Raw genomic sequence first — 230,686 nt, 5'->3', positions numbered from 1 at the left:
GCTGAGCAGAAGAAAAATCGAGTAGACCGGCTGCTTGTCGAGCGCGTTGAAGTCGACCCCGCTGGGGCTGAGTCCGACAGCCGCGACAAGCCGATCGACTGACGCGTGCTTGACGTGGGGCACTGCCACGCCGCGACCGAATCCGGTTGAACTCATAATCTCGCGATCGAGCACCTTCTTGACGAGTTCATCGCCCAGTGCCGCATCGGCAGCCCCCGAGGCGAGCAACGCGCCGACCAGTTCGCGGATGACGTCGTCGCGAGTCTGAGACTGAAGAGTGCAGACCACGGCTTTCTTGATGACCAGTTCGCTCAACTTCATGTGTCACGCATCCATGAAGCGAGGCATTTCAGCCCCGCTTGCCTTGTTTGAGTTTTTCCTTGTAGTCCGTCAACTGTCTCCGACTCTTTGATACGGTTGCATCAATAGCTCCGTACACGTCTTCGCCGTCGGTATGAGACACGAAATTCTCATGCTTCTCGACGTCGACAACAAGCTCGACGCGATACACGCGATCGTGGTCAGGCTTCGAGATGGTGCATGTCACCAGTTGCGTCCCATCAAAGAACTTCGGAAGTTTCTCGATCTTCGATTCCGCATACTCCCGAATCGCGTCTGTTACTTCAAACTGACGACCCACGACGTCAATCCGCATTGCTTGCCCCCACGCCGGCCGAGCCGGGTATCAAAACCCACAGCATAGCAGACTCGAAACCTCTTGCCCAATCCGACCGGTCATTCACCTTCCGTTTGGGGCGCATCCTTGGCTTTCTCCACGAGACCTTGCGTTGACGCTGCAATATCTTCGGCCTTGAGGGCACGCAGCGTCACTTCCTTGTCCGGGACCAGCACTCCTGCGGTGATGACAAACCGCAACGCCTGATCCATTGGCATATCCATTGCCCTGACCCGACGACGATCCACATTGATCGTAAAGCCCGTAAAAGGCGTCGGAGAAGTCGGGATGAACACGCTGACCACTTCACCCCCTGCCAACTCATCCGCACCGCGGAATGACTCGCCGGTCAGAAAACCCAGCGTCCAGATGTCCTTGCTCGGGTATTCCACGAGCACGACCGTTCCAAACGCCATGGCCCGATCACCCAGGATCAGTTCCACGAGCTGCTTGACGTGCGGATAGACCTGCTTGAACCCGGGAACCCGCGAGATGAGCCTTTCGAGCCGACCATACACCTGCTTGCCCACGAAGTTTCCGAGCAGGAGCCCCGCGAGATAAATCAGCAGCACCGCAATCACGAGGCCGACGAACTGCAGGTACCACCGGTCGGCCCAGAATCCTTGCAGATATTCGCGCCGATACTCTTCCGAAATCTCGTCGCGGCGAATCTTGAGGACCAACGCGCGCTCTTCCGGATCGTCGGGCCACTTTCCCGCCTGGCGCAGTTTTGTCCTGACCTGTTCGTCCGAGATGACATACCACGCTGGTGGCTTGTTTTCATCCACCACCAGCGGCATCGCCCACACCGTGCCAAAGCGAATCCCCCGGTTGATCGGCTCGGCAACGTTGTTGAGCAGGAACAGGAACGCCTGCCACAAAATCCAGAGCGTCACGATCGACGGGAGCAGAATCGCAAGCCCTCGGCCAAAGAACTTCTTGAAGTCACTCTGGAAACTCGTGTCTGCTTTCATGTTGTGCCACTCACCATCGCCTCAACCTTGTCCACGACACCGCTCATGATTCGGAGGGTGCATCGTCGAAGTACGCATCCGGATCATCGGGTTGTTCGGAAATCAGTGCTTCCAGATCAATCGCATCCGCGTCAAATCCGAGAACGGTGTCGTCGGTCGGGTGCATGTGACCCTTGCCCCGACGCCCGCCGGCCTTCTTGGCTTCACGCGCGGCCGCCTCTTCTGCCCGCCGACGACTTCGATAGATCACCCGGATCGGGATCTCGGCAAACGGCAACTCCTCACGCAAACGATTCATCAGAAACCGCTCGTACTGGCTGTCAAAAAGCACAGGGCGATTCACCACCAGCACCAGCGTCGGCGGGCCCGTCCGCACTTGAGCTGCAAAAAGCACGCGACCATGATGGCCGAACTTGTTGGTTGGGCCTTGCTTCTCGATGATGTGCTGCACTACGCGATTGAGTTCGCCGGTCGAGACGCGCGTCTGAGCCTGAGCATTGAGGTCAAAGGCCAGCTCTAGCACGCCTCGCACATTGAGCCCATCCTTGGCCGACATGAACGCGATGGGCGCAAAGCTCAGCCCGCGCAGTTCACGCCGGATGTACTTCTCGTAATCTTCCACGCCGATTTTCTGCCCGTGAGGCCCGGCGCGACCCTCGACCAGATCCCACTTGTTCACCACAATCAGGACCGGCTTGTATGACTCGACAACCAACTGCGCCAACTGCTCATCAACCTGACTCACATCGGCTGTCGCGTCGATCATCAGCAGCACCACGTCCGACCGGTCGATCGCGCGCTTCGAGCGATCAAAGGCGTACCACTCGATCGGACCCTGAAAACTCTTCTTGCGCCTCAGGCCTGCGGTATCGATCACCAGAAACGACCGCCCGCCGAGCTCGAAGTGCACATCGATCGCGTCGCGCGTCGTGCCGGCAATTTCCGAGACGATCACACGGTCTTCACCCGCGAGACGATTCACCAGCGTACTTTTGCCGCTGTTGCGCTTGCCGACGATCGCAAGTTTGAGATCGACCTCCGGCTCGCGTTCCTCGCTGTACTCGACGAGTTCATACAACTGGTCGATCAGGTCGCGCCGAAAATAATTGCTCTTGGCTGAGCACATCAGCGGATCGCCAAAGCCCAGCGCTGCCAGTTCGTACGCGTGCGCTTCCCACTTCGGGCCGTCAACCTTGGTCGCCACCACGCGGACATTCACTTGCCCGCCGCCCGTGCTGCCGAGGCGCTGCTCGCGCAGCATTGTAGCGATCTCTTCATCGGCGCTCGTCGGCCCGGCCTGCGCATCGACCGCAAAAAGGATCAGGTCCGCATTCGACACCGCTTCGCGAATCTGAAACTCGATGTCCTTGGTCAGGGTTGACAGATCCTGCCCGGTTTCGTCGTAGCGTCCATCCTGGGCCACATACACCCCGTAGCCGCCTGTGTCGGTCAGTTCGATGGGTTTGATTGGTCCGCGACCGTCGGGGCTGTCAAGTTCGACAATCACCGACACGCGGTCACGTGTCACGCCGGGTGTCGGGTCAACGATCGCCACGCGCTCGCCAGCGAGCATGTTGAGCAGCGAACTCTTCCCGACATTCGGGCGACCGACGATGGCGACACGGGGTACGGGCATGGCCCTGATCCTACGACCGCTCGGCGAACAAAGGGGTCGCAAAGCCTTCGCAATCGCTGTATCCTTTATTCCGACGCATGATTTCCGGCTTTAACGCTCTAGGTCTGTGGTACGTCTTGCTGCTTGGTGCGGCTCTGGGGGTGGTTGCGCCCATCGCCCAGGCCGGCCAACTGCCCGAGGATCCACCTGACCAAACCCTTCTAGGCCCGGTCGCGAGGCTGATGTCCATTCACCCCGAGCATGCCGACAACTCTGACCTTGAGCCAATCGCACGGGCAATCGGGCAGGCGCGGATCGTGGTTCTTGCCCAGGCGTCGCCCGATGATGGTGCCGCTTTGTGGGCCATGACACGGTTGACCCGCTTTCTCATCCGGCAACATGGTTTCAGCGTGGTGGCGTTTGAAGCGGGTCTGTACGACTGTCGTGTGATGAACTTCCAGTTCGCTGCGGGAACGGACCCCATCATCGCTGCACCCCAGGGCCTTTCCGACTCACTGGCCCGCTCCGGGTTCACCAGCAATCTCTGGCGCGATACGTGGAGAAGTTATCTCACCCCTCGACCGATCGAGCTCTGTGGGTTCAGCCCCGAGTTCTCCGGCTTGCGCACTGCCCGCCAACTCCCCCGTGACCTGCTCGACTTCCTCGGCTCGATCGAGCCTCATCCGCTCAGCCGCGACCAACGGCGCACCTATCTGACCGCGCTCGAGCGCCTGAACGAAGCTGTCCAGGCCGATGACCACGCCCAGGTCGTCCGCGTGTGGGAACACCTCAATCAACTGCGCAGCGTTCTTTATGCCAACCGCGAAGCACTTCAAGCCGCGACGAGCGAGCTTGAGTTCGCGTGGTGGGACCGCATTGTCACCGATGCAGTGAGCAATGCGCAGGCCTTGATGCGCCTTGCGGGCGACGATTCACTCGTGAATCGGCGCGCTGCGATTCAGCGCCGGATGGGTGAGCATTTTGTGTGGCTGGCTACCGAGGTCTATCCAGGCCGCCGCATCATCGTCTGGGCCGATTCGCTAACGGCGGTGCGCGGGATCGATGAAATCACTACGAATCCGATGCCGACCAGCAACGTGCCTCTGGTTTCTGCCGGCCAGGCATGGCACAAAGCATTAGGAGATGATCTGTATGTGCTGACATTGACGACGGCCGGCGGATCGCGGGGCTCCATTCGAGGCGATGCCACAATGGTGCCAGTGCCGTCCGCCGACACGCTAGAGGCACGTTTTGCAGGCTTGAATTGGCCCTTTCTGTTCGCCGATCTTCGGACGACCGACCCGCGCGAGCCGGGGTGGGAGTGGCTCGATCAGCCCCAGCGTTCGGGTATGCTCGGGCTTGGGGCCGACGTTGGGCTCCCTTCAAACGCGACCGCCCGCGCCATGTGGCGCCTTCACATGGACGGCGTGCTTTTCCTTCGCTCGGCGTGGCCCAACAGTTTCGAGGGTCGATCGCCCGAGGGCGAGTCGCATACCGTGCAGTCGGAATGACGCGCGTTCGACCACTGATCCCGGTCATCATCGGTCCAACGGCAGGCGGCAAAACCGCTCTGGCAGTCGCGTGCGCGCACAAACTCTCCGCAGCCACCGACTGCCCGGCGCACATCATCAGTGCCGACTCTGTTCAAATCTATCGAGGGATGGACATCGGCTCAGCAAAGCCAACCGCGGCCGAGAGACAAGGAATTCCTCATCACCTCATCGACATCGTGGACCCCGAGGACGCCTTCACAGTTCACGACTGGTTGGCCAAGGCCGACGAACTGATCGAAGAATTGCAGCGCGGTGGAATCTGCCCGGTTGTGGTCGGTGGAACGCACCTCTACATCAAGGCGCTCGTGGATGGGCTCTTCCAAGGTCCGACACCTGACCCCGCCTTGCGCGAAGAACTCAACCTCCGCCCCCTGAGCACACTGAGGCACACACTCGAACAGGTTGACCCGGAATCTGCAGCCCGCATCCACCCCGCCGACCAGCGTCGAACTGTGCGCGCACTCGAGGTCTATATCCAGAGCGGGGTACCTATCTCCACGTTGCGACAGCAGTGGGACCGCCAGCACCCGCGCCGCGACGATCTGCTGCTCCTGGGGCTCGATTGGCCGACCGAGCAGATCAACAGCCGGATCAATTTTCGAGCGAAAGAAATGATGGGCCTTGGGTTCCTTGAAGAGGTCCGTGAACTCCTGCCTCGCATGGGGATTCAAGCCCGGCAGGCGATCGGGTACGCCCAATTGTCAGCCCACCTCCGCGGCGAATCCACGCTCGAAGACGCTCTCGAACTGATCAAAGTCGAAACCCGGCGATTTGCCAAGAACCAACGCACCTGGTTGAAACGGCTTTCGGCAAATTCCTCGTTCAGGTGGGTTCCTGGCGCGTCGGTTGAAAGCGAAGAAACAGCGCAAGATATTGTCAGACAATGTCTTGCAACCTGAAACCGACCTTCGGGTGCATGGTGCGCACAGCGAACAGTTGGAGGATCGGTGACGAATGATCCGAGAGAATCCTCCGCAACGAGCGCTTGACAAGCTCGTTGTTGGGGTCTTCTCTCACGATCAGGAATCCGAGATCACCATGGCAAAGCGAACGACGACAACAAGGAATAAACCCCAAGCCAAGCGTGGAAGTCGGCAGTCCTACAAGGCTGGCGACGCTGCGGGGAAGTCCCTCGTCATCGTCGAGAGCCCGAGCAAGGCCAAGACCATCAACAAGTATCTTGGCAGCGACTTTGTGGTGCTTGCAAGTATCGGGCATGTGCGCGATTTGCCTTCGAAGGCACCCAAGGGCGACAAGTCACCGGTACCGGGGGTGAACCTGGAGAAGCAGTTCGCACCGACGTATGAAATCCTTGATGGCAAGGAAGATGTGATCCGCGATCTGAAGAAGGCTGCGAAGGACGCCCGCGAGGTCTGGTTCGCAACGGACCTTGACCGCGAGGGTGAAGCGATTGCATGGCACCTGGCGCAGGTGCTCGGCATCGCGCCCAAGGACGCCAAGCGGGTGGTGTTTGCAGCCATCACAAAGAATGAAATAGAGAGGGCGTTCCACAATCCGCACCCGATTGATGTGGATCGTGTCAACGCCCAGCAGGCGAGGCGGATTCTGGATCGGATTGTGGGGTATCAGGTCAGTCCGCTGCTATGGAAAAAGGTGGCCCGAGGCCTGAGTGCGGGTCGAGTGCAGTCCGTGGCCGTGCGACTGGTCGTCGAACGCGAGCAGGAGATCCGGGCGTTCGTGCCCGATGAGTACTACCAGATCGAGGGGAATTTTGCGCTGTCGGCTGCGCTCGCTGAATCGCTCGGGCCCAAGTGGAAGAAGTTTGCCGGGCAGGTGGACGAGAAGGGCAATGGCCCGACGAAGAAGAAGCAGAACGCCTGGCTCAGCGATCACGAGGCGATCCACGCTGAACTGGTCGAAGTCGGAGGCTCAAAGTTCGAGATCGGGCAGAAAGGCAAAGACGAAAGCGATGCCGGATCGAAGTTTGACAAGTCTCAGACGTGTGATTTGACAGGCGAAGTCGCGCGTGTGCTCGAGCTCTGTGGCGGGAAGTCGATCGAGGTCCAGACAGAGGAAGACACGGAAGGCAAGGGCCCGGCGCGGTGGAAGCGGAGAATCTCGGTCGAGATTGACCCGAAGGTGCCGTACCGTATCCGGTCGATTGAGACCAAGCAGACGACGACACGCCCGAGCGCGCCGTTCATCACATCAACGCTTCAGCAGGCGGCTTCGAGTCGTCTGGGGTATGGGGCGCAGAAGACGATGCGTGCGGCGCAGGCGCTGTACGAGGGTGTCGAGATCCCTGGCGAGGGTCCGGTGGGTCTGATTACGTACATGCGTACGGATTCGACGCATATTGCGGGCGAGGCGCTCAATGCTGTGCGTGAGCACATCGGCAAGACGTATGGCAAGGACTATCTGCCGGAGAAGCCCAACTTCTTTGGTTCATCGAACAAGGCGGCGCAGGAGGCGCACGAAGCGATTCGCCCGTCATCTCTGGCGTATCCGCCCAGCAGAGTCAAGAACGCGCTGCGTGATGACCAGTTCAAACTGTATGAGTTGATCTGGAACCGGTTCGTGGCGTGCCAGATGACCAGCGCGCAGTGGGAATCGACGGCGTTTCTGATTGAAGGCGGAACGGACCCGAAGCAACCGGCAGTGTTCCGGGCGACCGGGCGAAGGCTGATCTTCGACGGGTTTTATCGCGTCGCCGGCGTGCCGACGGGTGATGACGTGGTGCTTCCGAAACTTGAGGAAGGGCGGGCTGTCAGTCCGTTTGCGCTCGATGCCGAGCAGAAGTTCACGAGTCCGCCTTCGCGCTATTCGGAGGCGAGCCTGATCAAAGTGCTCGAATCGGAGGGCATCGGGCGGCCTTCGACGTATGCGTCGATCATTCAGGTGATTCAGGATCGTCGATACGTCGAGCAGATCAGCCGTGCGTTTTATGCGACGGATCTGGGCGAGGTGGTGACGGAGAAACTCAAGGAAGCGTTCCCGAATCTGATGGATGTCGGCTATACGCGCGAGATGGAGACACAACTGGACAAGATCGAGGAGGAGCACCTCGACTGGATCGACATGCTGACGAAGTTCTATGGCGAGTTCAAGGCGAGTTTGGCACGAGCGCACGAGGAGTTGCAACATGCCAAGGCCGAGATTCAGCCTTCGCCGTATGACTGCCCGACATGCGGGAGTTCGCTGGTATACCGCTTCGGGAAGAACGGGCGATTCCTGAGTTGTTCGAAGTATCCGGAGTGTTCGTACGCGAGTCCGTGCGACAGGCAGGGCCGTCCTCGAACAGCGGAGTTTGTGAATGTGCGCTGCCCGAAGACGGGCCGTCCGATGGTGCGCAAGACGGGTCGGTTCGGGCCTTTCCTGACGACGATTCTGGAGAGTGGCGAAGAGCAGAGCGTCGGGATTATTCTGAATATTGACAAGAAAGGGCATGTGACGGCTCCGTCGCAGCCGCCTCTGGTGACGGAGATGCCATGCGAGAAGTGCGGCAGCCCGCTGAATCTGCGGGATGGCGCGCGGGGGCCGTGGCTTGGGTGCAGCGCGTTTCCGAAGTGTCGGGGGCGCGGCAAGTGGGCGGAGTTGCCCGAAAAGCAACGGGAGGCACTGGGGCGTGAACTCGAGCAGCACGCCACGGCGCATCCGATTCCGATCATCACGACGCTTGACGGGCGTGCGCTGACCGACGCCAAGGGCAAGCCGGTCAAGGACGCGCCGACGGTCGATCAATTGGTACTCGAGGAAGACCCGAGGCAGGCGTCAGGCAAGCGAGGGTCGGCAGCGTAGAGCAGTACGTCCGACACGGCGTGCTCGGATCCGATACTCTCTGGCAAGCCATGTCGAATCCTTCGGTCCTCCAGCGACTTCGCAAGATCATTGCTCAGCCCGAATCGGTGCTGATCGCGATCGGTGCGATTGTGGGGACACTGACCGGGCTGAGTGCGGTTGCGTTCGCCGAAGCGTTGCACAAGGTGGAGGATCTTTCGCAGGGGCTTCAGCGCGGAATGGCGGGTTTCGGGCCGGGGTGGATGTGGGTGGTCCTTGCGCCGGTTATCGGCATGGGACTCACGGGCGTGCTGGTGTATTTCTTTGCATCCGAGGCCAAGGGGCATGGCGTGCCTCAGGTGATGACTGCGATCATTCAGAAGGGCGGGGTGATGCGTGCCCGCGCGGGGCTGGTGAAGGTCTTTGCGTCGATTTTGACGGTCGGCAGCGGCGGCTCGGGCGGAACAGAAGGGCCGATCGTGCAGATCGGATCTGTGCTCGGCTCGTGGGTTGGGCAGAAGTTGCGCGTCGATCGACAGCAGTTGATGACGCTGGTCGGATGCGGGGCCGCGGCCGGAATCAGTTCGATTTTCAATGCGCCGATCGCAGGCGTGTTCTTCGTGCTGGAGATTCTGCTGCGTGATTTTTCTGTGCGGACTTTCACGCCGATTGTGGTCAGTTCGGTTTTCAGTGCGGTGACGACGCAGGCGGTGCTCGGGAGAAACCAGGCGATCTTTACAGTCGATCAGATGCTTCACGATACGCAGTTTCGGGTGGTGGAGCTTCCGAGTTTTGTGTTGCTGGGGCTGGTGTGCGGGCTGGTGGCGGTGGGGTTCAACCGCACGCTGCACGCGATCGAGGATGTGTATGAGCGGATTCGGATTCACCCGCTGCTCAAGCCGATTACGGGGGCGGTGCTGCTGGGGTTGATGGGGCTGGCTTTTCTGGAGGTTTCGCGCGCCAGCGGCGTGGTCGGCGACAGCGCGAGCATTCCGGCGATCTTTGGCAATGGATACTCGACAATACGCCATCTGCTCGAACCGGGCTCGTACACCAATGGTTCTCCAATGGCGACGGCGCTGGTGCTGGCGGCGATGCTGATCGTGTTCAAAGCCATCGCGACGAGCGTGACACTGGCGTCGGGGGGCTCGGGCGGGGTGTTTGCGCCGAGTCTGTTTCTCGGTGCTGCAGCAGGGGCGGGGCTGGGCACGGCGCTCGATGGGCTCAACCTGTTGCCCGGGAGCGCGACACCTGCGTCGTACGCTTTGGTCGGTATGGCAGCGGTGGTGGGCGCGTCGATGCACGGGCCTTTGACGGCGATTCTGATTCTTTTTGAACTCACACGGAATTTTTCGGTTGTGCTTCCGATCATGCTTGCGGCGGTGGTGGCCACGACCATCTCGCAGGTGGTGGATCGGGATTCGATCTACACGACCAAGTTGCGTCGACAAGGCGTGCTGCTCGGCGGGTCGCGAGATCTGACGATCATGCGCGGCATCGCGGTTTCGAGCGTGCAGCGTGTGCCGCTGCCATCAGAACCGATTTACGCGTCTGATCCGCTGAGCAAACTGATCACACTGCATGCGAACCATCATGTGCCGGATTTTGTGGTGGTCGATGCTGAGGGGCGATACATGGGGATGGTGACCGGTGCGGACATGCGCACGGCGTTGATCGACCGCGAGGCGATTCCCTTGCTTCTGGTGGCGGAGTTGTTGCGGAGTGACCTGCCGACAATTGTGGCCAGTGAGTCGCTGGCAACAGTGATGGACAAGTTTGCGGAGCATGATGTAGCGAGTTTGTGTTTGCTCGACCCGGCCTCGCCGGACAAGCCTTTGGCGCTCATCACGCGGTCGAACGTGATCAAACGGTATCACGCGGCACTGGGCGAGTCGTAGCGGAGTGGGATGAATGGGCTGGCAAGACGTGCTACGCTTTTGGACATTCTCCTGTCAGCGTGCTCGTGTTCATGGCGGAAACTCATCATGCCCATCAGAATATTGACGCTCGGACTGTTGTTCCTGTTCGCTTCGGGCTGTGGCAGCGCGTGGCAGCGGGCCTATGAGAGCCGATCAGCTTCATCGGTGTCGCGACTGCCAGCGAGTGTGCCGGTGGTGGTGCGCGAGGTTCCGTGGCCGAGGCTGGAGCAGGCGCTGACAGAACTGGCGCAGCGTCGAACGGCGAGCGATGTGCACTATGACGACTGGTCTCCCGAGGAGAAGCGTGCTGCGGATGCGGTGCTGCTGCGCGCGTTGCAGGTTCCTGAGCCTCACGAGGAGTTCGAGATTCTGGGTCGGAGTTCATTGAAGACGACTGACCGGCTTTCGCCGATGGATGGCTCGCTGGAGAAGTTTGCACGAAGCGTCGGGGCGACACATGTGATCTGGGGCGCGCGTGTGGTTGGCAAGGCGGACAAGGTTGTCCGCGAGCCGGTGCAGCACACGGGGTTCAGGCCGATCGAGTACTACGACCGATCAAATCGCCGTTATCGCACGCGGTACGAGTTTGACGACTGGACGACGTATGTGCCGGTCGTGGTTGAAGCCGACGAGACAGCATGGGTGGTGTACTACCTGCGCAAGTGAAGCGAGCGATGACGAGAGTGGCTACTTCCAGCAGGGTTGTTTGGGTGTTGCAGGCAAGCGTGATGGTCTTGCTGTGTGCCTTGAGTTCGGGGTGTCTGAAGCCTCAGTATCGATCGGGCAGTGGGTTGGCGGCCGGGGGCCTAGTGCGTGTCGAGCCGGGCCCATTTGCGCCGATGATGATTCGTGTGCATCCGCTGACACATCTTGATACCAATGAGAGTGGCGAGGTGGTGTTGCTGGTCCATGTGCAGATGCGTGATCGCTGGTCTGACGTGTGCAAGGGAACTGGAACGATTCAGTTCTTTCTGTATCAGCCGACGGGGCTGGGTGGGGCCGGGCAGGAAGAACAGGTGCTTCGTTGGGAGGTCAGTCTGGACGATCTGGACGCGAACGCGGTGTTTTTCGATCCGGCGACGCAAACGTACAGGTTCAGCCTCCGGAATTTGCCGTCTTGGGTGCAGCAGATGGCGCGAAGCGGCGACGGTGCGACCGCCGGGCCGGGAAGGTTTCGACTGCTTGCCAGGTTTGCGACGCCCAAGCCCGAAGGTGGGCACGCCGTCCTTGTCGATGAGCTTGTCATCTCGCGTTGACGGCACGCGCGAAGTCCTCGCGCTCGATTGGCATTGCTACCATCGCCCGGACGCTGTACAAGAGGGGAAAGCGCATGGGCGAATTGATCGCGGGCAATGCCATCATCGGGCAGTCGGGCGGGCCAACTGCCGTCATCAATCAGAGTCTGGTTGGAGTGGTTCAGGGCTTGCGGTCGCGCGGAGCCGGAACGTCCGGGCATCCGATCGGCAAGATCCTCGGCATGCGCCATGGGGTGCGCGGGCTGACCGAAGGTGAACTGGTCGATCTGACCGATCTGCCGCACGATCGCGGCGAACTGCTGGCACAAACTCCATCGGCCGGGCTGGGTTCGACACGCGACAAGCCCAATCAGGATTACTGCGAGCGCATTCTGCGGGCTTGCAAGCAGCACAATGTGCGGTACTTTTTTTATATCGGGGGGAACGACAGTTCTGACACCTGCCGCATTGTCAACGAACTCGCGGGCGACAGCGGGTATGAGCTGCGGTGCTTCCATATTCCGAAGACGGTCGACAACGATCTGGTGGAGAACGACCACACGCCGGGGTTTCCGTCGGCGGCTCGCTTTGTCGCCAAGGCCTGCATGGCGGACTTTCTGGACAACATTTCATTGCCGGGCATCAAGATCAATGTCATCATGGGTCGGCATGCGGGGTTCCTGACAGCTGCATCGGCATTGGCGCGGCGTGATGATCGTTACGAGTTCGAAGGTGGGACGACCGACGGGCCTCAGTTGATCTACCTGCCCGAGGTGCCGTTCGAGATCGAGCGGTTTGTGCAGGATGTGGCCGAGGTGTATGACCGGCGCCGTCGGTGCCACATCGCGGTGTCGGAGGGCATTTCGGACGCGAGCGGGAAATCGATCGGCGCGACGCTGATCAAAAACGCGCAGACCGATGCGCATGGCAATGTGCAGTTGTCGGGCTCTGGAGCGCTGGGCGATCAGCTTGCGGATCTGCTCAAGGAGCGGCTGACTCCGGTCGGCGGCAAGCCCGTGCGCGTGCGGGCCGATACCTTTGGGTATGTGCAGCGGTGCTTCCCTGATCCATCGCCGGTGGATCAGAGCGAAGCCCGAGGCGTGGGGCGATTCGCAGCGAGGCTTGCGATGTCGGGCGATCTTGATGGCTCGGTTTCGATCAAGCGTGCCAATGCTCCGGGCAGCGGCCAGCCCTACGCGGCGAGATTCGAGCGCGTTGATCTGAAGGCTGTTGCTGCCAAGACGCGCCATATGCCGTCCGAGTTCATCGAAGGGCATAACAATGTTTCGCGTGCGTTTCTCGACTATTGCAGGCCACTGGTGGGCGAGTTGCCGTTGTACGAACGCTTGTAGAGTTCGAAGCGGTCTACTCGGTGGATTTGCGAACTTGAGTCCTAATCAAACTTCTGATCGAGGTGCTTATCCATGATCCGCACGTCGAGCAGTTGGCCAAACTTCTCGCCTGCGCGGCGTTGGATGCCGATTGTTTCAAACCCGAGGCGTTCGTGAAAGGTCACACTGTGCCGGTTCTGGTCTACGACGCGCGCGATCACAACGCATGCGCCTGCAGCCTGGACCTGCCTGAGAGCAGCCTGCATCAGCAGAGTTCCTGCGCCTCGGCCCTGCGCGTGCGGCGCAACATAGACCGAGCTTTCGACCGTGCGGGCATAGGCTTGACGCGGCGACCAGGGCGCAATCGAAGCAAAGCCCAATACATTGTCACCCTCGGCGGCCACAAGGGCAAAGTGTCGCGGGGAATCATGCTCCACAAGCCATGCACGCCATTCGTCCATAGTGCGAGGGCACGTCATGAACGTTGCGATGCCTTCGAGGCATTCGCGGTCGTAGATGCTGGCGATGCCCGCGAGGTGACGCGGCTGGGCAGGCAGGATCGTGGTGGTCATGCGTGCGTTCTTTCGCGCCGTGCTTACTTGGGTTTCTTTTTGTCGCGGCGGTAATCGGTCTTGTTGCGGTCGCGGGACTTGCTCTTCTGGCTCCGCCGCACATCGCCAGGTTGCTTGAATCCCTTGCCGCGTCCGCCTTCGAGACCTCCAAAGGCACTGTCGGTGCCGATCTTGAGCCCGCCCGTTGCCTTGGCGCGTCCGACCGCGCGCGATTCGGGGTCGGCGATCAGCAGCTCGAGTTGACGTTTGGAGAGATCGATCGAGCCGATCGCAACCTGCACCGAGTCGCCCATGTTGAACGATCGCCCGCTCTTGGCATCGACAAGCGCACCAGACTTGGTGTCGATGCGCCAGCTTGGCGGCGCGTTCGAGCGTGTCACGTCACCGGGGAGATCCTCGCGTTTGATCAGCCCATCGGCCAGATACTTGTCGATCTGTACGAACACGCCGCGAGGCGACACGCCCGTCACGACGCCGCTGAACACTTCGCCGATCTTCTCGGACAAGAGCTGGAGGACGAGGAACTGCCGCAGATCGCGTTCTGCGTCGGCCGCGTTGACTTCGGTCGTTGAGCAATGGTGCCCGATGGTGACGAGGGTCGGCTGATCGGGGAGTTCATCGCGAAGGCGTGCGCCGAGCGAGGCCTTTTGACTTTCAGACTGCGGACGGTTTCGGCCGTTATCTGTGCGTTCGAGATAGGCTGCGAGTGCCCGATGCACCGTGAGATCGGGATAGCGCCGGATCGGACTCGTGAAGTGCGCGTAGGCACCGCTGGCCAGCGCGAAGTGTCCGACTGATGCGGGTGAGTAGGCCGCCTTGGTCAGCGTGCGGAGCACCGCCATGTGGACTGCGCGTGCTGCGGGGGTGCCGCGCGTTGCGTCGAGCAGGGATTGCATTTCTTCACGACTGGGGCTCTTGGGAATCGTGAATCCTGCGACGCGGGCAGCTTTTTGCAGGTGATCGACATCAGTCGGTGTCGGATCAGGGTGAATGCGCCGCAGGAGCGGCACGTTCAGGTTGTCGAAGAGACGCGCGAGGACTTCATTGGCCTCGACCATGAACATTTCGATGAGCGTGTGCGTGTAGGCGTCGTCCTCGCGCTCGGCGTCGATGACCTTGCCATTCTCGTCGAAGATCAGCACAACATCAGGAAGTTCGAGGTGAATCATGCCCTGCCGGTGGCGACGGGCCTGAATCTGGAGAGCCAGCTGGTTCATTTCGTGCAGTGCTTCGAGCAGTTGAGGCGTGTAGTTGGGTTCAGTTTTGGCGTGCTTTTTCGCCTCTTCTTCGTTGCCATCGATCAGGGCTTGCGCTTCGAGATAGGTCAAACGCTTTGCCGATTGGATCAGCGAGGCTGCGACACCTTCCGAGCGGATGTTGCCGCGCGCGTCGTATCGCATGTACGCGGTCTTGGTGTAGCGGGGCACGCCTTCCTGCAGCGAGCAGATGCCATTGCTGAGGATCTCGGGCAGCATGGGAATGACGAGTCGGGGGAGGTACACGCTGTTGCCGCGTTCTGCGGCTTCGAGATCGAGGGCTGAGCCTTGCTCGACAAAGTGCGCAACATCCGCGATGTGAATGCCCAGTTCCCATCCGCCCCCTTTGTCGGCGGGGATGCGGCGAATGCTGATGGCGTCGTCGTAGTCCTTGGCGTCCGGGGGGTCGATGGTGATGATGAACTCGCGTGCCGAGGCTTCCGAACGCCCGGTTACGTCGTTGCGCCCTTGAAGCGCATGCGGGCCTTGACGCTCCCACTCGGCGATCTCGGCGTCGTATTTAGCGGTCGCGGCGCGCGCCTCGGAGAGACAAGCCTCGGGAAACTCACCGGGCAGGTCGTACGCGGCAATGACGGCAGCGGTCTCGATATCGGGCCGACCGGCTTCACCGAGCACTTTGACGATCACGCCCTCGGCGAGCATGCCGTCTTCGGGATAGTCGATGATTTCGAGGATGACCTTGTCGCCGGGCTTGACGTTCTTGCTCGAAGCATCGCGGACGATGATCGGTTCTGTGAGGTTTCGCCCATCGGGATACGCGAGCCAGCGGTCGCCCTGTCGCACCATTTCGCCGGTGAAGTTGGAGCGTTTGCGTTTGACGATCTCGACGACCTGCCCGCGAAACTGTTTGCCTGTGTCGCCAGCGAAGCGTTCTCGCTTGCGGTCGCGGACGTACTCGATGCGAACAGTGTCGCCCGAGAGCGCGCCCTGCGTGGCTTCGGGGGGCACGAAGATGTCGCCTTCGCGGACGGGGATTTCGGGCGTGACAAACCCGAAGCCCTTGGCGTTGGCTTTGAATGTGCCTGTCAGTTCGCCGCGATCGGGCAGCGACGCGAGTTGCACCGTGCCGTCGGATTCGACCTGAAGAACCCCCTCAGCCACAAGCTCATCGATGCCTTCGAGAAACTCGGGCTCGTTGTCGGCGCCGAGTTCGACAGCCAGGGCGTGCTTGTCCTTGGGCTCGTACCCATCGTGGGCAAGGTGGGCAAGAAGACGTGATCGGTAGCGCAGAGGCATATGTTCTCCGCGCCTCGCATGGTGTCACATGGAGGCGGCATATAGGGGAAGGGCGTTACGGAACCCGATGGGCGCGTAGTTCAGGTGTGCTTGCGTCTTGGTGAGGCTCGCGGTCGAGTCCTGCTGGCCCATGAGCGCCATTCCTTCGTCGAAGGGGAGGAAGTTGCCAAGCCCGACCATGGTGGCCATGCGGGCTTTCATTGCCATGAGTTCACCGGGCAGACCGATGGCTTCGAGTCGAGGACCGACATTGGGCAGCGCGTCGCGCAGTGTTGTGAGAAACGCGCGCCAGTCGAGCGGCGAGCCGCCGACAAGCGGGTAGATCTCGCCGACGGTTGTCGGGCGCTCGAGCGCGTCACAGAAAGCACGGGCAACGTCCAGAACATACACAGGATCAATCGTGGGCGTGACAACAGCCGAGCCAGCAGGCCCGCGTTCACGCCGTGAGAAGTACGGAAGGAAGATGTGAGGCGGCGCCGCGCTGCGACACCATTTGGCTGCCATTCGCATGAACTCGCCCTGAGCCCCGTGGATCAGCCCGGGTCTGAAAATGGTCCAGTCAAGCCCGCTCGCCCGAACCAGAGTTTCGGCTGCGAACTTGCTGCGTTGATACTCGGCCCGGCTGAGGGGCGAAGCGCCCAGGGCGGACATGTGCACATAGCGAGAAACCCCGGCGTGCGCGCACGCTTCGAGCATGTGTCGCGTGGCGCCGACATGGATGCGTTCGAAGGTTTGCCGACCCACTGGGCGGATGATGCCCACGAGGTGGATGCAGGCCTGTGCAGGCGCGACGAGATCGCAGCATGCTGAAGCGTCGCCGACTTCGCCGACGACGACTTCGAGATTGGATCGTTGCGGAAGCACAGCGATGGCCTTGGCTCGGTCTCGTGCCAGAGCACGCACGGCGTACCCGCGTGCCAGAAGTTCATCAACTATGAATCGGCCGACAAAGCCGGTGGCACCAGTGACCGCTACGTTCTTGATCGTCATCCGTCAGATTCCTTTCAGCAACTCGAAGAGTAGGGGACCTGGGCTCTCAACGAGCGCCAGCCACCTATCGTCCGTTGCATGGGGCTTGCCTGCCAGAGTATCGATTTCGGGTATGATGCGCCAGTGCTCAGAAGCGTCAGCGCTCGGTTTGAGCCGGGGCGCGTGGCTGTGATTATTGGGCCCAACGGGTGTGGCAAAACCAGCCTTCTGCGGATCCTGCTCGGGCTGGTCACGCCTCGCAACGGCACATGCACGCATGACGGTGTGGAAGTCGCACGTCTTGCTGCTCGCGAAAGGGCAGTTCGGCTTGCGTATGTGCCGCATCGTCCAGCGATCGAGTATGCCTATACGGTGCGTGAGTTTGTCGGGCTGAGCGGGCGCGCGCCGAGTGTTGAAGCCGTCGCGGGGGCGATTGAATCCATGGAGCTTGAGTCGCTTGCCGATCGGCCAATGTGCACCGTGTCGGCCGGTCAGGCGCAGCGGGCATCGATCGCCCGGGGGCTGGCGCAGATCGAGTCGGCCAACCCTGCGGGGGCATTTCTGCTGGCTGACGAACCCAACAACGCGCTCGACCCGAGGCATGTGGCATCGCTCGTGCACACCGTCCGCAGCCTCGCGAGCCGAGGGGTCGGCGTTGTGCTTACGTTGCACGACCTGACGCTCGCATCGCAGATTGCTGACGATGTGCTGGTGCTTTCATATCGAGGCCAGGTCACCGCCAGTGGCCCCGGTGCGAGCGTTCTGACGCCTGCGATCCTTGAATCCGTGTTCGAGAGCCCGTTCGACATCGCGGACTCAGGCGGGCAGCCGGTGTTGATCGCCCGGGCGGGGGCCGGTCGGGCGACCTGAGAGGCGTTATACTGATCGAGCCAGAATGAGACAATGGATTCTCAACAACCTGCAACTGCTGATGATCCTCGCGTTCGTGGGGTTCAGCGCGTTTTCGTGGCTGATGCGGAAACTTGCCGAAAAAGCCCAGGAGCGGCGGGTCGAACAGCAACGCGAACGGCAACGGTTCGAGGCACTTCGCACCGGGCGTATCGAACCGGCACCCGCACCGCAGGCAGCCGAGACACCTGCTCAGCGCCTCGCAAAGATCGCCGCTCGGCGCGAGGAAATGCGAATTCGGGTTCAGGAGGGAGCCGCGGCTCCGCAGCCTAGAACTGTGTCAACGACGAGCGGTCCGGTTTCGGGCCAGCGAGGCGCCACGATGTCGGTGCCCACCCGACAGGTCGAATCAAACGATGCTTCGCAACAGTCTGCCCAGGTGCGGCTCGAAGAGATTCAGGCCCGCCGCCGCGCCGAGATCGCACGCCAGCAGAGTCAGGGTCGCCACCTTCAACAGCAGCAACAGCAGCAGCAAGCTCTGCAACAACAGCAACAGCAGCGTGAGTTGGCCAAGGTGCTCGAACAGCAGCGGCAGCACGCTCTCGCCGAGCAGAAAGCGCGTGGCGGCACTCGCCAGAGCAGATCCGAGCGAGCCCGGCCTCGCGACACACTGATCACGCCGCCTCCTGAAGACACTTCAAGCACCTCGATCGAACTGACTGAAATTATCGACGTTCACAAGCACATGCGAGCCGAGCACGCTGCCGCGTTCGATCAGCCTCAGACTCAGGTCTCTCGCGTGTCCGCGCGCATGACGCGGCAGAATCTGAGGCAGGCCATTGTTCTCAATGAGGTGCTCGGGCCTCCGATCGCCCTTCGCAACACCGAGGAAGCGCAGTGATCGCGCTGGATAGTTCGGGCACACGCATGAACAGAACCTTCACCATCATCATCGTGTTGTCCTTAGGGGTCGGGCTTTGCGCTTGCGAAGCCCTTGAGTCGGCGCGGGGCGCACAGAGTCTGATTCAGATCGTGCAAGGCCCGACACCAACCGAGGCGACTGAGTGGGCACTCGACCCGTACAGCCCCAACAATCGCTACCGTGGCACGATGTACCTCGTGCATCAGTCGTGGGCGGGCGCGCCCGAGTACCTTCAACTCTATGTTGATGCAGTAGCCGATGCCGATGCGGGTGTGCGGGCAGCGGGCGTTCGCGGGCTTGCACTCCATGGCGATCCGTCGCATGTGCCGTTGCTCGTTTCTGCACTGACAGACCCGGACTCGATTGTCCGAACGGACGCTGCTCGGGCGCTTCAGCGCATCCACAATCCCGTAGCCATCGGACCGCTGATCAACGCGATTCAGATCGCTCGCGAGGCAAGCGAACTGGTGCGAACCGAGGCGGCACACGCCTTGGGGCAATATGCAGAACGACGTGTCATCGATGCGCTGATTGCAGTCTTTGACGACCCATCCCTGGCCGTCAACGAAGCGACCCGCAGTTCCCTCCGCACCTTGACCGGGCAGGACTTCGAGTACGACATCCGCGCCTGGGTCGAATGGACCAGTGATAACCCCAACGTGTTCGAAGCCCGCAGTGCGTACACATATCCGGCCTTCTGGCGCGATAAGCGACTGATCGAGTGGCTTCCATTCATGCCACAAGCCCCGAACGAATCGGCGTCGTATCCGGTTGGAAGTTCTCCGACGATTCCCTGAAAATTCGAGGCTCGGTATTGCGGCTGGACCGGCAAGTGAGCCGATAAGCAGGCGGACAGACAACCTCCGGAGGGTATCTCGTGCGCGCGGTGTGGTTCGATGGCAAACAGGTGACCCTCAGGACCGATCTGGCCGCGCCAGAGGCCTTGCCCGGCGAAGCCCTCGTTCGGCCCACACTGGCCACCATCGACGCTACCGATCTGGCGGTGATCGATGCCCCCATGCCATTTGTCGGTGTGCTTGGGCATCAGTTCGTCGGCGTCGTCGAGCGTGTACATCCGAGCGACGCGGGAGCACAACTGATCGAGGGACGGCGCGTCGTCGGTGCTATCAACATCGTGCCGGCTGCAGATCCGCTCGCTCGACGCGGCCTGGGTCAGCACGCACCGCAGCGCGAAATCCTCGGCATCCTCGGGCGCAGTGGCGTGCTGGCCGAGCGGTTCACATTGCCGATTGCCAACCTCGTGCCCGTGCCTGACGCTGTGACTGACGAGCAGGCCGTGCTGACCGAGCCACTGGCTTCGGCTCTGCACGCATCGCGCGTCACACATATCGAAGGCAAGCCTTTCGTCACGATCATCGGCGACGATGTGATCGCTCTGCTGGCAGCGCAGATCATGACGAAACTCAACGCATCTGTTCGCCTCATCGGTCGCAACCTCGCGCGCCTGGCGCTGTGCGACAAATGGCAGATCAAGCATCGACCCATCGCCGAAGTCGGGCTTCGGGCCGATCAGGACATTGTGATCGAGTGTACCGGAGAGCCTGCACATGTCGAGATTGCCATGCACATGGCGCGTCCGCGCGGCCGTGTGGTCCTGCGATCGCGCATCATGCCGACGCCCGCGAGCAAGCCCGCAGCCGCCGGTCCCGATCTGACCGCTGTGGTGCACAAAGAACTCGAACTCATAGGAGCCCGCTGCGGCAACATGAGCGAGGCGCTCGCACTGCTCTTGCGCCAGCCGATCGACACGAACTCTCTCATCTCGAAGCGTTTCCGCTTCGACGACGCGATTGCAGCGTTTCGCGCAGCCCGCGAACCTGACGCTGTGTGCGTTGTGATCGAGTTCTGACCTCTTCCGAAGTCTGCCACGAGCAAGCCAGCACCGGACTCTGACGCCATGCTACCAGAGCACACGCGTCCGGATCGTTTCAGGCATTTCCCGAATGCGACGGGTAAGTTCCTGTCTGTCACTGGGGGCTACGTCGAGCACCACATATCCGATGTGCGCATCAGTCTGAAGGTACTCGCCGGTGATGTTGATGCCAAGTTCGGCAATCACCGTGTGCAGCGTACGCAAAACGCCCGGCTCATTGCGGTGAAAGTGCAGAATGCGATGCGATCGCGGTGATTCCGGGCCGCTTGCGCCCTCGCGCGGTTGTTCGGGCAGATCCACGCGAGGCACATTCACTGCTCCGTTCGTCGAGCCCACATTGATGAACCGGATCATCTTCGCCGACACTTCCTCAGCGATTCCCGCTTGTGCCTCGATCGTGCTGCCACCGATGTGCGGGCTGAGGATCACATTGCCCAGCCCCTGCAGTTCCGACTCGAAGCGTTCCTCGCGCGACGCGGGCTCAACCGGGAAGACATCCAGAGCCGCCCCAGCCAGATGACCCGAACGCAGCGCTTCAGCCAAGGCACCGATCTCGACGACCGACCCACGCGCATTGTTGATGATAAAACTCCCGGGCTTGACCAGTTTCAGTTTCGCGCGGTCGATCAGGTTCTTTGTCGAAGGTGTCGCAGGCACATGCAGCGTCACCACGTCGGCAATCGAAAGCAGTTCATCAAGCGAGCCAAGCGGGCGCGCGTTGCCCAGAGGCAACTTCGACTCTGTGTCGTAATACACCACCCTCATGCCCAAAGCCTCAGCCAGCACCGACACCTGAGAACCGATGTGCCCATACCCGACGATGCCCAGCGTGCGGCCTCTCACCTCGTGCGCACCGGCGGCCGACTTCTCCCACACTCCACGGTGCAGCGCGCTGGAACGATCGAACAGATGCCGATGCAACGCGATGATTTCAGCAATCGTCAATTCCGCAACGCTTCGCGTGTTGTTGAATGGGGCATTGAAGACCGGAATCCCCGACAGCGCGGCGGCTTCAAGATCCACCTGATTCGTCCCGATGCAGTAGCATCCAACCGCCAGCAGTCTTGGCGCTTGTTCCAGAATCTCTCGTGTGACGCTGGTCTTCGAGCGAATGCCGAGAATATGTGCGTCGGCAGCCAATGTCGCCAGTTCATCAGCATTCGGCGCATGCTTGAGGGCCGTGACCGAGAATCCTTCCGCTGCGAACAGGTCATGCCCGCGCTTGTGAACGCCCTCGACGAGCACAACTCGAATCTGGTTTTTGGGAAAGGATGTGATCTGCGTCACCGCCGACTCCACATGGAAGAACTCATGGTACGTCCGGGGAAATCTGTACAACACCCTGCCACCACAGCGCCCCGAGCACGACGCACAGCCCGATCCGGTACCACCCGAAAGGCGTCAAACCGTGCCGCGTCAGGAACGCCACAAGCCAGCGCACCGCCAGCATGGCCGAAACCGTTGCGACAAGCATGCCCACGATGATCGGCATCACACCAATCACGTCGAACATGTTCGGGCCGTCATTGCGCATGTTCTTGTACAGCCGATACACGCACGCGCCACCCAGCGTCGGTAGACCGAGGAGAAAACTGAACTCCGCAGCCTGCTTGGGCTTGAGCCCGATCAGAACGCCTCCCGATATCGTCATCATGCTTCGGCTCATGCCGGGCCACATCGCCACGCACTGCATCAACCCGATGAACAGCGCCTGACGCCATGTCATCGCGGTCAGGTCGATTGTGCCTTCGATGTCACCATCGCTTGTGCGATGCGGCGTGATCTTCCATCGGTCGATCACCATCATGAAAATCCCGCCAAGAAACAACGCCGCCAGAACCGGCCCGGCATAAAACAGCCTCGCTTCAATGTGGTGGTTCAGCAACACACCAAGCACAGCTGCGGGCAGGAACGCAATGAAAATGTTCGCCCCGAGTTTGAGCCCTTCGCGGTCGCGTCCCAGTCCGCCACGAATCATCTGAAGCACACGCTCGCGATACAGTCCGAGAACTGCAAGAATCGCCCCGCCTTGAATCACGATGTTGAAGGCGTCGATGGCCTCCTTGTGCTCCGGTGTTCTGTCCAGGCCCATCAACGACGACGCAATAATCAGATGCCCGGTCGAACTGATAGGTAGATATTCGGTAATCCCTTCGACAACACCCAGGATCGCCGCCTGCCACCAGGAGACGAACGAAGCGCTTGCCACAATCTCGGGAGCCAATGCCATGCCTACTCCAAAGTTCGATACTGCCACGACATCGACGCAGCAAGGGGGCTGACTGTAGTGTTCGTGGCCTCGGTCCGGAGTTCATGATGCCTAACTTCATCGCCATCTCACATCTGGACGAAACCGAACTTGACCCGTACCGCAATCAGAAGGACGCATGGCTTCGCGCCAGCCACTATCCGGGTGCCGGAACCGATGCCACCCCGACTGGGCTTGCCGGTGGCCGCTTTCTTGCTGAAGGGGATTTGGTTTTCGAGCAACTGCTGGCCTCGCCATACACCATCGAATCGGTGCTCGTCTCTGAAAGCAGGATAAAAAGCCTCGAACCTCTTCTCGAACGTCTGCCCGGGCAAGTCCCGGTTTATGTCGGGCCGCCTTCGATACTCGAGGGCATCGTGGGGTTCGACATGCACCGTGGAGTGCTCGCCTGCGGGTTGCGAGGGCCCGATCGGTCTCTTGAAGCGGTGCTCGATGTATCCAAAACACTGGTAATTCTTGAGGATCTGGCCAATCACGACAACGTCGGCGGCATAGCCCGCTGCCTGCGAGCACTCGGAGGCAAGTCCCCGGGAATGTTGCTCACGCCGCGCTGTTGCGATCCGCTGTATCGTCGAGCCTTGCGTGTTTCGATCGGGCACATGCTGCATATCCCGTTTGCCCGTCTCGACTGGCCGGCCGATATCGAGCGAGTCCGAAGGGCCGGGTTTGCGATTCTGGCGCTGAGCCCGGATTCCTCAGCCACGCCGATTGATCGGGTTCCAGCCGCAGCACGAGTCTGCCTGATCGCCGGAGCCGAAGGCCCGGGCCTGTCAGGTCATGCCACTCGCCTGGCCGATCACCGCGTCAGGATCGGCATGCATCCTGCGGTAGACTCACTGAACGTCTCGGTTTCCGTTGCAATCGCTTTACACGCCCTTGGGCGGAATGATTCCAAATAAAGTGGCATTGAGGGCTTGGTAGCGGTTAGGATACAGTGGTTCGGTCCGCATCGCGGGTCACGGCTAGACGCTGCACAGGGAGAACGTGATGATGAAGACGCAATGGATGCTTCTCGCGACTTTGGGTTTGTTCGCGGGTGTCGCAATCGCTCAGCCCGTGGTTCGATCTCCCGGACACGACTTGGCACGCGAGGGCACAGGTGACCGCAGAATCGCTCTCGACCGGATGGAACTGCGACCCTTCAACCATGCCAACTGGAAGCTTCTCTCGGACTGGACCGATGGCCAAGCACTCGATGCGGCCAATACGCGCGGCAAAGTCGTACTCATTTACACCTTCACCAACTACCTGCCCACCTCGCTGCGCCCGCTCGCGACAGTCACGCGCCTTCAGGAGCGTTTCGGGAACGACCTGATCGTCATTGGCGTGCACCCAGACACTGGTTGGGCGGACACCGCCTCAGTTCTCGCTCGTCGTAACGTCACCATTCCGTACGCCCGTGACGCCAAGGGCGCGTTTCGCAGCGCCTTGCTGATCGATGAGGATCCGGATTTTTACATTATCGATCGCGCGGGGCAGATGCGGTTTGCCGATCTTGACACCGCAGCCGTCACTCGTGCAGTCGAAATACTCGTCGCCGAGACTGAAGAGCAGTCGCGCAACATGTCTGCAACCTTGCGCGACCAGCAGGCCGAGGCCGATCGGCAGTTCGCCCGTCCGCAGGACATCCGCAAGGAAGTCGTTCTTTCGGACATCCCCGAGTTACCTTTCCTTGTGCCATCAGCCGAAGAGTTCGCTCAGGTCAAGTGGCCCAAGACCGAGCCGGACGATCCGAACCGCAGGAATTTCGGGCAGCAGCCGCCCGCGCCGGGCTCGATGCCTGCTTTCGAGGATGCTGCGTACCTGCCTTCCAAGCCCGAGTTCAAGGGCCGCGCCGTTGTCGCATATTTCTTCAACCCCAAAGTCTATCGCAGTTACCAATTCCTCAATGAAGCCAACCTGCTTCAGCAAGCCCACGGGCGAGACCTGGTCGTGCTTGGCGTCATGACGTCCCAGCACAACCCCAACGACCGTTGGCAGGCGAACCCCGCTCCTCCAGTTACAGCCGAACAGTGGATCGAGGACCTGACCGGCTTCGTCAGGACACGCACGCCCAAGCATTGGATCGTTTCCGATTTCACCAACCAGTTCTCAGCCGCACTCGTCTCCGGGCAGCAATATGGCGCACAAACCAACGTCCTCGACGGCGCACAAAGCCCCTATGTCGCGGTGATCAGTTCCGATGGTGTCATTCGCTGGCACGGCCCGGCATCGAGCCGATGGTTCAAGTTCACACTCGATGAAGTTCTCAGACTTGATCCCGGTGTGCGAGCCCGACGCGCAGTCGAAGAGGAATACCGCCGCGCCTTGCGCGACCAGATATCCGCACCGGTGCCTGTCATCGACGAAGAAGGGGATGAATGATGTTCATGCTTGCCGCGACCCTGCTGGGTGCATCTCTCGCCATCGCGCAGCCTCTGGACGACTCTCGCCTCCGTCGCGAAGGTGACCAAGTGAGGCGCGCTCAACTCGACGCTGCTGAACTCCAGCCCTTCGACGCCGGGCTCCTGTCGCATTTGACCGATTGGCGCAATGGCGAATCACTCAAGCCGACGGATCTTGAGGACAAGGTCGTACTCATTGTCTTCTGGAACAACACCGAACCCGCATCCGTCCGCGCAGTGGCTCCGACTCTCAAGCGCATCGAAACAACCCATGCAGGCAAGGGGCTCATTACACTGGCGGTTCACACACAAGAGCATTGGGACGGCGCCCAGCAGCGGCTTGATTCCGACCTCTTCTCAACTCTCATCGCTCATGACGTGACCGGCGCCTTTGCCGCTGCGCTTCAGGCAGATGGCCTTCCCGATACCTACATCATCGATCGCGCGGGTCAACTCCGCTTTGCCGACCTTGACGAACGCGATTCTCCGGGCGCGGTTCGAGCTTTGATCGCCGAGACGCGAGAGGCTGCGCTCGAAGCCTCATCCCGGCGTGAGCAGGCGCGGCAGGCACAAGCCGAAAGGGACCGCCGTGAACAGGAACGCAGCGCACGGCGAAGCCAGACAAGCCAGGAACCGCAAACCGCGCGTCCTGATGCCGCACAGTTTGCCAGCGCAACCTGGCCCAAGCACAATGTCGCCGAGAAACTCGCTGGCGCCCGAGATCTTCAGTCGCAACCTCTGCCCGTTCAGCTCGGGGCTGAAGTGTGGCTGACGCCCAAGCCCAAGACGCTCGAAGGCCAGGTGCAACTGCTGGACTTCTGGGCGACATGGTGCGGCCCGTGCATCAAGGCTTCACCGATGCTCGAGTCGCTTCAGAAACGTTTCGCCGACGATTTGGCAGTCATCGCTGTTTCGGGACAGGGCGAAAACGAAGCCAAGGTCCGCGAGTACCTGCGAGGGAAGAAACCAGGCTACCACTACGTCCACGACGACAAGCAGACCGTCTATCGAGCCTTCTCGCCCCGCGGCATCCCTCATGTCGTGATCATCAGCAGCGATGGCGTCGTCCGCTGGCAAGGCAATCCGCATGAGCCGACATTCCAGTCAATCGTCACACAGATCGTCAATGCTGATCCATGGGTGGCAGCTCGTCGCAAAGCCCGCGAATGACGCTTTCGCCTCCGTTGCAATCTTTTCTTGATCCCTCGAGCAGCCCGCTGTTCAACATCGTGCTGCACGAGCCCGAGATTCCAAACAACACCGGCAACATCGGGCGGACCTGCGTGGCCACCCGCTCGGCCTTGCACCTGATTCATCCGCTCGGGTTCGAACTCTCCGAGAAAGCCTGCCGGCGCGCCGGGCTCGATTACTGGCCACGCCTCGATCTACACGAGCACGCCACATTCGATGATTTCCTGAACAATACCCAAGTATCGCCGAATCGACTCTGGCTCCTCACGACACGGACCGATCGATGTGTCTTTGATGTCTCATTCCAGCGCGGGGACTACCTCGTGTTCGGTCGCGAATCGCGCGGCCTGCCTCTGGACCTGATCGATCGATATTCGAACCGATGTATCGGGCTTCCCATGGTGCCCGGTGAACGTTCACTCAATCTGGCTTCGGTCGTCGCGAGTACGGTGTACGTTGGTATGTATCAGCTACTTGCAAGGAATGAGTTAGGTATTGGTCCGGAAAATCACTAGAGATAAGCACGAACTAAATTCGAACATAGCGCAGATTTTGCATGAAATCGAACAATCGCGCGTCTGCGGGCGTACAGAAGGGTGAATAAGTGACGAATTGCAATCTCTCCTCCTCTCTCCATCAGTGTGCCGCTCCGCTACCGGGGCGGTACACTGTTTTTGTGAAATGCATTCCTGAACGATCGACTGCTGTGCGTGTAGTGGGCTTCATTGTGGTCGCGGTGTTGCTGTGCGCTTCGGCCACGGGTTGCCGCAAGCCGCTGCTGACCAGCGACGAGGACCGAAGCCAGTTTCACCGGTACGACCGGGTGCGCGATCAGGATGATCCGTCGTTCCTGATGGACGAGTTTGGCAGGCGCCGGCCGAACCTGCGCGGGCGCCTGATCACGCGCGATTGAAAAAATTTTCGGGCTACCGAATTGTGCATCGTGGTCCCATATCTTGTGGATGCGCGCACTTCATGTTCATTTCATAGAGGTCTTGCCCGGCAACATGTGGTAGAATCAAGACCGTGAACCGTGGCAGACTCTGCGTTTTCTGCCGACGTGACGCAATTTGTGCCGAAAAAAGAGAGTCGTGTTTATCAGCCTCGGGTGAATTTCAGTCGAAGAGAGCAGCAGCATGTCACGTTCCTCTCGCAGCAAGCAAAAATCTTCGCGTCGGACCAGGGTGGTCTGGGGTGCGCTCGCTGCGTCGATGTCTGCAGTGACGGGCCTGTTGTTCCTTCTCGGGCAGGGCAAGGCGCCGTCGCTCGGGGGGCTGACTCTGTCGCCGATGGTTGCGGTGGCCGGGGGATCTTCGGTCGAGTCGATCTTCCGAACGCGGACTGAGGTCGAGCCGCAGCGCTGGGACGCAATTGTGATTCATCACAGCGCTTCGCCGTTCGGTTCACCCAAGTCGATCGAGGAAGAGCACCGCCGGGGCAACCTGCTCGGGCTTGGTTATCACTTCGTGATTGGCAACGGATCGGGCATGGGCGAAGGCGATATTCATGTCGGGTATCGCTGGTTGGACCAGTTGGCCGGCGCGCACGCCATCGGCCCGGACGCCGAGATGTACAACCGTCGGGCAATCGGCATCTGTGTCGTCGGCGACGGCAACCGCCGTGCATTCCCCGATCTTCAGGTGCGCCGGCTTGCGCAACTCGTCGCAGCACTCTCGCGCGAGCTGAACATCCCGCCCGACCGCATTTTGCTCCAGAAGGACATCGCTGAGTCGTCGAGTCCGGGGCGGTACTTCCCCGAGGCCGCGTTCAGGCAGTACCTTGAAGGCATGCGCTAAGTCCGGCCCCCGCCCTTTCCAGGTGCGAACCGTTCTGCCAAACTCCAATCCCCCGGCGCACGTCTGCAACCTTTTGTGCCTTGGCGCGCTAATATGGCGGCATCTGCGTCGTTGACTCTCGTAGCATCGGGTCAATGTCGGGTGGTTGTGCGGCAACATCCTCGATGTGTCCGATTTGATTGGTGAGCGTTTGGATCACAGGAGTGGATCGAGACTCATGAGCGAAGGCCCGCAACCGAAGCAGAAAGGTGATCTCATCGAGGGCTACCGCGTCATGTCCGAAATCGGACGCGGTGCAGCATCGATCATTTACCTCGTCCAGGACGTCAAGAACAAGCAGGTCTGGGCTCTCAAGCACGTCGAGAAGTCCAACCCAAAGGACCAGCGTTTTCTCGATCAGGCCGAAGCCGAGTACAAAATCGCCCAGGAGCTTGATCATCCGAGCGTCCGGGCCATCCCCAAACTCATCAAGAAGAAAGGCTCACTTCTTTCGGTCAAAGAGTTGTTCCTCATCATGGAACTGGTCGACGGGCAGAGCCTCGAAGTTCATCCGCCGAAGACTTTTGAAGAGGCAGTCAACATCTTCAAGCAGACCGCTCGGGGTCTGGCCCACATGCACAGCCGCGGGTTTGTGCACGCGGACATGAAGCCGAACAACATCGTCGTTTCCGATCAGGGCGAAGCCAAGATCATCGACCTTGGGCAGTCCTGTCGTGCGGGAACGATCAAGGAACGTATTCAGGGCACTCCCGACTACATCGCTCCCGAGCAGGTGCATCGCCGCGAGATTACAGCCAAGACCGACATCTATAACCTCGGCGCGACAATGTACTGGACGCTGACGCGGCGTCACATCCCGACGGCGCTGGCCAAGGGAAACTCGCTGGTCGGGTCGCTCGATGACAACCTGATCGAGAAGCCCAAGCCGGCCATCGAGATCAACTCGCGGATTCAACCCAAACTCAACGAACTCATCATGCAGTGCGTCGAGGTAAACCCCGAGAAGCGCCCGCCTGACATGCAGTTTGTGGCCGACCGACTTGAACTCATCCTTGGCATTCTTCTGGCGAGCAACGACCGCAACTCGTCGGGTTCAGACATGCCATCCGTTTCGGAGGGCTGATCGATTTCCCGCTTCGCTTCGATCGACCTGCGGGATCCTCAGGCCGTCCGCCGGGCACTGCTCGACGGGGCGAGCGCGAATCGTGACGCCGCGTGCCGATGCCGATCCATCGACGTGATTTCCGCTCCGGGGCGTCTGATCGCGACCGGCGACCTGCACGACAATCCGCTGCATTTCATGCGCCTGATCGAAGCCTCAGGCATGAACTCCGAACGCCCGCCCGCCCACCTGACGCTTCACGAAATCATCCACCCCGATCAACTCCTGGGCGAAGTGGACTTCAGCTATCGCGCCCTGACGCGTGTGGCTCAACTCAAAGCCGACTTCCCCGAACACGTCCATACTCTTCTGGCCAACCACGAACTGGCGCAGATCGTCGGCTCCGGCATCGTCAAAAACGGCATACGCGTCGTCGAAGCTTTCAACGACGGCATCAGACACACCTTCGGCGATGAAGCTGAAGACGTTATCGGGGCCATCAACGAGTTTGTCCGCTCGATGCCGCTCGCCTTGCGATGTCACACCACGCGCGGCGACATTCTCTGCGCCCACAGCCTGCCGGGGACCGCTGTTATGGGCCGATTCGACGCCACCATTCTCGAACGCGATCTCACCCCCGACGACTACGAACCCCGCAAAGGCTCAGCCCACGTCATGGTCTGGGGCCGAAGTTACGACGCTGAGCAACTTGAAGACCTTGTCGAACGGTGGGGGATCACAATGTTCATCCTCGGGCACCAGTATGCCCCCAGCGGCATCGAACTGGTCCCGCCCAACGCGATCATTCTCAACAGCGACCACGATCGCGGGAAGTACCTCGATATTGACCTGTCGAACCCCCCGACGCCCGAACAGTGCCTCTGGCAAGCGCGTTCCCTGGCCTTGTCGCTGGATTGATCGCCCGCAGACCTCGGCTGCCTCGTTCGCGTGGAGAGGCGTTACAACCGTCACAAACCGACCTCGCTGCGACTCTCGAACCGGTTGACAGTGGGAACCCCCCTCCGCAGCGGTCGATGGTGAGATGTGGTGTCGTGCGCCCGGTCCATCATTGCAATGCTCGCAGCCTTCGTGCTCGCTGCATCGACCGTGCGCGCTGAAATGACCGATCCTTTCGCCCAGGTTGGCCAGATGATTCAGGCCGGCGATCTTGCTCGCGCCGACCGCACGCTGCGGCGGCTGGCCGATGATGATCGATATCGTCTTCGCGCTGCTCAGACGCTGCATCAACTGCATCAACGCCGCGACTTCACGCTCCCGCCCGATGAGCGCGCCATCGAACGAGCGATGGCTCGCGTCGGCACGCGCATGCACCGCTACGAGAGCGCGAACTTCGTCGTCCTGTCCGATTGCGATGCCGCCTGGACGCGATCAAAGATCTCTCTCCTTGAACGCACGCGCCATCAATACCTGCGATTCGTCGATCAGATCGGCATGCCGATCCTCCCGTCCGAGTTCAAGCTCCTGTGCGTGATGTTCAGCGATCACGATCAATACTCGCAGTTCGCGTCCAACGAGGACAAAGTCAATGCCCCCTGGGCTGGCGGATACTTCGCGACGCAAGCCAACAGGGTCGTGCTTTTCGATGATCGCCAATCGCCAGCCATCCGACAGGCGCACGCACGACTTGACGCACACGAGACGCAGGTCGCCGAGACGCGTGAGCGAGCCAAGGCCGCGCAGAACTCAGGATGGACCGCCATGGCCGACGCCCTGACCGAGGCCGCAGACCGACTCGAAGCCGATGTCGCCGCCGGGCGTTTGCGCCTCGATGAGCACGCCGAGCGACTGGCCAGCGCCAAGACGATTCACGAAGCCGTCCACCTGCTGGCCTACAACACACGCCTCCAGAGTCTGGGCAAGGTCTATCCCTTCTGGGTCAGCGAAGGGTTGGCGACCGCGTTCGAGACGGCACAACCCGAGCACGCTTTTGGCCCGAGACACCAGTACCACGAGCGTGAAGACTCGTTCGACCGCCTCGTGCGCGAAGGTCGGGCGCTCCCGCTGCGACAGGTCGTTTCGGTTCCTGCCGGGCTCGAAGGCGCGGATGAACTCGGCGATGCCATCTACAGCCAGAGTTACATCCTTTTCACACATCTGGCTCGCACATCGCCCGATGCTCTGCGCCGCTATCTCGAAGAACTCAACAGCGCACCCAGTCGCCAGTTCGACCCGCAGTTTCATGTCGCGCTCTTCGAGAAGCACTTCGGGCGTATCGCCGCTCTCGAACGCACACTCACCCGGGGTCGTGGCACGGCAGGGGTTGCATCCGGGCAACCCTGATCCAACTTCCCAATCGCTGGCACCACTCGCCCGAGTTCAATTCCCGGCGTAGCCTCTTGCCATCACCAGGAGGTTGCGTCCCATGTCGTCTCGCCCATCGCATGCCATGCTGCTCATCGCCCTGCTTGCCGGTACCGCAACCGCACAGGACGCCGTCGAAGCTCCGACCGAGACCAAGCAATCTCCGCTCAGCGTCGCACTGACGCTCAGTGGATCGCACGCCGGCAAAGCCGATTTCGATGACGCCACCGGCAGCCTCTCCATCACGCGACTCGGTGCTGCTCTGGGCATCGGATACAAACTCTCAGACAAAGCTTCCCTTCAGATTGGCATGAGTGCCGAACACTCGCACTACGACTTTTCGAGTTCAACCAATCTCATCGCGGGCACCAGCGAGCCTTTCGACGACATTCTCATCGCACGCTTCTCAGCCGGGCTGGACTTCGCAATCGATGACTCACGCTCGTGGTTCGTCAACGGCTTCATCACCTCCTCTGGCGAAAGCGGGGCCGACTTCGACGACACGATCACCGGCGGGGGAATGGTCGGATACGTTCACACCTTCAACGAGAAACTCACGCTCGGCGTCGGCGTTATCGGCTCCTCACGCCTCGAAGACGACTTTCTTGTCTTCCCTGTCCCCATCATCCGCTGGCAGGTCGCCGAGAAACTCGTCCTCGCGACCGGGCAGGGAGCATCGGTCAGCCTGACGTATCAGCCTTCGCAAACCTGGGCGGTCGGGGTCGAAGGCGGGTGGGAGCGCCGCGAGTTCCGCCTCGACAAGGATGGCCCGGTGCCCTCAGGCATCGCGCTGGATTCGCGCATCCCGCTGGGAGTTTTTGCGCGATTCACACCGAATCAGAACTTCATCATCGGCGGGCGCGTCGGTGCGCACCTCGGCTCGAACCTCGAGATCAGCAACGCCCAAGGCCGAAAAATCGTCGAAGACGATCTCGACCCTGCAATCTACTTCGGGCTCGATCTGACAGTGCGGTTCTGATAGATCCTGCCGCCCCAAGGCCTCAGTCGTTCCTGCGCAGCAACGCCAAGAGGTGAAGCACGCGCAGGTACAGCCAGACCAGCGTCACCATCAGCCCGAACGCGCCATACCACTCCATCCACTTGGGCGCGCCAGTCTGTACGCCATCCTCGATCCTCTTGAAATCGATGATCAATGTCAGGGCTGCCAGAACCACCACGCCCCCTGCGATCAGGATCCCCAGAGGGCCCATTTCGTGCAGGAACGGAACCCCAGCGCCGAGCAACCGCAGGATCCATGTGCTGATCGCCGCCAGGAAGTATCCGATGACCATGATGGAGACCACGCGGACGAACATCGGCGTCGCCCGGATGATGCGCAGCGAATACGCCAGCAACATTGCGCCCGCAATACCGAAGGTCAGCAGCACAGCCTGAAACACGATCGAGTCGCCGATCTGAGCCACCGTACTCGTGCTGCCCGTGCTGCTTGCCTGGCCGCTCGCCCAGGTCTGATACCACATTGAGATCCCGCCGAGTGCCGCTCCCATCAGAATCGCGTACACAGGGCTGAGAAACTGTGCCGAGCGCGGATTGAAGATGATGACCAGCGCGAGGATGAACCCCACGATGAACCCGCCAAAGGTCACCATGCCCAGGAACGGGCCCGCCCATGTCACCGCTGCCAGAGCCGATGCCGCGCACAACCCGAGCAGCACGCCAGTGGCGTTGATCGTGCCTTGCAACGTCATCACGCTGCGGTCCTTCACCCCCGATTCAAGATCCGACCATCGCGCAGGCTGTTGAAAGACACCGAGTGCGGGATTGTTTGATTGAATCATGGTTTCTCCTGAGTGATGAATGCTAAGAGACTGTGCGAGCCGACCCGGACAGGTCAGCCGCCGTCGTGACCCTGCTCCCAGGTGTAGTTGGGAGATTCTTTCGTGATCTTGATATCGTGTGGATGATTCTCGACCCGCGTGGCTGCCGACACACGACAGAACCGTGCATCCGTTCGCAACGCTTCGATCGTCGCGCACCCGCAATACCCCATCGCCGAACGAAGCCCCCCTACAAGTTGATACACAAACTCAGCAAGAGAACCGCGATACGGCACAAGTCCCTCGACCCCTTCGGGGACGAACTTCATCGCGGGCCTGCCCGAAGCGTCCAGCTTGTCCGACTGCCGATATCGGTCGGCCGAACCCTTCATCATGGCGCCTTCCGAACCCATCCCGCGATACGACTTGTAGCGACGCCCGCCCGAGATCACCATCTCGCCTGGGCTTTCATCAAGCCCCGCGAAGAGGCTTCCCAGCATGACCGTGCTCGCGCCTGCGCCGATCGCCTTGGAAATATCACCACTGAGCCTGATCCCGCCGTCGGCAATGACCGGTACGTCCGTTCCCGTCGCTTCCACCCCGCGCACCGCGTTCAGAATGGCTGTGATCTGAGGCACGCCAACGCCCGTCACAACGCGCGTCGTGCAGATAGACCCGGGACCGATGCCCACCTTGATCGCATCTGCCCCCGCGTCGATCAGATCAATCGCAGCCTCGGCCGTCGCAATATTGCCCGCGATGACATCGATCGCGTGCCGCGCCTTGACCTCACGAACCATCCGAAGCACATTCTCCGAATGGCCATGCGCAGTATCAACCACCAGCACATCGACCCCGGCAGCGATCAACGCATCGACACGCTCGTGCTGATCCGGCCCGACCGCAGCACCGCAGATCAATCGCCCGCGGGAATCCGTGCAAGCCTGCGGGAAGCGCGACTGTCGCTCGATATCCCGCATCGTGATCAGCCCCGCCAGATGAAACTTGTCATCGACCAGCAGCAGCTTCTCGACCTTGTTGGCATTGAGAATAACCTCGGCCTGTTCGAGCGTCGTCTGCGGCGGAGCGGTGATGAGCCCCTGCGAAGTCATCACGTCGCCCACCCGCGTGGTTTCATCAACGCCGAACTTCAGATCGCGCCGTGTCAGAATGCCCACCACGCGCCCGCGCGTTCGGATATCACGCGAGCCATCGGTCGTCACCGGAAAGCCCGAGACATGATGCTCGCGCATCAGCGTCTTGGCCCGCCCGATCGTGTCGTCGGGTCCGAGCGTGATCGGATCGCTGATCACCCCATTGGCCGATCGCTTGACCTTCGCCACCTCGCGCGCCTGCGCCTCGGCCGGCATGTTCTTGTGAATGATCCCGACGCCGCCCTCCTGCGCCAGCGCAATGGCCAGCGCGCTCTCCGTCACCGTATCCATCGGGGCCGACACCAGCGGAATGCGGATCTGCACGTTCCGCGTCAGTCGCGTTCGCACATCCGCATCGGCCGGCAGGATCGCGCTCCGCCGCGGCAGCAGCAGAACATCATCAAACGTGATGCCTTCCGCAGCAATCTTGCCAGCAGCCGGATCCGTCAGAAAGTCATCTTGCATTGCCGTCAGTGTACCCATGAGAGAGGGTTCGTCGCGCATCATCCCCTGTCAAGTGCTCGAAGTCCGCAATCTTCTTCGATCCGCCCAAAACCGCCTGTCCTACCCTGTCTCAACACCCACCCTCCTCGCCATGACACGATTCAACAAGGTCCATCTCGCCAAGCCCTCCCTCGACACCGAGTTCCTGCTGACCAATTGCCTAGGCGGGTTCGCCATGGGAACCACCCTCGGCACCCCCACCCGCCGCTATCACAGCCTCCTCGTCGCAGCCACACGCCCCCCGGTCGATCGCGTAGCCACTGTCAGTCAAATCGCCGAGCGCCTCACAATCACCGTTCCCCGCCCAGCAACCGAGCATTGGATCACTCCATTGCACTTTCACGGCTCGCCCGCCCCGACCGCTGCCCCAGGCCTGGCATCCTTCACCCGCGATGCCAACTCATGCATCTGGCGCTACACCTTCCCGGGCGGCATCAGCCTCACCAAAACCCTCACGCTCGCAGCCGAGCGATCCCTCGCCCGCGTCCATTACCGCCTGACCGCCTCAGCAGCCGCTGGTGTGCTCACCCTCCATCCGCTCGTCTGCCTGCGCGACTTTCACAGCCTCAACAATTCCGACGCCTTCAAACTCAGCGCCAACGGCCGAAGCCTCATGATCTCCTCAGCCTCCTCCCATGTCCGCATCGAACACGACCCGGGTCTCTCGCGGCAACCCGCTCGCACCCTGTGGCGGAACGTCTATTACCACCGCGAAGCCGATCGTGGTCAGGACAGCATCGAACACACCCTCGTTCCCGCGACCTATTACATCGAGTTCGACCCTGGAGCCGCGGCCGAAGGCTCGATCTGGATCGTCGCCGACAACGGACCGATCGAGCCTGTCGCTCGCCGCGAGCCGCCCGGTCTCGACGCCGCCCTGAGCGGTCTTGACCCGAGCGAAACACAAGCCCGCACCGCCCTGACGCGCCTCACCGAATCTGCCGACGCCTTCATCGTCCGCCGAGGGCAAGCACCACACTTCGGCACAACCATTCTCGCAGGCTATCCGTGGTTTGCCGACTGGGGCCGCGACACGATGATCGCACTCCCCGGCCTCCTGATCGAAACCGGCCGCCATGCTCAGGCCGCCGCATGTCTTTCGACCTTTGCCCAGCACATCCGCCGCGGCCTGGTCCCCAATCGATTCGACGACTACACGGGCGATGCCCACTACAACACCGTCGATGCTTCACTCTGGTTCATCCACGCCACCACCGAACTCCTCCACCACGCGCCGGACATTCCTGAGCGCCCCGCATTGCTCGAAGCCTGCCTCTCGATCATCAACGCCTACGCAAGCGGCACCGACTTCGGCATCCGCCTCGATTCCGACGGCCTGATCACCGCAGGATCACCCGAATCCCAGTTGACCTGGATGGACGCCCAACGCGACGGCGTGACCTTCACCCCACGCCACGGTAAAGCAGTCGAAATCAACGCCCTGTGGCACCACGCACTCGTTCGACTCGCTCGCCTGACCCAGGGCCCCGACCAGCAACGCCTGATCACGCTCGCCGAATCCTGCCGTGTTGCCTTCGCAGCCTTCATCAACCCCGCCGGAGGCCTCTACGACAGACTCGAGCCAGTGGGCGACATCTTCCACCCCATCACCGAAATCCGTCCCAATCAGATCTTCGCAGCAAGTCTCGAACACAGCCCGCTCGACTCCGACCAGCGCCGAGCCGTCGTCGCAGTGGTGCATGAACACCTGCTCACACCCTTCGGCCTGCGCACGCTCAGCCCCACCGACGCCGCCTATCAACCTCGCTATACCGGTTCACTGTTCGAGCGCGATCGCGCTTACCACAACGGCACCGTCTGGCCCTGGCTCTTGGGTGCGTACGCCGAAGCCGTCCTTCGCAGCGCGACCAGTCCCGCACACCGCTCCGCCGCACGTCAACACTTGCGATCCGTTCTTTGGCCTTTGATTGAACGTATGGATTCAGTCTGCATCGGGCACATCAGCGAAGTGTGCGGCGCTCAGCCACCCTTCCCTCCCGACGGGTGCCCCGCGCAGGCATGGTCAACCGCCGAACTCCTTCGCGCGTGGAGACTCGTCAGCGCGCCAGAACCGGTCTCACTCAGATCCTCGGCCCCGAGTTGAGCAGACGTTCCGCATCGTCCGGCGTCATCGATCCCTCAGCCACATACGCCGCGATTTCTCGCCGCGACTGTTCAACCTGCCGCCTTGCAAGCACCGACTTGACCAGGCCGCCCAGCGACAGCATCGTCACGAACAGCAGCCCGCCCACGATCGCGATCAGCGCGATGTGTTCACCTTCGATATCTGTTGCAAGCGTCCACATGTCCGATCTCCTCGGGTCAGTTTCACTCAATCACCGCACATGCTCTTCGGCTCGGCAGTAAGCAGACGCTCGGCATCGGCCGGGGTCATCGATCCTTCAGCCACATACGCCGCGATCTCGCGACGCGACTGCTCAATAGCAGACCGCTTCACCATCCCCTGCACCGTTGCCATGATGATCCAGACCACAAACACAGCACCGCCGACAACAGCGAAGGAAATTCCCCCCAAGTCCCATGAAGTAGCCAGTGTCAGCATCACCTGCTCCTTTGCTCAGTCCCGGTGCCTCGCTGCAAGAATGCGTTCGCCTTGCTCAGGCGTCATCGATCCTTCAGCGATATATGCTGCAACTTCGCGCCGCGTCCGCTCGCGCGACATGCCCGTCACGATCTTCGACACCGCACTGATCAACGTGCACGAAACAATAGTTCCGGCCACGAGTACCATGAACAAAGTTGATTCCTGTCTCACCATCGTCTCGATCAGGTTGCCCATCGTGTCCTCCTTCGGCTGCCAGCCTTCATTGGGATCCCCAACCCTCGGCTTTCACCCCCCGCCGCATACGAGTATCGCATGACAAGCCCGCCCGATCAAGCCCCTTCCACACACTTCGACCCGACGATCGTTCGTGCCATCCTCGCTGCGTATGCCCAGGGCCTCTTTCCCATGGCCGACCCCGACTCGGGCGAAATCCATTGGTTTGACCCACCCGTTCGTGGCATCATCCCGCTCGATGACTTTCGAATCTCGCGATCGCTTGCCCAGCGCGTCCGCAGCCGCCGCTTCGCCATTACCGCAGACACCGCCTTCGACGCCGTGATCGAAGCGTGCAGCCGGCCTCGCGCTGGCCCCGGCGGAGAGACCTGGATCGACCATCGCATTCGCAACGCATACTCCATGCTCCACCGCGCCGGGCATGCACACTCCGTCGAAGCATGGCTCACCACAGAACAGGGTCCGATACTCGTCGGAGGGCTCTATGGCGTGGCCCTCGGAGGACTCTTCGCTGGCGAATCCATGTTCTCCCGCCCCGACCTCGGAGGCACCGACGCCAGCAAGGTCTGCCTTGTCCACCTCGTTGCTCACCTCCGACGTCGCGGCTACACCCTCCTCGATACTCAGTTCACCAATCCGCACCTTGTCCAATTCGGATGCACCCAAATCACACGCCGCGCATACATGGTTCGATTGCGAGAATCTGTCAATCTTCAATGCGAATGGCAGCCTTTCGTATAATTGAGACTGCAGCAGACACCCTTAAAATCTCCGATGCAGCAAGCTGTCGAGCGGTTACTCAAGTAATGGGTCGCATTCTCCCTTGAGTCAGCCACCTGATACCGACTGATCCAATTTCGCTTGCAGCTCTTCGAGTGCCCTGTTGTAGTGCCTCAGGCCGTCAAGTGTCATGGATCGACTAAGAAAGCGAAACTCGTCGCCAAAGAGTGTGTTGAGCTCACTGCGCACTTCTACATATTCCTCGGCGCCCATAGTCCGCCTGACTCTGTCGAGACTTGTCACGAGCGTGATGCGCTTGACGGACGCTTGTGCGATAAGAGAATTCCGCTCAGCTTCCGTCTTCAGGGCAGCCAGATCCTCAGGCGTGCTCGCCCGCTCCACGACAACCGAGAGGCCATGCCAGAATGAACCTCGCTTGTGATACTCCACAAGATCCACCAGTGCCAGATCGATCGGATACTTATCGATCGTTTGGGTCATCCGGGATTCCATGCTGATTCGATAGTCCCTTCGTTCGTCATCGCACGCCCGCACGATCGCAGTCGCGAACGACTTTGCGTACAACTCGGAGCGAAGCAGGTCGCCGGTTGCACCGGCGAACGCCGCACCCGCTGCCAGTCCTCGAGTCGTTCCGGATGGATCAAGCACCGCTGCCAGCCCGGCGAGTGAATTACGCGCTGTTCCAAGTGAAATCTCCCACATATCCTCCGCAGCGAGTATTGAACTCAAGTGGATGACGGCAATTCGTTCGGAAAGGTGCATCAAGTCCGCGATCAAGCGGTTTCGATCAGTTGTCGATTCTGTCGCACGCCGATACGCGGTTTTCCGAACGTTGAAGGCGTCTTCTATCGCTCGTACCTGTACGGCCTGTTTGACCACACGTTCGGTTGCTTCCCCCTTGTTGATTGTTGCCTGTTCGACCTTTGAGTTGCTCTCGGTCACATCGCTTTGAGCTTTGATTGCCGCACGATTCAGCGATTCAAGCTTCTTTGTGTTTCGAGCCTCAGACTCAAGCGCAAGATTCAGAGCCGTCTGATGCCTCGCAAGCGCGGCTAAGGCTGAAGCATGCTCCGCTTCAGCCCTGCGCAGATCACTGTCTGCGCGGGCTGATTGCCCTCGCACTTCGCTCATAACCAACCGGGCCTGACGCACTTCCTCCGGCGCGACAAAGTTCGCGTCGCGATCTTCCTTGAAGTAATACGACTTCAGATTCACCTCAAGAAACCTCGACTCGCCGGCTTCTGAGCCCTTCACTGTGAGCAAGCTCGGAATGCGATATGCACTGCCGTTTCCACCTTGTTCCCAACTCGAACGCCTTCGCTCCGATGTGTACGAAGCGCTGCATCCGAAACTCGCGAAAATCACAGCCAGCAACGCTCCGGCACAGAAAATCCGCATCCTCATCCCATTTTCCTTTTTCAAATTTGACCTGTCGAGGACCCCCGAGTACCCCGAGGAAAATGTACCGACTTTCTGAGGAGCACGCTCTAGTCAACAGTTCTTGGTGTGGATATCCCTAGTTGTAACTGACCATTCGGCGTAACCTGTATTGAGTCACTTTCAGACGCAGAGGTGACTCACTGGTAGCGCAGGCCTAGTAACCAACATAGGTTGCGTAAAAAAACCGACGCTTTACGTCGGTTCATGGTTCAAGATTCGTGTTGTGCTTCGACTCAGTTCTGCGCCGCAGCCTTGGCCCGGTACTCACGCAGAGGCTGGGGACGCGGTGCGTCCGGGTTCAGCGGGTCCACATGCACCTTGCGCCCGATGAACACCACCTTGCCCTCAGAAACGCTGAACAGCGTGTCGTCCTTGCCGCGGCGAACATTGAACCCAGGCAGGAACTGCGTCCCGCACTGGCGCACGATGATCGCGCCCGGGCGGACATCTTCGCCCCCATAAAGCTTGATCCCGCGATATTGCGGGTTGCTGGTGCGTCCGTTCTTGGTCGAGCCTTGGCCCTTCTTGTGTGCCATATTCAGTGCCTCATCGCACCCGGTCAGGGGCGGAGAGAAGGTTAGCCCCTCCGTTGCCTCTCGTCCAGTTTCCCGCCGCCACAACGCTTACCGCATCACCCAGAGAGACCCGGTCAAGGGCAAAGGCTCAGGCCCGCGCCCCTGCAACATCCCCGGTGTGTCATACGACAACATCAGCGTCTTGCGCAGCATCACCCGCTTGTTCCGCTTTGTCTCCGGGTCACGAACCACGAACGGCTTGTACTCGCCCGAAAGACCAGCCGCGAAAACCTGGATGCCGTCGGTCTCCAGATCATCCGCAGGCCACACAATCAGGCCGTCCCGGGCGTTCTCGATACCCTGGAGTATTTGCCCCAAAATGCTGATCTGATCCTCGAGGTACGGGCTGCGCAACTGCCCCAGCAGATACGCAGTCACCTCCGGCGGAACTTCGCGTCCCGCCCGCCGAATCGCACCCTCAGCCGTCACAAGGTCAAATGAAGGAGCAAAGATCAGATCCTGCCCCGAATAGTTCGTGACCCGATACGTCATGTAAAAATAGTGCCTTGCCGGCTGATTGGGCAACTCCACCCACATCACCCGCAAGGGCCCAGGTTGGAAATCCAGTTCCCACCGCGTCGGAACCGGGTCCGGCTCAGGAGCCAGAGCCACGACCATCGGAAGTTGCAGCGCCAGGATGCACACCAGAACCAGCGACACCAGGCCTGCCCTTCGACCCGAATACCGCGTACTCAACACTGGGAACTTCATCAATGTCCACCGATCTGCCAGTGAGGCTTGAAACTCGATTGCGCTGCCATCAGTCGGGACGATCCCACGCCGTCCGCCCGGTTGCCCTTCGGGTTGATAGTCTAGTGACATGGCGCAGCACGTCAAACCCCACCCCACCAATCCTGCCACGCTGAATCCGATTCGCTGATCCCGCCTCGTTGGTTCGAGCCCATGCCCAACTCTTTACCCATGCACTCCGCCTCCCGAATCCCCGCCCCCCTGGTTGAATCGGCTGCCGAACGCCTCGTGAGCGTTCCTGCGCGCGCTCGGCGGGCAGCCGCCCGACAACTCATCGAGGCCGCCCCGGCACACGGGATAGACCTCTCCCTCCTGTGGGGGGTGGTTGACTGGTCCGCCTCTCCGCCCCGAGTCGCTCAGGTCTGCCTCCTGGTCCCTACTTCAGGGCGCACAGCGATGGTGTACGTCTCCGGCCAGGATGACGCGCCATCCGCTGCCGACCCCGCGACCCAGCACCACAATCGGGTGGATGCCATCACAGCCGCGTTCGCCGAAGTGGACGAACACCTGTCTGATCGGATCCGGTTGTGCCAGACTCTTGTCTCGCCGCGCGAGACGTGGTCGCTCACAGCGTGCCTCGAAGCGGGGATGCAGGAAGTCGCTCAACTGGATTATCTGCGATTGAGGCTTGATTTGGCACACCACGAAGCGGTGGAAGGGGCGATGCCCTCGGGCGTGCGCGTGCGCCCGATCGGGGATCTGAAGATCCCGGCAGAGCGAGACACTCTTGCGCGCGCGCTCGAGCGCAGTTACATCGACACGCTCGACTGCCCCGCGCTCTGCGGCATGCGCGAGACTGGTGACGTGATTCAATCGCACCTTTCAACTGGGCAACACGACCCCGCGCTCTGGTGGGTGATTGAACTGGATGATCAGCCAGAAGGCGCGCTTCTTCTGAGTCCGTTTCCTGACCAGCGCCTTGTTGAGTTGGTGTACGTCGGGTGGTCACCCGTGCTGCGCGGGCGCGGACTAGGCGGAATTCTGATGTCGCGTGCGATCGCATCGGCGCGCAGGACTGGTGCAGTCGAGATGACGTGTGCGGTGGATATGCGCAACGAGCCGGCGTTGCGTCTGTACGACCGATTCGGGTTCGTGCCGATTGATCATCGACACGCGCTGGTGCGCCCGACGCTGGAGACTGCGCGGTGAAGATTGCGTAAATCCTCGGGCGATTGTGTGAAGAAGTCGTGTTGTCCACGCGGTTGTTCACAGGCTTTGGATGGCGACGCGATGCGTCGTGGATAAGAGTTTTTTTTTGGGCGCAAGTTGTTGGTTTTCTAGGCTCTGGACGCGATGTGAATGAGTTTTCGGGAGATGTCCTCGTTGCACGAAGTGCCCGAGTGTACTACGCTGGTCCGGTCGTCGGCCAAGGAGATTTGGGCCGACATGAAGACCTGTTCATTGGATGCGTTGCGAAAGGGCAGCATGCTCCAACAGCATGCTGAGGCGATCATGTGCGCACAAGGCACCACAACAGAACTTCACGCCCGCCAGCAGGCCTGCAGAGGTTTGGCGGGGAGATCGGCGGCATGGATGACGCCACGGATCTCGTGCGACTCCGAGCGGTCTCGGCGGTCGTCTCGTCCCACTCGGTGCTTCGCAAGCGCGACGCACATCGACTCTCCGCCGGAAAGGAGAACAGGGTGGAATCAAGGTCATCCGCTGCAGTGCAAAGTCAACCCTACGAATCAACTCGCGCCGGAGAGCAATCTCCAGGTCGTCAGTCACCGTCCGAACTGGCACACCATCTTCGGGGGCTTTTCAGCCAGGAGGTGGGGCCTGAGCGCTTCGCACGGTTCTTCGATCAACAGACACTTGTTGCGGTGGTTGATGACGCGGTCGATGTGACCGTTCCCAACGATTTCACGCGCGATCTGCTCGAACGGCGATTCGGGTGCGACCTGCGCCGCGTGCTGCGCGATGAATCCGATCGGCGGGGGCGGGCACTGGCGCTGCATTTTCGCGTCGATCGCAGCGCGTTCGGCGGAGGGGGATCAACACCTGCACCGACCGCCAGCGCACGGGCAGAGCCCTTGCGGACACGATCGCGGAGCAACGGGCGGAGCGGTGATCGCTTGGAAGCAAGACACCAGTTCGCGGGGTTCGTTGTGGGTGAGGCCAACAAGGTTGCGTACGCAGCAGCGCGGCGATTGGCGGAAGAAACAGCGATCAGTGCGTGCAGCCCGTTGTTCATTCACGGCGCGTGCGGCCTCGGGAAGACGCACCTGCTTCAGAGCGTGGTCAACCGGTTCAGGGAAGTTCACCCTCGGGGTCGAGTGCTCTATACCACAGCGGAGGCCTTCACGAATGAATTTGTCATGGCCATTCAGTCGGGGTCAATGAACGCGTTTCGTCGGTTGTATCGAAACGTGGACCTTCTCTGCATCGACGACCTGCATTTCGTTGCAGGAAAGGAAGCGACTCAGACTGAACTGCTCCACACGCTCGATGCGATCGGGGTGGGACGGGCGCGCATCGCGATGGCGTCGGACGCCCACCCGCGCGCCATTCGCAAGTTCAGCGACGCTCTGGTTTCCCGTCTGGTGTCGGGCGCGGTGGTGAGGCTTGATGCACCCGATCTGGACCTCCGGACGCGCATTGTCGCCCACATTGCCGAGCGGCGGGGGCTGCATCTGGCCGATGGTGCTGCGCGATTGATCGCAGAGCACGGACACGGGGCGGAAGGGGTTTCGGTGCGTGATGTCGAGGGCGTGCTGACACAGGTCGAAGCGGTCTGGAGGCTGCTGCCCGATCTGGCTTCAAGCGACGGGGGCATCGGGGCAGCGATCGTGCAGAACGCGATGGACATGCGGCGGCAGGGTGGAGGGCGAAGCGTGGGGCGGCGCACAAGACCAATCCCGGTCGAGACAATCATCAGCATCGTGTGCCGGGATCTGGATGTGGAGATGAGTGATTTTCTCGGGAGTGGGCGTCATCGGCGTGTGGTGCTTGCTCGGGCGTTGGTGGTGTATGCAGCCCGCGAGCTGACTACGCGGAGTTATCCGGAGATTGCCTCTGCCATGCGTCGCCCGAACCATTCTTCGGTGGTCAGCGCGTTCACCCGTCTGAATAAGCAGATCGCAGACAAGCAAATTGTGCGCAGCACGGGCAAGTACGACGGACTGACGATGGGGGATCTGGCTGACCGATTGATCGAGCATGTCCGTCGCGAAGCGTCGGCATCGCCCGCGCAAGGGTGATTCCGCTACGATCGCTTGGGACTCAAGGCGACAAAGATGCCAGACCACAGAATGATTCCGCTGAGCAAGCCCGATCTGTCGCAGCGCGAGGAAGATCTGGTCATCGAAGCGATGCGATCGGGCAGGCTTTCGATCGGGCCCATGGTCGAGCGGTTTGAGCAGTTGGTGGCCGAGCGTGTGGGGTGTGGGCACGCGGTTGCGGTCAACAGCGGGACATCGGGGCTGCATCTGGCATTGCTCGCGCTGGGGATCGGGCCTGGGGATGAAGTCATCACGACGCCATTCTCGTTCGTGGCGTCGGCGAACTGCATTTTGTTTGTCGGTGCCAAGCCGGTGTTTGTGGATATTGATCCTCGGTCGCTGAACATGGATCCGCAGGCGCTCGAAGCGGCGATCACGCCGCGCACCAAGGCGGTGCTGGCGGTCGAGACGTTCGGCAATCCGGCGCACATGGACACCTACGCGCGGATCTGCGCCCGGCATGAGATTCACCTGATCGAGGATTGCTGCGAGGCGCTTGGGGTTAAGCATCGGGGGCGTGCAGCGGGGACATTCGGGCGGGTCGGGGTCTTTGGGTTTTATCCGAACAAGCAGATCACGACGGGCGAGGGCGGGATGATCGTGACGGATGACGCGAGGCTTGCGGATTGCTGCCGAAGTTTGCGCAATCAGGGGAGGCCGGTGTCGCAGGTGGCGGGGCAGGCGGCGGGTTCGTGGCTGGCGCATGAACGGATGGGCTTTAACTTCCGACTCAGCGACATCAATGCGGCGGTTGGTGTGGGGCAGATGGAGCGGTTCGATGCGATTGTGTCGGCGCGGCGGAATGTGGCGACGATGTACATGCAGAGGCTGATGGGGGCGTCGCAGGTGGTGCTGCCGACGGTCGAGCCGGAGACGGAGCAGAGTTGGTTTGTGTTCGTGATCCGGCTTGTGACGGGGTATACCGATGTGGAGCGGGATCGGATCATTCAGGGGCTACGGAACCATGATGTGGGTGCGGCTCCGTATTTTCCGTGCATCCATCTGCAGCAGTTTTATCGGGAGAAGTTTGGCTTCAAGACCGGGCAGTTTCCGATTGCCGAATCGGTGAGTCAGAGGACGATTGCGATTCCGTTTTATGGGAGCCTGACGCGGCGTGAGGTGGATCTGGTGGCGCAGACGCTGGAGGTGATGATCGCGCGTGAGCACCTGTCGCGGGCTTGAATGGGCGATTTTGGGTGCTAGACTTGCGACCACGCCTTTTGGGAGGCCGATCATGCCGAATGTGTGTCATTTCACCGGGAAGAAAACCGGATTTGGGAAAAACAGGACGTATCGCGGGCAGAAACTGAGCAAGGGTGGCTTCGGTCTCAAGCCGACGGGCATCACTCGGCGTCAGTTCAAGCCGAACCTTCAGATCGTGCGTGCGGAACTGACCGACGAGAAGGGCGTGACGCGGGTCAAGAAGATCCGTGCTTCGACCAAGGCGATTCGGTCGGGGCTGGTGGTCAAGGCCCTGCGTCGCAAGTATGGATATACCGCTCAGCAGAAGGCTGCGGCGGGGCACTGAGCGAGCGGCTTGAACAAGCAGGAATGAGACGGGCGGCATTGGCTGCCCGTTTTTTCTTGCGACTGCAAGATCGGCGTGCTGCGGGGGGTTGAATAGATTAGACTCTGGTGTAGGGCGGGGCGTTCCGGGATGGATGCTCGTGCCAAGGAGGTTCGCATCGATGCTCTGTGGCGAATGCGGCGAGCGTGAAGCGACAATCCACGAGTTGGTGATTATCGCGGGGAAGGCGATCGAGAAGCACCTGTGCGAAGAGTGCGCAGCGGCGGCAGGACTTGGCGCGGGCTCGCATGTGCCTCTGGAGCAGTTGGTTTCGAGTTTCGTCAAGAATCCTGGTGCCGCGATTGAGGCAGCCAGCGAACTGGCGTGTCCGTATTGCACGTTGAGTTACGCTCGGTTCAAGCAGACGGGATTGCTTGGGTGTGCGGGGTGCTACAAGGCATTTGAGGAGAAGATCGGGCCTCTGATCGAGCGTGCGCATGGTGGCGCGACGCACCATGTGGGCAAGATTCCGCGTGGAGCGATGGCGCGGAGTCGCGAGGGCGGGATGGAACGGCTTGAATCGCTGCTGGGGAGTATGGAAGAGCGAGTACGGCGGATGAACGAGTTGCGCAAGCAGCTTGCGGACGCGGTGCAGGCTGAGCAGTATGAACGGGCGGCGTCGCTTCGAGATGAGATTCGCAAGTTGAGCGAGATGGAATCGCCGCCTGCGAGTCTGGGGGAGTGAGGCGTGATGGTTGGTTCGATGGGGTCTGAGGGAAACTCGCGTCCGGTGTATGGGTCGCCGACGGAGTGGCTGCGCGGCGACGGCCCGGGGTGTGATGTGGTGTTCTCGTCGCGGGTGAGGTTGGCGCGGAATCTGGCTGCGCATCGTTTTGTGCCTCAGGCCGATCGGGTGCAGCGAGGTCAGACGCTTGATATCTGTCGGCGTGCGATCGAGCAGGTCGGGCCTCTGATGTGGGTCGATGTACATCGTGCGGGCGAGGTTGAGCGGCAGTTGCTCGTTGAGCGTCAGTTGATGAGTCGGCAGCACGCACGGGGCAAACTTGCAGGCGGGATCGGGGGCCCGGATGAACCGCGCGGGTTGGCGGCTTCGCTGCCCGATGAGCAACTCTCGATCATGGTCAATGAAGAGGATCACCTGCGGATTCAGGTCATGCGGTCGGGGCTGGCGCTGGCGAGCGCTCTGGCTGCGGTCGATGTGATTGATGATCGCCTGGAGCGCACGCTGGAGTATGCGTTCAGTCCTCGATTCGGGTATCTGACGGCGTGTCCGACGAATGTGGGCACGGGCATTCGATTCAGCGTGATGCTGCACCTGCCGGGGCTCAAGATGCTTGGCGAGATTGACAAGGTCAAGCGTGCGGCTGAGGACATGTCTCTGGCGGTGCGCGGGTTCTATGGCGAGGGGACCGAGGCGGTGGGCGATTTGTATCAGATCTCGAATCAGACAACGCTGGGCAAGACCGAGCAGGTGCTGTTGCAGGAGATGGAGTCGGAGATTGTGCCCAAGGTGATTGATTACGAGCGGCATGCGCGACGCGTGCTCGTTGAGAAGCGGCGTGCGACGACGATTGATCGGGTGTATCGCTCGCTGGGGATACTCAAGTACGCGCGTCTGATTGCGACCGATGAGGCGATGGAACATCTGAGCCTTGTGCGCATGGGGGTGGTGCTGGGGCTGCTTCAGGGGGTTGATGTCCGGGCGGTGAACATGATGTTTCTGATGGTGCAGCAGGCGCACCTGCAGCAGCACAGCGGGCGGGAACTCACGCAACATGAACGACGGACCGCGCGGGCGAATCTGTTGCGCGAGCGCGCGAGCGCGATCGGGTGAGTGGCGATGGACCCTTGGGCTGAATGTGCTGAACAGGGCAAGTTTGTCTGGCCTCCGAAACGAGCGACGGAGGTGGTGGTCGAGGAGCCGCGGGGCGAATCGCGGTGGGGGCTGGGAGATGCGATCGAGACTGAGTTGCTGGGGCGTGTCGGGTTGACGTTGGGAGTGAGGGCGAGGGTCGAAGGGTGGGTGCGTGATGCGCGATCGTCGTACTGCCCGAGGTGTGCCGGCTCGGTGGGGCCGTATGAAGCTGATGGAGAGGGGTGCGGCTCGTGCCGAAGGCAGAGATTGCCCTGGGAGCGGGCGATCAGGCTTGGGACTTTTGATGGTGTGCTGCGTGATGCGGTACTGGATCTGAAGTTTCGACGATGGCGGCAGGCGGGGAAGGACCTGGGGCGGGAGTTGGGAAGGGCTATTGCGGAGGAACTGGAGCGGGCGCAGGTTTTGGCGTCGGAGGCGGTGTTGGTTCCTGTGCCCACACACTGGAGGCGGCGGGTGATGCGTGGGGTGGATCACACGCTGATCGTTGGATGTGCAGCGGGGAAGGTGGCAGGGGTGAGGGTTAGGCGGGAGTTGAGCCGAAGATATGGGCCCAGTCAGGTGGATGTGGGGGCGAGCCAGAGGCGGGCAAATGTTGCGGGGGTGTTTCGCGGGCGCTCGGGGGGTGGCGTTGGGCTGAGGGGGAAAGGACCGGAGCGTGAGGTGACGATTGTGGTGGATGATGTGCGGACGACGGGGGCGACGCTGAGGGCTGCGTGTCGGGCGTTGCGGGAATCGGGGAATACGGGTCGGATTTGGGTTGCGTCGGCCGGGGTGACGCGGATGCGTGGGCGTCGGGAGAGGGATGTGGAGGGGTTGGGGTCGGTTCCGATTGGATTGGGGGGAGAAAATCGTATGAATAGGACGGAAGGGGATTGACTGGAATGGATGACGCGCTACACTATCCCCCGCCACTCGTCGCGGCTTGGATCGTGACGGGTTGGGGTTTGAATCGGTCTTGAGGGGTTCGTTCTGGCGTGATGCTTAGGATTGAACCGCGCTCTTTGGCAAGTGAACAGTTGGGTCCGCCGCGAGAATGTGCGGCGTCGAGACGGTCCACGACCGTGCCTCAGCCGGAGGCGTTCGACGTCGAAACAAACGGCCACTCGGAGTCACAGCTCCGTAGTGTCTGGCATTCTCGTGTGGATCAGCCCTGGCCGATCTTCGGATCGGTCAAGAGATCATTTGAGTGCTAGAGAATAGCAAGGCGCGAAAGCGCCATGTCCGAGGGGTAGTTCCTTCGGACAGACCGGCCCCGCAACGCCCCACAGAGATGTGGGCACGTGTGGGGTAGCCGGATCAACATCATTGATAAGAGCCGGGCGCAAGTCCGGATCGATGAACATCAATTGAAGAGTTTGATTCTGGCTCAGAGTGAACGCTGGCGGCATGGCTAAAACATGCAAGTCGAACGAATCCTTCGGGATGAGTGGCGAAAGGGCGAGTAATGCGATCGAACGTACCTCGAGGCTGGGGATAGCTGTGGGAAACTGCAGGTAATACCCAATGTGCTCTTTGGAGGAAAGGTTTACCACCTTGAGAGCGGCGATCGTCCTATCAGGTAGTTGGCGGGGTAAAGGCCCACCAAGCCGAAGACGGGTAGCGGGTGTGAGAGCACGACCCGCCGCATCGGGACTGAGACACTGCCCGGACTCCTACGGGAGGCTGCAGTAACGAATCTTCCGCAATGGGCGAAAGCCTGACGGAGCAATGCCGCGTGCAGGATGAAGCATCTTCGATGTGTAAACTGCTGTCAGGGTCTAGGAACAATGACCAGACTCAGAGGAAGGGCCGGCTAATTCCGTGCCAGCAGCCGCGGTAATACGGAAGGCCCGAGCGTTACTCGGAATCACTGGGCTTAAAGGGTGCGCAGGCGGATTGGCAGGCATCTCGTGAAAGCCCCCGGCTCAACCGGGGAATTGCGGGGTGAACCGCCAGTCTTGAGGCATGTAGGGGTCAGTGGAACCATGGGTGGAGCGGTGAAATGCGTAGATATCCATGGGAACGCCAATGGCGAAGGCAACTGACTGGGCATGTCCTGACGCTCAGGCACGAAAGCGTGGGGAGCAAACGGGATTAGATACCCCGGTAGTCCACGCCGTAAACGATGTGCACTAGGTCGGGGGGGCTCTCACGCCCTCTCGGCCGCAGGAAAACCATTAAGTGCACCGCCTGGGGAGTACGGTCGCAAGGCTAAAACTCAAAGAAATTGACGGGGGCTCACACAAGCGGTGGAGCATGTTGCTTAATTCGAGGCAACGCGAAGAACCTTACCTGGGCTTGACATGCATGGATTAACCTTTCGAAAGATTGGCCACACCCTTTGGGTGGAACATGCACAGGTGCTGCATGGCTGTCGTCAGCTCGTGCTGTGAAGTGTCGGGTTAAGTCCCTTAACGAGCGCAACCCCTATCGTTAGTTGCTAACGCGTCATGGCGAGTACTCTAGCGAGACTGCCGGTGTCAAACCGGAGGAAGGTGGGGATGACGTCAAGTCCTCATGGCCCTTACGTCCAGGGATGCAAACGTGCTACAATGGTGTGGACAGAGCGATGCAATGCCGCGAGGTGGAGCAAATCGCAAAAACCACACCCCAGTTCGGATTGCAGGCTGCAACTCGCCTGCATGAAGTCGGAATCGCTAGTAATCGGAGATCAGCTACGCTCCGGTGAATATGTTCCTGAGCCTTGTACACACCGCCCGTCACGTCATGGGAGCCGGGAGCGCCCGAAGTCACGCCGTTTCAGGCGTGCCTACGGCGAGATCGGTGACTGGGACGAAGTCGTAACAAGGTAGCCGTAGGAGAACCTGCGGCTGGATCACCTCCTTTCTAAGGGATTTCCTTAGACCTGGCTGAACGCCGACCAAGATTGGAAGGCGTCGCAGAGAAATCTGCACCAGGATTCGTGAGTACACTCTCGCCCGCAACACAACGCTGACGTGTCATGACAGTCAGCGATGCGGATAGTCACGCGGCAACGCGTGACGAAGACGGACCCAACTGTTCACTGGCCATTGAGCCACATCATGTGCTCTTTGTCCAGCGCCCGGCCAAAACGCCGGGCGTTGTGCATTTTTGTCTTCGAGCCGCCTGCCTGTATACTCCGCTGATGCTGCTCATCGGGTGTGTGTTGCTCGGGGTTGGTGTGATTTTGCTTGTGGCGAGTGTGCGCGGGCGGGTGACTGTGCGGGGCGAGTTCTGCCGCGGGTGTCGGTTCGATCTGGCGGGCACACCGACCGTTCCGGATCGCCGGTGTCCCGAGTGCGGGCGTGAAATCACGGCGATCGGTTCGACGCGGCCGGTGCTGAGGCGGGTGAGCCGCGGGGGCGTGGTCGCGGCGGCGGTGGTGCTGCTGCTGGGTTCGCTGCTGATGGCTGCGGCGCTGGGGGTCCGCAATGTGCGTCTGCTGGCGCTGCTGCCGGATGGGACAGTCGTGATGCTGGCCGAGCGCGGCGTGGACGAGGCTGTGGGGGAGCTGGCCGCGCGAAGCCTGCGTTCGACGCCGATGTCGGCCGAGCACTGGAAGCGGGCGATTGATCTGGCCCTCGCGCACCAGGCCGATGAGAGCATCGCGTGGGATCCGCGCTATGGCGACGTGCTGGCGGCGGCGGCGCAGGGGCGTCAGATGGACGAGGAGCAGCTGCGGGCGTATTTCGAGCAGGGAATGCGCGACACGGTGGTGATCCGGTCGCGCGTCAGTGCGCGCGATGTCGAGGTGCCGTATCTGATTGCGAACACGCTCGATCGGATGAGCGTGCAACTGAGTTCGCAGCATCTTTCGGCCCTTGGGTTGCAGGCCAATCGGCACCGGTTTTCGAGCGGGGTGGTGGGGCAGGAGGCGACGGCGGTGCGGCGCGGCGGGTCAACAACGGGGTTGTGGCTGCCGGCGGGCGGTTCGTCGGCGACGGGGAGTGTGAGCAGTGCGATCCCGGTGACATCGGAGGCGTGGGCGGGGGGCGATGAGGTGCGGCTGTATGTCGAGTACGACATCACGATTGAGCGGCCGGGGGGCGGGGCGCTGGTATCGCTGGGCACGCGGCGGCATGAGCAGGTGGTGCGGCTGCTGCCGCCGGGGACGCCGGTGGTCGAGTTCATCAAGGATGCGACGCTGGCGCGGGCGGTGCAGGCGGCAGCGGGGATGAGCCATATCGAGGTGGTGCCGATCGATCTTGAGGATCTGCCGCGCTATGGCGTTGAGGTGGTCAAGTTCTGGCAGAGGTTCGATGGGGTGCCCGCACCGATCGCGGGTCGGCTGTTCGTGCTCCACGATGGCGTCGAGACGGAAGTGGTGCGGTTTTCGTCGGAGGGCGGCAGGCAGGGCGGGCATATCTATGGCCAGCAGTGGTCTGTAACCCATGATGGTGCGGCCGAGGCGGCGGCGCTGGCGTCGCGGTGGGCCGATGCGGGCCGGGTGGATGTGATCTTCAGGCCCGACCCGCGCGTGGGCGAGAATCACGCGCTGCTCGACACGGTGCTCGATGTCACGCTCGTGTTCGAGGGGGTGGAGGTGGTGCGGGTGGAGGTGCCGTCGAGCAGTTCGCCGGGGAACTATCGGCCCGCGCGGGTCGATGAGTGAAGCCCGCCACGGCGGCTGTTGCGGCGCGGGCGGCGGCTGGCGCGGCTGCTGCGTCAGCTCCAGGGCTGGCCGTCCCAGCCGAGCAGATCCCAGAGCTGCTGATTGAACTCGGCGTAATAGTCGCTGAGCATCGCGCGCGTCTGCGGCGAGATGACGTCGGTGTCCGTGCTCTGGCCCTTGACCTCGTCGGTGCGGGCAAAAGTGTGCGGCCGCAGGCCGAGCCAGTCGAGCACGCGGGTGAGCTCGGCGTTGGGATCGCGCTTGAACGCCTCGAACCGGATGACGTGGACCTGCTCGCGGGGGAAGATGTCGAGGATGCGGCGGAGGCACGGGGCGTAGAGGCCGCGCTCGATGATGCTGTTGGTTTCGCCGCCGGGCTTGAAGAGGTTCTTCCACTGGCCGCGGTTGGAAAACTTCGCGGCTTCCTCGGCCTCGTGCTGTTCGATGCGGATCATCTCGTCGAAAGTCTTGTCGCGTTTCTCGGGCGGGGTGTAGGTGTACGAGGATCGCGCGCGGTCGATGGGGTTGCGGAGGATGAAGAGCAGTCTGGCGTCGGGCAGGTGGTGGCGGATGTTGTGCATGAGGTGGGGGTAGTAGATCGCGTAGCGGACCGACACGCCGATGTACGGGTGTCTGCCGCGCACACGCTCACAGCAGGCGTCATAGGCCTCGAGCGCCCCGGCCCGGTGCGAGTGGGCGACGAAGGGGCTGTTGAAGGGCAGGCCGACGTCTTCGCCGCCGACGGGCTCGAAGTCCTTGCCGACGAGCATGGCGATGTCGGGGTGTTCCATGAGGTAGTAGCGGAGCGAACTGGTGCCGCTGCGGGGCGCCCCGGCGAGAATGAGGTTCGGCCGCGTCGCGTTGCTGCCGGTGCCGCTTGCCTCGGGCCTGGGCTGGACTTCGGTTGCGCGTCCGGACAGTTTGCTCAGCAGTCCCATGCGTCTCTCCGTGGTTCGGGTGCGGGCGTGGCCGCGTGTGCGCTCAACAGTAGCGCGGCCGCTTCGTCGACCGGCGCGAAGCGCACGCTGGTCTGGTTGTAGCGCGTCTCGACGAGCGCGCCGCCGATGGGCGCAAACCACTGTCCCGCCGCATCGCGGGCCCGCAGCAGCATGACGGGCCGGTTGATCCCGTCGAAGGCGAACCAGCCCCGCTTGTCGGGAGTGCTCGAGCGCTGGCCTCGGCCGTCTGGGTCGCTGCACACGACGCTCCAGTCGCGGGCGCCCGTCGGCACCGAGCCCAGAATGACGGTGCCGCGTCGCGGGGCGTCGGGCTGAGCGGGGCTGGGGCGGATGAAGGCGGCCTCGGCGATGGCGCATCTGCCGCGTGACACGAGGCTGATGCGGGCGATCGCGCGCGTCGGCAGCGGGCCGCCCGGTGTGGCTCCCTCGGCCCAGGTCAGATCCCACAGGGGGACAGCGATGCGTGCATCGCGCGCGACGGGTTCGGCCCGCTGTGCTGTCAGAGCGTCGAGTCCGGCGATGATTTCCGCATCGCCCCACGCAAAGCGTCCGCCGTCGCGCGTCTCGACGAGCCACGCCAGGGCGGCATCGGCCGATCGGGCCTGCATCGTGTAGACAAAAGCCTGGGCGCCGCGGGCGTCGAGCCAGCGCGGCTCGAACGAGACGCTCCCCGTCCCTTCGAGCATGAGCTGTCCCCCACCGGGCCCGGTCTCGAAGCGGGCCTGCACGCCAACGCCGCGGGCGTGCGCATCGGGCCGGGCGAGCGGATCGACGTGATCGAACACCACGTCGCGCATCGTCGAAGGCATCAGCGTGACCCAGCGGCCGTCGGCAGCCTCAAAGCGGGCCAGATCCGCAACATCGGTCTGGTCGATCGCGACGCGTGCCGCCCGCAGGTCTGCGACGCGCACGCTCAGCCCCCAGGTCTGGCTGATCGACACGGGCATCATGCAGCCGAGGGTCGCATCGGGCCATGAGCGGATGCGGACGCGACTGGGCCCCTCGCGCTCGACGTGCGGCGCGACGGCCTGCATGAGCATCGCGTGCTCGCACAGCACGGTGGCGCGCGTGAACCAGCAGCGGTGTTTCGGGGCGACCGTGCCCGAGATGTTGGCGTGGCGATCCTGCAGTTCGTGCAGGGCGCCCGCGTCAAGATAGGGACTGGGAGGTTCGCTCAGGGGCGCGAAGGAGCCGAGATGGGTGTAGATCGGCCAGTGATCGCCCGGTTTTTCGTCCATCAGGGCAAAGAGTCGCCTGAGCCGGTGGCCGAAACTCGGGGCCCGCGTCGGTTTGAGCACCGGATCGTTCGAATCGACCCCGGCGGGCAGCGTGGGCATCGTGCGGCGGCAGATGTACACCCCCGAACCGTCGCGCACCAGCGAGGGCGCGACGACATCGGTCGCGTCGTAACTGCAATCCGGCGAGCCTGATGACCCAGCCGCGCGCAGTCTCAGAAGTCAGCCGGGCCTCGGCCTCGGTCTTGGCAGCGTGGACCGACAGCGACTTGTCGTTGAGAAAGCAGTAGCCCGAGTGCTCCGTGATGAGGCTGGTGCGCACATTCCAGCGCTGGTCCAGATCCGCCAGCACGCCCAGGATCAGTTCGGGCACGGCGTTGAAGACCGCGATCGCCCGCAGGCCCGCGGCCGCCTCGGCGGTGGTGCAGTGCACGCGGATCGCGCGCGTCAGCCACAGGTGCGTCAGCGCCGCGCCGGCTTCGGGCGGCTGCGGCGGCAGCAGCACGGCGGTGGTTTCATCGTCGCTGCCCAGCGTGATGGCGGCCTCGCGCTCTGGCGTCGCGCGGGCAAAGGCAATCGCGTCCTGATGGTCGCTTGCGCTCGATGCTCCGATGACTCCGCTGGTGGCTTCAGCGGGCCCGACGACGCCGAGTCCGGCCAGGCGCATCTCCGTCGTGCGGAAGTGGCCCTGGCGCTCAAGCGTCGGCACGGCGAAGACGGCGTCGGTCCCTTCGACGCTGGTCCGCTCGAGCCAGACCATCCGCGGGCCGCAGGGCATGAAACTGTGGAAGTGGTCGAAGCGTCCACGCAGGAAGCCCGCGATCATCTCGCGATAGGAGAACACGGTGTCGAGATCCTTGTCCGTCCAGGCGTCCGGCTCGCCGCACGGATGCAGCACGCCCAGCCCGCGATAGCCCACGATGACGGCGTCGGCGGCGGTATTGCCGATCAGACGCGGCGTGGCCGTGCGGCCAAAGAGCCACGCCGAATCGCCAAAGTCCAGGCCCAGTTGGTCGATGAGCTGGCCGTGATAGGCATCGCAGCGGCTGCGGTCGCTGTCGTCGATGTCGCTGAGAATCGCTACGACGTGCGAAAACGGCGGCGGCAGGGGGCGCAGGCCTGCGGCCTCGAGGGCGGCAGCGTGGGCGGCTTTGCCCGCCGGGCCGGGGACGTTCTGGTGCGAAAAGGGCTCGGCAAAGGCAAGCATGGTCTCGGCGGCCTCGGGGCCGAGCACGGGGGCGAGGTCGGTGGCGGGGGCCGATGGATCGGGCACGGGGTTCTCCGTAGCGGCGGTTCCTGGCGCGAGCAGCCGCTCCGCCCGCCGCTTGAAGCATACTCCGTCAGCGGCGTTGGCCCACGGGCCAGCGGCGTTGGCCCTCGATCGTGGCCATGCAGAGCCATGGCTACGGCACCCGGCATTTGTGTTTCGATTGTCTTCCCGCCCGGTCCGGCTGTCTTGCCGCTTGGCGCGGCCGCTGCCGCTAGGCCAGCCAGCCCAAGGCCCGCAGATCGGCGATCGGTTCGTCGAACGAGCAACTGCCGTACGAGAGCGCAAAAGTGTCGCGGGCCAGGGCGAGTTCATCCAGGTCCAGCGCGCGCCCCCGCCACGAGACCGAGGCCGGGCCAACCGCGAACGCCGCCGCGTCGCGCTCCTCGAGCACGGCCAGCGCCTCCTCGGGCTCGATCGCGCGGGCATGCAGCAGGGCCGCGGCCATGAAGACGTTGATGAACCCGTGCTGGATCGCGCGCGGCGGGTCTGGCTCGTAGGTCAACGCCTGCTCGGCGCGGATCGGGTGGTGCAGCCCCGCGGTGGCCTTGAAAGGCACCTCGGCGACGGCGCACGCGACCAGAAACGCCGCGATGCGCGAGGCGGGCGGGATCGCTTCGGGCACCAGGCCGCCGCAGCGGATCTTGGCCGCGGCATCGGAGCCGGCCAGCGCGGCGATGAACCCCCGCGGATCATCGACCGGCGGCAGTTCGAAGAACGGCAGCACGTCATCGGGGATGATGTCGAGCGCGGTGTCGATGTCGTCAGGCGTTTCGATCTTCAGTTCGAGCGCATCGGCCAGCGCCAGCCCCTGATCCTCGCGGGCGTGGCGGGCATTGAAGGCGTCGATCGCGTCGAGCGCGACATCGAGCGGCTGATCGATCGTCACGCTCACCCGCCACGGCGGCAGATCATCGGCCATCTCGCGGTAACCACTGGTGGCATACGTCCCCGGCATCAGCAGCGCGGCCGAACGCGAGAACAGCTCGAGCCGGCTGGCCGGACAGATGAAACGTCCAAGCGCAAACGCCTCGGTCGCGCGTTTCTGGCGGGCGTGCTGCTCGATCGCCGCGCCCAGTTCGAGCGCTGCTGGCGGAAACAGCGACGCATCGTCGATCAGGCCTTCGAGCAGCGTGCGCAGGGACTGGTGCAGCATCAGGTTTCCTCGCGATTCGTCGGGGGACGCTGGCCGCGGCGGAGCAAAGGCTCCCAGGCGAGCATGCTCTGGCGCGGCTTGCGGGCGGGGTTGAGAAAATCGCGCGTGCAGCGCTCAAACAACGCGTGGCGGCGGGCGTTGATGATGCCCCCGTCGCAGTGGCCGAAGGGGACGACGAAGCGCCACTTGCGGCCGATATCAGAGCCAAGGGCGTTGTAGACCGCCGCCGCCGCCGGGGCGGGCGCGACGTCGTCACGCTCGGCCAGCATGCACAGCACGCGGCAGCGCACGTTCTGAGCGTGGATGACGGGGTCGGCCAGACGCAGGCGGTCGAGCAGTAGGTCGCGGCGCGATGCATGGGCGCGAAGCAGGGCCTCGATCTCGGCGCCGGTGCCGCGCGACGGGGCGCGATGCAGTTGACGCCAGCTCCAGTCGGCGAGCGTGGGAAGTGCGACCACGAGGCGTTCGACGATCGACTCGTGCGGCAGCTGGCCCATGAGTTTGGCCGTGGCGATGATCGCCAGCGTCGCCCCGAGACAGTGGCCCTTGAGAAAGAGTTCGGCGTCGGGGGTTGCGTGCTCGATGAGATAGTTGCGCAGGGCCCGGCAGGCATCGACGACATCCGCGGCCGCGTGCGGCAGCACCCATGACGCGGCCCCGCTCAGGCCGTCGGCGGGATCATCGAGCCCGCAGGTGATCCAGCCCGACGCCCCGCCGCCGCCGCCGGGCGGGATGCCGGGAGTATCAAGCCGCGAGCCCGCAAAGCCGCGCACCCGCACGAGCAGGACGGCCAGCCCCTCGGTGACCAGATCCATCTCCTCGCGCGCCTGCTCGGCGAGCGTCGGGACGTCCTCGTAGCCGTGGAGAATGACCACGCCGCCGCGCGGTGGCTGCTGGGGCAGCACGAGCCGGCAGCCGATGCGCACGTGGTGGTAGCTCTCGAACTCGTGCGTGGCGCCCGGGTCGCTCGGATCGGGGGTGGCGCGCTCGCGCAGCACCGGCCGCGACGCGATGACGGCTTTCCACCACTGGTTCCAGAAGGGCTTGTGCAGCATCGCGCGCGTCGGATCGCCGACGCGGGCCAGCGCTTCTTCAGCGCCCATGCCGTAGTCGTCGGGTTCGATCACGTGCCGGGCTCCGCGGCGCTGGCTTCCTTGCGATCCATGACTTCCTTGGCGTATGCCAGCGCGAAGTTCTCCATGCTGAATGAGGCAAGCCACAACTGGCTCGACGGGCGGCTCTCGCCCTCGATCGCGGCCCCGCGCTGGCTGGTCCACATGAGCAGTTTTCCGTCGTGGCTGAACACCGGCAGGCCATCAAACCCGTCGGCATTGGTCAGACGCACCTTGATCGGATCGGGCACAGAGCCACGCGCGTCGATGATGAAGACTTCGTAGTTGTGCTGCTCGGGAGCGGCTTCGTTGGTTGAATAGACCAGCAGCGCGCCCGACGGATGCCAGTAGGGGGCCCAGTTGACGAACTCGTTGTCGGTGACGGCTGCTTCGCGCTCGATGCCCGTGATCTGCCCGGATTCGTCGAACACAAGATCGGCGACGAACAGTTGCAGCAGGTTGTTGCCCTTGCGGTCGCTGCGGTAGGTGATGCGCTTGCCGTTGGGCGAGAAGAACGGGCCGCCGTCGTAGCCGGGTGCGACCACCAGCGGGATCGACACGCCGGCGTCAAGATCGCGGACGTAGATGTCAGGGTCGCCCGTCTCGACATCGACCTGGGTATAGAGCAGCCACTTGCCGTCGGGTGACCATGAGCCTTCAGCGTCGTAGCCTGGGCGCGACCAGAGCGCGTCGGTGATCGGCTGAATAGATTCGGTGCGCGATGGATCGACAATCGCGGGCACCACGCCTGAGACGATCTGCGTCTCCTCAGGAAACTGCCAGCGGTAACGCCCGGTGTCGCGCTGGTAGCCGGCGCGGTCGGGTGCCGTCGGTGGCACGATCGTCGAGCCGAAGAGCACCCGACCCGGCTCGCTCGGATGGAACCAGCCGCAGGTGTTGGCAGAGCCGGTTTTGCTGATCTGGATCACGTCGCCAAGCCCGGTGACGCGGCCGTCGGCATCGCGCGTGAGCGGGGCGACGTACATTTCATAGTGTTCGCCCGGCTCGGAATCCTCGGGTGGACGGGGAACAGCCTGAAAGATGATCCAGGTCATGTCGGGGTTGAAATAGGCTTCACCAGCGCGGACGAACTGCTGTGGGAAGGTGAGTTGAATGTGATCGGTGAGAATCGGTGCTTCGTGCACCTTCCAGTCGGGTTCAATCAGGGCGGGCGAGAATGCCAGAAGTGTCCAGAACATGGGGTCTCCTCACGGTGTGCAGTTGTCCCGATGGGCACGAGGCCCCGTTGTGAACGGTAGCCCGCTGGAGCCAGCGAAGATCCGTGTTGTGAGCGTGTTTGATCGATTCGTCGTGATCGACAAGCCCGCGGGGCTTCTGAGCGTGCCGGGCGTCGGGCCGGAAAATCAGGATTGCGCGGCGTGTCAGGTGTGTGCGACCTTCCCGCACGCGACCGGGCCATTGGTGTGCCATCGCCTCGATCAGGCCACCAGCGGGCTGATGGTCTTTGCGCTCGATGTCGAGGCACAGAAACTCATCTCGCTTCAGTTCCAGCGGCAGGGCGTTGAGAAGTGCTACGAGGCGCTCCTGCGGGGGACGCCTTCGCGGCAGGAAGGGTGCGTTGAGTTGCCGCTGCGTGCCGATTGGCCCAATCGCCCTCGGCAGATGGTTGACGTGGTCGATGGCCGACCGGCGCGAACGCTGTGGCGCGCCATCGAATCAGGAGTAGAAGGCACAACGCGGGTCGAGTTTCGGCCAACCACCGGCAAGACGCATCAGTTGCGATTGCACGCAGCCACGCCCGAAGCGCAAGGCGGCATCGGATGTCCGATTGTCGGCGATGAACTTTATGATCCGCAGCATCCGGCCCCGAGGCTCATGCTGCACGCGACGCGATTGAGGCTGAGTGACCCAGACACACTTCGTCGCGTCGAGTTTGTCAGTGTCTGTCCGTTTTGAGCCGGATGCAGGCATCCGGACGAGGCGCGTCCGAGCCGATCAGACAACCCGGGTTGCGTGCGCTGGCGTGCGGTCGCTCAGTCCGATCCGCACCATCAACAATGCGAGCTCCTGAGCATCACGCTCGCTGAACGCGCTGACTTCGAAGCTGTCGGCATCAAGCACGCCCCAGCACGCGCCATCTGCTCCAAACAACGGCACGACGACTTCCGAAAGGTCTCGCGGGTCGCATGCGATATAGCCATCGCCGAGAAGGCGGACATCGTGCACGACCAGGCTTTGCTCATTGCGCCACGATTGCCCGCACGCGCCATGCAGACCGATGGGCGAGCACGCGGGCTTGTCGCGGCACGGACCGAGCACCATTGTGTCGGAAGTCGCATCCTTCAGGTAAAAGCCGACCCACGACACACCGGTCGGTGCCAGCGCATTCCACAAGACATCAGCAGCGGCGCGCATCAAGGGAGACCGATCGCGCGGAGCATCTTTAAGCGCTATCGCGGCATAATCACGTGCCGCATGCATGGATCAGAGTGTTGCGGAGGTGTACGGGAGCAAGCCCATGAAACGAGCACGCTTGATGGCCTGTGCCACCATCTTCTGCTCGCGGGCAGAGGTGCCCAGTCGCTTGCGGCTGTGAATCTTGCCGTTGGGGCTCATCGCGCGGCGAAGGGTCTCGACATCCTTCCAATCGACAAATAGCATGCCATTGGCGCTGGTCTTGGCGATTTTGGTCGGGGGCATAGGCGAAAAACGATTGAATCGACTCATGAAAGCACTCCGTCATGGACTGTTTCGGCCTGGGCATCGGCCCGGCGACGGTGAAAACAGAAGGAAAATGTATGCGGCCAAGTGTTCAGTGTCCAGATGACGCACTTTGAGCAGGCCCAGCTGCCGAACGCCGACCCTTACGAAATCCATCCAGTCCAATCAGGCCCCCGCCCCTTGCGACCAGAATCAGGGCGATGAGCAGGAGGGCTGCATTGCGCCAGATGTGGCAGATCGAGATGGACCCGGTGCAAGGCCATTCATACTTGCCAAAACACCCGCAACGAACTTCAAGATCGCGTTGCAACACTGACGCGATGCCGATGGTGAAGACCGCCAGTTGTGCCAAAGCCGCGACTGCAGCCGGCCTCGACCACAAACCTAGCACCAGCAAAACCCCTGAGAACAGTTCAAGCCAAGGAATGGTGTACGCGGTCAGCATTGCCAGGTGCTCGACCTTGTCGAGGTCGAAGATCTGGAATGCCTTGACCGAGTTCCCGAACTCCTGCACATTGCGCAGTTTCATGAAGGCGCTGAAGCAGAACAAACCACCGAGCCCCAGGCGAAGTGGCGTGAGCAACAGGACGTCGAGCACTCTCATTCGTCAGCCTCGGTTTCGTAGCCCGCCTTGCGCCACTCGTCGAATGAGGCGTGCATGATGCGGATATTGGTGAACCCGAGTTTGATGAGCTGCATGGCGGTGTTTTCTGCCGAATCGCAGTCGCCGCCGTAGCAGTAGATCACGAGTGCCTGATCTGTGCCGTAGGACAGCAGTTGGTCGAGCGTTGACCCGGCGCGCCCCGAAGTGATCATTTCTGATTCCAGATGGACCGCGCCGAGCACATGATTTTCGTTGTATTCAACCTCGCGTCTCGAGTCGATGAAGACCGCGCCCGAGACGAAGAGTTCGTACGCTTGTTCAAGGCTGATCAATGGGCCCTTGTCCTGTGCTGGCGCGTCACGCAATGCGGCAGCATCGGTGCCGATGGCATCAGCGGGTCGATGCAGGGCCGACCAGTCGGCGCGGAGCATGATCGGCGTCACCACCGCGTGCACTCCCCCCGCCATCACTGCCACGCCAACCAGCGCGAGTGCCCCGACGCACGAAGCAGCGAGACTATCGCGGATTGACGAACCCGTTGAACTGGACATCGATGGCCTCCTCGTCCCTGACGTCCGTTCTCACGAGAATACTGCCGAGAATCCGTCGCTCATCGGCACCGACGAAACCAGTCATGCGCACCCTCCATGTCGTCGGGTTCTTCACGTCATCAGGCTCGAACTCAAACGTAGCCTTGCTCTGCGAATCGCGCACTACGACCTCGTTGATCTTGAACGGTGCTCCCGAGCGGCTTTGTACGCGGAACTCCCGCGTATACGTCGAACCTGCATCGACTCTGCCCAGCGACAGCCTCGGCGGGATCAGCGCCAGATCGCCAAGCACATGCGCAAGAACCTGTGAGTGCACGATCGGGCGGCGAGGGTCACTCGTGCGGATCGACATCTCGGCTCGGTGCACCCCGATCGGAGCATTGGGCTTCATGCGCACCGTGATCTTGGTCGTCGGGAGCTCTTCGTTGCCGATCTTGCGGACTTCCGTGTCGCCGACGACGACCTCGAAGGCTTCGGGCATGCTCGTGGTGGCAATCGAGACTTTGAAGTCGTCGATGCGGCCGCCCACATAGAGATCGGCCTCCTTGACCTCGCCCTTATTGGCCTGTCCAAACTGGATGAACGTCGGTTCGATGACGATCAACGGCTTGACGTTGGCCTGAATATTGAGCCTGGCTTGTGGTTCGACCATGTCGTTGGTCGCGATCGTGACGCTGCGTGCGTCGACGCCCTTCTTACCCGATGGGTTGTACATCACGGTGATCTCGCCCGATTCGCCCGGCTCGTACACCTTCTTCACCACATCCGGGACCGTGCATCCACATGTCGAAGTGATGCTGCCGATGATCAGTGGCACGCTTCCCCGGTTCGTGAACTTGAACTCAAACTTCTGTTCCTCGTGGTCGAAAATATCGCCAAAGTTGTGAGCCTTGGTTTCAAAGACCATGCGTGAATCGACGAGTTTGAGTTCCGGCTCTGCCTGAGGCTGCAGAGGAGCACGAGGAAGCGGCGGCGGGAGCGCAACGGCCGTACCGGCACACAGAGTCACCACCGCGCTCATCATCACCTTGAGCATCTTGACAGGTTGAACATTCATTGTGCTTCCTCGCTTCATTGTGCTGCCTGCGCTGAGCACGGGCAGCCTGACACTGCTGGCAAGAGGCCCGAAAACCGCATTCGTCGGAGCCCTCAAGTCTAGTACGTTTCCAAGCCCGGATCGGTTGAATAACTTCGACCGAATCTGAGCCATACTTGAGTGTTACACGCCAATCGCGATCAGTCCAGTCCCGTTGCAGTCTCGTTACCGTACGAACCCCCCTCGTTTGGCGAGCGTGCCGTTCTTTCGCGACATGAAACGCCCGAGAAACATGAACCCGATGGCCCCGATGACGATGAGCACTGTCGCCAGCCCGAAGGTCCAAGCCCCCAGCCCGGGCCCGAACCACTCGAGCAGCATGTACACCTCGATCCCCAGAATCGGAGCGATCAGCCCGCGCAAGCCCGTCAGGGTTACATGCACGCTCATGTACTGCGACTCTCTGCCCGGGGGAGCAAAATCCAGGTGCCCCAGGGACCACGCCAGTGCGCCACCGCCGAAGGCCAGCCCTCGAAACACCGCCCCGAGGTACAGCAGTTCGGTGCTGAGCAGCAAGCCGGCCGCCAGATACGCCCCAGCCCCGAGCACGAACGTCCATGAATGAATGGCTCGAAACCAGACGATGTGCATGCGGTCCATCAGTCGCGCCCACAGCGGAATGCACAGGGGCATCATGATCAGGGGCAGCGTGTGGGTGATGATGATGCCTTCGTAGGAGATGTGAAACCGATCTTTGAGCATGACAATCAGCACGGGGTTAATCATGAGGTTCCCGATGCCCAGCACCATCTGGAGCCACATGAAGGTTCCGAATAGTTTGTCGCGCGTCAGGACACGCCACAATGAAATCGGATTGAAAGAGGGTGTTTCACTCTCTTCCATTGAACGCTCGGCCAGCAACAGGCGGCGGTGATTACGCACACGCGTCTTGGCGTATCGCAACACTCCAACGATGCCAGCCAGCGCAAAGACGGGCGTCAGCACGCGAAAGTACCAGTCTTCCCACTGCATTGCCAGGCCGATGGTCAAGCCGCTGAACGCCACCAGCCCGACCTGAATTGTCGTGAGTCTGCCAGTCACGCGAGCGCGGGATGACTCGGGGTAGTTGGCAGCCCAGACGGTCGATCGCAACGTGACGACGCCGGCAAAGCAAACCCGGGCTGCAACCACCAGCAGGATGAGCAGGTGTAACCCGAGAGGCACTCGTGGCACAAGGGCGAGCATGGCCACGAGCATCGCGATCGAAAACTGCAAGGCGCAGAGATACTTGATCTTGTCGCGCCCATGGCTCAGCCTTGCCCAGACGAAACTGACGATGTTGGCCAGTGCCGGTGCTGCAGCGATCGTCGCCACAGCGAGGTTGAGCGTGCGGTCCGTGACCACGCCATCAAAGGAGTTTTTGACCACAACGCCCATGACGCCGCCTTCGACCCCGGCCAGCATCCAGGGCAGAAAGAACGAAGCGGTGAGTTCGTTGCGGTAGTTGTGCCGACTCATCCGCGGGACATTGCGGGGCAGAAACGAACGAAAAGCCGAGCCGACAATCGGCAGGTAGGGCGGACTCAGACTGGGCAGACGTTCTGGAGACTCTGGACGCACCGGCAATAATCCCTTCCGCGACCTCTCAGACAACTATCCCCTTCTACTCTTGCCCCTTCTACTCTTGTGCATTATGGGCGAATATGTTCTCGGTACACACGATGTTGAACTTCAAAGACTGGGCGTGCAGCATCGCATCTGGGGCGCACAGGCGCACGCAGCCTGGGAGCGCGGCAAACTTGGGCCGGGCTCGAAAGTGCTCGATGTTGGGTGTGGACCCGGTTGGGCGCTGCTCGACATGGCAGAAATTGTCGGGCCTGCGGGCGTTGCAGTCGGCATCGATGAGTCCGAGCGCTACATCGAAACGCTCAAGGCGCGGGCCGAGGCACGCGGGCTTGGACAACTGCACGCCCGCTGTGCGGATATTCACGATCTTCAGGCGGTCGCAGCCGACTTCGGGCCGTTCGACATGGTGTATGTGCGATGGGTGCTGTGCTTTGTGCGCGATCCGGGTGCAGTGGTGCGGGCGATGGCCCAGTGTCTTCGGCCCGGGGGCAGGCTCGTCATTCATGATTACTTCAACTACGCCTGCATGACCATCGCGCCGCGCGACCCGAGGTTCTCGGCGGGAATCGCAGCCATTGCTCGCAGCTGGGTCGATCACGGCGGCTCGCCGGATGTCATGGAGTGGAGTCTGAAGTTTGCGCACGATGCCGGACTTGTCGTGCGACACTTCGATGTCATGCAGCGTATTGCCCGCCCGACAGATCCCGCATGGGCGTGGCCGGATCTGTTCTGGAAGTCGTTTATTCCGCGTCTTGTTGAATCGGGCCATCTCTCGTCCGAACAGCAACGGGAGTTCTTCGAAGCCTGGCACGAAGCATCCGAAAGCCCGATCGCGTTCATGCATCTACCGCCGGTCTACGAAATGGTTGCGGAGCGACCGGCCCCGTGACCGATCGCTCCGCAAGGGAGTTGCTTCAAAGTTCAGAACGGCGGGTTATCGCCTTCTGCGGCCGATGAATCCCAACCCGCCGATCAGCGTCGCCAGCGCCGCCGGGGCGGGAATGATCCCGACATTGTCGACCGACATGTCAAAGTTGGTGAACCCGAAGAACCACCCGGGGACAAAGGTGGTGAAGGCGATCTCGTCGATGTTTGCCAGCACATCCTGCACGGTGATGCCGGGCGGGAGAATCGGCTCGAAGGTGTTGGGGTCTTCGTCGCCCGATCCGAACCATCCATTGGGGAGTGTGATTGCGCTGGTGTCGAGAGTGGCCGAGTATGTGGTCCAGTCGGGGTTGAATGCCCCGAGGGTGCCGATTGGCGCCCAGATGGAAGCCATGGTGCCATTGCCATCAACGTTGTAGTTGCGGAGTTGGACAACCAGATCGCGTTCGACTTCAGAAAAGAAGAACTGGATGGAGTCGATCTGAATGTCGACGGTGAAGGTCAGAACTCCGCGGCCGCGATAGTCGCCGGTGAACCGCGATGTGCTGTTGCGGATGTCGGCTCCGAACACATCATCAAGGAAGACGTCCATGTTTGCGCCAGGGTTGCCCCCGAACTGCGAGATGTTGTCGCGTCCCGAGACACTCCAGCCTTCGGTACCATTGTCGAACGTCGTGACCTGACCCGAAGCCGCAGCCACCAGACTGCCAAGAACCACCAATGCAAGTTTCATGTCAATGCCTCCAGTTTACGAATAATACCCAAACACCAAGATCTCCAACAAATGGGCTTGTGCTCAGCACAGTTTGAGCATATGCTGAGAACATGTCAAGCACAAAGTCGTCAGAATCTGTAAATCGCTTGAGTTCGGGAGTATTCCTCAAGGGCGACACCTCTCCGCTGTCGCCCGATGAGGCTGCACATCTCGACCGCGATTTGCGGCGTTTTCGTGAACAGTTTCGCTCGCTTCTTTCGGAGTTTCCCGTTGAGGCGCAGTCGGCGAGCGGGCTTGCGCGGTGTCTTGGCGTCGAGCGGACGACGTGTCAGAGGCTCGTCAGTGCTGTCACGGGTCCGTATCCCGGGCTTTCGCTCGTTGGGCAACTTCCGGGCGTGCGCGGGATGCAGATCATGCTCAAGGCTGCCGAGCAGCGCGACGGGTTTCGCACGGCATCGCTCGGCGAGGCCCATCAGGCTGTGGAGAACCTCGATCGAACCATCCGCGAACTGGCGGGGAGTCGGAGCAAATTGCTGAGGCGTGTCTCGCCTGCCGAGCCGTCTTCAGCCCGCAATGTTCACGACACTACTGCTCGCGAGCGGTTGTTTGATGCTGCCAGCGAGGTCACTGGTCGATCGTCAAACCTGTGGCTTGCGGCGCATGTCTATACGCCCACGGCCGACCCGACGCGCGTGGCCCAGTCGCGCGTCCATGGATTGATCGGGCATCGCGCCCGGGCCGACGCGGTGCCCCTGACGTTTCACGTTTTTGGTGATGACCCGGCTGCGCCCGAAGAGGTCGGTCGATTTCGCGCGCTGCGCAAGCCCGATGCGATTTTGCGGGAGTTTTCGACCTCGCCTCTGCCGATTGTGCGGTCACGTCACCCGGGCGAGCATGTCGTGCAGACGATCGAGGAAAACCCCGATGCGCCGGGCTCGGGCACGATCGACCTGGTCTTCGGCATGACCGGCCTGATGAGCCACCCGGCGCAACGCGAACACAAACTCGAAGAAGTGTGGGCGCTGGTCAACTTTCCGGTGCGACGGATGCTCTTCGATTGCTTTCTGCATCGAGACTTGGCACGGCGGTGTATTCCGTCGCTCGATCACCACCTCTGGAGGCCGGACTTTTCAACACAGATCGGCGAGCGTTGGCAGACTCGATTCGCGGACGGGCCGAGGCTCGAACTGCTCCCGACAGGCATTGAAGGCGCGCGATCGGAACAGTATCACAGACATCAGGAATTGCTGCACACACTCTTTGCGGCTGAAAACCTCGACCCACGCGAGTATGTCGGCTATCGACTCGATCTCGAGTACCCTGTGTGGCGTACCGGCTATCGCATGGCGTTCGACTTTGGCGAGGAATGATCGCGCTCGGGCCACGCTCGACTGGACCCCCGGACCCCCAAGCATTGTTTCATAGATCCATGGCGCGGCGGAGCAGCCGGGGCACGATCCACGTCAGCCCCACAGCAAGGATCAAGACCAGCACCAGCAGTATCGTCGAAGGCACAATGAACAGCAATGGCACGCCCGCTGCGAGCAGGAAGACTCCGAGCGAGGTGAACAACATGCTTGAGCGAGGTGAGGTTTTGGCTGGTGCAGCCAGTGCATATCGACACACCCTGCCACATTCGGGGCAGGCAACCGCGCCATCGACGATTTCCAGCCCATCGAGGTGATATTGACAGTCCAGGCAGATGGAGTTGCGAGCGCGCAGCGTCTGGTCTGACGCCCGGCTTGATGAACCTGGCTTTGAAGGCCGGCTGGGTCGCTCTGGCAGCAGTGAATCCACGCTGCAAGTATTCGCATGTCCCGCGCCGCGCGGCGGTTCAGTGCTTGCTGTCGCCTCGGGCAAAGATGCTCGCGACGTAGTTGAGCACGTCGGTCGCGCTGACTTCGTTGTACCCGAACTGCTTGATGAGGCGTTGTTTGACCACGTCAATCTTCTGCTGCGTTTCGTCATCGACGACGCTCGAAACGAGATTCTTGAGTTTGATGGTGTCGCGGCTGTCCTCGAAGAGCTTGAGTTCGAGCGCTTTATAGAGCCTCGCATTGGTGTTGTACTCGAAGCGCTTGTTATCGAGCGCCAGCGCGCCGATGTAGTTCATGATCTCCTGTCGGAAGTCATCCTTGCGGCTGTCAGGGATGTCGATCTTTTCCTCGATCGAGCGCATGAGGCGTTCATCCGGCTCTTCATCCTTGCCGGTGTACTTGTTGGCGACCTTCTCCTTCTGCGTGTAGGCGCGGACATTCTCGATGTAGTTGGTGCAGAGGCGCTTGATGGCTTCCTCGTCGGCGCTGATCGCACGTTGGACTTCGCCCTTGATGATGTCTTCGTACTCTTCCTTGACGACGCTGAGCAGTTCGCGACAGCGTTTCTTGGTTTCTTCGTCAGTAATCAGCGAATGGTGCCCGATGCCGCTCTCGAGTTCATTGAGCACCATGAACGGGTTGATCGTGCGTTCTTCGATGGCCTGACGGCTGACGAGCGCATTGCTGATCTTGTCCTGAATGAAGCGAGGACTGATGCCATCCATGCCTTCGCGCGGCGACTCTTCCTTGAGTTCGCGCACCGAATCCTCAGTAAAGCCCGGAATGCTCTTGCCGTTATAGAGCTTCATCTTCTGCATGAGTGTCAGGCCCGCCTTCTTCGGTTCGGCCAGGCGCGTCAGCACGGCCCACATGGCTGCGACTTCGAGTGTGTGCGGCGCGATGTGCATATTGCGGATACGCTCGGGGCCGAAGTCCTTCTGGTAGATTTTGATTTCATCATCGAGGCGGATGTTGTACGGCACGTCGATCTTGATCGTGCGGTCGCGGAAAGCTTCCATCATCTCGTTGGATTGCAGCCTCTTGTATTCCGGCTCGTTCGTGTGGCCGAGGATGACTTCGTCGATGAAGGTCTGGGCGAATTTCTTGGGCTTGATCGTGTGTTCCTGGCTCGCTCCGAGCAGGTCATAGAGAAACGCGACATCGAGTTTGAGCACTTCGATAAACTCGCAGATGCCGCGATTGGCGATGTTGAGTTCGCCGTCAAAGTTGAACGCGCGCGGGTCGGAGTCGCTGCCATAGAGCGCGATCTTGCGGTAGTTGATATCGCCCGTGAGTTCGGTCGAATCCTGGTTCTTTTCGTCCTTGGGTTGGAAGGTGCCGATGCCCACGCGGTCTTTCTCGGAGAGGACAATGCGCCGAACCTGCACATGGTCCATGACTTTGCGCCAGTTGCCCTCGTAGAACTGCATGAGGTCTTCGAAGATCTTGCGGCTGAACGGGTCGGGTTCACCATAGACGCGCAGGCGGCCGCTGTGGTGCTCGGGCTTGTACTTGGCATTGAAGCGTTCGAGCAATGCCAGGCGTGCATCGCGCGGGACAAGAATCAAAGGCTCTTCGTGCATCGGGCTTGCAAAAGCATGCGTACGTGCCGCCTCGTTCGCGCTCCCTGGTATGAGGCGTACTTCGCAGTTTTCGTCGAGCAGCCACGAGAACGAGTAGAGTGCGCCCTCGGGTGTGCGTGAGTAATGCTCCAGACCTTTCTTGAGCAGGCGCGCGATGGTGCTCTTCGAGCTGCCGACCGGACCATGGAGGAGCAGGATGCGTTTATCGGTGCCGTAGCCCTCGGCTGCGGACCGGAAAAAATCGACAAGTTGCATGAGGGCGAAGTCGAGGCCGAAGATGCCGTCGGCGCCATTGTCGAAGGGATCGCTGAAGAAGTGATACCGGACGCAGGGGCGTTTGAAGAGTTTGTAATGCTCGCGGCCTCGGGCGACGACGGCGTCGTACAGGCGTTGATACGCATTACGCAGCACGGCGGGGTTGTTGTCGCAGATCGCGAGGTAGTCCCAGAACGTGCCGTGCCAGTGCTGGTCCTGAAAGCGCTCGCGGTCGAGGCGCGATTCGATCAGATTGACGAGTTCAGATGGATCCGAGTTCGGTTGCAGGGGCATCTGCCACCCTCCCTGGTGATGAGTGCAGGTGGGTCGACAACATCCATGTCGCCGAACAGCCGCACTGATCCTCCAAGTCCGTGCGAGGCCCGCAAGGTCCTCGACGGATTACGGGTACGCAGGACGGCAAAACACCGCGCACCCACCGTCTATCGGCTTGTCCCTTCGACGGTTCCAGAATACCACGACGGATGACGCGATTTCATCCTTCGCGATGGACTTCGGACGCGAACTCCCTGATCGTGGGGATGGGTCCGAAAAGGCGCTCCAACTTCAATACGCACGCCGTACGAACACTGTTCGATCATCACAAAGACTACCGAACCTTGGTCTGGCGAACTGACACGGATTACAGTAGGGTCATGTCGTTCGGACTTGGTCATGGTCGTGAGATTGACCCCGCGCCGGGGGTGGTGGGCGTGAGTGCGGAGGAGTTGCCGCCGCTGCCTGATGATGCCCTGGCACGCCCCGATGGCGGGTGGGTGGACGTGCGTGCGTGGTTCGAGAATCCGGACCGGCCACTGGAGATCGAGATTGGTTCGGGCAAGGGGACGTTTCTGATTCAGCAGGCAGAGATCGAGCCTGAGACGAACTTCCTGGGCATTGAGTGGGCAGCCGAGTTTTACGCATATGCAGCGGACCGGGTCCGGCGTCGGCGCGAGGCCGGAGTGCTCTCCAATGTGCGCTTGCTCAACTCGGACGCGACAGAGTTTCTGCGCTGGCGATGTCCGGATGGCGTGGCGCGCGTGATTCACCTGTACTTTTCGGATCCGTGGCCGAAGCGGCGGCACCACAAGAAGAGGGTGGTGCAGCACCGCTTTCTCGCCGATGCGTGGCGCGTGCTCGCGCCGGGAGGAGAGCTGCGGGTGGTGACGGACCATGAAGAATTGTGGGCGTGGGATTGTGCGCACTTCGGGCTTTGGGCACAAGGGGTGCCGAGCGCACAGGCAACGTCGATCGAAGCGATGTCGAGTGATGTGGTGCGTGCGCGCGAATCGATGCCTTCGATGCCGTTCGAGTTTCTTGAGTTCGATCGTCCGGGGTCGGCGCGTGCGGGTGAGCTGGTGGGGACGAACTTTGAGCGCAAGTTTCGGCTCGAAGGGCGGAGTTTTTATGCGGGGGTGATGCGCAAACGCGTGTGAGTGCGGGCGGATCAGGCGTTGTGATCGCCGAGGCGTTCGTTGATGAAGCCGCACTTGGGGCAGACCGCGCCGTAGACGCCGGTGGGCTCACCGGCGAGGTCGGTGCCGCAATGGAGACAGGTCGGTTGGCCGAGTTTGCTGGTCATGGAGTGAACGACCGCAGCGACGGTGATGAATGCGGCCCCGACGACCGGCAGGACGGGCAGGGCGAACCAACTGATGAGCGCAAACGAGGCCAGGATTCCCGCAGCGAGGACGGCCAGTGCTCGAAGTCGAATCTTATGGAACCAGTTCAAGGTCAGGTTCTCCGAGAGGTCGGGGAGGATGCGTGGTGACAGGTATTGATTCGTGGGCTATTGAAGGTCGGATCCAGCGCAAGTTCTACAGGGTGGGGACGAGGGGGCGTTAATCGAGCGGGCGGTAGAGGTCGATGACCTCTTTCAATCGGTCAGGCGTGGGGACATTGTGCATCTGGATCTCGATGCCGTCCTGTCCGCTGCTGGAGATTCCGATGGATCCGACGTGCCAGACCCGCTGCCAGAAGGTCTGCTCGATCTGGACATTGCGGATGTTGTCGTGCAGAACTTCACTTGTTGAACGGCTGAGAAGACCTCGGCGGGTGATGGTGCGTTTGTTGGTGACGTCGAGACGGGCGGAGAGGCTTTGGATCCACCAGATGACGAACAGGATGCTCCCTGCCAGGACAATGAGCACTGCGGTGATCGCCACCCAAACAGGGAGTGCGGCAGGATTGACCAGATGGATCAAAGCAAGGACCAGTGATGCGATGGTCAACAACGCGACGGTTATAAAGGAAAGAGGGCGCGAGCGAAACATGGCACGCCGAAGCATGAGGACTTGGACCTCGGGGCCTTTATCTGGGGGATAACCCTTGGCTTCAGCGCGACCAACGGTTTGAGATGGGGTGGAGTTTGGGTGATACTTGGTGACGAAGGGGATGAGGTTGACATCGCCACAGGAGGGGCAGTGGACCTTGGTGCCTGCTTTGGAGTCATCGAGTTCGAGGACGCGATCGCACCGGTCGCACGCCTTTTTGATCATGGGTAAAATGCCTTGGGGAAGGTGATTACTTGTTCCAAGGAGAGATTGCCGGGCCGACGTATTTTGCAATGGGGCGGATGAGTCGGTTGTTGGCGTGCTGTTCCATGATGTGGGCTGCCCATCCGGTGATGCGGGAGGCGACGAAGATGGGTGTGTATTGCGGGACGGGGATTCCCATGGTGAAGTAGGTCATGCCGCAGGGGAAGTCGACGTTGGGGTGGATGTTCTTCTTTTCGAGCATGATTTTCTGAACGTGTTCGCCGAGTTCGAAGAGTTTAACGTAGGAGTCACCTTTTTGAGTTGCGAGTTGGCGTCCGAGGCCATGGAGAATGGGTGCGCGATGGTCACCGTTTTTGTAGACGCGGTGTCCGAAGCCCATGAGTTTGCGCTTGGTTGTGAAGGCGTTGTCCATCCAGGCCGAGATTTTGTCGGGATGATTGGCGGGTCCGATGTCTTTTCGGATTTCAGCGAGCATTTCCATTGCGGCCTCGTTGGCGCCGCCGTGGAGGGGGCCTTTGAGTGCGGCGATGGCACCGGTTACGGCTCCGTGAAGGTCGCTGAGGGTGCCGGCGATGACGCGGGACGTGAACGTTGAGGCGTTGTAGTCGTGCTCGGCGTAGAGGATGAGGCTGACATCCATGACATGGGCAGCCTCGGCGGTTGGCTTCTCGCCGGTCATGAGATAGAGAAGGTTGGCGGCGTGAGTGAGTTTGGGATCCCCACCGGTTTTGGGGTCCACGAGATCGCGTCCGTCGAGGAAAGTCTGCATATGCCCGATGATTGTGGGGATCTTGGCCAGGAGGCGTTTGGACTTGCGGAGGTTGGCGGCGGGGGAGTTGTCCTGGCAGTCCTTGTCTTCGTGGGCGAGGATGGAGACGCCGGTGCGGAGGACATCCATGGGGACGGCGGAGCCAGCCTTGAGATGTGGGCGAACATCACGGAGGAAGTTGATGACAGATTGGGGGATCGGGCGTTCTGCAACGACCTCATCCGTGAAGCGGCGGAGTTGGTCGGGGGTTGGCTTGTGTCCTTCGAGGAGGAGGAATGCGGTTTCCTCGAACGTGGCGTTTTCTGCCAGATCGTGGATTTCGTAGCCGCGGTAGATGAGTTGACCCTGCTCGACGCTGCAGACGGCGGTTTCACCGGCGATCACGCCTTCGAGCCCGCGAGTGATTGTGGCTTCGCTCATGAGACGCTCCTTCTTCCTCACTGAGGCAACATTCTAGGAACGTGTTTCGCGGATGTGGAAGAGATCTGGTCCGTGCCGGAGGGTGCGCGGGGCGGTGGAGTATGTCAGGTCCGCCGAGCGACGCGGGCGGTGCGCGACCATGGAGTGATGACTCGGCCGAGGTCGGCAAAGCGGTCGCGTGTGTCCAGCATGGGCCCGGGGCTCATGGTTCCGACGACGAGGACGTCGCTTTTGTCATTGATGCTGACGCCCAGTTCGGCCAGAGCCCGCTGGACGACCCAGGCGTTCTTGCCTTGCCCAACGACTCTGGCGGACGAGAATGGTCGGTCCGCGTGCGCACGCTGGAGGGCTTGTCGCGCGTGCCATAGACCGGTGAAGCGGTCGAAGGTGGTGCGATCGAGCGGGGAGCGTGCCTGGCGAGAGAGTGATTCGCGGAGTTCGGCGAGGCCTTGTTTGTAGCCTTCGGTTGCGTTTTCGAGCATGGCGATGAGGCGTGCGCGGTTGCGGACCTCGCGAAGTTGTGTTCGGCGGTCGGATTGCGGGGCGTAGCGCTGCATGACCCAGCAGCCGTTGCGGACAAGCCGTGCGACGATGCGGTTCATGTCGCGTCCGCCGGCGGATTTAAAGTGATGGATGCGGAAGTCGGGCTCGAAGACGATGCGTGATCCGGAGTGGAGGATGCGTGCGGAGAGGTCGTATTCCTCGGCGTAGTACTCGAAGGTGTGGTCGTATCCGCCGAGGGATGTGAAGATTTCGCGTCGGATGGCAACGCCGCACCCTACGAAGACCTCTGGGAGTCCGCCATCTTCGCGTCGATCCTGGTTTGGGAGGAAGATGTCGGCCATGACGGCGGCCACGTCGGCGGGTTGTGTGCGCAGGCGGTGGATGAAGCGACCATCGACGGGCATGGAGTCGTCATCGAGCATGATGATCCATTGGCTGTCGGGGCTGGTGCGTTTTGCGCCGATGTTGCGTGAGGCGGCTCCGAGATTTTCGTTGAGCAGGACGAGGCGTACGGGGACTCTGTTGTCGAGCCATGCGGGCACGATGGGGACGAAGCGAGAGGCGTTGTCGATGACGATGACTTCGGCAGGTTCGTGCGCGGGATGCGCGGGATCGTGTTCGAGTAATGAGCCGATGCCTCGCAGGGTGCGTGCGAGGTCGTCGGGGCGGTCTCGGGTTGGGATGACGTAGGAGATCATGAGGCGGTGCGGTGTGCAGCGGGATCTGGCCTGGTGATGCGAGCGACGATGGGGAGTTCGGTCTGAGTGAACGCGATGCGCGATGAGAGCACGCGGGAACAGTCGCGTCGGAGTTCAGAGATTTCGACGGGTGGGTTGCCGATGCGGCGTGCGTGCAGGCCGGCAGCGACGGATGCGAGGAAGCCAGCGGCGAGGAGCGATGCGCCACTGGCCAGGGCGAGGGTGGCGGTGGCGAGCATGGCTTCGTGACAGCCGAGCGTATCGACGGGATTGGCGGCCAGTGAGGGGACATGTTCGCCTTTGAGTCGAGACTGCCATGCGGAGTCGGTGGCTTGTGGGAGACGGTTGAAGGCGATGAGACCTTCGTCGGCGAGCGATACGATGGCGGCGTGTGAGTTGGTCTCGTGGAAGAGTTCCCATGTGACGGCGGGGAGGCCGTCGCCGAAGTTGCGGTATGCGTCGCGGAGTTGCGATTCGGAGGTGCAGAGGAGATCGAGGTGATGAAGGGAGCGGAGGTCGGCGCGGCGCGAGCTGCTGCCGGCAGCGAGGACGCCGATGTGTGGGCGGAGATCTCGGCTGAGGCGCTGAAGGATTGCGGGCGAGAAGAGACCGATGCCAGCGTCGGCGATGATCGCGGCGTCGAAGCCTTGGGCATCGTTGACAATGGAGATGGTGCCCGCGATGAGTTGCTCGCGCTGACGTGCGTCGAGAACGAGGTGATCGGCCAGATCGAGTTTCATCATCTTTGTGGAGTTGACGAAGAAGCGCTGGCGCTCGGGAATTGGTGAGTCGATTGTGACGGGATTGACATCGACACCTGCAGCGTTGAGTCGACGCTGCACGGCGCGAGCCAGATCGGAGTCGGGGAGAGCGGTGGCGAGGGTGGGTTTTGCGCCGAGTGCTGCGAGATGCCGTGCGATGATGGCTGCTCCGCCATCGAAGTATTGGTGCCGAACGGGGCGGAGCGACATGATTGGGGCTTCGTCGGCGACTTCGGGTTGATCGCAGAAGACGTATGTTTCCTGCACGATTTCGCCGAGGATAAGTATTCGGCGGCCTCGGAAAGCGGAGTAGAGCAGTTCGAGTGCGCCTTGCGCGAGTTCGGGCTGCTGGGCGAGGTGCGCGAGGCGACGCTGGAATGGTTCGGTCTGGGCTTCCATTGCGTTGATGAGTGCGGTTGAACTGAAGATGACGTCGCCGGAACTGAAGACGACGCGGCCTCCGGCATTCTCGACGGCGGCGCGTTCGGCGGCGAAACGCGGATCGCGGTTGAACTCGTACTCACGGCCCTTGATGAAGACGTCGGGCTGAATGTGGGTGAGGAGATCGGCGGCGGTGGGGTGAGGGTCGATGCAGACCCAATCGACGCAGTCGAGCTCGGCGAGGTTTTCGGCGCGGAGTTCCTGGGGGATGAGTGGTCGGCCGTCGCCTTTGGTGATTTCGGAATCGCCGGTGATGGTGACGAGAAGGAGATCGCCTTGGGATTTTGCGAATCGGAGGTGGCGGATGTGCCCGGGATGAACGATGTCAAAGCAGCCATGACACTGGACGACAGTCTGGCCTGCGGTGCGGGCTTGTGCGCGGAGTTGCTGAAGATCGTTGATGGAGAGAATCTTGGCGCGTGCTGGGCTGGGCATGCTTGCGTTATCGGCGAGTGGGGCGGGGGAACGGGAAATCGCGATGAGTGGTGCAGTGGTACCCAGGCTGATGAGTGCCAACGCGCGAAAATTGCATGTTTGTGGAGTTTGCGGTCGATTGTGGCGGCATGAGCGGAGTTTCATTGCGCGCGGGGGGCAGTCGATCGCCGATGCCGGGCACGGGGCAGGGCGTCAGTGGGTGGGGCATTTTGGCGCAGGCTGCGCAAGAGTTGCGCGTTCAGCCGGGTGATGGCGAGGTGCGGTTGCTGGCGGCGAAGGCACTGGAGTCGCTCGGATTGCGGCGGCTGGCGTGGGAGACGGCGTCGCAGATCGAGGGTGGTTCGTTGCGACTGGAGCGAGACCGTTTGCTGGGGGCGCATCGGGATGCGCGTGCGATCGAGCGCGATGTGATGGTTCAGCAGGCGCGAGTCAACGCAGCGATGCTCGATGTGGCATGGCAGGAACGGGCGATCGAGGCGTGGGTTGCGGAGGGAACGCTGTATCACCGGGCGTCTGATGGCAATGTTGTGCGACAGAACGCGGAGGGCTCGGGACTGGCGGGATGTGAGTGGGTTTGCGACCTGCGGCGTGAGGCGAGCGAGTTCGCGGCTGCACATTTGAGTCAGGCGTCGCGTGTGGCAACTGGGCCATTGTTGATCGAGGGGCTCAGCCCGCCGTGGGTTGCGATGGCGGTTGCGGATGCGACGCCGAGGCTGCGTGATGGGTACATGCCGCCGTTGATTGTGGTGCAGCGGAGTGAGAGCGAGTTGGCGGAGGGGCTTTCGTTTTGTGATTTGTCGGCGCTGCTGTCGCGTGCCATTGTGATTGCAGGTGAGGACGCGGTTGAGCGTGTGCGGGAAGTGGTGCGTAGGAGGTTTGGGTTCGATGCAATTGGGGCGGTCATTCCGATCGGGGTGTTGCGCGATCGGTGCGAGCCGGGGCTGAGTGACGTCATGCGGGATCTGGGCATTGAGCAGCGGCGATTGGCTGATGAACTGCGGGCGCGTGTGATCGAGCGTGACAGGGAGCGGGATGCGTCGTATTGGCGCGCACGATTTGCGGAAGCAAGACCTCGTCGAGTGCTTGTCGCTACGACGCGGTACTCGACGTACGTTCAGCACGCCAGCCGTGATCTGGCGGCGGGGTTTGAGGCGCTGGGATGGGAATCGCGTCTGATGATCGAAGCGGATGATGGATCGCGGTTTTCGCCGATTGCGTATATGCGAGAGCAGCTTGAGTTTGATCCGGATCTCATCGTGCTGATCAATTGGCCTCGGGCGACTCGGGCGGAGGCGTTCTGCTCTAATGCGCCATTTGTGTGCTGGATTCAGGATTCGATGCCGCATTTGTTTGATGCCAAGGTCGGAGCGGCGCACGGGGAGCGGGATTTTGTGATGGGGCATGTGTATCCGAGTTTGCTGACGCATTTCAAGTATCCGGCGGGGCGTGCGTTGTCGACACCGGTGGTGGCTTGTGGGCGCAAGTTTTATGTGTCGGCAGCACCGGACCTGAAGGAGTATGCGTGCGAGATTGCGTATGTGAGCCATCACAGTGAGACGCCCGAGGCGCTGCATGTGCGGCTCCGCAGCAATGCGAGTGACCCGCAGGTGGTGCGGGTGCTCGATGCGATGCGTGATCTGATCGTGGAGCGCTACGGCGATATCTGTGGTGAGGATCGATCGCGGATGGTCAAGGACATTCCTTGTGAGGCGTGGTTGCGTGTGCGCGGGAGTGTGCCGGAGCCGCGCGTGGCGCAGCAGCTGCGTGAGCAGTATCTGGTGCCGATGATTGAGCGAGTGCTGCGGCATGAGATGCTCAACTGGGCGGTGAGGATCGCGCAGCGACGTGGGTGGAGGCTACGGATCTATGGTCGTGAGTGGGAACTGCACGCCAAGTTCGGCACGTATGCTGCCGGCGTGTTGGAACATGGCGAACAATTGCGGGCTGCGTATCAGGGCGCTTCGGTGCAGCTGCACGCTTCGATGACGTCGCTGGTGCATCAACGTGTGATGGAGTGTGCGCTATCGGGCGGGCTGCCATTGTGTCGGGTGATCGGGTCGAGTTTCGGTCAGAGTCGGCAGCGGGCGATTGCGCGTGTTGCGCGTGTGTCCAAACCGGATTGTGTGCGTGCAGCGGATGGTTTTTTGGGTTTTGACGTTGAGAAGCATGAACCGTTGCGGTTGTTGCGTGAGGTGTGCGTGGGGACTGGGTTCGGGGTTGAGCAGACGCTTTGGGTGCATCCTCAGACACTCGAGAACATGAAGCGGTTCGGGGTTGCGTTCGAGGTGGCCACGCCTGAGGATCTGCTGGGGAGTCTGGAAGATGTGACGTTTTCGGATGAGGCTGGTCTGGAGCGATGCGTCGAGCGGGCGATCAGCGATCCGGCGTGGAGGCGATCGCGCGGGGAGCAGATCGCTGAGCGCGTGCGTGTGTCATTCACTCATGAGGCCACTGCTCGGCGTGTGATCGAGATGGTCGAATCAACAGTGGCGCGAGGCGGGTCAGAGGCTTTGTACTGAGCAACGTGCGCGAGCCGGGTTGTCTGCTGGCCAGAGTGAGGAGAGAAGTTCGGCGATTGCAGCGCGCTGACCGGGCCACATGAAGTGCTCGCCTGCGTCGCGTGCGGGGATCCATCGGGAGGCGTCATGTTCGGTGTTGAGCGTCGGGGTCCATGATGCTTCAACCTGAAGTGCGAAGCGCGGGCTGAGGATGATTGCGTCGAGATCGGGCAGGTAGAAGGGGTGTACTTGTTCGAGTGCCCAAAGCCCGAGCACAATGGGCGCAGCACTGTCAAGACCCGTTTCCTCCTGGACTTCGCGGCGTGCAGCAGTCAAGGCGGTTTCGCCCGGTTCGATGTGTCCCATGATGGGTTGCCATGAGCCGGACAACGGGGAGCGCGTGCGGCGGAGTTGGAGAAGTTCGATGTCAGGTGGTGTGGCGCGGAAGATGTAGACGTCGATGATGTCGACGCGGAGTTGAGGGCCCGTCATGTTGAGGCTCGTTCGTGGGTTGTGTGTCGGCAGAGAACGTGCGCTTTGTCGAGGGTTTCGGTCCATTCGCATTCGGGAGAGCTGTCGGCGACAATGCCGGCTCCAACGCGGTAATCGAGGTTCCAGGTGTCGGCGCAGCGATGGGTGAGGAGCGAGGTGCGGATGGCGACGTTGAGCGAGAAGTTGCCGTCTGGGTGGATGAGGCCGATCGAGCCGCAGTATGGGCCGCGAGGTTCGCCTTCGAGTTCTTCGATGATCTGCATCGCGCGGATCTTTGGTGCGCCGGTGACAGAACCGGGTGGGAATGTTGCTGCGAGGATCTCGGAGAAGGTGATGCCAGGGCGGAGCGAACCGGAGACGGTGGCGGTGGCTTGAAGGACGCTCTGGGCGTGGCGTTCGAGTTGCCGCGGGACATCGACGCGAATGGAGCCGACCGAGCAGACTCGCCCGAGATCGTTGCGCATGAGATCGACGATCATGTTGAGTTCGGCGCGATCCTTCTCGGCGTTGAAGAGTTCGCGTTCGTCGGCGTTGATGGGGCGTGTGCCCTTCATGGGGCGCGTGGTGATGCGGCTGCCGAGACGTTCGAGGAAGAGTTCGGGGCTTGAGGAGATGATGGCGCGGCGGGGAGATTCGGTTTCGAGGTAACAGCCGTGCCAGGGGCGAGCCGATTGAAAGATGTCAGCGGCGAGCGCGCGCGGCGAGCCTTGCAGGTCTGCGTGAAGGCGGTGAGCGAGATTGACCTGATAGATGTCGCCGGCGCGGATGAGTTCGAGTGCGCGCCGGGTTGCGCGAAGATAGTGATCGCGATTTGATTCGAGGTGAGGCGCGTTGAGTGTGCAGTTGGCTGGCGCGGGTTCGAGTTGGGTCAGTGCGGCAAGAGCGGCGTCAAGATCGCCGGTGAGTTGCCAGCGATTGCTCGCCTGATCGTGGGTCGCGGACCAGTTGCATCGGTGGAGGGTTGCGAGCGGCCAAGTAGACTGGCGTAGTGGAGCGGCTGCGGGTTCAAGGTGAGGGGCGAGGTCGTACGAGAATGCAGCGATCCAGTAGAGCGGCGGATCGGGTCTTGAGAGTTCATGTTCGAGGAAGGCAAGCGGGGAATCGGGTGGGTTTCGTTCGGATGCAGTTTGGATGCTGTCTCTTGCGAATATGCAATGTGCACCCTTGCTGAGTTCAAGCGAGGAGGCGGGGCTGGTGAGGGAGATGCGAAGTCCGGCTTGGGTGTTGGAACATACAACAGCCAGAGGCAGGTGCTTAGGCCAGTGTCGAATGATGAAATAAGGTGATTTCTGATCGAGGAAGTGCATATGTCGCGAGGTTATGAGGTGTCGGAGGTCGATCGTAGGGGGTTGCGACGATAAACTATGCCCCCCTCGCAGAGCGCGAGCGTGGGCATAACCAGCACTCCAGAACCTCGCGAGAGTTTGAATGAGCAACGCTATGGCGAAGAAGACGAAGAAGACGAGCAAAAAGGTTGCCCCGAAGAAGTCAACGACAAAGCCCGGGGGCTCGTCGTCGAGTGTGAAAAAGAAAGGGGCGGCGAAAGTTCATGCCGGGGGCGCGAGCGCTCGTCACACGACCAAGAAGGTTGCGCGCAAATCGGCACGAAGCGGCGGGCGGAGCGCGCCAGCTGCCGATCGTCGTCCTCGCAAGGACAAAATGGTGTTCTACTTCGGCATGCTTGGCACCGAGGGCGACACGTCGATGAAGCAGTTGCTCGGGGGTAAGGGCGCGAACCTGGCCGACATGACTTCGATCGGCTTGCCGGTGCCTCCGGGGTTCACGATCACGACGGACACGTGCGCTCGTTATTACGAGGGCGGCAAGCGTCTGCCTCACGGTTTGATGAACGAAGTGCATCAGCACATGGCGACGCTGGAGAAGGAAACGGGCAAGCAGTTCGGGAGCGACGAGAACCCGCTGCTGGTTTCGGTTCGGTCGGGTGCGGCGGTGTCGATGCCGGGGATGATGGACACGATTCTGAACCTCGGGCTCAACGACACGTCGGTCGAGGGCCTGGTCAAGGCAACGGGGAACAGCCGGTTTGCGTACGACGCGTATCGCCGACTGATCAACATGTTCGGCGATGTGGTGATGGGCGTACATCACGACAAGTTCGAGGCGGCATTTGACGCAGTGAAGCTGCGGTACGGAGTCACGCTGGATACGGAAGTGCCGTCGGATGGCCTGCGCGAGTTGTGCGATGCGTACAAAGAGGTTTACCGCGCTCATGTTGGTGATGAGTTCCCGCAGAATCCCTTCAAGCAGCTTGAACTGGCGATCGAGGCGGTGTTCAAGAGCTGGCACGCGGACCGCGCGGTGAGCTATCGCCGCCTGAGCGGGATCGTGGGTCTCAAGGGCACTGCGGTGAACGTGCAGACGATGGCGTACGGGAACATGGGCGATGACTCGGGCACGGGCGTTGCGTTCACCCGCAATCCTTCGACGGGCGAGAACGAGTTTTACGGCGAGTTCCTGGTCAACGCGCAGGGCGAGGACGTGGTTGCGGGGATTCGCACGCCCAGGCCGGTCGACGAGATGAAGAACTGGAACGCGCGGGTGTACAAGCAGCTGATCGACATCAAGAAGAAGCTCGAGAAGCACTACCGCGAAATGCAGGACATCGAGTTCACGATCGAGCGTGGCAAGTTGTACATGCTCCAGACTCGCACGGGAAAGCGGACGGGCGGCGCTTCGGTCCGTATTGCCTGCGACATGGTCAAGGAAAAACTGATTACTGAGAAGCAGGCGGTGCTGCGCATTCCTGCCAACGATCTGACGCAGCTTCTGCTGCCGAGTTTTGACCCATCGAAGAAGGCATCAGCCGACATTCTGGCTCGTGGTCTGCCGGCTTCGCCCGGTGCGGCGGTGGGGCGTCCGGCGTTCACAGCTGAGGAAGCCGTCGAGCGGGCGCTTCAGGGCGAGCAGGTGATTCTGGTTCGGCGCGAGACCAGTCCTGAGGACGTTGACGGCATGCACTCGGCTGTGGGAATTCTGACGAGCACGGGCGGTATGACGAGCCATGCGGCGGTTGTTGCACGCGGCTGGGGCAAGTGCTGTGTTGCGGGCGCGAGCGCGATCGACATCAATGTGGCAGCCGGGACGTTCTCGGTGGGGGGGCGTACATTCGGGCGGCAGGATCTGATCTCGCTCGATGGTTCGACGGGCGAGGTGATTCATGGCAACCTGCCGCGGATCGAGCCGAAAATGTCGGGCGATTTTGCCAAGGTCATGCGTTGGGCGGATAAGTATCGCACGCTTGGTGTGCGGACGAATGCGGATGCACCCAAGGACGCGGCCCGGGCGCGTGATTTTGGGGCTGAGGGCATTGGTCTGTGCCGCACGGAGCACATGTTCTTCGAGGGTGACCGCATCCGTTCGATGCGAGAGATGATTCTGGCCGAGTCGAAGGAGGAACGCGAGGCCGCGCTGGCCAAGTTGCTGCCGTATCAGCGTGACGACTTCATCGGCATCTTCGAAGCGATGAAGGGTTTGCCGGTGACGATTCGCCTGCTGGATCCACCATTGCATGAGTTTGTGCCGCATGAAGAGGAAATGCAACGCGAGATGGCGGCGCGTCTGGGTGTGCCGTTCGAGAAGATCCATTCTCGCGTGATGATGTTGCAGGAATCGAACCCGATGCTGGGGCATCGCGGGTGTCGCCTGTCGATCACGTACCCCGAGATTCTGCGCATGCAGGTGAGGGCGATTGTGGAGGCGACGATCGAATGTGTGCGTCGCAAGATCAAGGCCATGCCCGAGATCATGATTCCGCTTGTCGGCACACGCGCCGAGTTCGAGTTGCTGCGTCGCGAGACCGAGGCTGTCATTCGCGAGGTCAAGGCTGAGGAAGACTACACGCCGCGTCTCGATATCAAGATCGGAACGATGATCGAGGTTCCGCGTGCTGCGCTGGCTGCGAAGGAAATCGCTGAGATTGCCGATTTTTTCAGTTTCGGGACCAATGACTTGACGCAGTTGACATTCGGATATTCGCGAGACGATGTGAACACGTTCCTGCCTGATTACATTCGCCAGGAGATTTTGCCAGCCGATCCGTTTGGCACGCTCGATCAGTCTGGCGTTGGGCAGCTGGTTGAGATGGGCCTCGTGCGCGGACGCGCGGGGAACGACAAGTTGAAGGTTGGCATCTGCGGCGAACACGGCGGCGACCCGGCGTCGGTCGAGTTCTGTCATCGCATCGGGCTTGACTATGTGAGTTGCTCGCCATTCCGTGTGCCGATCGCACGTCTTGCGGCGGCGCAGGCGGCGCTGCGTGGCAACTGAGTTGATCCATCAAGGGGCACGTGCGACTCGATGTTCGCGCGTGCCTTTTTCTGTTTTGTCAAGGTGCATCGTTCGTGAGTGCCCGCTTTCCTGGAGCCCACAATGAAGCTTTTCTTTGATATCCTTCGGTGCATGGTTCTCTTTGTGGGTCTTGCGTTGCTTGCGTCGTGCAGTGCGGGTGGGGGCAAAGGTGACAGGCCGGCTGCCCAGCCAAATGCCTCCAGTTCGACATCCACACAAAGCGGAGCGCAGGCGTCGTTCTGGGCTGCACTCGAATCTCTGTGCGGGGAGGCTTTTGAGGGCCGCGTTGTGGAAGATTCGACTGCGAGTCCTGACTTTGCCCGCACGCCGCTGGTGATGCATGTGCGCCGATGCGAAGATGGCCGAATCCTTGTGCCGTTTCATATCGCCGACGATCGATCGCGCACGTGGGTCTTGACGAAGATTGATGGCGGGTTGCGACTCAAGCATGACCATCGCCACGCAGACGGTTCTGAAGATGACCTGACGCAGTATGGCGGCGACACGATCAGCCCAGGGACGGCGATGCGGCAGGAGTTTCACGCTGACAAGTTTACAGCCAGCCTTCTTCCGGCTGCGAGGACGAATATCTGGACGGTCGAGATCATTCCTGGCCAGACGTTTGCGTATGCCCTACGCCGCGAGGGCACGGATCGTCGATTCAGGGTTGAGTTCGATCTGTCAAAGCCTGTGGCCGCTCCGCCTGCGCCGTGGGGGCACTGATACGGTGGGGCGACGAGCGGCAGTCTGCGATTTATGCTGAAATGAGTTCGGCTGCGGCGCTGGCGATGCGGCTGGCGGCCTGGTCGATATCTTCGGCACTGACATCGAGATGACACACCGCCCGCACGCGCTGCGGGCCTTCGTCGAGCATGCGTACGCCGGCGCGGTCGAGCCGCGTGCAGAACTCGGCTGCTGTACCCAGCGCCGGGTCAACTTCGAAATAGACCAGGTTCGTCTCGACTGCGCCCAGGTCGCACGAAAGCCCAGCCACGCGATTGATTGCTTCGGCGAGGCGACGGGCATTGACGTGATCGTCGGCCAGTCGTTCGACGTGATGATCGAGCGCGTACAGCGCCGCAGCCGCGAGCAGGCCGCTCTGCCGCATCGAGCCGCCGAGCATCTTGCGAAAGCGCCGGGCACGGGCGATGGTCGGTGCGTCGCCCGCCAGCGCGCTCCCGACCGGGCAGCCGAGACCTTTCGAGAAACAGCAACTGACCGTGTCGGCATGTTGCGCGATAGCGGCAGGCGTGACACCGAGGCGGACCGCGGCGTTCCAGATCCGTGCGCCGTCGATGTGCAGCCGCAGCCCGCGCTCGCGCGCGAGGGCGGCGACCGCCTGGATCTGTGCGAGCGGCCAGACGACGCCTCCGCCGCGGTTCATGGTGTTTTCGAGCGTCACGAGGCGCGTGCGCGGAAAGTGCGGGTCGTCGTAGCGGATGAGGCGCTCGACCTCGCCGGGCCCGAAGAGCCCGCGCGGCGTGGTGATGAAGCGGATCGAGCAGCCCGCGACGGCGGCGTAGCCACCGGTTTCGTAATAGCAGATGTGGCTGTCGGCGTGGCAGATGATCTCGTCGCCCGGCTCGGTCTGGCTGCGGATGGCGAGCAGGTTGGCCATGGTGCCGCTGGGGACGAACAGGGCGGCGTGCTTGCCGAGCGTCGCGGCGATGCGTTCTTCGAGGGCGCGGACGGTGGGGTCGTCGCCGAGCGTGTCATCACCCAGCGCGGCGGCGTGCATGGCCTGACGCATGGCGGGCGTGGGGCGGGTGATGGTGTCGGAACGAAGGTCGATGATGGGCATGGACTGAGGATAGGGAAGCGAGCGGCGGAGACGTTCCCAGGCGATGGAAGGTGGGCGATGGGCGATGGCGTCATTTCGCGCTTGCGATTGTTCACACGCAAGGCAATGAACGGTGCCTCTGGTCTGGGTCAGTAGATTCGTTTCTCGGTTGCCCCTTGAGACTGATTGTTCATGAACTCGATGGACTCCGGGGTTGCGTTGAAGCCGTTGAAGAGGCTCTGCGAGGGATACCAGGGATTGGGGTCGGTCCAGGCTTCGGTCATGCTCATATTGGAAATATGGCCATCGAAGTAGGCAACATTGATCTGTTGTCCAGGGTGGCGTGCGCTGAGTTGGATGTTCCAGTTGGTGTTCGCGAGAAAGTCTCGCCCGTAGGGCGCCGAGCCCTTGAAAATCGGGCCACCGTCGCTGAAACTGGAAAAGAAGCTCGGCGCTGTCTGTGGATCGAAGTCCAGAATATATTGACCACCGATAAAGGCGTAATAGCGTGTACCATCAGCGAACAAGACCTTGTTCGAGGGCTGCGTACCTACTCTGGGCAGACGTGGTGAGAATGAACGTGGCGTGACCACTGGCGAGCCATGTGGGTCCCTGAGGAGACGTGTCACGGAATCTTGGGTTGGCTTCGGGACTTCATTAGGAGAAAGGGAATTGGAATAGTATTGAAAACTCGCAGGCGACAGATACGAAACCTGCCTGTAGCCGGAGCTCTGCGCTCGCTGGTCAAACTCTGCGAAGTCAGCGGGGCGTTGGCCGCCCGGATAGACAGCGTCGTTGTAGATCGTCGCAGACGCGCAGCCCAGATCGTTGAAGATCTGCTGTGTTCGTTCGGCTCGGTTCGCAGACAAGGAGTACGAATCGCCGATGACCGGTGAGATCCAGTCCCAGGTTGTGGTCGGCGTTGAAGAAGTCGTATTGTGCAATAGTTGAGTGTGTCCCCACACCGCACCTTGGCCGGGAATGACGCGCAGTGACTGATAGACGGCCCCGCTGGTATTGACACCTGCGTATTGATCGCTGTTGTCATTGACATACATCATCTGGCCCTGGGCCAGGGAGCGCTGGTTGGACGCGCAGACGATGCCTCGTGCAGCGTCTCGGGCGCGGCCGAGACTCGGCAGAAGAATCCCGATCAGCAGCGCGATGATGGCGACAACGACCAGAAGTTCAATCAATGTAAAGGCTCGGTTGCGGATCATGGAGTGTCCCTTGGTCATGTTCGAGTCCTTTATTGATCACTTGGACTTGGGTGTCGGGTACGCTCTTGGCTTGCCGGCGGCGGGCCGCACCTGGCCGGATGCGGGGTTGACGATTTCCGCCGATTGAGTGTCGATGGTCTTGAGCGCGGGGCGGTAGTAATCGGGAATGACCCACTCGTTGCCGTCCTGGAACACGGGCATCAGGGTGTACTCGCCGGTGTCCGGGTTGCGCGCCGGGACGCCGATGCCCCGCCGTCCGCGGAGATTGACGACGTACATCGAACCATCGAGCACATCGACGAAGGACATTTCGTCGATCGTCTGGACCTTGGAGCTCTTGCCCATCGCATTCCACACCAGCAACCCCGTTCCGCCGAGCAGGCCGAGGACAATCACCGCCAGTTGCCATGGTTTGACGCCATTCATGTTCGATATCCCTCCTGTCGGGCGGAGAGGCTCGCCCGGGGCTGCAGCGACGTGCCGATCAGCATACCACCGCAGCGCCCGAAGAGTAGGCGAGCGGCCGATCGTCCACAAAATTGTGAAGAGAAATTCAAGAATGCAGGGCTGACCAGCCGAAGGGGCGAGCCGGTCCAGCGCGCGGGGATCATACCCGAGCAGAGCCCGCGGCTTGGCGCAAGTGTGGCGCGTTCTGGCGCTTGCGGACGCTGGCGGGCTCGCTCACTGCGGCTGAAGATCGATCGAAACCGGGTAATGGTCCGAGGCGTAGCCGGGCAGTTCGCGGGCGACATCGAAGGGAATGCCCTCGGGTGCGGCGGTGGTGCCCAGGACGAAGGCCGAGTCGGGCACGACCATCTTCGAGGCGGCGGCATTGGACAGGATCAGGTCGATGCGGCGGCCCGAGGCGTGCGAGACGATCTCGGGGCCCGAGAGGCCGGTGAACCGACACACCCAGGGGGCCGGTGGGGCTGACGATCCGACGCCCGTGATGCCGAATGTGGCCGGATCGAGGTACATCTGGACGCTTGCGGCGGTCGGCTCGGCGTTGAAGTCGCCGAGGATGAACATGGCTCGGTCCGGGTGCTGGGCCTGGATCTCGGCGGCGATGGCGACGATGCGGCGGGCTTCGGCCTCGCGCCAGTATCCGGCGTGGCGGCCCGACTTCTGGTGCACGACGATGAGCGTGATGATCTCGTCGCCGGGCAGTGTCACATCGACGGCCAGGGGCGAGCGGCGAAAGCGGATCGGGTTGCCCGCTTCCCAGTTGGGCTGCGTGCCGTAGAGCTCGGGGTGGACGCCGCCGAGTTCTTCATTGAGCCACTGGCGCGGGTTGCTCAGCGGCAAGCGGCTGATGACGGACTGCTCGATGCCGCGATTGTCGCCGGCGTCGAGGCTGATGATGTGTTCGTAGCCCAGGTCGCTGGCGTGCAGGTCGATGAACCAGCGCAGGGCGGCTTCGGACTCGACTTCCTGCAGCGCGACGATGTCGGCGTCGAGACGGCGCAGGGCGTCGGCGGCGGCGATGCGGTTAGCCAGCGGCTTGGTCATGGCGGCGTCGTCCTGATCGCCGCTGAGGCTCGGGTCATCGACATCGTCGAAGAGGTTTTCGATGTTGTAGGTCGCCAGGCGCACGCTGCCGGGGGCCTTGGGCAGCGGCTCGGCGCGGCCGAAGCGCAGGAACTGTGCGGCGTCGAGCGGCTGAGTCGCGTCGTCGTCAGCGGCCACCGGCGGAGTCTGGGCCGCGCTGGGCAGCGGCGTCGCGGGCTCGCCCTGGTGCTTGATTTCCTTCTTGAACTCGCAGGCGGCCAGCGCAGCGGCCAGAGCGAGCACCAGAACAACACGCATGAACCACGCGGCAACGGTTTGCATGAGAGGCTCCTTGAAGTGGCCGTCAATCCTATGATGCTGCGCAGGCTCCAGCATCGGCCACGCGCGAGCGTCCTCGCCAGCGCCGCTACGGGCCGTGAGAGGAACGATGCGACTCATTCTTGCCAATCCACGCGGGTTCTGCGCGGGCGTGCGCATGGCGATCGACGTGGTCGATCAGGTCCTTGATGTCTTCGCAGGCCAGCGCGTGTATGTCTATCACGAGATCGTGCACAATCGCCATGTCGTCGGGCGCTTCGTCGAGCGCGGCGTGGTGTTCGTCGAGTCGATTGACGAGGTGCCCGAGGGCAGCGTGGTGGTCTTTAGTGCCCACGGCGTGAGCCCGTTGGTGCGCGCGGCGGCTGCGGCGCGGAACCTGACGGCGATCGACGCGACGTGCCCGCTGGTGACCAAGGTGCATTCGGAAGCCATCCGCTACGCGCGGCAGGGCTACCAGATCCTGCTCGTCGGCCACCGCGACCATCAGGAGGTCGTGGGCACCAGCGGCGAAGCGCCGGGGGCGATCCAGGTCGTCGAATCGCCCGCGTGCATCGCAACTCTGAAGATTGACGACCCCGAGAAACTGGTGTACCTGACGCAGACGACGCTCTCGACCGATGATGCGGGCGTGATCATCGACGCGCTCAAGCGCGCGTTCCCCGCGATCAAGGCCCCGCCGAGCGAGGACATCTGTTATGCGACGACCAACCGCCAGCAGGCGGTGCGGGTGCTGGCGCCGCATGCCGACCTGGTGCTGGTGGTCGGTTCGTCCAACTCGTCCAACTCGGTGCGGCTGACGGAGATCGCGCGCAACGTCGGCACGCGGGCGCGGCTGCTTGATGACGCGAGTCAACTTGATGAAGCGTGGTTCGACGACCACATCCAGACGGTGCTGCTGACGGCGGGCGCAAGCGCGCCCGAGGATCTGGTGGCCGAGATCTGCCGCTGGATCGTCCAGCGCTACGGCGCGACGATTCACCTGGGCGATGTGACCGAAGAGTCGGTCGAGTTCGGCTTGCCCGGCAATCTCAAGCGCGTGATGCGCGAGCGCGGCATCGACCCGGAGAGCCGGCGCATCCGCGTCGAAGCGCCGCGCATCATCGAGGCGGTGTACGGCGCGAGCGCGGTGGAGTTGACGATCTCGGCCAGGGGCTGATGCGGGCCCGGGTCCCGGTGCCTCAGTCCCGGGTCCGAGTGGTTTAGTCCCACGCAAAAACTGCCTCGGACAGCGCGCTCGACCGCACAGAGGCCGCGCAGACTAGGTTATGCTGCGACTGAGTCTCAATCGCTGTGCTATACTGAGCGCGCCCGGCCTCCCGGCTGCCCCGGACGCCCGCATTGGAGATGACCCCATGTTCCCGCTGCCCCCGATCGCGACCGCACCCGCCGCCAGCCCCGAAGTCCGCTGCTTTCGCCCCTTTTCGCGCCGCTTTCGCGGCTTCACCCTCATCGAACTGCTCGTCGTCATCGCCATCATCGCGCTGCTCATCGGCATCCTGCTGCCCGCGCTGGCCAGGGCCCGCGCCGCCGGGCGCAGCCTCGTCAACGCGACCAACCTGCGCAGCCTCGGGCAGGGGCTGGCGATGTACGCCGGCGACCACAGCATGTACCCGCCGCTGCGCCTGGCCGCCGGGGAGTATCACACGCCCACCGGCCGCCACGCGGCGCGCTGGCACTGGGCCATCGGCGACTACGTCGGCCGCCCGATCGTGCCCCAGGGTGAGTTTGAGACCAAGAACTTTGCCGACACCAACGACTTCGAGCGCCTCGACAACGACGTCTTCGCCGATCCGACGCACACGACCGAAGACTATCGCGCCATCAGCGGGCAGATTCAGGTGCTGCGCAACGGCTCGTACGGCTACAACTACCAGTACCTCGGCAACCGCCGCTTCGAAGGGCCCGGGGGCCGCTCGGCCAACTATCCGGTGCGCGATTCGACCATGCACGTCACCAGCGGCACGGTCGCGCTGGCCGATTCGGGCGGCTCGCAGGCGCTGCGCACGGCCAGCAACGCGCGCGAGCACGCCTACACCATCGACCCGCCACGCCTCGAGCGCGAGCGCTTCGGCCCCGGCCTGCAATGGGGCCACGCGACCGGGCCGGTGGTCGTCGCGCCCAGGCACGCGCGGCGCGTGACGGTGGCGTTTCTCGACGGCCACGTCGAGGGCAGGACACTCGAGCAACTCGGCTTCGTCGTCGCCGACGCAACCCGCGACACCGTCGAGGTCGATCGCGGCTCGAACGCGGCGTGGAACGGCAAAGGCTACGACGCGGGCCAGACGCAGCCGTAAACGCGCGGCAGGAGAAGGCCGCCGCGCAGCGCGATGGACCAACCCCGCATCGCGATCTCCCGGCTCGAAGACCTGATCGAGCGCAGGATCGACGCCTGCGGCCCGGACGATGAAGAACTCGACGAGCTCAGGCAATTCCTTGATCGGTTTCGGGCCGAGCTGGCTCAACTGCACACCGACGACGAGTAGCCCGAAAACCCGCTGCCGGCCGAGGAACACCGCGCGCGGGCGCGAAGCACGCCGAGCGCACCGAGCGGCGGGGCTCGAACGCCGTGCGGCGCGTTCATCGGGACGCTCGGCGCAGCCGCCTCCAACCTCATCGCAGCCGCCCCCAAGCCCGGCGTGGCCGCCGCGAACCCTGGCGCACCCGATCAGTCGCGATCAAAGCGCCAGTCGGGTGTGAACGCGGGCGAAAGGTCGTGGCCCAGGATCTGGGCGCGGATCATCGCGACGGGGATCGAGCCGTGCCGCAGCAGCTCGTCGTGAAACTCGAGCTGGCTCATCGTGCCCGCGGCTTCGACCTCGCGCGCCAGGGCCCGCAGTTGCAGCCCGCCGATCATGTACGCGACCTGGTAGAGCGGGCTGTACTGCTCGCCGACGTAGCGCCGCACCTCGCTGGCCGCGTTGTCGCGCTCGTGGTGGATCTGGTCGACCAGAAAGGCCGTCATCTCGGCCGGCGTCATCTGCCCGAGGTGAAACTTCAGGCTCACGATGATGCGCGCCGCGCGGTGGCTGCGCCAGAACAGCATGCCGATGCGGTCTTCGGGCCCGCGGGCGAAGCCCACGTCCCACAGCAGCATCTCCCAGTACAGCGCCCAGCCCTCGACGAAGAAAGGCGTCGCGAACAGGCTGCGGTACGCGCGGTGCCGCGCGGCCATGAAGCCCTGCAGGTGGTGGCCGGGGATGAGTTCGTGCTGGACGACGAGGCGCGTGAAGTGCTCGTTGTTGCCGCGCATCGCCATCTGACGCGCCTCGAAGTCCTGCTCGCTCGAGGCGTAGGCGACCATGACATGATTGTTGTTGTAGGCGGCGAACGGCCAGGTGCGCTGGTCGCGGGCGCTGATCATCTGCGTGCGCCACAGGTCGGCGCACAGCTCGGGCACCGTCACGAGATTGCGCTCGCGCACGAAGTCGATCGCTTCGCGGGCCAGGCGCGTGACCAGCGCAGGCTGCTCGCCCGGCGCGACATGCAGGCTCTTGACATGGTCGATCGCGGCGGCGATATCGCCCCCGTACCCCAGTTCCCCGGCGGCTTCGGCGAGGCGCGCGCGGCACCAGGCGAGTTCGGTTTCGGCTACGGCGATGAGTTCTTCGGGCGACAGCGCGATCATCTCGCGCTCGAGGTGGGCCAGCAGCGCCTCGGACCCGATCGGGTCGCCCACGAGCGCATCCGCATCGCCCCCGCCCTGGCCCGCGATCGATTCGCGCAGGAACTTTTCATGCTCGCCGATGGCTGCGAGCGCCTCGCGGATCGGCGCGTCCATGTGCCAGCCGAACGCGGGCACGAAGGCGGCGTAATGGTCGCGGAAACGTTCGAGCGTGCGCCTCGAAGCGGCGCTGGCGCCCGCGGCCCGCAGCGCCAGGCTCGGCGTGACGGAGATCGCATCGGGGTTTTCGGTCTCGGCGGCGCTGGTGATGCGCTCGCGCACCAGCCGCAGCATCTGCGGCAGCGCCGCCAGTTCGCGCGCGAGGCTGGGCAAGTCGAGCTCGGCCATCTGCGTCCGCAGCGCTTCGAGGTCTTCGATCAGATCGCGATGCGGCAGCAGCGGCAGCATCTCGGCCCGGCGCGCCGCGGCCAGTTCGAGATCGGCCAGCGTCCCGACCAGGTGGGCCCGCAGCATCAGCGCGTCGGCCCGGGCCGTCACGTCGAGATCATCAAACGGCATCGGCGGCCACGCGGCCAGCGCGCGCTGCGCCAGGGCCGTGCGCGCCTCGATCGACTCCCGCGACCAGCGATCATCGTGAAAGCGGGCGATGGTGCGTTCGTCGGCGTCGAGCGCGCGGATCGCGGGCGCGAGCACGCTGTCGGGCGTCATCGGCTGGGCCGGCGCGCTGCTGCTCAGTATCGCCAGCATCCACACCGCCGCGGCGAGCGCGGTCCGGACCGCTGTCATCATTGTTCCTGCATGTCTTGCAGCGTGCATCGCGCGCTCCTTGGTTCAGGTCCAGTCGAGTTCTTCGTGCAGACGATTGAGGTTGCGGCAGCCGGTTTCCGTCACCACGACGATGTCCTCGATGCGGATGCCGCCGAGCGTTGCGTGATACAGCCCCGGCTCGACGGTGAAGGCATCGCCCGCGATGAGCTCGGGCCCGCCCGCATCGACCAGCGGCGGCTCGTGAACCTCGAGCCCGATGCCGTGGCCCAGGCCATGCTGCATCGAGCAGAAGTCGGCGGGCGGATGTTCGGGCAAGAGGGCGCGGTCGAAGCCCGCGGCGCGGATCACGTCGATCGCGGCCTGATACACGCTGTCTGCCGTCACGCCCGCGCGCGCGGCCGCGATGCCCGCGGCCTTGGCGGCCTTGACGGCCGCGTGCATGCGGGCGATGGTCGGCGGGATTGTGCCGTGCACGACCGTGCGCGTGCAGTCGCCGCTGTAGCGCGTGCGCCGGTTGGTCGGGAAGATATCGACGATGATCGGCTCGCCGGTGCGCAGCGGCCCCGAACCGCGATTGTGGCAGTCGCTTCCGGCCTGGCCGCAGGCGACGATGCTGCCCGGCGTCGTGTAGCCGCGCTCAAGAAAGAACACGTCGATCATGGTGTTCACGCGCTCGGCGGTGAGGGGCGCGCCGTCGTGCATCAGCACGCCGTCCGCGCCGGCGCGGGCGCGCGCGATGGTGGTGCAGGCCATGAGCATGGCCTCTTCGGTCGCGGCCTGGGCCTCGGCGAGGGCCGCGATCTCGGCTTCGTCCTTGCGCCGGCGCTCGAGGACGCCCAGATCGGTGTCCAGCGCGACCTCGATGCCGCGGCGGCGGATGAACTCGGCGTAGATCAGCGGCAGGGAGCGGTCGGCCACCGCGCGCGTGATGCCTGCGCCCGCGAGCGCTTCGGCCAGCGCCTGGGCCGTGGCCGTTTCGCGCTCGGGGCTGAGCCCGCCGACCGGTGCAAACTCGGCCGGGGCCGCGACGCGCGTGGCGCGGGCCTCGCGGGCGGCCCGGTGGAGCTCGATGTCGCGGCAGAGGAACAGGCTCGTGCCGTCGGCGAAGCGCACAAAGGCCGTCGGGTCGCCGACATTGAAGCGCACGGCGTGGAACAGGCTCAGGTTGGTCGCGGGAATGCCCGCCATGACGAGTGCGGTGTGCATGAAGGTGCTCCGGAATCAGACGCCAGACTGTAGCGAAGCGGTCACGGCGGGTCGTCACGCCATTGCGTCGCCCTCTTCGACCAGCACCGTCGTGAGCACCAGGTCGCCCGCGAGCGTGCGGTGCACCGGGCAGCGGTCGGCGATCTCGCTCAGCCGGGCGCGCTGCTCGCTGCTGAGCGGCCCGGTCAGTTCGAGTTCGGCCGCGATCGTCTCGCGCGCTTCGGCGCCCGCGCCCTGGCGCGTGTGCGTCAGCGCGATCGTCGCCGACTCCATCGGCCAGCCCTTGCGGTCGGCGTACATCCGCAGCGTGATAACCTTGCACGCGCCGATCGAGGCCAGTAGCAGTTCGTAGGGCGTCGGGCCCGTGTCGCCGCCGCCCATCGATGTTGGCTCGTCGGCCACGAGCCGGTGGTCGCGGGCGTAGACGGTGCTGACGTACGGGTCGCGGTCGATGCTGACGATCGCGCTGTGGCCGAGTTCCGCGGCGGTTGCCGCGTCGGGGGCAGGGGGGTCTTGTGGCGTGTTCACAGGCCGGTCCTCCTTGATCCATCGCACCGCGCTCCAATGATAGAGCATGGTCAAAGCAGCACTGCTCATGGTTGTGTACGCGGCCGCGATGGTCGCGATCGGTTCGGTCGCCTTCATGCTCGCGCCCTCGGGCGGCAAGGCGGCCACGGCGCTCATCATTCCCGCCGTCTGCGGCGCGCTCATGCTCCTGTGCGCGGGGCTGACCGCCAAGGGGATCATGTCGGCCAAAGCGGGCAAGGGGACGGGCAGGCCGGGGATGATCGGCATCCATCTCGGGCTGCTGCTGCCAGCGCTGTTCGCAGCCGCGTTCATCGGCCGCGCCCTGCCTGCGACGACCGCCTTTCTTGATGCCAAACAGACGCTCGCGGGCGGCAGCATCGCCGAAAACGCGGCCGCGGTCGCACTCGACCAATCCGCCACCGGCGGCAAGAAGGCCGAGGCGCTGAGCAAGGATTACCTGATCGCCAGCCTGTGGTCGCTGTCGTTTCTGAGCATCTTCGCCTGCGTCGCGCTGGTGAGCCATCGGCCGAAGATGGTCAAAGCGCCCAAGCCCGAACCGGCAGCCTGAGCGACAAGCAGTCGTGCGGCTGCAGCGTCCCGATCAGTGTCAGACATGCTCTTGACATCAGCGCGAACTTAGCCGGTCGCTTCTCAGCGCGGCTCGAACATGTCTTCAAAGCGCACGGCGAACGTCCACGCCTCTTTGTTCCCGCGCGCGTATGCCTCGTTGATCTCGAGCAGCGTCAGGATCGTCCAGCGCGTCTCGATGCCGCCATCGGTCGCGCGGTCGGCCTCGATGAGCACCCACAGCGAGCGCTCGGCCCGCCGCGCCGCCGCGTTCATCGCGTCGCCGTCGAGAGTGACCTTCGCGCCCTGCGCAGCGTACACCGGCGCGGCATCTTCGCTGATGCGCTGCACCCGCGCGTCGCGCCCGCGCCCCGGCACGGCCCGGTAGATGCGCACGGCCTCGATCGCGCCGGTCTCGCTGGCGACCTCCACCGACAAGTCCCCCGGCACCCAGCGCCACATGTGCCCGAACTCGTGCTCGGGGTTCTCGCACGCGCCCACGCGCGCAGCCCCGCGCTTGGAAATGGCGATCGTCGCCGTCAGCCACGAGATCTCCGGAGCCGTGTACGTGTCGTTCATGATCTCGCGCGTCAGGTACGCCGTCGTGGGCGACTGGCCGAGCTTCCAGCCCGTGCTCGATCGGCCCGGCAGGGCGCCCTCGGGGATGTTGTAGATGTAAAAGTCGGGGACGCCGCGGTAATGAAAGATCTCGTGCCACAGCGCCTGCTCGCCCCAGTTGGACCAGATGCCGCGCGGGGCGCCGAAGTTGGTGTTGAGAAAGTTGTGCCCGATCGAGTGGTGACGCTCGTGGTCGCCGTCGGCCAGCCAGAAGCAGCACAGCGGCCCGCCCTCGTTGACAGCGATGACCAGATCAAGGTCGGGATGATGATCGAACAGCGCGGGCCGCCCCGCTTCATCATCGAAGAGCTCAATGTGTTCGAGGCGGAAGCGGTCGGGAATCGCGGGCCGCGTCGGGTCGCCGCCGTGCTCGGGCATGCCGATGACCCCTTGGCCCGCGTAGAGCGTGTGCAGGTCTTCGAGGCTCGCGCGAAAGCGCCGCGCCATCGAGCCGAAGCGCTCGTCGCCGTCGATCCACGACTGTGCGGTCGCGACCAGCCCCAGCCGGTGGGCGGCGGGGCCGTGGAGGTCAAAGACGTCGAGCACCGGCGCCTGCTCGGCCGAACTCAGGCCCGGCTCGAATAGCATGATGCGCGTGCCGTAGGGAATCTCGGCCGTCGGCATCGTGAACGTCATCTCGTAGCGCTCGCCCGCGGCCAGCGGGGGCAGGATGCCGCCGTCGGGCATCGCGTCAAAGCCGGCGATGTGCAGACGCTCGGCGGGCGATGCTCCGGCGTTGCGCACGACGATGGTGATGGTCGCCTCGTCAGTCTCCGGCGGGCGCGGCATCGCGCCCAGTTCGACGACTGTCGCGCGCGGGCCGATGCCGATCCACTCAATCACCGGCCAGGCCCAGCGGATGTTGCGCGGGTTGCTCGCGTCGCGGTCCTCGGGATCAACCGGCAGCGGCGCACGCACCGGCACCGGGGCAAGCATCTGGACCGGCAGCGGGACCGGGACGGGCGCGGCCAGAGACAAGGCCGCACCGTTCGCAAGGGACGCAAGGGCCACGAATGTAATGATGATGCGCATGACACACTCTAGCGACGCGCTGCCGGCGCGGCGGGCCGCCGGCGCCCGATCGGGGCGTTAGCCCCCGCTGGCCAGCTGCTCGCAAAGGTGCTCGGCAAACGTCGCCGCCTCCTCGAGCGCCGCGGCCGATTCCTCGTACGCCCCGTCGGCCGCGGCCGACCACGCGCGGTTGACCTTGCGCTCCATCGAGGCAAAGGTGTCCATCACGCGGGCAAACCCGCCCATGCCGCGTGCAGCAATGAGCTGCGGGCGCGTCTGGGCAAACTCAGGCACCAGTTCTCCCTGCACCTCGCCCAGCACCGCGACAATCTGCGCCATGCGGGCGCGGTCGGTGTCGAGCCGCGCGATCGAGCCGCGCAGCGCGCTGATCTGCTCGCGCATCTGCCCCGCGACCGCCTCGGGGGTGGAACGCGGCGCATCGGCGCGGTCGGGCGCCTGCAGCGCCGCCCTGGCCGCCGCCTTGACCAGCAGGCCCCCGCCCGCCAGCCCGACGGCCGCGAGCACAAACAACCACAGCCCCGTCCAGTGGCGCACCAGCGCCAGCGGCGCGGCGCCCGGATGCCGCACCGTCGCGCGGGCAATCCCCGCATCGCGCATCGCCGCAAGAACCTCGGGCGTCAGCGCTGCGCCCGCCGCACCGATCTCTTCGCCGCTGGCAGCATTGACCGTGCGCTGCTTGAGCAGGGCATAGACCGGCTCGCCGTCGTCATCCGTGCCCAGCACGAAGCGCGCGTCATGCGTCGCGTCCGCGCCGACCGGCCAGGCGTACAGCGACGGCGCCGACACCAGCCCCAAAGCCAGCGAAATCCAGATCAGCATGTTGCCGAGCAGTTTCATGTTCCGTGTCCTTGTCTCTCAGCCCGTCGCCAGCACGAAAATGTTGATCAGCAGCGCCAGAATCGACTCGCCGACGATCAGCCCCGCCGCAAACGGCACACCCCATTCCTCGCAGAAGCGCCTGCCCTTGAACGCCCCGAGCACAATCGCCGCCACACACCCGATGCCATAGGTCGCGATGTACTCAAACGGAAGATACACGCTCAGGCCCACCAGCACGCCCAGACCCGCGAACGAGCCAAGCCCCAGCAGCATCCCCAGCATCGCACCAATCAGATACAGGGCGTAGGGCATCTCGCCGCCCTGCACGCCCGTCACGATCGCCTGCAGCGCCTGGGCCTGCGGGGCGCTGGTCTCGGTCCCCGGCCCGATCGCAATGCCCGTCTGGCGCAGGTTCACCTGCGTGATGAGCAGCAGCGTGAGCATCGCCACCACCGGCCCGATCCAGACGACACACAACTCGACCACCTGCTGGCGCCTCGGCCTCGAGCCGACAAGATAGCCCGTCTTGAGATCGCCCATCATGTCGGCCGCCAGCGTGATCGCCACGCACAGCGCCGCCCCCAGCAGCACCGCGCCGACCACCGCGCCCGTTCCGGCCATCATCAGCACCAGCACCACCGTCAGCAAGGCCATGCCCGAGATCGGCGACCAGTCCGTCATGCCCGTGCACTGGGCGATGATCAGCCCCGTGAACCAGATCCACAGACACCCGACAATCGCGATGATCGCAGCTCGCACATGCGGGTCGAGCCCCGCAAGCCAGCCGCGCTTGGCCTTGTACTGCACCATGAACGCCGCCTTCTGCTCGGCCGTCCACTGCGTCTCCCAGGTCGCGCGGGCCTGATCGTCGGCAAAGCGGATCATGTATCCATCATGCTGCACGGGCTCAGCCTCGCACGTCACCTCGAGCTGCGTCACCGGGCACAGGCCGCCTTCATTGAGCGGCTTGTTGCCCACGAAGTCGGCGGCCAGAAACAGCAGCGCCACGCCCCCGATGATCGCAATGCCCAGCGGCGCCAGCCCCAGTTCGTCACGCCCGCCGACTTTGGCGCTCCCGATCGACTTGAGCGCCGCCGCGATCGCCGGAAACGCCGCGATCACGCCCATCAGCGCCCCGCCGAGCAAAAGCCCGATGCCCAGCGGCCGGTTGTACAGCGAAAACGACGCCCCCGGCGCCTCGTGCGCCTTGAGCCCCGGCGGCAGCAGCCCCGCGTTGAACACAAACGGATTGATCACGAAGAACGCCAGCACCCCGCCGGCCAGCACCATCAGCCCCGGCCTGCCCGTGATGAACCCCGCTCCAAGCGCAAACGGCGCAATCGCAAACACCAGCCGCACCTCGTCAGGGATGAACAGCAGCATGCGGCCGACATCGATCGTCGAATCCGTCACAATCAGGTCCGGCCTGTTGTTGCCGTTGCGATCGACACGCTCGTCGAGCGCGCCCGTGCCCGGCGCGAAAAACTTCGGCAGGCGAATCTGCAAACTCGCATACCCGGGCAACGGTGCCGTCGCCCACCCCTTCTCGCCCGACACCAGCGACGACCACTCCAGATTTCCAACCGACCGATCGTGCACCGCCAGCAGCATCTCCTCGGGATACTGCCTGGCGCCCATCGCGCCCAGCGCCGCCTCGGTCTCGGCGATGTCCGCCTTGCGAGCCGCAATGCTCTCGCGCAGCCCCTCTTCCACCGGACACTCGCTCAATCGCTCGATCAGCCCGTTGAGTTCGCGCTTGGCCTCACGCAGGTGCGCCACCCGCGCAGCCCGCGACACGACCTCATCGGGCGCGGCGCCCGCCCGCACCCACGCAGCCGCATCGCGCGTGTTCTGCGCCGCCGCCAATGACAGACGCTCAGTGAACACCAGCCGATCGAGCGCATCAAACGCCGCCTGCCCGTCAGCCTCGGTCAGTGTCCCTTCCGACACGGCGATCAGTTCTTCCATCAGCCTCTGCTCGGTGTGCACGATGCCATCGAGCGGCACCTCCTTGCGCACCCCCGGCAACCCCGCCGGCAGATAGATCAGCGCCCCCATCAGGATTCCGGCAATGAGCACGATCGTCTTCTTCATCCCCGCGCCGGGGCTCTTGAGAATCGTCGCCACTCCCGTCGCGCTGGGGAACCGCAGCCGCTCGATGTCGATCATCTGCTTGCGCAGCGGAATGATGAACGCTGTCCCCAGCATCGCCCCGGCCACGCACGCCAGCGTGATGAGCCAGAAGTCAAGCGTGTCCCAGTTCAGGTTGTACCCGATCAGGAACAACACCGGCACCGTGAAGATCACACCCGAGTTTGACGTATTGACCGCCGACGCCACCGTCTGCGCGACGTTGGTTTCCAGAATCGTCCCCCGGCGCAGCAGCCCCCGCAGCACCCCGAAACCCAGCACCGCCGCGATCGCCGAACCACCGATCGTGAATCCGATCTTCAGGCCCGCGTAGGTGATCGCCGCGTTCATGATCACGCCGAAGATGATCCCGAACACGATCGCCGCCACCGTCACCTCGCGATACGCAGGGACCGGGCTGCTGATCTGAGGACTTTCGCCCGAAGGCGGCCTGTGGTCGGGCATGCTGGGCGTCGTGTCGCTCATGCGTTGGGCTCCGTGGTTCGGATCAATCTCGCATCAGAGTAGCGACTTCGAGCCCAAACGCACAAGTCCGCACAACAAAACCGACGCCCGGAGGACGTCGGATCTCGCGCAATCATGTTCTCGGTCAGAAGCGCAGGTCAGCTTTTGCCAGCCGCAGTCGCGGGCGCGATGAGGCCTCACCCCGCCAACCCCCGCCAGTATCAACTCGATGGGAGCTTGCGCCCGATGCGGCGGCGGCGGTTGATCATCGCCCGACCACTCCTCGTGGCCATGCGCGCCCGGAAACCGGACTTGCGGATCTTTGTGATTCGGCTGTTACGACGTGGATAATGCATTTCTTGAGCCTCACCGTTGGGCCACAACCCTAGCCCGCCCATCTCAAGATTTCCACACTCAACTTCATTGTCCAACCGGTCGATAGCATCCAATGATGTTCCTGTCGGGAAGTCGTTTCCCACAGGTCGGCCGCGTCCGCTCGTCTCACGTCTGCAACCCAGCCGAGAGTCGAGCGCCCGCGTCTGTTACAAGTCTGTTGAGGCCAGGTCCGAACAAAGCCCTGTCTTTGTGCGGCTTGTGCGGAAGGGCGCACACATGGACGAAGAAGTTCTCTCCCGGGCCGAGGCCATTCTCGGACACCGTTTCGCCGATCGAGAGCTCCTCAAACTCTCTCTCACACACGCCTCAGTCTCCGAGCATCGACTCGCCTCGAACGAACGACTCGAGTTTCTCGGCGATGCCATCCTCGGCCAGGTCGTCTGCGAGATCATCTTTCGTACCTTCCCCGACCTCCTCGAAGGCGAGATGACCAAAATCAAGTCCTCCGCAGTCTCGCGGCGCACCTGCGCCCGCGTCGCCCGCACGCTCGGCCTCCACGAACTGCTCAAAATGGGCAAGGGCATGCAGTCGCACGACGAGCCGCCACCCTCCCTCGCCGCCGCCGTCCTCGAATCCGTGATCGCCGCACTGCACATCGACGGCGGGTTCGATGTCGCGCGCAACTTCCTCGTTCCACTTTTCGAACCCGTCGTCCGCCGGGCCGCACGCAGCGGACACCAGCAGAACTACAAGTCCGTCCTCCAGCAATACGCTCAGCAGACCACTCAGAGCACCCCGAACTACCGCGTCCTCGACGAGAAGGGTCCGGACCACGCCAAGGCATTCAAGATCGCGGTCGAACTCAATGGCCGACGCTTCGAAGCCGCGTGGGGCCAGGCCAAGAAACAGGCCGAACAACAAGCCGCCCTCATCGCACTCTGCGAACTGGGCATCATCGAACCCGATGAGCACGGCGAGTACACCGTCGTCGATCCCGAAAACTGGCAGGAGGCCGCCAGGCGACACGCCGCCAATGGCTCAATCCCCAAGTCCCACGAGATCGATCACGAGTGATTCCGCCGCTCGACGGATCGCTCCCTGCCAGTCCTCGTCGTTTCCGCCAGGATACAGCACACTGCGCGACGCATTGACGACGACCCCCGGGTTCCGGCCGCGCGCTCTCCTCAGAGGCTTGATGTCTTCCATCGTCCCGCCCTGCGCCCCGAACCCCGGAATCAGCATCGGCTGATCGCGCATCACCTCACGCAACTCCGCCCCCTCATCGCCCGCGGTCTTCGTCGCCCCGACCACCGCCCCGACCGCACTCAGGCCCCGCTGCCCGATCCAACCCGCACCAAGCCGGGCCAGCTGCCGCCCGATCATCATGCTCACCGTATCCCCCGACACCACACGCGCCGTCTGAATGTCATCCGATCCCGCATTCGAGGTCCGCACCAGCGCGAAGATCCCCAGCCCTGCATCCAGATATGGCTCAAGCGTGTCCAGCCCCAGATACGGATTCACCGTGATCCACTGCGCGCCAAGATCGACTGCACACGCCGCATAATGCCGAGCCGAGACGCCGATGTCCCCACGCTTGGCATCCAGCACCACGCACAGCCCCCGCTCGCGCGCACGCCCGCAGACCTCTTCGAGCACCCCAAACCCGCGCGAACCGAAGCGCTCAAAGCACGCCGACTGCGGCTTGACAATCCTCACAACCCCCGCCGCTGCGTCAATCGCTCCAAGACAGAACTCCCTGATCTGTGCCACATGGTCGGCCGAGCCCTCACGCACCCGCCGCGGCAGACGCTCAACGTCCGGATCAATCCCCACGCACGCGGGCGTGTGCGCGATCGCATCGGCAAGCACGTCAGCAGGATGTTCCGCAGCAACCGGGTTCATGCAGGGTCTTTCCTCGAAGGGGCGTACGCTATGCTAGCGACCGTCCACGCCCCAGCGCCTCGTTTCCATCCGACCCATGAACCCGCACGCACCACAACACATCGACCTCCAGAAGGACCGAGGCCTCTCCATCCTCTGGAACGACGGCTCCTCATCCTACTTCTCCATCGCCTACCTCCGCCGCATGTCACCCTCGGCCGACATGCGCGAACTCCGCAAGACCATGCACGCCAACCCGCTCACGGTTCTCCCCGCCGGATTCGTCGGCGATGCCGTCGTCGCCACCGACGCCGAACTCGTCGGCAACTATGCCATACGCCTCACTTTTTCCGATGGGCACACTTCGGGCATCTATACGTGGGATTACCTGCGAGAACTCGCCCCCGAATCGGCCAACCCCCGCAGCCGGGCCCCGGGCGATGACACGCCGCCTCATAACAACCCGCTCGGACTCCCGACGTGAACGCGGCCGATCCATCTGCCGGCCCGCGTCCGCTGACCGCCGGCGTCCAGTTCCTCCCCGGCGTCGGGCCCAAGCGCGCCGAACTCCTGGCTCAACTCGGCATCACCAACCTCGGCAGGCTCATCGCCCATCTGCCGCACCGCTACGAGCACGAACGCGCCGAATCTGCGATCGCCCAACTCGAAACCGGAGTCCTGGCTTCGGCCCGAGGACACATCACCGCTACCCGCGTGGCCGGCAGAGGTGCCAAGGGACGTTTCGAAGCCGTGCTCATCGACGACACCGGCCGACTCGATCTGGTCTGGTTCAATCAGCCGTTTCTTACCCACACGATCCTCCCAGGCACGCGATTGTGGGTGCAGGGCAAGCCCATGCGCCGCGGCGGCATGGTTCAGATGGCCCACCCGCTCTACGAAATCCTCGACGAGCACGAGCCCGCCCAGCGACGCGAGCGACTCCGCCCGATCTATCCCGCCACCGAAGGCCTCACCTCACGTCAGATCGAAAACATCATTGATGTCGCGCTCGATGATGCTGTCAGCCAGATCGAAGATCACTTCACGCCCGCGTTTGGCAGGCAGCGCGAGTTGCCGTTGCTTGCCGATGCTTACCGCATGATGCACCGCCCGCAGAGCGAGCAGGATATCGCCGAGGCCCGCCGCCGGCTTGCCTATGACGAACTCTTCATGCTTCAACTCGCGGTGCATCTCAAGAAACAGCACCTGCGCACCACGCTGTGCGCCCCGGCTCTGGCGGTGACGCCTGCCATTGACCAGCACATCCGCCAGCGACTGCGCCTTTCCCTCACGCCGGGCCAGGAGCGCGTGGTTGCCGAACTCCGCGCCGATCTGGCGCGCACCACGCCGACCAACCGCCTCATCCAGGGCGATGTCGGCTCGGGCAAGACCTTCGTCGCCATCTACGCCATGCTCGCCGCGGTCGCTGCGGGGCATCAGGCCGCTCTCATGGCCCCGACCGAACTGCTCGCCGAGCAGCATCACGCTTCGATCTCGGCCATGCTCGAAGGCTCGCGCGTGCGCTGCGCTCTTCTCACCGGCTCGATTGCTCCCGCCGAGCGCGCCGCCCTGCTCGACCGCCTCGCCCGCGGCCAGATCGACCTGCTCATCGGCACCCACGCTCTGCTCACCGACACCGTCGCCTTTGCTTCTCTGGCTGTTGCTGTCATCGACGAGCAGCACCGCTTCGGCGTTCATCAGCGCGCCGCCCTGCGCGCCAAAGGCGAAGACGCCGCCTCTTCGCCTCACGTCCTCGTCATGACCGCCACGCCCATCCCGCGCACCATCGCTATGACGCTCTTTGGCGATCTTGATCTCTCGATCATCGACGATCTTCCGCCCGGCCGCCAGCCCATCACCACGCGCCACCTGCGCACCGCCCAGCGCGCCGACGCCGAGGCCATCCTTGCCGAGCACATCGCCCGCGGCGAGCAGGGCTACGTCGTGGTGCCTTCGATCGAGGGCGAGCACGCTGCGGGCGTCGATGATGTCGCGCGGCGCCTGGCTGCCGGGCCTCTGGCCGGACGCCGCATCGCAACGCTCCACGGCCGGATGAACCGCGCTCAGCGCGACGCCGTGATGTCGCGCTTCCGCGCCGGCGCGATCGACGTGCTCGTCGCCACGACCGTCATCGAAGTCGGCGTGGATGTGCCCAACGCCACCATCATCGTCATCGAAGACGCCGACCGCTTCGGCCTGGCCCAGCTCCACCAGCTCCGCGGGCGCGTCGGTCGCGGCGACAAGCCCGCCCACTGCATCCTCATCGCCGACCCAGCGACGCCCGATGCGCTGGCCCGTCTCGACGCGATCTGTTCCACCGCCGACGGCTTTGTTCTGGCCGAACGCGACTTTCAGATCCGAGGCCCCGGCGAACTCATCGGTGCCCGCCAATCCGGCGACATGCCCCTGCAGGTGGCCGATCTGGCCACCGATCTCGAACTGCTCGCCCAGGCGCAGCGCGACGCCCGCGACTGGGTGGCCGCCTCGCCCACGCTGGCCCGCGACACCGACGCGCTGCTCCGCAAGCGCCTGGTCAAGAAGTACGGCCTGGGTCTGGGTCTGGCCGACGTGGGCTGAGCACGCGGTCGCACCAGCACAGTTCGTGCGCGTCGGGTGCGTGTGGTTCGGCGGGTGGAAGGTCTGGGTGTGGTGTCCAGGGGTCTCGACAACGTCGCATGGAGCAGCGCACGTGGGGCATCAAACCGCGTTTGCGGGCCAAAAACCCACTCCCCGTGCCACCGATCCGCGGCTCTGAGCGGTCGGTGTGCCTTTCCGAGCGGTGGGCGTGCCGTGCCTAGCGGTCCCGCCGCCCCCGGACACCCCGTACCTCCGACCTCAGTAGCCCTGCAATGCCCACGCCCGCGCTCTCGAACCGCGCCCCTGCCGAACTCGAAGCCATCGCCGACGTGCACAACCAGTCGTTTTCGCCCGCTGAAGAAAATAATTTCCCCCCTGTTGGGCCACAACTTCGTGCCCGATCCCGCGCGGCACATGGTGCCGGACACGCCGCACCCCGCCAAGCACACTCAATCTTGTGGCTTATCCCGTCTCAACCCGCCACATCGGCTGCCCGTACCCTCCGCACAACCCCCAATTATGCCGATACACTGAATACTCATGACCACCACCTCCCTCCACGACAGACTCAGTTCTGTGGCCGGTGCCCGCACCTACCGCGCACTCGGCGAACTCACCGGCACACACCCCGAAACCGTCCGACGCTACATGCAGGGCCAGTCGCCCGCGGTCGACTTCCTCGCCTCGCTCTGCCAGAGTCTGGCTATCAACGCCGACTGGCTCCTGACGGGTCGCGGGCCGATGCACGTCTCGGACCTCCGCGCCGCCGCCCTCCGCGACGCCAACCCCAGCGAACTGCACTCGGCCATGGCCAGCACGCTCACTTCTCTCGTCGAGCGCGTCGCTCGCCTCGAAACCTACTGCCAGACACTCGAAACACGACTTCGTGTCGCTTCGGCCCACAGTGCCGACTCGCCCCGGGCACCCGACGTACCCTTGAGCAGCGATGACAACCCCGACCCCCCCGTCGTCCAGACCCGCCAGCGAGCCACCCGCATCGCCGGATCTGTCTCCCGCAGACCACGTCCGGATGCTCACTGAACTCCTGCGTCCGGCTTCACCCGAACTGGCGCGCCGCTGGCTGGCCGCACTCCTGATCGTTCCCGAGTCCGAGCGCGCCGCCATCGTCGATGCAGTCGAAAAGCAGATCGTCGACGAGTTTGGCTGAGCACGCCGCCGACTACCATCGCCCATGAGCCTCAAGCAGCACGCCGCCACGCTCTTTGAACGCATCGCCGCGATGCTCGAGCTCCTCGGCGAAGATAAGTTTCGCGTCAATGCCCACGCCCGCGCCGCCCGCGCGCTCGAATCGCACCCCGGCGAACTCGAAGACATCGCCAGCGATCACGCCGCGCTCGAAGCCATCCCCGGCGTGGGCAAGAAAATGGCTGCCAAAATCACCGAACTGTCCAACACCGGCACCATAAAGGAACACGACGATCTGGCCGCGCGCGTGCCCGCGTCGCTCGTCGCGCTCCTCGACATTCCCGGCCTCGGACCAAAGACCGTCAAACTCCTCTGGGACGAGCTCGGCGTCACCGACCTGCCCGGCCTCGAACGCGCCCTGGCCGACGGCTCGTTCCTCACACTCCCGCGCACCGGCCAGAAAACCGCCGACAAGATCACAAGCGCCATCGCCTTCATGAAAACCAGCAGCCAGCGCCTGAGTCTGGGCCTGGCGATGCCCGTCGCTGAGCGCTTCATCGCCCACATGCAGTCCTGCCCCGCCGTCACGCGCGTCGCCTTCGCCGGTTCGCTCCGCCGAGGCCGCGACACCATCGGCGACATCGACATCCTCGCCGTCGCGACCGACCCCGAGGCCGCCAGCGCCCACTTCCTGGCCGAACCCTCCATCACCGAAACCCTCGCCCAGGGTGCCAGCAAAACCAGCGCCCGCGCCCATCTCTTTGTCGATGGCGGGCGATGGAAAGGCGAAGCCGTCGGCCAGGTGCAGGTCGATCTCCGTCTCGTCCCCGAAGCCTCATGGGGCGCTGCGCTGATGTACTTCACCGGCTCGAAGGACCACAACGTCCGCCTGCGCGAGCGCGCCCTGCGCCAGCGGCTCACCCTCAACGAATACGGCCTCTATCCCAACGACGACGACCCGACCCCGCCGCACCAGCGCGATGTCAAACCCGTCGCTGGCGCGAGCGAAGAAGAAGTCTACAAGGCCCTCGGCCTGCCGTACCTCCCGCCCGAGATCCGCGAAGACATCGGCGAACTTGAACTGACCGCCACTCCCGCCCTCATCGAACCAGCCGACATCAAGGCCGAACTCCACGCCCACACCACCGCCTCCGACGGCCACATGAGCCTCGATCAACTCATCGAGCGCGCCATCGCGCGCGGCTTTCACACCATCGCCGTCACCGATCACAGCCGCTCGAGCGCGCAGGCGAACGGGCTCAGCGTCGAGCGCCTGCGCGAGCAGCGCCGCGACATCGAGGCCGCCCGCGAGCGCTTCAAGGGCAAAATCACGATCCTCTGCGGCAGCGAGGTCGATATTCTCGCCGACGGCTCGCTCGACTACGACGACGACGTGCTGACCGAACTCGATCTGGTCGTCGCCAGCCCGCACGTCGCGCTCGCCCAGGACGCCGCGACCGCCACCGCCCGCCTGCTCCGCGCGATCGAGCACCCGCTCGTGCACATCATCGGCCACCCGACGGGCCGCCTGATCAACCGCCGCGCGGGCCTCGAACCGGCCATGCCCGAACTCGTCGCCGCCGCGCGCCAGCACAACGTCGCTCTCGAAATTAACTGCCACTGGATGCGCCTCGACCTGCGCGACACGCACGTCCGCCTCGCCGCCGAAGCTGGCGCCCTCATCGCCATCGACTGCGATGTCCACGCCCCCGACGAGTTCGACAACCTTCGCTACGGCGTCCTCACCGCCCGTCGCGGCTTCCTGCCGCCCGAGCAGTGCATCAACACCTGGCCGCAAGCCCGCCTCGCCGCCTGGATCGCCTCCAAGCGCACGCGCTAAGGCCCCCGCCTCCGGCCGCCATATGCCGTCGCGATACTTGCTTGACGCGCGGAGGGCGAATCGGTACGCTGGCCGATGAGTGGCCCGAAGAAAGTGCCTAGCTGTTTTCGTTCTGATGGGCCGATGCGCGGCGAGCACCGAAGGTGCCGACCCGACTTCGGTGGCATGGGGAAGGGGGACATCGGGTGCCACCTTGCCGGGCTGATAGGAGAATGTGAATGTTTTTCAAGAGGACACTGAGACGAACAAGCATCTTCAGGGTGCCGCCGTCGATCCGGGTGAATCCGCGTTATTCGCGCCTATTGATGATTGTTGTGCTCGTGACGGGGACGTTGACCGCGCAAGTGCTCGCAAGGCCTGCTCGCTTGTTGACCGGGTACAGTGCCGCTCGGGCTCTGAGCGACCCACCAGTGGGCGGCGATCCCGTGACTGCAACCTCTGAGGAAACCCGCAGCGAGCAGATCAACGAGGCGTTGCTCAGGGCCCAGCGCATATCGGAGGACGCGAGAAAGCAGGAGTCGCCCCTCGTGATACGTGCAATATTGGCGGACGCCCGAGCTGCGCTCGTCGCCGTGATGGGCGACCCGCGGCACGAAACGCTACGAGTGTGGCCAGCGTTTGGCGCGTTGTCTGTTCTGTTGAGAGATGGGCGTGACGCAGCATTGGCGTATGAAGCGATCGATCGACTGGAGCCTGATTGGCGAACAAGGTCGGATTTGTCCGACTTGATGGCTTCGCTAAATCGCATGGGTGCCGCAGAACGGATCATACCTGTCAGGGAAGGTCGCGAGAGAATTCTCTCGCTACTAACGAAAGCGGAAGATGGTGACACGGCAGCGCAGTCGGAGCTTGGAGGCAAGTATTTGATGGGCACTGCGATACCGAGGAATATAAAGCAAGGATTGGTTTGGCTCAGGCTGGCCGCTCAGTTTGATGACGTCGCGGCACAACTGGGCATTGCGGTATGCTACATGAATGGTGTCGATGGCCCACCCGACTACGCTGAGGCGCTCAGGTGGCTTCAGCCAGCTGTAGACAAGGGGTATGCTCCCGCCCAGAGGATGATGGGTATGCTATACGAGAACGGAACCGGTGTTCCGAAGGACTCCTTGCTCGCGATTCGGATGTACCGAATGTCGGCGGATCAGGGCAACCGTCACGCCCAATGCCGTTTGGGCTACATGTATGCCGATGGGCGCGGCGTCTCGCGCAATGACGCCCAAGCGCTCCGGTGGTTTCGAAAAGCCGCAGATCAAGGTGAGCCAGAGGCCCAATATTGTTTGGGATACATCTACGCCCAAGGCCGGGGTATCAAGCGAAACCCAAAGGAGGCCGTGAAGTGGTTTGAGCGGTCCGCTGAACAGGGCTATGTGCCAGCGCAGTTTGAGTTCGCGGATTGTTTGACCGCTGGGCGTGGAATAGGTATCGATTATGGTACTGCTGCCAAGTGGTTCCTCCGTGCGGCCGCCCTCGGAGATGCCGAGGCGCAGTATCGCGCGGGCCGAATGTACCACGAGGGCAACGGTTTGCCACAGAACGACGTTGAGGCAGTGCGACTTTGGCAGGCCGCTGCGAGCGAAGGGTCGGCAAACGGGAAGTTCTGGCTTGGCATAATGTACATGCGCGGCGTGGTGGTCGAGCAGAGCAATTATCGGGGACTAGAACTGATAAAGCAGGCAGCGAGAGAAGGTCAACTCGATGCGCGATTCGAGCTGCGCAAATTGGGCTACACCAGCTGGTAACGGCGGGTGGCACCGACCGCAACCGTTGATGCATGCTGCCCGTGCCACCGACAACGGCTTTGAGTGGTCGGTGTGACTTTGTTCCATTCTAGCCGAACCCTCATTCTGCGTTCCACCGCTCACCGGTTCCTCCGGCGAGCCATGGCACGGCCAGCAACACGGGCGCGTGATTGGTGCCACCAGCCTGACGCCAACTGCACGAGAGATGGCGGCTGCAGCCGCAATCCGTGCCAAGACTGGCAACCATCTGTTGCTCATCCCGAAACCTAAGTAAGGAAGAAAAGTCTGTGCCTAAAGTGATCGATATATTCACAACGCAATCAGACCTGCTTGATTTGCTGGCTGACGTAGAGTCAAATCACCCAATTCGCTATGTCGAGGCCGGTATGATGGGTAAATCGGATCTGACGACATACAATTCGGCATCAGAGATTCCTTGTTTAGGAACAACTCGTGCATCTTCTACTAATTCATGTTGTCATTATCTCATGGCTGATGCTTCCGTCTCATTTACTATTCGGCCAGTCCCGCAGAAACGTGGCGGAACGCGGTATGTGGTGGACCAGCGGATGAATCCCGACTCAGTTCACTTGGTTCCAGGTGGACAATATTATAAAAGCACTATTGTGGCTGGAACTATCGGAACTTGCACAAACTCGTCGATATCGATTTCCCTTCTCAGGACGATAGTTGCCGCGATTCGTCATAAGATGTGGTCTAACATAAAGTTGTATGCAGTTAGTCCCGAAGCCACGAGGATTCTTGATGCAGGCGGCCGACTTACCGCTATCCTCCAATCTCCGCGAGAAAATGATTTACAACGTTAGGCGCTGTTACTGATGTTGATTGCTCGTTTCCATGTTCGATCTGTACGCCTTTGTGTTCGTATAATGCATGTACTCCATTTCATTCTGATTCTGCTCGTCGCGTACACGGCGGGGTGGCACCAATCTACTTCTCCCCAGTGCCACCGGCGGGTGGCACCGACCGCATCCGTTGATGCCTGCCACCCGTCGTGGATCCGCGCCAAACGCTCCGGCTGAAAGGCCCCGGCCCCCCGGCCCCCGGCACCGATCGCCGGAGGAACCGGCGAGCGGTGGCACGGCTAGAGTCACATGCGCGTGATCGGTGCCACCAGCCCTGACGGTTCCACATTCAAGATCGGCCAGAGTTCACAAGGTACACGAGTGAGAGATGGAGCGTCGATTCGCGCAGAGCAACAAGTTCGAAGACTTAGAAAAGAGACGGGTGGAGAATACACATCAGAAATTCTTCAAAAAGTGTTTAAGGATAAAGCCTCAGCACGAAGTTATGAAACACGCGCGATCGAGCGATTCCGCAGCATCCACGGGCAGAACACATTGCCTGGGAATGTGACCAACCGATGAGTACACTACCACCTGCGAAACCACCGCATGACCGGAAGTTAGTACTTAGTGGTATTTCCTTGACGATGGCACGCCATCCGAAGGCTTTAATGCCAGCCCTCGCCGGAGTTCGAACCGAACTCGAACGTATCTTGATCCAGACCAACTACTTCGTTGACACACCGTTTTCATGGATCGGAATTTCAATTCGATTCGGCATGAAGACTGAAGCCAAGCCTCATTTCCAACATATCGACAGAAAAGATGGGGAACTGCCGCTCGCTATTGAAATCGAGACCGCACAGATGATCGGGGCTGACCTGGAGCAACTCAAGAACCTCTTTCGCAGTGCAGCGCTGCGAGCCTTGATTGCCGCAGCAGAGCGGTACAACTGTCCTGACGCGCGACTGCGGGAGATGTTTGCAAGCCTTCCAACTCCACAGAGTTCGGCAGAAGAAGATCTAGACTGAAAGTGCAATAAGCCTTTTACTGCCACGCCAGACCAGAGTTTCCTTTATGTTCGCATCCCATGTTTTTCACTCTTCGGTTCATCTTGATCCTGCTCGCGTGCTTTGCATCACCATGCATGGCACAGTCGCTTGATGACAACGACTCTGCCTCGCGCGAGCGGTTTTTCTATTCGCCCGACTGGCAGCTGCTCGAGCAGCGGACGTGGAGTGAGCCGGACGCTGACCCGGCCGAGGACGATGACGATCCATCAACGATCGCTCAGCAGTTCTGGGGCAAGCGGGCCATCGACGATGCGGTGATGCGGCGGATCGACCGTGATCCGGCGGAAAATGACGGCTTCGAAGACACGTATTACTACATCACGGACCACCTGCGCAGCGTGGTGGCGGTGTTGGATCACGCGGGCAAACTGATCGAGCGGGTGCGGTATGGGCCCTACGGCGAGCCGACGCACCACCGGCCCGGCGATGTCAACGGCGACGGCGTGGTTGACTTCTTCGATGCGCAGGTCATGATCGATCTCATCTCCGGCGGCGCGATCGAGATCGACGACGAGGAATACCAGGCCGATGCCGACATCAACCGCGACGGGATCATCGATTTCTACGACGTGCTGATCGCGCTGGCCGATGTGACCAAGGATCCGGTGACTGGAATCTCAGATCCCGAGACAGTGGCGAATCCGATCGGCTATGCAGGGTATGTTTACATCGCAGACTTCGGCTCGCTGGGCCACTGGTATGCGCGGCATCGCATCTTCGATCCCGTCATGGGTCGATGGATCACGCGAGACCCCGCGGGCTATGTCGATGGGATGAGTTTGTATCTGTACGCGATGGGCAACCCGTATATGTTTGTGGATCCGCTTGGGTTGTTTGTGTGGGGTGCTGTGTGCGCAGCTGCAGAGTGGACATGGACTGCTGGAAGCAGGGTTGTACATAACATTATCGACGCCAAAGAAGGTGCGTCGGAGATGGTGTCCGAAGTGATGCTCAGCGGAGCGTATCTGGCCGGCGCTCATACGGATGCGGAATTTCAGCGTGAGTCACGTACTATTGCTCCGTTGGCAAGCGCGATCAATGAAGTCGGTGGAGTTGAGGTTGCGAAGCAGGTCGGCCTGTCCGCCCTCAACGGCGTCATACAGACGGTCGCAGGCATGGCCAGCGGTGACCCGAACGCGTTCGGAGACGCGGCCACCACAGTGTTTGGTGGTGGCTCACTGCAAATGATGAAACATAGTCGCAGAATCATGAAGACTGGTGCTGATGCGGCACGCGCCGCTGCAAACGGAGGACCGCTCGCAGATGCCAACTTTGCACAGAAGACTTTCAGCCAGGCTTTCGATCCTAGAGGTCCGCTTGCAGGGCGTACGGTTGACGACGTAGCAGCGGCCTTGCGATCTGGGCAAATGAATGCTGCGGATGTTTCCGTCCAATACATCATTCGAGATGGCAATACGCTGATGTTAAACACTCGATCCGCCCAGGCCCTCCAAGCAGCGGGTATTCCAAGGGCGCAGTGGAATGCCGTAAACATGACGGGCAACGCCGCCGCCGAGGCGAGATTAACCGGGCAGCTTCAGCGGAATGGCCTTGGCAACCAAGGCATATCAACTGTCACGCCAGGGAGGCCATAGTCATGAGTTCCAAAAAATCTCTGCACACTGTTGCTCTTCCTTCTACGGACTTCATTGTTCCCGCATATTGGGATGAGAAAGGACCGTCTCCTGCCATTCGCTTCAGTTACGACAAAGATGGGGTCGAGTATCGAAGCGGCATTGAATTTCGCCGCGTATTGGCTATGCGATGGAGAGCCGAGCGATGCTGCACGGCCTGGCATATCGAGGGTGCTTACGATACTTTGGTTGAGGTCGAAAACTCGCTTTGGGTTCAGGAATTGCGGGCGGATACTTACGCGCAATGGCGGGACAAATGGGAAACTCACCACTACATGATTTATCTCGACGGCGTTTCTTTTGAAGTTGTCGCCGAATCATGGGCAGCTTTACCAGATGAACCGGCGGCTCAGTGATCTCTCAAGGGAAGGAATGGCGACGATGAAGGTGTTACAAGCCGCAAAGTCCTGCTGCTCCCCGTTCGCAATTTAATCGGCCCTTGTTCGCATCTGTGTGTTAGGATTTCGTTATTGATTTGTCAGGGTCGGCTTTCGAGCCTGGCGCTCTGTTTTCCACAGGCGGGGCGCACCCGTGTTGCACCCGTGCGGCACCCTTGTGGCGAACCCGGTATGGTGAGCCATCCGGCACGCTGATTGGCCTGTTTTTCTGTTCGGTATGTCGCCCTGTTTTCGCACGATGTTCGTACTTCACCTCATCCTGATCCTGCTGGTCACGTTTGACGCCTCCTCGGGCCCGAAGAACACGGATCGTCTTTCGGCGGTGGTGTATGCCGACGGCTCGCGGTGGGTGCATGACTACGGCGCGGGAGCCGACGATGCGATTGACCGCGTGGTCGGGCTGCGGCTCGATGATGCTCAGCACGATGATGATCTGCTCGTCGCGTACACGCACCTCGGGCTGGGCACGGTCGCGATCACGGACCTGGTCGAGGCGGGGGTGCAGTCGGACCGGACGGCCGACACCGACGGCTCGCGGCGCTTCGGCACGCTCACGACGACGGATGAGGGCGTGTACCCGGGCTGGGACCGCTTCGGGCGGCTGGGGCTGCTGTCGTGGGTCGATGTTGACTTCACGACCGGGGCGAGCGACCTGCCGAACATCCCGCCGGTGTATCAGCAACGTTACGAGCGCGATCGCGCGGGGAACCTGCTGCGGCAGACCGACACGCGGCCCGGGGCGGCGTGGCAGACACGAGACCGCGAAAACTTCTATGACGAGTTGCACCGGCTGATCGAGACGAAGATGGCCGACGGCCTCAATGCGCCTGAAGAAGCCAAGGAATGGACGCTCGACGCGGCGGGCAACTGGCGCAGCCTCACGATCAACACCACGACGCAGACACGCACGCACAACCTGGCCAATGAGGCGGAGAAACTAACGTCGGGCTCGCAGACGCATTATTACGATGATGCGGGGAGCCTGGGCCTGGTGACGGCCGGGCCGGAGTACGAACTGATCTATGACGCGTGGAACCGGCTCGTCGAGGTGCGAAGTGTTGGCTCCGGCAGCGCCGTTCTGGCCAAATATCGCTACAACGGGCTGCACCAGCGGACGATTGCGGAACAGCACACCGGCGGCTCGCTGTCGTCTCGCGAGCGGTTTTTCTATTCGCCGGACTGGCAGCTGCTCGAGCAGCGGACGTACAACGCGAGCGACGTTCTGGTCGCGACGGCTCAGCAGTTCTGGGGCAAGCGGGCCATCGACGATGCGGTGATGCGGCGGATCGACCGTGATCCGGCGGAAAATGACGGCTTCGAAGATACCTATTATTACATCACGGATCATTTGCGCAGCGTGGTGGCGATCGTCGATCATGCGGGCAAGCTGGTCGAGCGGGTGCGGTACGGCCCGTACGGCGAGCCGACGCACCACCGGCCCGGTGATGTCAACGGCGACGGCGTGGTCGATTTCTTCGACGCGCAGGTGATGATCGATCTGGGCGGCAGCGGGGTCGAGATTGATGATGAAAACTACCAGGCTGACGCGGACATCAACCGCGACGGGATCATTGATTTCTATGACGTGCAGCTCGTGCTGGCGGATGTGACGAAAGACCAGGTGACTGGAATCTCAGATCCCGAGACAGTGGCGAATCCGATCGGCTATGCGGGCTATGTTTACATCAGCGACTTCGGCGCGATGGGCCACTGGCTTGCGCGGCACCGCATCTTCGATCCCGTCATGGGTCGATGGATCACGCGAGACCCCGCAGGCTATGTGGACGGCATGAGCCTCTACCTCTACGCACGAAGCAATCCATGGGCATTCGTCGACCCGATGGGACTGTTCGGGATCGTTACCGAATTGTTTGCTCAGATAACTTCAGCGGTCGCACAGGAAGCCCGTCAAGGCATTGATCGCGCAGCAACGGCCGTGCAGAGCAAATTAGGAATTGTGGGGGGTGTTGTCGCCCATGGCGTCGGCGTGGTGGCCAATGACGTGATCAACGCGGCCGAGGGTGTCGTTCATCTCAAGGCAGCGATCGACAACTCTGCGGATTCGATGGCAGCCAAAATCGCCATCGAGAAAGTGCAGAATCCTCTGGCTCCGAGCGAAACCTTTGCGCAAGTCAAGACGAGCGCCGTCGAGCAGGCGATCGACTATGGCGGTCGCGTGATGTCGGGTGACGCAGAAGCCATCGGAGACGGACTGCGGGCCATCGGCTATGCAGGGGTGGGGGGCCCCGGAACGAGCGCTGCTGTTAGCCGCCTGGGAGGCCAAGTTGCAAATAACATTACTGTTCGCGCTCGCGGGTTCGCTCCAAACAAACTTGAATCTCACTTTGCAAAACATAAATCTGAGTGGTCTTCAATGTCTATTAAAAAGTACGATCGCAAGGCGCATAGTCTCATGAATGCTGAGATTGGCGGAGATATTTTGGGCCATACTCGCTCGAACGGCGATATCCTTCGCTACAATCGAAAAACGAATGAATTCGGCGTCATGGCCGAGGATGGTACCATTCGTACATTTTTTCGGCCTCAAGATGGGATGAACTATTGGGACCGTCAGTGTCTTGACTAATCCGCAGGTATTGCCATGCGACAAAAATATCCATGCCCATGTTGCGACTTTCTAACGCTAGACCACCAACCGCCAGGGACGTTTGAGATTTGTCCTGTTTGCGGCTGGGAAGATGATCAAGTGCAGTATAATGATCCAAATTATAAAGGCGGCGCAAATGAACTGTCGCTCCTCGAGGCCCGTCGTGATTTTCAAGTCTCTCGCGCAGCAGATGTGGATAAATCAAAATGGCTGCGTCGTCCACCCTCGGACGAACTTTCAAAGTAACAGACTAACGGCGTATCGAGCCTGTCTTGTCTTTGTTCTGCTCCTTCATGGAATAGTCTCGCAGTGTTTTGCACAACCGTCGCATGATAAAAGTCTTCTTGACAATATGGTGGCTGTGTTGGATCACGCCGGCAAGCTGGTCGAGCGGGTGCGGTACGGCCCGTACGGCGAGCCGACGCACCACCGGCCCGGCGATGTCAACGCCGACGGCGTGGTCGACACGAACGATGTGAGCCTGATCGGCGCGCTCAGCGGCAAGGTGATCGGTGATCCTGGCTACGAGGCCGATGTCGATCTCAATCGCGACGGCTCGATCAATTTCTACGATGTCGGGTCGTGGTCGGCCGACTACGGCAAGCAGCCAGTCGTCGGCATCAGCGACCCGGCGGGCCCGGCCAACCCGATTGGCTACGCGGGTTACCTCTACATCGCCGACTTCGGCGCGCTGGGCCACTGGTATGCGCGGCATCGCATCTTCGACCCGGTCATGGGCCGATGGATCACGCGAGACCCCGCAGGCTATGTGGATGGGATGAGCCTGTACCTCTACGCGATGGGCAACCCGTGGATGTTTGTCGATCCGCTTGGGCTGTATGGCATTGGGCAGTGGTGGAGTGATGTTTGCGAAGGGGCGAGCATCGCAGCCCAGTATGTGGGGAACGTAGCGGTGGGAGTGATCGACAATGTGGTCAAGGCCAAGGAAGACGCCTCACAACTCGCGGCCGAGGTGTTGCTCAGCGGTGCTTACAACCTTGGCCTTCACTCCGATGCAGAGTTTCGAGACCAATCTCGCTTTGTCGCTCCGCTTGCCGATGAGATCAATGAAGTCGGTGTCGGTGAGGTTTCGAAGAGCGTGGCGACGGCAGTGGTCGAGGGCGTTCGTGACACGGCGGTAGGATTGGTGACGGGAGATCCGCAAGCCGCTGCGAATGTGCTCACTTTCGCTGGGGGAGGAGCCTTCGCATTGGCCGGTCGAGGAAGCCGGGTTGTTAATGCGACAATGGATGTTGTACGTTCCGCGAACCCCACCGAAGGCCTTGCCATACGCGGGTTCCGAGGTAGCCAAGGGGCCAATCCCTACCATGCACTCGATCGGGCGATTGAACGGGGAGTGTCGCCTCAGGCCATTCTCGATACCGTCAGAAATCCTACAGTCGTCGTGCCGCAAGGTGGCGGGCGCACGCTCTTACTGACGCGTGAAGCGGCTGTCGTCTTGGATAGTCAGGGGCAAGCCGTGACAATATGGGGTGCCGCTAATCACACACCGAAGACTTTGGAATTGCTCAAGAGTGCTGGAGGCGCGAAGTGAACCAACAGGTAAGCAACTCTTGGTACTGCCCGTTCTACAAGAGGGATATTGCCGAGGGAAAGTGCCTCGACATCAACTATGAGCGTCTGGGCTTCATGGATGCCGGATGCATTCGTGAAGTCGCAAGATTGACGGGGAAGACGAAGGAGGAAATCGACGAGACGTGTAAGGCATGCCCGAACTTCCCGTTTGGGGAAGGACTGCCGCAAGGGCATCCTCGATGATTGATGCCGGATAACTCGACCGCATAGTCTCCCGTTCCAGGCCGGGTGGCATCTATGAGCAGGCCGCTGTCAATCCCCGGTGGTTGATTTTCTTCACTGATCCATGCCTTTTCTTCCCTTTTGCGAAGCGAGGTGTTCATGAGAGGATGGGCGATGGTGCATCTATTACTCTGAGCGAGGTGTTCGATTCGAAGAGCAATGGTTTGACTCCGAAGATGAAGCCTGTAGACGTATGCTGTCCCAGTTGCGTGCATTGCCTGAGAATCAGACCCGACTACCTCGGGCTGATGAGTGAGAACGCATTCGACAGGTCGAGTGGTGCTGAAATCTACCACACTTTGCCTCATTTTATTCGTTCTTTGTTCGCATTCTTGTGTTAGGATTACGATCTTATTTGGTGAGGGTTGGCTTTCGAGCCTGGCGCTCTGTTTTCCACAGGCGGGGCGCACCCGTGTTGCACCCGTGCGGCACCCTTGTGGCGAAGCCGGTATGGTGAGGCGGGGTGGCACCGACCGCAACCGTTGATGCATGCCATCCGTGCCACCGACCACGGCTTTGAGTGGTCGGTGTGCCTTGGGTGCTTTCAAGCCGAACCACCATTCTACGTGCCACCGCTCACCGGTTCCTCCAGCGAGCCGTGGCACGGCCACCAGCCACATGCACGTGATCGGTGCCACCAGCCCTGGGTCGCCTCCAAGCGCACCCGCTAAGCCCCGCCGACAATTCCACACCCTCTCCTGAGAGATTCGGCCCCGCGCCGCAGAATCTCTGCGAACAGGCCCAATGTGGGCCGCACCCAGACCTTTGCAGGAGTCCATCTGTGAACACGCGCACCTCGTCTCTTCGTTTGATCGTCCTTGCCGCAGCGGCCGCCGCCTCGACCGCCTCGGCCACCACCGTCCAGTGGGCCGACTGGACCAGCGCCACCACCGGCTTTTCCGGCTCGGCTTCGGGCACCATCGGCGCCGTCGGCGTCACCTACTCCGGCGAACTCTGGGGCGCACAGACCGCCGGCGGCACCAACTACTGGACCCCGCCCGCCACCTACATCAGCGGCACGGTCTGGAACGCCCCGCCCCCCTCCGACATCCTCCAGTTCGTCGGCGGCACCCCCAACCTCTACACCATCACCTTCTCCACCGCCGTCACCAACCCCATCATGGCCATCTGCAGCCTCGGCACCCCGGGCGCCCTGTCCCTCCTCACCTTCAACCAGAACTTCAATCTCCTCAGCCAGGGCCCCGGTTTCTTCGGCTCCGGCTTCCTCAACCCCGCCGCCTCCAACGTCCTCCACGGCTCCGAGGGCTACGGCGTCATCCAGTTCGTCGGCACCATGACCTCCATCAGCTGGACCGACCCGCACCCCGAGCAGTGGCACGGCATTCAGATCGCTCTGGTCCCGGCACCCGGCGCAGCCGCCATTCTCGGCATGGGCGCTCTGGTCGCCACCCGCCGCCGCAGGGTTGCCTGAGTTGAGCGGTGTGACAGGCCGACATGTCGGAGTGCTTCTGACGCCGGACCTTTGGGCGCACGCCTGATCTCGAACATCCCTGTGCCCCGCTGCCCAAAGGTCCGGGTCGAACGAACGCCGGCTGCCACCGACCGCAACCGTTGATGCATGCTGCCCGTGCTGTCGACCACGGCTTTGAGTGGTCGGTGTGTCTTGGTTTTTTCCAACCGAACCTCCATTCTGCGTGCCTGAGGTCCGGCTTGACGCGAATCAGCCGATTCAGTATGCTGGCTCCGTGACCGACCGCGTTCTCGTGCCACAGTCGCCCCGCGCTTCCGGGCTCCACCACGCACCGAAGTCACAGAGCCGACTTCGGTGGCACGGCCGAAGAGGATTTCGGTGCCACCCCGCCGCTGCCTGGGTTGCAGAGCCGATCTTTGTGGCACACCAAGACGAATTCGGTTGTACTCCCAGGTGACATTAATAGGCCTAGGATTCTAAAGTACCAGAAGAGACCACCATATGTCTCAGGACTCGAACGAGTTTGATTTCGAAGCAACCGCCCCTGAGCTGTCTTCGATGGAACCGTCTGCCGATGCCCAGCGGCCAGAAGAAATAGCACGCGAAATCTCTGAAATTGGTCAGCCGCTCGCTCAATCTAATCAATTCGATGAAGGGACAACAGCACCAACATCTGAATTTTTAAAGCAGGCCAGCTTCGGCGACTTGCCACGCGCTGGCCCGCCTTGCATAGATGGCCTAGAGACGCTGCACGAATTGGGCCGCGGCGCGACAGGAACCGTCTGGTTGGCACGGGACATATTGCTCAAACGCTTGGTTGCAGTTAAAGTGCTGCACCCGAAATATACCACGGAGTCAGCCCAATTACTTGCAGGGGCAGCACAGGCGGCTCTGGTCGCCCATCCGAATCTGACCCAAGTTCTCCATGCGGGAAGGGGCGATTTGGGTACATATCTTGTCCAAGAATACGCTCGAGGCGAAGCTCTTACTTCTGTCTTGCAGAGGCGAGGCGCCTTATCTCCTTCTGAAGCGGTCAGAATCGTTGAGGCTGTTGCGCACGCTGCAGGAGCTTTGCACGATGCGGGTATGGTGCATCGAGATATCAAGCCAGGAAATGTGGTCCTCGAAGCAGACGGTTCTGTCAAACTGACGGATTTTGGTCTCCTTGTGAATCAGTCACTCACTTCGGCTGTTCTCGATGGCCGCAACATTAGCGGAACCCCCGCCTATATGGCACCAGAGATGTTTGACGGCGCTGCTTCCGCGCGTACTGACGTCTATGCCATGGGGATCATGTTATATGAACTCCTCACCGGAGAGAAGCCATTCTTAGGATCGATTTCATCGCTCGCAGACATGCATCGCTCACAACCGATTCCGATAGATCGTCTTAAGGATCTGCCCGCCGAACTTGTGGAAGTCGTTGCCCGGGCGACGGACAAGCGCGTCATTTTTCGGTACAAGTCGGGCCAGCACTTGGCGAAAGCTCTGTCTGATTTGCAATTGATCAGCGGAGCAGTCGAACGTGTTCGAGCGGGACTCGACTCGGCTGAATCGGCCATCGCAAACCTGAATAACAAATCCCAAGCTACAACTTCATGGTTGATCGACGCCAAGAAGACGAAGCTCATGGACAATGCTCTTATCCCGTGTTCACCCCTGACCCTCGCTGATTCTCCAAACGGACCATCAAATTGTGCCGACGACATTCCCTGCGTGGGGTGCGGATTTTCAGTCAAGGGTCTTCCAATGGCGTCAGATTGCCCAGAATGCGGCAAAGAAGTACGCGCAACTGTGGAATATCCCTCTACCTTTCATCTCTTGTACTTCGGCGAACCATTTCTTGGAGCCCTAGAGCGCGGGTTGCAGAGCCTGAGGACTGCATTCGGCTGCTGGCTGGCGATAACGGTCGTAGCCTTTGCAGTTTTAATTGGCATCATTGGGCTATCATTGGTGATTTTCATCTTCGGGATGGTGGCCATCGCTCTTCCGTGTATTGCTATACGAGCTTCGATCCAAATTAGTCGACTTGAGCGTCTCACAAATTATCTGCAGTCAGCCGCATCTGTGCGAAGTGCCAGGACAATCGGCAGATTTCAACTTGGGTTTGCGATCATTTCTGCAGCAAGTTTGCTTTTAATGATAGTCGATTTGTACGCAATTGCGACGGTTGCAATGATTTCATACGCGGCACTCACACTGTTAATTGCTGTCGAGTTGATTGTTATCACCCCCCTTTTGAGCGAAATCTCGAACCGAACGGGCACGCCTCGACTTCGCGAACTGACATTGCTTGCGGCAAGTATTATGTGGATGCTTCTTGGCTTGTACATACTTGGATGGTCTATTTTGATTGGTCTCGGAAGAATCGAGAATTTTTTAATATCTGTACTCATGTTCGCGATTAGTATTGGGCCTTGCATCATTGGAATCTGGTTGACCACACATACAATAAACGCGGTGAAATCGGCTCGTAATTCGCTCCTGCACTGGTCTTCGGGACAAGATGTCAAACAATAATCGAGTTGCACATGAGCAACGGCGGGTGGCACCGACCGCAACCGTAGATGCATGCCACCCGTGCCACCGACCACGGCTTTGAGTGGTCGGTGTGCCTTGGTTCCTTCCCTACCGAACCACTATTCTGCGTGCCGCCGCTTGCCGGTTCCTCCGGCGAGCGGTGGCGGGTGCGTGTTCGTCATCAACTCATCTCCATCCTTTCCATCGGTCCCATCATACAACCCGGTCGTCGCACCTTCGGGGCGAAAAGGCGGACGGGCAGTGATGTCTTGCGGCCCCAGCGGGGCCGAGGGTTGTAGCTACGGGTGGAGCGGCGACTGCGAAGCAGTCGACGCGCAACCCGTGGAGAGCCGTTCATCTTTTTCCTCGCCCCGGAGGGGCGAAGGACGCGCCGAGTCAATGGAATGACGTGCGCGGTCTGCGCGATGTTCATTTCCTCTGCCCTCCGGGGCAGGGGAGGGAGTCGGGCGTGTCGTGTCTACGGGTTGCGCTGCGCCCGGCTGGCGCCGGGCTGCGCTTCACCCGTGGCTACAGCCCGTCGCCCCCTCCGGGGCGAAGTGGTGTGGGGATGTGATGCGTCTTCGCGGTCTCGGTTTTGCCCCTGATCGTGGCCATGCAGAGCAATCGCTTCGGCACCCGGCCGCATCCGGCACCGATCGCCGGAGGAACCGGCGAGCGGTGGCACGGCCTCTCGCAGACGCGCGAATAGATCCCGCACCAAAACCGATCATGGCATTTCTTCTCGGGCCTTTGGATGTTTGCGTTCTGTTCTTTTTGACCCGGGCCGGAGAGTGCCGGCAAGCAGGGGGGGTCCGCTGGGTCCCCTTTTGGAGTGTGGTCCGTGAAAAACTGCGTTGGTGCGCCGTGAGGCGCGATTCATGGGCCTGGTCGCGTCGAGTTCGGGCTTGAACCTGGCTGTCAACGTCCGGATGTGACGAATTTGACACGATCTTACATGCGTGCAACAGAGTCTTACATCGATGAAACCTTCTGTTTGATCGATCAAACCGCGCCTTTCATCGTTGCAACCGGATCTTTCATGCATCAAAAGTCCTGTTGTATCGATCAAACAGCCTCTTTGATCGATCAAACCTCCTCTCGCATCGATCAAACCTTCTCTTTGATCGATCAACCCTTCTCTCACATCGATGCAATTGAATGTTGAATCGATGCAAGCAGCCCCCGAACGCATCAAACATCGCCTCAGACGACCCGAACAGAGCCTCGCAGCGAGCAACGACTCGGGCACCCGGCCTCCGAGCGCCCGCTGGCCGAGGGCACCCCCGCCCAGCCCCAGCCCAGCCCCCGCCCCGCCCCCTCTCGCATACACTACTCCCCATCGGGCGGGTAGCTCAGTTGGCTAGAGCGCTCGCTTTACACGCGAGAGGTCCCGGGTTCGAGTCCCGGCCTGCCTATTGAAGAGGCCGCACAGTCGCGGCCTCCCCGGTCCCCAGCCCCCGGTTACTCCCCGGCCACCCCCAGCCCCCCCCGGCCCCCGGCCCCCCCCGGTCACTCCCCGTGAACCTCCTCGACCTCGTCTACGCCGCCGTCGCTCTCGTCACCGCACCCGCGTGGAGCCGCAAGACCCGCAGCGGCTGGCGACAACGCTTCGGCCACGTCGCGGACATGCTCAACACCCCGCCCGCCGGCCCGCCCGACATGCCCCCCCGGCCCCCCCGGCCCCCCCGGCCCCGCATCCTCCTCCACACCGTCAGCGTCGGCGAGACCAGTGCCATCCGCACGCTCGTCGGTCTGCTTTCGCCCCACGCCCAGGTCATCGTCTCGGCCTCGACCGACACCGGCCTCGCCCGCGCCCAGGCCCTCTACAGCCACGACTGCGAGGTGGTCCGCTACCCGCTCGACGCCTCGTGGGCCGTGCGCCGCTTCCTCGATGCCGTCCGGCCCGATGTCGTCGCGCTGGTCGAACTCGAAGTCTGGCCCAACTTCATCGCCGCCTGCCGCCGCCGCCGCATCCCCGTCTGCGTCATCAACGGCCGCCTCAGCGCACGCTCGTTCCGCGGCTACCGTCGCATCCGCCCGCTGCTCCGCTCGACCTTCGCCGCCCTCGACGCCGCCCTGGTGCAGGACGAGGACTACCGCGCCCGCTTCATCGCCATGGGCGCGGCCGAAGAGACCTGCGTGGTGACCGGCTCGATGAAATGGGACGCGGTCGATCTCTCGCGCGCCGCTGCCGGCCCCGGCGACAAGGCCCGCACCATCGCCCGCGAGATGGGCCTCGACCCAGCCCGCCCGCTCATCGTCGCGGGCAGCACCGCCGAAGGCGAAGAAGCCCTGCTCCACGCCGCCTGCCCGCCCGGCGTCCAACTGCTCTGCGCCCCGCGCAAGCCCGAGCGCTTCGACGAGGCAGCCGCCGCCCTGCCCGCTTGCACCCGCCGTTCGACCGGGCATCCCGCCCCGCCCCCCGCAGCCCCCGCAGCATCTGGCAGCACCCGCTTCCTCCTCGACACCATCGGCGAACTCTCGGCCGCCTACGAACTGGCCGACGTGGTCGTCATCGGGCGCACGTTCGCGCCGCTGCATGGCTCGGACCCGACCGAGCCCATCGCCCTGGGTAAGCCTGCCATCGCCGGGCCTTCGATGGACAACTTCGCCTCGATCGCGGCCACGCTCGAAGCCGCGGGCGCGCTGGTGCGTGCGACCGAGACCAGCCTGGCGGGCGAACTGGAGGCGCTGCTGTGCGGCCCCGAGGCATCCGCCCGCCGTGCCGACCTCGCCGACCGAGGCCTCGCCTGCGTCGCCCGGCACCAGGGCGCAAGCCGGCGAAACTGCGATCGGCTGCTCGAAATCGCCCGTCAGGCCGTTTCGGCGGCGGGTGGGTGACTACGATCGGGTTCGCACACACCGGTTCGCGAGGGCGTAGCTCAATCGGTAGAGCAGCGGACTTTTAATCCGGAGGTTCAGGGTTCGAGTCCCTGCGCCCTCATTGCTTTTAAGAACACTGGACCGAGTCAGGGCCGAGTCAGGACCGAGTCAGGATGGTCTCGGGGGAGAGTCGTAGTTTGCACGACACAAATGCGACGGTCGGGTGCACGGTACTGCACGCCGGGTTCAGCGCCGGGCGACTGATGATCTGGGGCGAAGATCCCTCGGTCTGGTTCGCCCGCTCCACCACTGACCCCGGCACGCTCCACCCCTTTGCCGTCTCCGCATCACACCTTGCCGATCTCTTCACGACGCTGGGCGTCCACATCTCACACATCGAACCCGTGACCATGCGCCTCCCGTCGATGGCCGAAGGCGGGGGGACCATCCCCATGCCCAGCAGCAAGATGATGCGCATCGCCGGCATCGTCGATCTCAACGCCGATCAGGCAGGTCTGGGCACATTCACCGTGGCGCCCATCTCGCTCGAGGCCGGCGCGATCACAACTGGCCTCGACGCCATCGAAGACGCCGAGAACGACCCGCGCTTCACCACCTCGGCCAGCGTCCACTTCTTCATCACCGCCCTGCGCGTCGCACGCCACCTTCTCGCCCAGCAGCGCTTCGTCCCCATGCTCTGGCAACTGCCCACCGGCGAACTGCACAGCAGCTGGCACCCATGGCTCAACGACGCCCAGACCGCCCAGCGCATCGCCGCCCTCGTCGACGCCATGCCCCCAAGCGCCCGCGCCATCGTCGATTCGTGGGAGCACGACGGCCCACGCATCATCGAAGGATTCCTCGGCGCCGTCATCGACGCCGAGGCCCGCTCCTCGCTGGCTGCCAACGAAATGTTCGACACCGTCTCGTCGCGCGATCCGCTGGCCGACGGACAGATCGCATGGCTGCACGGGCTCCTCGGACCGGCCGCCCGCGTGCCCGCTGTGGTCACCGCACGCACCGACATCGTCCGCCGTGTTCGTCACTGGATCGGCGCGCTCGAAGAACGAGGCGAAAGCGCCGAGTGGCGACTGCTCCTGCGCGTGCGCGAGCCCATCGCCTCGGCCGGAGAAAACGCCGACACCCTCGAGTGGGTCGTCAGTTTCCATCTGCAGGACGCCGACACCGGCCAGCTCGTCGTCGATGGCGATGAAGTCTGGATGCTTTCGGGCGAGAGCCTCACCCTCGAAGGCAAGAGCCTCGAATCGCCGCAGGATCTGCTGCTGGCCGAACTGGCCCGCGCCGCGCGCCTCTATCCCGCCCTCGAAGCGGTCCTCGATCAATCTGAACCAACGCATCTGCGCCTGAGCACCAAGAAGGCCTACGAGTTTCTCCGCCAGTTCCGCCCCATCCTCATCGAGCAGGGCGTAGGCGTGCAGGTGCCCGACTGGTGGGATTCGCCGACCGGCCGCCTCGGCGCCAGGCTCCGCATCGACAGCGAATCGCTCGACTCCATGATCGACACCGGCGACGGGTCCGCTGCCATCGCAGGCCCGCAGCTCGGCCTGAGCACCCTCGTCTCCTACCACTGGGAAATCGCCATCGGCGACACCACCCTGAGCCTGCACGAGTTCGAGCAGTACGCCAGCCGCGATCTGCCCCTCGTCCAGATCGGAGGCCGATGGGTCGAGATTCGACCCGAAGACGTACAGGCCGCCGTTCGCTTCATCAAGGAAAACCCCGGCGGGCAGATGCAGCTCTCCGACGCCATGCGCCTGGCCTACGGCTCAGATACACGCAAGACCGGCATCCCCGTCGTCGGGCTCGAAGCCACCGGATGGGTCGCCGAAGTCCTCGGTGCCGGAGGCGATGGTGCCCGTGCCGCCGAGCGCATCCCCGACATCGAACCTCCAGCCGACTTCCAGGGCACGCTCCGCCCCTATCAGCAGCGCGGGCTCAGCTGGCTCGTCTTTCTCGAACGCTTCGGGCTTGGCGCATGCCTGGCCGACGACATGGGTCTGGGCAAGACCATTCAACTCCTCGCACTCCTGCTCCACGAGCGCCAACTCGCCGGCCCCGGCGACCGCGTCCACCCCACGCTCCTCATCGCCCCCATGTCCGTCGTCGGCAACTGGATCCACGAAGTCCGCCGCTTTGCGCCCAACCTCAAGGTGCTCGTCCACCACGGCCTCGAACGTCTCACCGGCGACACCCTCGTCGCACGCGCCCAGGAAAGCGACATCGTCCTCACCACCTACGCCCTGGCTCACCGCGATCGCGAGACGCTCCACCGCATCACCTGGGGACGCGTCGTGCTCGACGAAGCACAGTACATCAAGAATCCATCAGCCAAGCAGTCGCAGGCCGTGCGCTCGTTCGTCGCCGACCGTCGCGTCGCCCTCACCGGCACGCCCGTCGAAAACCGCCTCAGCGAACTCTGGTCCATCATGGACTTCCTCAATCCCGGCTACCTCGGAGGCAGCGCGGGCTTCCGCAAACGCTTCAGCGTCCCGATCGAACGCTATCGCGATCAGGTCCGCTCGCGGCAGCTGCGCGGGCTCGTCCAACCGTTTATCCTCCGCCGTGTCAAGAGCGACCCGGCTGTCGTCGCCGACCTGCCCGAAAAACTCGAGAGCCGCGAGTACGCGCACCTCACCAGCGAGCAGGCGACGCTCTACGAATCGTGCGTCAAGCGCATGCTCGCCGATGTCGAGCAGAGCGAGGGCATCAGCCGCCGAGGCGTTGTGCTCGCCGCGCTGATCCGCCTCAAGCAGATCTGCAACCACCCGTCACAACTGCTCAAGGATCACGACTTCAACTCGGGCCACACGCCCGATCCCTCGCGCTCGGGCAAGTGTGTGCGTCTGCTCGAAATGCTCGACGAAGTACTCGCCGAAGGCGATCAGGCTCTCATCTTCACCCAGTTCCGCCAGATGGGGCACCTCCTGGCCGCGATGCTCGAACGCGAACTCGACCGCGAGATTCTCTTCCTTCATGGCGGAACGCCCCAGGCCCAGCGACAGAAACTCGTCGATACCTTCCAGCAGGCCGACGGCAAGCGCCCCATCCTCATTCTCAGTCTCAAGGCCGGTGGCGTGGGCCTCAACCTCACCGCCGCCACGCACGTCTTCCACTTCGACCGCTGGTGGAACCCCGCCGTCGAAAATCAGGCCACCGACCGCGCCTACCGCATCGGTCAGACACGCACCGTGCAGGTTCACAAGTTCGTCGTCCGCGGCACGCTCGAGGAACGCATCGACGAAATGATCGAATCCAAAACCGAACTGGCAGAAAAAATCATCGGCGCCGGCGAGCGGTGGCTCACGGAACTGGATACCGACCAGTTGCGCGACATCCTCACCCTTCGCGCCGATGCGATCGGAGACGACTAGCCGTGCGTGCGGATGAAATGCGATCACCATCGGCAGTATCCCGCCCAACGGGCACTCAGCCGTCAACCACCTCGTGCCGGAGCAGCGCGTGAGCACCCCCGTGCCCAACGACAACCCCGGCACCCCACGCGCACCCGGCGAGCCGATCAAGCGCATCCCCATCAACCCACGCCGAGTGCGCGGCGGCGTCCGCACACGCAAACGCCCTCCCGACGCACCTCGCCACTGGGCCGCCGAACGCATCATCCGCATCATGGAAGCCGGCGCCCTCGGCGAAGCCCTGCGCGAAGGCATCGACTACGCCCGCAACGGCCAAACCCGCCGCATCACCATCGACAACGGATTTGTCGAAGGGTCCATTCAGGGGCGATCCTCCAAGCCTTACCTCACACGCCTCAGCCTCACTCACTTCACGCCCGAAGAGCGCGACCGACTTGTCCACGCCATGGTCGATCAGTCCGGGTTTGCCGCCAAACTGCTCGCCGGCGAGTTGCCCCCCAACATCGAAGACATCTTCGCCCCGCTGGGTCTGAAACTCTTTCCGACCGAGCCTGACGAACTCGCCACAATCTGCTCATGCCGCGAGCCCAAACCATGGTGCAAACACGCGGTCTGCCTCGCAGCCCTGCTCGCCGAACGACTGGGCGACAATCCCCTCCTCATGTTCGAACTGCGCGGCATCGCCAGCGACGCGTTCATCGCACTGCTCCGCGACCGACGCGCCATCACCAGCCAGGGTCCCGGGCCGGCAATCGTCTATCAGCCGCAGATTCCCGGCGTGAGCGATCGATCCACCCAGCGACTTGAAGCAAACCTTGATCACTTCTGGGACTCGGGGCCTGAACTCGACCTTATCGATGCCCCCCTGAGCAACCCCGAAGTCAGCCATGTCCTCCTCCGACGCCTTGGCCAAAGTCCCTTCACCGAAAGCCGATTCCCACTCGTCGGCCTCCTCGCAACCTGCTACGAAATGATCAGCCAGCAGACCGTCGGCAACGGAATCGAGGAAGACCAGACTCCAAACGACGATCCCAATGCCTCCGGCGAGGACGCCGATCTCGAAACTCTTGATCCAGATCGGTGACTCCCGCCTTGGGGGGCACTACACTTCGCCCGTTGGATCGGAACCGGAAGCGACGGACGCGGGCACACCGCCGAGGCGCTTTCAGGAGTCTTCCCTTGCAGCATTGCTGCGCGGCGACGGAAGGTTCGAGTTCCAAGCCCGGGCATTATCCGGGCGACTGGTGCCGCGGCCGAGCCTCGACTCGGACCGCGTCAGGGCGGTTCAGAGTCAGCACCTCGCTCGTGCGAAGTGCCTTGTTGAGGAGGTCGTGCGGCAGTTTCAAGGCGAGCAGGCAGCCAGACGCGCTCCCCGGATCAATCCGAGCCTCGCAATGAGTCTCGAAATGAATCTCGGGTTCGCGTGTCGGGGTCAGGTCATGTACCCCGTGGTGTAATGGCAGCACAGGTGATTTTGGTTCATCTAGTCCAGGTTCGAGTCCTGGCGGGGTAATTCCCGGTTGCTTCCTCGCACAACCCCAGTCGCCGACGCGCGTAGGAATTCCGTGCATCACCCATCAGCGATCATTCTGGCAGCAGGCAAAGGCACACGGATGAACTCCGACCTGCCCAAGGTCTGTCATCCCATCGGAGGCCGCCCGATGGTCTGCGCCGTGATCGATGCATGCCTCGATGCAGGATGCCAGCGCATCGTCCTTGTCGTCGGCTATCGCCATCAGGATGTCCGCGATGCTGTTGCCTCCTATGGCCAGCGTATCGAGTTTGCCCTGCAGACCCAGCAACTCGGCACCGGTCACGCTGTACAGTCCGCCGCCGAACTCTTCACCATCGAGCGACGCACCCCGGGGCACGAAGTCCTTGTCCTCTGTGGCGACGGGCCCCTCATCCGCGCTTCGACTCTCCAGCAAGTCCTCGCTCGCCATCGCCTCAAGCACGCCGCCGCCACTCTCGCCACCAGCGTCATCGACGATCCCGACGGCTACGGCCGCATCGTCCGCAACCCCGACGGCTCGTTCGACGCCATCGTCGAACAGAAAAACTGCACTCCAGAGCAACGCCTCATCCGCGAAGTCAACCCGAGCTACTACTGCTTCGACTGCGCTCGACTCTTCGAAACACTCACACGCGTCGAGCGAGACACCATCTCGGGCGAGTATTACCTGACTCCGGTGCCCACTCTTCTCAAACGCGCAGGCCACATCGTCGAAGTGATCGATGCAGTGCCGCCCGAGGATGTGCTGAGCATCAACACGCCGGAACAGTTGGCACTGGTCGATCGCGTGTATCGCGCACGCGCGACCGATCAGATGCACGAAAGGGGTGGGGTCCGATGAAAACGGGCGAAAGCAACGGGCTTCGGATCTTTTCCGGTCGGCACTCGCGCGAACTGTCCCTGCGCGTCTGCGAACATCTCGGCCAACCCCTCGGCGACGCCAAAACCATCATCTTCCCCGACGGCGAAATGCTCGTCAAACTCGAAGAAGACGTCCGAGGACGCGACTGCTACGTCATCATCTCAACCTGCGAGCCGGTCAACGACAATCTCGTCGAGTTGCTCATCTTCACCGACTGCCTCAAGCGAGCCTCAGCCCGCCAGGTCACACTCGTCATTCCATACTTCGGCTACGGCCGCCAGGACCGCAAGGACGAAGGCCGCGTCCCTATCACCGCCAAACTCGTCGCCAACATGATCGCCGCCGCTCGCGCCGACCGCGTGCTCACGATCGACCTCCATGCCGCCCAGATTCAGGGCTTCTTCGATCTCCCTGTCGATCACCTCTCCGCAACTCCTGTCTTCCTCGACTACTTCACCGCAATGCGAGAAGAACTCGGCGATCTCTGCCTCGTCAGCCCCGATGTCGGCAATGTCAAAGTCGCCGAAGGACTCGCAAACCTGCTCTCGGGCGATCTGGCAATCATCAACAAACGCCGCCTCAGCGGAAGCACAGTCGCCGTCGGCAACCTCATCGGCAACGTCTCGGGCAAAACCGTCCTGATGTTCGATGACATGATCTCGACCGCAGGCACCGTCTGCGAAGCAGCCAAACTCGTCATGGAGCACGGCGCACACGACGTCATCGCCGCCTGTACTCACCCCGTCCTGGTCGGCATGGCCATGGAACGCCTCGCCGACTCACCCATCAGCCGGCTCGTCGTCACCGACACCATCCCCGCAGGCACACGCTGCGATCCAATCCGAGACAAGCTCGTGCAGCTCTCCGTAGGACAGCTGCTCGGCGAAGCCATTCAGAGAATTCATGAAAACCGTTCGGTCAGTGCGCTCTTCGGGCGCACGGCGGGCATGAAACGTTAGACAACGAAAGACGAAGCAACGAACTTCGTCCAATCACGAGAGGATGTTCAATCATGAAAGACCAGACACCAACATTGCAAGCCACCAAGCGCGACCGCGTCGGTTCACGCTACAGCCGCCGCATCCGCGAGAACGGCGGACTCCCCGCCATCGTCTACGGACACGGCCAGGAACCCATGCCCATCACCGTCGATGCAAAAATCGCCCTGCGACACTTCTACAGCGGCGACAAAGTCTTCCAACTCGCACTCGAAGGTGATACCTCCGGCGGCGATCACTACATCCTCCTCAAGGAACTCCAGTTCGACCACCTCGGCACCGGCATCGTCCATTGCGACTTCGCCCGCGTCGATCTCACCGAACGCGTCAAAGTCCGTGTCCCCCTTCACCTCATCGGCGACGCAAAGGGGCTCAAGTCCGTCGGCGCGATTCTCATGCACCCGCTCGAAACCATCGAACTCGAGTGTCTGCTGACCAACCTGCCCGACTTCATCGAAGTCGATGTCTCCAACCTCGACGTCGGACAGATTCTTCACGCCAGCGACCTGCAACTCCCCTTGCCCACAATGGTCCTCCTCACCGATCCGCATGCCATCGTCGCGCAGATCGTCGTGCAGGTCGAACAGGCCGAAACCTCCGGTGAAGCCGCCGAACTCGGTGCCAAGACCTCCGAACCCGAAGTCGTAGGCCGCAAGCCCAAGCCCGAGGACGAGTAATCAACCCCAGCATGTCAGAACCCATCGAGATCAAAGCGTGAAACTCATCGTCGGACTAGGCAATCCCGGGGCACAGTACGAAAAGACGCGGCACAACGCCGGGTTCATGGTCGTCGATCGCCTCGCCCAGAAGCACAACCCCGGGGGAATGCCGCGCGCCAGGTTTCACGCCGTCACGCTCGATGCCTCAATCCAAGGCCAACCCTGCCTCCTCATGAAGCCGACGACCTACATGAACCGCAGCGGGCAGAGCGTCGGCGAAGCCGTGCGCTTCTTCAAACTCTCCCCAGCAGACGATCTCCTGGTCATCGTCGATGATGTCGCCCTGCCCGTGGGGGCTCTTCGCATCCGGGCCTCAGGTTCTGCCGGGGGGCACAACGGCCTGGCAGACCTCGATCGCACTCTCGCCGGCGAAAACTACCCCCGTATTCGCGTCGGTGTCGGAGCAGTCCCTCAGTTCATGGTCATGGCCGACTGGGTTCTCAGTCGGTTCATGAAAGAAGAGTTCCAAGCGCTCGAAAGCGCACTCAGTCAGTCCGTCGAAGCGGTCGAATGCGCCGTCCAGCATGGCGTTCAAACCGCAATGAATCGTTACAACCGCAAGGTCACGTCAGGAAGTGACAAGTCCCAAGAGTCTCAATAAACAAAGGGCGGCCATCAGATCCACATACCGGATCAGGCCGAAAATCAACACGAAACGGAGTCTCGAATGCCCACAATGACAGCAACAGTCTATGAAGTCATGTTTCTCATCGGTCAAGGAACAGCCGCGAATCTCGCCGGCGTCATCGATCACATCAACCACCTCTTCGAGCGCGCCGGAGCCGATGTCCTCGCCATGCGCAAGTGGGACGAACGCCGCCTCGCCTTCGAAATCGACAAGCAAAAACGCGGCGTCTACATCCTCGCCTACGTCCGCATTCCCGCCGACCACGTCACCTCCTTCGAACGCGACTGCAACCTCTCGGAGCAGATCATGCGCGTGCTCGTCCTTCGCGCCGACCATCTGGGCGAAGACGAGATCAAGGTTCATGACCTGCGCGATGAACTCGCCGTCGAGGCACGCATGCGCTCCGAAGCCGCAGCCACCGAAGGTGACAACGCTCATGCCGGCGTCTCCCTCGGCGCACCCGCACGCGACGATGTCGACCTCGACCCCGACCTCAACGACGGAATCGACGACGAAGACGGCGAAGACCTCTGACCCACGCAGCGCCGCAAGAGGCCTAGACTCATCCGGACGCATACCGAACGAAAGGGACACTGCCATGGCTGCCAGTCTGAACAAAGTCATCCTGATCGGGAACTTGACCAGAGATATTGAACTCAAGCACACTGCCAGCAACATGGCAGTTGCAAACTTCGGATTGGCTATGAATCGCCGATTCCGAGCCGGCGATGGGCAGATGCGCGACGAAGTTACCTTTGTTGATTGCGAGGCATGGGGAAAGACCGCTGAGAGCATGTCCAAATACTTGCACAAAGGTCGCCCGGTCTTTGTTGAAGGCCGCCTCAAACTCGATACATGGGAAGACAAGAACGACGGCTCAAAGAAGTCCAGAATTCGTGTCGTCGTCGAAAACTTCCAGTTCGTCGATTCCAAGGGCAGCGATGGTGGCAACGAAGGCAGCAGCGGCGGAGGCTCATACGCCTCTACCCGCTCGTCCTCCGGCAATCAGGACCACTCAGATCATGGCTCGGATGACGACATTCCCTTCTGACGCCCAGTAGCACAAGGGATTCAGCACAAACGCGCTGCGATGAACTTCGCAGGCTAGACTCTTCACCCCGCACGAACTGGTGATGCGTTGGGGCGGATGCCGGCGGGGGCAGACCGCTCCTCAACTCGACCCCACCTAGGGTCAAGGACAGCGAAAGGAAACACAATGGCTCGCAACGTCAAACTGCTTCTGGTCGAAAACGTCGACAACCTCGGCATCGTCGGCGATGTCGTCAACGCCCGTCTCGGCTACGCCCGCAACTACCTCCTCCCCCGCAAACTCGCAACCGAGCCGAGCGAAGAACTTCTTGCCTCACTCCAGGAAAAACGCAAGCAGGCCGAAAAACAGGTCGCTGAACTCCGCGCTCACCGCAAGGATCTCATCAAGCGCCTCGAAGGCCTCGAAATCACCCTCGCCCGCGCATGCAACGATCAGGGCCACCTCTATGGCTCCGTCTCGCAGCACGATCTGGCCGACGCGCTCGGCTCGCTCGGCTTCCCCGTCAAGCCCCGCGAAGTCCGCCTCGCCCAGACCATCAAGCGGGTCGACAACTACGAAGTCCACATCCGCTTCGATTCCGACCTCGAAGCCTCGATCACCGTCCACGTCGTCGCCGACCGTCAACTCGAGGGCGATCGCGAAGAGGAAATGGAATTCGACAACGAGGGCAACCTCATCGAGAAGAAGCAACGCCGGGGCGCAAAATCTGCCGACAAGTCCCAGGGCTGATCCCGACCCCGCAGGCGCATCTCGGCTTCAACTCAAGCACGCAGGCACCCTCAGGCCGACGAACATGCTGCAGGAGGCCACAATGGCAGAATCCGATCGCCGGTATAAAGGCATGATGGAAAGGGTGTCTCCTGCAATCACCACGCTGGTCTGCGCCATCATCGCCGCCGCAGCAATCGCGCAGGACACGACCGACCCGCAGCCTCCAGTTACCGATAGTTCGATCGCAACACGCATCGAACTCGGACTCCCCCGAATCTCCGGCGATGCCCCAGCTGTATTCCCCGCCGCAGCCTCACGCACCTCGCCCGTCAGACCCGGATTGGCTGGCGCAAACGACTGGATGAGTACTCTGGCAATCTCTGGCGTCGAACTGCCCAGGCCAAGTCTCCTCCCCGAAGGCACCATGCTGCGCGAGCGCGAAGGTCGAGTCTGGCCAGGACCCGGCGGCCTCTGGATCTTCGTCCCATCAGTCACACAACGCTTCCCCGGCGAAGGGCCCATGCTCATCGCGCCGAATGCCGAACTCGATCGCCTCGTCGCCATGTTCGAAGGCGTCGAGAACTCGATGCCCGCTGTCGTCAGTGGCCTCGTGCTCTTCTACCACTCCACCAACTACCTCCTCATGACCAACTACACCCGCGTCTCGCGAACCTCAGCCGCGACCGATCCACCCGACCCAATGGCCCAGTCGCCAGATTCCACAGCCCCGCAGGCCGACCCGCTGCGCGACCCCGAAGTTGATGCACTCATCGCCGAACTCCAAGGCGAATCACGCGCCGAAAACCGTCGCGCCGACGCCATGCGCCAGCGACTTCTCAGCGCACAGCGAACCCCCAGCAGCGAAGCCTCGGGCACCGCAGCATCAACTTCGCCTCTCCTCCCCGAAGGTTCATATATCGCCCAGCGCCGCGCACGTCTCGACCGACACGGATCAGGACAGTGGCTCCTGCGCTTCGATGGCGATACTCAGGCACTCGGCGACGGATCCCTTGTCGTCATCCCCTCACGCATTCTCATGCTCATGGAAGCACGCGTCGCAGGCCGCCCCGGGGCCTCTCTGATCGTCAGTGGCCGCGTCTACACCTACAAAAACCGCGGCTACTTCCTCCCCACAATGTTCCAGATCGAACCGCCCAGCGACGTCAAGCCACTCCAATAGCGCCGCTTCAGATTCCCATCTCGCGCTCGCGCCTCAGTTCCTCAACCAGTGCATCCGCAAGATACGCATACTGCTCCAGGCTGTTGTACAACTGGCAACTGATCCGGAACGCCCGCTTCGCCCGCGCTCCGTCCACGCCCGCCAGCGACATCACCGGCACCTGCACCCGGTGCACACCCACCAGCCGATCCTGCAACGCATCGTGATATCGAGTCGGCCGCGCTAGCAAAGCCCGCTGCCGCACCTCATCGTGCTCCGGCAATTCGATCGTCGCCATCGAACCGATCATCCCATCCGCAACCGGCGGCTCCACCCCAAGCCGCCCGCACAACAAGTCCCGTGCTTCAAGCGCAAGCGCCCGGTTCCGCGCCCGCACATCCTCCCACGTCCCATCAATCAGACTCGGCACATGCTCAATCGCATCCGCGATGCAGATCGCCGGTGAGTAATCCTGTGTTCCAACATAATCAAACTCCAGATTGTAAAACGACCGATCCGTCCGAGGCTTGCGCGTAAACACCGACAACACCAGCGGCCGAAACGTCGCCTGCAACTCCTTCCGCACCGCCAGAAACGCCGAACCCCGTGGCGAACACAGCCACTTGTGACAGTTCGCCGTGTAATACGCCGCCCCGAGTCCATCGATATCAACCTCGCAATACCCCGGCGCATGCGCACCATCCACGAGCGTCTCGATCCCGCGCTCGCGCAACTGCTTCACAATCTTCGCCACCGGCATCACGATCGCCGTCGGGCTCGTCACATGACTCAACAGACACAATCGCGTCCGCTCGCTCGCTGCCGAAACCACCGCCTCGACAATCTCTTCTTCATCCAGCGCCGGAAACGGTATCTGTGCATACACCAGCCGCGCCCCCGCCCGCTCCGCCGCCCGCTCAAAGTTCGCCACACACGCCGAGTACTCCTGCGCATTGACAATCAACTCATCGCCCGCCTCCAGCCGAAGGTTCGCCAGAATCGTCGTCACCGCGTGCGTCGCGTTCGGCAGAAACACAATGTTTTCAGCCGCAGTCTTCACCACACGCCCAAGCGCCTCGCGCGATCGATCCATCATCGCCCAGTAGTCATTGACCAGAAACTCGATCGGCTCGCGCTCCGACCGCTCCAGCACCGCCGCCCGCGCAGCCATCACCGCGCGCGGGCACGCCCCGAACGACCCGTTGTTCAGAAACACCACATCAGGACCAAGCATCCAGTGCCGCGCCAGCGGCGAGCCCATCGGCAGCGACATGCATCAATCCTTCTGTTGTTCCTTTGCCCACGAATCCTTCAGCGTCACCGTCCGATTGAAGACCAGCGCCCCCGCCCGCGAGTCGCTGTCCAGACAGAAATACCCGACACGCTCGAACTGAAACCGACGAATCCCATCGGTCCATCCCGGCTCATCGGGCAGCACTTCCGCAATCCCACGCTCCACCTTGCACCCATTCAGCACCACCAACGACCCAGGATTCAGATCCGCAAGATGATTCCCGCTCGCTTTGCCCGGCCTCTCCACACGATACAACCGATCAAACAGCCGAACCTCCGCATCAACGCAATCTTCCGCACACACCCAGTGCAGCGTCCCCTTCACCTTGCGCACATTCCCATCCGCATCCGGCGGCGGGCTGTCACCCCCACGCGTCGCCGGGTCATACGTACACAGCAACTCCACAACCTCGCCCGCATCATCCTTCACAAACTCGTGACACATGATCCAGTACCCGCAGCGCAGACGCACCTCACGCCCAGGCCCAAGCCGAAAAAACTTCTTTGGCGGATCCTCCATGAAGTCCTCGCGCTCAATGTACAAAGTCCGCCCGAACCGCACCGTCCGCGTCCCCGCACCCGCATCTTCCGGGTTGTTGATCGCCTCCAACTCCTCAAAGTGTCCCTCGGGCCAGTTCGTGATCGTCACCTTCAAAGGCCGCAGCACCGCCATCCGCCGCGGCGCAACCTTGTTCAAGTGCTCCCGCACCGCATTTTCCATGAGCCCGATGTCATGCACCGCATTGAACCGCGTCACACCAACGCCCATCACAAACGCCCGAATCGACTCCGGCGTATACCCGCGCCGCCGCAGCCCGCTGATCGTCGGCATACGCGGATCATCCCACCCGCGCACAAACCCCTCCTCAACCAACTGCCGCAGCAATCGCTTGCTCGTCACGATGTACGCCGGGTTCAGCCTCGCAAACTCGATCTGCTGCGGATGATGGATCTTCGCGCCGTGCTCCCCGCCATCCCCGCGACCTTCGTTGATCGCATCAATGAACCAGTCATAGAGCGGCCGATGATTCTCAAACTCCAGCGTACAGATCGAATGTGTAATCCCTTCGATCGAATCCTCAAGCCCGTGCGCCCAGTCATACATCGGATACACATGCCATCGGTCGCCCGTCCGATGATGCGGCGTATTGACAATCCGATACATCACCGGATCACGCAAATTCATATTCGGGCTCGCCATGTCGATCTTCGCGCGCAGCACCATCGAACCATCCTTGTGCAACCCGCGCGTCATCTCATCAAACCGCAACCGGCTTTCATCAATCGGCCTGTCCCGAAACGGGCTGTTCGTCCCCGGCTTGGTCAGGTCGCCGCGCTGAGCGCGCATCGTGTCCACAGGCTGCTCGTCCACATACGCCTTCCCTTTGCGAATCAGTTCTACCGCCCACGCATGCATCTGATCGAAATAGTCCGACGCAAACACCACACCCGCCCGCAAATCATCCTCCGCCATCCCCGGCCACCGCGCCCCAAGCCACCGCACATCCGCGATGATCGACCGCACAAACTCGTCTTCTTCCGCAGCCGGGTTCGTGTCGTCAAACCGCAGGTTGAACCTCCCGCCATACTGCTCCGCCAGCCCATAATTCAGGCAGATGCTCTTGGCGTGCCCGACATGCAGATACCCGTTCGGCTCCGGCGGAAAGCGCGTCCGAACCACGCTCGAATCCCCCGCCGGGCCCCATTTCCCGCTCGCAATGTCCTCGTCAATGATCTCGGTCAGAAAGTGTCGTGGTGCGTCCATGAAGTGCTCGCAGATGAAAAGGCAACTGTAAGCAGCCTCCCCGCCCCATCGGGCGCATAATCTCACGCATCCAGACGCCGGATCTTTGGGCGCACCCCACCTCACGTATTCCCAGACGCATCCCCGCCCAAAGGTCCGGGTCAATCAACCCCAACCTTCCGATCACCGAACCCGTTCGTGTCTCTCCTAGTATCTTGTCTGACCGATGTCCCACCCTCTCAGCCAGACCCGACAGTGCCTCAACTGTGGCTACCACCTCATCGGCCTCTCTGCAATCGGAATTTGTCCGGAGTGTGGCCACGGGTACACAAAACCCATCAACCTCCAGAACGCTTTGCCTTCTGTTCCTGAAGTCGCGGTGATGCTCGGCCTGCCACTCGCCATCACCTTCTCCGGTGCCGCACTGCTTCACCTCTTCGAAGTTGCAGGCCTGCTCGGCGCAATCATGCTCACACTCGGCAGCGGAGCCACAGCCATCATCACTCCGCTCGCGCTGAGTTCCATCTCCACCCAGTGGATCGCCGCTGGCGGCAAAAGAGGCTGGTGGAACGCACTCGGCCACATCGGCTTGTGGGCTCGCATCCTCGCAATCCTCGACCTCCTGATCACTGCTTCATTCCTCATCGCCTTCTTCACAGGCATCGTTATGTTCTTTTATTTTGCATTACTGCGCTGACCGTCTCGATTCCAAAGAACCATAAACAAAAATCCGCTCTCAACCGCTCTCAACCTTGTGCTATCTCGCGTACCCCCAGACGCCAGACCTTTGAACATCTCCATCTCACGGGCGCTTCTTGCCTCGTGCATCCGGACGCCGGATCTTTGGGCGCACCCCACCTCACGCATTCCCAGACGCATCCCCGCCCAAAGGTCCGGGTCAATCAACCCCAACCTTCCGCAACGACACATTCGCCACCACAGCGCAACCCCGCAACATCACCCGCTGCAACTGCTCCCGCGTCTCACCCCTTCACATCCAGCTTCCGCCCGATCTGAATCAGCGTCGCCGCCTCGTTCTTGAGCGCCGGATTGCGGTACATCGGGATCGCATCCCCTGCCGCCTGAGGCTGCTCGGTCGAAGGGCGCGCGTACACCCGCCGCGCAATCAGACGATTCAGAGCCGCCGACCCCTGCTCAATCGGCACCCGCACGCTCCCCGGACTGTTCGGCTCAATGGTGGACATGGCTTAGACGCTATCGGCCCCGGCCGCCTCCTCCCCTCAAACTCACCCTCCCCAATCACCACACGCGCAGACTTTGCCGTCCTACCGTCAGGCTTTCACCGGAGAACTGCACCATGTCAGGATCGCAAGCCATCGCGTGGCTCGAAGCGAACGAGAAGCATTGTCTCTCACGACTCATGGATTGGCTTCGCATCCCCAGCATCTCCACCGACCCCGCCTACAAAACCGATGTCGCTCGCGCCGCCGCCTGGGCAGCCGAGCACCTCGCTGCCAGTGGCCTGGCTGTCGAAATCATCCAGACCGGAGACCCCGTCGGCACCGGACACCCCATCGTCCTCGCCAGCACCCCCGGCCACCCCGACTACCGCGGGCCTCACATTCTCTTCTATGGCCACTACGACGTTCAACCCGTCGATCCCGTCAACCTCTGGCACAACCCACCATTTGAACCCGTCCTCGAAACCACCCAAGGCCACGAACGCATCGTCGCCCGCGGCGCCTGCGATGACAAGGGACAAGTCTCCACCTTCCTCGAAGCACTCCGCGCATGGAAGGAAGCAATCGGCAAAGTCGCGGGCGGCGTCAAACTCACCGTCCTCCTCGAAGGCGAAGAAGAATCCGGATCCGTCAATCTCGATCGCTTCGTTCATCAACACCATGATCGCCTCAGCAAGTGCGATGTCTGCGTCATCTCCGATACCGGAATGCTCGCCCGCGGCAAGCCCGCCATCACCTATGGCGTCCGGGGCCTGTCTTACACCGAAGTCATCCTGCACGGGCCCGATCAGGACCTTCACTCCGGCCTCTGGGGCGGACGCGCACCCAACCCCAATAACGAACTCGTCAAAGTCCTCGCTCAACTCTGGGATTCCTGTCGCAAGGTCACCATCCCCGGCTTTTACGACCGCGTGCGCCCGGTCGAGCAGGCCGAGCGCGAAGCATGGAAGAATCTCGGCGTCGATGTCGCAGCCAGTTTGCGATCCATCGGCCTGCCGCCCCAGGCCGACATCGGCGAGAAGGGATATACCGCGATCGAACGCGAATGGGCAAGACCCACCGCCGAGATCAACGGCATCGTCGGCGGCTACACCGGCAAAGGCGCCAAGACCGTCATCCCGAGTTTCGCTTCGGCCAAGGTCAGTTTCCGTCTCGTCGCCGATCAGGACCCGCGCGAAATCACCGCGTCATTTTTCCGGTGGCTCGACGAGCGCACGCCGCCCGGGTGCCGATGGGAGAAAATCGACCACAGCGGCGGCAACCCCGCCACTTGCGCGACCGATTCCAAGCCGCTCATTGCTGCACGCCGTGCAATGGAAAAAGCGGCAGGCATCGCGCCGGCCATGATCAAGAGCGGGGGGTCTATCCCGGTCGCCGGGCTGCTCAAAGGCGAGCTCGGCATCGAGACCATCTTCATGGGTTTCGGGCTCGAAGACGATCGAGTCCACTCGCCCAACGAGAAGTTCGAGATCGACTGCTGGCGACTGGGCGCGCGCAGTCACGCGATGCTGCTCGACGAGTTGAGCGCCCTCCGGTGATGCGCCAGCGTATCAGGGGCACCCGGCGCTGAACAGCGCGAGGTACTGCTGAACGTCAAAGAAGTTCCAGATGCCGTCGCTGTTGATGTCGGCCGTTGGATGATGCGCGGTGAACGCTCCCAGGAAGGCCTGCACGTCAAAGAAATCGAGGTTGCCGTCATTGTTGAAGTCGGCGGCGCATGGCTGGATGTCCGAATAGAACCACGCAGAGGGTGGAATGACCTGGAAGTCTCCGGGGTCATACGCGTTGCGGACGATCAGTCCGGCTGAACCCCCGGCTTCGAAAAACTCGACGCGCACAGCATGCTTGCCGGGCTGAAGTGCCACGACGCCTGTACGCACACGCATGCCGTGCAGCCCGTCGTTGTCGACCACGAGCCGATCACCAACCCAGAGTTTCGATCCGTCGTCGGACTCGGTTGAAAAGCGGTACATCCCCGGGAGTGCAACTTGCACATATCCCGAGAACACGGCTCCAACATTGTTGACCCGGCCGCTGCCTGCGAACTGGCCGCTGGTTGAGGGGAAGTTGATCTGCGGCACGACCTCGGTGTGGTAGGGCGTGAGCAGGCTGAAGTCGGGAAGCGTGTTGGGATTGTTGAGCGCGTAGTAGTCCACGCGGACGCCGGGCTGAGGCTGGATCGGACTGTCGGGCGCACGAAGCGCGAACACCTCGACCGAAACGGTAGTGCTTTGGCCGTTGTTGATGGCGTACTGGAAAGTGTCGATGCCCGAGAAACCTGGCGTCGCGGTGTAGCGCAGGCGGTTGCGATCGGCTCCTGTCACGAGAGTGACGGTCCCGCCACCTGCCGAGGCGGAATCGAACGAGGCGATGGTGGGCACGCCGCAGGACGCCTCGATGTCGTTCTTGAGCACGTCAATGGTGACGGGCAGGGTCTGAATGGTGTAGGTCGAATCCGGGGCGGCTGCCAGCGACGTGGGTGAGGTGGTGATGCACGAGGCGCCGGCGACGGTGTTGCGAATGACGGTCTGGGTGCGCGGATGGAAGCCGAGGACGATATTGCTCATGCCTCCGGCGCAGCCGTGGCAGTAACTCATAATGGTGCCACCCCAAGCCTGCGAGCAGTCGCCGTTGCCGCAACCGTCGATGACGGGGTCGTATCCGTCGTGAGTGTGGAGCGTGCCGAAGTTGTGACCGAGTTCGTGAGCGAAGACGAAGATGTCCCAGTTGGCATGTGAGTGGTTGACCATCGGGAGTGGGAAACTTCCGCCGAGGTTTGCGGAGACTGCGTATCCCCATTGGGTATTGCAGAGGACATTGACCCATGCGACGCCGCCGCCGAGGTTTCGCGCCGACAATCCATGGACAACGGTTCGAGAAACACTGCCCATGGTGCTGATCCAGGTGTTGCGAACTCCTTCGAGAAACTCGCCCATGTCGGACCCGCCGTAAGGATCGGTGTCGGTTGCCCAGACGCGGAGGTAGGCCAGTGCGAGGGTGGTGCCGGTGTCGCGTTCGAAGATGATGGAGGTTGCGGCGAGGAGTGTGATGGCGTAGTTTGTGGACGCGGAGGTGTTGCCGCCGAAGAGATTGGCGGTGAACTCGTAATCGGTATCGATGGCGATGCTGGACTGGCTGCAGGGCGTGGTGCCGCGCATGGTCAGTGATTCCTGCTGTGCCTGCTCGATCTGCTCGCGTGGAGGATTGAGGAAGGGGTCGTTGGGGTCGTAGCCACAGAAAGGCTCGATGGGTTGAGTGAATTGGAAGTTGCTGGTGACGTAGAGGGGCGCGTCGGGTTCGAGGAGACCTGAGTATGGCCCGGTGGTGATGCTGAAGAACTCGCCGGTGGTTTGACGGGAGATAAAGCCATTGATGCCCCAGGGCCCGACGGCGATGAATGCGGTGGAGTCGTTGTCTTCTCCGACGATTGAGCCGCGGAGAAGGATGAGCCCGGTGTCGGCGAGTTCGCGTTCGTTTTCGCCAACGATCTCGACGATGCGGGTGTCGGGTCCGAGAATTGAAAAGCGGGTGAGATCGAGGGCGACATTTCCAGCGTCGCCAAGGGGGAAGTGGTGGATGAGATGTGTGTCGCCGAGTTCAAGCTGGGCAAGTTGGGCGTGGTTGAGAACCTCGCCCGCGATTGCCTGATGCGGCATCTGGATCTGGGCACAGAGGCTTGAGGTGAAGAGCGCGGTGACAGCAACGGCGGAAATGATCTTGAGCACAGATAAACCCCCCTCGGGTAACAGGACAGCGTGCGGGTCGATGCGCAGTGTACCACGGTTCGGTTGCACTGTGCGATGGAAAGTTCGTCAAGTCGCGATCTTGCGCGCGCGGCTGGGCGATCTGGTGCAAGTCGTTGCGGGTTTCGGTGTCTTTTCCCGTTGTGGAATGTGATCCAAGCACGCGCGTTCGGAATCCGGTACGCTACGGCACTTCGACCCGAGCGGGCTCGATTGAGGAGTGTTCACGATGCAGCGTTGGTGGCTTATGACGATTGTGGTGGCGTGGAGTGTGCTGAGTACGCTGGCGCGAGCGCAGGATGAAGCGCCTGCGGAAGAGACGGAGGCTGCGGTTGCGGAAGAGGCTCCTGCTGAACCAAAGTCGCGGGTGGGGGATGTGATCGGGGGGTTGCGGTTGCGGTCGGTGGGGCCTGCGCTGTATTCGGGTCGTGTGGGCGATCTGGCGGTGAATCCGCAGGATCACAGCGAGTACTACGTGGCGGTTGCCTCGGGTGGCGTGTGGAAGACGACGAACGCGGGAGTGACGTATCAACCGATCTTTGACAGCCAGGGGTCTTACTCGATTGGGTGTGTGACGCTTGATCCGAACAACCCGAAGACGGTGTGGGTGGGGACGGGGGAGAACAACAGCCAGCGGAGCGTGTCGTATGGCGACGGGGTGTACAAGTCGGTCGATGGCGGCGCGTCGTGGAAGAACGTAGGGCTCAAGGAGAGTGAGCACATCGGGATGATCACGATCGACCCGCGCGACAGCAACGTTGTGTATGTTGCAGCGCAGGGGCCTTTGTGGGCGTCGGGGGGCGATCGGGGGCTGTACAAGACGACAGACGGGGGAGCGACGTGGGAGCGGATCCTGCATATTTCGGATGACACGGGTGTGAACGAGGTGTTTCTCGATCCGCGTGATCCGGACACGGTGTACGCGTCGGCGTATCAGCGGCGTAGGCATGTGTGGACGCTGATCAACGGCGGGCCGGAGAGCGGGCTGCACAAGTCGAACGATGGTGGCAAGACCTGGCGGAAGATCAACAAGGGGCTGCCTTCAGTGGACAAGGGGCGGATCGGTCTGGCGTTGTCGCCGGTGAACCCGGATGTGCTGTATGCGATCTGCGAGGCGGCGGACGGGCAGGGCGGGATCTTCAGGTCGGTGGATCGCGGGGAGTCGTGGTCGAAGCGATCGAGTTACATGTCATCGAGTCCGCAATATTACAACGAGCTGGTTGCGTGTCCGCACAATGTTGACAGGGTGTATTCGCTGGATACGTATTTGCACATCACGGAGGATGGTGGGAGGACATGGACGCGTGTGCCGAATGCTGCGCGACATGTGGATGACCATGCGTTGTGGATTGATCCGAACAACGAGAACCATCTGATTGTCGGGAGTGACGGTGGTTTGTACGAGACATGGGATCGCGGGCAGGCGTGGCAGTTCCGCGAGAATCTGCCGGTGACGCAGTTCTATCGCGTTGCGGTGGACAACAGCGAGCCGTTTTATTACATCTATGGCGGGACGCAGGACAACGGAACGATGGGGGGGCCTTCGCGGACGACGGATCGTGTGGGCATTACGAACGCGGATTGGTTTTTGGTGGTGGGTGGCGACGGGTTCAAGCCACAGATCGATCCGGTGGATCCGATGATCGTGTATGGGCACTGGCAGCACGGGGGGCTGGTGCGGCATGATCGGCGGAGTGGGGAGATTGTGTCGATAGCGCCGAGGCACAGGCCTGGGGATGCGCCGCAGGTGTTCAATTGGGATACGCCGCTGCTGATCAGTCCGCATCTGCATACGCGGCTGTATTTTGCGGGGCGGGTCTTGTATCGTTCGGACGATCGCGGGGAGAACTGGACGATCGTGAGCCCGGATCTGACGCGCGGGATTGACAGGAACACGCTGGAGGTAATGGGGAAGATTCAGAAGCCGGATGCGGTTGCTAAGCACATGTCGACATCGATCTATGGGAACTGTGTGGCGTTGAGTGAGTCGAGGCTGGTTGAGGGGTTGATGTATGTCGGGACGGATGATGGATTGATCCATGTGACTGAGGATGGCGGCGCGAACTGGAGGCGGATTGACAGCGTTGATGGCGTACCGGACTTGACGTATGTGTCGAGTCTGTTTGCATCGCCGATTGATGCGGATGTGGTTTTTGCGACGTTCGACAATCGGCGGATGGGCGATTTTGTGCCGTATGTGTATCGGTCGGATGATCGTGGGCGGACGTGGGTGAATATTTCGGGGGATCTGCCGGCGCGGCACGCGGTGTACGGGATTGTGCAGGACCATGTGCGTGCGGAGCTGTTGTTTTGCGGGACGGAGTTCGGTGCGTTCTGCTCGATCGATGGCGGGGAGAAGTGGCACAAGCTCAAGGGTGTGCCGACGATTTCGGTGCGCGATCTGGTGATCCAGGAGCGTGAGAGCGATCTGGTGCTCGGGACGTTCGGGCGCGGGTTTTATGTGCTGGATGATTACTCGGCGTTGCGTGGGTTGAGTGATGAGGTGCTTGACGCGGAGGCGGTGTTGTTTGAGCCTCGCGATGCGAAGATGTATATCGAGCGATCGAGGCTTGGCAATCGGGATGGGCGTGGGTGGTCGGGGGCGTCGATGTATGCAGCGTCGAATCCGCCGTATGGCGCGGTGCTGACGTATTTCATTCGTGACAAGTTCGAGACGCGCAAGGAGCAGCGCAAGGAAGCGGAAAAGAAGGAGGATTGGGAGTATCCGGCGATTGAGCAGTTTCGTCAAGAGGATCGGGAGCGCGAGCCTCGCGTGATTGTGACGATCCGGGATAGCGATGGCGGCGTGGTGCGGCGGATTGTGGGATCGCGGAATGCGGGGCTGCACCGGACGGCGTGGGATCTGCGGTATCCGGCTGCGACGCCGATTTCGTTTGGGGCGGGGAATCTGGAGCCTTGGGATGATCGGCCGAGCGGGCCTCTGGCGTCTCCGGGGCGGTACTCGGCGGAGGTGTCGCGGGAGGTGGATGGAAAGGTCGAGAGGCTTGCGGGTCCGGTGGAGTTTGAGGTGGTGTCGCTGAATCTGGCGACGTTCGGGGCTGAGGATCGTGCGAACGTGCTTGCGTTTCAGGCGAAGGTGGCTCGATTGCAGCGGGCGGTGCTCGGGGCGCAGCGTGCGGCGGGAGAGGCGGAGACGCGGCTGCGGCATCTGAGACAGGCGATCCTGGAGACACCGGGGGCGGGTGCGGCGCTGGCTGAGCGGGAGGAGACGTTGAGGCATCGACTGGACGCGATCCAGGTGGCGCTGCGGGGTGATTCGACGCTGTCTTCGCGGGCGGTGCCGGATGAGCCTTCGATTTCGGGGCGGGTGTCGTCGATCGTGAGTCGGCAGTGGGGGACGACGAGTCCGCCTTCGGAAAGCGACGAAGAGCAGTATCGCTTTGCTGGGGATGCGTTTACGGAGGTTTTGGCGCGGCTTCGGACGCTGGTGGAATGGGACATCAAGTCGCTGGAGGCGGATCTGGAGGCTGCGGGTGCGCCGTGGACGCCTGGGCGGATTCCGGAGTGGAAACCCGAGTAGGAATCACCCAGTCGTTAAAATGGGTAATTTGACTTTTTGGACAGGGGGCAGCTTAACAAATTAGTAAAGTGCTGATTGTCCAATAAGTTTTGATATTTTATGGATTTAGGCGCATGTTTTTGCGGTTGCGCCAGAATTTGGACCTGATGTGGGAATTTCTTGTTTCTTTTGTTCTATGTCACCCGTAAAGTAGGGGGAGCCACGATCGGCGAGGTGTAGGAGCTTCGCCGAAGAAGAGTGGTTCGAGAGAGACAGTTTTCGGGAGAGACAAGACATGAAGAACTATTGTGGTATGGTTGCGCTCGCAGCCGGTGGGCTGTTGTGCGTCGGAGCGGCTTCGGCAGGTGTTCGGGTTGATTTGTTTGTGTATGAGAATTCGGACAATGGCGATGTCAGCATGATCGACCTGTGGGTTGACGTTGTTGACAGCGGATCGTTTGTGGACTTCGTGTTCCGCAATGATTCGACTGGACCTGCGACGGTCGCGAATGTGTACTTTGAGATGAACAGCCTCCTGTCAGGCGGCTCTGTACATGCTCAGTCGGGCGGCGTGTCGTTCTCGACCGGCGGGAATCCCCCAAATCCTGCGCAGCCAGCGTTTCTGTATGGTGGCGCATGGGGCGGGAATCTGTACCGCGCGGGTGCGAATCCTCCGCCTTCGTTCAACGGGATCGACCCGGGTGAGACGCTGACGATTCGGTTCTCGCTGGTCGGGAGTTACGCGGACGTGGTTGCGGCGCTTCAGCCGAACGCGACCGATGGATTCCGGATTGCGCAGCATGTGATCTCGGTCAACGATGATTTCAGCATCTGGACGATCAACACTCCGACGCCGGGTGGCGCGGCAGTGCTGGCGCTGGGCGGCCTGGTTGCGATGCGTCGTCGTCGCTGAGTCCGCTGGTAGGGTATTGAAGTTCCTCCCACTCGCGTAGGGTGGTGCCGTTTCTGCGTATCGAAACGCCCCGTGCTGGCCTGAAGGTCGGCACGGGTTTTTTTTGGTTATCTTGGAGCATGCTCTTGCATGTTTTTGCGTCAGAAGGCCGGTAACGGGGTCACACTGAGGGAACTGAGACGTGGGCAAGGTTTCTGATGGGAGAATTCTGGGTTAAAGATCGAACTCTTCTTTCTTAAGTGCGGATTGTACCGTAACTTATGGTGGGCTGGCGGGCGAATCCGACGTATCGGGATTGGCCGTTCGCCTGTGCTGACACGGGTCGTGATCATCAGGGAGAAGAGACATGAAACGCTTTGGAATCGGATCGATGATTGCGGTGGCGGGGATGATCGGTGGAGCGTCGGCGGTTGCTTCGGCGGGAGTTCGGATTGATCTTGCGGTCTATGAGAATTCGAGCGGTGGCGATACGTCGAAGCTCGATCTATGGGTGGATGTGATCGACGGCGGGTCGGTGGTGGACTTTGTGTTCCGGAACGACTCGACTGGCGCGGCTGTGATTTCGAATGTGTACTTTGAGATGAACTCGCTTATCGCCAACGGGTCGCTGGCGGGTTCGACGGGGAATGTGGCGTTTTCGATCGGTGGAGCACCGCCGAATCCTGCACAGCCGGCTTTTCTGTATGGCGGATCGTGGGGCGGGAACCTGATGCGTGTTGCAGCGTCGGCGCCGGCACCGCAGAAGGGGATTGGTCCGGGCGAGTCATTGACGGTTCGGTTTGACCTTGTTGGTACGTTTGCGGACGTGGTTTCGGCGTTGCAGCCGAACGCGAGCGATGGTTTCCGGATTGCGCAGCACGTGATCAGCGTGAACAACGACTTCAGCGTGTGGACGATCAACACGCCGACGCCGGGAAGCGCGGCGGTGCTTGGGCTTGGTGGATTGGTAGCGATGCGTCGTCGCCGGTGATGCTCGCGATGAGAAGTTTTGAATGATGAGTTGACCGTGTCGGCCGAGGGGTCGGCACGGTTTTTCTTGCGCGGGCGTTTCGTGCCCGCGGGGCGAGCGGCAAAGGTTGATCAGATTGAGAGTTTGTTATCGAGCCACGATTGGACCTGGTCGAGGGCGATGCGGTCCTGCGCGCCCGTGTCGCGGTCGCGGACGGTGACGGTCTGGTTGGTGAGGGTGTCGGAGTCGATGGTGAAGCAGAATGGGCAACCGGCTTCGTCCATGCGGGCGTAGCGTTTGCCGATGGATTGTTTGGCGTCGGTTTCGATGAAGCCGAGGTGGCCGAAGCGGGCGCGGAGTTCGCGTGTGAGTTTGTCGGCGATTTCGGGCATGCCGTCCTTGTTGACGAGTGGAAAGACAGCGGCCTTGATGGGCGCGAGGCGCGGGTGGAAGCGCATGAACTCCTTGCTCGGGCGTGATTCGTCGAAGGTGTAGGCTTCGCAGAGGACAGCGAGAACGCCGCGGTCGAGGCCTGCGGAGGGCTCGATGACGTGGGGGAGGTAGTGTTCGCCCTTGGGCTGGCCGTTGGGCGCGAGCGGGCCTCGGGTGGTGTCGAAGTAGTGGAGTTTTGCGCCGCTGTGCTGTTCGTGCTGGCGGAGGTCGAAGTCGGAGCGGTGTGCGATGCCTTCGAGTTCGCCGAAGCCTGGTGCGGTGAAGGGGAAGCGGTATTCGACATCGCTGGTGCCGGCGCCGTCTTTTGCGTAGTGGGCGAGTTCGTCGGGGTCGTGCTCGCGGAGGACGAGGTTTTCGCCGGCGAGGCCGAGCCCTTTCCACCAGTTCATGCGCCAGTCGCGCCAGAAGGTGTACCAGTCGCGGGCGTCGTCGGGGTGGCAGAAGAACTCGATCTCCATCTGCTCGAACTCGCGCGATCGGAAGGTGAAGTTGCGTGGCGTGACTTCGTTGCGGAAGGCTTTGCCGGTCTGTGCGATGCCGAAGGGCACGCGGACGCGCGAGGTATCGACGACGTTTTTGAAGTTGATGAAGATGCCTTGTGCGGTTTCGGGGCGGAGGTAGACTTTGTTGTCGTCAGTCTGCTGGATGCCGGCCCATGATTCAAACATAAGTTTGAATGGTGCGGGCGTGCCGAGCGGACCGCCGCAGCGGGGGCATGGATCTTGTAACCCAGTGCTGTGCAGTTGCTCTGTTGCGATGTAACGGGCGATTTCCATGAGATCTGGCGGAGCATCGGGTTGGCCATTGACTCGAGTTGCCAGCCAGGAGAGAGTGAGCTCAGGATTGCGGACCAGCGCGAGATTTGGAGCGAGTTTCTTGCCCTTTCCTTTTGCCCATTTCATGAGTCGTGGGCTGTCGATTTCGCCGGAAACAGGCGTGAACTCCTGTAGGAGCGACTGAAGCCACTCGCAGTTTGTCGCAAGGATTTCCCAGAGATGATCGGCGCGGACGAAGTGGCCGCAGCCTGCACATTTCCTCATCGGATCGGCAAAACCGGCGAGATGTCCGCTGGCTTCCCAGACCTTTGGGTTCTGGATGATGCAGGTTTCGAGGGGGACGATATCGACGGGCTGGCCGTTGGGGCCATTCATGCCGCAGCATGGGTTCATGACGACATCCTGCCACCATGCGTCGCGGAGGTTTTTTTTGAGTTGGGTTCCGAGGGGGCCGTAGTCCCAGAAGCCGTTGATGCCGCCGTAGATTTCGGATGCGGGGAAGATGAACCCGCGTCGTTTGCAGAGACTGACGATGTCGTCCATTGATTTTGCAGCGTGTTCGGGCATTGTGGGTCTCGTGAAGATTGCGGTTTTGGAGCGGAGTATAGGGAGTGATTCGATATACTCGAAGAACGAAGGAGGATCGGCGATGCGCAGGGTGTGGATTGGTGTGCTGGGGGCAGCGATTGGGTGCTCGGTGGCGGCGGGGCAGGGGTATGTGGTAGAACAGATTGCAGGCGGACTGAACCATCCGCTTGATCTGGCGCAGGCTCCGGGCGATGCGACGGGGCTGTACATCGCCGAGCAGCGGTTTGGGATGGGGACGACCGGCGAGCCTTATGCGCGGATTCTGAGGCTTGATGCTTCATCGGGGGTGTTGACGACGTTTCTGACGGTGGACGTGAGCCTGGTGGGTGATGCGGGACTTCACGGTCTTGCGTTTCATCCGGACTATGCGACGAATGGGCGGGTGTATGTGACGGTAATGGAGGATCCGCCGAGCGGGAACAGGCTGCTCAATCGGTTGTATGAGTACACGATCAAGGCTGATGAGGAGCCGACGCGGCGGCTGGTGCTGAGTTATCCGCAGAACGCGAACAGTGCGATTCACGGAATCGGGTGGATCGGGTTTCGGCCATATGCGCCATTGGCTGAGCGGAGTTGGCTGTATGTGTTTGTTGGAGATGGCGGGCCACAGGCGTCGTCGGGCAGTTATGTGAATCGCGCGCAGCAGCTCGACCTGGTGTATGGGAAGGTGTTGCGGATTGATGTGGACGGTGAGGATTTGTATCCGGATGATCCGGATCGAAACTTTGGGGTGCCGATGGGCAATCCGTTCCATGATGGTGATCCGGGGTCGCTGCCTGAGGTTTTGTGTTCGGGACTTCGGAGCCCGTGGCGTGGCGGGTTCGATGCGCTGACGGGGGATTTGCTGATCGGTGATGTGGGATTCTTCAGCCGGGAGGAGATCAATATCGTGAGGCCTGATCGGTTGGGGGAGGATTTTGGATGGCCGTCGCGCGAGGGGACGATCGAGATGCCGGTTCCGGGCGTGGGTGGGCCTCGGGGCGATTCGGTGGATCCGATTCATGAATGGGCGCATTCGACAGGGAATGTGTCGATCACGGGTGGGCTGGTGTATCGCGGTCCGATCGGGTCGCTGCGTGGGCGTGTGTTCTTTGGCGACTATGTATCGGGGCGTGTGTGGTCGGGTGTGTTTGACAGACAGACGGACCCGGCGGATTTCAATGGACAGAACATCGTGGGCCTGGTGGAGCACTCGGTTGCGTGGAATGCGGGGCTACCGGCGGGGCAGGTGATTGCGCGCGTGGTGTCGTTTGCGACGGACCTCTATGGGAATCTGTATGTGCTGAATTATGGCAGTGGGAATCTGGTGAATCCGACGTATGGCACCGGGGCGGTGTTTCGGCTGCGGGTGTTGTGTCAGGCCGATTTCAACGGCGACGGGCTTGTGGATTTTTTTGATGTTCAGGCGTTTCTGGGGGCGTTTGCGACCGATGCGCCTGAGGCGGATTTGAACGGTGATCGCGCGTTCGACTTCTTTGATGTGCAGATGTACCTGGGGTTGTTCAGCGCGGGGTGCGGTTGATGCGAGATCAGTCGAGGAGGTGACGGAAGACATCGAGGAGCGACTGCGACTCTGCGGGGGATTTTTCAGCCCAGATGTTGCAGGCGGCGTTGTTGATGACGCGTTCGGAGATGCGGTCGAGGAAGAGTTCGGCGGGGCCGGTGCGATTGTGCGTGCGGATGATGAGCAGATCGAGGGCGGCGTCGTGCGCGAACTGGGCGAGGGTATCGACGGGGGGGCCTAGGCGTGACTCGACAGCGACGGCAACGGTCGACTTGAGGAGTTCACGAGCGGCGGTGATCTGTGCGATGGCGAGTTCGGTGTGGACTTCGGCGAGGCGTGTGGTGGCGTCCTCGTATGAACTGACGAGGTGGTAGCCGGCGGGGATGTCGTAGGCCTTGATGAGATCGATGCGATCGAGGTCGAGGCGTGCGGCGAGGTCCATGGCGCGTTCGAGTTCGATTGCGGAATCTTCTTCGCAGGTGCTGGCGACACCGATGCGTGCGATGGGGCCTTGGAATTCTGGCTGAACGACAAGGACGCTGACGGGGCATCGGCGTACGACACGGTCGGCGACGGAGCCGATGGTGCCGGGCTTGGGGCCTCCTTTGCCGTAGCGTCCGATGACGACGAGGTCGGCCTTGAGCGAGGTGGCGAGGCGGATGATTTCGGCACCTGGCTGGCCGAGGGCGATGTGGAGGGTGGCGAATCCGCGGAGGTCGTGGGTGAGGGCGTAGCGTTCGAGTTCCTCGCGTGCCTGCTGTTCGATGCGGGCGGCGAGATCGGGCATGGCGCGGGTTTCGGCTTTGGATGCGGGGACGATGACGTGAACAGCGTGAAGTTCGGCCCCGAGGGTTTGGGCCAGAGAGCGTGCGAGGTGTACGGCCCCGAGGCTTTCGAGGGTGAGGCCTGTGGTGACGAGGATGCGGTTGATTGGCGCGATGTGCTGCGCGGGCATGGAAGGCTCCGTCGGGCGGCGGGTGAATGCTGCACGCGTACTGGAGCATAGGCGGAGGGCGGTGTTGGGAAGGGAGGCTTCCTATGATGGATGCCCACATGGACGTTGAGCACCGATGACGCACGATTTATCGCACATTCGTAACTTCTCGATCATTGCCCACATCGATCACGGCAAGAGCACGCTGGCCGACCGGTTGTTGCAGGCGACCAAGGCGGTGAGCGACCGCGAGGCGCGCGAGCAGTTGCTTGATTCGATGGATCTGGAGCGTGAGCGTGGGATCACGATCAAGGCTTCAGCGGTAACGGTGGCGCACGAGCACAACGGCGTGCCTTACATGCTCAACTTTATTGATACGCCGGGGCATGTGGACTTCGGGTATGAGGTGAGCCGTGCGCTCAAGGCGTGCGAGGGTGCGCTGCTGGTGGTCGATGCTTCGCAGGGCGTTGAGGCGCAGACGGTGGTCAATGCGTATCTGGCGGTGAATCAGGATCTGGAGATCATTCCGGTTTTGAACAAGATCGACCTGCCCGGTGCGAGACCCGATGAGATCGCGATGGAGGTCGAGCAGGTGCTGGGGTTTGCAGCGGAGGACTGCATCAGGGTGTCGGCCAAAACGGGAGAGGGGATACCGGAGTTGCTTGCAGCGATCTGCGAGCGATTGCCATCGCCCAAGCCGCCGAAGATTCAGCAGACGCGGGCGTTGATTTTTGATGCGGTGTATGACGACTATCGCGGGGTGGTGCTGTATTGCCGGATGTTTGACGGACGGCTGAAGGTCGGCGACAAGATTCGCATGATGGCGATGGAGCGTGTGTTCGTCATCACCGAGCTGGGCAAGTACACGCCCAAGCAGGTCAAGGTGAGCGATGTCGGCCCGGGCGAGACGTGCTATCTCGTCGCGGCGATCAAGACGCTGGGCGATGTGCGGGTGGGGGACACGATCACGCTCGAAAACAATCCGGCGGCGCATGCACTTGAAGGCTATGAGCCCGCGCGGCAGATGGTGTATTGCGATTTTTATCCGGCGACGACGACGGAGAAGAAGGGCAGCGACTTTGAGGAGATGCGCGACGCGATCGAGAAACTCTCGCTCAATGATGCGAGTTTCACTTCGCAGGCGGTGCATTCAGAAGCGCTCGGGTTCGGCTTTCGCTGCGGGTTTCTGGGACTTTTGCACATGGACATCATCCAGGAGCGGCTGGAGCGCGAGTTTGATCTCGAACTTGTGCAAACCGCCCCGACGGTGAGTTATCAGATCGTGGTGCGTGGCAAGGGTGGCGAGATGATCGACCGCGAAGTGCACAACCCGGCGGACCTGCCGGACATGGGCACGGTGCTGGAGATTCGCGAGCCGATCTGCAAGGTCGAGATCATGCTGCCCAAGGAGTACATCGGCGATGTGATGAAACTGTGCCTGGATCGGCGCGGGATCTACAAGAGCCAGTTGTACGTGAGCGAGACGCGCGAGATTCTGACGTTTGAGATTCCGCTGGCCGAGTTGATCTATGACTTCTACGACAAGCTCAAGGGCATGACCAGCGGCTATGGCACGATGGACTACGAAGTCTTCGAGTTTCGAACTGACAAGCTGGTCAAGGTGGACATTCTGATCAATGGCGACCCGGTGGAGGCGCTGAGCCTGATTACGCACAAGGAAAAGGCTGAGCAGCGCGGGCGGTTGCTGCTGACGAAACTGCGCAAGCAGATCGACCGGCATCAGTTCGAGATTCCGCTGCAGGCAGCAATCGGTGGCAAAGTGATCGCGCGCGAGACGATCAAGGCGTTCCGCAAGGATGTGACGGCCAAGTGCTATGGCGGCGACGTGACACGCAAGCGCAAACTGCTCGAGAAGCAGAAGAAGGGCAAGGATCGGATGAAGTCGATCGGGAGCGTGAACATCCCGCAGGAAGCATTTATGGCGGTGCTGGATGTGGGGGAGTAGACAGCGCGATTGCTTGTGCCGGAGTTAAGACAGCGTCCCTCGCTTGCGCTCGGGCCTCTTTTTACCATGGATTCGTGACGTGGCAGGCGCGGCCGGTGGTTTCGATGTAGTCCTGGTGGTAGGGCTCTGCGATCCAGAAGGTTTTGGCGGGTTCGAGTTGCGTCACGGCGCGGACGCCTGCGCGGCGGAGCAGGTCGAGGTGCTTTTCGGCGGCCTGTTTCTGCGTGTCGCTTGCGTACCAGATGCCCGAGCGATACTGTGGGCCGAAGTCGGGGCCCTGGCGGTTGAGTTGTGTGGGGTCGTGCATGACGAAGAAGGCTTCGAGGAGGCGTTCGAAGGAAATCTGTGTAGGGTCGAAGACGACCATGACGGTCTCGGCGTGGCCGGTGTTTCCTTCGCAGATTTGTTTGTAGGTGGGTTTTTCGATGTGTCCCTGCATGTAGCCACTGACGACGTTGATGACGCCGGGGCCTTTCTGGAAGTAATGCTCGATGCCCCAAAAGCATCCACCCGCGAAGTAGGCGGTTTCGGTGGGGATGGGTTTTGATTCTGGCGGGAGTTCTGCGCCTCTTTCGTGGAAGACGAGGCTGGCGGAGTTGACGCAATAGCGCAGGTTTGTGGGTTTTGGTCCGTCATCGAAGACGTGTCCGAGGTGGCTGTCGCAGCGTGCGCAGTTGATTTCGGTGCGGACCATGCCGTGAGCGCGATCAACCTTGGTCGAGACGTGCTGGCGGTCGAAGGGCTGGAAGAAACTGGGCCAGCCGGTGCCGCTGGTGAACTTGGAGTTGCTGGCGAAGAGTGGGAGGCCGCAAACGACGCAGGCGTAGAAGCCTTCTTTCTTGTTGTCGAGAAGGTTGCCGCAGAAAGGGGGTTCGGTGCCGGACTTCTGAGTGACCTGATAGACATCGGGCGGGAGCACGGAGGCGAGTTCGACGATGCGCTCGCGTGGGAGGCGTGTGATGTCGTAGGCGGAACGGCTGATGGTGCGCGTGGTGGGCTTCACGGCGGGTTTTCCTTGAGGTGCGGATGAGTTGGCGGGTGGATCGAAGCTTTCGACCTGTCGCAGGGCGATGGATGTGACGTTCTGGGGCACCGCGAAGAGTTCGCGGACGAACGCCAGACCAACGACAATCACGACGGCGAGAAGTACGGCTGGGAGTGCTCGTGACATGTGAGAATCCTACGGCAGGTGATTGATTGATGTTCGCGGCCTGAGTCGCTGCCGATTCATGGCGGGATGCGAGAAATGGAGTGTGGGGGCACAGGCGCTGGCGAAGGTTGCAGGGAAACTAGAGTTGGGGATGAATATTTCGGACCTGCTGCGCGTGCGGATTGGGAAGGGTGTAGAACTGACGACGGCGAAGGCGCAGGAAACGCCTGGGCTCGATGGGCCCAAGGATGCTGCGCAGGCGGCGGCGCTGGTGCATCTGAGGGATCATGTGGATGCGATGCGGCGTTTGCAGGAGAGGCTCTATGCCGAGGGCAAACGGTCGATGCTGATCGTGCTTCAGGGGATGGATGCATCGGGCAAAGACGGAACGACGCGGCATGTATTTGGGCCTTTGAACCCCCAGGGCGTGCGTGTGACGTCGTTCAAGCAGCCTACGGCGTTGGAATTATCGCATGATTTTCTGTGGCGCGTGCATCGGGCTGTTCCCGCTGGGGGCATGATTGCAGTCTTCAATCGGTCGCATTATGAGGATGTAGGCGTGGTTCGTGTCAATGGGCTTGTGCCGAAAGAAGTGTGGCAAGCGCGGTATGAGCAGATCAATGCTTTTGAGTCTCTTCTGACGTCGAATGGGACAGTCATTCTCAAGTTTTTTCTGCATCTTTCGCGCGAGGAGCAGAAGATTCGGCTTCAGGACAGGATCGACACGCCTCGGAAGCACTGGAAGTTTTCACCTGGTGATCTTGAGGAGCGGAAGAAGTGGGATTTGTATCGCGAGGCGTATGAGGAAGCGATAGTGCGGTGTTCGACTGACGCTGGTCCGTGGTTTGTCATTCCGGCCGATCGGAAGTGGTATCGCAATTTTGCTGTAGCATCGGTTGTGCGCGAGACACTCGAAGCGATGAATCCGAAGATACCAAAGCCGAGTTTTGATCCAAAGTCGATCGTGATCGAAGATTGAGGCTAGAGCCCGGCCATTGTGCGCAGGATCTTGTCGAGTCTGGGCTCGACGGGCATGACGCCGAGGCGGCTTTGGCGGACGAGGTCAAAGTTTTCGAACCGGGCGTCGGCCTTGATCGCGGTGAGAGTGGCGCCGTCGCGGGTGGCGGCGCGAGCGGGCGTGATGTCGATAAGGACGCTTCTGGGCTCGCCTGCAGCAGTGAGGGCGGTGTTCTCGGGATCCTGGTATGCGCCGCGGACGACCTTGGCCAGGCCGACGATGCGCTTTTCATCGGCCGTGTGATAGATAAAGACTTCGTCGCCTTTCTTGATCGAGCGCATGTGTTTCTGGGCAGCAGCATTGGTGACGCCGTTCCAATGAGTGCGTTTGTCGCGCATGAGGTCGGAGTATGAGTAACAGTCGGGCTCAGTCTTGAGGAGATAGGTGGCCATTGGGGTTCCCTTCGAGAGACTCGACGATGAGCGATGTGGTCATGGTCAGGGATGCGCCGGGCTCGATAATCTGAACGCCAGTGTTGCGTACGCCTTGGGCGAGGAGATTGAAGCCGTCGTTGACCATGGTGGTTGGCTCGACGCAGAACCAGGGCGCGGGGCCGGCGGCGGTTTGCGGTGCGTAGATCACGATGTGCCCGGCATTGGTACTGCTGGAGATGCGGAGACGAACGCGGCTTGCGTCCCAGGTGATTTCGGTGTCGTGGTGATCGACGCGGAAGACGTCGTCGAGCGGCTCGGTGCGGAGGGAGTTGCCCTTGCGGAGGTTGGCGGAGAGATCGTCGGGGAGAGCATCGGCGGTGGGCAAGCAGTGTTCGCACGGATAGCGACCGATCGTGGGGGCGCTCAGGCGCATGGTGTCATCATCGCACCACAGGCGGCGCATGAAGTATGGGTGCAGGCCACAGCCCATCGGGAGTGGCTCGTGTGCGTGATTGATGCATTGAAGTGAGATTTCGAGACCATTGGGCAGGAGCTCGTAGCGCACGGATGCTTCGAGAGGCCAGGGCCAGTTCTGGTGATGGTGAGATTCGAGACGGAGGACCGCGGAGATCGGTGAGCGGTGAACGATGCGGAATGGATGGTCGCGGAGGATGCCGTGGATTGCGGTGCCGTCGGAGTGGTTGGGTTTGAGGGTGTGCTGGCGGTCGTTCCATGAGAAGCGTGCGGCGCGGATGCGGTTGGTCCACGGTCCCATGATGAAGAGGCCGAGTTGTTCGGGGTTGGTTTCGCAAGCGAGTCCCCGGCGGAGGATTGGGGTTCGATCGCCCAGCGGCGAGAGAATGGACCAGTCGACAATGCCGGCGCCGAGCGTTGGGCTGATTTCGAGCGTCTGGCGATCGTGTTTGATGATGACATTGGGCATGGATCGAAAAGACTAGGCGGAGGGGCGCATGAAAAAACGCCCGGAGCGATTGCCCGGGCGTCTGGAACATGATTGGAATGAGTGATGGCGTGATTCGATCAGCCGTCGGACTTTTCGGTGGACTTGGCAGCGACTTCGCCGCAGGGGCCGGTGCAGGAAGCGGGGTCGCATCCGCCGCAATCCTTCTTGTCGGCGCAAGCGGTCTTGCCTTCGCATGCGGTGGCGCAGTCGGTCTTGGCAGCGACTTCAATGGTCTTCTCGCCGGTGCAAGCGATAGCCTTGTCAGTGCAAGCAATGGCCTTGTCGGTGCATTCCTTGACTTCGGTGCATTCGGTCTTGGCTGCGTGGCAGGCGATTTCGACGCCCGCGCCGGCGACTTCGACCACAGCAGCGTCACCGAGCGGGCAGCAGCCCTTGTCGTCGGTGGTGGTGCTTGTTTCGGTGATTGCAGCCTTGTCGGTCGAGCAGTTGCCAAGGACGCAGCCGGTGGTGGCGAAGTTGTACGCGCCGAATCCGCCGAGACCGATGGCGACGACACCTGCAATGAGTTTGGCTGCACAGAATCCAGTTCCACATGCCATGATCGATGCTCCTTTTGACCGGTTGAGGTCGATGGTGTGATGATTCGATATCTATAGCCGCGAGCGCGCGGCATCCTCCGCAGTAGAGAATATCGATCGTCGGCGTGCTATTCCACAGTTTTGTTGAGTAATTACCCCTCACTTTTGTTAGGGTACAAGGTTATGAGACGTTTTGATGGGATCGATGCGGGTCTGGGCTTGAGTTGGTGCGTTGGTGTGCCGATAGGCGTTGTGGCTGAGCCGCATGAGCAGATGCGGAGGCAGTCTGAGGCGCGCCCGATATGAGTTCTCCGGACCAAACCCACAATCCGAGCGTGAACGCGCCGAGTGTGAACGCGGAACGAACGCCTGCGAGCAGCGACACGGGCGATGTGATTGATGCGATTGCTGCGGTCGAGGCGCAGCTTCAGAACCTGAAAAAGGCGCAGTCGGAGCGTCAGAGGCTTGACGCGCAGATCACAGATCGGGAGCGTGAGCTTCAGGCCCGAGAGAGCCACCTGGCTCAGCAGTTTGAGCAGTTGGAGCAGGATCTGCGCGTGGTCGAGCAGGAAAGGGAGAACCTGCGGTCAGACAAGGTGGATCTGGAGAGCGCGCGTGCGGAGCTTTCGCATCAGCAGGCCGATCTTGACCAGCGACGGGCTGAGCTGGAGTCGGAGAGAGCGAAGATTGATACGGACCGGGGCGCGATGCTGTCGGATCTCGAGCGGCGTCGGTGCGAGGTGGAGGATCTGGAGCGGCAGCTGCGCGAGCGTGAGGCGCAGATCACGGTTGCGGCGACGCGGCTTGAGGAACTGGGGAGCGAGGCTGCGGAGCGATCGAGCAAGCTGGAGTTGCGCGCCCAGCAGTTGGAGCAGGCCGAGGCACGTCTTGCTGCACAGGCCGACAAGTTGAATGATCGGTTTGAGGAACTGGAGCAACAGGCGGCCGAAGCGCGTGCACTTGCCGAGACGTGCAAGTCTCGTGCCGAGCAGGCGGAAGTGAAGCGCGATCAAGCGATGTCGGCAGCACAGTCGCTCAAGGTTGAACTTGAGCGTGTGCGTGCTGCTGCGGATCAGATCGATGCAAAAGTTGCTACGCATTCGGATCAGACGGCACAGTTGACCCGCCGCGCTGAGGAACTGGAGAGCCAGACCGAGTCTTTGCGATCGCAACTGGCGGCCCGTGCGGATGAACTCGCGAAGGCGAGAGAGCGTCAGGCCGAGATCGAGGCGGGCGCGACCACGCAGATCGAAGCATTGACGCGGCGCATCGAAACGCTGGAATCGACGCAGGAGTTGTCGTCGGATCAGGCTTCGGCGGCGACGGAGCACGCCGACGCATTGCACCGGCGCATCGTGGAGGTCGAGCAGGATCTGGAGGGCGTGACGCGAGAGCGTGCGCGCGAGGTCAAGGCGCTCGAAGCGACCATTGCTGCACTGCAGACCGACATCGATACGCGCACGGCGGAACTGAAGGAGCGTGAGTCAGAGGTTGGCGAACTGCACACGAGTCTGAGCATCGCCACGGAGAAACTGCGATCGCTGTCGGAGATTGTGCAGAATCAAATGGCATCGGGCGACGCGCGGATGTCCGAAGCACTGGAGAAGGCAGTTTCCAATGGCGAGCAACTGCACCGGCGTGTAACGGAGCTTCAGCGGAATCTAGCCCAGGCGCAGCAGGAGCGAGACGCGCTGGCGGGCGAACTTCGCAAACTGCGCAGCGGTGCGGCATCGGGTGAGCAAGCGACGGATGCGACGATCGGACTTCGGCGCGAGCGGCTCAAGCGCATGCGAGTGATGCTGCGAGATCAGGCGCGCAAGGTTCGGCGGGCGAATCAACTGCTTCAGGATCGATTCAGCCAGGTCGAGGCGCTGTTGTCGCGTCGGGCGGAGCTTGCGGCTGCGCATCAGGCGATTCAGGCCGAGCGAAGCCGAATCGACCGCAACAAGACGCGCAGTTCGGTTGCGGGTTTTCTGCTGGCAACGGTGACGACGGTTGCGGTGCTGCTGTCGTTGAGCTGGGTGATTGCGGGACAGATCAAGCCGGGGACGTATTCTGCGCATGCGATCATCGAGGCGAGCAGTGGACCGCGCGCGATGACGGCAGAGGAACTTGCGGAATGGCAGACATTCCATGAGCAGATGCTTGATGATCCGAGGTTTATCGATACGCTGGCGGACATGCTCAAGCAGCGTGGAATTGCGTCGCTGGGCACACCAGGCACACTTGCTGCGGCGCTGAACGAGAATCTGACGCTGACTTCGTCGGGAGATGGCTATCTGCACTTTGAACTGCGGGGGGAAGGTGCTTCACGCACTGAACGGGTCCTTGAAACGCTCACGGTCGCGGTGGCGCGTAACGCCAACCGATCGCGCGGGAGGCGAGGCGACGGTGCGAGCACGATCGTTGCAGCACCAGCAATTGCCAAGCCTGAGCCGATCGACAGCGAGCGCGTGATGTTCGTTGGGTCGATCTTCGGCGGAGGCATGGCGCTGACATCGGTGCTTGGCTTTGTGCTGTGGCGTCGCATGTCCACCTCCAAGACGCAGTTTGAACGCGATCAGCAACTTGAAGCACTGCTCACAGAGGCGCGCTGGCAGGATCCGCGCATCGACATCGGTTGAGCGTGGACGTGTGTGATGAGCAGAGCCTGACGGGCGTGATTGCGATCAAATGAAAACGCCCTCCGTTTCGGAGGGCGTTTATGAGGTGGTTTTAGCGAAATCAGGCGAGGGCTGTGGAGACCAGGACCATTTCACCGAGGCCTTCGATTCCACGGTCGATAAAGATGGCCAGGCGAGTGTTGGCTGAGAGGGCGACCGAAACGTCGAAACTTTCCCAGCGACCTTCGGATTTGAACTTGGTGACCTGCTGAATGACGTTGTTGTTGGCGTCGATGACGCAGAGTTGAAATGAGCCGGGTTTGCCACCTTCGCCACTCAGACCATTGCAGAAGAATCGCGAAGACTTCCAGTCGGGGTTGGAGAGAACGACAGCGGTGGCGTCGCGAGCGAGAGTGCTGTTGTCGGCCTTGGTGAAGATGGCGCGTTTAGTGTTTGCATCGAAGAGGGTGTCGCGCAGGTGTCGGGTGCCGATGCGCTGGAAGTATTCGGAGACGACGACGGCTTCGCCGAGTCGGTTGTTGTGTTCCTGAATCTGAACAGCGACGACACCAAGGACCATGACAGCGACGGACAGGCCAATGGATGCGGCCCGCCACAACGGACTGACGCGACGACTCTTGGCGACGCGAGGCTCGACACGGCCCGGGCGATGAACGACGGCGCGTGATGGGGAAGCCTGCTCGGTTTGCCTTGCGACCGCGACGGCATTGATGACGCGAGCGCGCAGGTCGAGTTCTGGAGTGACCTCGGGGAGGATGGATTCGAGATCGACGACGCGGGCCTGAGCGGCGCGGACCTCGCGGCGAATCGCTGGCGACGCCGATGCGAATGCTCGTTCGTAGTCTTCCTTTTCGCCCGGATCGAGAAGATCGAGGGCGTCGAGGGCTGCAAGTTCCAACAGGTCACGCGTGTTCATCAAAGGACTTCCTCACCGGTCCGTTCTCGGAGTCTGACAAGCGCTCTGCTCAAGGCCGACTTGATCGTGCCCAGAGGCGTGTTCAGTTCCTCACCAATCTGCCTTAACGTCTGGCCTCCCAGATATGCTCGAGTCACGACCGTCTTCTGTAACTCGGGCAATGCGTCAATCTTCTTCATCAGCGCTGCGAATCGTTCGTCGCGCTCCGTCTTTGAGGCTTCGGGCTCGGCCGAGCCGGACTTCCAGGGTTGACCTTCGTCCAAACTCGTCGCCTTGACCCTGGCCTTGGATCTTCTCAACTTGTCGACCAGGTGACGTCGTGCAATGAGCATCACCCAGGTCACGAGAGCTGCGCGGTCGGGGTCGTACCGGCCGGCGGTTTTCCACAATCGAACGAAGACCTCCTGAACTGCGTCTTCTGCTTCTGCTTTGGTCGGCATGGCCTGATATGCCATGCGGTAGACCAGCGAACCAAACCTGTCGTACAACTCGCCAACTGCCCTGTCACTCCCCGACGCCACCCGCGTCATGAGGTCCAGATCGGCTGCCTCCTGAACCGCATCGTGCGTGGCACGCGTGCGGCGGGTTGGGCGCGATGATTCCCCACCATCGCCTTCGCCCGGGGTTGAACCGTCTGGCGAAGGACCGAACTGATTCTCTGAAACCTTGTCCGACATCACGTTGTCACCGGGGTCGACCACCACCGGCGGGGATTGGAAGAGTGCCCAATCGCCGCAGGTCAATACGCAAGGTGTGTGCAGCGGATCCCGCTTCAGGCCCATTGCCCAGAGAATCGGAATGCTGCCGAGCAGCAATCAGTATGACAAGGTTGTCGATCCCCCGCAATGCGGGAAGGGGGAGAAGCGGAGAAAATCTTATGCGCAGCAATTGCCGTCCGATAAAAGAGAACAAAACTTTGGGCTTCGTAGTTATTGAGGTTGCAGCAAATGGCCGAATCTGATAATCTGGAGCTCTGGATCGGTGCAACGCTGAAATGCCCCGCTCCTGGAGATCGGCGTGAAGCAAGAGCGGAAGACACATAAGTCCTTCGGTCGTCAAGGGTTTACCTTGCTCGATATTCTTGTCGCGATCTCGGTGATTTCGCTGCTGATAGCGATATTGGCCCCAACGCTGAGCCGAGTGCAGGAAACATCGCGGCGCGTCATTTGTGCCTCGAATTTGAGGCAGCATGGGCTTGCGATCCAGCTGTATACCGATAACCATAATGGCATCCTGCCTCCGAGCGCGTTTATAGCGTTCAACGATCAGGACACTTCCCGCATGATGACGCTTCGCCTGCCCACGACTGAGCGCAGGAGGCTTGGTCGCGATGGCTGGGACGGGCTTGGGGTGTTGTTTCGTGCGGACTATGTGAACACGCCGGGGCTGTTCTACTGCCCTTCCCACAAGGGAAATCACCCCTTCTCGCTTTACGAATCGCGGTGGGCTGGGAAGGGTGGAGAAATTGTGGGAAACTACCACTATCGGGGACAGGACGGGAATGGAATTCGGAACATTTTTCAAATCAGTGGCAGCATTGCGCTGGTTTCGGATGGCATGCGAACTCAGGACGATTTCAATCACGAGCAGGGTCTGAACGTGTTGCGGGCAGGGCTGCATGTGGGATGGGTGGACGATTCGCAGTCGCGGCTGCTCATGATGAGGCCTGATTCGGAGACACAGGCTGGCGGGACTGACGACTCGATCGCCGATGCCTGGCGCTGGCTTGACAATCGCCTGCCCTGAGCGGGGCGGTGGGGCGTTGCGTTGGGTCGCGGGCGTGCTGACGGCGCGCGGGGCGGCTCGTAGGATTGGACGCGGGGCGTGTGGTGCGTGCGTGTCCGGTCGAACTTTGGCCAAGAAGAAGTGCATGAAAATGGATCCTGCCGGGCTTGTGGTCATTGCGATGTTGCGTGTACTTGGGGCGGGGCGGATGGCGGGCGTTGCAGCGGCGATGGGAATCGCGGCAGCGGGGCATGCGCAGATCATGCCCGAGAGGCTCTACAACGGCATCAACCGGCCGCTGATCGTGACCATTGTCGCGCCTGAGTCTGATGAGCCGATGCTCGCGATCAGGTTGATGCGTCGTGATGCGGCGGCGGCGTCGGGCTGGGTGGTGGTGGCCGAGTCGGCGGCGTCGTCGGGTCGGGCCGATATGGCGTCGTTGTTTCCGATCCTCTGGACGCGCTCGGCTCCGGTGCTGCTCTATGCCCAGTTGTTCTCGGCGGGCGAGGCCATCGGGCCGCCAGTTGTGCTCCAGCCGATGCTCACGCCCGAGCGTGCGGCACTGATGATCGAGCGTGCGGCAGCGTCGCCCGACGGTGGTCCGGCCAGAGTGATCCCGCAGATCACGCAGGATGCCGCTCAGGGGCGGCCGATGTTCGAGAGCGAGCAGATCCGGCTGCGGCGACTGGCCGGGCAGGCCGCGGCCGACCGCGAGGTGGTCTATACGGGGATCCGGGCGTACGTTGATCGGCACCTGGTGTTCGACACGACGCTGGGCGAGATTGAGATCATGTTGCGCCCGGATGCGGCCCCGAACACGGCGTACACGATGCTGCATCTATCTGCGGGCGGGTTTTATGAAGGGGTGGTGTTCCATCGCATTGTGCCGCGGTCTTCGACGGGGCATCCTTTTGTGATCCAGGCGGGAGATCCGTCGGCGGGCGGGAGTGGCGGGCCGGGGTTCATGATTGACCTTGAGCCGTCCACGCTGGGGCATGCGTTTGGGGTGGTGTCGATGGCCCGCTCGGGTGATCCGGACTCGGGTGGCAGTCAGTTTTTCATCTGTCTGAGTCAGGCCGGGACGCAGCGGCTTGATGGCCGGTACACGGCTTTTGCGCAGGCGGTGCGTGGCGAGGATGTCATCATGGCGATTGCGGCGACGCCGGTGGATGCCGCGGGGCGCGCGGCCGATGCTCCGATCATCCGCACGGTGCGGGTCGTGGATGCTCCGCCGGCGGGGCAGGGTCCGAGGCCGCTTGCTGAGCCGGGCACTGCGCCGGTGGAGCGCTAGATCATGACTGATGTGGCGGGCGCGGCGGATGCGGGATGGGCTGAGCTTTCGGTGTTTCTTGATGCGCTGGCGGCGCGGCGGCCGGTGCCTGGCGGGGGCGCGGCGGCTGCGTTGAGCGGGGCGATGGCGGCGGCGCTTGCTGCGATGGTGGTGCGTTATGCGCAGGGCTCGAAGGCGCTGGCGCAACACGAGGCGGCGCTGTCGGCGGCGCTGTCGCGGCTTGAGCGCGCGCGGGCGCTGAGTCTGGCTTTGGGCGAAGCGGATATGGCGGCGTACGGCGTGCTCAATGCGGCGATGAAGATTGACAAGACGGACGCGGGGCGTGCGGCGGCGATGCGTGCGGCGGCGGCCGAGGCGGTGGTGCCTCCGCGTGCAGTGATGGCGGCGGGCGTGGATCTGCTGCGGCTGGTGGCCGAGGTGGTACCGATCACGTCCAGGATGCTTTCCAGCGACCTGGTGTGCGCTGCGGCGATGGCGCGCGCGGCGGTGGTTGCCGGGGCGGCCAATGTGCGGGCGAATCTGCCGCTGCTGGCCGATGCGGCGGCGGCGGCGCTGGCGGCCGAGTGTGCCCGCTCGGAGGCCGAGGCGGGCCAGCGTGAGGCCCAGATTGCGGCGGCGGTCGCGGCCCGGGCCTGAGATGGGTCGGTGGCGCGGGCGTGGGGCTTCAGTTTCCGGCCCGCGTCACCAGCAGCACCTCGCTGAAGGGGGCGTCCGGGTGGCCTCGCACTACGGCGGCCAGATCGATGAACGCCTGGTAGGTCGCCCAGTCCGCCCGGCGCTCTTCGTCGGCCGCGAGGAACTCGAGAGCGGGCAGGGCCCAGGGGTCGATGAATGTGCCGATCTCGGCGACGATCTCGAGCCCGGCCTGAGCCGCGAAGCGTCGCTGCGTTTCGAGCGGCCGCACGCATGAGTTGGGCCCGAACCATTCTTTTCTGCCCGCGTTGTAGTAATGCTCGGCCGCGAGGACTGAATAGACCAGCCAGCCACCGGGCGCCAGGGCTGCGGCCGCGTCGCGCAGGAACCCGACCGTGGCGTCGTCTTCGAGGATGTGGACGACCACGCCGTTGGCCGCGATCAGGGCCGACGAGGGGCAGAGGCGGGCAGCGTCGCTGGCAAAACCTTCGTGCGCCTCGTCGAGTGCGGCGCGGGCGGCTTCGAGCACGGCCGGGTTGGGGTCGATCCCGATGGTCCGCGCAAAGCCGAGGGCGCGCCAGTTGTCGGCCCACGAGCCATAGGCGCAGCCCAGATCGACGACGCTGTCGGTCGGCAGAACGCAGCGCTCGATCGCGGCGTGCCAGGCATCGAGGCGGCAGGTGTTGATGAAGCGGCCATAGATCCCTGAGTCGCGGTAGGTCTTGGAGACCTGGCCCAGATTGCGCTGGATGGAGGATTGGTGGCGCTGGGTCGAGGATTCAGGCGTCATCGTGTTTCCCGGTGAGGGGGGCAGGGCGGCTATGCTCGAAGCGAGGTCGCTCATGGCATGGTACGACACGCCCGAAGCCCACAGCAACGCCGATGGCCAGGAGGCGGGATTGCGCTTTGCCTGCACCATGTGCGGCAACTGCTGCACTGGGCCGAGCGGGTATGTGCTGCTGACTGATGAGGAAGGCCGGGCCATCGCGGCGCTGCTGGGGCTAAGTGAAGAGGCGTTCATTGCGCGGTACACGCATGAGACGATGCTGGGGCGGTCGCTCTATGAGAAGGAGTCGGCGTTCGGGCTTGACTGCGTGTTTCTGGACCGCGAGAAGGTGCCGGGCAAGGCGGTGTGCGGGGTGTATGAGGCCCGGCCGAGCCAGTGCCGCACGTGGCCCTTCTGGCCCGCGATCGTGCGCAGTCCGCAGACGTGGGCGCGGGCGGCGAAGACCTGCCCGGGCATCAACACCGGACCGCTGCACAGCCCGGCGTTCATCCGGCTCACGGTCGAAGCGACCGGGGGCAGCGATTGCGGCGGCCCGGCGCGGTGAGTGGGGGCATGAAGGCAAAGGTTTTGCGCGTCGGCGGTGACGGCTTGAGGCTGGTGGGCTACAGTCCTCACCAATCCGAGTGCAGCTAGAGAGATCGGCCCGCCGCTCGCACTGGCCGGGCCTGGAGAATGCATGAGCACATCACGAATCGGCGTTTTGGGCTGCGGTGGCTGGGGTCGCAACATCGTGCGGACGCTGGCGCGCCTGAATGCTGTGGTCGCGGTGGTCGATCCGACGGAGTCCGGACGGGCAGTGGCCCGGGAACTTGCCCCCGCTGCGGAGGTCTTTGCTCGACCCGAGGCTGTGTTTGAGGACCCGACCATCGATGCGGTGATGATCGCAACGCCCGCCGAGACGCATTACACGCTGGCCAAGGCGGCCATCGAGGCGGGCAAGCACGTTTTCGTGGAGAAACCCCTGACCATCGATGTGGGTCAGGCCCGCGATCTGGTGCGGCGGGCGGCTGCGGCCGGGCGGGTGTTGATGGTGGGGCATCTGCTTGAATACCACCCGGCGATTCTGAAGCTCAAGGCGATGATCGACGCGGGCGACCTCGGGGAGATCAGGTACGTGATCTCGAACCGGCTCAATCTGGGCAAGATCAGGACCGAAGAGAACGCGCTGTGGTCGTTCGCCCCGCACGATATTGCGGTCATTCTGCGGCTTGTGGGAGACTCGCCCGTTGAGGTCGTGGCGACCGGGGGGGCGTATGTGTCGGAGAACATCGCCGACGTGACGGTGACGCAGCTGCGCTTCGCCGGGGGAGAGCGGGCGCATGTGTTCGTGTCGTGGCTGCATCCGTTCAAGGAGCAGAAACTGGTCGTGGTGGGGTCGAAGAAGATGGCCAGTTTCGATGATGTGGCCAAGAAGCTGGTGGTGTACGACCAGCGTGTGGACTGGCAGCAGGGCCAGCCGGTGCCGGTCAAGGGCGAAGGCGTGGAGGTGGACTACGGCGACGCCGAGCCGCTGGCCGAAGAGTGCAGGCACTTCATCGCGTGTGTCAGGTCGGGGGCGACGCCCAGGACAGATGGCGTGAGCGGGGTGCGCGTGCTTCAGGTGCTGTGGGGCGCGCAGGTGTCGATGGAAGCCGGGGGCCAGCCGACGCCTCTGGTGCTCGATGATTCGCCCGTGGCCGAAACGCTCGAGGCCGAGATCAAGACAGGAGTGAACAGCCGTGTCCACTGAGTCAACCATGCTTGCGTCTGGTGTGAAGGTGCACGAGTCGGCGTATGTCGATGAGCCGTGCGTGATCGGAGCGGGCACGAGCATCTGGCACTTCTCGCACGTGATGAAGAACTGCCGGATCGGTCGGCAGTGCAACATCGGGCAGAACGTGGTGGTGTCGCCGGACGTGACCATCGGGGACCACTGCAAGATCCAGAACAATGTCAGCCTGTACACGGGTGTGGTGCTCGAGGACTACGTGTTCTGCGGGCCTTCGATGGTGTTCACCAACGTGATCAACCCGCGCTGCGAGATCCCGCGGCGCGATCAGTACAAGCCGACGCTGGTGCGCCGCGGGGCGTCGCTGGGGGCCAACTGCACGATCGTGTGCGGCGTGACGATCGGGAAGTACGCGTTCGTGGGGGCAGGTGCGGTGGTGGCCAGCGATGTGCCGGATTACGCCCTGATGTTGGGAGTTCCGGCCCGGCGCAAGGGGTGGGCGTGCCGGTGCGGCTCGACGCTTCCCAAGGCCGGGGCGGGCGGTGCGATGGCGTGCCCGGCGTGCAAGAATGAGTATCGCGAATCGGGCGAGACGCTCTCGCCGGTGCGCGAGGTCCAGGACGCGATTGTCGGGTGAATGTGCCCCGCGCGCGACAGAATCTCTTTCGGAGAACGAACCATGAGTCAGAAACCAACGGTGCCGCTGCTGGATCTCAAGGCCCAGTACGCGAGCCTGCGTGAAGAAATCGAGCCGGTGATTCGGCAGGTCGTCGAGGCCCAGTGGTTCATAATGGGGCCCGAGGTCAGCACGCTGGAGAAGGAGATCGCGGCGTACTGCGGCACGAAACACGCGATCGGGTGCGCGTCGGGCTCGGACGCGCTGCTGCTGGCGCTGATGGCGCTGGATGTGGGACCTGGCGACGAGGTGCTGTGCCCTTCGTTCACGTTTTTTGCTACGGGCGGCGCGGTGGCGCGGCTGGGCGCCAAGCCGGTGTATGTGGACATCGACCCGGTGACGTACAACATGTGCCCGAAGCACGCGCGCGCGATGGCCAAGACGTGCACGCGGCTCAAGGCGATCATGCCGGTGCACCTGTTCGGGCAGGCGGTCGATATGGATGAGTTTCTGGAGATCGGCAAGGAACTCAACGTGCCGATCATCGAGGACGCGGCCCAGGCGATCGGGACACGCGACAAGCATGGCATCACTGTTGGGAGCCGGGGCACGATAGGGTGCTTCAGTTTCTTCCCGTCCAAGAATCTGGGCGGGTTCGGCGACGGGGGGATCATCACGACCAACGACGACGAACTTGCGGCGAAGATGGGTATTTTGCGCATCCACGGCGGGCAGCCGAAGTACTACCACTCGATCATCGGGATCAACAGTCGGCTCGACGCGCTGCAGGCTGCGATCCTGCGGATCAAGCTGCGGCACCTCGAATCGTGGCACGCGGGTCGTCAGGCCAATGCGGCGTTCTACGACGAGCAGTTCGCCAAGGCCGGGGCCACAACGAGTGCGACGCCGCTCAATAGCCAGGGGCTTGCGCTGCGGACGCCGGCACCGGCGCCCAGGACGGCGCGGCACATCTACAACCAGTATGTGATTCGAGTTCCGGGGTCGATCCGCGACGAACTGCGGGCGCATCTTCAGGCTGAGGGCATCGGGACGGAGATCTACTACCCGGTGCCGCTGCACATGCAGGAGTGTTTTGCGTATCTTGGGCAGGGCGAAGGGGCGCTGCCCGAGTCGGAAGCCGCGGCGGCCGAGACGATTGCGCTGCCGATCTATCCGGAGTTGACCGTCGAGCAGAAGCAGCATGTGGTGCAGACGACGGCAGCGTTCGTGGCCGAGCGTGCTGCGGTGACGGCGTAAAGACGGGCTGGGGACAACCGGGAAGGAAGGACGAGCCGCGTTGCGGGTGCTGCTGGTCAATGACTACCTCGAGGCCGGGGGCTGCGAGCATGTCGTGCAGCGGACGGCAACGGGTCTGCGCGAGCGTGGGCACGAGGTGGAGGTGTTCACGAGTCAGGACGTGGGAGGTCGGCGCACGCCCTGGGGTTATGTGGATTCGAAGGGGGCGCGGTTGGCGCTGCGGCGACGGCTGGACGCGCTGACGCCCGATGTGGTGCACTTTTTTAATGTCTACCACGAGTTGTCGCCGGGGGTGATCGCTGAGGCGCACGCATGGCGAGGCGGGCGGATGACGCGTCTGGTGATGACAGCGGCGGATTTTCATCTGGTGTGTCCGAACTCGGGGCTTCGGCGGTTCGAGGGCGAAGCGCCGGTGATGCTTGAACCGGGCGTTCGCGTGCGCGGGCGTGATCTGTGGCGGTGGCAATGGGACCATCGCAGTCGGGCGCACGGGCTGCTCAAGGCGGCGCAGCACTCTTGGAATTATCGAGTGCATCGGCGATGGCGAGCGATCGATGTGCTGATCTGTGCGAGCCGCTTCATGATGCGGGCCATGGCGGTGACGGGGATTCCGCGGGTGCATCTGCCTGACCCTGGCCCTGAGGTGGAAGAGGCGGCGGGAAAGGAGCCTGGGCGCGACCTTCGGCTGATCTTTGCGGGACGGGTGGAGCCTGAGAAGGGGTTGGGACTGTTCCTGAGCGCAATCACCCGGATCGAGGGATGGCATCTGACGGTCGTTGGGGACGGTTCGTCCCTTGGAGGGGTGAAGCGGTTTGTGAGGGAGAATCGGCTGGAGGAGCGGGTGGAGTTCTGCGGTCGGCTGAGCCACGCCGGAACGCTTGAGCGGATAGGGCAAGCGGATGTGCTGGTGCTGCCTTCGCTGGTGTATGAGAATGCGCCGCTGGTGATGCTTGAGGCATTGAGCCGGGGCACGGGGCTGCTGGTGAGTGATCGAGGGGGCATGGCGGAGATCGTGGCGGAGTTCGGGGTGGGGTGGACGTTCAATCCGTTGATGGCCGAGTCGGTTGAGGCGGGGCTGGGGCGGGCGCTGTCGCAAGAGCCGACGGGGGTGGGGCCGAGCGATCGGGTGGCAGAGATGCTTGAATCGCGCGGGCTGAGAAATTATGTGAGACGGCTGGAAAGTTTGTATACTGATGGAGAACGAGGGTCGGCATGCGCGTGCTGATGATCTCGCCATACTTTCCGCCTTTGCTCAGCGTGGGATCTCTGCGTGCGTGGTCATTCGCGAAAGGGTTTGCCGATCGCGGGCATTGTGTGCATGTCCTGACGACGGCCAAGCGCGAAGATCAGCGTGGGCTCGAGGTGTCCGATGGGCGGCTGACGGTGCACGAGATTGCGGTGCCCAAGCGGCTGCTGCTGGATCATGTGCGGCGATCGCACGCGGCACCGGCGGGCGAGCATGTGCCGGGCGAGGGCGGTGGGGGTGGGATTCTGCGCGAGGTCAAGGAGCGCACGGGGGTCTTCAGTTCGGTGCGGATGCCGGACATGACGGATGCGTGGATCGGGCCTGCGACCAAGGCAGCGGAGATCGCGGGTCCCTGGGATCTTGTGATCAGTTCGTGCGGGCCCTATACGGCGCATCTTGTGGCGTTGCGGCTGGGAAGCCAGCGTGGGCGTTGGATTGCGGACTATCGGGATCTGTGGACGACGAACCATCAGTTCGCGGGGTTGTATCCGTTTACGCTGCGTGAGAAGGCGCTCGAGCGGCGTGTCATGGCGCAGGCGGATGCAGCGACAACGGTGAGCGAGCCGCTGGCGCGGCGGCTGCATGATGCGGGTGCGCGGCGGGTGCAGGTGATCTACAACGGATTCTTTGAGCACGAGCCTGAGGAAGTGGATGCGACCGGCGTGTTTGCGAGTGATGGGCGAACGCGCGTGGTGTACACGGGCACGGTGTATCCGAAGCATCAGGATGTGAGGCCTGTGCTGCGGGCGATTGCGGCGTCGCCGAGGCTGCGTGAGTGTGTGCGGCTGGTGGTGGCGGGGCAGGGCATGAGCCATTGGCTCGGTGAAGCGAGAAGGCTGGGCGTTGAGGATGTGGTGGAGGCGATGGGGCTGGTGTCGAGGCCGAACGCTCTGCGGCTGCAACGTGATGCCGATGCGCTGCTGGCGATCGAGTACGATGGTGATTATGACGGTGTTTTGAGCGGGAAAATCTTCGAGTATCTTTCGGCGTCGGCACCGATAGTAGTGACGGGGCCTCGCGGGTGTGTGGGGGATCTGGTCGAGCGGGTGGGGCGTGGGTCGGCGTGCGTGGATGATGAGGCCTTGAGGCGGACGCTCGAAGGGATCGTGGATGGGCGTGGGGCGAATCAGGCGGCGCGACGAGAGCACGAGATTGCGTTTTACACGCGCGAGAAACAGGCGGACCGACTGGTGGATCTGGGCGAGTGCCTGACGGGATGTCAGGCGCGGGCTCAGGCTTTGTAGATATGGGCCTTGGGGTTGGTGACGCGTGCCATAGCGTTGCGCGTGTCGACGACGAGCGAGGCATGATCGGCGACGAGTTGATAGTCGACATCGGCGTGGTCGGTGACGATCAGCACGCAATCGACGCTGGAGACATTGTCGGCGCTGAGCGGGACGCTCTCGAGGTCAATGTCGTATTTGCGCATTTCGGGGAACTGGAGGACGTGCGGGTCGTGATAGGAGATTTCAGCGCCGGCGTGGATGAGTTGTTCGATGATTTCTGCTGCGGGGGATTCGCGCACGTCATCGACGTTGGGCTTGTAGGCGATGCCGAGGATGAGAATCCTGGAGCCTTTGAGAGACCTTGTGCGTTCGTTGAGTGCCTGGGCGACTTTGGCGACGACATAGGCGGGCATCTGGCTGTTGATTTCGCCGGCGAGTTCGATGAACTTGGTTGCGTATCCGGTTTCCTTGGCCTTCCATGTGAGGTAGAAAGGGTCAATGGGGATGCAATGTCCACCGAGGCCGGGACCGGGATAGAAGGCCTGGAAGCCGAAGGGTTTGGTGGATGCGGCTGCGACGACTTGCCAGATGTCGATGCCGAGGCGATCGAAAATGATCTTGAGTTCGTTGACGAGTGCGATGTTGACGGCGCGGTAGATGTTTTCGAGGAGTTTGGCGGCTTCGGCGACTTCGGCCGAGTCGACGCGGAAGACGCGTTCGATGACGCGGGTGTAGAACTGCATGGCCAGTTCGGTGCTTTTTTCGTCAACTCCGCCGACGAGTTTGGGGATCTGGCTGGTTGAGACGCCGGCGCGACCCGGGTCTTCGCGTTCCGGGCTGTAGGCGAGGAAGAAATCTGAGCCGCACTTGAGTCCGGCGGCTTCGAGGATGGGGAGCATGTCCTGGCGGGTTGTGCCGGGGTAGGTGGTGGATTCGAGGACGACGAGCTGGCCTCGCCGCAGGACGCGCGCGACGAGTTCGGTGCTTTTGATGACGTAACTCAGATCGGGTTCGCGATGCTTGCCGAGGGGAGTGGGGACGCAGAGGACGATGATGTCGGCTTGTGCGAGGTCACGTTCGGTGGTGGTCGGTTTGAAGCGTCCGGATTTGTAGAGGCTCTGGGCAAAGTCATCGCCAAGGTGTTTGAGGTAACTGTGTCCGCGTGCGAGCAGGTCGATCTTGGATTTGTCGACGTCGAATCCGATGACGGGATAGCCTGCGTCATGAACGGCTTTGACAAGGGGCAGCCCGACATAACCCAGACCGACAACGCCAATGGTGGCTGTTTTGGTGGTGATTTTATCGAGAAGCATGGGGAAGGTGTCGAGAATGTGTTTCGGCTCGATCTCCGAGCCGGTGAGAATCGTTTGAGTCATGTTGGTGCATCCAAAGGGGAACGGATCGGAAAGTATCGTATGCGGGTGTACACACAAAACCGCCGTGAGGCGGACAAGTGAACCCGGCACCTTGGGGCTATGAGCGTAGGATCGTGCTGCCCATCACGTTCGGTGTGGCGTGGAATCTTTGCTTATGAATGATTTCTGGAAGCTGTCCGGTCGCATGCTGCGCTATCGCGGGCTTTTGGTCTGGGCGCTGGTCATGGCGACGTTGTCGGCGGCGGGACTTGGTGCGGGCATTGTCGGCGTGGGGCCGGTGCTCGACTCGGTGATGGGCAATGAGACGAATCTGCGTCAGATGGCAACCGACCTGAACGCTTCTTCGTGGGTTGCGGGCAGGCTGTCAGAGTCGTGGATTGAGAGATTGCCGCAGGATCCGTTTGTGTCGGTTGTCTGGATCATGATCGGGCTTGGGGTATTGACGGTGTTCGGGGCGACGGCGAATTTTTTGCATGCGTATTTCGCGATGACGATTGTGCAGCGGACAATCGCGCAGTTGCGGCGCGAGTTGTTTGGGCGCGTGATTCACCTGCCACTGCGTCAGATCGCGGAAGGAGGCAGTTCGGACGCGATCAGCCGCATCGTGAACGACCCGCAGTCGCTTGCGCTCGGTATGACGGCGCTGGTGTCCAAGTCGATGGCGCAGCTGACGAAGGGACTGGCGGCGTTGGTTGCGGCGTTTGTCGTTGACTGGAGATTGTCGGGGGTGGCACTGGTGGTCGCGCCGGTGCTGTACACGATCATTCGCAAACTTGGCAAGCGGATTCGGCGTGCGTCGCGTGCGGCGCTGCAGAGCCAGGCGCTGCTCTATGGGGCGACGGCCGAGGTGATTCAGGGTCTGCGCGTTGTGAAGGTGCACACGAACGAGCGGCATGAGAGCGGTCGTTTTCACAAGATTAACAAGCAGGTGCTGAGGGAGCTGCTGCGGGTGCGATTCGCCAGGGCTCTTGCGAGTCCGCTTGTGGAAGTTGTGTCGATTATGGCGCTGGGGGTGCTCAGTCTTGTGGCGATCAAGGCGATCCATGACGGGCAGCTGGACAGCGCCAAGTTCGTGCTTGCCATCGGGGCACTGGGGGTTGCGGGGGCGTCGCTCAAGCCTCTGACGGGATTGGTGACGGATATTCAGCAGTCGTCGGCAGCGGCCACGCGCATTGCACAGTTGCTGAATGAAGCGCCCGAAGAGCGTGACGGCGCGAAGCGTCCGCGATTGCCAAGGCATGCGCGCGAGGTTGCATTCGAGGGGGTGAGTCTGACGTATCCGGGCGCGAACCGGCCGGCGATTGATGATGTGACGCTGAAGATTGCGCACGGCAGGACGGTGGCGTTTGTCGGACCCAACGGGTGCGGCAAGACGACGCTGCTGAGTCTGGTGCCGAGGTTGTTTGATCCGGACGCCGGTGTGGTGCGCATTGATGGTCGCGATGTGCGTGAGGTCGGACTGCGGAGCCTGCGATCGCAGATCGGCGTGGTCACGCAGGAGACGGTGCTGTTTCGCCAGAGCGTGCGGCAGAATATTGCGTACGGCGCGCGCGGGGTTGATGAGGCGATGATCGTTCGTGCGGCTGAAAAGGCGCACGCGCACCAGTTCATCGAGAAACTGCCGCAAGGGTACGACACGATGCTGGGCGATCAGGGGATGACGCTCAGCGGCGGGCAACGGCAGCGGTTGGCGATTGCTCGCGCGATTTTGCGCGATCCGGCGATTCTGATTCTGGATGAAGCGACGAGCATGATCGACTCAGACAGCGAGTCGCACATTGCAGCGGCGATTGCGGGGTTTGCGGTGGGGAGGACGTGCCTGATTGTTGCGCATCGCCTCAGCACTGTGGTGAGTGCCGACGAGATTGTGGTGATGAATCACGGGTCGATCGTTGATCGGGGGTCGCATTCGGAGTTGCTCGAACGTTGTGAACTCTACCGACAACTGGCGAGGAATCAGCTCTTCAGCAGCGAGTGATCGCGAGCCAGGGCACGCATGATCGCACGGCTTGGGGGGATGATCGTTGTAGCGGGATCGTCTGCTGCCTGAGCGAGGCGTGAGACGGGAATCCACTGGGATGCGGTATATTCCCATGTCGAAGCCAGGTGCGAAGTCACAGAACGATCAACATCGTCGCACTGCGCGGCGAGATGCACAATGCACACGAGATCGGCGCTGGGGGCGAAGGGATCGAAGCACAGCATCGGTGTGCGAATCGTGCTTTGAGTCAGATCAAGCCCGAGTTCTTCGTGCGATTCTCGATTGAGAGCATCGAGCCATGCGGACAAGTTCAGGGTGATTGGCGTGTGAGGCGGTGGGTTGATGCCGCCAGAGGGTGCAAGCTCCCATTGGCCTGGGTACACCGTTGTGCGATGCGTTCGTTGTGCAAGCAGAACATGCGGCTCGTCGTCAGATGCGTGAGTGTTGCGTGCGAGAATGACGCCGGTGACACCGATCTGGACGATGCGCGATCGGCCGGGGTCGGGGGCCACCATTTGTTGATAGTGGGCGACTCGTGCGGTGAGGCGTTGCTGTTGGGCGTGCCACGCATCGAGTGCGAGGATTGGGCCATTGAGGAGTGCCGGGTTGTGTGCGCACAATTGTGCCCAACGATGCTCCGACTCGGGGCTTGCGGGGTGATCGTCGGCAGGGAGGACAGACAGCGACAACGTGCTGGGCTGATCGATCGGGACGATGAGCACCTCGGAGAAGTCGTCAGGCAGCACGATGCCGCTCAAGGCCTGGGTTCCTTGGCGCTTTCGAGGATGATCTCGATGGACTGGGTCTGGCCTGCGCGGCGGATGGTGACGTTGACGGTATCGCCAGGGCGATGTTGCTCGATCATCGAAGCCCAGTGCTGGGCGTTTTCTACGGCTTGCCCGTTCCATTCGAGCACGCGATCGCCGGGACGAAAGCCTGCGCGGGCAGCGGTGGAATCATCGCTGACGCGCGCGATGAGCATGCCGTCGCCGGTCGCTCCGGCGGCGGGAATCAGCCCGACGCGAACGCGGTCGCGTGCGGGGTCGTCGGGCTGGCGATCGCGTGGGCGTGCGCCTCGTTGGACGAACGTCGGGCGTTCGGGGTGTGTTGCTAATTCGAGGGCGAGTGTTCGAACCAGCGTGCTGATTGTGACAATGCCGTCGGCGTCGATGGTTTCGGGAGTGTCGGCGATGGAGCCGTGCTCGGGCTGGATGCCAGTCGAGAACATCAACTGAGGAACATTTCGATCGTTGAAGCTCTGGTGGTCGCTGTCGGCGAAGGTCTCGGGCTCGGCGGGCACAGCGTCGACACGGTGGAGGAGCAAAGTGTCTTGAACGATGGATTCGAGTTCGTTGGCCGAGTCGACGCCACCGATCTGGAGCGGGAAGTCGTTGTAGCGCCCGACGGCATCAAGGTTGAGCATGATGACATGGTTTGTGATCGGAATGATCGGGTGCTCGACGTAGTGGCTTGAGCCGCGATGGGATTTGTCGCCGCCGGAGAGTGCGAGGAAGAGGATGGTGCGTGCAGGCGTTTCGAAATCGAGCGTGTCGTACGCATCTCGCAGGCGTTCGGCAACAAGCAGCATGGAGGCGACACCCGAGGCATTGTCGTCGGCTGCGGGGCTTGGTTCTGTGTCAGAAGCGGCCATAAAAACCGGCGATGGGTCGCGAAATTCGTAGTGAGCGGTGATGACAACTACTTCGCCAGCGAGGGTGCCACGTCCAGCGAGAATCGCGCCGATGTTTTCTGACCAGAGCGGTGTGACTTCGACGTTTGTTTGGACAGCTGCGGTGACGCTTTGGAGTGGAAGGACGATGCCCGCGCGGTTGGCGGCGCGTGTCAGTTCGCGCAGGCTGCGGCCGGTGCCAACACGGAGAAGTTCATCGGCTTGGGCCTGGCTGATATGCACGACGGGGATTTCGAACGGTGTGACTTGGGTGCGGACTTGTCCTGCCGGGTCGGCCGAGCCATTGGCATCGGGGTCGTGATCGGGCGGATCGACGACGATGACGGCTTTGGCGCCCCGGCGATGCACGGCGCTGAGTTTGCGGTACAGAGGGGCGGCAAAGCTCCACCCGCGATCGGACCACAAGCTGCGTCCAAGGTCGTCCATAGGTTCGTGGCTGAGCATGAGGACGACATGGTCTTCGATGGAATCGGTGCCAGTGAAGCCGAGATAGGTGCCCGGACCGGCGACGATGCCGTAGCCGACGAACGAAACCGGCCCGGCGAAAGCTCCGCGTCCGCTGTAGATCGAGACTTCAAGATCATTGTCAGCTGCAATAACGCGCCCGTCGGCAAGCCCAAACGATGTGCGGGAGGCAATTGAGTCAACGGTGCTGCCGATCGTGAACCGCTGGCGATAGGTTTTCTGATCGGGGTTGTTTTCGGCCAAGGCGAATGCGGGTTCGAGCCCCAGCCCGAGAAAGAGATCTTCAATCGCATCGGCGGCGCGGTCGAGGCCGGGCGAACCGGGGGCGCGGCCTGCCATCTCGGGTCCGGCAAGGAGAGCGATCATTCGGTGCACGGCCTGGACATCCTGTGCACGCCGAAGCTCTTCCTGCCCGGCCTGGGCGCGCTGCGCGATGCGGGATTGGGCTCGTTCGGCTCGCAATCGGGCGGCCTGGTCGGGCTCGGGTTGTGTGGGAGACCCGAAAGCCGTCATCGGGAGCAAAAAACAGGAAGCGCAGCGCCAGCGGTTCGGTCGGGCGGTCATGCCAGGATTCTAGTGGTCTGGGAGGCTTGAACCCTGAAGTTGCTTTTTTCCATGGCATTATTGTGTCTGGCCTGCTTCCTACAGTTACCTTCGATCCAAACGCAACCCCATCACCCATAGTCGAGAAATCACGCGATGAGTTCAGGCGTCATGACTACGAATCCGTCCGCTTCGCACACTTCGGCCCGTTCGCTGCTCGAGGCGTGCGACGGGTTTGCCCCGCGTCATATTGGTCCGAATGACGAGGAGATTGGCGCGATGCTAGCGAGCCTCGGCTATGGCACGATGGAGGCGTTTGTTGCCGATGTTGTGCCGGCATCGATCAGGCTGAATCGGCCGCTCGACTTGCCGGAGGCACTGGGCGAGAAGGCATTGCTTGATCGCATATCGAGTATCGCGGCGGAAAACAAGGTGTTTCGTTCGTGCATGGGCATGGGCTATAGCGGGACGGTGACGCCGCCGGTGATTTTGCGCAACGTTCTGGAGAACCCCGGGTGGTATACGCAGTACACACCGTACCAGGCTGAGATTGCGCAAGGGCGGCTCGAAGCGTTGCTGAACTTTCAGACGATGGTTTCGGATTTGACGGGCCTGCCGCTGGCCAACAGCAGTCTTCTCGACGAGGGCACAGCCGCGGCCGAGGCGATGACCATGTGTGTGTCGATCGCGCCCGGTGGACGGACGCGGGTTCTAGTCGCGAGCGATTGCCATCCGCAGACGATTGAGGTCGTGCGGACGCGGGCTGAGCCTCAGGGAATCAGTGTCGAGGTTGTCGCACCTGATGCCATGAATCCTGATGAATCTGTTGCAGGAATTCTGCTTCAATATCCGACGACGGACGGTCGCGTTGAGTGCTATCACGCGCTGGCGACGCGCGCCCGGTCGGCTGGGGCGATGATCGTGGCAGCGACGGATCTGCTGGCGCTCACGCTGCTCGCGCCACCCGGGGCGTGGGGGGCCGACATTGCGGTCGGGAGCGCCCAGCGTTTTGGTGTGCCGATGGGTTTTGGTGGTCCGCACGCGGCGTTCATGGCGACGCGCGAAGAGTTTGTGCGCAAACTTCCCGGGCGACTGGTTGGTGTGTCGCGCGACACTGCGGGCAACGTGGCGCTTCGGCTCGCTGTTCAGACGCGCGAGCAGCACATCAAGCGTGATCGTGCCACGAGCAATATCTGCACCGCGCAGGTGCTGCTGGCGGTGATGGCGAGCATGTATGGCGTGTACCACGGCCCGCATGGGTTGCGAGCGATCGCCCGCCGCGTGCATCATCTGACGCAGACGCTGCGCGTGGGGCTTCTCGACCTTGGGCACGCGATCGGCGATGATCTGGTGTTCGATACGTTGCGCGTGCGTGTCAAGGGCGATGCGAAGCGGGTGCTGGAGGCAGCCCGTGCGGTGCGCATCAACCTGCGAGACTTTGGTGATGGTTCGGTCGGCATCAGCCTTGATGAGACTTCGGATGTTGCGCTGATCGGCGACCTGCTGGAGGTCTTTGGCGCGAGCAAGCCGGATGTTGTGGCTCTCGCGGCTCGCGCGCACGTCGCTCTCCCCGAGTCGTTTGTGCGCACGAGCGAGTTCATGACGCACCCGGTGTTCAACACGCACCACTCTGAGACGGAGATGCTGCGGTACATCTTCAGGCTTATGAGTCGTGATCTCAGCCTCGCGCACTCGATGATCCCGCTCGGCTCGTGCACGATGAAGCTTAATGCCACGACCGAGATGATTCCGGTCACTTGGCCGGCGTTTGCATACCTGCACCCATTTGCGCCGCGCGACCAGTGGGCGGGGTATGCCACACTGTTTGCCGAACTCGAAGCGTGGCTGGCGGAGATCACGGGGTACGATGCGGTTTCGCTTCAGCCCAACGCCGGTTCGCAGGGCGAGTATGCCGGGTTGATGGTCATTCGCGCGTTTCACCTTGCGCGCGGCGAGGGGCACCGCACGGTGTGCCTGATTCCGGAGTCTGCCCACGGCACAAATCCGGCGTCGGCTGTCGTCGCGGGGTATCGGGTGGTCAGTGTGCGGTGCGTTGATGGGCTTGTGGATCTCGATGATCTGCGCGCCAAGGCCGAGGCCCACAAGGACACGCTGGCTGCGATCATGGTGACCTATCCGTCGACGACTGGGATCTTCGATGAGACCATACGAGAGATGTGCGACATCGTTCATCAGCACGGCGGGCAGGTGTATCTTGACGGTGCGAACATGAATGCGCAGGTAGGGCTGTGTCGTCCGGGCGATTATGGCTCGGATGTGAGCCACCTCAACCTGCACAAGACGTTCTGCATCCCGCACGGAGGTGGCGGGCCGGGGATGGGTCCGATTGGGGTCAAGGCTCATCTTGCCCCGTTTCTTCCGACGCATCCGGTGATGGCGCCAGCGTCGGCGGGGAAGCATGCGATCGGACCGATCAGCGCGGCTCCATACGGCAGCAGTGCGATTCTGCCCATCAGTTGGGCGTATATTGCGATGATGGGGAGTGCGGGGCTGACCAAGGCGAGTGCCGTCGCGATCCTTAATGCAAATTACATGGCCGATCGGCTCAAGAGTGGGTACTCGGTGTTGTTCCGTGGGTCGCGAGGGCGCGTGGCGCACGAGTTCATTCTTGATTGCAGGCCGTTTGAGAAGTCGGCGGGCATCAAGATTGATGACATTGCCAAGCGACTGATCGACTACGGCTTCCATGCGCCGACAATGTCGTGGCCGGTGCCGGGCACGCTGATGGTCGAGCCGACTGAGTCGGAGCCTAAGGCCGAGCTCGATCGTTTTTGTGATGCGATGTTGTCGATTCGTGCCGAGATTGCCGAGATTGAATCGGGGACGATGAGCCGCGATGACAACCCGCTGCGCAACAGCCCGCACACAATTGCCAGTATTGCGACAGGCGACTGGAAGCATCCGTACACACGCGAGCAGGCTGTGTATCCGATGCCTCACCTGCGTGAGCACAAGTTCTGGTCGAGCGTGGGTCGCGTTGACAATCCGTATGGCGATCGAAACCTGTTTTGCTCGTGTGTGCCTGTGACAGAAAGCTGAGCAGGCGTCGAGTCTGGGCCGATCGTTCGCGGTGCGATGCTCTGTCTAGGCGGCTTTGAGTGTTGCTTGGTTGGCGGTGCCCAGGAGCCGGGGTACGCGGTGTTCCCATGCGTGCTGGGCTCGGGTTCGCGAGAGTGCCCGTTGCCCGAACTCTTCGCGGAGACTTTCGTGGGCGCACAGGTGATCGACTGCATGAAGCAACTCGGGGCCACGTGAGAAGGTCATGACTTCGCGTCCGATGTCGAAGAGTTCACCGAGACCGGCGGTTGCATGATGGATGCACGGCACTCCAGAGCCTGCGATCTGAAAAACCTCGTGGGTCACGCTGGCTTCGTCACATGCTGGATTGATCGAAATCGCGCACTTGCCAAGCCCATAGACGCGTGACAAGTCTTGGTGCGCCACTGATGACAGGGCTTCCATAGCCTGGGGTACGCCGATCGCCTTCGCGTCACATCCGTACACACCGAGTTCGACGCGCTGAGCGAGCCACGCCAGCCAGAACGAACGGCGCCATGTGGTTGCTTGTCGCAGGATCTGCTGAGTTTTGTACCAGCGTCGGCCTTTGCGTGTCAGGTAGATCAGTGCCGCCCCGTGGTCGGCCCCGAGTTGGGTCGCGAGTTGATGCACCGTGCGCAGAGGCTCGCAGGCTCGGGCTTCGAGCAACTCGGACGCGAAACGTTCGAGTGCGACTCTGATGGCCGGCTTGTCTTCGCGAATGAATTTCGAGAATTGTGACATGGCTTGCGGGATCATGGCCCGTTCCATGGTTGCCGGGTCCGGGTCGTCTGCAGCCAGGAAGCGCTTCAAAGGCATCGCAACCGGCTGAACATCGTGTGCAACCACAACCACATCGTGGCGAGGTTCTCCCGATTTCATCGGTCTGACAACCTCGTAATCCTCGGCGACGGGCATGGAATCGACCCGTGACCACCCGAGTATCTCGCGAGCTTCGTCGGCTGTGGGTTTCGACTTGACGATATGTCCATAGACTGAACCAGCACACATTGTTCGTGCCGGTTCGAAGAGGGCCGACTCAGCCGAGAGCCAGCTCGGGTGGTCCGCCCACCACATGGCCACATTGAGTCCGAGGTGTGTCCAGAGCGACTCAGGCGTCGAGCCGGTGGGCAAGGTGAAGTCGATGACGCCCGAGGGGCCGAACGACACGGCGTGCGTAAACCCGCCAGCTTCAACGCGATAGCGCTGCTCGGCGATGAGCAGGCTGATCGCGCTGCGTGAACCGTCGGCACGTCTGGCGCGATCGCGGAGTGTCTGGACTTCGATCCAACCCGGGTTCAGACCAAGGCGCTGCGACGCCCGGAGCATTCCCAGCAGGCTATGCCGCGCCATCTGCCCTGGAGGCAGGAGAAACAGAGGCCTAGGGGTGTCGGAGGGGGCGGCGTGCATGGCTCAACGCCAATCGGCACACTCAGGCTGTCCACTTGTGTTTCAATGCCCATGCGCAGCGAGTTGGCGCGTGTTTTAGCCCGAAGCGTTCGTCGCGCCGGCCTGACTCTGCAAGAGTGACTCCTCGAACGGCTGAACGACGACGAACCCTGAGCCTTCGAACCGCATCTGGACGCTCTCGCCCGAACCACGTCCGAAAAAGGTTTTGAGTTGAATGTCGGTTTTGAACTCTGGCGAGAGGTTCCCGCTCCAGGCCACTGTGGCCTGAGGGTCCGTGAACACGGGCGAGCCGGGCTCGACGAGGAGGGTCAAAGGCTCGAAGTGCGTGGTCAGTGCGACCATGCCGGTTCCTTCGAGCCGCACGTTGAAGAGCCCGCCTGCGGCAATTGCCATCACCTTTCGAAGGAGTTTGATGTCCCAGTCAAGGCTTGCCTCAAAGGCCAGGATGTCATTGCCATTGATGAAGATCGCGTCGCGTTCGAGATTCAGGATTGTCACCTTCTTGCCTTGATCGGCAAGGTACAACTTGCCTCGGCCTGTGGCCTTGGTGAGTCTGGCACCTTCACCGGTGAAGGTCTTTTTGAGGGTCTTGGCCAGCCCCCGCTGAAAGATGCCTTCGCGTTCAAAGCGGATGTCGCCTCGGTACGCGATCATCGCGCCGTGCTTCATCCACACCATGTCTGCGAGGTTCACCTCGAGGATGCGCTCGCGTTCGAGCTCGAACAGTCCCTGGTCCAGATCGCGCTGTACGGTGTCGGCCAGGAAGTCGTCGATCGAATATCGGCTCATGTGCATCCTCGTGTGTCAGGTTCTCTAACTTTCTTGGAAATTGGTCTGGTTCGTTCAATCGTCTGCTGTATCAATCGTGCCTCAAGGCGACAATCGGGTCCTGCAACGCTGCCTTGCGCGCCGGATAGATGCCGAACACGAGCCCCGTGAGGGCTGCGACCACGAAAGCGACGATAATCGACCAACCCGTGATGACCGTCGGGAGAGCAGCGTCGGGTGTGATCGCCGAACCAATGAACGGGGCCTCGGGCAACAGCGGTACAAGCCGATCGAGCGCGACAGCTAGCCCGATCCCAAACCCCACACCCACAAGTCCGCCGATGCAACTGAGAACGCTCGTCTCGACCATGAACTGCGCGATGATGTGTTTGCGTGTCGCGCCCAGTGCTCGGCGGATGCCAATTTCGCGGGTGCGCTCGGTTACGTTGGCGAGCATGATGTTCATGATCCCGATTCCGCCAACAAGAAGTGCGATTGCCGCTACGGCACCGGACACGATCTGACCGGTCAAGGCGCGCTTCCGGGCACTTTCGAGCAACTCGTACGGGACGATCATCCCGATATCTGTCAGTCCAGGATGTCGCAGTTCCATGATGCGACGCAGACGATCGGCGTCTGACATGACACGTTCGCGGTCGGGCGATTCGAGAAACACCTCGGAGATTTGCACTTCGTTCCCTTGGAACGAGCCTTGCGTCCGCCGAACGACGATGTCGCCGAAGACCGCCCGTGCCGTAGTGATTGGGATATGCAGGTCCAGGTTCAGATCGCGACCGACCAGTGCAGCGCCGGCACCGCCGCTGAGTCCCACAGGTGCGAGCACGCCGACGACCTTGAACGATTTGTCATCGATGCGGATGGTTTCGCCGAGCGGATCTTCGAGGGAGAAAAACTCTTTGGCGATTTCATGACCGATCACGCATACAAGGGCACTCTGGTCGAGGTCGTGTTGTGCCAGATACCGCCCGCGTGCGACGACGAGCCCTGCAACCTGAGCCAGATTGGGGGTTGTTCCGTACGCCTGACTGACTTTGCGCCTCTGCCCGCGCAGGACTTCACTCCCGATCTCTTTGAGAGGCACGATGTTCGCTACATCACGAAAGTTGTCTTCAATGATGTCAAAGTCGCCAAATGTGATGCCGTAGGTGCTCAAAAATCCGCGCTGCTGGCCTTGGGCAGATTGGCTCTCGGGTGGCTTCTGGCTTCGCACGATGATGTTGCGAGCCCCGAGTCGCTCGATCTGTCGAAGGGCTTCCTGCGTTGAACCTTCACCGATGGCGACCATGGTGATGACGGCCGCGACGCCGAAGATGATCCCGAGTGCTGTGAGTGTCGAACGCAACAACTGCAAACGCAGATTCGCCAGCCCCAACTTGATTGTCTCAATGAGAAATGTCACGCCCGATCGTATGCACTCGTACACTCTCTGCGTGTCACACCCGTCGCATAGCAATTCCACCCGCGTTGACCTCTCGTGCGAAGCCACTACCGCGCAGGGCTGGTCCTATATCGCGGAAATCACGCATCCTGATGGCACGTGTTTTCCCGCCACGGTGCGTCTGAGCTGCGCCGACTATGAGTTCTGGTGCGGCGGGATCGAGCCGCCGGCAGCCGTGGCCGAACGCGGGATCCGCATCGCCCTCGAATCGCTCGAGACGCTGCCTCAATCCTTCGATGTTGCCGCCTTTCGCCGCCGCATCGAAGGCTTCGATGACCGCATGCGCCGCGCCTGAATCGGGCTCTAGTGGTCACTGGCCAGATCGATCTGGCCGACCGCACGGCACAGGTCGGCTTGAGCTCCGCGCCCGAGAAGCTCAGCGATGGCTCGCCGCCCCCGCTCGCCCATATCCTGAGTCAGTGCGCTGACATACATCGCAAGATATCGATCGACGAGGGTTGCATCATCCCATTCCGCCCGGTCGCCACGATTGGCGCGCAAGTGCTCGCGACTTTGGATCGGGTGCGAAACGGCGTGCTCCACTGAAGCGGTCAGTACGCCATCGAGCACCTTGACGGTGCCCGGGCCGAATCGTGCATCAAGATCACGCCGCACAACATTGAGCCCGAGTGGCAGTGGCAACTCCGTCTGAGTCGCCCACCACACGCCGAGGTTTGCGACTTCGGTGAGACCGAGCGATTCGTGTGTCAACTGTGCCTCATGAATCAGGAGACCCGCATCAACCTCGCCTCGCATGACCGCGCCGGGAATGTCGGAAAACAACATTTCCACAGCCTCGAAGGAGTCGGCTCCGAGCATCAATCGCAGGACCAGGTACGCCGTCGTGTTCACTCCGGGCACAGCGATGCGCTTGCTGCGCAGCGCGTTGACCCCGCCATCGGCATGCTCTGCCCGCACCACTACACGAGGCCCGTAGCCTTCGCCGAATGATCCGCCGCTGCGTGTGATGACGTACCGATCGGCCACTACCGGATACGTTGCGCAACTGATCGCCGTTACTTCGTACCCGTTGCGCTCCTTACCTGCGACCATTTTGTTGAGTTCCTCGACATCCCGTGCTTCAAGCGTGAAGACGAACCCACTCGTGTCGATGGCCGGTCCGCTGCCACCCAGCCCGACGAGCGGCCACCACATCACGACATCGTCGGAGTCCGGTGAATGTGCTAGGCGAATATTGATACTCATGCTTCACGCATGGTACGCAGAGTTCATGGGTGAGCCAGCACACCACCGACGGGTCTTGGGCCGGCTCGTCGTTCACTGCTTACGCTGCCCATGTGCTCAATCGACGACTGCGCTGGGCCGCTTCGACACAGATTTCCATCAGTTTGGCCTTGTCAATGGGTTTGCTGGCGTATGCGTCACACCCGGCTTCGAGGCACCGGGCTGCGTCGCCGCTCATCGCATGGGCCGTCAGTGCCACGATCGCCAGAGACCACCCTCTCGCGCGGAGTACTCGTGCCAGCGAGTACCCATCCATCTCCGGCATCTGCATGTCCGTCAGCAACAGATCGCAGGGCGGGGGATCAATCAACTCGCCGTCAATCGTGCCGTCGACTGTCAAAGCTTCGAGTGCCAATCGTCCGTTCTCGAATGATCGGATTTCCGCACCGGCTTTGGTTAGGTGAAACTCAATCAGTCTTCGATTGTCCGGCCCATCTTCGGCCAGGAACACGCGCACGCCTTGCAACGCACGCGCATGTATATTCCTTGTGATTTCACAGTCGGTTTCATGTTTCGCCAATCGCAAAGCGTGCGGTTCGAGCAATGGCACACCCCCAATCGGCCCGGTTTCGACACTCGCTGTAAAAACACTTCCCTTGCCAGGAGTGCTCATGACCGTGACATCGCCACCGAGCAACTGCGCCAGCGTTCGGCTGATGCGCAGCCCCAGCCCTGTGCCGCCGAACTCGCGCGTCGTCGAAGCGTCTGCCTGCTCGAACGCGCCGAACAGCCGGGACAAGCACTCGGGTGTGATGCCGATGCCAGAATCGTGCACACTCACGATCAACTTCGGGCGCTCGGCCTGGGCCTCATCAATTCCCACTCGCATGATCACGCTTCCGTGTTCGGAAAACTTGATCGCATTGCCCACAAGATTCAGCAGAATCTGCCTCAGACGCACAGGATCCGACCGAATGGTCTGAGGGAGCGGCGTGCACTGTTCAAGTTCGAGCGTGATTCCCCTTTCCTTCGCCTTGACGCTCAGAAGTGATTCAACTTCGAGCATCAGCGATCGCGGATCAACCGGAAGTTGCTCGATCGTCAGCTTGCCAGCCTCGATCTTCGACAGATCAAGAATATCGTTGATCACACTGAGCAGGTAATTGCCGTTACGCTTGATGGTTGTGACGAACTCGAGAAACTCACCACGCCTGTCGGCATTCATGTCGAGATCGGCAATCAGGTCGGCAAAGCCCAGAATGGCCGTCATTGGTGTCCGAATTTCGTGGCTCATGTTGGTCAGGAACTCGCTTTTGGCGCGGCTTGCAATTTCGGCGCGCGAGCGGGCGGCTTCGGCCTCTGCGCGAAGGCAGATCGAGGACGCCAAAAGCAGGCTTGTCCACCCACTCAAGAGGAGTAGTGCTCCGATTGATGCTGGTATGGCCGCTGTCCACAGGCGTTCGGCCCTCGCCGCGGCATCGACCCATGTGCGAGGTACCGAGGCCATGATCGTGATGCCTCCGCCGTCAATCGTGCGAAGGCGTTCGACCCTGAAGAGACCTATGAAAGTCCCGGATCGCTGCATGATTGAATGCACGCCATTTGCATGTGCGAGTGGAGCCACAATAGATGCAAGTTCTTCATTCGACACAGGCTGGTCGTCGATTCCTTCAAGAATTCTTTCGTCAAAAATCAGTCCACTGTCCGAGACGTACCACGCCGCACCGCCGATGTGCCGAAGGCTTGAGTCATCAATCAGTGAATGCAGCCGTTGAAACACGAGGCGCGTACTCACCACCCCCAGTTTCTGACCCGCCGCATCGACCGCGGGAACGGAGTGCGCGATCGACAAACCTTTGGAGTCAAAGAGTGCTGGCGTGATGTCGCACGATGTCTGGAACTCCAGGACATCTGTCGACGAGTCATTTCCCACGCAACCTGCGATGATCGGCCGTTGTGACAGGTCTTGTCCAGTGATGCGGGCAACGCGCTCCGCAGCGATAGGCTCGCCATTCGCATGGATCGAGTTGATCGCCAGGATGTGGCCCGCAGAATCGAAGAGCGCGATCGCATCAAAGCCGGGTTCATGAAGGATCAATTCGTTGCACAACGCTGCTGCTGTCGCGCGATCGGCGGTTCCTAGGGCATGATGAACTCGCGAGTCTCCAGCGATCTTCGCGGTCCGCGCCATCGCAGGCTCCACCGTGTCAAGAATGCGCTGAGACAGGTCGATGCCGAACTCGCTAAGCGTTCGTGCAGCGATCCCTTCGCTGCGCAGGTGGTCATTGGTGACATCGAGTGCTGTTCTGACGGCAAGGACGATTGCCAGCGCTCCGCCCGCAACGAGCATCACGCAAGCACCTTGCAGCAGGCGTGCACGCTTTGGCACCGGAAGCGTGCCACTTCCCCCAGCGCCTGCCATCAGCTTGTTCGGGTTCGAGATGCGCATCACATCTCAAGTATCGACGGATTCTCATGCACTGTTTGGTTCTTCGTTGCTGGCATAAGTTCGATTCCTGAGCCTGTTGATGGGCACTAACCCTTATGAGTTTGAATTTACCCCCAGCTACGTACGAACTTGCGGCAGTACCCTATCCTCTTGGCTCAAGGAGTCACCCTATGTCACCCACTCGCCGCGAATTCCTCAAAGCCACTGCCGCCACAGCGACCGTTGCGGGCTTGACCCCATTCTCGCTTTCACGTCCGATTGCCCCTGTTGTGGGCTCAGATGAACTGCGCATTGGCGTCGTCGGGGCTGGCGGGCGAGGGCTTGGGGCGTGTGTCGATAGCCTTTCGAGCAGCGAAGGTGTACGGCTTGTCGCGATCGGCGATCTGAACTTCGACCTCTGCCGCCGGGCGCGCGACACGATGAAAGGCACGCAGGTAGCGGGCCAGGTGGATGTCAAGGATGAGTCGCTCTATTCGGGCCTCGATGCCTACCGCCAGGTGATCGCACACCCCGAGGTCGATCTTGTGTTGTTGACGACCAGCCCGGGCTTCCGACCGCTTCACATCGCTGAAGCCGTTGCAGCTGGTAAGCACGTCTTTGCCGAGAAGCCTGTCTGCGTCGACGCCCCCGGCTATCGCGTGTGTGTCGAAGCACACGACAAGGCTTTGGCGCAAGGCACCGCGATCGTCACCGGGACCATGTACCGCCGTCAGCCTTCATATGTCGAAGCCGTCAAACGCATCCATGATGGCGCGATCGGGCGCATCACAGCCGGGCTCGCCTATTACTGCTCGACCGGCATCTGGTATCGCGACCGTCAGCCGGGCATGAGCGACATGCAGTATCAACTCTCGAACTGGTACCACTTCGTCTGGCTTAGTGGTGACCAGATCGTCGAGCAGGCGGTTCACAATATCGATGCCATCAACTGGATCATGGGCGGCCCACCGGTGCGAGCGTTCGGCTCGGGCGGCGCAATGACCCGCCCCGACGATTCCGAGATTTACGACCACATCGACATTGACTACCACTATGCCAATGGTGCTGTCGTGAGTTTCAAGTGCCGCCAGATTCCGGGTTCACAGCCGCGCGTCATCAACACGATCTTCGGCTCCGAAGGCGTCGCGCACGTCAACCCGGAGCGGTCATGGATCGCCGACCACGCAGGCGAGCGCTCGTTCGAACTGCGTCACAGCGGCAACAATCCGTACGTCCGCGAGCACACCGACCTCATCGATTCCATCCGTGCCGGGAAGCCGATTGTCGAATTGCGCGAGTGTGCCGAGAGTTCGCTCACTGCCGTGATGGGTCGCATGGCGGCGTATTCATGCCAGGAAGTCTCGTGGGACTTTGTGACACAGTCGAAGCACGATCTCATGGAGCACGAAGCCGCGCTGACGTTCGACACGCCGATCGTGTCGCCCGGCATGCAAGTTCCGGGGCAGTATCGCCTGAACTGAGAGCGTCCGCTTGACGTGCGTGCAGGTATAAAAAGTCAGGTGCGGGTCACTCAAACAGACGCATCTGCCCCGAGCTCGGAGGTCGGAAGGATGCTCCACTCAATGGCGTGAACTTTTCACTTATGCCGTAGCGACGCGAAAAGACCTTGAAAGTCTGGCGGATTTGTGCAGCCAGCACTCCGGTGCCTCGGCCGCGCAGGCTGCGCACGCTCGAGTCATACAACCGCCCGCCCTGCGTCGCGCGGATGTGCGCCTCGACTTTCGCCGCCCGCGACGGATGCACACTGCGCGCGAGCCAGTCCAGGAACACTTCCTTGACCTGCCACGGCAGACGCAGCAGGATCCATGTCACCCCGACCGCGCCCGCTTCGGCCGACGCTTCGAGAATCGCAGGCACTTCAGTATCTGTCAGCCCTGGAATCACCGGAGCGATGTTGACCGTCACAGGCACACCCGCCGCCGTCAGCTCGCGGATCGCACGCAGCCGCGCCGACGGAGCAGAGGCTCGCGGCTCGAGCGCACGCGCCAGATCATTGTCCAGCGTCACCAGCGTGATCGTCACCCGCCCCGCTCCGAACGCAGCGAGCTTCGCCCACAGATCGCAATCGCGCAGCACCATTGCGCTCTTGGTCATGGTCGAGACGGGCTGGCGACAGTCGGCCAGCACTTCAAGGCACTGCCGCGCGAGGCGCATCTCGTGCTCGATCGGCTGGTAGATGTCCGTGATCGCGCTCATCACGATCGGTTCGGCCTTCCATGATGGTGCTGCCAGTTCGGCTTCGAGAAGTTGCGCCGCGTCGGGCTTGGCGACCAGTTTGGTCTCGAAGTCGAGCCCGCAATTGAAGCCGAGGTATTCGTGATAAGGCCTCGCATAGCAATACACACACCCATGCTCGCACCCGCGATACGGATTGAGTGTCCAGTCGAACGGCATATCGCTCGCGCGGGAGACTCGGTTGATGATCGTCTGCGTGCGGTCGGCGTAGACTCGCCGCTCGACACGCACAGGCTGCCCATCCTCTTGTTCGCGCTCGACCATCTGCCGGTCGAGCTCTTCGCCGAGGATCGAGAGGCTGACCGTCTCAAACCGATTGCCGGGATTGACCCCCGCGCCGCGGCGGTGAGCAGGCCCCTGAGGCAAAGCGTGGCGATAGGCGAAGTCGGGATCAGGAGCGGCGGGAGGCATTCCGTACAATAGCCGAACAAAAGGCAGAGTCAAGCGACGCGACGTACGCCCGTGTGTCCAGTCTTTGCAGTGGGTTGGAAAGGAAAGGCAGCCATCCCGGTCGGGTACTGTTACAATGGCCCAATGAAACCAGCCGAAACAGCGCCTGCATCCGTAGATCCCGTTCGTGTTCTGCTTGCGGAACTGGTCGGCAAGGAGAAGCTGGACCTGACAATCCCAAAACTCGCGCGCGATCCGGCAGCCATCAGAAAGATTGAAGCCGCCGTGCGTGAAAAAGAGACTTCTCACGAGCTCATCCTTGGCGATGCTCGAAGAGCCACCCGTCTGGAGCCCAACTCCGTCCATCTTGTCGTCACCAGCCCGCCGTATTGGATCCTCAAAGAGTACAACGATCACGAAGCCCAGCTCGGGCATGTCGCAGACTATGAGGAGTTCATGGCAGGACTCGACGAGGTCTGGACCAACTGCTATAACGCATTGGTGCCGGGCGGGCGACTCATCATCAATGTGGGGGATGTGTGTCTGTCTCGCCGACGCAACAACGGTCGGCACACCGTGGTTCCGCTCCACGCCACCATTCAGGAACGCTGCAAAGCGATCGGCTACGACAATCTGGCTCCGATCATCTGGCACAAGATCGCCAACGCCAACTACGAAGTGTCGGGCGGAGGCGGATTCCTCGGCAAGCCCTATGAACCTAACGCCGTCATCAAGAATGACATCGAGTTCATCCTGATGCAGCGCAAGCCTGGCGGCTATCGCAGCCCGACCAGTGAAGAACGCATCCTCAGCATCATCAGCAGCGAGAACTACCAGACATGGTTCAGACAGATCTGGTCCGACCTGCGCGGCACATCGAATCCGCGACACCCGGCACCATATCCACTCGAGTTCGCCGAACGTCTTGTTCGCATGTTTTCCTTTGTCGGAGATCGTGTGCTCGATCCATTCATGGGCACGGGCACAACCAATCTCGCCTGCGCACGCTGGGGACGCAACAGTATTGGAATCGAGCTTGATCCGGCGTACTTCGGACTGGCCAAAGATCGGCTCGCGGCTCACGGAAGTGATCTGTACCTGACTTCGACCATCACGACGAGGGTTGCATGAAGGATCTCGAGCAGCGCGTTCAGCTGGCTGTGGCATCGTTCTGGAGCACGCGCAGCAATCAATCCAGCCGTCAGATTGCAGACCCCGACCGCGGAGCCCGAAGTGCAGTCACCGGCGGCAAGCAAATGAATGGCTTCGTGTCGCTCGTTCGCGCGTTGCTCATCGAGGCGGGCGTGCCTGAGTTCTGTATTACAACCGATCGAATGGTTGAACTCCCCGGCTGGTATCGAGCCGAGAAAAAGTGGGACCTCATTGTCATGCACGAGCGTGAGTTGCTCGCCGCGCTCGAGTTCAAGTCGCAAATCGGGCCATCCTTTGGCAATAACTTCAACAACAGAACCGAAGAAGCTCTCGGCAGCGCTACGGATATCTGGGCAGCATATCGGGAAGGCGCTTTCCGTCCTTCACCCCGGCCATTCCTCGGCTACCTCATGCTGCTCGAAGATTGTCCTCGATCGCGATCTCCCGTGCGTGTGTCCGAGCCGCACTTTCCCGTCTTTAACGAGTTTCGTGGAGCGTCGTATGCCGATCGGTATGCGTTGCTCATCGAAAAACTGGTGCGGGAACGACTCTATGACGGAGCGACGTTCATGCTGAGCGCTTCCGACGGATCATACTCCGAGCCACATCCCGAACTGACCTTCGAACGCCTCGTCACCCCACTCATTGCACATGCTTGCTCGCGCATTTCGTGACACGTATCGCTCGAGAATCAGGCTGCCCACCTCTTTTCATCCGACTCCCGCCGCCACCGATGCCCATCGCGTTGCGTTGCCAGCCAGATGCGGGCTGTTTGCAAATGACGCACAGTTCGTCCTCCGACATGCGACCAACACACGCCGGCCCCGCCGTCGGTACACATACACCCCCTCGCCGCGCCGCGACGAAGGCTCGCGCCTCCACACCATCACCACCAGCAACTGCAATCCCACGACCGCGAAGTTCGCAGCCAGCACCATCAGTTCAGTGCGCACAGCACAACTCCTCTCACGCCCCGGCCCCAAGGCCGATCGACGAAAGTTCCACAACGAAAAAACCCCGGAAACCAGTGCTTCCGGGGTCATGCAGAACAAAGACTGTTCGGTCTCACCTACATCGGAAGCACCTTGATGTCAGTAGTATCAATGAGATCGACGGAGTACGACGGCCTCACCGCAGCAAAACCGCGGCCGAGCGTGTCGGTTCCAGCGATGTATTGCTTCAAATGTTCCATCGGCATCTCCTTTCAAGGCGTCCCGGCACAATGCCGCGACCATCGGCTGCGAATATAGCGAGCATTTGTCCAGAAAGCAACGCGTCAATCATCAAATTTCTACGCCACCAAATTCTGAATTCGAATCATTCTGGACCCAACCCCAGTTCGAACTGGGAAAAGTCGATGCGCGCCAGGGTTTGCTCAATCGCGACCACCAGACCCGTCGGAGCGGCGCAACTAAACCTGAAGCATATCTCTCGCGATCTCTTGCACATCCTTGCCAAGGTGCGCAATGGCTGCGTCTTCGGCATCGACCCCATCCTGCACGCACGCCCGTGCAAAGGCAAAGAAGTCGCCGGGTCGTGTCGACAGCAGCGAGCGCGTGATTGCCTCTGCCAGGTTGTATGACAATTCCTGTTCCTCACCATCCGGCGAATGAAACGTCTCACCCGATGCCAGGCCATCGAATCCGATCTCACTCCAGAGTTGCATATGTCTCTCTCGCATCTCGCGGCTGAACACAAAATTTGAAACGCCCGTCACGCGCTCTTCCATCATCTGGGTTAAGCCCTCTTCTGCCCAAAGTGGAAGTCCGGCCCCGAGACGACCTGCTTCCGTGATCGGCACAAGAGCGTGATGTGCCAGCTCATGAGCGATCGCAGCGTTCACCGAGTACCGTGTCTGTGCGTTGATGATCAAGGCCGCACAGTTGGAAGGCGATTCTCGCAGATATACACCGCCCGAAGTCGCAAAGGCTCCTTCATCGTAATACGCAGAAATGAACGAGTAGTACTCATCAGCCGTGGCTAGCACGATAATCGCAATCGGCGGAATTGGTTCATCTCTCACACTGCCTCGAATGGAAGCGAACGCTTCGCCAATGACATGAAGCGATCGCTCGGCGTAGGAAGCCACGCGCTTGCCGATCGTGCCCTCCAATGGAGCCAGTCCTTCGACAGCCCAGCCGCGCCAGCGCCTCGAATCAGTCGGCATCGCGTCGCGCAGTTCATCCAGCCAGGCTGCCACAATGGCCCGCGCGAGTTGACTCGCCGCAACTTCATCCTTGTTCGACTCCCTTTCAATCATGGTCCACGCGGCAGCCCAGTCCAGGTGCGGCAGGTTCTCTTCGATGCGCAGCAGGTGGGCGATCCGCTCGCGTTCTATCGTCGGCAACTCAATCCCAATCGACGCACCATCGTCGCGCCCTTGGGTCAACGACAACAAACGCATGAGTTTCCTGATCATCACACACATGATACCAAAAGCCGAGCTGCCCAAGCAGCCTACCGGGCACTGTGCTGCCACGGACTTGCTTTTTAATTCAAGTGTCACATCACATCGCCACCCACACAAAAAGGCCGCGGGCCTCACGAGTTTTCCCCGCAAGGCCCGCGATCGCGGCCGGACGCAGTCTGTAAGCCGAGTTCTGTCGCCTCGGTGGTTTCGATTGCTCGACCTGCCGATGCGGGCGACCATTTCTCTGCCCGTGCCGTTGCTGGCAGCGGGGGGGAGCACGCTCCCCTGCACCCTACCCGAACCCACGATCCCCGGACCAGGGACGCAGCCGCCCGAAGGCAACTGCGGGATTCTGCTTGGGCTTGCACGCGATGGGGTTTGCCATGCCCCGACGGTCACCCGCCGGGCGGTGCGCTCTTACCGCACCCTTTCACCCTTGCCTGTGTCGAGCGTCGGCAAGCCGAACACGCGACCATCGGCGGTTTGCTTTCTGTGGCACTTTCCCTCGCCCGCGACCGCACTCTTGCGAGTCTGTTCGGGCGGGTGGGCGTGACCCACCATCGTGTCCTCCCGTGCTCGGACTTTCCTCATGCCGGGAACAACACACCGACACGCGGCCGCCCGACTGCGTCTGTCACCATCACCATAGCCCCGACACGCTTACGATGCGACGCCATGGCCAAGTTCATCAAAACCCTGTGCTGGATGCGTTCTGAGCAAGTGCCGCTCGTGCGAGAGATCGCCGCACTGGCATCCATGCACTTGGTTTCGGTCGGGACCGGAGAAAAAGGCCGGGCCTCGGCATTGGCAGCCGAACTTGCTGACCTCTCGCCCGCTGCGCCAAGCCCTCCCGCAGCACACGACGACCTCCGGGCTGCAATCTCGGTCACCGAGGCCTCGCTCGTGCTGCTGGCCGATGCTGCGGGGTTCGGCGAGTCGCCCGCCGACGCTGCCGCGCTCGAAGCCGCCGCACGGCGTGGCGCGCGCATCGTCTCCTTCGAGTTTCTCCCGCCAACCACCGCAACACTGGCCAGCACCGCATGGCAGGTGCCCATCGAAGGCGTGCCACTGTGGGATATCGTGCGATCGGCCGCTGCGGTCGAAGCGGCCGCGCCGATGCGCGAGGGTCTGGCAGCCCTTGAAAACTTTGGCGAAGTCTCAGCCGTGGCTGTGCTCTGCGCCGCATCCCCCAGTGCCGGCTCACTGGGCGCGCGCCTGGCCAGTGCGATGGAACTCATCCACACCATTGTCGGCGAGCCCGAACTCATCAGCGCTTCGCATGTCGCCCCCGCCGAGATGCGCGGCCTGCGCATGGGCTCGCTGCCCGAAGCTCATGGCACACTCTCAGCCACACTGCGCTTCGACGCAAATCGCTCCGCGAGTGTCCTGGTCAGCAATCAGACCGGGCCTTGGCACCGCGGCGTGACAATCCTCGGCCCGGGCGGGCGGCTGCGCCTCTGGGATGAAGGCTTCGTCTGGACCGCACCCGATGGCCGCGTGCTCGATGAACAACGCAGCGCAAGCGCGCCCAGCGATGTTGATCCTGCCTCGCGCCTGATCGCTGCTGCAATCGCCGCCGCCTCTGAGCCTCCCGCGAGTCGTGCCGTGGCCCCAGCCATCCTCGCGATGGCCGAAGCCGCCATGCTCAGCACCCGCACCGGCCAGCCCGAAAGCCCCGCCACGCTCCGCCGTGCCGCCGAAGCACCGTGATCCGGAACTGTCCCGTAATGCGCCAGCCTTGAAGAGCCCCTGGCGCAAGCCAGGGGGCCGCAGTCCGTCCAACACATCAAGCCCATCATCGACTCTCGCCTCGCACTCACGCCTGCGAGATATACGCCTCGAGCATGTCCAGCGTCGTGCACAACTGATGGTTCTCGAAGGCGTTGAGATCGCCGATCGAGATGATGCCCACCAGCCGATCATGTTCACACACCGGCAGGTGGCGAATGCGCCGGTCGCGCATCACAGCCTTGGCCTGACTGATCGAAGTCTTGGGGCTGCACGTCAGAACGTCGGCCGTCATGATCTCGCGAACGCTCGTCTCCATCGGATCGCGCTGCGTTGCCACCACGCGCCGCATCACGTCGCGCTCCGTGACAATGCCGACGAGCTTCGACCCATCGAGCACCACCAGCGAACCGATGTGATGATCGTTCATCCGCTGGGCCGCGGTCAGAACAGTGTCGGTCGGCGCGACCGAATGCACACTCTGCCCGCCTTCTCCAATGATCTGCCTGACGGTATCCATGCGAACCTCCTTGTTATGGTGCTCCTCCGTGCGCCACCCTCAAGTATCGCAATGACCCAGCCGCCATGCAAGCAAAATCCGCCGGAATCGGCCGATTATTGGCCTCACGCCCACCGCGTCAGGTGCCACTGCTTCTTGCCCCGCCGCAGCGCAATCAGCGATCCAAACAGGAGATGATGGCCCGAAATGCGCGTCTCAGGCCCGATCTTCTGTCCATTGACACTCACCGACCCATTCGCCACAAACTCCCGCGCCTCGCGCTTGCTCGAAGCCAGTTGCGTGCTTACCAGCAGGTCCACCGGATCGATGCCCGCCGCAAGCAGCGCCGCAGCATGATCGCTCGATGGCACGCTCGCAAACACCTCGCGCAGCGTCGCCTCATCGAGCGTGTCGATCTCGCCCGAGAACAGCGCCTTGCCCGCCGCCTCAGCCTGCTCGGCCGCCGCGCGCCCGTGCAGAATCGTCGTCGCCTCCATCGCCAGCACGCGCTGCGCCTCGCGTTTGCCCGGGTCGGCCGCGTGCGACGCCGCGATCGCCTCGACCCGCTCGCGCGGCAGAAACGTAAACACCTTGAGCCAGTTCAGCGCATCATCATCGCTCGCATTGAGCCAGAACTGGTAGTATGCGTACGGGCTCGTCCGCTCGGCCGTCAGCCAGATCGCCCCGGTCTCGGTCTTGCCAAACTTCCCGCCGTCCGCCTTGGTGACCAGAGGCCAGGTGAGGCCGAAACATGCCCCATGCGCCTCACCCTCAGCCGCATAAACCCGCCGAATGAGATCCATCCCCGCCACGATATTCCCAAACTGATCACTCCCGCCAAACTGCACCGTCACGCCCTCTTCGCGAAACAGGTGCAGAAAGTCATACGCCTGCAGAATCATGTAACTGAACTCGGTGTACGAGATCCCCTGCTCGCGGTTGTGCAGCCGCTCGCGCACCGATTCTTTCTGCATCATCATGTTCACGCTGAAATACTTGCCGATATCGCGCAGCGCATCGATATACGAGATCTTCGTCAGCCAGTCCGCATTATTGCGAATCACAAACGCCGGCCCATCGACGCTCCCGAGCACGCGCTCGAAGATCGGCCTCTGCTTGCGCACATTGTGCTCCACAGTTTCGGCCGTCATCAGCGTCCGCTCGGCGCTCTTGCCCGATGGGTCGCCAATCAGCCCCGTGCCGCCGCCCATGACCACCACCGCCTCGTGCCCCGCCCGCTTGGCGTGCGCGAGTGCCATGATCGTGACCAGGTTCCCGATCGTCAGACTGTCAGCCGTCGGATCGAGCCCGGCATAGATCTTCCGCACCCCGCCCGCCAGATGCGTGCGCAGCCCGGCCTCATCGGTCACATCCTTGATCAGCCCGCGCCACTTCAGTTCATCAAGAAAATCACTCACCATAGGCCCCAACGATAGCGCGGCCGATATACTGCCAGCAGCATGTTCAGCGTCCGACGCATCATCGGCGACGACTGGGGCAGCACGAGCCATTCGGTGTGGCTGCGCGAGCGGGCGAGCCTCGAGTTGGACTACGCGGCCTACGGCGAGCCGGACGCGATCGTGGGCCTGTCGACCGATCCGTGGATGGATCTCACCGGCGACGGCGAGGTCGATATCTTCTTCGACATGCAGGCGTTCATGGCCCACCTGTCGGCTGAGGATCCCGAGGCGGATCGCAACAACGACAGCGAATGGGATTTTTATGACGTGCAGTTTTTTCTGGCGGACCTGTCGACGGCGCTGCAGCCGCTGAGCCCGACGGGCAGGCGGAACGCTGAAGAGAACCCGTTCGGGCTGGCGGGCTACCGCCACGACGCGATCACAGGGCTGTACCATGTGCGGCACCGCGTGCTGGACCCGGAGCAGGGAAGGTGGCTACAGAGGGACCCGGCGGGGTTTGTGGATGGGGGGAGTTTGTATCTCTATGCTGGCGGTACGCCGATTCTCGCGAGTGATCCTATTGGACTGTGGGTTGTGAGACGCAATGGTCAACCAACCGCGACTGCCAGAACGGAGGCCAAGGGCGCTAGAGGGTCTGATGATGATTATGATACGATTTTTGAGCTGGCCTCGGAACTGGGCTTGGAACATGGGAAATTTTCAAAGTGGATTTCTTCCCATCCGCAGCCAGTGAAGACTGTTCATCGCGGCGATGTATCTTTTCGCGACATTTCGGGCTCCGATCAGTTGTGTCCAGACCAGAATTTCTCGATTCCCAATACGATTTTCACATTTCGTACTCGACTCGAGATTCGAAAGAGGCAAATTGATCAGATGCGTGCACATAAATATTACGTCTTAACGGTCAGCGGATCAGGTCGCGGTGTATTGTTGTACCAGTGGATGATGGCGAGCCGGCGAGGAGAATTGTTTGGTATATACCTTGACGCCCACTCCGATGGCAGCAACTGGTGGGAAAATCATATCATGGAGAACAGGCCAATTTCCTTCAGTCAAATGGCAGGTTTGGCCGGATACGGCTTATCGGTTGGTTATATCGCTGCATGTGATTGTGGATGGGATCCGTTCAGAACGACCCCGTACTTTCACTTTGCACACGATCTTCTTATGTCAACAAACCATCGAGACTATTATCCTGACTTTGTTCCCTCTGGTACCTATGACGGCGAGTTTATTCCGTACCTGCATGATGATCGAAATAGGATTCGTCGAGAATGGGGTGATCCAAGAGCTATTCGATGAACCTTTCATGCCGCCTATATCTCAGTATTGTCTTTGTGTCCTATTACCTTTTGGGTTGCTGCAATCCGTCAACCCCGGCCCAATTGCCGTCGCAATTCCCCACTCCACCGGCGGATCATGCTGCATATCATAGATTTGTGACGGACTACATGTCCGCACGAGGCGTTCCTCGAAATCGTCGATCGCCCTCCAGAATGGAAATGGCACTCGCTGATGCGATGAGCGAAATGCTCCAGGGTATGATTGGCCAACATCGGAAGGAACTTGAGAAACGAATTGGTGTACCAATGCTCGAAGTGCAGGGTACGCTTCTGCAGCGGCTTTCGGCAACACCGGCTATCGAAATCCCGCTAAATTATGAGTATCCAGATCCGGACATTTTGGCTTCTGCATTTGGCCAAAATGCACCGCCGAAGAGCTGGCTGTCGAGATCATATTCCGATCTGGAGCATGCACGAGCGGAGCATACTGCCTGGCCTTCGAGCAAAGTTATAACTTCTTCTGCTACATCGACCCTTTATACGATGAATTCATTCCTCAATCATCCTGGCCCAGCAAGCTCGGCAGCCGTTGTCGTCATATTTGATGAGGACAACGTGTTTGTTGGACTATATCAAATTTGGTTTGTAGTGAGTGAGTTTCAGTGGCCACCATCAGGCGACCCTGCTAGTCCCTAAGAAATAATCTTGGTTTTTTGCCAGGTGCCAGCGATCAAATGTGTAAACCCGTGCCACCGTTCACCGGTTCCTCCGTCGAGCGGTGCGATGAACTTGCACGGCACGGTGTCGACGATCTTGCCACCCCGGCTTGCCTTGCGAGTCACGGAAGTCGGCTCGGAGACTTCGGTGTTGAAGCCGCACATGTGGCCTTGGGCCTGACGCTTCATGGTCGAAGTCTGACGCCCCGTCGTCTCAGTCGGCCTGCCTGCACGCATTGGCTTGACGCGACGCGCGCTGTCTGGTAGGCTGTCGGCATGAACGCAACCGATCGGCATCACGGGCTGGCCGCACGTCTCGATGCGCTGCGGGCACCGAAGTCGCAAGACCGACTTCGTTGGCACGGGGAGGGGGGACTCCGGTGCCACCCCGCCTCAGCATTGGTTGAATAATGACAAACGACGACTTCTCTACGGTGTTGTTCCAGCCTCCCTGCTGGATTGGGACTGTGATTTCTGGCGCGGTTGCTGCAGTGTGCTTGATCTTTGCAATGCTAGCGATTTTTGATGCCATCGCTATACGGGGTGAATATATATTTGGCTTGATGTTTTGCTGTCTCTTCTTTGCAATATTGAGTATTGTGTTTTTTGAATCTCGTACGATTCGACTCGAAGGTACTCGTCTGTTTTTACCCTCTCCTACGGGAATCATGGTGATCGACCTTGAGCCGGTCAGTGCTGCAATGCTTGTGCATGTTCCAGGCCATTTTGATAACTCAGACGGCCCCGACTTCCTGGTACTGGTGAGCAACGAGGAACAAAAAATTCAGTGCTTTTCCCTTTATAAATTTGGCTTGGGTTCCACCATCGCGCGCCAACTGGTCGATTTCTTGCAGAAACGATACCCAGCCAGCAATTCAGATCTCGAAGCGGATCCGATTGCTGAAGCCATCGGTCTTCGATCTCGAGCCGCATACGGCTTCATCTTCGAGTATCCACGGACAGCCCCTCCGTGGTGATTGATATTGACTTTTGGCCGGGTGCAAGCGATCAAATGAATAAACCCGTGCCACCGTTCGCTGGTTCCTCCGGCGAGCGGTGCGATGGACTTGCACGGCACGGTGGCGACGTTCTTGCCACCCCGGCCTGCCTTGCGAGTCACGGAAGTCGGCTCGGAGACTTCGGTGTTGAAGCCGCACATGTGGCCTTGGGTCTGGCGCTTCATGGTCGAAGTCTGACGCCCCGTCGTCGCAGTCGGCCTACCTGCACGCATTGGCTTGACGCGACGCGCGCTGTCTGGTAGGCTGTCGGCATGAAAGCAACCGACCGGCATCACGGGCTGGCCGCACGTCTCGATGCGCTGCGGGCACCGAAGTTGCAAAGCCGACTTCAGTGGCACGGAGAGGGGGACTTCGGTGCCACCCCGCCCGCTCTAAAAAGAGTTGAATCGTGAATATGAAACAGATACTCGCTGTCGTGGGCGTGCTCATCATCCTGATTCTGATCGGGGTGTTCATCATGGCACGCAATCAAAAACCGAGTCAGGCTCGAATTCAGAAGATGTTTGATGTAGTCATCACGGGGGAGTGCTCTGTTGAATGGGTTCGAAAGAGGGAAGGATCTCCTGGCGTCGTCGATGCCGCCCTTCTCTCTGTCGCAGGAAGTTCATTTGAGATCGTTCCATCGTCCGGTGCCAGTCCTGTGTTTACGGTTCCCTGGCGCGGCCCCCTTGTAGATGATTTTCCCCTGCCGCCCGCCGTTGAAGATGCTTTTGCGTCAGGAACATTTGGTGGTCCAATAGTATATTTTATTTTTGAGGTTGCTGAAGAAAGTAGTGATGAGGAGCTATTTGTAAGAATGTACAAGTGGTCTTCTGGTGATCTGTCTTTTGCGTGCTTCACTGTGATTCGGCAGGACGAGACGGTTCTTGCGGCTACTGTGAGTAGGTTTCAGTAATCTCATTGAGATATCGAAAGTCGGCTTTTGAAAGCATCAAGGCCCTCGCTTTGACGATGCTGTATGACACATGAGATTGACAGCATGTTCAGCGTCCGGCGCATCATCGGCGACGACTGGGGCAGCACGAGCCACTCGGTGTGGCTGCGCGAGCGGGCGAGCCTCGAGATCGACTACGCGGCCTACGGCGAGCCGGACGCGATCGTGGGCCTGGCCACCGACTGCAACTCGCATTCATCACATACTAATTTTCGTACATCACCGCGGCGCGACCACATACCCCGGCCCGCTCGCCAGGTTCGCCCACAGCCGCATGTCGTTCAGATCGTCCCAGTCGCGCATCGTGGCGTGTCCGTCGATCATCGCGCTGACCGCCTTGCTTCGGTGCCGTAGCGCCACGAACCCCGAGTTGGTGCCAACATCGGTCGCGAACGCCTCGTACTTCGGTTGCCACAGCCTTCCCGTGTGCGCAAACAACTGCGGCGGGCGCACCAGAAAATAGCCTTGCTGCCTCGGGTCGAGCCCTTCGATCGCGGTATCGCCCTCATTGAGACCGCGCGCCGAGACGAATTGCATCAGCCCCGACGGGTTGCGCACCTCTTCGAGCCGCGTCACGAAGTACGGCCCGTAGATCTGGCGGATGCGGCTGTCGAATGCAAAGTCGCGGCTGCTCCCGCCGACAAAACTCGCGTTCACCCCAAGCGTCGGATACAGACTCACGCGGTAGCGCACATCCGGCAACGTGAAGTCGATCGGATATGAATACAACCCGCCGAAGTTGTAATCGAGATACGGTGCGATCCGCCACGGATACCGCTTGGCGATCTCCTCATTCGACGCTCCGCCCGCGATGCGATTGCCTTCGTGGTCAAGCGGCGCGCTTGCGCCCCGAACCATGTCGTTGGTCGGGAACCCGACGAGCACACGCCCAGCATGGTCGTTGGTGTACATCGTCGATGCTGCCATCATCTGCCGCGCTGCCGCGAGTTCGACACACTGCCGCCCGATCGCCCGCGCTCCGGCCAGTGCTGGCAGCAGTATCCCGATGAGCAGCGCCACGATCGCAATGACCACGAGCAACTCGATGAGCGTAAAGCCTCGCCTGCACGCCGAAGTGCTGCTCGCCAGGGCAAAGGAAGATGTAGTGCTTTTCGTCACGTCCGTTTCCTGTCGCTGCCGAGTCGATCCCTTCTTCGGAGCGGAAACTCCGCCGATGCGGGGCCAAGCGGCAGAATCATATCCTGCTATTGCAACTCAGTCTCAATGAGTCTACAATCTTCTTGTCAAAGTGCAGGAATTGCGGGCAAGCGGGATGGATAACGCGTGGGAAACCACCTGTTGCGGTGGATTTTCTGGTCGTAACATCGCTCCCAATGCCCGTTTGAATGGAGATCAGCCATGGTCAAGTCTTGTGCGCGTTCTCTGACTTGTGCGGCTTTTGTGGCTCTGGCACCGTTCGCTGGAGCCCAGGTCATCGAGACCGCATGGAATCAACCCGACGGCGACCGCTGGATGTACCCATTCAATGGCACGCCCGGCTCGCGGATCAGCGCGCCCACCTTCGCCACCCCCAACCTGCCCGAGTTCGACAATCGCGATGGGCAGTTCATCCTGCTCTTCACAACCACAGGGCGCGTGCCGACGGGTCTGCCCCTTTCGTCCTACCGAGTCATCAGCGCCCGTGTCACTGCAACGGTCGCCAACGATCGCCAGTTCTTTTATGACCCGACGTTCGACGCTGTGAACACATATCGCGACGAGAACGACCCGCTCTACACCTCCGACAACGACATCGGCCGCCCGATCGAAATCTACCCCGTCGGATATCGCGACGGCTTCTCACTTGCCAACTTCACCGAAACCAGCCCCTACAACGTGGTTGGAAATCCTTTCATCGACGCTTCGGATATCCGCGTCGCGTTCGCAGCCGCCGTCGACGCCAATGGCAACGCGATCGACATCTCCAACAACGTCCGCGATGGGTTCGAGGTTTCGTCGCTCGCGATCGGTCTGGCCGACCTGCCAGCAGGCGCGCTCGTTCCCGCCGACACCACCTTTACCTTCGATCTGACGCTCTGTAACCCGCAGACCCAGCGCTACTTCGCCGAGGCTCTCACTGCGGGCAAACTCAATCTCGTCATCTCATCGCTCCACGGCGCAACTTTCGACCCCGACATCGGCCCCGGCGACCCGCTCTACCCCGACTTCTACACGCGCGACAACCCAATCGCCGCTTTCTTCGGCCTCGCACCCACGCTCGAACTGGTCATCCGCGTCGGCTCCGCAGGCGACTACAACGCCGACGGCATCCGCGACTTTTTCGACGTCCAGGCTTTCCTCGCGGACCTGAGCAATCAGAATCCGCGAGCCGATCTTGTGCCCGATTGCTCGTTCGACTTCTTCGATGTCCAGCGCTTTTTGAGCGAGTTCAGCCAGTAACGCCCCGTTGACTCTGCAAACCGCGCCAACTCCGCTCACCGCAGCGCGCTGACAAACTCCGCGATGCGGTCCATGCCGCGCGAGATCTGCTCTTCGCCGCACGCAAACGACAGCCGCACGCACGCCTCGCCGCACCCGCCGAAGTCTTCGCCCGGCACCACCGCGACGCGCGCTTCCTCAAGCAGCGCCTCGGCAAAATCGAGCGCCGAACCGATTACACGCCCCTTCGCCGACGAGCGACCAAAGTGCTCGGATACATCCGGAAACGCATAGAACGCACCCGTAGGCCGAACACAGCGAAATCCATCGATCGCGCTGAGCCTCTCATGCGTCAGCGCCGCACGTTTCGCAAACGCCTGCCGCATGACTTCGACCGACTCGGCCACACTCGGGTCCGTCAATGCACGCCGGATTGCTGGATACACGAAACTGGTGATGTTCGTCGTCATCTGCCCCTGCAGCGTGCCCATCGCACCGATAAATCTGGCACCGAAGTCCCCCGGCATCGCCGCATATCCCACGCGCCAACCCGTCATGGCAAACGCCTTGCTCATGCCATTGAGCGTCAGCGTGCGCTCGGCGATCGAAGGCACCGATCCGATCGAAAAGTGTGCAATGCCGCCATACACAATCTTCTCGTAAATCTCATCGGTCAGCACCACCAGCCCCGGCGCGACATTCATGCTGGCGTCGGCCACGACCTCTGCAATCGCGCGCAACTCTTCTTCGCTGTACATCGTGCCACACGGATTGCTCGGCGAGTTAAGGATCAGCACCTTGCTTCGAGGCGTGATAGCCTCACGCAACTGCTCCGGAGTGATCTTGAACTCCGACTCGGGTGTGGTTTCGATCTCGACGACTTTCGCGCCTGCCATTTCCGCGATCGGCTTGTAACTGACCCACGCGGGCACCGGCAGGATGACTTCCGAGCCACCCTCGCGCCCGCCCTCGCTCCCATCGACCAGGCAGTGCATCGCGACAAACAACGCATGCTTGCCTCCAGAAGAGATCGCCACATGCTTGGCCGAAAGCCCCGGAATCCCGTTTTCCTTGCCCAACTTATCAGCGATCGCCTGTCTGGTGGCATTGTCGCCCAGCGTCGGCATGTACTTGGTCTGCCCTGCCCGCAGTGCCTCGATGGCAGCTTCCTTGATCGGGGCCGGGGTGTCGAAGTCAGGCTCACCGGCCGCGAACGCCAGCACATCCACCCCATCCTCCTTCATCTGCTTGGCTCGATTAGTGATGGCGACCGTGACCGATGGGGTCATCGTGGCGACGCGGCGGGCAATGGAAAGGGTGTCCGTCATGGGCCAATCATAGCGGTCGCTCTCAGGACCGCCGTAGACGCTTCCTCCTCGACCGGCCTATCCTTCACAAACCCTGCCCGGCGTACGGGCTCGACGGTCTGCTTGTGTTAGGACACTGCCGACCGAGACATCAGGAGATCAACGCACATGCCTCTCACGACTCAGGAAACCGCCGATATTGTTGCAAAGTTTGGACGCACCACCACCGACACCGGCTCGCCCGAAGTTCAGATCGCCGTCCTCACCGCCCGCATTCAACAACTCGCCGGGCACATCCGCGAGCACAAGCTCGATATGCACAACCGTCGCGGCCTCGTCCTCATGGTTGGCAAACGCAACCGCCTCCTGCGGTACCTCCAGCGCACCAACCGCGAGAAGTATCTCGAAACCATCGCAGCACTCGGCTTGCGCAAGTAAATTCTCGCCGGCGAGGGCCAAACGCCCGCGCCGGATTTTCGATATCGCACTCGCGGCCTCTCCCGGGGAGCGGCAGTGGGCACCGGACAGTCTCGCACTGTCTCCTGCCTTCTGCCCCTCAACGTTCCGGGCGCTGCCGCTCAACAAGGTACGGATTCAGTCCGCTCCGATTCCGCCGGATGATTGACGGATCGGTGGCGCGATGGGTCCACATGGGCGAACTCCGACCACTGTTGTCGGCCTGTCGCCACGAAAGGAACGCAACGAAATGACCACACACCCTCTCACCCTCGAACGCGAATTCGGCGGCCGAACTCTTAAAATCGAGACCGGACGCATCGCCAAACTCGCCAGCTCGGCATTGATGCTCACCTACGGCGGCAGCACGGTCCTCGCGACCGTCGTTCGCGCCGAGCCTCGCCCAGGTATCGACTTCTTCCCCCTCACCGTCGACTACCGCGAGAAGGCCTCGGCCGCCGGCAAGTTCCCCGGAGGCTTCCGCAAGCGCGAAGGCGCCCCCAACGAGAAGGAAGTCCTCACGATGCGGATGATCGATCGTCCGCTTCGCCCGCTCTTCCCCGATGGCTTCATCGATGAGATCCAGGTCCAGGTCTGGGTCATGAGCCACGACGGTGAAAACGACACCGATGTCCTCTCCGCCACCGCCGCCGCAGCCGCCCTCTCCATCAGCGACGCGCCCTTTGAAGGACCCAGCGCCACCGTGCGCGTCGGACGCATTCACACCGACGATGGCCCCAAGTTCGTCATCAACCCCACCGTCAGCCAGATGGACTATTCCGACCTCGATCTCGTCCTCGCCGGTCACCGCGACGGCGTCAACATGATCGAAGTCGGCTCGGCCGAAGTCGAAGAATCCGTCGTTCTCGAAGCCATCCGCTTCGGACAGCACCACATCACCACCATCCTCGATATGGTGGATGAACTCGTTAAGCACGCCGGCAAGCCCACCAACCCCGGGACTCTCGCCCTCCCCCCGGCTGAGATTGCCGACAAAGTCAAGAAGCATTGCCACGCTGCCCTTATGGAAGCACGTCAGATCGGTGGCAAAACCGAACGGGGCGATCGTGTCAGTGAAATCCGCAAGACCTTCCTCGACGAGCACTTCCCGCTCAACGAAAATGGCACCTTCGGCGACTTCCGCAAGAGCGAGTCAGACCGCAATCACGCCAAAGAAGCTTTCCGCACTCTCGAGAAAAAGGTCACTCGACAACTCATCGTCGAGAAGGGACTCCGGGCCGACGGTCGCGGGTTCAAACAGATCCGCCCCCTCGAAATGGAAGTCGGTCTCTTCGATCGCACACACGGGTCCGCACTCTTCCAGCGCGGCGAAACCCAGAGCCTCGTCTCCTGCACGCTCGGCACCGGACGCGATGAGCAGATCATCGACGGCCTCCTGCCCGAGTACGCCAAGAAGTTCACCCTTCATTACAACTTCCCCCCCTTCTGTACCGGCGAAGCCAAACGCATCACAGGCCCAGGCCGCCGCGAAATCGGACACGGCGCACTCGCCGAACGCTCGCTTCTGGCCATCCTCCCAAGCCCCGAGGACTTCCCCTACACAGTCCGCATCGTCAGCGATATCACCGAGTCCAATGGCTCCTCATCCATGGCGTCGGTCTGCGGCGGATGCCTTGCCCTCATGGACGCCGGCGTCCCCATCCTCAACACCTGCGCCGGCATTTCCGTCGGACGATTCACCGATGAAAACGGACAAAAGGAAGTCTTCGTCACCGATATCCTCGGCGAAGAAGACTTCTTCGGCGACATGGACTTCAAAGTCTCAGGCACGCGCGTCGGCATCACCGGAATCCAGCTCGACCTCAAGGCCCGCGGGCTCAATGTGGACCAGATCGAGGTCATTCTCGAACAGGCCCGCGTCGGTCGCCTCCAGATCATCGAAGCCATGGAAGCCGTCATCGCCAAGCCCCGCGATACGATTTCTCCCTACGCACCACGCCTCATCACCATTCGCATCGACCCCGACAAGATCGGCAAACTCATCGGCCCCGGGGGCAAGACCATCCGCGCCCTCCAGGACAAGTACGGCGTCTCCATCGATGTGGATGACAGCGGCACCATCATCCTCGCATCCCCCGACGCACGCGGTATCGACGGTGCCAAGGCCGAGATCGAAGCCCTCTGCGAAGAAGTCAAAGTCGGAACCATCTACGAAGGCAAAGTCGTCAGCACCAAGGACTTCGGCGCATTCGTCGAACTCATCCCAGGCACCGACGGCATGTGCCACATTTCCGAGCTCGCCGATGGCTATGTCGCGAAGGTGTCAGATGTTGTGAAGGTTGGAGACCAGATCAAGGTCAAGGTCATCCAGATCGACGATCAGGGTCGCATCAAACTCAGCCGCAAGGCCGCGATGGCTCAACTTCAGGCCGATACCGTTGGGGCTTCCGACTAAAACTGCCGCCCCAAATCGGGAACTGATCCACAATCGCAGACCCGCTTCGGCGGGTTTGCGTGCTTTTGTCTTGACTTTCGGGTATATTGGTTATCGGCCCGCGGCAGCATGACCGTCACTGTCGCGACGCCTGACAGAATGGCCACGTGTGCTTTCGATTCGACACGTTGGGGACTGCCATGTCTGAACAGGAACTCCGAGACGTTGAAGGTGTTGTCAAGTGGTTCGACCCGCGAAAGGGGTATGGCTTCATTGCCGGGCCTGAGGGTCAGGACATCTTCGCGCACTACACTGTCATCGAAGGTGAAGGCTTCCGTGCCCTCCGCGATGGATCCCATGTCATCTACAGCGCTGACAACTCCGACAAGGGCTGGCGCGCCACACGCATCGTCCGCCTCGAAGACACAACCGGCGAGATCACCGTACTCCGCGCTCGTCCTCACGCACGCTCTCCACGCCGCTGAACGTCGCGGCCGGAGACCGTTGTGACCGAACTCATCATCGCACTCTCCGCAGCATTGCTCGGCGCTGCTCTCGGTGCATCAGTTGTCGCGTACCTCGCGCGTCGAAAACTTCGCCTCGCGACCCTGCTCGAACGCCGCACTCTCAGCAAACAACGCTTCGCCGAACTCGGAGCCATGACCGCAGGCCTCGCTCACGAAATCAAAAACCCCCTTTCCACCATCGGCCTCAACGCACAACTGCTCTCGGAGAGCATTCGAGAGTCCGCAATCGATGACGACGAGAAGTCCCGCCTCGTCCGTCGCATCAACACGGTCGAACGCGAGATCGAGAGGCTGCGATCAATTCTCTCCGACTTTCTCGAATACGCGGGCAACGTCCATGTCGAACTCCGCACGCTCGATATCAACATCCTCGTCGACGAACTCGTCGATTTCTTTCTCCCCCAGGCCGAACAGGCCGGTGTGAGACTCAGGCCCGTCCTCTGCCCACACCCATTGCTCGCACAGGTTGACCCGGTGCCATTCAAGCAGGCAACGCTCAATCTCATGCTCAACGCTGTTCAAGCCATGAAAAACGCACCCAAAGATCTCATTATCCGCACGGAAAAAGGCACCGATCCCGACGGGTCCCCAATCGCGCTCATCCACGTCATCGACACCGGCCCAGGCATCGACGACGCCACGCGCGAGCGACTCTTTCAGCCTTACTTCACCACCAAATCGGGTGGTTCAGGCCTGGGACTCCCCATGGCGCGCCGCCTCATCGAAGCCCATAACGGGCGCATCGATATTCACTCCGAGGTCGGTCGAGGTTCAGACTTCACCATCATTCTTCCCGCAACGCTCCCTACCCACGCGCACTGAGCGCGCGCCCGATCCGACTCGCGGCCTCGTCGAGCTCGGCGCGCGTATTGAGCAGGTCCGGATAGCAGCGGATCGACGACGATCCATCCCCAATCGGGTGAGGCCTCGCGTCGGCATTCACGCCCGCCGCCTTGAGCGAGGCAAGATCACGCGCCGGATCGCGCGTCGGGATCAGTACAAAAAGTCCTTGCCCGTTGTTTGGTCGTGTGGCGACCCCTGCGCGATCCAGCGCATAGGTCAGGTGGGTCCGCAAGTCGGCGCTGTAGGTGAACAGGCGTTCGACGCCTATCCCCAGAACAAGGTCAAGCCCGGCGCGAGTCTGATACGGAATCAGGAACGAAGGCGTGGATTCGAGCCACGCGTCGCCGCCCGCGCCGCGCTCGGCGGAATTGTCGCGTGAAAATCCGAACGGATTTCTGCGCGCAAACCACCCCGTATCAGTGGTGACCAGTTTGGGGGATGGCACATCCAGGTGTCGCGGGTGAATCGCCAGCCAGCACGCTCCCGGGCCGCCTCGCGTGTACTTGTAGTTGCCTCCGATCACAAAATCGGCTTCACGCCACGCCTCGGTCATAGGCACCACGCCGGCAGCGTGGTACGCATCGACCAGCACCAAAGCGCCAATCTTGTGCGCAGCCTCGATCAGCGCGGGCAACCCGCTGACAATCTGCCCGGAGGCGTAATAGGTCGCGCTGATAACAACCAGATCGGTGCGGCGTTCGAGTGCGGCGATCAGCGCGTCGAGGCTGAAATTTCCATTATCAGTCGGGCCAAGACGATCCACATGAATGAGCGCGCGCTGCTCGTAACTGCGCAGGATGAAGTCGATCGAATCGAACTCACCAGTAGTGGTGACCACTCGAACGGGTGATTCGGGCAGGGCGTTGAGCACGGCACGCAGGCCTTGGCCGGCACTTGTTTTGGGGACAATCGCGTCGGGGCGATGCCAGTCGATCAGCGCACAAATGCGACGGCGGTATGCGTGCATCTCGGCCATCCATGCGGTCCATGCGTCGTCCATGTCGGTGTACCACAGGTTGATGGCCTCGGCGATGTCGAACGCGGTCTGATCGAGCGGGCGGCCGAGGGAGTGATTGGCGAGATAGATTTCCTGCCGGGCGAGAACGCGGGAGAAGAGTGGATGAAGGTGTCTGATCACGCCAAGTTCGTCGAGCGGGCCGCTGTCGAGCGATGCGATGGCGTGAGCGAGTTCTTCGGCTGGTGCTGGGAGTTCAGAGTTCGGTTCGGACATCCCACAACTCCGGAAATAGTGAGCTCAGAGTACTGAACCCAGCGCAGCACGTCAAGGCGAGCGGTGCTGGCTGCGGGTGACAACGGACTTTGGCAGCAACGATCCGGCATGAGATCGAGATCGAGATCGAGATCGGGAGATGGGAGAGTAAAGACCGCGCGAGCGCGCTCGGCACCGAAGTCGCAAAGCCGACTTCGGAGGCACGCAGAGCATGACGGGGATCGAGGCATCGGTGCCAGCCCGCCGATCGGGCCGACGACACTGAAGTGGCAGGTGGCTGCGGGCGAGCGAATCTACGCACACCCCGCGCTGTAGAGCCCGAGGAACATCTGCACATCGAAGAAGTCGAAGATGCCGTCGTTGTTGAGATCAGCAAGCGGGCTGCCGCGCGAATACAGGTTCAGATACACCTGCACGTCGAAGAAGTCGAGCACGCCGTCAACATTCATGTCAACCTGGCAAGGGTTGAGGATCGCAAGTCCAACGACACCGGAGGAAGTGGTTTCGACGACATCGACAACATGGTTGAACACGCCGGTTTCGAGATCGATCCACCCGATGACCAGCGTCGAGCTTGTATATGTTGCAAGATACAGTCGGCCATAAAACCAATCGAGGTCGTTATTGTCCATGGTTATTCCAATCGGACCGAGTGGTGTCCAGCCTTCCGGAGTGGGAGGATCGGGCAGGCGGATGATGCGGTTGGAAGTCTGATTGGACAGATACCATGTCTCGACGCCGTCGAAAGCCATGCCTCCGACAGCCGCGTTCGGGCGTTCGAGATCGATGACATCCAACGTCGAAAAATCGTGTGTGCTGTACTCCGAGATGATGCCGCCGACGACGCCGAAGAGGCGACCGTGAGCGAATGTGATGTCATTGCGATACGTATTTTCGGGGAAATCGCCGAGATGCACAAGATTTGGTGTTCCACTGAGCGGATTGTCGACGCGCCAGATGCGGGTATTGCCAGCGCCGCCTTGGACAGCAAGCACCTCTCCCGCACCAGCTCCCATGACAGAGGCACCTGGCGGCACGACGGTCATGCCGATGATCGTGCCGGGCTGATTGGGAAAGGCTTCGATCATGCCGTCGGTGACGCGATACAGCACCCTGTTGTAACTGGCCAGAAAGACAGGTTGGGCACATACGGGCGCGGCGATGAACACGATCAGCACAAGACACAAGCGGGTCAACATGGGGGCTTCCTCCAGAATCCGCGCACTATACAGCCAGACGCTGCGAGCGTCAATGGGAATTTCATATCTCACGAGCACTGTCGCACATACGCCGATCGTGGTCAAGGCGGGTCGCTACGCACACCCCGCGCTGTAGAGCCCGAGGAACATCTGCACATCGAAGAAGTTGAGCATGATTGAGCGCGGATCATCGATGCAACCCTGCCGAGCGATTGCTTTGGCTGGTGCTGGGGGTTCAGAGTTCGGTGCGGACATCCCAGAGCTCCGGAAACAGGACCTGATCGACGACGCGGCGGAGGAACGGGACTCCGGCGCTGCCGCCGGTGCCGCGTTTGAAGCCGATCACGCGCTGGACGACCTTGAGATGGCGGAAGCGCCAGAGGGAGAATGACTCCTCGACATCGACGAGGGATTCGCACATTTCGTAAGCCTGCCAATGGTCGTGTGGCGATCGGTAGATGGTCTTGAAGACCTCGACGACGCCGTCATGTCGTTCGTAGGGCTTGGAGAAGTCGCGTTCGATGACCGATTGCGGGATGGGCATGCCTTTGCGGCTGAGGTAGCGCAAGAACTCTTCGTAGAGGCTTGGGTTATCGAGGGCGTGCTGCAGAAGGATAGTGGCTTGTGGGTCGCGTTCGTGCATGCGCATCATGCCGGCGTTTTTGTTGCCGAGCAGGAACTCGACGAGGCGGTACTGGTGCGACTGGAACCCGCTCGACGAGCCGAGCACGCTGCGAAACTCGAGGTATTCGCTGGGGGTGAGTGTGGCGAGGATTGACCACTGTCTTTCGAGTTGGGTCTGAATGTGCTTGACGCGCGCGAGGACTTTGAAGCAGGGTGAGAGGTTGTCGTCGCGGATCCACTGCATGGCGGATCGGAGTTCGTGGATGATGAGTTTGAACCAGAGTTCGGTGGTCTGGTGCTGAATGATGAAGAGCATCTCGTCGTGATGCTCGGGGCGGCTGAGGGGCTTCTGGGCGGAGAGGATCTGATCAAGCGCGAGGTACTCGGCGTAGTTCATCTCGCTGCGAGACTGGGGCGCTGGTTCGGCATGGTCCGGGTCCATGAGCATGCTCCTTGTTGCGAGTTCATGCTATGGACCCGGACAGGCCGAGGTTTGGAGGTTGGCGTTTGATCAATCGACGCGCGAGAGGGCGAGGGCCTGACGTTCGCGTGTGAGGAGGTCGACCGTGTCGCGCCGAACGATGACGGTTCCATCGCCGGGCTCTGGGGAAATGTCGATGTTGCGTGCGGCGTAGAAATCGCGCTGGCGTGTGTTGGTGCAACCGCCGACCGAGCCGAGGAGGACAAGGGCCGTGCTGATGATGACGACGCATTGCGTCGTGCTGGTGCGGAGACTGGACAACCGCGGACCTTTCAAAGCCTCAACGTTGGCGACGTTCGCACCCCGCGTGCCGCTGATGGGAGATCGGAAAGATGACACCCGGTGGTTGAGGGTTTGGGCTCGTGGCTGGACTCTGGCAGGGTTGGTGGTGCCCGCGTGATCGGCATGCTTGGTGCAGACATCATCGGATCGTGGTGAACATGGGGTTCTTCGGACGTTGTGGGTGTGGTTCATGGCGACCTCTGTTCTGGCGTGTGCTCCCCAAGTGCAGCACGACCTACCATTGATCCGCACCGGGGATGGGGTCCCTGACAAGGAGTTTTTTGCACCATGAAGCCTGCGATCAGCACAGTGGCATGTCCGGAGTGGACGCTTGAGCGGGTGTTCGAGTTTGCGAGGAAGATCGACGTGACCGGTGTGGAGTTGCGGACGTTCGGCGATGACTCATCGCAGTTCGCGCCGGATCCGTGCCTGACGGACTTTGCGAAGATTCGGCGTCTGAGTGCGCAGTCTGGGGTGTCGATTGCGTGCCTTGCGACTTCGATTCGGTATGACGCGCCGATTTTTCCGCCGGTGGTGGGGCGTGTGGTGAGCCAAACGCAGATTGAGGTGCGTGCGACCAAGCGGATGATTGACGTGGCGCGCGAGGTGAAGGCTCCGTTTGTGCGCGTGTTTGCGTTTGAACTCGGGGCCAAGGAGACGCGCAAGGCGGGGCTTCGGCGGATCATCGAGCGGATGGAACTCGCGGCGGCGTGCGCGCGCAACACGGGTGTGCGGCTGCTGATTGAGAATGGCGGGTCGTTTGCGACGGCGGAAGATCTCAATGAGATCATGGATCGTCTGGCATCGACTCACGTTGCGGCTGCGTATTGCCCGGCGGTTGCTCAGTCGGTGGGGGAGGACCCTGTCGAGGGCGTGCGCATGCTGGGTGAGCGGCTTGAGAGCGTGAAGTTGAAAGATTTTGTAGGAACCACGGCTGTTCCGATCGGGCACGGCGAGATGCACTGTCGCGAGGTGGTCGAAGAACTGGCGCGGCGAAACTATGGCGGCTGGGCGGTGATCGAGTGGGATCGCCTGTGGCTTTCGGGGCTTGAGGCGGCCGAGCGGGTGTTGCCTCAGAGTGTGGCGGACCTGATGGGGTGGTATGCGGGCGCTCGTGCAAAGGCTGGCCCGCGTGCGATGGCGATGAGTTAGGCGCGAGGGTGTGAGCGAAGATCGCGAACGAACGCAACGTTTGATCGAGCGATGCAAGTCGCTTGGTTTCGCGGCGTGTGGGGTGTGCGCTGCCGAACCGAGTAGATGGTCGAAAGAGTTTGAGGCGTGGATTGCGGCTGGCAAGCACGGCTCGATGACGTGGCTGGCAGAGCACGCCGATGTGCGGTGCGATGTGCGGTTGATGCTGGCGGATGCGGCAAGTGTGCTGATGGTTGCGGATCAGTACGCGGTGCGGGGTCAGCGTGAGGACAGGCACGGGCGAGTGCGATTGGGGCGGGTGGCGCGGTATGCGCGCGGGCGTGATTATCATGTGGTGCTTAAGAAGCGGTTGCATACGCTGTGCGATGAGTTGAGCAAGGCGTATCCGGGCGAGCGGTTTCGCGCGTTTGTTGATACGGCTCCGGTGCTTGAGCGCGAACTGGCGGCACGCTGCGGGATCGGGTGGACGGGAAAGCACACGCTGACGATTCATCCGAGGCTGGGCAGTTATGTGCTGCTGGGCGGGGTGGTGACGACGCTGAGGCTTGAGGCGTCTGCGGAGCAGCGCGTGGTTGCGGATCATTGCGGGACGTGTACGCGGTGCATTGATGCGTGCCCGACGCAGGCGATTACGCCTTATGCGGTCGATGCGAGGCGTTGCGTGAGTTACCTGACGATCGAGCATCGGGGGCTGATCGAGGAAGAGTTTTTTGAGGGAATTGGGGATTGGGTTTTCGGGTGTGATGTGTGCCAGGAGGTGTGCCCGCACAATTCGGAGCGTGCGGGCGCGGCGGGCGAGCGGGCTGGAAGTGTGTATCCGGCGTATGAAGCGCGCGTGAGCGGGTTCGACTTGCTGGAGGTGTTGGGTTGGGAGGAGGATGAGCGGCGTGAAGCGTGTTCGGGTTCGGCGATCAAGCGGGCGAAGCTGGACATGATGCGTCGGAATGCGGCGATTGCTGCGGGGAATGAACTGGCACGGGGTGAGGATGCGGCGTTGCGTGCGCGGATTGAGGAGATTGCGCGCGATGATGCGAGCGAGTTGGTGCGTGAGACGGCTTTGCAGGTGCTGCGAAGGTCTGGGGAACGCTTGTGAGTGCTTGTTATTGAAGTGCGGCGCGTCTGGGGAGGAAGAGGCGTGCGAGAATGACTACGGCAAGGCCGAAACCGAGCCAGATTTCCTGACGTTCGATAAAGCCCATCCAAAACATGGGGGCGGCGATACCGACGGCGGCGGCGCAGACGCGAATTGTTTTGCGCCTGGCGGCGGGGGTTGCGATGCGCGTGGGGATCATGACGAGCCAGACGTATGCGGGGAAGACGAGGCCATAGAAGGACATGAAGAGGCGGTATCCGAGTTCACCAGCGGATATGCCTGAGTGTTCGGGCAGGCGCGAGGCGATGATGGCTGCGAGCGCGGCCAGCACCCAGAATCCCCAGGCGAACTTTTCGGGGATGAGCATGGGCGTGGTGGCACGGCGGTGAGCGGCGATGGTAAAACTGGCTTGGATCAAGAGGTGAAAGAGGATTGCGGCTGCGATCCAGGTGGGGAGGACACGGGGTGAGATGCGTTCGTCGATGAAGGGTGCGTATGCGAGAGTGAGAAGGATCATCGCGGCGAAGAAGAACCCGAAGCCGAGCGTGAAGGCAATGCGCGACTGTCGGGCGGTGAGGGAAAGTCGTGTGGCGTGGAAGGTGAGATCGAGGTATGGGCAGAGGGCAAAGCCGAAGATGCAGATGGGGGCGAGCCAGAGGAGGCCGGTCGGCAAGGTTTCGAGTGCGGGCGTGGGGATGACGGATTTGGTGTGAAATGTCAGGGCGATGAAGACCGCGGCCGAGAGGAGCCAGATGGGGAGGGCAATGGCGACGAGGCTGCGCGATGGGCGTGTGATGAGTAGGGCGAAGGCAGCGATTGCCAGGAGGAGCACGATTGTCAGGGAGACTCGATCGAGGTGCAGGCTGGTTGCGACCCATGAGCTGAGCCAGGTGATCCAGTAGATGTGGAATGCGATGGTGACGATGGAGAAGGCTTCGAGCGCGGGGCGATGCAACGTGACAAGACGGGCAGCGAACTCGCGTGTCGAAAGCACCCAGCCCATGGCAGCGGCACCGACGATGTTGGGGAGTGCGAAGACGAGGAACGCCCAAGGGCCGAAGTCGCGGACGAGGAGAATCGGGAGGAACATGCCGATGCACCATGTCCATGAGACAGCCAGGAACGCTGCGCCGGCGAGGGTGCCGATGGGGTTGTGTTTCCGAGGTTCGTTGCTCGGGGGATGCATCGGAGTGGCTTAGCCGATGGCTTTGCGAAGGGCGTCGACCTTGTCGGTGCGTTCCCAGGTGAAGCCGGCATTTCGGACGCTGGTGCCTTCGAGGCGTTTGTACTCGATTTCGGCGGGTGGGCGGCCGAAGTGCCCGTGTCGTGCGGTGGGGCTGTAGATGGGTTTGCGCAGGCCGAGGGTTTCGATGATTCCCTTGGGGGTGAGGGTGAATGTGTCGCGGATTGCCTTACTGATGCGTTCGGGGTCGGCGCGGTGGGTGCCGAAGCAACTGACGTGAACGCTGGTGGGTTCGGTGACGCCGATGGCGTAGCTGAGTTGGATTTCGCATTCGTCGGCGAGTTCGGCCGCGACGACGTTCTTGGCGATGTAGCGAGCCATGTATGCAGCGGAGCGATCGACCTTGGTCGGGTCTTTGCCACTGAAGGCGCCGCCGCCGTGGCGTCCGCGTCCGCCGTAGGTATCAACGATGATTTTTCGTCCGGTGAGTCCGCTGTCGCCGTGTGGTCCGCCGATTTCGAATCGGCCTGTGGGGTTGACGTGGATGGTGATGCCGGGATTCCACCATTCGCCGAGCACGGGCTTGATGATTTTCTCGACGACAGCCTTCTTGAGGTCGGGCTGGCGATCGTTCCATGTCGGGTCGTGCTGTGTGGAGAGGACGACGGTATCGACGCGGACGGGTTTGTGGTTGGCGTATTCGACGGTGACCTGACTCTTGGCATCTGGGCGTAGGCCCGGGATGAGCGATTCGCGGCGGATGTGTGCCTGTTGCTCGACGAGGCGGTGAGAGAGCTGGATGGGGAGAGGCATGAGTTCTTCGGTTTCGCGGCAGGCAAAGCCGAACATCATGCCCTGATCGCCGGCGCCTTCGCGGTCGACACCCATGGCGATGTCGCGTGATTGTTTGTTGAGGGCGACCATGACGGCGCAGCTCTCGGCATCGAAGTGCATATCGCCACTGGTGTAGCCGATTTCGCGGATGGCGCGGCGGACGATGTCGGGGATATCGACGTAGGTATTGGTGGTGACTTCACCTGCGACGACAACGAGGCCTGTGGCGACGAGCGTTTCGCAGGCGACGCGCGAGTGCGGGTCGTCGGCCAGCATCGCATCGAGAATGGCATCGGAGATCTGGTCTGCCACTTTATCGGGGTGGCCCATGGAGACGGATTCGGATGTAAAGAGGTGGTTGGACATGGCACGAAATCCCTGAAACGCGGGTTGGGTTGATGTGCTGACCGGCTTGACCAGCGGACCTTGAGGACGATCGTAGACCTTGCGGGGTGCGAGGGTCGGAGGGTCGAGAAGTTCCTGGCGGAGGCTTGTGCCCAGTTGGGCTGCGGAGGGTGGGTGCGAGGCCATATCCTCCGGGCATGGCGAAGACGAAATCTGGCGGTCTGACATATGCCGAGTCGGGAGTCAGCATCGAGGCGGGCGATCGATTCGTAGCGTCGATCGGGTCGCTGTTGCGGCGGACGCACGGGCAGAGAGTGATTGCGAACCCCGGTGGGTTTGCGGGGCTATACCGGCTTGACTACAACGAGGAATTGTTTCGACACAACTACCGCGAGCCGGTGCTGGTGTCGTGTGCCGATGGCGTGGGGACGAAGGTGCACCTTGCCAAAGAGATGAATCGGTACGACACGGTCGGGATCGATCTTGTGGCGATGAATGTCAATGACCTGATTGTGCAGGGTGCCGAGCCGTTGTTTTTTCTGGATTACATCGCGGTTCATCGGGTGGAGCAGGAGATGCTGATGGCACTGCTCAGCGGGATCAGCCGCGGGTGCGAGCTTGCGCGGTGTGCGCTGCTTGGTGGCGAGACCGCGGAGATGAACGACCTGTACAAGGAAGGCGACTTCGATCTGGCCGGGTTTGCGGTGGGGGTGGTCGAGCTTTCGCGGGCGACGGATGCGACGCGCGTCGAGCCGGGAGACATTGTGCTGGGTCTGGCGTCGAGCGGTGTGCACTCGAATGGGTACTCGCTCGTTCGCAAGATCGTACAGAAAGCCAAACTGAAGCTCGACAAGGTATATCCGGAGTTGGATCGCGAGCGCGTGCTGGGCGATGTGCTGCTTGAGCCGACGCGGATCTATGCGGATTCGATCGTGCGGCTCGGGCGGGCGTATCGCGTGAAGAAAGTTGTGACGGGCATGGCGCATATCACTGGCGGCGGGCTCGAGGGCAATTTGAATCGCGCACTGCACGACGGCGTCGATGCAGTCGTGGATCGACGGGCATGGGACAAGCCTTCGGTTTTTTCGTTTCTTCAGAAGAAGGGTGGGGTGGCAGAAGACGAGATGTGGCGCGTGTTCAACATGGGGATCGGGTACTGCCTGATCGTGCGCCCGACGTTTGCCGAGTCGATCGTGCGGAAACTGGAGCGGTTTGGCGAACGAGTCTGGACCATCGGACGAATCGAGCGCGGCAAGGGCGTTGTCCGATTCAAGTGATGATGACTGCTCAATGAAGTCTTTTGTAATGGCCGCTTGCGAGGAGCGAGTTTCATTACGGCTGCACGTAATCGAAGGTGTCGGTGGGAATCCACGTTTCAGAACCTGAGCGGAGGCGTACGCGCGTCCAGTCATTGCGGGACTCGATAGCGCGGGCTTCGGTGCCGGGCGGGAGGGTCTGCTCAAAGGTGGGCTCGTATACGTCGCGGCTGGGGCCATTGAAACCAAAGGTGGGGTTGAGTACGACGATGCGAGTATCGGTGCGACGATCCCACTCGCTGGCAACAAGTGCGAGGGCGGAGATCAACGCCAGGATTGCAGCGATGGCGGGGATGAAGGCGGGGGTGCTTGCGCGCACTGAACGAGAGCGTGCGATACAGATCCAGAGCACGGTCCACGACAGGACAAATGTGAACTGAACGACGATGGGCGAGACGAAGCGCCGCCAACTGTTGGCTACGTCGATCGCACGCTGGCTGGGCGCGGGTGCGATGTCGATCTGCACTGCTGCCCGCGCAGCAGTGAGTGCTTCGCGTGCCTGAGCGTGGCGTGGATCGAGCACCAGCGCCCGGTTAAGAGCGAGGACTGCCTGCCCGGTTTGTTCTGAGAGGAGGGCAGCATTCCCGAGGGCGCGGTACAACTCGGGGTTGTGGCCAGTTTCGCGCAAGGCACGAGTGAACTCGGCAGCGGATTGAGCGAAGAGGGCGCGAGCGAGAATCGGATCAGAGCGATAGACACCGATGGCCTGCTCATAGAGCGAAATGGCGTGCTCTGAGGCGGAGGCTGGTGGCGTCGCGCGAGCGTATGGTGCGAAAAGCAGCATGACAATGGAGCAGACGATGAGGCACAGGCGGTTCATTGTGTGCGCTCCATGTGCTCGTGTGCGTTGCGGAGGAGTTGGCAGCACCGCTCCGGATCGGGCGCGGGGCGATCGAGGCCCCCGAAGCGAGCCAGTTCGGTGCGTTCAAGTGCAGCTGCAAGTTCGCGTGCTTCGAGCGGAGTAGCAGCAATGCGGGCACAGTCATCGGCGGTGATTGCGTCGGGTCGTTGGGCCAGACGAAGGGCCATGTAGTGTCGCACGGCAAGATCGGTCTTGCCTGCGCGTGCGAGGCGGAGGGCTTTGTGCAGTGCGTGACGTGCGCGAGCACCGGGTCGGGTGGCGCGATCACGCACTGTCGAAAAAAAGATGACGAGCAGGGCAGCGGTCGGGGCAGCGGCGATGGCGTACCAGAACCACTGCTCGATTCGTTCAGGAGGTGCTGGTCTTGCCAGTTCATCGGCAGACGCCAGCGCCCAGATGCCGGGGGCGGAGCGATCGAGTGAGGAGCGTGAGGCGGGGGCGCGAAGGGGGCTGAGAATCGCGTCGGCCAGGGTGACATCCCGCGTGGAGCGGACGGTAATCGGGATGGGAGCCGTGAACGATGTTCCGAATTTGCCCTGCATAGGTTCGAAATACGAAAGTTCGAGTGGGGGAATCTCGGTGACGTTTTCGCTGAGTGCGCGGATGGTTGTGCGGAAGACGGCGCGGCCGGTGCTGTCGGGCACGCGTGTCCAGCCTGTGGTATCAAGTTTGAAGTGATCGACGAGTTGACGCTGAACTTCGAGATTGGGTCCATCTTCGATGCGCGGGGCGTTTGGGCCGGTGATGCGCACCTGCAACGCGATAGGGTCGCCGACGTTGACATCGGTGGGCGAGGCGCTTGCTTCGATCATGTATGAACCGATGAGGTCGGTAAAGGTGCTCGGGCGACCATCGGTTGGGATGGGGCGTGCGGTGAACTCGATGGGCGCGGTGCGAGAGATGCCTCGTTCTGTGCCTCGTTCGTTGCGGCGAGGCGTGTCGAAGATCATGACGATCGGGCCGAGGGAGAATGTGCCGGGGCGCTCGGCGATGATGCGCAGTTCGTAGGTGAGTGTGAGGGCGGCGGTGCCCTGAAAGGAACCTTGCCCGCGCTTGCCGTAGATGGTTTGGCCGAAGATTTCGGTGCGCAAGTACTGCCCAGAGCGATCGCGAAACGCGACTGGATCGCTGATTGGCTCGACGGTGAGGCCATCGGGAATGTCGCCACCTGCAAGGGCGAAACTCTGCACATCACGGCCGACGTACCACGTGAGGCGAAGCGTGACTGGTTCACCGACATACGCGCGAGGCTTGCTGATGCGGGCTTCGAGTGCAAAGTCATCTGGCTGATCCGGCTCGACGATTTCGACATCAACGGGATTGGTGTTGAAGGTGTTCCCATCGACGACGACTTGCATCGAGGGGATCGTGAGCGTGCCCGAACTGGATGCGGCCAGTGTGTAGGTGTAGGACTGGGTGATGACGTTGGTGACGACGATGTTGCCATTGGCGTCGCGGGCGCGTCCGGGCTGTGACATGAAAGAGGAGCCGGTGCTCAGAACACGGATCTGATTTGGGAAATTGACGATTGGATCTTCGACTGCCAGCCTCTTGTTTGAGAGAATGGAGATGACATAGCGAAACGTGCTGCCGAGGTATGCGCGCTCGGGTTCGACAGCCGCGGTGACTTCGATGCTGGTTTGGGCGCGTGCGTGAGAACAGACAAGGCAGATGAGCACGAACGCGAAATGATAAACTCGGGAACGTGTGTGCATTACCAATCTCGCTCTACGGGGACAGGGCGGCTGAGCATGCGACGAAGATTTTCGAGCTCACGTCGCTGCTGGCCCTCTTGTTCGAGGATTTGCTCGGCGTGTCTTTGCTCGGGGGATTTTGGTTGATCGGCAGCGGGCTGGTTGGGTGCTTCCTGTGGCTGCTGCTGTTGTTGCGGTTGTTCGCTCTGATCCTGTTGTTCTTGCGGCTGCTGATCGGCGGATTGTCGCAGGGCTTCGGCGATGGCGCGGAGTTGGTCGGCGGCGGTCTGCTGTTCGGGTGCGGCTCGATCGGTGCGGCTGACGGCGAGTTCTTCCATCGCGTCGCTTTGCGATTTCATGGCTTGTTGGAGCAAGTCGGCCAACTCGGGATTCTGGTCGAGAAGCTCTTCGAGATCGTTTGCTGCTTGTTGTGTCTGTTCATTGAGGTCCTGCTGGGATTCGAGCTGCTCGCGTGATCGGCTTGGCGGAGTTGTGCGCGTCTGGTCGGCTTGCTGTTGCTGTGCGTCCGCGAGTTGTTCCATCCGGTTGGCAGCGTCCTGCATCTGCTGTTGCTGACGTTGCTGCTCTTCGAGTTGGTCTTGAATCTGTGCGATGAGTCGCCGGACGAGTTCGGTGTTTCGAGCAGCGTCGAGATCGTTCGGTGCGACATCGAGAACTGCCCGGAAGGCAGCAGCGCTGGCGCGGAGGAGAACAAGTGCTTTGCCAAGGTCGCCTGGTTGAAGTTGGTCGTTGACGGTTCGAGGCTGCATCTCTGCCATCGCTGATTTGAAGAGCGCATGGGCGAGGTTGAAGCGGGCGTTGGGAGCAAGATGAGGGAAGGCTGTATCGACGGTGCGGTACGCCTCGATTGCGCCGGCATAGTTGCCAGCTTCGAGCAGTGCGCACCCGTGATTGAACATGCTTTCTGCGGATGGTCTGTGCGCGAAGGCCTGGGCGGCTTCGGGGAACTTGCCTTCGCTGAAGAGTCGATGGCCATTGTTGGGCGAGAGCGAGAGCAAGGCGGCGAAGATCAGCGTGTGCGGCATCATGGTTGCACTCTCCTGCGGTCATCAATGAACGATTCGATGACGAGCATGGCCAGCGCGATACAAAGAAAGGCCCAGAACATTTCGTCGTAGCGCATGGCATTGCCGGTTTCGAGTGTGATCTGATCGGCCGAGGCGATGAGTTGGGAGTAGATGTCGTCGAGAGCGATGTTGCCGGTGCCAACGTTGAGAAAAACTCCGCCTGGGGTGGCCTGGGCAATGCGGGCAAGTGCACCGGCATCGAGTCGAGAGCGAACTACTTCGCCGCGGTAGGTTGCGAATGGCTCGGTGGAGTTCTGGGCGGGGATTGGGGTGCCGTTTGTGTCGCTGCCGAGCCCGATTGTGATGATGCGGATATTGGACTGGGCTGCAGATTCGGCGGCTTCGACAGGCAGGCTGTCCTGATCTTCGCCATCGGTGATGAGGATGATGTCGCGGTAGATTGCGTCGGGTCGATCGCGTGTTGGGTCGCGCTCGAAGACTTGAGAAACTGTCTTACGGATGGCATCACCGATCATCGAGCCGCCGACAGGGACCGAATCGGGCGAGAGTTCTTCGAGGGCGAGATTGAAGAAGCCAATGTCGCGTGTGAGGGGGCACTTGACGACAGCGGACCCTGCGAAGGCAACGAGGGCGATTGAATCACCTTCGACGACCGAGGCCATATCGCGAATCCAGATCTTGGCGCGCTCAAGACGGTTGGGCGCGAGGTCGCGGGCCAGCATGCTGCGCGAGACGTCGACAACGAAGACGATTTCGCGGCCTTTTCGTGCGACGGGGATCTCTCGCTCGTTCCATTGTGGCTGCACCAGAGCAAAGGCGAGTGAAGCGGTAGCCAAGGCGCTCGCGATAGTGCGTACCCAGAAGTGGGCGGCCCGGCGCGGCGAAGTGATCTTTGTGACGAGGTCTGGGTCGGCGAAGCGAGCCAGAAGTTGCTGAGTGCGCGAGCGAGCGTAGAGCCAGAGCAGCGCCACTGCCGGAGCGGCCCAGAGGGCGTGAAACCAATGTGGAGCGCCCAGGTGCATCAGGTTGTCCTCCGCAAGACAAGCGTGCGCAGGAGCGATTCGAGCAGAATTGCGGCGAATGCGGCGATGGCGAGTGGCCTGTAGAGTTCGATGTAGTCTGTGAATTCCTCGATCTCGACTTTGCTGCGTTCGAGTTCGTCGATCTGGTTGTAGACCTGGCGCATGGCTTCAGCATCAGCTGCGGAGAAGTAGCGCCCTCCCGTGATGCTGGCGATGCGCTGAAGGAGATCACGATCGACTTCCATCGGCGTAAAGAGTGATCGCAGGGCGTTGTCGCTGGACGTGTCACCGATGCCGATGGTGTAGACACGAATGCCCCATTCGGCAGCGAGATGCGCAGCGTCGATGGGCGAAATGCCTCGATTGTTGGCACCATCGGTCAGGAGAATGACGACTTTGCTTTTGATGACGAAGTCGGGTGCTTGATCGCTGCGCGCAGTATTTCGTGCGATCTCGGCTTCGGCGTTCTTGAGTCGGGCAGCGGCGAGTTGCAATGCCGAGCCGATTGCTGTGCCATCTTCGCCACGGATAGAGGCGGTCTCGATCTGATCAATCATGGTGATCAGGGCGGCATGTGAGCGGACGAGGGGGCAGAGCGTGTCGGCAAAGCCAGCGAATCCGACCAGGCCGATCATGTCACCTTGTCGTCCGCGGTCGCGCTCGGAGGTCGAGTCCGGACCTTGGACGAACTCCTTGGCCATGGCGCGCGTGACTTCGATGCGTGTGGACATCTGCGAACCCCATCGCATGGGTTGTTCCATACTGCTCGATCGGTCGATGACGAGTTGAATCGCGACGCCTTCGATGGTGGTGCGGGTATGCCCCTCGAACTGCTGCGGGCGAGCGAGTGCGACGACAATGAGAGCGATCGAAACCGCACGCAGGAATGCGGGAAGCCACGCGAAACGCACGCGCCAAGACCTGCGTCCGGCGGCGAGGAGGTCATTCTGGGTATACATCACCCCGCTTTGCGCGCGATCGCGTGAAGCGAGCAGCACGATCGGCACAAGCACGAGCAGCACGAGCATCCAGGGCCATTGCCAGCGGTCGATCATGCAGCGGCCTCCGGCGTGTGAGGTGGCGAGTGCAACTGCTCGATGGCAGAGCGAATCGTGGCTCGCTGCTCTTTCGAGAGGCTGTCTCCAGAGTACTGAGCAGCGTCGAGTTTGTGCAGTAGGCCGACGAGTTGGCTCGTAACGGGATTGCTGTCTCGCCTGTTGATGGCTCGGATAATGTCTTCGGTTGTGATGGCGTCGCAGGAGACTTGCTCAAGCGGGTGAATTTTCGAGGCGATCAATCCGAGTGCGATGCGGGCAAACTCAGGGTCCGACAGCGTGTCGTCATAGAGTGAACGCGGTTTTGCGGCCGTTGCTCCTTTGGGTCGCTTGTGTGCTCGAAGCACGAGCACGAATGCAGCCACTATCACGATGGCGAGCAATGTGCCGCCCCAGATCAGCGTGGGCAGGATCGACGGCAGTACTGCTTGGCGCGGTTCATCAAGCAGCGGGCGGACCGGAGCGAGATCCTTGTCGGCTTCGGTCAGGACACTCACGACGCGCACGGTCTGGGGCGATGTTTCAAGGGAGGCGGATGTTCCATCGCGCGATCGCAGCACCGCTGTTACGCTTGGGATCTCATAGTCGCCGGGAAGGAACGGCTCGATGGTTAAGAGCCGCTGCTCAACCAGCATTGATGTCTGTGACATTGTCGGCGGTTGCGACGTTTCATGGAGAATCGTCCACCCATGTGCCGCAGGGTTGAAGGCGAATGAGGTGATGACGACGCCCGGGGCGGTCGAGATGGTGATGCTCACATCAATTGTGTCGACTGTGCGCATTTCGCCTGAAGGGATCACGATGTGCAGTGAGCCAAGTGCGGAATCGGAGCGCGACGAGATGGCGGCGTCGAGCGGTGGTGGCGGGTTTTCGTGTCGTTGACACGCCGAGAGCGCGAGGACGGCTATCACGAGCACGATGGGGTGGCGTGGGTTCATCGTCGCTTCTCCCGCAGGCGGAAGTAGCGTGCTAGTTCGCGGCCAAACGCGCTGGCGGTCGAAGCGTCGATGCAGTCAACGCGGGCAGATCGCAGCGCGTGCGTCACAGTGTCGCGCTGGCGTGTGGTTGCGGCTTCAAAATTGCGGCGGACAGACCTGCTCGAAGTGTCGATCAGCACGCTTTGGCCTGTTTCAGGATCTCGGAAGCGCATCAGGCCCGCAGATGGCAGTTCGAGCTCGCGCGGGTCGCTGGTGCGCAGCGCGATGACTTCGTGCCTGTGCGAAGCCATCTGGAGCGAACGCTTGAGTGGCACGAGCTCCCTGGCATCGAGAAGAAAGTCGGAGATGAGAAAGATGATGGCGTGCTGGCGTACCACCGTGCGGAGGAGTTCGAGCGCGTCGCGCATGGCAGCGCCCGAGCCGGCCGGTCGCGCGTCGAGGCAGGTGCGAATCACGCGCAGCAACGTCGAACGGCCCTTGCGGGGCGGAAGGAACGACTCGATCGTGTCGGCGTAGGTGATGAGGCCCACACGATCATTGTTGCGCGATGCGACGAGCGAAAGCACAGCCGCCATTTCGGCCGCCAGGCGAGCCTTGGTGCGCCCAACCGCGCCGAAGGCGGTCGAAGCACTGATATCCACGCACAGGATGACCGTGAGTTGCCGCTCTTCGATGAACCGTTTGATGAATGGCTTGCCGGCGCGGGCCGTCACATTCCAATCGATGAGGCGTACGTCGTCGCCGGGCTGATACTCGCGCACATCGGCAAACTCGATGCCTTGCCCTTTGAAGGCGGCGTGATACTCACCGGTGAGCAGATCATCGACCCGCCTTTTGGCATGGATCTCAAGCCGGCGCACTTCCCGCATGAGTTCTTCGGTCAACATGCCTCTGATCCCCACCTATGGAACAGCGACGTGGTCGAAGATGCGACGAAGGATCTGGTCTGAAGTCACGTTCTCGGCTTCGGCTTCGTAACTGACCAGAACGCGGTGACGCAGGACATCGAGCCCGACGTTCTTGACGTCGCTGGGCGTGACGAACCCGCGGCCCGAAAGAAACGCCCGTGCTCGCGACGCGAGCGCCAGTGCGATCGAAGCGCGGGGCGAAGCGCCGTACTCGATCAGACGGGCGAGGGCATCGTCGATCACGCGAGGCTCGCGCGTCGCATGAACCACATCGACGATGTAATCCTTGATCGCGTCGGCGATGACGACCTGATTGACGAGTTTGCGTGCTTGGCGGATTTCGTCAAGCGTGATGACAGGTTCGATCGAGAGTGCCGGAGCGCTCGATGCCATGCGATCGACGATCACGCGCTCTTCTTCGCGGGTCGGGTATCCCACATGAACCTTGAGCATGAAGCGATCGAGTTGTGCTTCGGGAAGCGGATATGTGCCTTCCTGCTCGATGGGGTTCTGGGTCGCGAGCACCAGGAAGGGGTCATCGATCGGATATGTGGTGTCGCCGATCGTGACGTGGCGTTCCTGCATGGCCTGAAGGAGGGCGCTTTGCACCTTGGCCGGCGCGCGATTGATTTCATCGGCCAGAACAAGGTTCGCGAAGATTGGACCTTTGCGCGTGGTGAATGCGCCGGTATCGGGGCGATAGATAAGAGTGCCGATGAGGTCGGCCGGGAGAAGATCGGGCGTGAACTGGATGCGTGAAAAGGACGCGTGGATCGCGCGTGAAAGTGAACTGACCGTCAAAGTCTTGGCCAATCCAGGCACGCCTTCGAGCAACACATGGCCACCGGTGAGCAGCCCGATCAGCAGGCGCTCGATCATGGCCCGCTGTCCTACGACAACTGTGGCGACAGCGTCTGTCATACGCGTCATGACCTCGGCCTGACGCTCGATTTCGGTAGAAAGGTCCGGTGGGACAATCGTCATGCAGTTCTCCAACGTACCGGTTCAGTTGGTCAGGATGCGCACCCTCAGCGTTTCCGCCGAATCTGCGTGAAGATTCCTGCGTGGCGACACCGAGGGTCTTTTCCGGTATTCGGCCGATTAGCCGTTCTGGCCACCCGCGGGCGGTGCAGCCGGACGCTGAATCTGGATTTCGCCGTTCTGCTCTTCATACTGACGAATCAGCTGGCCCAGGCTCATCGCCAGGCGCTTCGCGCCGGCCCAGTTCATCACGATGCGGCTGCCCACCGTGAACACCACGGTCGGGGGCTGATTGGGCATCTGCATCGGGATGTTCAGCCCGAAGTCCATGATCACTTCGTCCATCGTGGTCGAAGTGCGGATGGTGTTCGCATAAGT

204 protein-coding genes, 3 tRNA genes, 1 rRNA gene and 1 other RNA gene (2 of these 209 only partly in view) are annotated in these 230,686 nt (G+C 61.8%); 112 read left to right on the top strand and 97 right to left on the bottom strand.

The annotated features are described in order from the left end of the window. From KF757_04440 to der, 4 genes are all read right to left on the bottom strand, one after another. A protein-coding gene (locus KF757_04440) for a PTS sugar transporter subunit IIA (protein ID MBX3322220.1) crosses the window boundary here: on the bottom strand, positions 1 to 321 show its 5' portion. It extends 156 nt beyond the left edge of the window; only the first 321 of its 477 coding nucleotides appear in the window; its start codon is at positions 319 to 321; the stop codon falls past the left edge of the window. A 28-nt stretch (positions 322 to 349) separates the two neighbouring features. Continuing rightward, positions 350 to 655 carry a ribosome-associated translation inhibitor RaiA gene (gene raiA / locus KF757_04435; protein ID MBX3322219.1) on the bottom strand — a complete coding sequence of 102 codons (306 nt, stop codon included), beginning with the start codon at positions 653 to 655 and terminating at the stop codon, positions 350 to 352. A gap of 80 nt (positions 656 to 735) precedes the next feature. Further along, positions 736 to 1,650, bottom strand: coding sequence for a DUF502 domain-containing protein (locus KF757_04430; GenBank protein MBX3322218.1), 915 nt, complete (start codon positions 1,648 to 1,650; stop codon positions 736 to 738). Positions 1,651 to 1,693: 43 nt separating this feature from the next. Continuing rightward, on the bottom strand, positions 1,694 to 3,286 hold the full coding sequence (gene der / locus KF757_04425) for a ribosome biogenesis GTPase Der (protein MBX3322217.1): 1,593 nt from the start codon (positions 3,284 to 3,286) through the stop codon (positions 1,694 to 1,696). 77 nt (positions 3,287 to 3,363) lie between these two features. Here der and KF757_04420 point away from each other — a divergent pair, with 77 nt between their 5' ends. From KF757_04420 to KF757_04390, 7 genes are all read left to right on the top strand, one after another. Further along, on the top strand, positions 3,364 to 4,776 hold the full coding sequence (locus KF757_04420; protein ID MBX3322216.1) for an erythromycin esterase family protein: 1,413 nt from the start codon (positions 3,364 to 3,366) through the stop codon (positions 4,774 to 4,776). Beyond that, on the top strand, positions 4,773 to 5,717 hold the full coding sequence (gene miaA / locus KF757_04415) for a tRNA (adenosine(37)-N6)-dimethylallyltransferase MiaA (GenBank protein ID MBX3322215.1): 945 nt from the start codon (positions 4,773 to 4,775) through the stop codon (positions 5,715 to 5,717). Before KF757_04420 ends, miaA begins: the two co-directional genes overlap by 4 nt. Before the next feature lie 139 nt (positions 5,718 to 5,856). Then, entirely contained in the window at positions 5,857 to 8,577 is a 2,721-nt protein-coding gene (locus KF757_04410; GenBank protein ID MBX3322214.1) for a topoisomerase DNA-binding C4 zinc finger domain-containing protein, read from the top strand. Positions 8,578 to 8,627: 50 nt separating this feature from the next. Then, entirely contained in the window at positions 8,628 to 10,454 is a 1,827-nt protein-coding gene (locus KF757_04405) for a chloride channel protein (protein MBX3322213.1), read from the top strand. Between the two features lie 87 nt (positions 10,455 to 10,541). Beyond that, positions 10,542 to 11,141, top strand: a complete 600-nt coding sequence (locus KF757_04400; protein MBX3322212.1) for a hypothetical protein — start codon at positions 10,542 to 10,544, stop codon at positions 11,139 to 11,141. Between the two features lie 8 nt (positions 11,142 to 11,149). After that, a complete protein-coding gene (locus tag KF757_04395; GenBank protein ID MBX3322211.1) occupies positions 11,150 to 11,731 on the top strand; it encodes a hypothetical protein in 582 nt (193 codons plus the stop codon). Positions 11,732 to 11,805: 74 nt separating this feature from the next. Beyond that, positions 11,806 to 13,062, top strand: coding sequence for a 6-phosphofructokinase (locus tag KF757_04390; protein ID MBX3322210.1), 1,257 nt, complete (start codon positions 11,806 to 11,808; stop codon positions 13,060 to 13,062). Between the two features lie 41 nt (positions 13,063 to 13,103). Here KF757_04390 and KF757_04385 read toward each other — a convergent pair whose 3' ends face one another. The 3 genes from KF757_04385 to KF757_04375 are packed head-to-tail and all read right to left on the bottom strand — an operon-like array spanning position 13,104 to position 17,116. Beyond that, positions 13,104 to 13,613, bottom strand: a complete 510-nt coding sequence (locus tag KF757_04385; GenBank protein MBX3322209.1) for an N-acetyltransferase — start codon at positions 13,611 to 13,613, stop codon at positions 13,104 to 13,106. Between the two features lie 23 nt (positions 13,614 to 13,636). Further along, positions 13,637 to 16,126 (bottom strand): VacB/RNase II family 3'-5' exoribonuclease, encoded by a 2,490-nt coding sequence (locus KF757_04380; protein ID MBX3322208.1) that lies wholly within the window; start codon positions 16,124 to 16,126, stop codon positions 13,637 to 13,639. Between the two features lie 24 nt (positions 16,127 to 16,150). Further along, positions 16,151 to 17,116, bottom strand: a complete 966-nt coding sequence (locus KF757_04375) for an NAD(P)H-binding protein (GenBank protein ID MBX3322207.1) — start codon at positions 17,114 to 17,116, stop codon at positions 16,151 to 16,153. A 123-nt stretch (positions 17,117 to 17,239) separates the two neighbouring features. Here KF757_04375 and KF757_04370 point away from each other — a divergent pair, with 123 nt between their 5' ends. The 4 genes from KF757_04370 (at position 17,240) to KF757_04355 (ending at position 20,736) form a co-directional block, all read left to right on the top strand. Continuing rightward, positions 17,240 to 17,965: an ABC transporter ATP-binding protein gene (locus tag KF757_04370; protein MBX3322206.1), complete on the top strand. Its 726-nt coding sequence runs from the start codon at positions 17,240 to 17,242 to the stop codon at positions 17,963 to 17,965. A gap of 25 nt (positions 17,966 to 17,990) precedes the next feature. Next, entirely contained in the window at positions 17,991 to 18,845 is an 855-nt protein-coding gene (locus KF757_04365; protein MBX3322205.1) for a hypothetical protein, read from the top strand. A 26-nt stretch (positions 18,846 to 18,871) separates the two neighbouring features. After that, positions 18,872 to 19,663, top strand: coding sequence for a HEAT repeat domain-containing protein (locus KF757_04360; GenBank protein MBX3322204.1), 792 nt, complete (start codon positions 18,872 to 18,874; stop codon positions 19,661 to 19,663). A gap of 110 nt (positions 19,664 to 19,773) precedes the next feature. Next, a complete protein-coding gene (locus KF757_04355; protein MBX3322203.1) occupies positions 19,774 to 20,736 on the top strand; it encodes an alcohol dehydrogenase catalytic domain-containing protein in 963 nt (320 codons plus the stop codon). A 51-nt stretch (positions 20,737 to 20,787) separates the two neighbouring features. On the opposite strand, the gene serA is transcribed toward KF757_04355, so the two are convergent. Together serA and KF757_04345 are read right to left on the bottom strand one after the other, a co-directional pair. Beyond that, a complete protein-coding gene (gene serA / locus KF757_04350; protein ID MBX3322202.1) occupies positions 20,788 to 22,047 on the bottom strand; it encodes a phosphoglycerate dehydrogenase in 1,260 nt (419 codons plus the stop codon). A gap of 22 nt (positions 22,048 to 22,069) precedes the next feature. After that, the gene (locus KF757_04345; GenBank protein ID MBX3322201.1) at positions 22,070 to 22,990 is read right to left on the bottom strand and encodes an undecaprenyl-diphosphate phosphatase; all 921 of its coding nucleotides are present in this window, start codon (positions 22,988 to 22,990) and stop codon (positions 22,070 to 22,072) included. 86 nt (positions 22,991 to 23,076) lie between these two features. Here KF757_04345 and KF757_04340 point away from each other — a divergent pair, with 86 nt between their 5' ends. From KF757_04340 to KF757_04295, 10 genes are all read left to right on the top strand, one after another. Further along, positions 23,077 to 23,928: an RNA methyltransferase gene (locus KF757_04340; GenBank protein MBX3322200.1), complete on the top strand. Its 852-nt coding sequence runs from the start codon at positions 23,077 to 23,079 to the stop codon at positions 23,926 to 23,928. Between the two features lie 88 nt (positions 23,929 to 24,016). Then, a complete protein-coding gene (locus KF757_04335) occupies positions 24,017 to 25,393 on the top strand; it encodes a TlpA family protein disulfide reductase (protein ID MBX3322199.1) in 1,377 nt (458 codons plus the stop codon). Then, on the top strand, positions 25,390 to 26,583 hold the full coding sequence (locus KF757_04330) for a redoxin family protein (GenBank protein MBX3322198.1): 1,194 nt from the start codon (positions 25,390 to 25,392) through the stop codon (positions 26,581 to 26,583). Before KF757_04335 ends, KF757_04330 begins: the two co-directional genes overlap by 4 nt. After that, on the top strand, positions 26,580 to 27,119 hold the full coding sequence (locus KF757_04325) for a tRNA (cytidine(34)-2'-O)-methyltransferase (protein ID MBX3322197.1): 540 nt from the start codon (positions 26,580 to 26,582) through the stop codon (positions 27,117 to 27,119). Before KF757_04330 ends, KF757_04325 begins: the two co-directional genes overlap by 4 nt. 191 nt (positions 27,120 to 27,310) lie before the next feature. Then, a complete protein-coding gene (locus KF757_04320; GenBank protein ID MBX3322196.1) occupies positions 27,311 to 27,517 on the top strand; it encodes a hypothetical protein in 207 nt (68 codons plus the stop codon). Positions 27,518 to 27,815: 298 nt separating this feature from the next. After that, positions 27,816 to 28,400, top strand: coding sequence for an N-acetylmuramoyl-L-alanine amidase (locus tag KF757_04315; protein MBX3322195.1), 585 nt, complete (start codon positions 27,816 to 27,818; stop codon positions 28,398 to 28,400). Positions 28,401 to 28,617: 217 nt separating this feature from the next. Further along, complete coding sequence (locus KF757_04310) at positions 28,618 to 29,523, top strand: serine/threonine protein kinase (GenBank protein MBX3322194.1); 906 nt, start codon at positions 28,618 to 28,620, stop codon at positions 29,521 to 29,523. Between the two features lie 114 nt (positions 29,524 to 29,637). Next, complete coding sequence (locus tag KF757_04305) at positions 29,638 to 30,420, top strand: metallophosphoesterase (protein MBX3322193.1); 783 nt, start codon at positions 29,638 to 29,640, stop codon at positions 30,418 to 30,420. A 156-nt stretch (positions 30,421 to 30,576) separates the two neighbouring features. Further along, a complete protein-coding gene (locus KF757_04300; protein MBX3322192.1) occupies positions 30,577 to 31,803 on the top strand; it encodes a DUF1570 domain-containing protein in 1,227 nt (408 codons plus the stop codon). An 82-nt stretch (positions 31,804 to 31,885) separates the two neighbouring features. Then, positions 31,886 to 32,803: a hypothetical protein gene (locus KF757_04295; protein MBX3322191.1), complete on the top strand. Its 918-nt coding sequence runs from the start codon at positions 31,886 to 31,888 to the stop codon at positions 32,801 to 32,803. Between the two features lie 22 nt (positions 32,804 to 32,825). Here KF757_04295 and KF757_04290 read toward each other — a convergent pair whose 3' ends face one another. Both KF757_04290 and guaB read right to left on the bottom strand, forming a co-directional pair. Beyond that, positions 32,826 to 33,623: a Bax inhibitor-1/YccA family protein gene (locus KF757_04290; GenBank protein MBX3322190.1), complete on the bottom strand. Its 798-nt coding sequence runs from the start codon at positions 33,621 to 33,623 to the stop codon at positions 32,826 to 32,828. A gap of 53 nt (positions 33,624 to 33,676) precedes the next feature. Continuing rightward, on the bottom strand, positions 33,677 to 35,221 hold the full coding sequence (gene guaB, locus KF757_04285; GenBank protein ID MBX3322189.1) for an IMP dehydrogenase: 1,545 nt from the start codon (positions 35,219 to 35,221) through the stop codon (positions 33,677 to 33,679). Between the two features lie 130 nt (positions 35,222 to 35,351). On the opposite strand from guaB, the gene KF757_04280 reads away from it, so the two are divergent. Then, positions 35,352 to 37,364, top strand: coding sequence for a glycogen debranching enzyme family protein (locus KF757_04280; protein ID MBX3322188.1), 2,013 nt, complete (start codon positions 35,352 to 35,354; stop codon positions 37,362 to 37,364). Here KF757_04280 and KF757_04275 read toward each other — a convergent pair. From KF757_04275 to KF757_04265, 3 genes are read right to left on the bottom strand one after another with little or no spacing between them, the layout of a single operon-like run. Then, on the bottom strand, positions 37,342 to 37,566 hold the full coding sequence (locus KF757_04275; GenBank protein MBX3322187.1) for a hypothetical protein: 225 nt from the start codon (positions 37,564 to 37,566) through the stop codon (positions 37,342 to 37,344). The genes KF757_04280 and KF757_04275 overlap by 23 nt on opposite strands. Positions 37,567 to 37,592: 26 nt before the next feature. Continuing rightward, on the bottom strand, positions 37,593 to 37,823 hold the full coding sequence (locus KF757_04270) for a hypothetical protein (GenBank protein ID MBX3322186.1): 231 nt from the start codon (positions 37,821 to 37,823) through the stop codon (positions 37,593 to 37,595). 15 nt (positions 37,824 to 37,838) lie between these two features. Continuing rightward, a complete protein-coding gene (locus KF757_04265) occupies positions 37,839 to 38,060 on the bottom strand; it encodes a hypothetical protein (GenBank protein ID MBX3322185.1) in 222 nt (73 codons plus the stop codon). 78 nt (positions 38,061 to 38,138) lie between these two features. Between KF757_04265 and aat the strand changes: the two genes are divergently transcribed. Next, on the top strand, positions 38,139 to 38,801 hold the full coding sequence (aat, locus tag KF757_04260) for a leucyl/phenylalanyl-tRNA--protein transferase (GenBank protein ID MBX3322184.1): 663 nt from the start codon (positions 38,139 to 38,141) through the stop codon (positions 38,799 to 38,801). Between the two features lie 87 nt (positions 38,802 to 38,888). Here the strand turns inward: aat and KF757_04255 are convergent, their stop codons facing one another. The 3 genes from KF757_04255 to KF757_04245 all read right to left on the bottom strand — a co-directional run bounded on the left by KF757_04255 (position 38,889) and on the right by KF757_04245 (position 41,638). Then, entirely contained in the window at positions 38,889 to 40,064 is a 1,176-nt protein-coding gene (locus tag KF757_04255; GenBank protein MBX3322183.1) for a hypothetical protein, read from the bottom strand. Between the two features lie 410 nt (positions 40,065 to 40,474). Beyond that, positions 40,475 to 40,777 carry a 50S ribosomal protein L27 gene (locus KF757_04250; protein ID MBX3322182.1) on the bottom strand — a complete coding sequence of 101 codons (303 nt, stop codon included), beginning with the start codon at positions 40,775 to 40,777 and terminating at the stop codon, positions 40,475 to 40,477. An 87-nt stretch (positions 40,778 to 40,864) separates the two neighbouring features. Further along, positions 40,865 to 41,638, bottom strand: a complete 774-nt coding sequence (locus tag KF757_04245; GenBank protein ID MBX3322181.1) for a hypothetical protein — start codon at positions 41,636 to 41,638, stop codon at positions 40,865 to 40,867. Positions 41,639 to 41,719: 81 nt separating this feature from the next. On the opposite strand from KF757_04245, the gene KF757_04240 reads away from it, so the two are divergent. The 9 genes from KF757_04240 to KF757_04200 all read left to right on the top strand — a co-directional run bounded on the left by KF757_04240 (position 41,720) and on the right by KF757_04200 (position 52,764). Beyond that, on the top strand, positions 41,720 to 42,715 hold the full coding sequence (locus tag KF757_04240; protein MBX3322180.1) for a GNAT family N-acetyltransferase: 996 nt from the start codon (positions 41,720 to 41,722) through the stop codon (positions 42,713 to 42,715). A gap of 380 nt (positions 42,716 to 43,095) precedes the next feature. Further along, positions 43,096 to 44,766, top strand: coding sequence for an ATP-binding protein (locus tag KF757_04235; protein ID MBX3322179.1), 1,671 nt, complete (start codon positions 43,096 to 43,098; stop codon positions 44,764 to 44,766). A 36-nt stretch (positions 44,767 to 44,802) separates the two neighbouring features. Further along, complete coding sequence (locus KF757_04230; protein ID MBX3322178.1) at positions 44,803 to 45,969, top strand: DegT/DnrJ/EryC1/StrS family aminotransferase; 1,167 nt, start codon at positions 44,803 to 44,805, stop codon at positions 45,967 to 45,969. A 52-nt stretch (positions 45,970 to 46,021) separates the two neighbouring features. Further along, positions 46,022 to 46,315 (top strand): 50S ribosomal protein L28, encoded by a 294-nt coding sequence (locus KF757_04225; GenBank protein ID MBX3322177.1) that lies wholly within the window; start codon positions 46,022 to 46,024, stop codon positions 46,313 to 46,315. Positions 46,316 to 46,475: 160 nt separating this feature from the next. Continuing rightward, complete coding sequence (locus KF757_04220; protein MBX3322176.1) at positions 46,476 to 47,039, top strand: UvrB/UvrC motif-containing protein; 564 nt, start codon at positions 46,476 to 46,478, stop codon at positions 47,037 to 47,039. 18 nt (positions 47,040 to 47,057) lie between these two features. Then, entirely contained in the window at positions 47,058 to 48,149 is a 1,092-nt protein-coding gene (locus KF757_04215; protein ID MBX3322175.1) for a protein arginine kinase, read from the top strand. Continuing rightward, positions 48,150 to 49,067, top strand: coding sequence for a ComF family protein (locus KF757_04210; protein MBX3322174.1), 918 nt, complete (start codon positions 48,150 to 48,152; stop codon positions 49,065 to 49,067). Positions 49,068 to 49,534: 467 nt separating this feature from the next. Further along, positions 49,535 to 51,017 (top strand): 16S ribosomal RNA (locus tag KF757_04205). A 115-nt stretch (positions 51,018 to 51,132) separates the two neighbouring features. Beyond that, complete coding sequence (locus tag KF757_04200) at positions 51,133 to 52,764, top strand: hypothetical protein (protein ID MBX3322173.1); 1,632 nt, start codon at positions 51,133 to 51,135, stop codon at positions 52,762 to 52,764. Between the two features lie 53 nt (positions 52,765 to 52,817). Here KF757_04200 and KF757_04195 read toward each other — a convergent pair whose 3' ends face one another. From KF757_04195 to KF757_04170, 6 genes are all read right to left on the bottom strand, one after another. Beyond that, positions 52,818 to 53,702, bottom strand: coding sequence for a sulfotransferase (locus tag KF757_04195; protein ID MBX3322172.1), 885 nt, complete (start codon positions 53,700 to 53,702; stop codon positions 52,818 to 52,820). Then, positions 53,690 to 54,781: a hypothetical protein gene (locus tag KF757_04190; protein MBX3322171.1), complete on the bottom strand. Its 1,092-nt coding sequence runs from the start codon at positions 54,779 to 54,781 to the stop codon at positions 53,690 to 53,692. Before KF757_04190 ends, KF757_04195 begins: the two co-directional genes overlap by 13 nt. A gap of 91 nt (positions 54,782 to 54,872) precedes the next feature. Beyond that, a complete protein-coding gene (locus KF757_04185; protein ID MBX3322170.1) occupies positions 54,873 to 56,231 on the bottom strand; it encodes a hypothetical protein in 1,359 nt (452 codons plus the stop codon). A 208-nt stretch (positions 56,232 to 56,439) separates the two neighbouring features. Further along, positions 56,440 to 57,381 (bottom strand): hypothetical protein, encoded by a 942-nt coding sequence (locus tag KF757_04180; GenBank protein ID MBX3322169.1) that lies wholly within the window; start codon positions 57,379 to 57,381, stop codon positions 56,440 to 56,442. Then, the gene (locus KF757_04175) at positions 57,381 to 58,508 is read right to left on the bottom strand and encodes an acetylxylan esterase (GenBank protein MBX3322168.1); all 1,128 of its coding nucleotides are present in this window, start codon (positions 58,506 to 58,508) and stop codon (positions 57,381 to 57,383) included. Before KF757_04175 ends, KF757_04180 begins: the two co-directional genes overlap by 1 nt. Continuing rightward, on the bottom strand, positions 58,505 to 59,692 hold the full coding sequence (locus tag KF757_04170; protein ID MBX3322167.1) for a PD40 domain-containing protein: 1,188 nt from the start codon (positions 59,690 to 59,692) through the stop codon (positions 58,505 to 58,507). The genes KF757_04175 and KF757_04170 overlap by 4 nt, the downstream gene beginning before the upstream one ends. Before the next feature lie 49 nt (positions 59,693 to 59,741). On the opposite strand from KF757_04170, the gene KF757_04165 reads away from it, so the two are divergent. After that, entirely contained in the window at positions 59,742 to 60,410 is a 669-nt protein-coding gene (locus KF757_04165) for an RluA family pseudouridine synthase (GenBank protein MBX3322166.1), read from the top strand. 39 nt (positions 60,411 to 60,449) lie between these two features. Here the strand turns inward: KF757_04165 and KF757_04160 are convergent, their stop codons facing one another. The 6 genes from KF757_04160 to KF757_04135 form a co-directional block, all read right to left on the bottom strand. Further along, entirely contained in the window at positions 60,450 to 60,935 is a 486-nt protein-coding gene (locus tag KF757_04160) for a GAF domain-containing protein (GenBank protein ID MBX3322165.1), read from the bottom strand. 3 nt (positions 60,936 to 60,938) lie between these two features. Next, a complete protein-coding gene (gene rpsR / locus KF757_04155; protein ID MBX3322164.1) occupies positions 60,939 to 61,181 on the bottom strand; it encodes a 30S ribosomal protein S18 in 243 nt (80 codons plus the stop codon). Positions 61,182 to 61,266: 85 nt separating this feature from the next. Further along, complete coding sequence (locus KF757_04150; protein ID MBX3322163.1) at positions 61,267 to 61,779, bottom strand: DoxX family membrane protein; 513 nt, start codon at positions 61,777 to 61,779, stop codon at positions 61,267 to 61,269. Further along, positions 61,776 to 62,330, bottom strand: coding sequence for a hypothetical protein (locus tag KF757_04145; protein MBX3322162.1), 555 nt, complete (start codon positions 62,328 to 62,330; stop codon positions 61,776 to 61,778). The genes KF757_04150 and KF757_04145 overlap by 4 nt, the downstream gene beginning before the upstream one ends. Next, positions 62,296 to 63,387: a DUF1573 domain-containing protein gene (locus KF757_04140; GenBank protein ID MBX3322161.1), complete on the bottom strand. Its 1,092-nt coding sequence runs from the start codon at positions 63,385 to 63,387 to the stop codon at positions 62,296 to 62,298. The genes KF757_04145 and KF757_04140 overlap by 35 nt, the downstream gene beginning before the upstream one ends. A gap of 204 nt (positions 63,388 to 63,591) precedes the next feature. Next, on the bottom strand, positions 63,592 to 64,986 hold the full coding sequence (locus KF757_04135; GenBank protein MBX3322160.1) for an MFS transporter: 1,395 nt from the start codon (positions 64,984 to 64,986) through the stop codon (positions 63,592 to 63,594). Between the two features lie 73 nt (positions 64,987 to 65,059). Between KF757_04135 and KF757_04130 the strand changes: the two genes are divergently transcribed. Continuing rightward, on the top strand, positions 65,060 to 65,881 hold the full coding sequence (locus tag KF757_04130) for a methyltransferase domain-containing protein (protein ID MBX3322159.1): 822 nt from the start codon (positions 65,060 to 65,062) through the stop codon (positions 65,879 to 65,881). A 45-nt stretch (positions 65,882 to 65,926) separates the two neighbouring features. On the opposite strand, the gene KF757_04125 is transcribed toward KF757_04130, so the two are convergent. Continuing rightward, complete coding sequence (locus tag KF757_04125; protein ID MBX3322158.1) at positions 65,927 to 66,610, bottom strand: hypothetical protein; 684 nt, start codon at positions 66,608 to 66,610, stop codon at positions 65,927 to 65,929. 92 nt (positions 66,611 to 66,702) lie between these two features. Between KF757_04125 and KF757_04120 the strand changes: the two genes are divergently transcribed. Continuing rightward, positions 66,703 to 67,962, top strand: coding sequence for a hypothetical protein (locus tag KF757_04120; GenBank protein ID MBX3322157.1), 1,260 nt, complete (start codon positions 66,703 to 66,705; stop codon positions 67,960 to 67,962). 49 nt (positions 67,963 to 68,011) lie between these two features. Here KF757_04120 and KF757_04115 read toward each other — a convergent pair whose 3' ends face one another. Together KF757_04115 and KF757_04110 are read right to left on the bottom strand one after the other, a co-directional pair. Further along, positions 68,012 to 68,389: a hypothetical protein gene (locus tag KF757_04115; protein ID MBX3322156.1), complete on the bottom strand. Its 378-nt coding sequence runs from the start codon at positions 68,387 to 68,389 to the stop codon at positions 68,012 to 68,014. 37 nt (positions 68,390 to 68,426) lie between these two features. After that, on the bottom strand, positions 68,427 to 70,541 hold the full coding sequence (locus tag KF757_04110; protein MBX3322155.1) for a hypothetical protein: 2,115 nt from the start codon (positions 70,539 to 70,541) through the stop codon (positions 68,427 to 68,429). 362 nt (positions 70,542 to 70,903) lie between these two features. Between KF757_04110 and trmB the strand changes: the two genes are divergently transcribed. Continuing rightward, complete coding sequence (gene trmB, locus KF757_04105) at positions 70,904 to 71,683, top strand: tRNA (guanosine(46)-N7)-methyltransferase TrmB (protein ID MBX3322154.1); 780 nt, start codon at positions 70,904 to 70,906, stop codon at positions 71,681 to 71,683. Positions 71,684 to 71,694: 11 nt separating this feature from the next. Here the strand turns inward: trmB and KF757_04100 are convergent, their stop codons facing one another. The 5 genes from KF757_04100 to KF757_04080 all read right to left on the bottom strand — a co-directional run bounded on the left by KF757_04100 (position 71,695) and on the right by KF757_04080 (position 76,773). Beyond that, positions 71,695 to 71,979, bottom strand: coding sequence for a hypothetical protein (locus tag KF757_04100; protein ID MBX3322153.1), 285 nt, complete (start codon positions 71,977 to 71,979; stop codon positions 71,695 to 71,697). 109 nt (positions 71,980 to 72,088) lie between these two features. Further along, the gene (locus tag KF757_04095; protein ID MBX3322152.1) at positions 72,089 to 72,745 is read right to left on the bottom strand and encodes a PH domain-containing protein; all 657 of its coding nucleotides are present in this window, start codon (positions 72,743 to 72,745) and stop codon (positions 72,089 to 72,091) included. Positions 72,746 to 72,770: 25 nt separating this feature from the next. Next, positions 72,771 to 73,934, bottom strand: coding sequence for a hypothetical protein (locus KF757_04090; protein MBX3322151.1), 1,164 nt, complete (start codon positions 73,932 to 73,934; stop codon positions 72,771 to 72,773). A gap of 104 nt (positions 73,935 to 74,038) precedes the next feature. Beyond that, a complete protein-coding gene (locus KF757_04085) occupies positions 74,039 to 75,136 on the bottom strand; it encodes a glycosyltransferase (protein MBX3322150.1) in 1,098 nt (365 codons plus the stop codon). Beyond that, positions 75,133 to 76,773, bottom strand: coding sequence for an adenylyltransferase/cytidyltransferase family protein (locus tag KF757_04080; GenBank protein MBX3322149.1), 1,641 nt, complete (start codon positions 76,771 to 76,773; stop codon positions 75,133 to 75,135). The genes KF757_04085 and KF757_04080 overlap by 4 nt, the downstream gene beginning before the upstream one ends. Before the next feature lie 128 nt (positions 76,774 to 76,901). Here KF757_04080 and KF757_04075 point away from each other — a divergent pair, with 128 nt between their 5' ends. Then, positions 76,902 to 79,292, top strand: a complete 2,391-nt coding sequence (locus KF757_04075) for a hypothetical protein (GenBank protein MBX3322148.1) — start codon at positions 76,902 to 76,904, stop codon at positions 79,290 to 79,292. Here KF757_04075 and KF757_04070 read toward each other — a convergent pair. Both KF757_04070 and KF757_04065 read right to left on the bottom strand, forming a co-directional pair. Continuing rightward, positions 79,275 to 79,763, bottom strand: a complete 489-nt coding sequence (locus KF757_04070; protein MBX3322147.1) for an NUDIX domain-containing protein — start codon at positions 79,761 to 79,763, stop codon at positions 79,275 to 79,277. The two genes, KF757_04075 and KF757_04070, sit on opposite strands and share 18 nt — an antisense overlap. Continuing rightward, positions 79,760 to 81,070, bottom strand: a complete 1,311-nt coding sequence (locus tag KF757_04065) for an anthranilate synthase component I family protein (protein MBX3322146.1) — start codon at positions 81,068 to 81,070, stop codon at positions 79,760 to 79,762. Before KF757_04065 ends, KF757_04070 begins: the two co-directional genes overlap by 4 nt. Positions 81,071 to 81,422: 352 nt before the next feature. On the opposite strand from KF757_04065, the gene ppdK reads away from it, so the two are divergent. Together ppdK and KF757_04055 are read left to right on the top strand one after the other, a co-directional pair. Continuing rightward, the gene (gene ppdK / locus KF757_04060; GenBank protein MBX3322145.1) at positions 81,423 to 84,050 is read left to right on the top strand and encodes a pyruvate, phosphate dikinase; all 2,628 of its coding nucleotides are present in this window, start codon (positions 81,423 to 81,425) and stop codon (positions 84,048 to 84,050) included. 102 nt (positions 84,051 to 84,152) lie between these two features. Continuing rightward, positions 84,153 to 84,794, top strand: a complete 642-nt coding sequence (locus KF757_04055; GenBank protein MBX3322144.1) for a hypothetical protein — start codon at positions 84,153 to 84,155, stop codon at positions 84,792 to 84,794. A 31-nt stretch (positions 84,795 to 84,825) separates the two neighbouring features. Here KF757_04055 and KF757_04050 read toward each other — a convergent pair whose 3' ends face one another. The 4 genes from KF757_04050 to KF757_04035 form a co-directional block, all read right to left on the bottom strand. Next, positions 84,826 to 85,872 carry an aminotransferase class I/II-fold pyridoxal phosphate-dependent enzyme gene (locus KF757_04050; GenBank protein ID MBX3322143.1) on the bottom strand — a complete coding sequence of 349 codons (1,047 nt, stop codon included), beginning with the start codon at positions 85,870 to 85,872 and terminating at the stop codon, positions 84,826 to 84,828. Positions 85,873 to 86,000: 128 nt separating this feature from the next. Continuing rightward, positions 86,001 to 87,089 carry a type II secretion system protein gene (locus KF757_04045; GenBank protein MBX3322142.1) on the bottom strand — a complete coding sequence of 363 codons (1,089 nt, stop codon included), beginning with the start codon at positions 87,087 to 87,089 and terminating at the stop codon, positions 86,001 to 86,003. An 18-nt stretch (positions 87,090 to 87,107) separates the two neighbouring features. Next, positions 87,108 to 87,497 carry a hypothetical protein gene (locus KF757_04040; protein MBX3322141.1) on the bottom strand — a complete coding sequence of 130 codons (390 nt, stop codon included), beginning with the start codon at positions 87,495 to 87,497 and terminating at the stop codon, positions 87,108 to 87,110. 255 nt (positions 87,498 to 87,752) lie between these two features. Further along, complete coding sequence (locus tag KF757_04035) at positions 87,753 to 88,901, bottom strand: endonuclease/exonuclease/phosphatase family protein (GenBank protein MBX3322140.1); 1,149 nt, start codon at positions 88,899 to 88,901, stop codon at positions 87,753 to 87,755. 106 nt (positions 88,902 to 89,007) lie between these two features. On the opposite strand from KF757_04035, the gene ispH reads away from it, so the two are divergent. From ispH to KF757_04020, 3 genes are all read left to right on the top strand, one after another. Next, positions 89,008 to 90,054 (top strand): 4-hydroxy-3-methylbut-2-enyl diphosphate reductase, encoded by a 1,047-nt coding sequence (gene ispH, locus KF757_04030; GenBank protein MBX3322139.1) that lies wholly within the window; start codon positions 89,008 to 89,010, stop codon positions 90,052 to 90,054. A gap of 196 nt (positions 90,055 to 90,250) precedes the next feature. Beyond that, positions 90,251 to 91,192, top strand: coding sequence for a prepilin-type N-terminal cleavage/methylation domain-containing protein (locus KF757_04025; GenBank protein ID MBX3322138.1), 942 nt, complete (start codon positions 90,251 to 90,253; stop codon positions 91,190 to 91,192). Positions 91,193 to 91,225: 33 nt separating this feature from the next. Further along, positions 91,226 to 91,381, top strand: coding sequence for a hypothetical protein (locus KF757_04020; GenBank protein ID MBX3322137.1), 156 nt, complete (start codon positions 91,226 to 91,228; stop codon positions 91,379 to 91,381). Positions 91,382 to 91,563: 182 nt separating this feature from the next. Here the strand turns inward: KF757_04020 and KF757_04015 are convergent, their stop codons facing one another. The 3 genes from KF757_04015 to KF757_04005 are packed head-to-tail and all read right to left on the bottom strand — an operon-like array spanning position 91,564 to position 95,139. Next, positions 91,564 to 93,309 (bottom strand): DUF885 family protein, encoded by a 1,746-nt coding sequence (locus KF757_04015; protein MBX3322136.1) that lies wholly within the window; start codon positions 93,307 to 93,309, stop codon positions 91,564 to 91,566. A 42-nt stretch (positions 93,310 to 93,351) separates the two neighbouring features. Next, positions 93,352 to 94,494, bottom strand: coding sequence for an aminopeptidase P family protein (locus KF757_04010; protein MBX3322135.1), 1,143 nt, complete (start codon positions 94,492 to 94,494; stop codon positions 93,352 to 93,354). Between the two features lie 54 nt (positions 94,495 to 94,548). Further along, positions 94,549 to 95,139: an OsmC family protein gene (locus tag KF757_04005; GenBank protein ID MBX3322134.1), complete on the bottom strand. Its 591-nt coding sequence runs from the start codon at positions 95,137 to 95,139 to the stop codon at positions 94,549 to 94,551. Between KF757_04005 and KF757_04000 the strand changes: the two genes are divergently transcribed. After that, positions 95,111 to 95,590, top strand: a complete 480-nt coding sequence (locus KF757_04000) for a hypothetical protein (GenBank protein ID MBX3322133.1) — start codon at positions 95,111 to 95,113, stop codon at positions 95,588 to 95,590. The genes KF757_04005 and KF757_04000 overlap by 29 nt on opposite strands. Positions 95,591 to 95,673: 83 nt before the next feature. Here KF757_04000 and KF757_03995 read toward each other — a convergent pair whose 3' ends face one another. The 4 genes from KF757_03995 to KF757_03980 form a co-directional block, all read right to left on the bottom strand. Beyond that, positions 95,674 to 97,239 (bottom strand): hypothetical protein, encoded by a 1,566-nt coding sequence (locus KF757_03995; protein ID MBX3322132.1) that lies wholly within the window; start codon positions 97,237 to 97,239, stop codon positions 95,674 to 95,676. A 57-nt stretch (positions 97,240 to 97,296) separates the two neighbouring features. After that, positions 97,297 to 98,076 carry a hypothetical protein gene (locus KF757_03990; GenBank protein ID MBX3322131.1) on the bottom strand — a complete coding sequence of 260 codons (780 nt, stop codon included), beginning with the start codon at positions 98,074 to 98,076 and terminating at the stop codon, positions 97,297 to 97,299. Positions 98,077 to 98,094: 18 nt separating this feature from the next. Next, the gene (locus tag KF757_03985; GenBank protein ID MBX3322130.1) at positions 98,095 to 100,674 is read right to left on the bottom strand and encodes an OPT/YSL family transporter; all 2,580 of its coding nucleotides are present in this window, start codon (positions 100,672 to 100,674) and stop codon (positions 98,095 to 98,097) included. A 200-nt stretch (positions 100,675 to 100,874) separates the two neighbouring features. Further along, positions 100,875 to 101,009 carry a 50S ribosomal protein L34 gene (locus KF757_03980; GenBank protein ID MBX3322129.1) on the bottom strand — a complete coding sequence of 45 codons (135 nt, stop codon included), beginning with the start codon at positions 101,007 to 101,009 and terminating at the stop codon, positions 100,875 to 100,877. 256 nt (positions 101,010 to 101,265) lie between these two features. Here KF757_03980 and rnc point away from each other — a divergent pair, with 256 nt between their 5' ends. Beyond that, entirely contained in the window at positions 101,266 to 102,063 is a 798-nt protein-coding gene (rnc, locus tag KF757_03975; protein MBX3322128.1) for a ribonuclease III, read from the top strand. On the opposite strand, the gene pyrF is transcribed toward rnc, so the two are convergent. Continuing rightward, complete coding sequence (pyrF, locus tag KF757_03970; GenBank protein ID MBX3322127.1) at positions 102,028 to 102,894, bottom strand: orotidine-5'-phosphate decarboxylase; 867 nt, start codon at positions 102,892 to 102,894, stop codon at positions 102,028 to 102,030. The genes rnc and pyrF overlap by 36 nt on opposite strands. A 76-nt stretch (positions 102,895 to 102,970) precedes the next feature. On the opposite strand from pyrF, the gene KF757_03965 reads away from it, so the two are divergent. From KF757_03965 to KF757_03815, 31 genes are all read left to right on the top strand, one after another. Next, positions 102,971 to 103,357: a DUF971 domain-containing protein gene (locus tag KF757_03965; GenBank protein MBX3322126.1), complete on the top strand. Its 387-nt coding sequence runs from the start codon at positions 102,971 to 102,973 to the stop codon at positions 103,355 to 103,357. Next, on the top strand, positions 103,354 to 105,450 hold the full coding sequence (recG, locus tag KF757_03960; GenBank protein ID MBX3322125.1) for an ATP-dependent DNA helicase RecG: 2,097 nt from the start codon (positions 103,354 to 103,356) through the stop codon (positions 105,448 to 105,450). The genes KF757_03965 and recG overlap by 4 nt, the downstream gene beginning before the upstream one ends. 540 nt (positions 105,451 to 105,990) lie before the next feature. After that, a complete protein-coding gene (locus tag KF757_03955; GenBank protein ID MBX3322124.1) occupies positions 105,991 to 106,491 on the top strand; it encodes a helix-turn-helix transcriptional regulator in 501 nt (166 codons plus the stop codon). Continuing rightward, positions 106,481 to 106,618, top strand: coding sequence for a hypothetical protein (locus KF757_03950; protein MBX3322123.1), 138 nt, complete (start codon positions 106,481 to 106,483; stop codon positions 106,616 to 106,618). The genes KF757_03955 and KF757_03950 overlap by 11 nt, the downstream gene beginning before the upstream one ends. A gap of 24 nt (positions 106,619 to 106,642) precedes the next feature. Further along, positions 106,643 to 108,436, top strand: a complete 1,794-nt coding sequence (gene polX, locus KF757_03945) for a DNA polymerase/3'-5' exonuclease PolX (protein ID MBX3322122.1) — start codon at positions 106,643 to 106,645, stop codon at positions 108,434 to 108,436. Between the two features lie 218 nt (positions 108,437 to 108,654). Next, positions 108,655 to 110,178: a sel1 repeat family protein gene (locus KF757_03940; GenBank protein MBX3322121.1), complete on the top strand. Its 1,524-nt coding sequence runs from the start codon at positions 108,655 to 108,657 to the stop codon at positions 110,176 to 110,178. 1,115 nt (positions 110,179 to 111,293) lie between these two features. After that, positions 111,294 to 111,566 carry a hypothetical protein gene (locus KF757_03935; protein ID MBX3322120.1) on the top strand — a complete coding sequence of 91 codons (273 nt, stop codon included), beginning with the start codon at positions 111,294 to 111,296 and terminating at the stop codon, positions 111,564 to 111,566. A 65-nt stretch (positions 111,567 to 111,631) separates the two neighbouring features. Beyond that, positions 111,632 to 112,015 (top strand): immunity protein 39, encoded by a 384-nt coding sequence (locus KF757_03930; protein MBX3322119.1) that lies wholly within the window; start codon positions 111,632 to 111,634, stop codon positions 112,013 to 112,015. Positions 112,016 to 112,131: 116 nt separating this feature from the next. Then, positions 112,132 to 113,652 carry a hypothetical protein gene (locus KF757_03925; GenBank protein MBX3322118.1) on the top strand — a complete coding sequence of 507 codons (1,521 nt, stop codon included), beginning with the start codon at positions 112,132 to 112,134 and terminating at the stop codon, positions 113,650 to 113,652. 2 nt (positions 113,653 to 113,654) lie between these two features. Beyond that, a complete protein-coding gene (locus KF757_03920) occupies positions 113,655 to 114,047 on the top strand; it encodes a hypothetical protein (protein MBX3322117.1) in 393 nt (130 codons plus the stop codon). 280 nt (positions 114,048 to 114,327) lie between these two features. Continuing rightward, entirely contained in the window at positions 114,328 to 116,676 is a 2,349-nt protein-coding gene (locus tag KF757_03915) for a hypothetical protein (protein ID MBX3322116.1), read from the top strand. 15 nt (positions 116,677 to 116,691) lie between these two features. Continuing rightward, positions 116,692 to 116,943, top strand: a complete 252-nt coding sequence (locus KF757_03910) for a hypothetical protein (protein MBX3322115.1) — start codon at positions 116,692 to 116,694, stop codon at positions 116,941 to 116,943. Positions 116,944 to 117,049: 106 nt separating this feature from the next. Continuing rightward, on the top strand, positions 117,050 to 118,252 hold the full coding sequence (locus tag KF757_03905; protein ID MBX3322114.1) for a hypothetical protein: 1,203 nt from the start codon (positions 117,050 to 117,052) through the stop codon (positions 118,250 to 118,252). Beyond that, positions 118,249 to 118,476 carry a hypothetical protein gene (locus KF757_03900; protein MBX3322113.1) on the top strand — a complete coding sequence of 76 codons (228 nt, stop codon included), beginning with the start codon at positions 118,249 to 118,251 and terminating at the stop codon, positions 118,474 to 118,476. The genes KF757_03905 and KF757_03900 overlap by 4 nt, the downstream gene beginning before the upstream one ends. A gap of 820 nt (positions 118,477 to 119,296) precedes the next feature. After that, a complete protein-coding gene (locus tag KF757_03895) occupies positions 119,297 to 119,947 on the top strand; it encodes a hypothetical protein (protein ID MBX3322112.1) in 651 nt (216 codons plus the stop codon). Positions 119,948 to 120,448: 501 nt separating this feature from the next. Further along, the gene (locus KF757_03890; GenBank protein ID MBX3322111.1) at positions 120,449 to 122,467 is read left to right on the top strand and encodes a protein kinase; all 2,019 of its coding nucleotides are present in this window, start codon (positions 120,449 to 120,451) and stop codon (positions 122,465 to 122,467) included. A gap of 955 nt (positions 122,468 to 123,422) precedes the next feature. Beyond that, positions 123,423 to 123,632 (top strand): hypothetical protein, encoded by a 210-nt coding sequence (locus tag KF757_03885; protein ID MBX3322110.1) that lies wholly within the window; start codon positions 123,423 to 123,425, stop codon positions 123,630 to 123,632. 176 nt (positions 123,633 to 123,808) lie between these two features. Beyond that, a tRNA-Val gene (locus KF757_03880) sits at positions 123,809 to 123,882 on the top strand. A gap of 103 nt (positions 123,883 to 123,985) precedes the next feature. Further along, positions 123,986 to 125,308 carry a hypothetical protein gene (locus tag KF757_03875; protein ID MBX3322109.1) on the top strand — a complete coding sequence of 441 codons (1,323 nt, stop codon included), beginning with the start codon at positions 123,986 to 123,988 and terminating at the stop codon, positions 125,306 to 125,308. Between the two features lie 30 nt (positions 125,309 to 125,338). Continuing rightward, a tRNA-Lys gene (locus KF757_03870) sits at positions 125,339 to 125,411 on the top strand. Between the two features lie 76 nt (positions 125,412 to 125,487). Continuing rightward, positions 125,488 to 128,682, top strand: coding sequence for a DEAD/DEAH box helicase (locus tag KF757_03865; GenBank protein MBX3322108.1), 3,195 nt, complete (start codon positions 125,488 to 125,490; stop codon positions 128,680 to 128,682). Positions 128,683 to 128,770: 88 nt separating this feature from the next. Then, positions 128,771 to 129,766 carry a hypothetical protein gene (locus tag KF757_03860; GenBank protein MBX3322107.1) on the top strand — a complete coding sequence of 332 codons (996 nt, stop codon included), beginning with the start codon at positions 128,771 to 128,773 and terminating at the stop codon, positions 129,764 to 129,766. 358 nt (positions 129,767 to 130,124) lie between these two features. Then, positions 130,125 to 130,195: transfer RNA gene (locus KF757_03855), tRNA-Gln, on the top strand. A 52-nt stretch (positions 130,196 to 130,247) separates the two neighbouring features. Next, the gene (locus KF757_03850; protein MBX3322106.1) at positions 130,248 to 131,036 is read left to right on the top strand and encodes an NTP transferase domain-containing protein; all 789 of its coding nucleotides are present in this window, start codon (positions 130,248 to 130,250) and stop codon (positions 131,034 to 131,036) included. Beyond that, on the top strand, positions 131,033 to 132,016 hold the full coding sequence (locus KF757_03845) for a ribose-phosphate pyrophosphokinase (protein ID MBX3322105.1): 984 nt from the start codon (positions 131,033 to 131,035) through the stop codon (positions 132,014 to 132,016). The genes KF757_03850 and KF757_03845 overlap by 4 nt, the downstream gene beginning before the upstream one ends. A 53-nt stretch (positions 132,017 to 132,069) precedes the next feature. Then, positions 132,070 to 132,732 (top strand): 50S ribosomal protein L25, encoded by a 663-nt coding sequence (locus KF757_03840; protein MBX3322104.1) that lies wholly within the window; start codon positions 132,070 to 132,072, stop codon positions 132,730 to 132,732. Positions 132,733 to 132,769: 37 nt separating this feature from the next. Continuing rightward, positions 132,770 to 133,375, top strand: coding sequence for an aminoacyl-tRNA hydrolase (gene pth, locus KF757_03835; GenBank protein ID MBX3322103.1), 606 nt, complete (start codon positions 132,770 to 132,772; stop codon positions 133,373 to 133,375). A 66-nt stretch (positions 133,376 to 133,441) separates the two neighbouring features. Next, on the top strand, positions 133,442 to 133,936 hold the full coding sequence (rpsF, locus tag KF757_03830) for a 30S ribosomal protein S6 (GenBank protein ID MBX3322102.1): 495 nt from the start codon (positions 133,442 to 133,444) through the stop codon (positions 133,934 to 133,936). A 64-nt stretch (positions 133,937 to 134,000) separates the two neighbouring features. Then, positions 134,001 to 134,453, top strand: coding sequence for a single-stranded DNA-binding protein (gene ssb / locus KF757_03825; protein ID MBX3322101.1), 453 nt, complete (start codon positions 134,001 to 134,003; stop codon positions 134,451 to 134,453). 165 nt (positions 134,454 to 134,618) lie between these two features. Further along, entirely contained in the window at positions 134,619 to 135,182 is a 564-nt protein-coding gene (gene rplI, locus KF757_03820) for a 50S ribosomal protein L9 (protein MBX3322100.1), read from the top strand. A gap of 82 nt (positions 135,183 to 135,264) precedes the next feature. Next, a complete protein-coding gene (locus KF757_03815; protein ID MBX3322099.1) occupies positions 135,265 to 136,344 on the top strand; it encodes a hypothetical protein in 1,080 nt (359 codons plus the stop codon). Positions 136,345 to 136,351: 7 nt separating this feature from the next. Here KF757_03815 and KF757_03810 read toward each other — a convergent pair whose 3' ends face one another. Further along, the gene (locus KF757_03810; GenBank protein MBX3322098.1) at positions 136,352 to 137,596 is read right to left on the bottom strand and encodes an aminotransferase class V-fold PLP-dependent enzyme; all 1,245 of its coding nucleotides are present in this window, start codon (positions 137,594 to 137,596) and stop codon (positions 136,352 to 136,354) included. A gap of 3 nt (positions 137,597 to 137,599) precedes the next feature. Further along, positions 137,600 to 139,381, bottom strand: coding sequence for a glutamine--tRNA ligase/YqeY domain fusion protein (locus tag KF757_03805; GenBank protein ID MBX3322097.1), 1,782 nt, complete (start codon positions 139,379 to 139,381; stop codon positions 137,600 to 137,602). 205 nt (positions 139,382 to 139,586) lie between these two features. On the opposite strand from KF757_03805, the gene KF757_03800 reads away from it, so the two are divergent. Then, entirely contained in the window at positions 139,587 to 140,057 is a 471-nt protein-coding gene (locus KF757_03800) for a hypothetical protein (protein ID MBX3322096.1), read from the top strand. Positions 140,058 to 140,343: 286 nt separating this feature from the next. On the opposite strand, the gene KF757_03795 is transcribed toward KF757_03800, so the two are convergent. Beyond that, positions 140,344 to 140,565 (bottom strand): hypothetical protein, encoded by a 222-nt coding sequence (locus tag KF757_03795; protein MBX3322095.1) that lies wholly within the window; start codon positions 140,563 to 140,565, stop codon positions 140,344 to 140,346. Between the two features lie 113 nt (positions 140,566 to 140,678). On the opposite strand from KF757_03795, the gene KF757_03790 reads away from it, so the two are divergent. Beyond that, positions 140,679 to 142,100 (top strand): M20/M25/M40 family metallo-hydrolase, encoded by a 1,422-nt coding sequence (locus KF757_03790; protein MBX3322094.1) that lies wholly within the window; start codon positions 140,679 to 140,681, stop codon positions 142,098 to 142,100. Positions 142,101 to 142,112: 12 nt separating this feature from the next. On the opposite strand, the gene KF757_03785 is transcribed toward KF757_03790, so the two are convergent. Next, entirely contained in the window at positions 142,113 to 144,287 is a 2,175-nt protein-coding gene (locus KF757_03785) for a hypothetical protein (protein ID MBX3322093.1), read from the bottom strand. Positions 144,288 to 144,534: 247 nt separating this feature from the next. Here KF757_03785 and KF757_03780 point away from each other — a divergent pair, with 247 nt between their 5' ends. The 3 genes from KF757_03780 to KF757_03770 all read left to right on the top strand — a co-directional run bounded on the left by KF757_03780 (position 144,535) and on the right by KF757_03770 (position 149,708). Next, positions 144,535 to 147,846: a hypothetical protein gene (locus KF757_03780; protein ID MBX3322092.1), complete on the top strand. Its 3,312-nt coding sequence runs from the start codon at positions 144,535 to 144,537 to the stop codon at positions 147,844 to 147,846. Between the two features lie 274 nt (positions 147,847 to 148,120). Further along, positions 148,121 to 148,738: a hypothetical protein gene (locus KF757_03775; GenBank protein ID MBX3322091.1), complete on the top strand. Its 618-nt coding sequence runs from the start codon at positions 148,121 to 148,123 to the stop codon at positions 148,736 to 148,738. A 346-nt stretch (positions 148,739 to 149,084) separates the two neighbouring features. Next, on the top strand, positions 149,085 to 149,708 hold the full coding sequence (locus tag KF757_03770; GenBank protein ID MBX3322090.1) for a hypothetical protein: 624 nt from the start codon (positions 149,085 to 149,087) through the stop codon (positions 149,706 to 149,708). A 110-nt stretch (positions 149,709 to 149,818) separates the two neighbouring features. Here KF757_03770 and KF757_03765 read toward each other — a convergent pair whose 3' ends face one another. Beyond that, positions 149,819 to 151,483, bottom strand: a complete 1,665-nt coding sequence (locus tag KF757_03765; protein MBX3322089.1) for a glycine--tRNA ligase — start codon at positions 151,481 to 151,483, stop codon at positions 149,819 to 149,821. An 82-nt stretch (positions 151,484 to 151,565) separates the two neighbouring features. Here KF757_03765 and KF757_03760 point away from each other — a divergent pair, with 82 nt between their 5' ends. Beyond that, complete coding sequence (locus KF757_03760; GenBank protein MBX3322088.1) at positions 151,566 to 153,026, top strand: PQQ-dependent sugar dehydrogenase; 1,461 nt, start codon at positions 151,566 to 151,568, stop codon at positions 153,024 to 153,026. A gap of 7 nt (positions 153,027 to 153,033) precedes the next feature. Here the strand turns inward: KF757_03760 and KF757_03755 are convergent, their stop codons facing one another. Next, entirely contained in the window at positions 153,034 to 153,963 is a 930-nt protein-coding gene (locus tag KF757_03755; protein MBX3322087.1) for a universal stress protein, read from the bottom strand. A 115-nt stretch (positions 153,964 to 154,078) separates the two neighbouring features. Here KF757_03755 and lepA point away from each other — a divergent pair, with 115 nt between their 5' ends. Continuing rightward, entirely contained in the window at positions 154,079 to 155,908 is a 1,830-nt protein-coding gene (gene lepA, locus KF757_03750) for a translation elongation factor 4 (GenBank protein ID MBX3322086.1), read from the top strand. Positions 155,909 to 155,969: 61 nt separating this feature from the next. Here the strand turns inward: lepA and KF757_03745 are convergent, their stop codons facing one another. Continuing rightward, entirely contained in the window at positions 155,970 to 157,079 is a 1,110-nt protein-coding gene (locus KF757_03745) for a bifunctional methionine sulfoxide reductase B/A protein (protein ID MBX3322085.1), read from the bottom strand. A 130-nt stretch (positions 157,080 to 157,209) separates the two neighbouring features. Here KF757_03745 and KF757_03740 point away from each other — a divergent pair, with 130 nt between their 5' ends. Further along, positions 157,210 to 158,037: a polyphosphate kinase 2 family protein gene (locus KF757_03740; protein MBX3322084.1), complete on the top strand. Its 828-nt coding sequence runs from the start codon at positions 157,210 to 157,212 to the stop codon at positions 158,035 to 158,037. Between the two features lie 2 nt (positions 158,038 to 158,039). Here KF757_03740 and KF757_03735 read toward each other — a convergent pair whose 3' ends face one another. From KF757_03735 to KF757_03725, 3 genes are all read right to left on the bottom strand, one after another. Continuing rightward, the gene (locus tag KF757_03735; protein MBX3322083.1) at positions 158,040 to 158,468 is read right to left on the bottom strand and encodes an EVE domain-containing protein; all 429 of its coding nucleotides are present in this window, start codon (positions 158,466 to 158,468) and stop codon (positions 158,040 to 158,042) included. Beyond that, on the bottom strand, positions 158,443 to 159,393 hold the full coding sequence (locus tag KF757_03730) for a hypothetical protein (protein ID MBX3322082.1): 951 nt from the start codon (positions 159,391 to 159,393) through the stop codon (positions 158,443 to 158,445). The genes KF757_03735 and KF757_03730 overlap by 26 nt, the downstream gene beginning before the upstream one ends. Before the next feature lie 98 nt (positions 159,394 to 159,491). Further along, positions 159,492 to 159,974, bottom strand: coding sequence for a hypothetical protein (locus tag KF757_03725; GenBank protein MBX3322081.1), 483 nt, complete (start codon positions 159,972 to 159,974; stop codon positions 159,492 to 159,494). A gap of 281 nt (positions 159,975 to 160,255) precedes the next feature. Here KF757_03725 and KF757_03720 point away from each other — a divergent pair, with 281 nt between their 5' ends. After that, positions 160,256 to 162,577, top strand: a complete 2,322-nt coding sequence (locus tag KF757_03720) for a hypothetical protein (GenBank protein ID MBX3322080.1) — start codon at positions 160,256 to 160,258, stop codon at positions 162,575 to 162,577. A gap of 100 nt (positions 162,578 to 162,677) precedes the next feature. Here KF757_03720 and KF757_03715 read toward each other — a convergent pair whose 3' ends face one another. Both KF757_03715 and KF757_03710 read right to left on the bottom strand, forming a co-directional pair. Continuing rightward, on the bottom strand, positions 162,678 to 163,493 hold the full coding sequence (locus KF757_03715; protein ID MBX3322079.1) for a hypothetical protein: 816 nt from the start codon (positions 163,491 to 163,493) through the stop codon (positions 162,678 to 162,680). Next, on the bottom strand, positions 163,493 to 164,275 hold the full coding sequence (locus tag KF757_03710) for a sigma-70 family RNA polymerase sigma factor (GenBank protein ID MBX3322078.1): 783 nt from the start codon (positions 164,273 to 164,275) through the stop codon (positions 163,493 to 163,495). The genes KF757_03715 and KF757_03710 overlap by 1 nt, the downstream gene beginning before the upstream one ends. A 235-nt stretch (positions 164,276 to 164,510) precedes the next feature. Here KF757_03710 and KF757_03705 point away from each other — a divergent pair, with 235 nt between their 5' ends. The 3 genes from KF757_03705 (at position 164,511) to KF757_03695 (ending at position 167,145) form a co-directional block, all read left to right on the top strand. Further along, positions 164,511 to 165,239 (top strand): type II secretion system protein, encoded by a 729-nt coding sequence (locus KF757_03705; GenBank protein ID MBX3322077.1) that lies wholly within the window; start codon positions 164,511 to 164,513, stop codon positions 165,237 to 165,239. A 124-nt stretch (positions 165,240 to 165,363) separates the two neighbouring features. After that, entirely contained in the window at positions 165,364 to 166,509 is a 1,146-nt protein-coding gene (locus KF757_03700) for a peptidylprolyl isomerase (GenBank protein MBX3322076.1), read from the top strand. A 3-nt stretch (positions 166,510 to 166,512) separates the two neighbouring features. After that, positions 166,513 to 167,145 carry a cyclodeaminase/cyclohydrolase family protein gene (locus KF757_03695; GenBank protein ID MBX3322075.1) on the top strand — a complete coding sequence of 211 codons (633 nt, stop codon included), beginning with the start codon at positions 166,513 to 166,515 and terminating at the stop codon, positions 167,143 to 167,145. A gap of 28 nt (positions 167,146 to 167,173) precedes the next feature. Here the strand turns inward: KF757_03695 and KF757_03690 are convergent, their stop codons facing one another. Further along, positions 167,174 to 168,001, bottom strand: coding sequence for a methyltransferase domain-containing protein (locus KF757_03690; protein MBX3322074.1), 828 nt, complete (start codon positions 167,999 to 168,001; stop codon positions 167,174 to 167,176). Between KF757_03690 and KF757_03685 the strand changes: the two genes are divergently transcribed. The 6 genes from KF757_03685 to KF757_03660 all read left to right on the top strand — a co-directional run bounded on the left by KF757_03685 (position 167,985) and on the right by KF757_03660 (position 174,000). Then, a complete protein-coding gene (locus KF757_03685) occupies positions 167,985 to 168,473 on the top strand; it encodes a YkgJ family cysteine cluster protein (protein ID MBX3322073.1) in 489 nt (162 codons plus the stop codon). The genes KF757_03690 and KF757_03685 overlap by 17 nt on opposite strands. A gap of 132 nt (positions 168,474 to 168,605) precedes the next feature. Next, the gene (locus KF757_03680) at positions 168,606 to 169,658 is read left to right on the top strand and encodes a Gfo/Idh/MocA family oxidoreductase (GenBank protein ID MBX3322072.1); all 1,053 of its coding nucleotides are present in this window, start codon (positions 168,606 to 168,608) and stop codon (positions 169,656 to 169,658) included. Positions 169,659 to 169,665: 7 nt separating this feature from the next. Next, positions 169,666 to 170,274 carry an N-acetyltransferase gene (locus KF757_03675; protein ID MBX3322071.1) on the top strand — a complete coding sequence of 203 codons (609 nt, stop codon included), beginning with the start codon at positions 169,666 to 169,668 and terminating at the stop codon, positions 170,272 to 170,274. Positions 170,275 to 170,316: 42 nt separating this feature from the next. Next, positions 170,317 to 171,510 carry a DegT/DnrJ/EryC1/StrS family aminotransferase gene (locus KF757_03670; GenBank protein ID MBX3322070.1) on the top strand — a complete coding sequence of 398 codons (1,194 nt, stop codon included), beginning with the start codon at positions 170,317 to 170,319 and terminating at the stop codon, positions 171,508 to 171,510. A 40-nt stretch (positions 171,511 to 171,550) separates the two neighbouring features. Further along, positions 171,551 to 172,735 (top strand): glycosyltransferase, encoded by a 1,185-nt coding sequence (locus KF757_03665; GenBank protein ID MBX3322069.1) that lies wholly within the window; start codon positions 171,551 to 171,553, stop codon positions 172,733 to 172,735. After that, positions 172,723 to 174,000, top strand: coding sequence for a glycosyltransferase (locus KF757_03660; GenBank protein ID MBX3322068.1), 1,278 nt, complete (start codon positions 172,723 to 172,725; stop codon positions 173,998 to 174,000). Before KF757_03665 ends, KF757_03660 begins: the two co-directional genes overlap by 13 nt. Here KF757_03660 and KF757_03655 read toward each other — a convergent pair. Then, positions 173,988 to 175,295 carry a nucleotide sugar dehydrogenase gene (locus KF757_03655; protein ID MBX3322067.1) on the bottom strand — a complete coding sequence of 436 codons (1,308 nt, stop codon included), beginning with the start codon at positions 175,293 to 175,295 and terminating at the stop codon, positions 173,988 to 173,990. The genes KF757_03660 and KF757_03655 overlap by 13 nt on opposite strands. Before the next feature lie 217 nt (positions 175,296 to 175,512). Here KF757_03655 and KF757_03650 point away from each other — a divergent pair, with 217 nt between their 5' ends. After that, complete coding sequence (locus KF757_03650) at positions 175,513 to 177,336, top strand: ABC transporter ATP-binding protein (GenBank protein MBX3322066.1); 1,824 nt, start codon at positions 175,513 to 175,515, stop codon at positions 177,334 to 177,336. Here the strand turns inward: KF757_03650 and KF757_03645 are convergent. Together KF757_03645 and KF757_03640 are read right to left on the bottom strand one after the other, a co-directional pair. Continuing rightward, positions 177,315 to 178,097, bottom strand: coding sequence for an NUDIX hydrolase (locus KF757_03645; protein MBX3322065.1), 783 nt, complete (start codon positions 178,095 to 178,097; stop codon positions 177,315 to 177,317). The two genes, KF757_03650 and KF757_03645, sit on opposite strands and share 22 nt — an antisense overlap. Continuing rightward, the gene (locus KF757_03640) at positions 178,094 to 180,058 is read right to left on the bottom strand and encodes a M28 family peptidase (GenBank protein MBX3322064.1); all 1,965 of its coding nucleotides are present in this window, start codon (positions 180,056 to 180,058) and stop codon (positions 178,094 to 178,096) included. The genes KF757_03645 and KF757_03640 overlap by 4 nt, the downstream gene beginning before the upstream one ends. Before the next feature lie 150 nt (positions 180,059 to 180,208). Between KF757_03640 and gcvP the strand changes: the two genes are divergently transcribed. After that, positions 180,209 to 183,097, top strand: coding sequence for an aminomethyl-transferring glycine dehydrogenase (gcvP, locus tag KF757_03635; protein ID MBX3322063.1), 2,889 nt, complete (start codon positions 180,209 to 180,211; stop codon positions 183,095 to 183,097). Positions 183,098 to 183,142: 45 nt separating this feature from the next. Here the strand turns inward: gcvP and KF757_03630 are convergent, their stop codons facing one another. The 3 genes from KF757_03630 to KF757_03620 form a co-directional block, all read right to left on the bottom strand. Continuing rightward, complete coding sequence (locus KF757_03630; protein MBX3322062.1) at positions 183,143 to 184,504, bottom strand: glycosyltransferase family 1 protein; 1,362 nt, start codon at positions 184,502 to 184,504, stop codon at positions 183,143 to 183,145. A gap of 75 nt (positions 184,505 to 184,579) precedes the next feature. Then, on the bottom strand, positions 184,580 to 185,293 hold the full coding sequence (locus KF757_03625) for an AIM24 family protein (protein MBX3322061.1): 714 nt from the start codon (positions 185,291 to 185,293) through the stop codon (positions 184,580 to 184,582). Positions 185,294 to 185,363: 70 nt separating this feature from the next. Then, positions 185,364 to 186,692, bottom strand: coding sequence for an ABC transporter permease (locus KF757_03620; GenBank protein MBX3322060.1), 1,329 nt, complete (start codon positions 186,690 to 186,692; stop codon positions 185,364 to 185,366). A gap of 31 nt (positions 186,693 to 186,723) precedes the next feature. On the opposite strand from KF757_03620, the gene KF757_03615 reads away from it, so the two are divergent. Further along, complete coding sequence (locus tag KF757_03615; protein ID MBX3322059.1) at positions 186,724 to 187,026, top strand: hypothetical protein; 303 nt, start codon at positions 186,724 to 186,726, stop codon at positions 187,024 to 187,026. Between the two features lie 8 nt (positions 187,027 to 187,034). Here the strand turns inward: KF757_03615 and KF757_03610 are convergent, their stop codons facing one another. Together KF757_03610 and KF757_03605 are read right to left on the bottom strand one after the other, a co-directional pair. Next, the gene (locus KF757_03610) at positions 187,035 to 187,886 is read right to left on the bottom strand and encodes a hypothetical protein (protein MBX3322058.1); all 852 of its coding nucleotides are present in this window, start codon (positions 187,884 to 187,886) and stop codon (positions 187,035 to 187,037) included. Positions 187,887 to 188,016: 130 nt separating this feature from the next. After that, positions 188,017 to 190,365, bottom strand: a complete 2,349-nt coding sequence (locus KF757_03605) for a response regulator (protein ID MBX3322057.1) — start codon at positions 190,363 to 190,365, stop codon at positions 188,017 to 188,019. A gap of 170 nt (positions 190,366 to 190,535) precedes the next feature. Here KF757_03605 and KF757_03600 point away from each other — a divergent pair, with 170 nt between their 5' ends. Then, positions 190,536 to 191,825: a Gfo/Idh/MocA family oxidoreductase gene (locus KF757_03600; GenBank protein MBX3322056.1), complete on the top strand. Its 1,290-nt coding sequence runs from the start codon at positions 190,536 to 190,538 to the stop codon at positions 191,823 to 191,825. Between the two features lie 46 nt (positions 191,826 to 191,871). Here KF757_03600 and KF757_03595 read toward each other — a convergent pair whose 3' ends face one another. Further along, positions 191,872 to 193,011 carry a PA0069 family radical SAM protein gene (locus KF757_03595; protein MBX3322055.1) on the bottom strand — a complete coding sequence of 380 codons (1,140 nt, stop codon included), beginning with the start codon at positions 193,009 to 193,011 and terminating at the stop codon, positions 191,872 to 191,874. A 123-nt stretch (positions 193,012 to 193,134) separates the two neighbouring features. Here KF757_03595 and KF757_03590 point away from each other — a divergent pair, with 123 nt between their 5' ends. Together KF757_03590 and KF757_03585 are read left to right on the top strand one after the other, a co-directional pair. Continuing rightward, positions 193,135 to 194,121: a site-specific DNA-methyltransferase gene (locus KF757_03590; protein MBX3322054.1), complete on the top strand. Its 987-nt coding sequence runs from the start codon at positions 193,135 to 193,137 to the stop codon at positions 194,119 to 194,121. Then, positions 194,118 to 194,816 carry a hypothetical protein gene (locus KF757_03585; GenBank protein ID MBX3322053.1) on the top strand — a complete coding sequence of 233 codons (699 nt, stop codon included), beginning with the start codon at positions 194,118 to 194,120 and terminating at the stop codon, positions 194,814 to 194,816. The genes KF757_03590 and KF757_03585 overlap by 4 nt, the downstream gene beginning before the upstream one ends. 36 nt (positions 194,817 to 194,852) lie before the next feature. Here KF757_03585 and KF757_03580 read toward each other — a convergent pair whose 3' ends face one another. From KF757_03580 to rnpB, 3 genes are all read right to left on the bottom strand, one after another. Further along, positions 194,853 to 195,095, bottom strand: coding sequence for a hypothetical protein (locus KF757_03580; GenBank protein MBX3322052.1), 243 nt, complete (start codon positions 195,093 to 195,095; stop codon positions 194,853 to 194,855). A gap of 458 nt (positions 195,096 to 195,553) precedes the next feature. Then, entirely contained in the window at positions 195,554 to 196,561 is a 1,008-nt protein-coding gene (locus tag KF757_03575; protein MBX3322051.1) for a hypothetical protein, read from the bottom strand. A gap of 154 nt (positions 196,562 to 196,715) precedes the next feature. Beyond that, positions 196,716 to 197,185, bottom strand: an RNA gene (gene rnpB / locus KF757_03570) — RNase P RNA component class A. Positions 197,186 to 197,227: 42 nt separating this feature from the next. Here rnpB and KF757_03565 point away from each other — a divergent pair. After that, on the top strand, positions 197,228 to 198,262 hold the full coding sequence (locus KF757_03565) for a hypothetical protein (protein ID MBX3322050.1): 1,035 nt from the start codon (positions 197,228 to 197,230) through the stop codon (positions 198,260 to 198,262). Positions 198,263 to 198,368: 106 nt separating this feature from the next. Here KF757_03565 and KF757_03560 read toward each other — a convergent pair whose 3' ends face one another. Together KF757_03560 and KF757_03555 are read right to left on the bottom strand one after the other, a co-directional pair. Further along, positions 198,369 to 198,800: a CBS domain-containing protein gene (locus KF757_03560; GenBank protein MBX3322049.1), complete on the bottom strand. Its 432-nt coding sequence runs from the start codon at positions 198,798 to 198,800 to the stop codon at positions 198,369 to 198,371. Between the two features lie 104 nt (positions 198,801 to 198,904). Next, complete coding sequence (locus KF757_03555; protein ID MBX3322048.1) at positions 198,905 to 200,197, bottom strand: tyrosine--tRNA ligase; 1,293 nt, start codon at positions 200,195 to 200,197, stop codon at positions 198,905 to 198,907. Between the two features lie 42 nt (positions 200,198 to 200,239). Between KF757_03555 and KF757_03550 the strand changes: the two genes are divergently transcribed. Together KF757_03550 and KF757_03545 are read left to right on the top strand one after the other, a co-directional pair. Then, entirely contained in the window at positions 200,240 to 201,502 is a 1,263-nt protein-coding gene (locus KF757_03550; GenBank protein MBX3322047.1) for an RHS repeat-associated core domain-containing protein, read from the top strand. 194 nt (positions 201,503 to 201,696) lie between these two features. After that, the gene (locus tag KF757_03545) at positions 201,697 to 202,179 is read left to right on the top strand and encodes a hypothetical protein (GenBank protein ID MBX3322046.1); all 483 of its coding nucleotides are present in this window, start codon (positions 201,697 to 201,699) and stop codon (positions 202,177 to 202,179) included. Here KF757_03545 and KF757_03540 read toward each other — a convergent pair. Further along, positions 202,176 to 202,388, bottom strand: coding sequence for a hypothetical protein (locus tag KF757_03540; protein MBX3322045.1), 213 nt, complete (start codon positions 202,386 to 202,388; stop codon positions 202,176 to 202,178). The two genes, KF757_03545 and KF757_03540, sit on opposite strands and share 4 nt — an antisense overlap. A gap of 221 nt (positions 202,389 to 202,609) precedes the next feature. Here KF757_03540 and KF757_03535 point away from each other — a divergent pair, with 221 nt between their 5' ends. Then, complete coding sequence (locus KF757_03535; protein ID MBX3322044.1) at positions 202,610 to 203,176, top strand: hypothetical protein; 567 nt, start codon at positions 202,610 to 202,612, stop codon at positions 203,174 to 203,176. Positions 203,177 to 203,612: 436 nt separating this feature from the next. After that, the gene (locus KF757_03530) at positions 203,613 to 204,113 is read left to right on the top strand and encodes a hypothetical protein (protein MBX3322043.1); all 501 of its coding nucleotides are present in this window, start codon (positions 203,613 to 203,615) and stop codon (positions 204,111 to 204,113) included. A 258-nt stretch (positions 204,114 to 204,371) separates the two neighbouring features. Here KF757_03530 and KF757_03525 read toward each other — a convergent pair whose 3' ends face one another. Next, a complete protein-coding gene (locus KF757_03525; GenBank protein MBX3322042.1) occupies positions 204,372 to 205,271 on the bottom strand; it encodes a type II secretion system protein in 900 nt (299 codons plus the stop codon). A 240-nt stretch (positions 205,272 to 205,511) separates the two neighbouring features. Between KF757_03525 and KF757_03520 the strand changes: the two genes are divergently transcribed. Then, positions 205,512 to 206,552 carry a hypothetical protein gene (locus tag KF757_03520; protein MBX3322041.1) on the top strand — a complete coding sequence of 347 codons (1,041 nt, stop codon included), beginning with the start codon at positions 205,512 to 205,514 and terminating at the stop codon, positions 206,550 to 206,552. A gap of 35 nt (positions 206,553 to 206,587) precedes the next feature. Here the strand turns inward: KF757_03520 and KF757_03515 are convergent, their stop codons facing one another. Beyond that, positions 206,588 to 207,859, bottom strand: a complete 1,272-nt coding sequence (locus KF757_03515; GenBank protein MBX3322040.1) for a pyridoxal phosphate-dependent aminotransferase — start codon at positions 207,857 to 207,859, stop codon at positions 206,588 to 206,590. Between the two features lie 147 nt (positions 207,860 to 208,006). On the opposite strand from KF757_03515, the gene rpsO reads away from it, so the two are divergent. The 4 genes from rpsO to KF757_03495 all read left to right on the top strand — a co-directional run bounded on the left by rpsO (position 208,007) and on the right by KF757_03495 (position 212,038). Beyond that, the gene (gene rpsO, locus KF757_03510) at positions 208,007 to 208,276 is read left to right on the top strand and encodes a 30S ribosomal protein S15 (GenBank protein MBX3322039.1); all 270 of its coding nucleotides are present in this window, start codon (positions 208,007 to 208,009) and stop codon (positions 208,274 to 208,276) included. A 268-nt stretch (positions 208,277 to 208,544) separates the two neighbouring features. Further along, positions 208,545 to 210,710, top strand: a complete 2,166-nt coding sequence (gene pnp / locus KF757_03505; GenBank protein ID MBX3322038.1) for a polyribonucleotide nucleotidyltransferase — start codon at positions 208,545 to 208,547, stop codon at positions 210,708 to 210,710. 179 nt (positions 210,711 to 210,889) lie between these two features. Then, entirely contained in the window at positions 210,890 to 211,174 is a 285-nt protein-coding gene (locus KF757_03500; protein ID MBX3322037.1) for a cold shock domain-containing protein, read from the top strand. Between the two features lie 21 nt (positions 211,175 to 211,195). Further along, positions 211,196 to 212,038 carry a hypothetical protein gene (locus tag KF757_03495; protein MBX3322036.1) on the top strand — a complete coding sequence of 281 codons (843 nt, stop codon included), beginning with the start codon at positions 211,196 to 211,198 and terminating at the stop codon, positions 212,036 to 212,038. Here the strand turns inward: KF757_03495 and KF757_03490 are convergent. The 5 genes from KF757_03490 to KF757_03470 form a co-directional block, all read right to left on the bottom strand. Further along, positions 212,022 to 213,290, bottom strand: coding sequence for an aminotransferase class V-fold PLP-dependent enzyme (locus KF757_03490; GenBank protein MBX3322035.1), 1,269 nt, complete (start codon positions 213,288 to 213,290; stop codon positions 212,022 to 212,024). The two genes, KF757_03495 and KF757_03490, sit on opposite strands and share 17 nt — an antisense overlap. A gap of 293 nt (positions 213,291 to 213,583) precedes the next feature. Then, positions 213,584 to 214,489, bottom strand: a complete 906-nt coding sequence (locus tag KF757_03485; protein MBX3322034.1) for a hypothetical protein — start codon at positions 214,487 to 214,489, stop codon at positions 213,584 to 213,586. Between the two features lie 114 nt (positions 214,490 to 214,603). Continuing rightward, complete coding sequence (locus KF757_03480) at positions 214,604 to 214,744, bottom strand: hypothetical protein (GenBank protein MBX3322033.1); 141 nt, start codon at positions 214,742 to 214,744, stop codon at positions 214,604 to 214,606. Beyond that, entirely contained in the window at positions 214,725 to 215,555 is an 831-nt protein-coding gene (gene kynA, locus KF757_03475; protein MBX3322032.1) for a tryptophan 2,3-dioxygenase, read from the bottom strand. Before kynA ends, KF757_03480 begins: the two co-directional genes overlap by 20 nt. Positions 215,556 to 215,624: 69 nt before the next feature. Then, the gene (locus KF757_03470; protein ID MBX3322031.1) at positions 215,625 to 215,855 is read right to left on the bottom strand and encodes a hypothetical protein; all 231 of its coding nucleotides are present in this window, start codon (positions 215,853 to 215,855) and stop codon (positions 215,625 to 215,627) included. Positions 215,856 to 216,164: 309 nt separating this feature from the next. On the opposite strand from KF757_03470, the gene KF757_03465 reads away from it, so the two are divergent. After that, entirely contained in the window at positions 216,165 to 217,028 is an 864-nt protein-coding gene (locus KF757_03465; protein ID MBX3322030.1) for a sugar phosphate isomerase/epimerase, read from the top strand. A 10-nt stretch (positions 217,029 to 217,038) separates the two neighbouring features. Next, entirely contained in the window at positions 217,039 to 218,121 is a 1,083-nt protein-coding gene (gene queG / locus KF757_03460) for a tRNA epoxyqueuosine(34) reductase QueG (GenBank protein ID MBX3322029.1), read from the top strand. 7 nt (positions 218,122 to 218,128) lie between these two features. Here queG and KF757_03455 read toward each other — a convergent pair whose 3' ends face one another. Both KF757_03455 and metK read right to left on the bottom strand, forming a co-directional pair. Then, positions 218,129 to 219,307 carry a hypothetical protein gene (locus tag KF757_03455; GenBank protein ID MBX3322028.1) on the bottom strand — a complete coding sequence of 393 codons (1,179 nt, stop codon included), beginning with the start codon at positions 219,305 to 219,307 and terminating at the stop codon, positions 218,129 to 218,131. Between the two features lie 9 nt (positions 219,308 to 219,316). Then, positions 219,317 to 220,504, bottom strand: coding sequence for a methionine adenosyltransferase (metK, locus tag KF757_03450; GenBank protein ID MBX3322027.1), 1,188 nt, complete (start codon positions 220,502 to 220,504; stop codon positions 219,317 to 219,319). 176 nt (positions 220,505 to 220,680) lie between these two features. Between metK and purM the strand changes: the two genes are divergently transcribed. Continuing rightward, positions 220,681 to 221,760, top strand: a complete 1,080-nt coding sequence (gene purM / locus KF757_03445; GenBank protein MBX3322026.1) for a phosphoribosylformylglycinamidine cyclo-ligase — start codon at positions 220,681 to 220,683, stop codon at positions 221,758 to 221,760. 55 nt (positions 221,761 to 221,815) lie between these two features. Here the strand turns inward: purM and KF757_03440 are convergent, their stop codons facing one another. The 9 genes from KF757_03440 to KF757_03400 all read right to left on the bottom strand — a co-directional run. Next, on the bottom strand, positions 221,816 to 222,619 hold the full coding sequence (locus tag KF757_03440; GenBank protein MBX3322025.1) for a hypothetical protein: 804 nt from the start codon (positions 222,617 to 222,619) through the stop codon (positions 221,816 to 221,818). Beyond that, positions 222,616 to 224,340 carry a BatD family protein gene (locus tag KF757_03435; protein ID MBX3322024.1) on the bottom strand — a complete coding sequence of 575 codons (1,725 nt, stop codon included), beginning with the start codon at positions 224,338 to 224,340 and terminating at the stop codon, positions 222,616 to 222,618. Before KF757_03435 ends, KF757_03440 begins: the two co-directional genes overlap by 4 nt. A 35-nt stretch (positions 224,341 to 224,375) precedes the next feature. Then, a complete protein-coding gene (locus KF757_03430) occupies positions 224,376 to 225,404 on the bottom strand; it encodes a hypothetical protein (protein ID MBX3322023.1) in 1,029 nt (342 codons plus the stop codon). Beyond that, positions 225,401 to 226,426: a VWA domain-containing protein gene (locus KF757_03425; GenBank protein ID MBX3322022.1), complete on the bottom strand. Its 1,026-nt coding sequence runs from the start codon at positions 226,424 to 226,426 to the stop codon at positions 225,401 to 225,403. Before KF757_03425 ends, KF757_03430 begins: the two co-directional genes overlap by 4 nt. Further along, positions 226,426 to 227,481 (bottom strand): VWA domain-containing protein, encoded by a 1,056-nt coding sequence (locus KF757_03420; protein ID MBX3322021.1) that lies wholly within the window; start codon positions 227,479 to 227,481, stop codon positions 226,426 to 226,428. The genes KF757_03425 and KF757_03420 overlap by 1 nt, the downstream gene beginning before the upstream one ends. Beyond that, on the bottom strand, positions 227,478 to 228,419 hold the full coding sequence (locus KF757_03415) for a hypothetical protein (protein ID MBX3322020.1): 942 nt from the start codon (positions 228,417 to 228,419) through the stop codon (positions 227,478 to 227,480). The genes KF757_03420 and KF757_03415 overlap by 4 nt, the downstream gene beginning before the upstream one ends. Next, positions 228,416 to 229,306 carry a DUF58 domain-containing protein gene (locus KF757_03410; GenBank protein MBX3322019.1) on the bottom strand — a complete coding sequence of 297 codons (891 nt, stop codon included), beginning with the start codon at positions 229,304 to 229,306 and terminating at the stop codon, positions 228,416 to 228,418. Before KF757_03410 ends, KF757_03415 begins: the two co-directional genes overlap by 4 nt. Positions 229,307 to 229,321: 15 nt before the next feature. Continuing rightward, on the bottom strand, positions 229,322 to 230,311 hold the full coding sequence (locus KF757_03405; protein MBX3322018.1) for an AAA family ATPase: 990 nt from the start codon (positions 230,309 to 230,311) through the stop codon (positions 229,322 to 229,324). A 117-nt stretch (positions 230,312 to 230,428) separates the two neighbouring features. Beyond that, positions 230,429 to 230,686, bottom strand: the 3' portion of a protein-coding gene (locus KF757_03400) for a DUF3467 domain-containing protein (GenBank protein ID MBX3322017.1). It continues 60 nt past the right edge of the window; only the last 258 of its 318 coding nucleotides appear in the window; its start codon lies beyond the right edge, outside the window — the gene reads right to left on this strand; the stop codon is at positions 230,429 to 230,431.

Source organism: Phycisphaeraceae bacterium (assembly GCA_019636795.1).
Classification (GTDB): Bacteria; Planctomycetota; Phycisphaerae; order Phycisphaerales; family UBA1924; genus JAHBWW01.
The sequence above is the reverse complement of the archived record's forward strand: the minus strand, read 5'-3'. Positions and strand labels throughout refer to the sequence as shown.

Bases quoted from the DNA above. Each gene is read 5' to 3' on its own strand.
- KF757_03655 (MBX3322067.1), bottom strand. From the start codon at position 175,295: ATGCTTCTCGATAAAATCACCACCAAAACAGCCACCATTGGCGTTGTC.
- KF757_04025 (MBX3322138.1), top strand. From the start codon at position 90,251: ATGTTCCCGCTGCCCCCGATCGCGACCGCACCCGCCGCCAGCCCCGAA.
- rplI (MBX3322100.1), top strand. From the start codon at position 134,619: ATGGCTCGCAACGTCAAACTGCTTCTGGTCGAAAACGTCGACAACCTC.
- KF757_04095 (MBX3322152.1), bottom strand. From the start codon at position 72,745: ATGATCAAAAAGGCGTGCGACCGGTGCGATCGCGTCCTCGAACTCGAT.
- polX (MBX3322122.1), top strand. From the start codon at position 106,643: ATGAGCCTCAAGCAGCACGCCGCCACGCTCTTTGAACGCATCGCCGCG.
- KF757_03950 (MBX3322123.1), top strand. From the start codon at position 106,481: ATGCTCACTGAACTCCTGCGTCCGGCTTCACCCGAACTGGCGCGCCGC.
- KF757_03520 (MBX3322041.1), top strand. From the start codon at position 205,512: ATGGTCAAGTCTTGTGCGCGTTCTCTGACTTGTGCGGCTTTTGTGGCT.
- KF757_04330 (MBX3322198.1), top strand. From the start codon at position 25,390: ATGATGTTCATGCTTGCCGCGACCCTGCTGGGTGCATCTCTCGCCATC.
- KF757_04070 (MBX3322147.1), bottom strand. From the start codon at position 79,763: ATGACGGGCCCTCAACTCCGCGTCGACATCATCGACGTCTACATCTTC.
- KF757_04410 (MBX3322214.1), top strand. From the start codon at position 5,857: ATGGCAAAGCGAACGACGACAACAAGGAATAAACCCCAAGCCAAGCGT.
- KF757_04335 (MBX3322199.1), top strand. From the start codon at position 24,017: ATGATGAAGACGCAATGGATGCTTCTCGCGACTTTGGGTTTGTTCGCG.
- KF757_03720 (MBX3322080.1), top strand. From the start codon at position 160,256: ATGAGTTCTCCGGACCAAACCCACAATCCGAGCGTGAACGCGCCGAGT.
- KF757_04130 (MBX3322159.1), top strand. From the start codon at position 65,060: ATGGGCGAATATGTTCTCGGTACACACGATGTTGAACTTCAAAGACTG.
- KF757_03760 (MBX3322088.1), top strand. From the start codon at position 151,566: ATGCGCAGGGTGTGGATTGGTGTGCTGGGGGCAGCGATTGGGTGCTCG.
- der (MBX3322217.1), bottom strand. From the start codon at position 3,286: ATGCCCGTACCCCGTGTCGCCATCGTCGGTCGCCCGAATGTCGGGAAG.
- rpsR (MBX3322164.1), bottom strand. From the start codon at position 61,181: ATGAGTCGATTCAATCGTTTTTCGCCTATGCCCCCGACCAAAATCGCC.
- KF757_04290 (MBX3322190.1), bottom strand. From the start codon at position 33,623: ATGATTCAATCAAACAATCCCGCACTCGGTGTCTTTCAACAGCCTGCG.
- KF757_04075 (MBX3322148.1), top strand. From the start codon at position 76,902: ATGAGCGGAGTTTCATTGCGCGCGGGGGGCAGTCGATCGCCGATGCCG.
- KF757_04340 (MBX3322200.1), top strand. From the start codon at position 23,077: ATGCCTAACTTCATCGCCATCTCACATCTGGACGAAACCGAACTTGAC.
- KF757_03845 (MBX3322105.1), top strand. From the start codon at position 131,033: ATGAAAACGGGCGAAAGCAACGGGCTTCGGATCTTTTCCGGTCGGCAC.
- KF757_04380 (MBX3322208.1), bottom strand. From the start codon at position 16,126: ATGCCTCTGCGCTACCGATCACGTCTTCTTGCCCACCTTGCCCACGAT.
- KF757_03410 (MBX3322019.1), bottom strand. From the start codon at position 229,306: ATGTTGACCGAAGAACTCATGCGGGAAGTGCGCCGGCTTGAGATCCAT.
- raiA (MBX3322219.1), bottom strand. From the start codon at position 655: ATGCGGATTGACGTCGTGGGTCGTCAGTTTGAAGTAACAGACGCGATT.
- KF757_03545 (MBX3322046.1), top strand. From the start codon at position 201,697: ATGGAAATGGCACTCGCTGATGCGATGAGCGAAATGCTCCAGGGTATG.
- kynA (MBX3322032.1), bottom strand. From the start codon at position 215,555: ATGGACCCGGACCATGCCGAACCAGCGCCCCAGTCTCGCAGCGAGATG.
- KF757_04400 (MBX3322212.1), top strand. From the start codon at position 10,542: ATGCCCATCAGAATATTGACGCTCGGACTGTTGTTCCTGTTCGCTTCG.
- KF757_04310 (MBX3322194.1), top strand. From the start codon at position 28,618: ATGAGCGAAGGCCCGCAACCGAAGCAGAAAGGTGATCTCATCGAGGGC.
- KF757_04405 (MBX3322213.1), top strand. From the start codon at position 8,628: ATGTCGAATCCTTCGGTCCTCCAGCGACTTCGCAAGATCATTGCTCAG.
- KF757_03565 (MBX3322050.1), top strand. From the start codon at position 197,228: ATGGCCAAGTTCATCAAAACCCTGTGCTGGATGCGTTCTGAGCAAGTG.
- KF757_04200 (MBX3322173.1), top strand. From the start codon at position 51,133: ATGACAGTCAGCGATGCGGATAGTCACGCGGCAACGCGTGACGAAGAC.
- KF757_03745 (MBX3322085.1), bottom strand. From the start codon at position 157,079: ATGTCACGAGCACTCCCAGCCGTACTTCTCGCCGTCGTGATTGTCGTT.
- KF757_04010 (MBX3322135.1), bottom strand. From the start codon at position 94,494: ATGCACACCGCACTCGTCATGGCGGGCATTCCCGCGACCAACCTGAGC.
- KF757_04225 (MBX3322177.1), top strand. From the start codon at position 46,022: ATGCCGAATGTGTGTCATTTCACCGGGAAGAAAACCGGATTTGGGAAA.
- KF757_03685 (MBX3322073.1), top strand. From the start codon at position 167,985: ATGGCATGGTACGACACGCCCGAAGCCCACAGCAACGCCGATGGCCAG.
- KF757_04385 (MBX3322209.1), bottom strand. From the start codon at position 13,613: ATGACCACCACGATCCTGCCTGCCCAGCCGCGTCACCTCGCGGGCATC.
- KF757_03800 (MBX3322096.1), top strand. From the start codon at position 139,587: ATGTCCCACCCTCTCAGCCAGACCCGACAGTGCCTCAACTGTGGCTAC.
- KF757_03585 (MBX3322053.1), top strand. From the start codon at position 194,118: ATGAAGGATCTCGAGCAGCGCGTTCAGCTGGCTGTGGCATCGTTCTGG.
- KF757_04270 (MBX3322186.1), bottom strand. From the start codon at position 37,823: ATGCTGACACTGGCTACTTCATGGGACTTGGGGGGAATTTCCTTCGCT.
- KF757_03735 (MBX3322083.1), bottom strand. From the start codon at position 158,468: ATGGCCACCTATCTCCTCAAGACTGAGCCCGACTGTTACTCATACTCC.
- KF757_03625 (MBX3322061.1), bottom strand. From the start codon at position 185,293: ATGAGCCGATATTCGATCGACGACTTCCTGGCCGACACCGTACAGCGC.
- KF757_04055 (MBX3322144.1), top strand. From the start codon at position 84,153: ATGAAGCTTTTCTTTGATATCCTTCGGTGCATGGTTCTCTTTGTGGGT.
- KF757_04430 (MBX3322218.1), bottom strand. From the start codon at position 1,650: ATGAAAGCAGACACGAGTTTCCAGAGTGACTTCAAGAAGTTCTTTGGC.
- KF757_04195 (MBX3322172.1), bottom strand. From the start codon at position 53,702: ATGGGACTGCTGAGCAAACTGTCCGGACGCGCAACCGAAGTCCAGCCC.
- KF757_03560 (MBX3322049.1), bottom strand. From the start codon at position 198,800: ATGGATACCGTCAGGCAGATCATTGGAGAAGGCGGGCAGAGTGTGCAT.
- KF757_03675 (MBX3322071.1), top strand. From the start codon at position 169,666: ATGCTTGCGTCTGGTGTGAAGGTGCACGAGTCGGCGTATGTCGATGAG.
- KF757_03465 (MBX3322030.1), top strand. From the start codon at position 216,165: ATGAAGCCTGCGATCAGCACAGTGGCATGTCCGGAGTGGACGCTTGAG.
- trmB (MBX3322154.1), top strand. From the start codon at position 70,904: ATGTCGTTCGGACTTGGTCATGGTCGTGAGATTGACCCCGCGCCGGGG.
- KF757_03660 (MBX3322068.1), top strand. From the start codon at position 172,723: ATGCGCGTGCTGATGATCTCGCCATACTTTCCGCCTTTGCTCAGCGTG.
- KF757_03610 (MBX3322058.1), bottom strand. From the start codon at position 187,886: ATGTGGTGGCCGCTCGTCGGGCTGGGTGGCAGCGGACCGGCCATCGAC.
- KF757_04215 (MBX3322175.1), top strand. From the start codon at position 47,058: ATGGGGTCTGAGGGAAACTCGCGTCCGGTGTATGGGTCGCCGACGGAG.
- KF757_03980 (MBX3322129.1), bottom strand. From the start codon at position 101,009: ATGCATTATCCACGTCGTAACAGCCGAATCACAAAGATCCGCAAGTCC.
- KF757_03905 (MBX3322114.1), top strand. From the start codon at position 117,050: ATGGTGGCTGTGTTGGATCACGCCGGCAAGCTGGTCGAGCGGGTGCGG.
- KF757_03430 (MBX3322023.1), bottom strand. From the start codon at position 225,404: ATGATGCCGCACACGCTGATCTTCGCCGCCTTGCTCTCGCTCTCGCCC.
- purM (MBX3322026.1), top strand. From the start codon at position 220,681: ATGGCGAAGACGAAATCTGGCGGTCTGACATATGCCGAGTCGGGAGTC.
- KF757_04390 (MBX3322210.1), top strand. From the start codon at position 11,806: ATGGGCGAATTGATCGCGGGCAATGCCATCATCGGGCAGTCGGGCGGG.
- KF757_03890 (MBX3322111.1), top strand. From the start codon at position 120,449: ATGTCTCAGGACTCGAACGAGTTTGATTTCGAAGCAACCGCCCCTGAG.
- KF757_03915 (MBX3322116.1), top strand. From the start codon at position 114,328: ATGTTCGTACTTCACCTCATCCTGATCCTGCTGGTCACGTTTGACGCC.
- KF757_03700 (MBX3322076.1), top strand. From the start codon at position 165,364: ATGAAAATGGATCCTGCCGGGCTTGTGGTCATTGCGATGTTGCGTGTA.
- KF757_03940 (MBX3322121.1), top strand. From the start codon at position 108,655: ATGTTTTTCAAGAGGACACTGAGACGAACAAGCATCTTCAGGGTGCCG.
- KF757_04125 (MBX3322158.1), bottom strand. From the start codon at position 66,610: ATGAAACTTGCATTGGTGGTTCTTGGCAGTCTGGTGGCTGCGGCTTCG.
- KF757_04085 (MBX3322150.1), bottom strand. From the start codon at position 75,136: ATGATCTCCTACGTCATCCCAACCCGAGACCGCCCCGACGACCTCGCA.
- ssb (MBX3322101.1), top strand. From the start codon at position 134,001: ATGGCTGCCAGTCTGAACAAAGTCATCCTGATCGGGAACTTGACCAGA.
- KF757_04325 (MBX3322197.1), top strand. From the start codon at position 26,580: ATGACGCTTTCGCCTCCGTTGCAATCTTTTCTTGATCCCTCGAGCAGC.
- KF757_03765 (MBX3322089.1), bottom strand. From the start codon at position 151,483: ATGCCCGAACACGCTGCAAAATCAATGGACGACATCGTCAGTCTCTGC.
- KF757_04065 (MBX3322146.1), bottom strand. From the start codon at position 81,070: ATGCACTTCCTCGATCAGAAATCACCTTATTTCATCATTCGACACTGG.
- KF757_04090 (MBX3322151.1), bottom strand. From the start codon at position 73,934: ATGAGCGAAGCCACAATCACTCGCGGGCTCGAAGGCGTGATCGCCGGT.
- KF757_03990 (MBX3322131.1), bottom strand. From the start codon at position 98,076: ATGAAACTGCTCGGCAACATGCTGATCTGGATTTCGCTGGCTTTGGGG.
- KF757_04050 (MBX3322143.1), bottom strand. From the start codon at position 85,872: ATGCCCATCATCGACCTTCGTTCCGACACCATCACCCGCCCCACGCCC.
- KF757_03600 (MBX3322056.1), top strand. From the start codon at position 190,536: ATGTCACCCACTCGCCGCGAATTCCTCAAAGCCACTGCCGCCACAGCG.
- KF757_04375 (MBX3322207.1), bottom strand. From the start codon at position 17,116: ATGACGATCAAGAACGTAGCGGTCACTGGTGCCACCGGCTTTGTCGGC.
- KF757_03775 (MBX3322091.1), top strand. From the start codon at position 148,121: ATGAAGAACTATTGTGGTATGGTTGCGCTCGCAGCCGGTGGGCTGTTG.
- KF757_03425 (MBX3322022.1), bottom strand. From the start codon at position 226,426: ATGCACCTGGGCGCTCCACATTGGTTTCACGCCCTCTGGGCCGCTCCG.
- KF757_03925 (MBX3322118.1), top strand. From the start codon at position 112,132: ATGGCACAGTCGCTTGATGACAACGACTCTGCCTCGCGCGAGCGGTTT.
- KF757_03730 (MBX3322082.1), bottom strand. From the start codon at position 159,393: ATGCCCAATGTCATCATCAAACACGATCGCCAGACGCTCGAAATCAGC.
- KF757_03790 (MBX3322094.1), top strand. From the start codon at position 140,679: ATGTCAGGATCGCAAGCCATCGCGTGGCTCGAAGCGAACGAGAAGCAT.
- KF757_04240 (MBX3322180.1), top strand. From the start codon at position 41,720: ATGCCCAACTCTTTACCCATGCACTCCGCCTCCCGAATCCCCGCCCCC.
- KF757_03500 (MBX3322037.1), top strand. From the start codon at position 210,890: ATGTCTGAACAGGAACTCCGAGACGTTGAAGGTGTTGTCAAGTGGTTC.
- KF757_03780 (MBX3322092.1), top strand. From the start codon at position 144,535: ATGCAGCGTTGGTGGCTTATGACGATTGTGGTGGCGTGGAGTGTGCTG.
- KF757_04295 (MBX3322191.1), top strand. From the start codon at position 31,886: ATGTCGTCTCGCCCATCGCATGCCATGCTGCTCATCGCCCTGCTTGCC.
- KF757_03910 (MBX3322115.1), top strand. From the start codon at position 116,692: ATGCGACAAAAATATCCATGCCCATGTTGCGACTTTCTAACGCTAGAC.
- KF757_04230 (MBX3322178.1), top strand. From the start codon at position 44,803: ATGCCAGACCACAGAATGATTCCGCTGAGCAAGCCCGATCTGTCGCAG.
- KF757_03575 (MBX3322051.1), bottom strand. From the start codon at position 196,561: ATGATCAGGAAACTCATGCGTTTGTTGTCGTTGACCCAAGGGCGCGAC.
- KF757_04160 (MBX3322165.1), bottom strand. From the start codon at position 60,935: ATGCATGCGGCACGTGATTATGCCGCGATAGCGCTTAAAGATGCTCCG.
- KF757_03480 (MBX3322033.1), bottom strand. From the start codon at position 214,744: ATGTCCGCACCGAACTCTGAACCCCCAGCACCAGCCAAAGCAATCGCT.
- KF757_03985 (MBX3322130.1), bottom strand. From the start codon at position 100,674: ATGAGCGACACGACGCCCAGCATGCCCGACCACAGGCCGCCTTCGGGC.
- KF757_04250 (MBX3322182.1), bottom strand. From the start codon at position 40,777: ATGGCACACAAGAAGGGCCAAGGCTCGACCAAGAACGGACGCACCAGC.
- KF757_03650 (MBX3322066.1), top strand. From the start codon at position 175,513: ATGAATGATTTCTGGAAGCTGTCCGGTCGCATGCTGCGCTATCGCGGG.
- KF757_03415 (MBX3322020.1), bottom strand. From the start codon at position 228,419: ATGAACCCACGCCACCCCATCGTGCTCGTGATAGCCGTCCTCGCGCTC.
- KF757_04420 (MBX3322216.1), top strand. From the start codon at position 3,364: ATGATTTCCGGCTTTAACGCTCTAGGTCTGTGGTACGTCTTGCTGCTT.
- miaA (MBX3322215.1), top strand. From the start codon at position 4,773: ATGACGCGCGTTCGACCACTGATCCCGGTCATCATCGGTCCAACGGCA.
- KF757_04170 (MBX3322167.1), bottom strand. From the start codon at position 59,692: ATGTTCTGGACACTTCTGGCATTCTCGCCCGCCCTGATTGAACCCGAC.
- KF757_03795 (MBX3322095.1), bottom strand. From the start codon at position 140,565: ATGTCCACCATTGAGCCGAACAGTCCGGGGAGCGTGCGGGTGCCGATT.
- KF757_03540 (MBX3322045.1), bottom strand. From the start codon at position 202,388: ATGAAGCGTCAGGCCCAAGGCCACATGTGCGGCTTCAACACCGAAGTC.
- KF757_03755 (MBX3322087.1), bottom strand. From the start codon at position 153,963: ATGCCCGCGCAGCACATCGCGCCAATCAACCGCATCCTCGTCACCACA.
- KF757_03680 (MBX3322072.1), top strand. From the start codon at position 168,606: ATGAGCACATCACGAATCGGCGTTTTGGGCTGCGGTGGCTGGGGTCGC.
- KF757_04120 (MBX3322157.1), top strand. From the start codon at position 66,703: ATGTCAAGCACAAAGTCGTCAGAATCTGTAAATCGCTTGAGTTCGGGA.
- KF757_04275 (MBX3322187.1), bottom strand. From the start codon at position 37,566: ATGTGGACGCTTGCAACAGATATCGAAGGTGAACACATCGCGCTGATC.
- KF757_04265 (MBX3322185.1), bottom strand. From the start codon at position 38,060: ATGGGCAACCTGATCGAGACGATGGTGAGACAGGAATCAACTTTGTTC.
- KF757_03725 (MBX3322081.1), bottom strand. From the start codon at position 159,974: ATGGCATGTGGAACTGGATTCTGTGCAGCCAAACTCATTGCAGGTGTC.
- KF757_04300 (MBX3322192.1), top strand. From the start codon at position 30,577: ATGCTCGCAGCCTTCGTGCTCGCTGCATCGACCGTGCGCGCTGAAATG.
- rnc (MBX3322128.1), top strand. From the start codon at position 101,266: ATGGACGAAGAAGTTCTCTCCCGGGCCGAGGCCATTCTCGGACACCGT.
- KF757_03695 (MBX3322075.1), top strand. From the start codon at position 166,513: ATGACTGATGTGGCGGGCGCGGCGGATGCGGGATGGGCTGAGCTTTCG.
- KF757_03595 (MBX3322055.1), bottom strand. From the start codon at position 193,011: ATGCCTCCCGCCGCTCCTGATCCCGACTTCGCCTATCGCCACGCTTTG.
- KF757_04235 (MBX3322179.1), top strand. From the start codon at position 43,096: ATGGATGACGCCACGGATCTCGTGCGACTCCGAGCGGTCTCGGCGGTC.
- KF757_04180 (MBX3322169.1), bottom strand. From the start codon at position 57,381: ATGCTGCACCAGTCCCTGCGCACGCTGCTCGAAGGCCTGATCGACGAT.
- ppdK (MBX3322145.1), top strand. From the start codon at position 81,423: ATGGTGTTCTACTTCGGCATGCTTGGCACCGAGGGCGACACGTCGATG.
- KF757_03490 (MBX3322035.1), bottom strand. From the start codon at position 213,290: ATGTCCGAACCGAACTCTGAACTCCCAGCACCAGCCGAAGAACTCGCT.
- KF757_03715 (MBX3322079.1), bottom strand. From the start codon at position 163,493: ATGAACACGCGTGACCTGTTGGAACTTGCAGCCCTCGACGCCCTCGAT.
- KF757_03670 (MBX3322070.1), top strand. From the start codon at position 170,317: ATGAGTCAGAAACCAACGGTGCCGCTGCTGGATCTCAAGGCCCAGTAC.
- KF757_03885 (MBX3322110.1), top strand. From the start codon at position 123,423: ATGCGTGCAACAGAGTCTTACATCGATGAAACCTTCTGTTTGATCGAT.
- KF757_03640 (MBX3322064.1), bottom strand. From the start codon at position 180,058: ATGACCGCCCGACCGAACCGCTGGCGCTGCGCTTCCTGTTTTTTGCTC.
- KF757_04000 (MBX3322133.1), top strand. From the start codon at position 95,111: ATGGTCGCGATCGGTTCGGTCGCCTTCATGCTCGCGCCCTCGGGCGGC.
- KF757_04220 (MBX3322176.1), top strand. From the start codon at position 46,476: ATGCTCTGTGGCGAATGCGGCGAGCGTGAAGCGACAATCCACGAGTTG.
- KF757_03590 (MBX3322054.1), top strand. From the start codon at position 193,135: ATGAAACCAGCCGAAACAGCGCCTGCATCCGTAGATCCCGTTCGTGTT.
- aat (MBX3322184.1), top strand. From the start codon at position 38,139: ATGACAAGCCCGCCCGATCAAGCCCCTTCCACACACTTCGACCCGACG.
- KF757_04040 (MBX3322141.1), bottom strand. From the start codon at position 87,497: ATGAATGGCGTCAAACCATGGCAACTGGCGGTGATTGTCCTCGGCCTG.
- KF757_03965 (MBX3322126.1), top strand. From the start codon at position 102,971: ATGAACCCGCACGCACCACAACACATCGACCTCCAGAAGGACCGAGGC.
- KF757_03955 (MBX3322124.1), top strand. From the start codon at position 105,991: ATGACCACCACCTCCCTCCACGACAGACTCAGTTCTGTGGCCGGTGCC.
- KF757_03840 (MBX3322104.1), top strand. From the start codon at position 132,070: ATGAAAGACCAGACACCAACATTGCAAGCCACCAAGCGCGACCGCGTC.
- KF757_03440 (MBX3322025.1), bottom strand. From the start codon at position 222,619: ATGAACCGCCTGTGCCTCATCGTCTGCTCCATTGTCATGCTGCTTTTC.
- KF757_04110 (MBX3322155.1), bottom strand. From the start codon at position 70,541: ATGCCCCTGCAACCGAACTCGGATCCATCTGAACTCGTCAATCTGATC.
- KF757_03815 (MBX3322099.1), top strand. From the start codon at position 135,265: ATGGCAGAATCCGATCGCCGGTATAAAGGCATGATGGAAAGGGTGTCT.
- KF757_03535 (MBX3322044.1), top strand. From the start codon at position 202,610: ATGACAAACGACGACTTCTCTACGGTGTTGTTCCAGCCTCCCTGCTGG.
- KF757_03630 (MBX3322062.1), bottom strand. From the start codon at position 184,504: ATGCACGCCGCCCCCTCCGACACCCCTAGGCCTCTGTTTCTCCTGCCT.
- KF757_03770 (MBX3322090.1), top strand. From the start codon at position 149,085: ATGAAACGCTTTGGAATCGGATCGATGATTGCGGTGGCGGGGATGATC.
- KF757_03710 (MBX3322078.1), bottom strand. From the start codon at position 164,275: ATGGGCCTGAAGCGGGATCCGCTGCACACACCTTGCGTATTGACCTGC.
- KF757_04020 (MBX3322137.1), top strand. From the start codon at position 91,226: ATGGACCAACCCCGCATCGCGATCTCCCGGCTCGAAGACCTGATCGAG.
- KF757_04140 (MBX3322161.1), bottom strand. From the start codon at position 63,387: ATGAATGTTCAACCTGTCAAGATGCTCAAGGTGATGATGAGCGCGGTG.
- guaB (MBX3322189.1), bottom strand. From the start codon at position 35,221: ATGCAAGATGACTTTCTGACGGATCCGGCTGCTGGCAAGATTGCTGCG.
- KF757_04280 (MBX3322188.1), top strand. From the start codon at position 35,352: ATGACACGATTCAACAAGGTCCATCTCGCCAAGCCCTCCCTCGACACC.
- KF757_03550 (MBX3322047.1), top strand. From the start codon at position 200,240: ATGTTCAGCGTCCGACGCATCATCGGCGACGACTGGGGCAGCACGAGC.
- KF757_04005 (MBX3322134.1), bottom strand. From the start codon at position 95,139: ATGAAGGCGACCGAACCGATCGCGACCATCGCGGCCGCGTACACAACC.
- gcvP (MBX3322063.1), top strand. From the start codon at position 180,209: ATGACTACGAATCCGTCCGCTTCGCACACTTCGGCCCGTTCGCTGCTC.
- pyrF (MBX3322127.1), bottom strand. From the start codon at position 102,894: ATGAACCCGGTTGCTGCGGAACATCCTGCTGACGTGCTTGCCGATGCG.
- KF757_03920 (MBX3322117.1), top strand. From the start codon at position 113,655: ATGAGTTCCAAAAAATCTCTGCACACTGTTGCTCTTCCTTCTACGGAC.
- KF757_04015 (MBX3322136.1), bottom strand. From the start codon at position 93,309: ATGATGACAGCGGTCCGGACCGCGCTCGCCGCGGCGGTGTGGATGCTG.
- KF757_03740 (MBX3322084.1), top strand. From the start codon at position 157,210: ATGAATATTTCGGACCTGCTGCGCGTGCGGATTGGGAAGGGTGTAGAA.
- KF757_03930 (MBX3322119.1), top strand. From the start codon at position 111,632: ATGGCACGCCATCCGAAGGCTTTAATGCCAGCCCTCGCCGGAGTTCGA.
- rpsF (MBX3322102.1), top strand. From the start codon at position 133,442: ATGCCCACAATGACAGCAACAGTCTATGAAGTCATGTTTCTCATCGGT.
- KF757_04045 (MBX3322142.1), bottom strand. From the start codon at position 87,089: ATGACCAAGGGACACTCCATGATCCGCAACCGAGCCTTTACATTGATT.
- KF757_04080 (MBX3322149.1), bottom strand. From the start codon at position 76,773: ATGCCCAGCCCAGCACGCGCCAAGATTCTCTCCATCAACGATCTTCAG.
- KF757_03405 (MBX3322018.1), bottom strand. From the start codon at position 230,311: ATGACGATTGTCCCACCGGACCTTTCTACCGAAATCGAGCGTCAGGCC.
- KF757_04365 (MBX3322205.1), top strand. From the start codon at position 17,991: ATGAGACAATGGATTCTCAACAACCTGCAACTGCTGATGATCCTCGCG.
- KF757_03515 (MBX3322040.1), bottom strand. From the start codon at position 207,859: ATGACGGACACCCTTTCCATTGCCCGCCGCGTCGCCACGATGACCCCA.
- KF757_03810 (MBX3322098.1), bottom strand. From the start codon at position 137,596: ATGTCGCTGCCGATGGGCTCGCCGCTGGCGCGGCACTGGATGCTTGGT.
- KF757_03605 (MBX3322057.1), bottom strand. From the start codon at position 190,365: ATGCGCATCTCGAACCCGAACAAGCTGATGGCAGGCGCTGGGGGAAGT.
- KF757_04145 (MBX3322162.1), bottom strand. From the start codon at position 62,330: ATGTCCAGTTCAACGGGTTCGTCAATCCGCGATAGTCTCGCTGCTTCG.
- KF757_03995 (MBX3322132.1), bottom strand. From the start codon at position 97,239: ATGCGCATCATCATTACATTCGTGGCCCTTGCGTCCCTTGCGAACGGT.
- KF757_04245 (MBX3322181.1), bottom strand. From the start codon at position 41,638: ATGTCACTAGACTATCAACCCGAAGGGCAACCGGGCGGACGGCGTGGG.
- KF757_03485 (MBX3322034.1), bottom strand. From the start codon at position 214,489: ATGTTGACCCGCTTGTGTCTTGTGCTGATCGTGTTCATCGCCGCGCCC.
- metK (MBX3322027.1), bottom strand. From the start codon at position 220,504: ATGTCCAACCACCTCTTTACATCCGAATCCGTCTCCATGGGCCACCCC.
- KF757_03455 (MBX3322028.1), bottom strand. From the start codon at position 219,307: ATGCATCCCCCGAGCAACGAACCTCGGAAACACAACCCCATCGGCACC.
- KF757_03530 (MBX3322043.1), top strand. From the start codon at position 203,613: ATGAAACAGATACTCGCTGTCGTGGGCGTGCTCATCATCCTGATTCTG.
- lepA (MBX3322086.1), top strand. From the start codon at position 154,079: ATGACGCACGATTTATCGCACATTCGTAACTTCTCGATCATTGCCCAC.
- ispH (MBX3322139.1), top strand. From the start codon at position 89,008: ATGCGACTCATTCTTGCCAATCCACGCGGGTTCTGCGCGGGCGTGCGC.
- rpsO (MBX3322039.1), top strand. From the start codon at position 208,007: ATGCCTCTCACGACTCAGGAAACCGCCGATATTGTTGCAAAGTTTGGA.
- KF757_04035 (MBX3322140.1), bottom strand. From the start codon at position 88,901: ATGCAAACCGTTGCCGCGTGGTTCATGCGTGTTGTTCTGGTGCTCGCT.
- KF757_03420 (MBX3322021.1), bottom strand. From the start codon at position 227,481: ATGATCGACCGCTGGCAATGGCCCTGGATGCTCGTGCTGCTCGTGCTT.
- KF757_03805 (MBX3322097.1), bottom strand. From the start codon at position 139,381: ATGGACGCACCACGACACTTTCTGACCGAGATCATTGACGAGGACATT.
- KF757_04395 (MBX3322211.1), top strand. From the start codon at position 11,150: ATGACGAGAGTGGCTACTTCCAGCAGGGTTGTTTGGGTGTTGCAGGCA.
- KF757_04315 (MBX3322195.1), top strand. From the start codon at position 27,816: ATGTCTGCAGTGACGGGCCTGTTGTTCCTTCTCGGGCAGGGCAAGGCG.
- pnp (MBX3322038.1), top strand. From the start codon at position 208,545: ATGACCACACACCCTCTCACCCTCGAACGCGAATTCGGCGGCCGAACT.
- KF757_04150 (MBX3322163.1), bottom strand. From the start codon at position 61,779: ATGAGAGTGCTCGACGTCCTGTTGCTCACGCCACTTCGCCTGGGGCTC.
- KF757_04360 (MBX3322204.1), top strand. From the start codon at position 18,872: ATGAACAGAACCTTCACCATCATCATCGTGTTGTCCTTAGGGGTCGGG.
- KF757_03935 (MBX3322120.1), top strand. From the start codon at position 111,294: ATGCGCGTGATCGGTGCCACCAGCCCTGACGGTTCCACATTCAAGATC.
- KF757_04345 (MBX3322201.1), bottom strand. From the start codon at position 22,990: ATGGCATTGGCTCCCGAGATTGTGGCAAGCGCTTCGTTCGTCTCCTGG.